The sequence below is a fragment of the Bordetella genomosp. 5 genome, from assembly GCF_002261315.1.
Lineage (GTDB): Bacteria > Pseudomonadota > Gammaproteobacteria > Burkholderiales > Burkholderiaceae_B > Bordetella.
Map to the genome: position 1 here is coordinate 109,947 of NZ_NEVP01000012.1, position 228,228 is coordinate 338,174.

Below are 228,228 nucleotides of genomic sequence, written 5' to 3' on the forward strand. Positions count from 1 at the left end.
AGCCTTCGACCTGGGCCGGCGCGAGCGGCAGGTCTTTGGACGCTTCATAGGTCAGCAAGGCCGCCACTTCCTGCGACAGCTCGCGGAAGCTCTTGGTGCTCAGATCGGCACGACGCATGATGCCGAGCTTGTGGCGGATCAGCGGATGGCGGATTTCATGCACGGGCATGTCCGGTATCTCCAGTAAATAGACTCAGTAATTCTTGCGCGGGCATACCGCGCCTGGCGCTATCGTAATCCGATTGCGGCCGGCGCGCCCCGGCATGGCCGTTTCATTGCTCGGCCAGCCACGCCACCAGCGCATCGTCGAAGGCCCGCACGGCGGCCGCGTTGTCGTGATTGACGATGCTGACCACCACATAGCGCTTGCCGCTCGCGCCCAGCACGTAGCCCGCGATGGCCCGCACATCGCGCAGCGAGCCGGTCTTCAGATGCGCCATGCCGGCCGCGCCGTTGCCCTTGAGGCGGCGGCGCACCGTGCCGTCGACCCCGGCGATCGCCATGGACGCGATGAACTCGGGCATGACCGGCGATTGCCAGGCCAGCGTGAGCATCGAGGCCAGACTGTCGGCCGACACCCGCGCGTCGCGCGACAGGCCGGCGCCGTTATCGATCACCAGCTCGGGCATCACCAGGCCCTGCTCCTGCAGGATCTGCTTGGCGACGGCCTCGCTCGAGGCCACGGTGGCCGGCCGGCGGCCGCGCTCGGCGCCCAGCGTGAGCAGCACCGTGCGCGCCATCACGTTATTGCTGCGCTTGTTGATGACGCGGATCGCCTCGCCCAGCGTGGGCGACTCGTGGCTGGCCAGCGGCATGGCATCCGGCGGCACCATGCCGGTACGAACCGTGCCCTTGAACGTGCCGCCCAGCTCGCGCCAGAGCATGCGCAGCACGGCGTCGGCGTAATCCTGTTGCGACAGCGCCAGTCGGTACAGGCTGAATTCGCCGCAGGAACCCGCCACCTTGCCGGCCAGCCGCAGGCTCATGCCCTGCTGCGTGACCACCGGCTCGGTCGTGACAACCGGCGGTCCGGGGCAACGCACGTCGCTCCATTCCACCTGCCCTTCCAGGCGCAGGCCGGGCACCGGCGGGTCGATCACCGGCAGCCATTTATTGGCCAGCGGGTCCGGCGTGAACAACAGCCGCACGGCGCCGAAGCCCACCATCAGCGCATCGGGGCTGGCGTTGTAGGCGCGGTCCGGGGCACCGTCGAAGGCGCCCGGGTCGATGGCGACCTGACCGAAAATGCTGCGGTCGATCACCAGGTCGTTGATCTGTTTGACGCCGCGCAGGCGCAGCTCGCGCAGCAGGGTCCACATGTCCTGCAACAGGAACTGCGGATCGCCGCTGGCCCGCAGGTACAGGGGGCCCTGCAGCGCGCCGTGGGCATCGGGCCGGTTGCCCGGGCCGGTCAGAAACTCCGTGCGCCAGACGTAGTTGGGTCCGAGTTCGGACAGCGCGGCCCAGGTGGTGACCAGCTTCATCACCGAGGCCGGATTGCGCGGCGTTTTGGCATTGACGGCCAGCAGGCGCGGGCCGTTGATCTCCTGCACCACCACCGACAGGGCGTCATCGGGCAGCTTGGCGTTGCGCCAGGCGGTTGCCAGCTTGGCGGGCATGCCGGCCTGCGGCGTGGGCTGCGCCACCGCGACACCGCAGCAACTCACGATCGCGGCCACGATCCATTGCCCCAGCCGCGTGGCCCGCCGCCGGCCCGCGCCCGCGCGGCTCCGGTGGCTGTCTTGCGCCTGTATCTGCGTGCCTTGCCCTTGTGCCATGCCCCACCCGTTACATCACTTTGCGGTTGAAGCCGAAAGCATACCGAAACGCCACGACCCCGAGTCGGCCGGGCAAGCATTCCGGCCGCACGCTGTTGGCGCCATGGCACGGCCGCGCGCCGGGCTACAATGGCCGGTTGTGTCGGCTCGGCCTGTCCGGGACCGCCCCGGGCCGCCTGGCCGCGGGCCTTCCTCGACCCCGCGCAGCCCGGCCCCGGCGCGCGCATCGCCGTGCCCCTATCGAGTTTTCCGCTGTGTCTCACACCTATACCGTCGCCGATTTCGATTACGACCTGCCCGATGAGCTGATCGCGCAGACCCCCGCCACGCGCCGCGATGGCAGCCGTCTGCTGCACCTGGACGCCGGCAGCCAGTTGCACGACCGCCAGTTTCCCGATCTGGCCGGGCTGCTGCGCCCCCATGATCTGCTGGTGTTCAACGACACGCGCGTCATCAAGGCCCGCCTGACCGGACAGAAAGCGACCGGCGGCAAGATCGAAGTGCTGGTCGAGCGCATCGTCGACACCGATCGCGCGCTGGCGCATGTGCGCGCCAGCAAATCGCCCGGCGCCGGCATGCGCCTCGTGCTGGCCGACGGCGCTTTCGAGGCCGAGGTGCTTGGCCGCCAGGGCGAGCTGTTCGAGCTGCGGTTTCCGGCGCCCGTGCTGGATCTGCTCGACGCCCACGGTGCCACGCCGCTGCCCCCCTACATCACGCACGCCGCCGACCAGGAAGACGACACGCGCTACCAGACCGTGTATGCGCGCGAGCCCGGCGCCGTCGCCGCGCCCACGGCGGGCCTGCATTTCGACCAGCCCATGCTCGAGCGCCTGGCGGCGCAGGGCGTGGCGCGCGCCTTCGTGACGCTGCATGTGGGCGCCGGCACCTTCCAGCCGGTGCGCGTCGACAATCTGTCCGACCACATCATGCACGCCGAGTGGTACACCGTGCCGCCCGAGACCGTGGCCGCCATCGAGCGCGCGCGCCAGGCGGGCGGACGCGTGATCGCGGTGGGCACCACCAGCGTGCGCGCCCTCGAGTCGGCCGCTGCCCAAAGCCAGGCGCAAGGCGCCGCGGGGCCGGCCGGCATCGGCGCCGCCAGCGGCGACACCCGCCTCTTCATCACGCCGGGCTACACCTATCATGTCGTCGACGCCCTGCTCACCAATTTCCACCTGCCGCAGTCGACGCTGCTGATGCTGGTGTCGGCCCTGGCCGGCGTCGAGCCCATCCGCCGCGCCTACGCCCACGCCGTCGCCCAGCGCTATCGCTTCTTCAGCTACGGCGACGCCATGTTCATCGAAACTCCCCAGCCATGACCGGATTGCAATTCGAACTGCTCGCCACCGACGGCGGCGCCCGCCGCGGTCGCATGACCCTGAACCACGGCGTGGTCGAAACGCCCATCTTCATGCCGGTCGGCACGTACGGCAGCGTCAAGGCGATGCTGCCCCACGAGCTCAAGGGAATCGGCTCGCAGATCGTGCTGGGCAACACTTTCCACCTGTGGCTGCGCCCCGGCACCGCCATCATGGAAAAGCACGGCGGCCTGCATGGCTTCATGCAATGGGACAAGCCGATCCTGACCGACTCGGGTGGCTTCCAGGTGTTCAGCCTGCAGGGCATGCGCAAGATCACCGAAGAGGGCGTGAAGTTCGCCTCGCCGATCGACGGCGCGCGGCTGTTCCTCACCCCGGAAGAGTCGATGCGCATCCAACGCTCGCTCAACTCCGACATCGTGATGGTGTTCGACGAGTGCACGCCCTACGAGATCGACGGCCGTCCGGCCACGTCCGAAGAGGCCGCTCGCTCGATGCGCATGTCGCTGCGCTGGGCGCGGCGCTCGCGCGAGGCCTTCGATCAGCTCGAGAATCCCAACGCCCTGTTCGGCATCGTGCAGGGCGGCATGTACGAAAACCTGCGCGACGAGTCGCTCGCGGGCCTGACGGACATCGGCTTTCATGGCTACGCCATCGGCGGCCTGTCGGTGGGCGAGCCCAAAGAAGACATGATGCGCATCCTGGCGCACGTGGCCCCGCGCCTGCCGCAGGACCGCCCGCGCTACCTGATGGGCGTGGGTACGCCCGAGGATCTGGTCGAGGGCGTGGCGCGCGGCGTCGACATGTTCGACTGCGTGATGCCGACCCGCAACGCGCGCAATGGCTGGCTGTTCACCCGCTTCGGCGACGTGAAGATCCGCAACGCCAAATATCGCGACGACACCCGACCGCTCGACCCCAGCTGCGCCTGCCACACGTGCCAGCATTTCTCGCGCGCCTATCTGCATCATCTGCAGCGCGCCAACGAAATCACGGGCGCGCGTCTGAATACGCTGCACAATCTGCACTTCTACCTGACCATCATGGGCGAAATGCGCGAGGCGATCGCGGCGGGCCGCTTCGAGGCCTGGCGCGCGCAGTTCGCGGCCGACCGCGCCCGCGGTGTCGACTAGCCGCCACGCCCGGCGCTAGGCGTAAACCCTGACACCGCACCCGTGCGACGGGCCCCTGCCGGGCGCATACCCCGGGCGGGCCCGCCCGGCCGATCGGCCGGCGGGAGCGGCCCGGGGTGCGCGCCGCACAACCTCGCTACAATAGCCGGCTTGCCCTACCCATGGCTCGCGCGGGGGCTAGGGACAGAACAACATTACGACATACACAACTGAATAACCTAGGAGTCATTCCATGTCTGCTATCGACACCGCCGGCATCGTCCTGGCACAAGCCGCCGAAGGCAATGCGCTGATGGGCATGCTGCCCATCATCCTGATGTTCGTGATCCTCTATTTCCTGATGATCCGTCCGCAGATGAAGCGCCAGAAAGAACACCGCAACATGGTCGCCGCACTGGCCAAGGGCGACGAAGTCGTCACCGCCGGCGGCATCCTGGGCAAGGTCTCCAAGGTCACCGACAGCTACATCACCGTCGAAGTCGCCGACCTGGCCGAAAAGCCCGTCGAAATCACGCTGCAAAAGGCCTCGGTCACGACCGTGCTGCCCAAGGGAACCATCAAGGCCCTGTAATCGTCAGATCAGGCCCCGCCTTCGTGCGGGGCCTTGTTCCGCTCCACCCCTTGATAAGTAGCCGGCAATGAACCGCTATCCCCTCTGGAAGTACATCACGGTCCTGGTTGCGGTCGTCATCGGCCTGCTCTATACCCTGCCCAATTTCTACGGCGAATCCCCTGCCGTACAGATCTCCAGCGCCAAGGCCACCATCAAGGTGGAACCCGCAATGCTGGAACGCGTCGAGCAGATCCTGAACGACGCCAAAATCCCGGCCACGAGCGTCTATTACGAGCTCAACGGCACGCTCGGCACCGTCCGGGCACGCTTTGCCTCCACCGACATCCAGCTTCAGGCGCGTGACCTCCTCGATCGCACCCTGAACACCGTCGCGGGCGACCCCCACTACACCGTGGCCCTGAACCTGCTGCCCGCGTCGCCGCCCTGGATGCGCACGCTGGGCTGGTTCGAGCCCAAGCCCATGTACCTCGGTCTGGACCTGCGCGGCGGCGTGCACTTCCTGCTGCAGGTCGACATGCAGGGCGCCCTGACCGCCCGCTACGACTCGCTCGCCACCGACGTGCGCGCGACCCTGCGCGACCAGAAGGTCGAGGTCGCCAACGTCGAGCGTACCGGCATGGCCGTGCAGGCCACGTTTGCCAATGCCGAGCAGCGCGACCGCGCCCGCGACGCCCTGCGCAACCGCATGGCCGATCTGCAGTTCGTCGAAACCGACAACGGTGGCCGTCCGGCCCTGGTCGGCGAGCTGAGCCCGACCGCCATCACCCGCGTGCAGGACACCGCGCTCAAGCAGAACATCAACACCCTGCACAACCGGATCAACGAACTCGGCGTCGCCGAACCCGTGATCCAGCAACAGGGCAACGACCGCATCATCGTGCAACTGCCCGGCGTGCAGGACGTGGCCAAGGCCAAAGAACTGCTGGGCCGCACCGCCACGCTCGAAATCCGCATGGTCGACGACTCGCCGGGCGCCCAGAGCGCGCTGGCCTCGGGCTCGGTGCCGTTCGGTCTGGAGCGTTACACCGACCGCGACGGTCGTCCGCTGCTGGTGCGCCGTCAGGTCATTCTGACTGGTGAAAACCTCCAGGACGCCCAACCCGGCCGCGACTCCCAGACCCAGCAGGCCGCCGTCCACCTGACGCTCGACACCAAGGGCGCGCGCATCTTCCGCGACGTGACCCGCGACAACATCGGCCGCCGCATGGCGATTCTGTTGTTCGAAAACGGCAAGGGTGAAGTGGTGACGGCGCCGGTGATCCGTTCGGAAATCGCCGGCGGTCAGGTGCAGATCTCGGGCTCCATGAGCCCCGAAGAAGCCGCCGACACCGCGCTGCTGCTGCGCGCTGGCGCGCTGGCTGCCCCGATGTCGATCATCGAAGAGCGCACCATCGGCCCGAGCCTCGGCGCCGACAACATCGCCAAGGGCTTCTACTCGACCCTGTACGGCTTCCTGGCGATCGCGGTCTTCATCATCATCTACTACCACCTGTTCGGCGTGTTCTCCACGATCGGCCTGACCTTCAACGTGTTGCTGCTGCTGGCCCTGCTGTCGATGCTGCAGGCCACGCTGACACTCCCCGGGATCGCGGCTATCGCGCTCACGCTGGGCATGGCCATCGACTCGAACGTGCTGATCAACGAACGGATCCGCGAAGAATTGCGCAACGGGGCCACCCCGCAGCAGGCAATCCATCACGGCTTCGAACGCGCCTGGGGCACCATTCTCGACTCCAACCTGACCACGCTGATCGTGGGCCTGGCACTGCTGGCCTTCGGCTCGGGTCCGATCCGGGGCTTCGCGGTGGTGCACTGCCTGGGTATCGTCACCTCGATGTTCTCGTCGGTGGTGGGCGTGCGCGCCCTGGCCAACCTCTGGTATGGCCGTCAGAAAAAGCTCACGAACATCTCGATCGGCACCGTGTGGAAACCCACCAACAAGGCAAACTGAACCGGCATGGGCGGCTGACAACGCCGCCCTTCCGGGCTACCTGCAAGGCGTAACATGGAATTTTTCCGGATTCATCGCACCATCCCGTTCATGCGCAACGCGCTGGTGCTGAACATCATCAGCCTGCTGACTTTCGTGGCCGCGGTGTTCTTCATCGTCACGCGCGGCTTCCACCTGTCGATCGAATTCACCGGCGGCACGGTCATGGAAGTCAACTACGCGCAGACCGCGCAGCTCGATCAGGTGCGCGGCGCCGTGTCCAAGCTCGGCTACACCGATTTCCAGGTGCAGAACTTCGGCACCTCGCGCGACGTCATGATCCGCCTGCCGCTGGCCGAGGGTCAGACCTCGGCCACGCAGAGCGAGACCGTGATGGCCTCGCTCAAGGCGGCCGACGACTCGGTGCAACTGCGCCGCGTGGAGTTCGTGGGCCCGCAGGTGGGCCAGGAGCTGCTGCACAACGGCATGATGGCGCTGCTCGTCGTGGTGATCGGCATCATGGCCTATCTGGGCATCCGCTTCGAATGGAAGTTCGCCGTCGCCGGCGTGATCGCCAACCTCCACGACGTGGTGATCATCCTGGGCTTCTTCGCGTTCTTCCAGTGGGAGTTCTCGCTCGCCGTGCTGGCCGGCGTGCTCGCGGTGCTGGGCTACTCGGTCAACGAGTCCGTGGTCATCATGGACCGGATTCGCGAAAACTTCCGCAAGTACCGCAAGGCCAGCGTGCACGAAGTGATCGACAGCGCCATCACGCAGACGATCTCGCGCACGATCATCACCCACGGCTCGACCCAGATGATGGTGCTGGCCATGCTGTTCTTCGGCGGCCCCACGCTGCACTACTTCGCCCTGGCCCTCACCATCGGCATCTGGTTCGGCATCTATTCCTCGGTGTTCGTGGCCGCGGCGCTGGCGATGTGGATGGGCGTGAAGCGTGAAGACCTGGTCAAGCCGGTCAAGAAAGACGAAGACGGCGTCGAAGCCGCCTGAGTCCGACGGGGCGCGCCGCCCACGAGGCGGCGCCACCAGAAACGAAAACCCCGGGTACGGCCTCGCCGTCCCGGGGTTTTTCATTGGGCATCGCCCCGCGGGGCGCGCGCCTTCGGCGCGTGCCGCAGACTCAGCCGCGGCGCCAGCGCCACGGCGCCCGCAGGGGCCACTGATAACGCGCCGACAGCACGCGCGGCGCGAGCAAGGCGGCGCAGACGATGGCGATCATTGCGCCACCCACGACATCGCTCAGGTAGTGATCGCGATTGACCACCCGGCTGGCCGCCACCAGGCTGGCCACGGCAAACACCGGCCAGCGCCAGCGCGGCGCCACGATCGCCACGACGGCGGCCACGGCAAAGGCGGCCTGGGTGTGACTGGACGGGAACGAATCGAAGGGCTCGCCGGCGAACAGGTCGCCGCGGCCATAGAACTTGTCGTCCAGCAGCTCTTCGGGACGGGCCCGCGCCACGATGCGCTTGAGCAGCCAGGTCACGATGCCGCCGGTCGCCATGGTGGCCATCAGCAGCACGCACACGCGCGCGATGCGATCGAAGCCGAAGCGCACCGGGCAGTTCCAGCCCCGCTGCTGGCCCATCAGCGACAGCACGTACGCGGCCAGCGCGGCCGCGAGATAAACATCCGGATCGCCCAGCTCGCCGATCCACTCGAAGGTGTCGTTGACGGCGGGGCTCACGTGCGCGTGGATCCAGAGGGTGAAGTCCTGGTCGATCCAGTGTGCGCTGGCGGCCATGGCGGCCAGCACCACGCACACGGTCAGGCCACCGCGCCAGGCGGGCATGCCCGGCGGCTCGGCCAGGGGCGGGGTGGGAAGCGGAGGAATGAGGTTCATGCGAGGCGAAGTCGACCGGCCAGGCCGGCGGGGAAATCGATGCCGGGCGACGGACCCGGCGCAAGCACGGCACCGGCTCCGGTTCCGGCGGGGCCCGCGGGGCGGGCTGTAGGCCGGGACTGGCGCGGCCGGGGCAGTGGCCGCCGGCGGGAACGGTACCGTTCCGGGCGGCTATGGTAACGGCGCAAAGCGGCCGCTCCAAGACAATCCCGGCGAAAAGGCTAAAATTCGGGGTTCTCCCCAAGACTTTCACCATTTTACGCCCCCGGGATCTACACCCGTCACGGCGCACGCCATGCAAGAAACGACCCTGAAACGCGACGGCTCCGCCGCCGCCCCCTCGCCTGCCCCCTCCACCCCGGCCGCTGACCAGGCCACGCCGCTGCATATCCCCGCCGGCGCCCGCAAGCTCTTCATCCGCACCTTCGGCTGCCAGATGAACGAGTACGACTCCGACAAGATGGTCGACGTCCTGCGTGCCGACCAGGGCCTGGAAGTCACCGACAATCCCGAAGAAGCGGATGTGATCCTGTTCAACACCTGTTCGGTGCGCGAAAAGGCGCAGGAAAAGGTGTTTTCTGACCTGGGCCGCGTCCAGCATCTCAAGCGCCTGAATCCCAATCTGGTGATCGGCGTGGGCGGCTGCGTCGCCAGCCAGGAAGGCGAGGCCATCGTCAAGCGTGCCCCCTACGTCGACGTGGTGTTCGGCCCGCAGACGCTGCACCGTTTGCCCGAACTGATCCGGCGCCGCCGCAGCGAAGGCCGCTCGCAGGTCGACATCAGCTTTCCCGAGATCGAAAAGTTCGACGCCATGCCGCCGCCGCGCGTCGAAGGCGCGACCGCGTTCGTCTCGATCATGGAAGGCTGTAGCAAATACTGTAGCTTCTGCGTCGTGCCGTATACCCGGGGCGACGAGGTCTCGCGGCCGTTCGACGACGTGCTGATCGAAGTGGCCGACCTGGCCGACCAGGGCGTGAAGGAAGTGACGCTGCTGGGCCAGAACGTCAACGCCTATCGTGGCCGCATGGGCGACACCGACGAGATCGCCGATTTCGCCATGCTCCTCGAATACGTCCACGAGATCCCCGGCATCGAACGCATCCGCTACACGACCTCGCACCCCAAGGAAATGACCCAACGCATGGTCGACGCCTATGCGCGTCTGCCCAAGCTGGTGTCGTTCCTGCACCTGCCCGTGCAGGCCGGCAGCGACCGCGTGCTGGCCGCCATGAAGCGCGGCTACACGGCGCTCGAGTTCAAATCGGTGGTGCGCAAGCTGCGCGCCGCCCGCCCCAACCTCACCCTGTCGTCCGACTTCATCGTCGGTTTCCCGGGGGAGACCGAAGAAGACTTCGAAAAGACGATGAAGCTGATCGCCGACGTCGGCTTCGACACCTCGTTCTCCTTCGTGTACTCGCGCCGTCCCGGTACGCCGGCGGCCGACCTGACCGACGACACCCCGGCAGACGTCAAGCTCAAGCGCCTGCAACGCCTGCAGGCCCTGATCAACGAACAAGCCGCCGCCATCGCGCAAGCCATGGTCGGCACCACGCAGCGCGTGCTGATCGAAGGCACCTCGCGCCGCGACGTCAATGAGCTGATGGCGCGCACCGAGAACAACCGCATCGTCAACTTCCCCGGCCCGATCTCGCTGATCGGCCGCATGGTCGACGTCGATATCACGCACGCCCATACCAATTCGCTGCGCGGCCGCCTCTCGGCCACGCAACCCCATCTCCAGGGAGCCGCATGAGTCAACCCCGCAGCAAGAGCCGGCGCGGCATGCCGGTCGTCGTCACCCTCGACGGCGACAACATCCATCTGTCCAACCTGTGCGGCCCGCTCGACGAGAATCTGCGTCAGCTCGCCGACGGCATGGGCGTCACGCTCAATCGGCGGGGCGCGCGCGTCACGATCGAAGGCGAACGCGCCGAGCTGGCCGGCCGCGCGCTGCGCCGCTTCTACGAGCAGGCCACGCACCGCGCCCTGAGCGTGGACGACATCCAGCTCGGGCTGGTGGAGATCGGCGTGGGTCGCCAGGAAGAGCCCGCCCCCGAGCAACGCGCGGCCGACCCGCGCGCGCTCGATCCGCTGCCGCCGGTCGACGACGAAAGCAACGGCGTGCTGCTGCGCACCCGCCGCACCGATCTGCGCCCGCGCACCCCGCGCCAGCGCGATTACCTCAACAACATCCTCAAGCACGACATCACGTTCGGCGTCGGCCCGGCCGGCACCGGCAAGACCTGGCTCGCCGTCGCCTGCGCGATCGACGCCATGGAGCGCGACACGGTGCAGCGCCTGGTGCTGACGCGCCCGGCGGTCGAGGCCGGCGAGCGCCTGGGCTTTCTGCCCGGCGACCTGGCACAAAAGGTCGACCCCTATCTGCGCCCGCTCTACGACGCGCTCTACGACCTGATGGGCTTCGAGCGCGTGCAGCGTCTGTTCGAGAAGCAGAGCATCGAGATCGCCCCGCTGGCGTACATGCGCGGCCGCACGCTGAACCACTCCTTCGTCATCCTCGACGAGGCGCAGAACACCACGCCCGAGCAGATGAAGATGTTCCTCACCCGCATCGGCTTCGGCAGCAAGGCGGTGATCACGGGCGACCCCTCGCAGGTCGACCTGCCGCGCGGCCAGCAGAGCGGGCTGGCGCACGCCGTGCAGGTGCTCGACGACGTGCAGGGCATCGCCATGACGCGCTTCACGAGCCGCGACGTGGTGCGCCATCCGCTGGTGGCGCGCATCGTCGACGCCTACGACAAGGCGGAACAGGAAGACGGCCGGCCATGAGCGCGACGCTTTCCCTGTCGGTGCAGTACGCCGTGGCCGAACCCCGTCTGGCGCGCCACCGTGTGCGGCGCTGGGCGGGCTACGCTCTCGAAGGCGCCCAGGCCGATGGCCTGACCGCCTTCGACGCCGCCGAGCTCTCGATCCGCCTGGTCGGCCAGGCCGAGGGCAAGCGTCTGAATCGCGATTTCCGCGGACGTGACTACGCGACCAACGTGCTCACCTTCGAATACGGGGTCGATCCGCTGGGCGTCGCCCGCGGTGACATCGTGATCTGCGTGCCGGTGCTGGCCCGCGAGGCGCGCGAGCAGAAAAAAGCCTTCACCGACCGCGCCGCGCACCTCACCATTCATGGCGTGCTGCACGCGCTGGGCTACGACCACCTCAAGGCCCGCGACGCCCGCCGCATGGAAACGCTCGAGGCGCAGATCCTCGCGCGCATGGGCATCACCGACCCCTACGTCATCGAAGACTAAGGCCGCCCGGCCGGGGACGGACCGGTTCGGCGGATCGCGTCCAGGCACCGCCGGATCGGCGCCGTTGCGGGCATGTTCGGGGGCAGATCGCGTCGTCGTTACAACTATGTCTGCAACTTGGGTTATGCTGATCTTTTAGCAACGAGTCCATCTGGACGATGTCCGACCCTTATCCTGCTGCCGAAGCGCCCCGCGCTCGCTCCTCCAAACCCACCAAATCCCTGCTCGACCGCCTGCTCAGGCTGGTCCGGCGTGAGCCCGAAGACCGCGAAGGCATCAAAGCGGTGCTCGACGCCGCGCACGAGCGCGCTCTCCTGGACGTCGAGTCGTACACCATGCTCAAGGGTGCGCTGGCCGTGTCCGAGCGCACCGTCGCCGACATCATGGTGCCGCGCTCCCGCATGGACCTGCTCGACGTCGGCGTGCCCCTGCCGCAACTGCTGGCCACCGTCGTCGAAACGGCTCACTCACGCTTCCCCGTCTACGAAAACGACCGCGACAACATCCTCGGCATCCTGTTGGCCAAGGATCTGCTGCGCGTGATGCAGGATCCCGAGCTCGAAGTGCGCTCGCTGATCCGCCCCGCCGTGTTCATCCCCGAGGTCAAGCGGCTCAACGTGCTGCTGCATGAGTTCCGCGCGAGCCGCAATCACATCGCCATCGTCATCGACGAGCACGGCGGCATCTCCGGCCTCGTCACCATGGAAGACGTGCTGGAGCAGATCGTCGGCGACATCGAAGACGAGTTCGACGAGGAAGAAGAAGAATCTATCTTCCCCGAGGGCGACAATCAGTGGCGTCTGCTGGCGTCCACCGAGATCAGCCACTTCAACGAAACCTTCGGCACCACCCTGCCCGACGACGAGTACGACAGCGTCGGCGGCTGGCTGGGCGGCAAGCTCGGCCGGATCCCGCGCCGCGGCGACCACGCCGAGTTCGATGGCCTGAAGATCGAGGTCATTCGCGCCGATCCGCGCCGCGCCCTGTGGCTGCGGGTCTACCGCGACAGCGCCACCGATAGCGCGGCATGACGCGCCGCCCCTGGTTGCGCCGGCCCTCGGCCGGCACGCTGCGGGGCGCCGCCCTGCTGGGCGCCGCGGGTGCGCTGCATGCGCTCACCTTCGCGCCCGGGCCGCTGCCGGCCTGGTCGCTGGCACTGATTCAAATCCTGACCCTCGCCGTCGCGGCGCACGCCACGCTGCGCGCGCCCACCTTGCGCGCGGCGTTCGCGCGCGGCTGGTGGTTCTCGTCGTTCAGTTTCAGCCTGGGCCTGTACTGGCTGTTCGTCAGCATGCACCGCTACGGCGGCATGGCCGTCCCGCTCGCCGTGGGCGGCGTGCTGGCGCTTTCGCTGTTTCTGGCCATCTTTCCGGGCATGGCCTGCGCCGCGGCGCGCTGGCTGTGTCCGCCGCGCGTGCTCGACGGCGTCGCGCTGCGCGCCCGTCAGGCCCTGTGGGCGGCCGCCACCTGGGGCGCCTGCTGGGCGTTCTTCGAGTGGGTGCGCGCCACCCTCTGGACCGGCTTTCCGTGGCTCAACATCGGCTATGCCCACGTCGACGGCCCGCTCGCCGGCTGGGCGCCGATCCTGGGCGTGCACGGCATGGCGCTGTTCGCCGCGTTCGCGGCGGCCGCGCTGGCGGGCCTCTGGCGCGCGGAGCATGCCGACGTGGCCGAAGGCTCTGAGGGCGCCGAGCGCTTCGATGCGCGTCACGGGCTGGCGTTCGGCGTGGCAATGGTGTTCGTGCTGGCAGGCTGGCTGCTCGGCCTGATCAACTGGTCGCGCCCCACCGGCGAGCCGGTGTCGGTGCGGCTGGTGCAAGGCAATGTCGAGCAGTCGCAGAAGTTCGAGCCGGCGCTGCTGCAGCAAGGCCTGCTGCGCCATCTCGAACTCGCGGCGCTCCCCGCCGCGGCGGGCGTGCCCGCGCCGCAGCTCATCATCCTGCCCGAGACCGTGCTGCCGGTGTTTCAGGATCAGCTCGATCCCCGCATCTGGGAAGCCTGGCGCGAGGTCGCCGCGCGCCAGCAGGCCACCATCGCGATGGGCGTGCCGCTGCACACGCGGCGCGCCGACGGCAGCCCCAGCTACACCAACAGCGTGCTGGGCTTCGATGCCAACACGCCGGTTGCGCAGTTGGCCACCGGCACCACCGCGATGCGCTACGACAAGCAGCATCTGGTGCCCTGGGGCGAATACGTGCCGCCGGGGTTCCGCTGGTTCGTCGAAATGCTCGACATCCCGCTCGGCGATTTCGACAGCGGTCCGCCGCGCCAGAAGCCCTTTGCCGTGGCTGGCCAGCACATCGCGTTCAACATCTGCTACGAAGATCTGTTCGGTCCCGAGCTCCTGCCCGCGCTTCTGCCGGGCCCGGACGGCCAGCCTGGCGCCACGATTCTCGTCAACGTGAGCAATCTCGGCTGGTTCGGTGACACGTGGGCCTTGCGCCAGCACATGCAGATCGGCCGCCTGCGCACCATCGAGACCGCGCGTCCCATGCTCACGGCCACCAACACCGGCCTGACCGCGGCAATCGACGCGCGCGGGCACGTCGCGGCCCAACTGCCGGCCCATCAACCCGGCGTGCTGCCGGTGTCGGTACAGGGCATGACCGGCCTCACGCCCTATGCGCGCTGGGACGACAAGCTCGCGCTGGCACTGATCGGCCTGGTGCTGATCGCGGCGGCCGGCCGCGGCCGCTACAATCGCCGTCCCTGATCGCCCCTGCCGGCAACGCGCCGGCAGGCTCGCCCCGTGCGCGCAACGCGCGGCGGGGCCGATCAGCCCAGCAGATTTTTAGGCAGCTCGCCGTCTTCCTGGGGCAGCGCGGGGCCCGTGCCCGCGCCGCTCAGCGCGATGGCGTCCGCAATCTCTTCCATATCGTCGCGATCCAGCTCAAGCGTGGCGGCGCCCAGCCAGCCGTCGACCTGGGCCGCGCTGCGCGCGCCGACGATCGCGCCGGTCACGCCGGGCCAGGCCAGCGTCCAGGCCACCGCAACCGCGGCCACGGTCGCGCCATGGCGTTCGGCCACCGGCTTGAGCGCCTCGGCCAGCGCCAGATTGCGGTTCAACTGGGGCGCGGCGAACTCGGCATTGCGCGAGCGCCAATCGTCGGCGCCGAGCTGCGCGGCACGCGCCGCGTCGAAGCGGCCCGACAGCAACCCCGATTGCATGGGGCTGTAAACGATCACGCCGGTGTCGTGCGCTTCGCACCACGGCAGCAGATCGTTTGCCGCGTCGCGCCGGATCGCGGAGAACGGCGGCTGCAAGGTGTCCACGTGGCCGATGGCCTCGGCATCCTGCAGCGCGGCCAAGCCGTGATTGGAAAGGCCGATCGCGCGCACCTTGCCCTCGCGCTTGAAATCCAGCAGCGTCTGCCAGTAGAGCTCCAGCGGCGTGCCGTCGCCCGCGGGCCAGTGCATCTGATAGAGATCGATGCACTCGACACCCAGGCGCCGCAACGACTGCTCGAGCTCGCGCCGCAGACTGTCGGGCGCGCCGGTGCGCCGCGGGTTGGCCATGCGGTCTTTCGCCGACCAGGTCAGCCCGCCTTTGGTGAAGATGTAGGGCCGCTCTTCGCTGCCCAAAGGCGCGAGGGCCTCGCGTACGAGCGCCTCGGAATGCCCGAGGCCGTACACGGCGGCCGTATCGATCCAGTTGATGCCCCGCTCCACCGCGTGGCGTATCGCGCGTATCGACGCCGCGTCGTCCTGCGCGCCCCAGCCCACGGCCCAATCGCCGCCGCCGATCGCCCAGGCGCCAAATCCCACTCGCGTGATGCGCATGTCGGTGCGCCCCAGCGCACGCGTGATAAATCCGGTACTCGCCACCCGACTCTCCTCCTGCCCGCTTCCTTCGGCGCCCTGCCCCGCGCACCGTTGGCGGCGGGGAGCAGATTCCGTCTTTACGTCAATGACTTACGTTGCTGTCTTTGATTGCGCAGCGACTCGCTCGCGGCCCCACGTAAGGCGCGCGCGCAGCCCTCGCAACGGAGCAATAACTGTACCGCGCCACTTTTTTTCAGTTTTTTTTCACCCTGACTTGCACACACCTAAAAACTTGTGCATAATCTCGTTTCTTCGCCAGCGACGCGAAACAAAACGAAGCGAAAGCCGCAGCAACATCGCAGTTTTCACCGAGTTTTACGACGCGCCGGACAGCAAAGTGATGTGAGCAGGTGACACTGCAAACGTCGTTGATGTCGGGAATATGGGGGTATAGCTCAGCTGGGAGAGCGCTTGCATGGCATGCAAGAGGTCAGCGGTTCGATCCCGCTTACCTCCACCACCTAAGCGAAGACGTAGCAATACGAAGCAGTACACTGTTTGGTCCAAGTCCCCTTCGTCTAGAGGCCTAGGACATCACCCTTTCACGGTGAGTACAGGGGTTCGAATCCCCTAGGGGACGCCAGCTCTGTTTTGCAGAGATCTGGCTCGGTTGTAGTAATACACCGCTGCGGAGCGGTAGTTCAGTTGGTTAGAATACCGGCCTGTCACGCCGGGGGTCGCGGGTTCGAGCCCCGTCCGCTCCGCCAAAATCGCTTGAGAAAGCCGCAACTCACGTTGCGGCTTTTTCTTTTTGCGCTTGTGATTGCTTCGAAGTGGCCGCGACCTTGTCGCGGCTTTTTTGTGCCCGCTTCGAATGCGGACGGCGCTCTTGCTGCTGCTTCTGCCGCGTGCTGCTGCCATGTATCTGTCGCGCGCTTCCGCTGCCGTGCTTCTGCAGTTGTGCTTCTGCAGTTGTGCTTCTGCTGTTGTGCTTCTGCTGTTGTGCTTCTGCTGTTGTGCTGCTGTTGTGCTGCTGTTGTGCTGCTGTTGTGCTGCTGTTGTGCTGCTGGAAGTGCCGCTGTTTTGGTGCCGCCCGCGCACGGCATCCGGCGGTTCCGCACAGGCAGGACACCGGCACGACATCTTCACGCCGATGACGCGCACAGAGGCGCGCAGAGCCTCGTAGACGACACAACGACAGGCCGGCCCTCCACCACCCTGCCCCGCCGCCCAGAAGCGCGCTGACAAGCGCTCAGACAGCCCAGGGCGTTCACGGGTGCACCGGCAGTGCGCACATGGCGTCCGAGCATGCTCACGACCCACGCCGCCCGCCAAACATGCGGCGCGCAAATGACTGGCGCGCATGCGCGACGCGTGCGCTCGTACGATCGTGCGGCCGCGCGGTCGTGCGGTCGTGCGCAGGCACGATGTGCGGTGACGCGACGCGCAACACCGCGGCCGCGCGATGACACGGAGCGATCACGACAGACGACAAAAAGCCGCAACACAGGTTGCGGCCACGTCGGAGCACGGATCGGAAGCACAAAAAGAAAAAGCCGCAACCGAAGTTGCGGCTTTCTCGAGCGATGGTGGCGGAGCGGACGGGGCTCGAACCCGCGACCCCCGGCGTGACAGGCCGGTATTCTAACCAACTGAACTACCGCTCCGCAGCGGTGTATTGCTACAACCGAGCCAGATCTCTGCGTATGCAAAGCTGGCGTCCCCTAGGGGATTCGAACCCCTGTACTCACCGTGAAAGGGTGATGTCCTAGGCCTCTAGACGAAGGGGACTTGGACTTGCCGTACTACTTTTTACTGCACTTGCTGCGTTCGTTGAAGTGGTGGAGGTAAGCGGGATCGAACCGCTGACCTCTTGCATGCCATGCAAGCGCTCTCCCAGCTGAGCTATACCCCCACGATCCCGATTTCGTTGCTCTGGCTTGCTGCCGCATCGCAGGGCGTGCCCTGTGTGTTGCTGCTTGCCGTCGCTTCAAATTCGCGTTTCGTCGAACGGGGCCGAATTATGCACCATTTTTTAAAAGCGTGCACGCGACCATCGAATTTTTTTGATTTGCGTATGCGCACTGCGCAGATTTTGCGCAATGGCCGGATACGACGGCGCGGGGTCTGCCGGGCACGCGATGAGTTGCGCGCGCAACCAACTGCACGAGATCGATGTCGCCACGCGCGGCGCCATCCCTTTCAGGATGGCGCGCCGCTGGTGCGATCACCTCAAGACGTTGCGGCCTTGCCGCCGTCGCACTCGACGTACATGGCACCGACGGCCTGGCACAGCCGGGGCGGCTCGTGAAACAGCCGCGAGCTGATCAGGCAGCCCTGCACCGTGGAGAACAGCGCGCGCGCCGTGACCTCGGGCGATCCGGAGAACTTCAGCGTGCCTTGTGCCGCGCCTTCGCGCAGCACCCGCGCCAGCCAGCTCTCGTGCGCGTTGAAGAAGCCTTGCAGGGCCAGGCGGACCTTCTCGGGCAGCGACATCACCTCGGCGGCCAGCATGCCGCCCAGGCAGAGCTCATCGCCGTCGCCACAGGCCTGCGTCTCGAGCAGGTGCAGATAGGCATCGAGCTGCTCTTGCGCGGGCAGCGTGGTGTCGATGGCGCGCAGCGCGGCCAGCGCGCGGGTGCTGTACGACTCGACCGCCTCGTACAGGAGGTCGTCTTTGCACGGGAAGTAGTAGTGGATGCTGGACGTCTTGACGCCCACGTGATCAGCCAGGTCGCGATAGCTGAAACCATTGCAACCACGCGTGCGGATCAGTTTTTGCGCGTGCGACAGCAGTTGGTCGCGCGTGTTGGTCGGGGTTTGCGTATCCATGGCTGAATTTTACCTACACATAGATCGGGATGCATCGAGGGGAAACCAGCCTGTGTCGGGCATCCCTGGACCCGCGCGCAGCCTGCACGGCGTCATCCGACGTCGCGGGGCGCGCGGGTTTCTTGGCGACACATAGGCCGTCCGGCTCAGCCGGCCACGGGCGGGTAGTCGAGCTCCCCGGCCGCGGTCTGACCTGCCTGGCGCGCGGCCAGCAGTGCGGACTGAACCTGATCGCGGCTGACTGCGCTCGCGTCGGCATATGCCGTGATCGGATACTCCTGCTCGCCGGACGCCAGCTGCCCCAAGGCGCGGGCGGCATGCAGCTCGGCCTGGACCTGGGCACGGGTCACCGTGCTGGTGCTGGTATCGGCGGGCGGCCAGTCGAGTTCGCCAGCCTGGGCCGAACCCAGGAACGCGAGCGAGGTGATGAGGCCGGCGGCGAGAACACTGAGGGTTTTCATGGTGGACTCCTGGTTGGAAAAGGGGACGGCTCAGCCGGCCACGGGCGGGTAGTCGAGCTCACCGGACATGCCGAGGCCGGCGGCCTGGGCGGCGGATAGTTCCTGGCGTACCTGGGCGCGCGTCACTTGCGAGTCGGCGTGCTGGGCGACGGGCGGGTAAGCCAGTTCGTTGCTGGTCACGAGGCCTTGAGCGCGGGCGTCCTGCAGATCCGCCACGACTTGGGCGCGGGTCAGGGTGCTGGCGTTGGGCGCGTCGAGGGGCCAATCCAGTTCGCCAGCCTGGGCGGTGCCTGCGAAAGCGGCGGTGACGGCGATGACGGCGGCGAGGGTCTTGATCGTGTTCATGATGGGTTCCTTGAGTCGGGAGGGTTCAGTGCAGTGATCGGGAATGAGGGCTTCGGTGCCGCGCGGCTCAGCCGGCGACGGGCGGGTAATCGAGTTCGCCGGAGGCGTTCAGGCCGGCAGCGTCAGCCGCCGACAGTTGCTGGCGCACTTGTTCACGGGTGAGCTGGGTGGCCGATTGCGCGGCGACGGGCGGATAGGCCAGTTCGCTCGTGGTCACGAGGCCCTGGGCCTTGGCGGCTTGCAGGTCGGCGATCACGTCGGCGCGGGACAGCGTGCTCACGCTGGTGTCGACGGGCGGCCAGTCCAGCTCGCCGGCTTGGGCGGTGCCGACGAAGGCGGCGGAAACGGCGATGGCGGCGGCGAGGGTCTTGAGGGTGTTCATGGTGTGGCTCCGATTAGGGCTATCTATCTATAGATAGGTATTCAGGAAAATAAAAAGAGGGTTGCGTTCTTCGTGTGGAATCAGCCAGCGACGGGCGGGTAGTCCAGTTCACCCGAGGCGTCGATACCGGCGGCTTGCGCGGCGGACAGCTCCTGACGGACCTGGGCGCGGCTCACTTGCGTGGCGGCTTGCTGAGCCACGGGCGGGTAAGCGAGTTCGCTGCTGGTGACCAGGCCATGGGCACGAGCGTCTTGCAGATCGGCCACGACTTGGGCGCGGGTCAGGCTGGTGCCGTTGGGGGCATCGAGGGGCCAGTCCAGTTCACCCGCTTGGGCGGCGCCAGCGAAGGCGGCCGAGACGGCGATGGCGGCGGCGAGGGTCTTGATCGTGTTCATGAGAAAGCTCCAGTTCGTAGATTTGAACTCTGAGTTATCTACTAGTAGATAGATAACCGGGTAAATAAAAAAGGCGGTATGCCTTGAATCTTCTGCTGCCGGTGTTGCTGTGGTTCTCTTTCTGGGGACTGCCGGACTGCTTTGCTTGGCTGCCGCGTTCTGTTTGCTGCAGCGTTGAACGAATATTACCTACTAGTAGATAGATAAGGCAAGCGGTTTAGTTGAAACGAGTTGCAACGCCGCGACGATCACCCTGAAGCCAAGCTACGCATTTACACAAAGAAACAACTTTCCGCCCCCTGCCCTCTGTCCGAAGATGACGGCGGGTTGTCGCAGGGCGCGCCGCAACGTCTCCCTACGTCGCCCAAGTTCGACTAAGCTTGCGCCAAATTCGCGCAATATTGCCCGATTGCGGTTTGCCGCCGGGATTTCTACGATCGGGCCGACGCCGATGCCCACCGCCTTGGCGCCGCCCTTCCCTGTCTCAGGAGTCCCCATGCAGACCGTCACCATTCCCCTGCCAGCGCGGCGCGCCACGCCCGCCGCCTGGACGCCGGCCGCGATCGAGGCTCTGTTCCGCCTGCCCTTTCCCGAGCTGATGCATCGGGCGCAGACCGTGCACCGCGAGCAGTTCGACGCCAGCGAGATTCAGCTGTCCAGCCTGCTCTCGATCAAGACCGGCGGATGCCCCGAGGATTGCGCCTACTGTCCGCAGTCCGCGCACCACGACACCGAGCTCGAGGCCGACAAGCTGATGCCCGTGGCCGACGTGGTGGCGGCGGCGCGCGCCGCGCAGGCCAACGGCGCACAGCGCTTCTGCATGGGCGCGGCCTGGCGCAGCCCCAAACCGCATCACCTCGAGCAGGTGGCCGAGATGATTCGCGCCGTGAAAGACCTGGGCATGGAAACCTGCGTCACGCTGGGCATGCTGGCCGAGGGTCAGGCCGAACAGCTGCGTGACGCCGGGCTCGATTACTACAACCACAATCTCGATACCTCGCCGGAGTTCTACGGCAGGATCATCTCGACCCGCACCTATCAGGATCGCCTGGACACGCTCGAGCGCGTGCGCGATGCCGGCCTCAACGTCTGCTGTGGCGGCATCGTGGGCATGGGCGAGTCGCGGCGCGAGCGGGCCGGCCTGATCGCCCAGCTCGCGAACATGGAGCCCTACCCCGAGTCGGTGCCGATCAACAATCTGGTGCAGGTCGAGGGCACGCCGCTGGCGGGCACCGAGCCGCTGGATCCGTTCGAGTTCATCCGCACCATCGCGGTGGCGCGCATCACCATGCCGCGCGCCCGCGTGCGGCTGTCGGCGGGCCGGGAAACCATGAACGACGCCGAACAGGCCCTGTGCTTTCTGGCCGGCGCCAACTCGATTTTTTACGGCGACGTGCTGTTGACCACGGCCAATCCGCAGGTGGAGGCAGACAAGCGGCTGCTGACGCGCCTGGGCCTGCGGGCCGAGGGCGCCGACGACACTTCCTTTGCAGCACAACCCCAGGCCCAGGAATGCCGCACGCGGCAGCCGGCCTGAATCCGGAGAGCAAGACAAGATGAACGCAGGTCTGGGTTTGCTGGCAGCCAGTGTGCTGTGCAGCGTTACCGTGGCGATATTGCTGAAGCTTGCACGCCGCTACGACATCGATGTGCGCCAAGCCATCGCCACCAACTACGCCATGGCCGCGGTGCTGTGCGTGTCGCTGCTCAAGCCGGATCTGGGGCGCATCAACCTGCAGGGCGGCAATCTGCTGCTGCTCGGCGCGTTGGGCGTGCTGATGCCCAGCGTCTTCGTGGCGATGGCACGCTCGGTGCGGTATGCCGGCATCGTGCGCAGCGACGCGGCGCAGCGCCTCTCGCTTTTCATTGCGCTGCTCGCGGCATTCGTGCTGTTCGGCGAGCCCGTCACGACGACGAAGCTGGCCGGCATCGCACTGGCCTTCGCCGCCCTCTTCTGCGTGCTGCGCCGGCCGGCCGATGCGCCGGCGCACGATGGCCCGCCGCACGCCGCCTGGATGTGGCCGCTGGCCGTGTGGGCCGGCTACGGCACCATCGACGTGCTGTTCAAGATCATGGCGCGCAGCGGCAGCGCGTTCCCCGGCACGCTGCTGATGGTCTTCCTGTTGGCCGGCGTGCTGATGACGCTGTATCTGTTGCTGGCACGCACCCGCTGGCAGGCGCGCAGCCTGGCCGCCGGCCTGCTGCTGGGCCTGATGAACTTCGCCAACATCTACACCTATATCCGTGCGCATCAGACCCTGCCCGACCACCCTGCCCTGGTCTTCGCCTCGATGAACATGGGCGTGATCGCCCTGGGCACGCTCGCGGGCGCGGTGCTGTTCCGCGAGAAGCTGTCGGCGATCAATCTGATCGGACTGGCGCTGGCCATCGGCGCCATCGTGGTGATGATGCCGCGCTGATCCCCGAGCGGATCCCGCATGCGACAAGGGCTGCGCTCCGTGAGGAGGCAGCCCTTGGGCGTTGGACCGGTAGCGGCGATCGGCGGGACGGTGCGTGACGGGCGCCGGCCGTCGCTGCGTCAGCTACCCGTGCGCTGATGCTGGGGCGCGGACAGGTCGTCGTTGGAGGCCGACTCGTCGACGGCGGGCGAATCGCGCACCTCGGCCGCCGAGAACGCCGTGGCGGGCTCGACGTTTTCGAAGGCGGCGATCGGCGCCACGCTCTCTTCGACCGGCCCGGGCGGCTGCACCACGCCAGGCTCCGGCGCCACCATTTCCATGCCGGCGTCGGCCACCGGATCCACGCGAGGATCCAGCGCCACGGACGCGGGCGAGCTCTGCAGCGTGTCCGGCATGGGCACGAACTGCACCGGCGCGTCGTGCGCCTGATGGGCACCGGTGACACGCGCCGGACGCACTTGCCACACCAGAATCAGCGCGCAGGCCGACACGAAGATGTAGTACATGGCGGGACCGCCGTAGGTCATCAGCACGCCCGCCACCATCGGGCCCAGGCAGGCGCCCACGCCATACACCATGAGCAGCACGGCGCTCAGACCGACGCGGCGATCCGACTCCACGTGGTCATTGGCGAATGCCGCGCCCAACGGATAGAGCGTGAACATCAGGACGCCGAAAATGCCCGAGAGCACCAGCAGGAACCAATATGGCAGCGACAGCCAGCCCCACATCAACATCGGCAGCGCCACCAGCAAGGCGGCGTTGAAGCGGATCAGCCCGGCGCGGTTGATGCGGTCGGACAACCAGCCCATGGGCCACTGCGCCACCAGCCCCGCCGTCACGCCGGCGGCGACGAACATGGCCGCCTGCGAGGTGGTGAGGCCCAGCTTGGCCGCGTACACCGGCGCCAGACCATAGAACGCGCCCGACAGATTGCCCGCGACGAACAGCACGGTGAGCGACAGCGGCACGCGCTTGATGAAGAAGCGCAGGTCGAGCGGCGCGGGCAGCGGCGTGGGCGGGTGAGAGCGCGCGGTGACGGCGATGGGCACCAGGCACAGCGTGAGACACATCGCCACCAGAATCAGCGGGCCATCGCCCAGCGAGGTATACGCCGTGAGGACCAGTTGACCCAGCACGGTGCCCAGACCCGAGACCATCATGTAGACGGAGAACACCCGGCCACGCTGCTGGTTTTCGGTCTGCTCGTTGAGCCAGCTCTCGATGACCATGAGCTCGGTCACCATCACGATGCCCGCCACCAGGCGCAGCGCCAGCCACAGCGGCATGGATTCGATCAGGCTCTGGGCCAGGATCATGCAGGTGGCGATGGCGGCACAGGCGGCGAAGGCCCGGATATGACCGACCCGGATGATGAGCTTGTGACCCATGCGGGCGCCGCACACGAGGCCGAGGTAGTAGGCGGCGATCAGGGCGCCGATCCAGACTTCGCTGACGGACTGCCCCGTGAGCCGCAGGCCCATGTAGGTATTGAAGATGCCCGTGCCGATCAACATCAGCAACGTGGCGAAGTACAACGAGGAAAACGCGGAAATCGTGGAAATCATGGACGGGCGACCGCTTTTGGGTTGTCGGGCACACGCGGGTAACGATCCGGTCCGCCGTGCGGCGAACCGGACCGGACAAACCCTTTACAGCTGGCGCAGCAGCGTGTCGGCGTCGCTCACTTCGAACTTGCCGGGACCTTCGATATTGAGTTGCGTCACGACGCCATCCTCGATCAGGGCCGAGTAGCGTTGCGAACGCACGCCCATGCCGCGGGCGATCAGATCGAGCTCGAGGCCGAGCTCACGGGTCCAGGTGGCCGAACCGTCGGCCAGCATGCGGACCTTGGCGCCCGCCTGCTGCTCGCGGCCCCAGGCGCCCATCACGAACGCGTCGTTCACGGACACGCACCAGATTTCGTCCACGCCCTTGGCGCGCAGCGCATCGGCCTGGGCCACATAGCCCGGCAGGTGCTTGGCCGAGCAGGTCGGGGTGAAAGCGCCCGGCACGGCGAACAGCGCGATTTTCTTGCCGCGGACCAGGTCTGCGACCTGGAAAGCGTTGGGGCCCAGTTGGCAGCCCGGCGTTTCGGTTTCGATGAATTCGGTCAGGGTGCCATCGGGCAGCCGATCGCCGACTTTGAGCGTCATGGAGTTCTCCAGCAATTACGGAACGTGCGAGACAAAGTGAATTGTGCTTGTGAGACAGGGCCGCGAAGGCGGCCCTGTCTCCCTCAATCATAGTGCCGAAACCCCAGGCATTGTTCCCGCCCCGAAAGAAACACGAACAGTCTGAAACGACTCCAAACGCAGGGATCCGGCGCGGCCGGGGCATGACTGGCCATAATGCAGTCATTGTTCCGACCCGCCTCGTGCCGGGTCTGTCATGCAGGAGGAATTGTCATGCGTGCATTCATGATCGCCGTGCTCACCGCCGCGAGCGGCTGGCTGGCTGCGCCCGCCCACGCGGCCGGCCCCTCGGATCAGCTGATTTTCGAACAGATCGTCGACACGGCCGGCGCCAGCAACGGCGCGGCCCGGGTCTGCGGCGCCTCGGCCCCCGACCTGACGCAGCAGGAAGCCAACTGGCGCAAGAACCTCGAGCGCTTCGCCAAAGAATATCGTTACGACTTCAAGGTCTTCGACGCCGCCTTCCAGCAGGGCCAGTCGAAGGGCAAGGTCATGATGGAAGACATGCGCAAGGGCGGCGTGGATGGCTGCGCCGGCGTGCTGGGCGGTTTTCAGCGCGAACGCACGATGGGCTATGACAGCATGAAGCAATCGATCGCCGAGGTGACGGACGGCTTGCCCGACAAGAAAGACTGAGCGGTCGCGCGGCAGACCAGGCGATACCGGGCCTGCCGCGCGGGGATCCACGGCTTACTTCAGGCCCTTCTCGGCGAACCAGTCGAGCATGCGGGTCCAGGCCTGCTCGGCCTCGGCCTTGCGGTAGCTCGGCCGGTAGTCGGCGTGGAAGGCATGCGGTGCGTCGGGGTAGATGTCGATGCGCGAGGCCCGGGCGGCGGCAGGCCCCTTGGCGAGCGCCACGCGCATTTTGTCGACGTCTTCGAGCGGAATGCCGGCGTCTTTGCCGCCATATGCGCCCAGCACGGGCGCCTGCAGCTTGTCGACCGACTCGAGCACCGAGCGCGGCTTGAGCTCGGAAGCCGCCCCGCCCAACTGGCCGTACCAGGCCGCGCCCGCCTTCAGACCCGCGCGGTGCGCCGCATAGAGCCACGTGATGCGGCCGCCCCAGCAAAAGCCCAGGATGCCGAGCTTGTCGGCGGCGCCGCCATGGCTGGTGGCCCAGGCCGCCGTGGCATCGAGGTCGGCCATGACCTGCGCATCGGGCGCGCGGTCGACCACCTCGGCGCGCAGCTTGGCGATCTCGGTGTACTTGGACGGATCGCCCTGGCGCGCGAACAGCTCCGGCGCGATGGCCAGATAGCCCGCATGGGCCAGACGGCGGCAGACATCCTGGATGTATTCGTGCACCCCGAAGATCTCCGACACCACCAGCAAGGTGGGGAGGTTCTTCTTGTCGGCCGGCGCCGCGCGGTAGGCCGGGATCTTGCCGTCGGTGGTGGGGATCTCGATCTTGCCGGCCGTCAGGCCTTTGGCGTCGGTCTGGATGGCGGTCTGTGCAACGGCCTGGCCGGCGGCCAGCGAGAAGCCCGCGGCCACCGTGGTGGCGATGAAGCCGCGCCGGTCCAGCTTGAGCGGCGGCAACAGACTATCGAATTCGGAATCAGGGCCGGACATGTAGGGGCACTCCTCGAGGGGGTCACTTCAGCGAGAAATCGACACGCGACGGCGGGCCGTCGTCTTTGATGCCATCGGTGCCGAACGTGGGCTCGACCATGAAGACGCGGTCGGCGGGTCCTGCGGCTTGCAGCTTCTCGTATACCGCCTGCGCCCGCAAGTCCGCAAGCTTTCGCAGCTCGTCCTGGCCGGCCGGCGCCGCCTGCCGCAGCAGCGCCTCCATTTCGGCGGCCGGGATGGACTTGGCCAGGCCGATGAAGTTGCGCGGCTTGTTCTCGAGCTTGGTGTCGTCGTAGGCGGCCTCGAGGTACCTGGCGCGCTCGGCGGCGCTCACGGTCACGCCGTCGGGATCGGGCTTCTTGCCGCGCGGCGCGGTCGCGCGCGCCTTGGCGAGCCGGATCTGCCGGTCGACCCAGGCCTGGCGCAGGCCGGCCTCGTCGGTGACGGGATCGGCGCGGCCCGCGACGTCGAGCTTGAGCTGGGGCCGGTCGTTCAGCGCGGTGGCCAGCGTATCCAGGCGTTCGGCGCCCTCGGGCGTGAGCTCGGCGCTGCCCGGCGCGAACGCCACATAAGACAGCTCTTCGCCGCCGCCGAAGGCCGATGCCAGCAAGGTGAACGGCGAGGTGACCGCCTTGACCACCAGATTGACCAGCACCCGGACGATGATGCCGCCGACCGAGAACTGCGGATCGTCGAGCGAGCCGGAAATAGGCAGGTTGATGTCGATGTTGCCGCGGCTGTCTTTCAGCAGGGCCACGGCCAGCAGCACCGGCGCTTTGATGGCATCCGGGCTGTTGGTCTTGTCGCCGAACGTGAGCTGATTGAGCACGACGCGGTTGCTCGCGGTGAGCGCCCGGTTCTTGATCTCGTAACGCACGTCCATCGAGAGCTTGCCGCGCTTGATCGGATAGCCGACGTACTTGGCCGAATAGGTCGTGAAGCGCGGCAGATCCACGCCCTTCGCACTCGCCTTCAGGTCGAGCGACAGATACTGCGCGAACGGCTGCACCGTGCCGCTGATCGAGAACGGCGCGGTGGTGTAGACCCGCCCGCCCACATTGACGCGGGCCGGCTGCGGCCGGCGCGACGACACGGCCGACACCGTGCCCTCGATGGCCGACAGCTCGGCGGTGTAGTTGGGCTTGATGAAGCGGTCGGTGAAGGTCATGCGGCCACGCTTGAGCGTGACGCTGTTGAGCGAGATGTCGGGCATGGCGCCCGCCGCCGCGCTGGCGTCTGCTCGCGCGCGCGTCTGGGTGTCTTGCGTGATCGAGCCGCCGGCCTCGCCGGGCTCGGCCACGAGGTCCATGACATTGAGCCGCCCCTCGGCGTTGAGCAGGACGCGGCCGTAGAAGTCGTCGAGCAGGATGTCGCCCAGATTGGCCGACAGCGTGCCGCCTTTCATGGCGATCTGCATGCCGGAGAGCCCGAGCCTGGACCACTTGAGGAAGTCGTCGCGGTTGACGCGGTCTTCGAGGTTGAGGTCGGTCACGTCGACCGCGCCGTTCCAGGTGGCGGCGAGCGACGGGCCGCTGCCCGCATAGCTGGCCTCGCCACGCGCCGCGACGATGACCGAGCGCACGGTGGCATTGAGGCGCGAGGCCACATAGGGAGCGAAGGCGGCGAGGTCCAGCCCGGCAAGATCGACCTGCGTCTTGACCGAAACGGGCTGCGTGGTGAACGCGCCCTTGAGCGCCAGCGTGCCCTTGCCCTGGATGTCGCGCGCGTTCAACGTGAAGCTGGCCGGCTGCGGGCCCAGGGAGAGCTGGTTCACGCCGAGGTCGAGCTGACCCAGACGGATGTCGATCGCGGGCTTCATGCTTTCGTCGCGCAGGGCGAGACGCGCCAGCCGCGCCTGCACCGCCGTGGCCGACACCACGTTGACCTGACCCTGCTGCACCAGCCGCAACCGCGCGTTCAGCGCCATCCGTCCGTCCTGCAGCACGATGGGGGCCACGCTGCGCACGGCCGGCGCGAACGGCGCCAGCGCGACGTTGGCCAGCTGCAGGTCCAGGTCGAGCGACAGCGGTTGCAACACCAGCGGCCCCTTCGCACGCAGCCAGCCGCCATCGGTGGCGTTGTCCATGGCCAGCCAGACCAGCATGGGGCGGTCTTTCGGTTGCGGCAGTTCGATGCCTTCGACCGTCGCGCCCAGCCCGGTGATCTGATAGTCCAGCCCGCTGCCGGCGTCGCGCAGCCGCAGCTCGCCATCGTGCAGATTGACCGCGTCGACCACGACATGCCAGGGATCGGGCGGCGGCGCCGTGGCCGCGGGCGGCGCCGTGGCCGCGGGCGGCGCGGTGCCGGTCGCGGGTGCAGGCGCGGCGGCGTCGGGCCGGCTGGCGGGCACCAGCCTGGTGGCCGGCTCGGTGCGCGGATCGCCCAGCTTCTGCAGATCGTTGATGACCTCGAGCCAGTTGATGCGCTGATCGGCGTAGCGGCGCGTCTGCGCCTGCGGCGACCACAGCTCGACCTCGCCCACATAAAGCTTGCGCGCGATCGGCTCGGCGCTGATACGCCGCAGCACCAGCGTGCTCCAGGCCATCAGCGCGTCGCCCGAGGTTTCGCGCAGATCGAACTGGCGCAGGCCGACGTCGCCCACGATCCGCACCACCGGCGCGGCATCCCGGGGCTGCTCGAAGCGCACCTGCAGCGCCGAATCGAGCAGGCCGCGATGCAACTCGACCGGCATGGGCAAGGGCCAGATGTCGGCCCACTTGTCCAGCTCCAGGCCCACGAACGACACGTTCAGCGTGGAGCTCGGGACTTTGTCGAAAGGCCGTGTGACGCCATCCAGATCGAAGGCGCTGCCGTTGATGCGCATGTGCACCCTGGGCTGCACATCGATGTCGGCGGCGTAGCCGAAGGTGGAAACGAACGGCACGCCCAGGCTGATGCGGTCGATCGTGTGCGTGCGCCCGGTAACCTTGTCATCGAGCGTGACCTGCCCGCCCTCGAGGCTCAGGTTGTTGAGCGAAAAGCGCGGCAGGGCGTCGTCGGCGTCGGGTGGCGGGGCCGGCTTGGCGGCGGCCATGGCCTCCAGCTTCTGCTGGATATCGGAAAAATTGAAGTGAGTGACGTCGTCGCGCACCAGCGCGGCATGGGGATCCACCACCCGGATGCGGTCGATCACCGGCGCGAAGAAGATCGCCGAGCGCCAGCCGGCGCTCACATCGATCAGGCCAATCCGCAGCAGCGGCGCGGCGCCCTGCGGCTGGCTCACCGCGAGCTCGTGCGCCCGCAGAGTCAGCGTGAACGGATTGAAGGAGATATCGCCGACGCTCACGTCTCGGCCGAGCATGGCGGCCACGTCGGTGGTGAGCGCCGATCGCACGACCTTGGGCACCTGCCAGGCCGCCAGCCCCGCCAGCACCAGCGCCACTCCCACGACCCACGCCAGGATCTTGACCATCCGGCGCGTCACCCGCGGTACCGGCAAGCGCACTGGCATTTGGCATCTCCCGAGATGAGGTGCGGGGATTATCGCGCCCCGTTTGCGCCTCGTCTATCATAGGGCGAGCGCGTACCCGCCCGGGCCGGTACGCTTGCAATCCTTAACCATTCCGAAGGTCCCGTTCATGTCCGGTTCTTCTTCCGGCGCAGGCGCCGACGCCCTGCCCGCCCTCAGCCACCTCGACGAAGACGGGCAGGTCCGCATGGTCGACGTGGTCGCCAAAACCGACACCGAGCGCGTCGCCATCGCCGCCGCCAGCGTGCGCATGAACGCGCACGCCTATGGGCTGCTCACCGCGCCCGGTCAGGGCAAGGGCGAAGTGCTCAACACCGCGCGCGTGGCCGCCATCCTGGCCGCCAAACGCTGCGCCGAGCTGATCCCGTTGTGCCACAGCCTGCCGCTCGCGTTCGTGGGCGTGGAGTTCTCGCTCGACGACGCCGCGCATCGCATCGATATCCGCGCCACCTGCCGCACCCAATACAAAACCGGTGTCGAGATGGAAGCCATGACCGCGTGCAGCGTGGCCGCGCTCACCATCTACGACATGTGCAAGGCCGCCGACAAGGCGATCGTGATCGAGCAGGTTCGCCTGCAATACAAGGCCGGAGGTAAGAGCGGTGAATGGCGCAACGATTGATCTGCTGTATTTCGCGCGCATCGCCGAGCTGACCGGCAAGCGCAGCGAGGTCTGGCCGCTCGCAGGCCCCACGACGGGCACGCAGTTGCTGGCCGCGCTCACCGAGCGCTACCCTCAGCTCGGCCAGACCCGCCGGCTCAAGCTCGCCATCAACCAGACGCACGCCAAGCCCGACGCCGTGATCGCGCCGGGCGACGAAGTGGCGGTCTTCGAACCCGTGACCGGGGGCTAGCATGATCTACGTGCAGGAAGCCGATTTCGACGAAGCCGAGCTGAAGCAGCGATTGCTCGAGGCGGCCGGCAATGCCGGCGCCGTGGTCACGTTCACGGGCTACGTGCGCGACTTCGCCCCCGGGCAGCCCACCGACGCCCTGTTTCTCGAACACTATCCCGGCATGTGCGAGCGCGAGCTCGAGGACATCGCACGGAGCGCGCGCGAGCGCTGGCCGCTGGCGGCCACGCTGGTCATGCATCGCGTGGGCCGGCTGGAGCTGGGCGCGCGCATCGTGTTCGTGGGCGTGGCAAGCGCCCACCGTGGCGACGCCTTCCGCGGTTGCGAATTCATCATCGACGCCCTGAAGACCCGCGCGCCCTTCTGGAAGCGCGAGGCCCTGGCGTCCGGCGAGACCTTCTGGGTCGAGCAGCGCGCCGCCGACGCCGAACGCACCGAATCCTGGCAAGACGAACCGACGCATCCCAAGGAACGCTGATGGATACCGACAAGAAAGTATCGCTGGCCTGCGCCGTCCTCACCGTGAGCAACTCCCGCAGCGCGGGCGACGACACGTCCGGCAACATCCTGGTCCATGGTCTCGCCCAGGCCGGCCATCAATGCGTGCGCCGCGACATCGTGGGTCACGACCGCTACGCGATCCGCCGCATCCTGAGCGAATGGATCGCCGACCCCGAGGTGCAGGTCATCATGACCAACGGCGGCACGGGTTTCGCCGAACGCGACTGCACGCCGGAAGCGGTGCGGGTGTTGTTCGATCGCGAGATCGATGGCTTCGGCGAGCTGTTCCGCCAGATCTCCTACACCGAAATCGGCAGTTCGGCGCTGCAGTCGCGCGCCATCGCCGGCTATGCCAACAACACCGTGATCTTCTGCATTCCGGGCTCCAACGATGCCTGCCAGACCGCCTGGGACGGCATCATCCGCGAGCAGCTCGACAGCGATCACAAGCCCTGCAATTTCGCGGCGCCCCTGCGCCGCCGCAACACCGAGGAATAAGCATGCTCGAGTTCGAACAGGCCCAGGCGCAATTGCTCGAGGCCGCCGGGCCCGTTGCCGAGACCGAGCTGTTGCCGCTCGCGCGACTGGCCGGCCGCGTGCTGGCCGAATCGGTGTGCGCCACGCTCGACCTGCCGCCGGCCGACAACAGCGAGATGGACGGTTACGCCGTGCGCCACGCCGACCTCGCCGCCGGCAAACCGCTGCCCATCCAGCAACGCGTCTATGCCGGCGACGCGCCGCAGCCCGCGCTGCCCGGCCAGGCGACCCGGCTTTTCACCGGCAGTCTCATTCCGCCCGGCGCCGACACCGTCATCATGCAGGAGAACACCCGCGAGACCGACGGCCAGGTCGAGATCACCGGTGAAGCCAGGCTCGGCCAGCACGTGCGCAAGCGCGCCGAAGACACCCAGGCGGGCCAGATCGTGCTCGAGGCAGGCATCGTGCTGGGCGCGGCTCACATCGCGTTGCTGGCCTCGCAGGGTCTGGCGCAGGCCCGCGTGTTCCGGCGCGTGCGCGTGGGCGTACTCACCACCGGCGACGAGCTCGTCGCCCCCGGCCAGACGCGCACCGAAGCGCAGATCTACAACTCCAATGCCCCAATGCTCGCAAGCCTCGTCGAAGGCATCGGCGCCGATGTCGTGCATGTGCTGCATGCGCGCGACGACGAAGCCGACACGCGCGAAGCCTTGCAGACGCTGCTGCGCGACTGCGATCTGGTCCTGAGCACCGGCGGCGTGTCGGTCGGTGAGCGCGACCTGGTCAAGCCCGCGCTCGAGGCGCTGGGCGGCACGCTCACGCTCTGGAAGGTGCGCATGAAGCCGGGCAAGCCGGTGGCGCTGGCTCACGTGGACGGCAAGCCGGTGGTATCGCTGCCGGGCAATCCGGTGTCGAGCTTTGCGGTATTCATGGTGCTGGTCTCGCCGCTCGTGCGACGCATGCAGGGCCGCGCGGTCACGCTGCCGCAGGTGTCGCGCGCGGTGCTGCGCCTGCCGGCTCCACGCACCGAAAGCCGCGAGGAGTTCGTGCGCGTGCAGCGTCGCGAAACCGATACCGGCGCCGAGCTCGAGCTGTATCGCACGCAGGCATCGAACATCGTCAGCTCGCTGCCCTGGAGCACCGGGCTTGCGCGCCTGCCTGCGGGTCAGACGCTGAACGACGGCGACGTGGTGCGTTACTACGACCTCGCGCACTGGCTGTCGTAATCGCCCGCGGCCGCCGCGATGGCGGGCGCCGGAAACGGCGGCCGGGCGTCCGGCTCAGCCGCCGATGTAGCTCATCTCGATGCGGCCGTCGGCGTCGGCCGGGCCCTGCATCGTGCGGCTTTCGGAGTAGTTGTCGGCGCGCGGGCGCCAGATGCCGGAGATCACGCGCTGAATGCGGGTATCGTCGGCGCCGCCGCGCACCAGATCGCGCAGATCGTAGCCGCCGGTGGAGAACAGGCAAAGGTACAGCTTGCCCTCGGGCGAGAGCCGCGCGCGCGTGCACCCTTCGCAGAAGGCCTCGGTCACGCTGGAGATCACGCCGATCTCACCCGCCCCGTCGGCATAACGCCAGCGCTGTGCCACCCGGCCCATGGCCGGCTCGGTACAGGGCTCGAGCGGATAATGCTCGGCGATCGTGCGGATCACCTCGGCGCTCGGCACCACTTCGGTCAGGTTCCAGCCGTTGGTGCTGCCGACGTCCATGTACTCGATGAAGCGCAGGACATGACCGCTGCCGCGGAAGCGCCGCGCCATGGGCAGGATCTGGTCGTCGTTCAGGCCGCGACGCACCACCATATTGACCTTGACGGGCGTGAGGCCCGCATCGGCCGCGGCATCGATGCCGCGCAGGACATCATCGGGGGTCACGCGGCTGTCGCTCATCGTGGCGAAGCGCGCCGCATCCAGCGCGTCGAGACTGACGGTGACGCGTTTCAGGCCGGCGTCGGCCAGCGCGCGCGCCTTGCGGGCGAGCAGGCTGCCGTTGGTGGTGAGCGTGAGATCGAGCGGCTCGCCCTGCGGCGTGCGCAGGGCCGACAGCATGCCGATCAGGGTCTCGATGTTTTTGCGCAGCAGCGGCTCGCCACCCGTGAGACGGATCTTTTCGGTGCCCAGCTGCACGAACAGACGCGCCAGGCGCTCGATCTCTTCGAACGACAGCAGCGACGAATGCGGCATGAAGGCGTAGTCGCTGTCGAATACCTCGCGCGGCATGCAGTAGGTGCAGCGGAAGTTGCAGCGGTCCGTGACGGAGATGCGCAGATCGCGCAGCGGGCGCCCGCGCGTGTCGCGCACGGGTTTGCCCCCCAGGGGCAGATCGGCCTCGGGCAGGCGCGGCGTGCGCAGATCGGTCAGGTGAATCACGGCATTCATAGGTTTCATCATAGCGCCAGCGGCGGGAGAGCGCGCCGATACCCCTACGCCCCGAAGAAGGCCTCCCGGACGGTCTGGATCTGGCCGGTCTCGCGGGCGTCGTAACCCACCAGCTCGGCCACGCAACGCAGAAAGCCGGCGCTGCGCAGGAAACGCAGAAACTCCTGCATCGCCGGGCTCTCCAGCGCACTCTTGCGGATGGCGAAAAAATAGCGCTCCTGGACCAGCGGAATGAAGTCCAGCCCGAAGCGGCGCGCCGCCGTCTCGACGCCCACGCCCGTATCGGCCATGCCGCTGGCGATGTGCGCCGCGATCGCCATGTGCGTGAACTCATTGGTCTGGAAGCCCTGCACGGCGTCGGCCGCGATCCCGGCCCGCTGCAGCATCAGATGCACCAGAAAACGCGTGCTGGATCCCGGCTGGCGGTTGACGAAGCGGATGTCTGGTCGCGCCAGGTCGGCCACGCCCAGCACCTGCTTGGGATTGCCCGCCACGGCGAACAGCCCCGTGCTGCGCACGGCCAGGTGGATGAGCAGGTGCTCGTCGTCGTGCAGCCATTGCGCGTAATTGGCATAGATGCCGCGCTCGAATTCGCCCAGCGGGATCTGGAAGCCGGCGAGATCGCAATCGCCGCGCTCGAGCGAAGCGAGCGCCTCCACCGCCGTGCGATAACGCAACTCCAACGCGGGCTCACGCTGCCCCCAGTGCTGCATCAGCGCCTCGACGGCGAAACCGTGGCTGGCGTGCAGACGCAGATGCGGTCGCGCCTGGGTCTGCAGGCGCTCCAGCTCTTCCTGGAGCTCGGAGGCGAGGCTGTCGAGCGTGGGCATCAGCCGCGCCGCGATGCGGCGATTGGCCCAGAGCAGGCGCTCGGCAAACGGCGAAAGCTGCGTGCCCTGACGCCGGCGCGTGACGATGAGCGCGGTGCCGAACAGCGCCTCGAAGCGCCGCAGCACGCCCCAGCCGTGCCGGTACGACAGTCCGCACGCCTTGCAGGCGCCCGCGATGTGCCCGGTGGCGTCGATGGCGGCCAGCATCGCCAGCAGCTCCTGTAGCGACAGGCCGTCGCCCGGCGCCTCGCCATCGGCGCCTTCGAGGGTCCAGTGCGGGCGCAGCCCGATGCGAAAGTTATATGTCATTTCATGCATATTGAAGGGCACGACGAACGCGCATAGAGTAGCGCCAAACCCGGGGCGAAATTTGAAAAAACCCTTGTGTGGCTTGATGTTGCGCTGCACACAAGGGCTACACCCGACGAGCCCCGACAAGGAGACGGCCGACAGCCGACGCACTTATATGTTCTGTTTTGCATATAAGGCGCCGGGCGCCGGTATTACGAAGGCCGCCCCCAGCGCGGCCACGAGGAGACAGTCATGGCCCAATCCCCGGCCAAAGCGAATCTCGCCTCCAGCGCCGGCGCGCGTGGCGGCGACCTGGCGCACGACCGTGCCGCCCAGGCCTCGCCCGCCATCGCCGCCGCCGCGCGCATCGCGACGGCGCATCTGCACGAGCCCGGCTGCCTGTTGCCGATCCTGCATGCCGCGCAGGACGAACTGGGCTGTATTCCGCCCGAGACGGTTCAGACCATCGCCGAGATCCTGAATCTGTCGCGGGCCGAAGTGCACGGTGTGATCACGTTTTATCCGCACTTTCGCAGCGAGCCGGCGGCGCGCCACGTGGTGCAGCTCTGTCGCGCGGAGGCCTGTCAGGCCATGGGCGCCGACGCCCTCGCCGGCCATGCCCGCGCCCGTCTCGGCTGCGATTTCCACGAGCACAGCGCCGATGGCGCGGTCACGCTCGAGCCGGTGTACTGCCTGGGCCTGTGCGCCCAGTCGCCCGCCATGCTGATCGACGGCCGGCCCCACGCCCGGGTCACGCCGCAGCGCTTCGACCGTCTGCTGGGCCGCGCGCTCGAGGAGTCCGCATGAACGCCCCCATCGTCACCCCGCGCAACGAGCCGCCGCTGGTGCGGGTGTATGTGCCGCGCGACGCGGCCGCGCTGGCGCTCGACGCCGACGCGATTGCCGACGACATCGCCCGCCGCGCCGACGCGCTCGGACGGCCCATCGATATCGTGCGCAACGGCTCGCGCGGCCTGCTCTGGCTCGAGCCGCTGGTGGAGATCGCCACGCCGGCCGGCCGCGTGGCGTATGGGCCGGTGCAGCTCGAGGATCTGGACAGTCTGTTCGCCTGTGGCTGGCTCGACGGCGCGGCGCACCCGCTGTGCCATGGGCCCACCGAGGCGATCCCCTATCTCGCGCGCCAGGAGCGCTTGACCTTCGAACGCGTGGGCGTGACCGATCCGCTGTCGATCCCGGATTACGCCGCGCATGGCGGCCTGGCGGGCCTGGAGCGGGCACTGACGATGAGCGCCGACGCCATCGTGCAGGAAGTGGTCGACTCCGGCCTGCGCGGGCGCGGCGGCGCCGCCTTCCCGACCGGCATCAAGTGGAAGACCGTGCTCGCCGCGGCCGGCTCGCGCAAATACATCGTGTGCAATGCCGACGAGGGCGACTCCGGCACCTACGCCGACCGCCTGCTGTTGGAGGGCGATCCCTACGCGCTCATCGAGGGCATGACCATCGCCGGCCTGGGCGTGGGCGCGACGCAGGGCTACATCTATGTGCGCTCGGAGTATCCGCAGGCGATCGCCACGCTGCGCGAGGCCATCCGGCGCGCGCGCGAGGTGGGCTGGCTCGGCGTGGACATCCACGGCAGCGGGCGGGCCTTCGACATGGAAGTGCGGGTCGGCGCCGGCGCCTATATCTGCGGCGAAGAGACCTCGTTGCTCGAAAGCCTCGAAGGCAAGCGGGGCGTGGTGCGAGCCAAGCCGCCGCTGCCCGCGGTGCAGGGCCTGTTCGGCAAGCCCACGGTGATCAACAACGTGATATCGCTCGCCACCGTGCCGACGATCCTGGCGCGCGGCGCGACCTACTACCGCGAATTCGGCGTGGGCCGCTCGCACGGCACACTGCCGTTCCAGCTCGCGGGCAACCTGAAGCATGGCGGCCTGGTCGAGAAGGCCTTCGGGCTGACGCTGCGCGAGTTGCTCTACGACTTCGGCGGTGGCTCGGCCAGCGGCCGGCCGCTCAAGGCCGTGCAGGTCGGCGGCCCGCTCGGCGCCTACCTGCCCGAGTCGCAATGGGACGAGCCGCTCGATTACGAAGGTTATGCGCGCATCTCGGCCATGATCGGACACGGCGGCCTGGTGGCTTTCGACGACACCGTCGACATGGCGCACATGGCCCGCTACGCCATGGAATTCTGCGCGATCGAGTCCTGTGGCAAGTGCACGCCCTGTCGCATCGGCTCGACCCGCGGGGTCGAGACGATCGACCGCATCATCGCGGGCGGCGCGGCACGCGAGCAGCAGGTCGTGCTGCTGCGCGACCTGTGCGACACCATGCTGGGCGGCTCGCTCTGCGCCCTCGGCGGCATGGCGCCGTTCCCGGTGCTGTCTGCGCTGGACCACTTCCCCGCCGACTTCGGCCTGACCCGCACGGCCCAGCCCGCCTGATTCTTCGGAGACCGCTCATGTTCGAAACCGTGATCAAGCGCGAACGCGACCTCGGCACGCCGGCCCGCACCGCCACCGACTTCGTGACCCTGACCATCGACGGCCAGGAGATCCAGGTGCCCGAAGGCACCTCGGTCATGCGCGCGGCCGCCGAGGCCGGCATCAACATCCCCAAGCTGTGCGCCACCGACAGCCTCGAGCCGTTCGGCTCGTGCCGGCTCTGCCTGGTGCAGATCGAGGGGCGGCGTGGCTATCCCGCCTCGTGCACCACGCCCGCCGAGAACGGCATGGTGGTGTACACCGAAACGCCCAAGTTGCACGACCTGCGCCGCGGCGTGATGGAGCTCTACATCTCGGATCACCCGCTCGACTGCCTGACCTGCGCGGCGAACGGCGACTGCGAGCTGCAGGACATGGCGGGCGTGGTGGGCCTGCGCAACGTGCGCTACGGCACCGACGGCGCCAACCACATCCACGCCGCGCAGGACGAGTCCAATCCTTACTTCACCTACGACCCGGCCAAGTGCATCGTCTGCAACCGCTGCGTGCGCGCCTGCGAAGAAACCCAGGGCACGTTCGCGCTGACGATCTCGGGCAAAGGCTTCGAATCGCGCGTGTCGCCGGGCCAGGACCAGCCCTTCATGGAAAGCGAGTGCGTGTCGTGCGGCGCCTGCGTGCAGGCCTGTCCGACCGCCACGCTGCAGGAAAAGACCGTCATCATGATGGGCCAGGCCGAGCATTCGGTGATCACCACCTGCGCCTATTGCGGCGTGGGCTGCGGCTTCAAGGCAGAAATGAAGGGGCAGGAACTGGTGCGCATGGTGCCCTGGAAAGACGGCCAGGCCAATCGCGGCCACTCCTGTGTGAAGGGCCGCTTCGCCTGGGGCTACGCGACCCACAAGGAGCGCGTGCTCAAGCCCATGATCCGCAAGCGCATCACCGATCCGTGGCAAGAGGTCCCGTGGGACGAGGCCATCCAGTACGCGGCGAGCGAGTTCCGCCGGATCCAGGGCGAGCATGGCAAGGGCGCGGTGGGCGGCATCACCTCCTCGCGCTGCACCAACGAAGAGACCTGGCTGGTGCAGAAGCTCGTGCGCGCGGCCTTCAACACCAACAACGTCGACACCTGTGCGCGCGTGTGCCATTCGCCTACCGGCTACGGCCTGAAGCAGACGCTGGGCGAGTCCGCAGGCACGCAGACCTTCGACTCCGTGATGCATACCGACGTGGTGATCGTGATGGGCGCGAATCCCAGCAGCGGGCATCCGGTGTTCGCGTCGCGCCTGAAGCGGCGGCTGCGTCAGGGCGCGCGCCTGATCGTGATCGATCCGCGCCGCATCGAACTGGTGAGCTCGCCGCACATCAAGGCCGACTACCATCTGCAGGTGCGGCCCGGCACCAACACCGCGCTGCTGACCTCGCTGGCGCATGTGATCGTGACCGAGGGTCTGGTCGACCAAAGTTTCGTGGCCGAGCGCTGCGAAACCAAGGCATACGAGCAGTGGGCGGCCTTCGCGGCCTTGCCCGAAAACTCGCCCGAAGCCATGCAGGAGATCACCGGCGTGCCCGCCGCCGCGGTGCGCGGCGCGGCCCGGCTTTACGCCGGCGGCGGCAACGGCGCCATCTATTACGGCCTGGGCGTCACGGAACACAGCCAGGGTTCGACCACCGTGATGGCGATCGCGAACCTGGCCATGGCCACCGGCAACATCGGACGCGAGGGCGTGGGCGTGAACCCCCTGCGCGGCCAGAACAACGTGCAAGGCTCGTGCGACATGGGCTCCTTCCCGCACGAGCTGCCGGGCTATCGCCACATTTCCGACGACATCACGCGCCATCAGTTCGAGGCCGACTGGGGCGTCACGCTGCAACCCGAACCGGGGCTGCGCATTCCGAACATGTTCGAGGCGGCGCTGGCGGGATCCTTCAAGGGTCTGTACTGCCAGGGCGAGGACATCGTGCAGTCCGATCCCAACACCCAGCACGTGGCCGCCGCGCTCTCGGCCATGGAATGCATCGTGGTGCAGGACCTGTTCCTCAACGAGACCGCCAAGTACGCGCACGTCTTCCTGCCGGGCTCGTCGTTCCTCGAGAAAGACGGCACCTTCACCAACGCCGAACGCCGCATCTCGCGCGTCCGCAAGGTGATGGAGCCCAAGAACGGCAAAGCCGACTGGGAAGTCACGGCGGCGCTGTCGAACGCGCTCGGCTACCCCATGAACTACACGCACCCGAGCGAGATCATGGACGAGATCGCGCGCCTCACGCCGACCTTCACCGGAGTGAGCTACGCCAAGCTCGACCAGCACGGCAGCCTGCAATGGCCGTGCAACGACGCGGCGCCCGAGGGCACGCCCATCATGCATATCGACGAGTTCGTGCGCGGCAAGGGCCGGTTCATGATCACCCGCTACGTGCCGACCGACGAACGCAGCACGCGGCGCTTCCCGCTGCTGCTCACCACGGGCCGCATCCTGTCGCAGTACAACGTGGGCGCCCAGACCCGCCGCACGCCGAATGTGATGTGGCACGGCGAGGACGTGCTCGAGATCCACCCCCGGGACGCCGAGGACCGCGGCGTGGCCGAAGGCGACTGGGTCGGCATCCAGAGCCGGGCCGGCGAAACGGTGCTGCGCGCCACCCTGACCGACCGGGTGCAGCCGGGCGTGGTATACACCACGTTCCACTTCCCCGAATCGGGCGCGAACGTGGTCACCACCGACAACTCGGACTGGGCGACCAACTGCCCCGAGTACAAGGTGACCGCCGTGCAGGTGACGCGCGTGTCGCAGCCTTCCGAGTGGCAGCGCCGCTGGTCGCGCGATGCCGATCTGCAACAGCAGCTGCTGGCCGGACGCACGCGCGAGAATGCCGACGCCCTGGCGGGGAAATAACCCCTACCGGAAGCCACCGCCATGGATTGCCAAGTCCCCCGCCCCACGCCCGACTGGTCCGTCAGCGCCGACACGCAGGTCGTGCGGATCCGCGCCGGCCAGCTTGCCCCCGCCGCGCAGACGGACCATGTGGCCGAGGAAACGCCGGTCGCGCTCGAGTACAACGGCATCAGCCACGCCACCATGCTGGCCACGCCGTCCGACCTCGAAGACTTCGCGCTCGGCTTCTCGCTGACCGAGGGCATCGTGGGCAGCGCGAGCGACGTGCGCGGCATCGACCTGGACCCGCGGCCCGACGGCATCGTGGTGCAGCTCGAAATCGCCAGCGCGTGCCTGGCGCGCCTGAAAGAGCGCCGCCGCGCCATGTCCGGCCGCACGGGCTGCGGCCTGTGCGGCGTCGAGACCCTGCCCGAAGTGCTGCGGCCGGTGCCGCCCCTGCCCGACGGCGAGCCGTTCGCGGTGCAGCTGCTGCTCGACGCGATGCGCGCCCTGCGCCCGCACCAGCGTCTGCACGATGTCACCGGCGCCACCCACGCGGCCGGCTGGGCCGATGCGCAGGGCCAGATCCAGCTGGTGCGCGAAGACGTGGGCCGCCACAACGCGCTGGACAAGCTCATCGGCGCGCTGGCCCGCGCCGGCCTGCCCGCCGCCACGGGCCTGGCCCTGGTGTCGAGCCGCGCGAGCTTCGAGATGGTGCAGAAGACCGCGTCCGCGCGCATCGGCGTGCTGGCCGCCGTATCGGCGCCCACCGCGCTCGCGATCCGCCTGGCGCAGCAGTCCAACCTGACCCTGGTCGGCTTTGCCCGCAATGCCGACGCCACCCTGTACAGCCACCCGGAGCGCATCCGGGCCTGATCCCGCGCGAGACGTCTCATGGACCCCGTCAACCTGATCCGCATGGCCAACCGCATCGGCGATTTCTTCGATGCGTATCCCGATCGCGCCGAAGGCGTCGAGGGCGTGGCCAACCACATCCAGAAGTTCTGGGAGCCGCGCATGCGCACCGAACTGCTGGACTGGATCGGGCGGCATCCGGACGGACAGGGCGAGGTGCCCCTGCATCCCCTCGTGCTTGCGGCGATCCAGGCCGACCCGGCGCGCTTCGCGCCACGGGTGGCGGCCACGGCCTAGCAGCAACGCCTCACCGATCCGGATCGGACGCTTCTTGCGGCCGGCCACCTGGGTGATCTCGGCGGCGGGCATTTATCTGCACCAGATGTGGATGCTCTGGCTGGGCTCGGGCGTGATCGGCGGTATCGGCCTCGGCCCGGGCTATCCGAAACTGCTACATTGCGAGGCTCTGCCCGGACTTTCTTCGCCATGCCCCGATTCCCTCACGCCTTTGCCGCCCGCCCCTTTTCGAGGAGCGCGCGATGAGCCTCGAGTACGCCACCTGGACCGAAGACGGCGCCGAGCGCCGGGCACGCTGGCAATCGGAGAGCGGGGCGCCCGTGCCGCGCCGCCTCGAATGCGTCGACGACACACTCACCGCCGATCTCGCCTATCGCATGACGAGCGAAGGCATCGGCCTGGTGTGGCGCGGCGACTTCCAGAACGCCCGTCAGCTGTTGCAAGCCATCACGCGCCGCGTCGACAAGCGCCGCGTCAAGCCGGCCGACACCCTGCTCGATGCCTTCAACCAGCATCGCATGCGGCAGGCGCAACGTGCCCGCACGCTCGGCCTGCTGCTGATCGAAGTGCAGCCCGGCGATCACATCCCGCTGCGGCGCGCCCCCGACGTGGCCCAGGCCTGCGCGCAGGCGCACGGCACGGCCGACGAGCCCTATCTGATTTCGTTGCGCGAACTGCAGGGCCTGATCGGCGCCTACGAATGGCGCCGCAACGGCGTGCCCATCGCGGCCCTGGGCGGCGCGACGCTGCATCCGTATTACGGCGTGTTCTCGCCGGTGCGCGGTGAATACATCGATCTGGTCGCGCGCGCGCCCTTGCCGGCCGGCGCCGCCACCGCGCTCGACCTGGGTTCCGGCACGGGCGTGCTGGCGGCGGTGCTGGCGCGGCGCGGTCTGCAGGTGCTGGCGGTCGATCAGGATCCGCGTGCCCTGGCCTGCACGCGCGACAATCTCCAGCGTCTGGGCCTGCAGAACAAGGTCGAGGTGCGCGCGAGCGATCTGTATCCCGATGCCCGCTTCGATCTGGTCGTGTGCAACCCGCCGTGGCTGCCGGCGCGGCCCAGTTCGCCGATCGAAGCCGCCATCTACGACCCCGACAGCCGCATGCTGCGGGGCTTTCTGGCCGGCCTGGGCGCGCACCTGACGCCCGCGGGCGAAGGCTGGCTCGTCATGTCGAACCTCGCCGAACGCATCGGCCTGCGCGCGCCCGAGGCACTCGCGGGCTGGATCGCCGAGGCGGGACTGCGCGTGGTGGCGCGGCACGACACCCGGCCGACGCACAAGCGCGCGCTGGATCCGACCGATCCGCTGCACGCCGCGCGCTCGGGCGAGATCACCACGCTGTGGCGGCTGGCCGCGGCCTGAGCGCCGCGCTGCATCGACGTCACACCAGACCCGCGCGACACCGCCATCCGCGTCCGGTCGCGCGGTGCGCGCTGCCGGGCGGCGCCACCGCGTCGCCCCTGATTGATCCCGCGCAGCGCGGGCTTCCTCCTCATGCTTTAAAGTATTTGTCAGGTTGGTCGCCTGCGGGCGGTCCCGGCCACGCCCCCCACCAGCTGAGGAGAGTCCTATGAAAGACATCGTGATTCCGGTCGATGGTTCGGAGCATGCGCTGCACGCCCTGCGCGTGGTGCTAGACCGCCACCTTTATCCCGCCCAGACCACCGTGCATCTGGTGACCGTGCTGCCCACCCTGGTGCGCCAGGGCCTGCATCTGGGCCTCACGCAGGAAGACATCGACACCTACCAGCGCGAAGAGGCCGAGTTCGCCTTCGAGGACGCGGTGGCCGTGCTGAAGGCCGCCGGCCAACCCTACGACGTGCATCAGGAGATCGGCCCGGTCGCGGAGAGCATCGTGCGCCGCGCCGAAACGCTGGATGCGGGCGAGATCGTAATGGGCACGCGCGGCCTGGGCGGCATTCCCGCCATCATGCTGGGATCGATCGCGACCAAGGTGCTGCATCTGAGCCCGGTGCCCGTCACGCTGGTGAAGTAGCGCGGCGGCGCGGGTCACCGCGTCCGCTGTCGTGCAAGATGCCGGGCGAGCCGTTGCGGGCGCCGCTGCGCGCGCCGACGGGCCAGCCGCTGCGCCCGGCGCCGTGCGCACCGCAGCGCACGGTGCTGCGCCCGCCGCAGCGCGCGCTACTGCGCACGCGTAGAATAGCGCCGCGCCGGCTCGCCGGGCTGGCGCTCCCTCCGCGCCCGCCGTTCCGATGTCCGCCCCTGACCGCCCCGCCTCTCCCGTCGTTCCCGTCCTGCTGCTCCTGATCGCCATGGCCTCGCTGCAAGGCGGCGCATCGCTGGCGAAAAGCCTGTTCCCGGCCGTGGGCGCGCAAGGCACCGCGGCCCTGCGGCTGCTGTTCTCCGCCCTCATTCTGCTGCCCATCCTGCAACCCTGGCGCCTGCGGCTGCCGGCCGAGGGCTGGCGCATCGTAGCGCTCTATGGTCTGACGTTGGGCGGCATGAATCTGATGTTCTACATGTCGATCAGCACGATCCCGCTCGGGATCGCGGTCGCGCTCGAATTCACCGGGCCGCTGGCGGTCGCGGTCTTCACGTCGCGCCGGCTGCTCGACTTCGCCTGGATCGGCCTGGCCGCGATCGGTCTGGTGGTGCTGATCCCGCATGGCGACGACCTGGCCGCGCTCGACCCCGTGGGCGTGGCTTACGCGCTGGGCGCGGGCGTCTGCTGGGCGCTGTATATCGTGTTCGGCCAACGCGCCGGGCTGCGCTACGGACCGCGCACCGTGGCCCTCGCCGCCGCGTTCGCGGCGCTGGCGGTCCTGCCTTTCGGAATCGCCAGCGCCGGCTCGGCGCTCTTCTCGGCGCAGTTGCTGCCGGCCGCCGTGGCGGTGGCGGTGCTCTCGAGCGCCCTGCCCTACGCGCTCGAAGTGGTCGTGCTCACCCGTCTGCCCGCGCGCACCTTCGGCACGCTGCTCAGCCTCGAACCCGTGTTCGGCGCGATTTCGGGCCTGCTGTTCCTGGGCGAGGCGCTCAGCCTGACCCAGTGGGGCGCCGTCGCGGCCATCGTGACGGCGTCGGCCGGTATCACGCTCACCGCAAGCCGCGGCAAACGCTGAGGCGGCCCCACGAGCAAAAGGGGCTTGATTGCGACGCCGCCTGCGGGCTGCTCAAATAGGCGCTCCGGGCGGCCTGCCGCCGCCCTCCGATATCAGGAGTCGCAATGTCTGAAAGCAAAGTCGCCATCATCACGGCGGGTGGCAGCGGCATGGGCGCCGCGGCGGCGCGCAAGCTTGCCGCCGACGGGTTCCAGGTCGCCATTCTGTCGCCCTCGGGCAAGGGCGCGGCGCTGGCCGAATCGCTGGGCGGCCTGGGCGTGACGGGGTCGAGCCTCGAGCCGGCCGACCTGCAAAAGCTGGTCGATACCGTGCTGGATCGCTGGGGCCGCATCGACGCGGTCGTGAACAGCGCCGGGCATGGTCCCAAGGGCAAGCTGCTGGAGATCAGCGACGAAGACTGGGCACGGGGCATGGACTACTACCTGCTCAACGTGGTCCGCCTCACGCGCCTGGTGGCGCCGGTGATGCAGCGCCAGGGCGGTGGCGCCATCGTCAACATCTCGACCTACGCGACCTTCGAGCCCGAAGCCGCGTTCCCGACCTCGGGCGTGTTCCGTGCCGGTCTGGCCGCATTCACCAAGTTGTTTTCCGATGAATATGCGCCGCACAACGTGCGCATGAACAACGTGTTGCCGGGCTTCATCGACAGCCTGCCCGAGAAGGACGATCGCCGCGAGCGCATCCCGATGGGACGCTATGGCCGCGCCGAAGAAGTGGCGGACCTGATCGCGTTCCTCGCGTCCAGCGCGTCCAGCTACATCACCGGCCAGAACATCCGCATCGACGGCGGCATCACCCGTTCGGTATAAGCGTGGCGCCTGCCGCCGGCGCGAGCTGGCGGTAGACCTCCTGGGCCACGCGCAGCAGTTCGTCGCGCGACACCTCGCCCGACAGCGCATAGCCCAGCGAGCCTTCGATCCAGTAGAACACCCGCACGGGGCCGTCCTGCATGAAGCGGAACGCGGTCTGCCCCGTGGTCGCCTCGCGCGTGACGTACAGCGTGAGCCGCTGGTCGGCGCGCGCGCCGCCACCGCCGCCGGTGCCGTACATGAGCTGCGCCACCGCGCCGCTCCCGCCCGGCAAGAGCCGCCCTCCCATCAGCTGATAGCCCGCCGCGGACAGATCCGGCGCATGCACCTGCACGCCCACGCGGCGCGTGAGCCAGGTCACGAGCGCCTGCTCGTGCTCGCCGCCCATCTCCACCGGACGCCGCATATCGGACGCGTAGACCGCATGGGCGACGGCGGCGCGATGCGCGAACATGCCGGGCTCCACCGCGGCCGCGCGCACGCCGCGGGCTTCCATTTCGCCGCGCGCGAACCAGCCGGCCGTGCCGCTCAAGACGGCCAGCGCGAGGCCGGCGGCCAGGGCCCTGCCCCACACCCGCCGGGGCGCGGGCGGCGCGAGCGGCAGGCGCAGCGGCAAGGGTTCGTCGAGCACGTCGGCGAAATGCACCTGCAGCGCGCCGTTCTGCGCGCGCCAACGCGCCACCTGCGCCGCGGCTTCCGGATGTTCGCGCACGAAGGCCTCGACCTCGGCACGCCGGGCCGCGGACAACTGGTCATCGGCCAACGCATGCAGGTCGGCTTCGGTGATCGGCGCGCCCGCGGGCGGCAGAGGAGCAAAATCGTCGTCGTTCATTTCATTTGATACGGTGCAGATGGCGGCCCTGCGCCATGCCGGGCGGATCATCGGAAGCGGTTGCGGGCGCAACCGGCACGCCCTCGTCGCGTTCGGCAAGCAGCGCGGCCAGGCGCTCGCGGGCGCGCGACAGCCGCGACATCACGGTACCCACCGGCACGTCGAGCACCTGCGCGGCCTCGCGATAGCTGAACGCTTCGACCGCCACCAGCAGCAGGACCGCGCGCTGCTCGGGCGCAAGCCGGGCGAGGCAGCGATCGAGATCGCGCAGTTCGAGCGCGTCCGTCTGCGTGGCGCGCACCGGCACGTCCGGCAGCTCGCCGTCCTCCGCCACCACTTCGAGCCCGCGCTGGCGCGCGCGCAAGCCGTCGACGAAATGGTTGTGCATGATGCCGAACATCCAGGCGCGCAGCTCCCCGCGCTGTTGCCAGCGCGAGTAGCGGCTCCAGGCACGCTCGAGCGTGTCCTGCACCAGATCGTCGGCGCGGTCGCGGTCACCCGTCAGCCCGCGCGCATAGCGACGCAGGCTGGGGATGCAGGCCACGATCCGGGCCTCGATGTCACCAGGCATCGGCGCCCGTACGTATCAGGGCTTGACGATGTGCCAGACGTCGCGGAACTTGTCGCCGGTCTTGTCGCCCGGCTTGGCGTCCTTGGCATACAGATACAGCGGCTTGCCCTTGTAGGCCCACTGGCTGGAGCCGTCGTCGCGCTTGATCACGCTCCAGTCGCCCTGCGCCTTGGCGCCGGCATCGGCCATCAGGGGCGGCCAGGCTTTCGCGCACTGGTCGTTGCAGGCGCTCTTGCCGCCGGCGTCCTTGTCGAAGGTGTAGAGCGTCATGCCTTTGCCGTCGACCAGCATGCCGCCTTCGGTCTTGGCGGGCGCCTGGGCGTGAGCGGTGGCCGACAGGGCCAGTACGAGCGTGGAAACGAATGCGAGTTTGCGCGGGGTCATGGTCATCCTCCAGGGAAAGTGGGGTACCGCAACCGTACAGACGACGGCCTCTACCGGTTTATTCCAATCCGGCCGCGATTTCACGCTTTTTGTGTGTCCACCCGAAAAATGTAGTCTGACACCTGGAAAAATGGGCACCGCCCCGGCCGCCCGGCGCGCTACCCGCGCACGCCGTCCCGCGCCCCGGCCGTGCCCCGCGCCTCGTAGAGCCGGTGCAGCGTGATTTTGCGCACCTCGGCCTTGGAGAGCTCGATGTGCGCCCGCAGCATCTGGCGTACGTCCGTGCCCCGGCGCGCCAGGATGGCCCGCAGGATGGCGGCATGCTCGTCGTAGGTGGCATCCACCCGGAATCCCTGGGTGAAGTCCAGCCGCCGGATGATGCGGATCTTTTCGGTCACTTCGCGGTGGATCGCCGCCATCTCGGGGTTGCCCGCGGCGGCGACCAGCGCGCAATGAAACGCTTCGTCGAGCTGCCCGACCAGACGGCCATCGCGGATGCGCTGGTCGTCCGGCACCAGCCACACGTCCTGCAGCGCGCCGAGGATGCCCGACGGATCGAGCGCCTCGCGCGACACCAGGCGGTCCACCGCCGCCAGCTCCAGCACGATGCGGACATCGTAGAGCGCCTCGAAGCGCTCAAAATCGATCGGGTGGACCTGCCAGCCACTGCGCGGCCGCGCGATCAAAAACCCGTCGCGCTGCAGCCGGGCCAGCGCCAGCCGCAGCGGCGTGCGGCTCACGCCGAGGCGTGCCACCAGGTCGGCCTCGGTGAAATGATCGCCGGGCAGCAGACGGAACTCGAACAGGTCTTCCTTGATGCGCTCGTAGACCACATCGGCCAGCGTGGCCGACGCGGTCTGTACCTGGCTGAGCGCCGGCCCGATCTGGACGGCCGCCCGCATCACGGCACCGTGGCCGCCACGGTTTCGGCCAGCACCACGAGCGGGTCGCCGCTGTTGACCTGTCGCCCCGGCGCGCAACGGATCGCGCTCACCACACCGGAGACCGGCGCGGCCACCGCCAGCTCCATTTTCATGGCCTCGACCACGACCAGCGTTTCGCCTGCCTCGACCGTCTGGCCCACCTGCACCGGAATCTTCCAGACGCTGCCGCACATATCGGCGGCAACCAGACGCTCGCCCTCGCCCAGCGGTGCATCCTGCTCATCGGCGGCGAGCGCGGGCGCCATCGGGGTGTCGTCCTCCTTCCAGAGCACGACCTCGGCATCGAACGCGGTCTTCTGGCGGGCCTGGAACGCGGCGATGCTGTCGGCCTCCCGCGCCAGGAAGGCCCGGTGTGCCGCGAAGTCGAACAATTCTTCCTCGATGCGCACCGTGGCGCGGCCCTCGCGGAAGTCCGCGCGCAGCGTGTCGAGCTCGGCCTCGCTGACCGGATAGAAGCGCACCTGATCGAAGAAGCGCAGCAGCCACGGCTTGCCTTCCTGGAACACCGGATTCTTCAGGAACTTGTTCCAGATCGGCAGCGTGCGTCCCACCAGCTGATAGCCGCCCGGCGAATCCATGCCGTAAATGCACATGTAGACGCCGCCGATGCCCACCGTGCCCTCGGCGGTGAAGGTGCGCGCCGGGTTGTACTTCGAGGTGAGCAGCCGGTGCCGCGGATCGATGGGCACCGCGCACGGCGCGCCCAGATAGACGTCGCCCAGGCCCATGATCAGGTAGCTGGCGTCGAACACGATGCGCTCGACGTCCTCGCGCGTCTCCAGACCATTGATGCGCTGGATGAAGTCCACATTGTTGGGCAGCCAGGGCGCCTGGGCGCGCACGGTCTCCTGGTAGCGCTGCACCGCGCCCAGCGTGGCAGAGTCCTCGAACGACATCGGCAGGTAGACCACGCGCGTCGGCACCTTGAGCGTGGCCACATCCGGCAGGCGCGCCTCGATGGCGAGCAAGGCCTCGATCAGGCGGGCCTGCGAGATCTCGCGGCTGTCGTAGCGGATCTGCAGCGAACGCACGCCCGGCGAGAGCTCGCGCACGCCGGCCACGGGCTCTTGCGCCAGCGCCTCCATCAACAGATGAATGCGCATGCGCAGCGCCAGGTCCAGCACGTTGTCGCCATACTCGAGCAGCAGATAGCCGTCGCCCGCCTGCCGATAAGCCACGGCGGGCCGGCTGCCCTCGGCCGGCAAGGCGGCGATGACCGTTTCCGATACCGTGCCTTCGGGCACGCGCTGCACCGCGGGCAAGGCCGGCGCGACGGGCGCGAGCGCGGCGATGCTCCGCTCCTGTGCCGTCTGCAGCGCCACGGCCTGGTCGTAATCGATGCGGACGAAGCGAATCCGGTCGCCCGGCTTGACCTGACCGACCTTCCACAACTCGGCCTGCGCAATCGTGGCGGGGCACACGAAACCGCCCAGGCTCGGACCGTCACGCGTGAGAATCACCGGGCTGTCACCGGTGAAGTTGATGCTGCCGATGGCGTATTCGCAGTCGTGGATATTGGACGGATGCAGCCCCGCCTCGCCGCCGTTCTCGCGTGCCCAGGCGGGCTTGGGGCCGATCAGCCGCACGCCCAGCCGGTTCGAGTTGTAGTGCACCTCGTAGTCGCTCGAGAAGAAGGTCTCGACGGCCTCGGGCAGGAAGAAATCCGGCGCGCCATGGGGGCCGTACAACACGCCGATCTCCCAGCGGGCGCCGTACTCGGGCACCAGCGCCGGATCCGCGGCGGCGGGCGGATCGCAGGCCGGCGCCGTGGTCGACGCCGCCAGCCCGGGCTGGCCCAGCGGCAACATGTCGCCCACCCGCAGCACCCGGCCGGCATGACCGCCGAACTGACCCAGGGCAAACGTGGCGCGGCTGCCCAGGTAGACCGGCACATCGATGCCCTCGCGCACAGCGAGGTAGACGCGGCAGCCCGTCAGCACCTTGCCGATGGCCAGCACCTGCCCCGAGCGCACCGTCACCGGCGCCCACTGCGGCACGGGCGCGCCATCCAGCGTGGCCTGGCACTGCGCGCCGGTCAGCGCGATCACCGCGTCGCCATGAAAGCGCAGCGTGGGTCCGACCAGCGTGGCTTCGAGTCCGGCCGCCTCGGCCGCGTTGCCCACGATGCGATTGGCGATGCGGAACGCGTAGTCGTCCATCGGGCCCGACGGCGGCACGCCGATGTCCCAGTAACCCACCCGGCCTGGGTAGTCCTGCACGCTGGTGTAGGTGCCCGGCTCGAGCACCTCGAGCGCTGCGGGCCGGTAGGCGAACGACTCCAGGAAGCGCGTCGTGATCCTGCCCTCGGCGAAGGCCGCGTCTGCCACGATCTGCCGCAGATAGTCGAGATTGGTCGCGATGCCGTGCAGGCGCGTGTGCGCGAGCGCATCCGACAAGCGGGCAAGCGCCTGCGCCCGGTCGGCCCCGTGCACGATCAGCTTGGCCAGCAGCGGATCGTAGAACGCCGGCACCTCGGTGCCGGTGGCGATCCAGCCATCCACGCGCACATCGGGCGGAAACGCCACTTCGGTCAGCACGCCCGGCGAGGGCTGGAACTGCTTGAGCGGATCTTCGGCATACAGGCGCACCTCGATCGAGGCGCCCTGCGGCGCGCGCCCCATGGCCTCCCAGTCGAGCGCGTCGCCCGCGGCGACCTGCAGCATGCACGCCACGAGGTCCAGGCCGGTCACCATTTCGGTCACCGGATGCTCGACCTGCAGACGGGTGTTGACCTCCAGGAAATAAAACTGATCGCGCGTGGCATCGTAGATGAACTCCACCGTGCCGGCCGAGCGGTAGTGCACCGACTCGCCGAGCCGCACCGCAGCCTCGAGCAGCGCGGCGCGCGTGGCCGCGGGCAGATGCGGCGCGGGCGTTTCCTCGATCACCTTCTGATTGCGGCGCTGCACCGAGCAGTCGCGTTCGCCGAGCGCGACCACCCGGCCGCGCCCATCCCCGAAAATCTGCACCTCGACGTGACGGGCCTGATCGACGTAGCGCTCGATGAACACGCCGCCATCGCGGAAGAAGTGCTCGCCCAGCCGCTGCACGCCTTCGTAGGCCGCCGTGAGCTCGGCCTCGTTCGCGCAGCGCGACAGACCGATGCCGCCACCGCCCGCCGTGCTCTTGAGCATGACCGGATAGCCGATGCGCTCGGCCTCGGTGAGCGCCTGACCCAGGCTGGCCAGCAGGCCCGTGCCGGGCGTCATCGGCACGCCCGCCAGCGCCGCCAGTTCGCGGGCGCGGTGTTTCAGTCCGAACTCATTGATCTGCTGCGGCGTAGGTCCCACGAACGCGATGCCCGCGTCCTCGCAGGCCGCGGCGAACTCGGCGCTCTCCGACAAGAACCCATACCCCGGGAACACCGCCTGCGCGCCGGTCTGCCGCGCGGCCTCCAGCAGCCGGTCGATGCGCAGATAGCTGTCGGCCGCCTTCTCGCCGCCCAGCGCCACCGCCACGTCCGCCTCGCGCACATGCGCGGCGTCGCGATCAGGATCGGCGTACACCGCCACGCTGCGTATGCCCAGACGCTTGAGCGTGCGGATGGCCCGCAGCGCGATTTCGCCCCGATTGGCGATCAGAACCGTATCGAACATGAACCGCTCTCCTGTGCTTAGCGGGTCTGCGCGGCCAGAAAGGCGCGCCAGCCACCGAACGACGTGATGTCCCGCGCGCCTTCCAGCCCGCACGGTTCGCAGATGAATCCCTTCACCGAACGGCCATCGGCCAGTTCGAGCGTGCCGATCCCCAGCGGCGCCGGGATCTCGGCCACGAAGCTGCCGAACAGCGCCGACGGCACGTCCCACAGCTCCACGATGATGGGCGCGCCGCCCTCGGCCACGCGCACGAGACCCGGCTTGGGCGGCGTGGTGTTGGCCAGCGCGTAGAGCCGGTAGCCGGCGGCCGTGTGCGTCTGCTCGATCAGACGCGCGCCACGCGAGCTCAGTTGATGGTTCAGCGGCATGCCGGTGAGGTGGGCCCCGACCACCGCGACACGGATCGTATTGGTTGCGGGCTCAACCGGTTTGACGGCCGCCTCGTACGACGCAGGCAAGGCCCGCCCCGTGGCGCCCAGCGGCAGCCCCGCCTGCGCCTGCCAGCGCGCACCGAAGGCGGCCAGCGCCCGGTCCTGCCAGGCGGCGCCGATCAATGTGATGCCGGCCGGCAGACCGTCGCCCCGCATGCCCGCCGGCAGCGCGAGCGCGGAGAGGTCGGCGAAGTTGGCAAAGTTGGTGTAGGTGCCCAGCCGCGAATTCAACAGCACGGGTTCGTCGCGCAATTGCGCGATGGTGTAGATGGACGGCGAGGTCGGCACCACCAGCGCATCGAAGTCGGCGAGCGTCTGCTGGATCTGCCGCGCCAGCTCGGCACGTCGGTACTCGGCCTGGAAGGTCTGCGTGGCATCGAAGTTGGCGGCCTGCTCCACGATGCCGCGCACGACCGGGTCGAGCGCGTCGGGGGTGTCGCGCCACAGCGACTGCACTGCCGCGAAGCGCTCGGCCACCCACGGGCCCTGATAGAGCAGCGCCGCCAGCTCCGCGAAAGGTGCGTAGTCGATGGTCTCGATCGTCACGCCCTGCTCGCGCAGTGCGGCCAGCGCGGCCTCGAAGCAGGCCTGTGCCTGGGCGTCGCCGAAAAACTCGAGCGTATCGGGCACGGCGAAGCGCGGCGGCGTGTGCCAGGCCGCGCGCGCGGCGGGCGGTTCGGCGCGCGCATACGCGTCGCCCGCGTCGTAGCCGCCGGCGACCTCGGCCACGGCAGCCGCGTCCGCGACGGTCAGCGCAAACACCGACACGCAATCCAGCGTGCGGCAGGCGGGCACGACGCCGCGGTTGCTGAGCCAGCCGCGGGTGGGCTTGAGGCCGACGATGTTGTTGAAACCGGCGGGCACGCGGCCCGAGCCTGCGGTATCGGTGCCGAGCGAGAACGGCACCAGGCCTCGGGCCACGACCACGGCGGAGCCGGAGCTCGAGCCGCCGCTCACATAAGCGGGATCGAAGCTGTTGGGCACGGCGCCGTGCGGCGAGCGCGTGCCGACCAGACCGGTGGCGAACTGATCGAGATTGGTCTTGCCCACCAGCACGGCGCCGGCGGCGCGCAGACGCGCCACGACGGTGGCATCGGCGTCCGGCGAATAAGCGAACGCCGGGCAGGCTGCGGTCGTGGGCCAGCCGCGGGCGTCGATGTTGTCTTTGACGGCGAAGGGCACGCCGTAGAGCGGCAGGCGCGCGAGGTCGCCGCCCGCGGCGGCGAGCAGGGCTTCGAGTTCGCCGAGCTGCCGCGCCAGGCCGGCGTCGTCCAGACGCGCGATCCATGCGTTATCGGCGGGCGTATCCGGTCCGGCCACGTAGGCCGCCAGCAGCTCGGCAGGGCGGGCGCCCTGCTCGCGGTAGGCACGCTGCCAATCGGCGAGCGTCCATCCCAGGACGGAAGAAAGTTGAGGCTGGGCGACGGCGGGCATGCTGGGATCCTCTCTTGTATACAAGTACGGATACCCAAGCAAAGTGCATGCCATCTTTGCGCCGACGAACGCATCGGCATGCGCGCGGCCCTATGAAACAAGGGCTTTGCGCCCTCGCGCGTGCGCTCGCCCGCATGCGCGCGAGGCGGTTCGTGCGCCGACATCGCGCACCAGCATCGCGCCGATCACGCACCGCTTTCGTGCACGCCGCACCAGCGTGCGCCGCGCCCCCGATGCGCCATTCAACGTATTGCCACCCGCCGCTCAATGACGCCATTCGCCCGGCCGGACCTGGCATGGGTATTGCTTGAAGCGTGGTGGAAGGTGTTGGTCTTACGTAGTCCAGAAAAACCCGCCGGCGATCCCGGCTTTCAGCTACAGGAGTCACCATGCAACGCAGATACGTACTCAAGTCTCTCACCGCCGCCAGCCTGCTGGCGCTCTCGGGCTGGATGCCGCCGCTTATGGCCGCCGAAGACACCATCAAGGTCGGCATCCTGCATTCGCTCTCCGGCACGATGGCGATCTCCGAGACCTCGCTCAAGGACGTCGCGCTGATGACGATCGACGAGATCAATGCGGCGGGCGGCGTGATGGGTAAGAAGCTCGAGGCGGTGGTGGTCGACCCCGCATCGAACTGGCCGCTGTTCGCCGAGAAGTCGCGCCAGCTGCTGTCGCAGGACAAGGTCGCGGTGGTGTTCGGCTGCTGGACCTCGGTGTCGCGCAAGTCGGTGCTGCCGGTGTTCAAGGAGCTCAACGGCCTGCTGTTCTACCCCGTGCAGTACGAAGGCGAAGAGCTCGAGAAGAACGTGTTCTACACCGGCGCCGCGCCCAACCAGCAGGCGATTCCCGCGGTCGAATACCTGATGAGCGAAGACGGCGGCGGCGCCAAGCGCTTCGTGCTGCTCGGCACCGACTACGTATACCCGCGCACCACCAACAAGATCCTGCGCGCCTTCCTGCATTCCAAGGGCGTGAAGGACAGCGATATCGAAGAGGTCTACACGCCGTTCGGCCACGCCGACTACCAGACCATCGTCGCCAACATCAAGAAGTTCTCCACGGGCGGCAAGACGGCCGTCATTTCCACCATCAACGGCGACTCCAACGTGCCGTTCTACAAAGAGCTCGGCAACGCCGGACTCAAGGCCACCGACGTGCCGGTGGTCGCCTTCTCGGTGGGCGAAGAAGAGCTCCGCGGCGTGGACACGAAACCGCTGGTGGGCCATCTGGCGGCCTGGAACTACTTCCAGTCGATCAAGAACCCGGCCAACGCCGCCTTCGTCGAAAAATGGAAGGCCTACGCCAAGGCCAAGAACCTGCCCAATGCCGCGACGGCCGTGACCAACGATCCGATGGAAGCCACCTACGTCGGCATCCATATGTGGAAGCAGGCGGTCGAGCAGGCCAAGACCACCGACGTCGACAAGGTGATCGCGGCCATGGGCGGCCAGAAGTTCAACGCGCCCGACGGCTACACGATCGAGATGGACAAGACCAACCATCACCTGCACAAGCCGGTCTACATCGGCGAGATCAAGGCCGATGGCCAGTTCAACGTGGTCTGGAAGAGCAAGGGTCCGATCCGCGCCCAACCCTGGAGCCCGTTCATTCCGGGCAACGAAGGCAAGCAAGGGCTGTAAGGCCCTCCCCACCCGCGCCGATCCGAGGGCAGCAGATGCACAGACCTGGAAGACTCCTTTTGCCGCAGCACTGGCTTCTGGCCTGCCTGCTGGGACTGATGCTGACCCTGGGCGCGAGCGCGGGTGCGGGCCGGGCGCAGGCCGCCGGCCTGGACCCGGCGCTGCTCGCGCCGCTGGCGGGCGACGACAGCGAGGCGCGCCTGAGCGCCATCGCCGCGCTCGGCGCGCTGCCCGAGCCGGGCGCCGCCGCCGTGCTGCAGGCGCTGGGCGACGATCGCCTCTACGCCACGCCGGCCGGGCGCGTGCTGCTCGCCGACGCCGCCACGCCGGCGCAGGCCGAGGATCCCGCCACCGGCGAGCGTCTCGCCATGCCGGCCGACGCACAGAGCATTTCGATCAACAACCGTATCCGCCGCGCCATCCAATCGGCCCTGGCCGGCTCGCAACTGCATGCGGCCGATCCCGCCGAGCGGCTGGCCGCCGCGCGCCGCCTGCAACAGGGCTCGGACGCGAGCCGTCTGCCCTTGATCGCGCAGGCGCTCGATCGCGAACAGCATCCCGAGGTGCGCGCCGCGCTCGAGCTGGCGCAGGCCAAACTCGAGCTCGCCAGCCCCGATGCGGCGGTGCGCCGTCATGCGGTGGAGCTGCTGGGCCGCGCCCGCAACGCCTCGTTCCGGCCGCTGCTCTCCGAGCTTGCCACGGCGCGTCCGGACGGCACCTACGCCGAGCCCGACACGTCCGTGCGCGAGGCGGCCGCCGCCGCCATGCGCGCCATCGACCGCCGCGCCGCGACGGTGGAGTGGGCCGGCAATCTGTTCTACGGACTGAGCCTGGGCAGCGTGCTGCTGCTCGCCGCGATCGGGCTGGCGATCACGTTCGGGCTCATGGGCATCATCAACATGGCGCACGGCGAGCTGCTCATGATCGGCGCCTATGCCACCTACCTGGTGCAGCTCGCGTTCCGCGCCTGGCTGCCGGGCTGGATGGACTGGTATGTGCTGGCCGCCCTGCCCGTCGCGTTCGTGACGGCCGCGCTGGTCGGGATGGCGCTCGAGCGCACCGTGATCCGCTGGCTCTACGGCCGTCCGCTGGAAACCCTGCTGGCGACCTGGGGCATCAGCCTGATCCTGATGCAGACCGTGCGCACGCTGTTCGGCGCGCAGAACGTCGAGGTCAGCAATCCCAGCTGGATGAGTGGCGGCGTGACGGTGCTGGGCAGTCTGGTGCTCACCTACAACCGCATCGTCATCATCGTGTTCGCGCTGCTGGTCGTGTTCCTCGTGTGGCTGCTGCTCAATCACACGCGCCTGGGTCTCTTCGTGCGCGCCATCACGCAGAACCGCCGCATGGCGGACTGCGTGGGCGTGCCCACGGGCCGCATCGACATGCTGGCGTTCGGGCTGGGCTCGGGCATCGCGGGGCTCGCGGGCGTCGCGCTGTCCCAGCTCGGCAACGTCGGGCCCGACCTCGGCCGCGCCTATATCGTCGACTCCTTCATGGTGGTGGTGCTCGGCGGCGTCGGCCAGCTCGCCGGCACCGTGATCGCGGCGCTGGGCCTGGGCGGCGTGAACAAACTGCTGGAACCCCACGCCGGCGCGGTCATGGCCAAGATCACCATCCTGGTCCTGATCGTGTTGTTCGTGCAAAAACGCCCGCAAGGCCTGTTCGCCCCCCGGGGCCGGAGCGCCGAATGACCCCGACGATCCCTTCGCACGCGCCCGGTTCGCACTCCGACCTCGCCGCGCTCTCGCATCACCGACTGTTCTCGCCGCGCGCCTGGCGTGCGCTGCTCGCGATCCTGGTGTTCATGGCGCTGCTGCCCGCGCTTAACCTCTTCTTCGCGCCCGGCCATCCGCTGCACGTATCGGCCTATGCGGTGGCCTTGCTGGGCAAGTTCATGTGCTACGCGCTCGCCGCGCTTGCGCTCGATCTGGTCTGGGGCTACGCCGGCATCCTCTCGCTCGGCCACGGCCTCTTCTTCGCGCTGGGCGGCTACGCCCACGGCATGTACCTCATGCGTTCGATCGGCCGCGATGGCGCCTACCAGAGCGACCTGCCCGACTTCATGGTGTTCCTCAACTGGAAGGAGTATCCGTGGTACTGGTCGTTCACGGAACACTTCTGGTACGCCTGGCTGCTGGTGCTGCTGGTGCCCGGGGTGCTGGCCTTCGTGTTCGGCTACTTCGCGTTCCGCTCGCGCATCAAGGGCGTGTACTTCTCCATCATCACGCAGGCGCTCACCTACGCCGCCATGCTGCTGTTCTTTCGCAATGACACCGGCTTCGGCGGCAACAACGGCTTCACCGACTTCAAGCGCATCCTGGGCTTCGACATCACCGCGCCCGGCACGCGGGCCGCGCTTTACTGGATCACGCTCGCGGCGCTGTTCGGCGCGCTGATCCTGGCGCGCGCGGTCACGCAATCGCGCCTGGGCCGTGTGCTCACGGCGGTACGCGATGCCGAAAGCCGGCTGCGCTTCCTGGGCTACGAGCCTCTCGGCTTCAAGCTGTTCGTCTGGACCTTGTCGGCCGTGCTGTGCGGCATCGCGGGCGCGCTCTACGTGCCGCAGGTCGGCATCATCAACCCCAGCGAAATGTCCACCGAGACCTCGATCGAGATGGTGATCTGGGTGGCCACCGGCGGGCGCGGCACGCTGATCGGGCCGATCGTGGGCGCGGGCGCGATCAACGGCCTGAAGACCTGGTTCACCAGCGTCGTGCCGGAGTTCTGGCTCTATGCGCTCGGCCTGATCTTCGTGCTGGTCACGCTGTTCCTGCCGCAAGGCATCGTCGGACTGGTGCGGCGCCTGATGCAGATGAAGCGCACGCGCGCCGCCACGGCACGCAACACGGTACGGGAGCAACAGGCATGAACACCGCAACCTCTCCCCTGGCCGGCGACAGCCTGCAGGGCGGCCCGGGCGGCGAGGCCAGCTATGGCCGCGTCAGCCCCAAGGGCGTGGATACCAGTCACGGCGCGATCCTGTATCTCGACGACATCACGGTGAGCTTCGACGGTTTCAAGGCGCTCAACGCGCTCACGCTGGATATCGGCGTGGGCGAGCTGCGCTGCATCATCGGCCCCAATGGCGCCGGCAAGACCACCATGATGGACGTCATCACCGGCAAGACGCGCCCGACCAGCGGCACGGCCTTCTTCGGCCAGAACATCGATCTGACCACGCTCTCGGAAGCCGCGATCGCCGACGCCGGGATCGGTCGCAAGTTTCAGCGCCCCACCGTGTTCGAACAGCACAGCGTGTTCGAGAACCTCGAACTGGCCATGAAGACCGACAAGCGCGTGCGCCCGGTGTTGTTCGCCCGGCTGAACAGCGAGCAGACCGACCGCATCGCCGCCACGCTGGACCTGATCCGCCTGCGCGATCAGGCGGCGCGCCCGGCGGGCCTGCTGTCGCACGGCCAGAAGCAATGGCTGGAGATCGGCATGCTGCTGATGCAGGAGCCCAAGCTCCTGTTGCTGGACGAGCCGGTCGCGGGCATGACCGATGCCGAGACCGCGCGCACCGGCGAGCTGCTCAACGAGCTGCGCGGGCGGCATTCACTCATGGTGGTCGAGCACGACATGGACTTCGTGAACCAGATCGCGGGCGACAAGGTCACCGTGCTGCACGAGGGCTCGGTGCTGGCCGAAGGATCGATGCAGGCGGTGCAGAACCACCCGCGCGTGATCGAAGTCTATCTGGGACGCTGACATGCTCGCAGCCGAAAACATCAATCAGTATTACGGCGGCAGCCACACACTGCGCGGCATCTCGCTCGACGTGACGCGGGGCCAGTGCCTGGCGCTGCTGGGCCGCAACGGCGTGGGCAAGACCACGCTGCTCAAATGCCTGATGGGCGTGCTGCCGGTCGCGCGCGGCGCCGTGCGGCTGGATGGCGTGGACATCACCCGGCTCGCGCCACACAAGCGCGCGGCGCTGGGCATGGCCTACGTGCCGCAGGGCCGGGACATCTTCGCGCGCCTGACCGTCGAAGAAAACATTCTGATGGGCATGGCCACCAAGCCGGCCGCGCGGGCGCGGCGCATCCAGGGCGACATCTATGAGCTGTTCCCGGTGCTCAAGAGCATGCTCAAGCGCCGCGGCGGCGACCTCTCGGGCGGCCAGCAGCAACAGCTCGCGATCGCGCGCGCGCTGGTGGCCGAGCCCAGGCTGATCATCTTCGACGAGCCCACCGAAGGCATCCAGCCCTCGATCATCAAGGACATCGCGCGCGTCATTCACCTGCTGCGCCAGCGCGGCGACATGGGCATCGTGCTGTGCGAGCAGTATTTCGACTTCGCGCGCGAGCTCGCCGACACCTTCGTGGTGCTGTCGCGCGGTGAAGTGGTGGCCGCGGGCGATCGCGGCGAGATCGATGGCGACCACGTGCGGCGCCACCTGTCGGTGTAGCGCCGCGCGCGCTCAGCGGAAGACGTCGAACAGCACGTCGGCGATGATGCCGCCCGCGATCGCCACCAGGATCAGGTCGCTGCCGGCGATGCGCCATTCGTAGCCGGGATACTCGGGCAGATGCGCGAGCATGCCGCCGGGCACCATCTTCTTGGCGATCCCCGGCGGCAGCGGTTTGCCGCGGGCGAGGTTTTTCTGGATGCCGGGCGGCAGACCCGCCATGCCGGTGACGCCATATTGCACGGCGTAGTCGCGTGCCACGCCGACCGTGATGCCGGCATGGCGCAGATTGACGCTGACGCCGTCGTCGCGGCCCGATTTCTTGTTGCCCTGGCCGTTGCCGTTGCCGTTGCCGTTGCCCTTGCCATTGCCCGGGCCTTTATCGTTGCCCTGGCCTTTGCCATTGCCCTGGCCTTTGCCATTGCCCTGGCCCTGGTTCTGGTTCTGGCCGGGGCCCTTGCCTTCGGGCGGCGCCGCGTGAACGATCGTGACGGTGGCCGCCAGCAACAGGGCGGCGATGAGGGGTTGGCGAGAAAGTCGCATGATGACTCCCATGAACGTGGACCGGCCCGTCGATTATGCCTCGGCCGCGGGCGACAAGACCTCATCCTTTGTGACGAAGCCCCCTCCCGCTGCAACAACCGATGTCAGGTCTGCTGATACACCGCCACCACGCGGTCGAAGCGGCGCGCGGCGAGGTCGTCGGTGCGGATCACGAAATACACCGTTCCCTCGGTCAGCGGATCCGCATACCAGGCCGACAGGTCGACCTGCAGCAGCAGGCGCCATTGGCCGGCGAGCGCCATGATGCGTTCGCGCTCGCGCTGCCACGCCTCGCGCCCGAGAAATTCCACGCCGTACTCGGTCACCACCACCGCCTGATAGCGCGGGTCGTCCTGCTCGGGCAGGGGGCTGCCCAGCAGTTGATGGCGGCGCCAGCCGGGCGTGGGGTAGTCCTGGTTCAGTTCTTCGCGCATCTCGTCGTAGGCCTCGGCGAACGCCTCGGCCGCTGCGTCGCCGGACTTGCCGTGATAGCGCGCCTGCAGCGCGGGCACGGCCGCCATCTCCAGCGAGGCCGGGTCGGGCACGCCCACGGCGGCTTTCAGCTCGAGGGGCTGCGGCGCGGTGCCGTAATTGGTGCCCACCGGCGTATTGGACGCCGGCTGCTTGAATTGCTTGCGGATGGCCTCGCGTTCGCGGCGCTCCTGCTCGGCGGCTTCGGCCAGGGCGGGCGGCATGGCCAAAGGCACCAGCGCCTGCCGTGGCGAGTTGTCCCAGACCACATGCGCCACGCGCGACCCGGACTCCCAGGGCCCCACGGAGAGATCGTAGAAGAACAGCAGGCGCCCATTCGGCGGCAGGGCCTGCGCCACCGGCCCGAGGCGATGCGCCTCTTCCAGGTCGATCTGACCCATGAACGCGTAGGGCAGGTTGCGGCTCAGGTGGTCGCGCATTTCGGCGCCGGCCGCGCTGTTGCCGCGGCCCGCGATCTCGTCCGCGTTGGCGGGCGCGGGAGGCACCGGCCAGGCAGCGCCCGCGGGCAGATCCGGGACACCGCCGAACCGGCTGGCACCCAGCGTCTCGCCGGCGGCGGTTGCGGGCGCAACCGCTGGCGACACGGGCTGCAGGCCGATGACAGGCACCAGCGCCTGCACCACTTGCGCGGCCTGATGCGGTTCGAAGAAAGCGTCGAACGCCTGCTGAGCGTCCTGGGGAGAATCGAACATGCGAGCCCTCGTCGGTGGGATGCGGAATCGGGCGTGCGGCGCGTCAACGAGTTGCCGCGGAGGCGGCGCCGGGGTCGGGCGGCCCGCAGGCCCGCAGGCCCCAAGCCCCTAGGCGCGGGCAGACGCCCGCCCCGCCCGAGGCAGCGCCGCGCGGACTCAGTCGCGGAAGTTGTCGAACTGCAGCGGCAGCTCGACGTCGGTCTTCTTCAGCAGCGCGATCGCGGTCTGGAGGTCGTCGCGCTTCTTGCCGGTGACGCGCAGCTTCTCGCCGTTGATCTGGGTTTCGACCTTGAGCTTGGCGGCCTTGATGGCGGCGATCAGCTTCTTGGAGACCGCCTGCTCGATCCCCTGCTTGATGGTGATCTTCTGACGGGCGCCGCCGAGATTCTCGAGCGGATCCGCCACGTCCATGCAGCGCACATCGATGCCGCGCGCCGACAGGCGGCCGCGCAGGATTTCGATCATCTGCTTGAGCTGGAAGGCGCTGGGCGCGACCTGCGTGATGACCGAATCATCGAGTTCGAACTTGGCATCGGTGCCCTTGAAATCGAAGCGCGTGGCCAGCTCGCGGTTGGCCTGATCGACCGCATTGCTGAGTTCGTGTTTATCGACTTCGGAAACGACGTCAAAGCTAGGCATCAAAAAACCCCACAGAATAGGAAACACAGGGCCGGACCTGCCAGGGTCCGCCCCGCCGGTACAGCCGGCAGTTTAAGACGAAACGCGCGCGCCGGCATTCGCCACCCGGCTATCATGCCCCTTCCGAGGCCGGGCGCCGCCCCCTCTTCTTCAGGCGAGGTGTTTCATGCTTTATGGCATCGTCAAGGCCCTGCACGTGCTGGCCGTGGTTCTGTGGGTGGGTGGCATGGTGTTCGCGCACTGTTTCCTGCGTCCTGCCCTCGCCGGTCAGGACGCGCCCCAACGCCTCACGCTGATGCGGGACGTGCTGCGCCGCTTTCTGGGTGCCGTGCTGCCGGCCGTGCTGTTCCTGCTGCTGTCGGGCGCCTGGATGCTGTTTTCCACGGCCCGCACCGTCGCGGCCACGGGCGGCGTCATGATCGTACCGGGCTCGTGGCACCTGATGGCCGGCCTGGGGATTGTGATGAGCGTGATCTACGCCTACATCCGCTACGCGCTCTATCCGCGTCTTAACGGCGCCGTACAGGCCCAGGACTGGCCGGCCGCGGCACGCGCGCTCACCGGCATCCGGCATGGCGTCACGACCAACATCGTGCTGGGCGCGATCATCATCGTCGCGGTGTTCGCCTGGCGCGGCTGAGTCTCGCGGGGCCCGTGCGGCCCTGCGCTCAACGCTTGGGCAGCACGCCCGTGGGATTGACGGCCTTGCCGTCGCGCCGCAGCTCAAAATAGAGCGCGGGGCTGGCGCGATCGGTGTCGCCCATCTCGGCGATGGTCTGCCCTTGCTTGACCGTCTGGCCCTGCCGCACGAGCAGCTTGCGGTTGTGGGCGTAGATCGTCAGGAACGACCCATTGCCATGCCGCACGATCACCATGTTGCCGTAGCCGCGCAGGCCGGCGGCCGCATAAGCCACCGTGCCGGCGGCCGCGGCCACGACTGGCGTGCCGGCGCTGTTGCTGATGGTGAGCCCGCTCGAGGCGCCGCCGTAGGTGCCGATCAGCTTGCCCTGCGCGGGCCAGATCAATGCGATGCCGGTCACGGGGCCGCCGGACGGGCGCGGCGTGGGCTTGGGCTTGGGCGTCGAACGGGGCGCGGGCTTGGCGCTACCGGTGCTCTTGCCGCCCTGCGACGCGGCGCCGGTCGGTGACTGCACGCGCAACAACTGGCCGCGCTCGATCCGGTTGGCGTTGGGGAGTTTGTTCCAGCGCACCAGATCGGAGACATTCTGGTCGAAACGGCGCGCGATGCTGTAGAGCGTGTCGCCCGACTGCACCCGATAGTGGCCCGACGGCGTACTGGCGGGCGTGGAGGCGCAAGCCGCGAGCACGAGGCTGAGCGCCAGGCAAGCCGCGAGACGCGACGCGCGCCCCAGCCTCTGGCGGCTCACGCACAGGATGGCGTGCAGGCGACGGCCGGCCTGGGCGCACAGGGTGGCGGGGTGAAACCTGGGTACGGAGCGGCTCGAAACGGACAAAACGACGGCGGTTTGGGTTGGACGACCCCGGAAGGGTACCAAGAAATGCCGCCCTCATTACGACAAGGCACCACACTTTTCGCAGCCTTGTTGCAGCCGATTGCGCTCGGGCAAGGCGATGCGCGGCCCCTGCGCCCGTCGCGCGGCACGCCAGGCGGCCACATCCCGCGTGGCGGGCTCGACGGGAAAAAGACGGCGCGGGCAAGCCGCCCGCGCCGACCGTGCCCCCGCACGGAACAACGGTACGAACCTGCCGCGACGCTAGCGCGCTGCGACGCGGCGCGGCATCTCCAGGACGACGGCCGAGGTTTCCCGCCGCGGCGGCACCACGACCACATCGCTGTGGGTCAGATCGTCGGTCACGTCCGCCAGCGTGGCGGATTGCGCCAGCGAGACCTCCACGACCTCGGCCATGATCTCGGTGACCCGATGCGAGGAGGACACGATCTCCTCCATCGTGCTGCCGGCGGACTGGACCTGGGCCGCGCCGCGCTCGATCTGCGCGACCGACGCCGTGATGAGCGCCTTGATTTCCTTGGCCGCCGCCGCGCTGCTCTGCGCCAGGCTGCGCACCTCGGCCGCCACCACCGCAAAGCCGCGGCCGTGGGCTCCGGCGCGCGCGGCTTCGACCGCCGCGTTCAGCGCCAGAATATTCGTCTGGAAGGCGACGCCGTCCATCACGCCGATGATGTCCGAGATCTTGCGCGAGCTGGCCGTGATGGCCTCCATCGTGCGCACCACGTCCTCGACCGTGCGCCCGCCCTCCTCGGCCACCTGGCAGGCGGCCTGCGCCAGCTCGTTGGCCTGCGCGGCCCGGCCGGCGTTCTCGGTCAGGCCATCGACCGCGGTGCGCAGCGTCTGCGCGGCCGTGAACCGGCGCGTGATGTCGGTCGCGTACTTCACGACCTTGAACGGACGGCCTTCGGGGTCGAGGATCGGGTTGTAGCTCGCCTCGATCCACACGTTGCGGCCACCCTTGCCGATGCGCAGATACTGACCCGTCTCGTGCTGGCCGGCGCCGAGCCGGCGCCAGAATTCGGTATAGGCCGAACTGCGGCGCTCTTCGGGCTGGACGAACATGCTGTGGTGTTGGCCCACGATCTCTTCGCGGCGGTAGCCCATGGCACCCAGGAACAGATCGTTCGCGTCGATGATGGTGCCGTCGAGCTCGAACTCGATCACGGCCTGGACTTTCTCGATGGCCGCCATCTTGCCTTCGAGATCGGCATTGCGCGCCTGTTGCTCGGTGATGTCGGTGGCGTACTTCACCACCTTCCAGGGTTCACCGTGCGAATCGTGAATCGGGTTGTAGCTGGCCTGCAGCCAAACCTCGCGGCCATCTTTGGTATATCGCTTATACCGGCCCGCGTCGAAATTGCCCTGCGAGAGCTTTTTCCAGAATGCCGCGTATTCAGGCGACTCGCGTTCCGCGGGGTCGACGAACATGCCGTGATGCCGGCCCTGCACTTCATCGAGCCGATAACCGAAAAAATCCAGGAAATTCTGGTTTGCCATCAGCACATGACCCTGCAGATCGAACTCGATCACGGCCTGGGCCTTGTGCAATGCGCCGATCTGACCGAGCAGGTCGACGCGTTTATCCCGCCCTAGATGAAACAGACTGCCTAGTGAAAAGTATTGCATCGTGTTCTCCCGTGCCAGGAACTCCGCAATTCGGACTCCGAGGGCGAGGCTGGTTGCGCCGGCGCCTCTCGCCAACAACCACTTTCGCGTGCAACCCTGGGCCCGATGGACGCCTCATGGCGTCTCTTGGTGGGAACTTCCGTGCTGCGATGGGGTCCGGGTCGTTCTTTCCACTGATAACGGCCTGCGGCAACACGCGCGCTCATCAACTGGCATGAACGCGTCGGATGCGGCATCCCTGATTAATACGCGCAATTAACGACGGCCCGCGCCGCATTCTGTATGGGGGTAAACGCCGACAAACAGAATTAATTTGCGCTGCATTGCAGGCGTAAATAATGACATGCACAAATCCGGCTCGCGCGACGCGCCGAAAAGAAATATTCCGCAATAAAACCGTCGAGAAAATTCATTATCTTTGAGACGCCAGTATCATTATTCCCGACGCATAAAAAAAAAGCCGGCGGGCTCTGGCCCACCGGCTTTGCACTGACCCGAGTCCGGGCAATCAGTGCGCGGCTTCCACCGTTTCGCGCATGTCGCCGAAACGACCTTCGTTGAAGTCGCGCATGGCCTCCACGATCTCCTGCTGCGTGTTCATGACGAACGGACCGTGACCGACGATGGGCTCATCGATGGGCTCACCGCTCAGGATCAGCACCAGGGCGTCGTTGTTGGCTTCCAGCTCGATCCCTTCGCCCGCGCCTTCCAGCACGGCCACCTGGGCGTCGCGCAGCACATGCTCGCGATTGAGCAACACCGTGCCCCGCAACACCACGACCGCGGTGTTGTGGCCCGCCGGTACCGGCAGCCGCGCCACGCCGCCGGCGTTCAGCCGCGCATCCCAGACGTTGAGCGGCGTGAAGGTGCGCGCGGCGCCGCGCGTGCCGTCGAGCTCACCCGCGATGAGGCGCAGCGTGCCCGCCCCGTCCGGCAGTGCGACCGACGGAATCTCGTCCGCCGTGATGCTCTGGTAGCCCGGCGCGGCACGCTTGTCACGCGCCGGCAGGTTCACCCACAGCTGCACCATTTCGAGCGGACCGCCGCGCTCGGTGAACGCGGGCGAATGAAACTCCTCGTGCAGGATGCCGCTGGCGGCGGTCATCCATTGCACGTCGCCCGGGCCGATCGTGCCGCCCTCGCCGGTCGAGTCGCGATGCGAGACCTCGCCGTCATACACGATGGTGACGGTCTCGAAGCCGCGATGCGGATGCACGCCCACACCGCGCGGCTGATCCGCGGGCTCGAAACGCGCCGGCCCGGCATAGTCGAGCAGCAGGAACGGGCTCAGTTGACGGCCCAGGGTTTGATACGAAAACAGCGAACGCACGGGGAATCCGTCGCCCACCCAATGCGCGCGGGGCGCGCTGAAGGTACCCAATACTTTCTTCATGATCGTTGCTCCTGACCGTGCGCTGCACGGGTCCAGTGGTTCATGGATCAACGATAAAGCCGGCGCGCTCCGGCCGGTAGCCCCCCAAAAACGGTCGCAGCGTCCCACATATGGAACACTGGCGGCGCAAGGGCCTACTCGGACCGGGCCCGCGCCGGATGCAGGCGGACGACCTGCCGGGTGTCGTCGAGGGCCGTGGGATCATCGACCAGCAGGCACTGCTTGCCGTGCCGCTTGCAGTGATCCTGCACGCGCCAGAAGTCGCCGTGGCTCACGCAGCCGGTCTGGCAGATGACGAGGTCGGCGGCGTCGAGGCAAGCCTCGAGATCGTGTTCCGTAGAAGACGCCCGGGCATCGTCTCGCACTGCGTCGGGTGAGCGGGGCACGCCGGTCGCGCCGGCATGAGGGTCGCGGGGCCGGTCGGCGTGCTCGCGCCCGTCGCCTTCGATCGCCAGGAACCGCGCGCCGCTCAGCTCGGCCAGCACCCGCGCGAGCCGCGTGGTGCCTTCGTCTCCCCCGATGCACAACACGGATTTGCTGACGGGAAGCGATCCGGCGGCCGGCGTACCGGCGGCCGGCGATCCGGCGGCCGGCGTAACGGCGGCACGCAAGCCCGCGGCCGTCCAAGCCGCGCCCGCCGTCCCCCGGCTCACGCGCACCGCGGGCATGGCCAGGGTCGGCACCTGCCGCGCGCGCACCAGCGATTGCACCCGGCCAGCGAGATACTCCACCTGACGCGCCAGCGTGACCCGCCGGGCCAGCCCCGGCACGGCCGCTTCGAGCGCCTGCCGATCGGCGCCGGCCCAGGCGAGCCGGGTGTCGCGCATGATGACCTCGGCGCGCAGCTGCATCGTCTCGGCCTGCAAGGCCTCGATCCGGCGCGCCTGCGCGTTCAGCATCGCCGAGCAGCGGGCCTGAACGCGGCCATAGCTGGCGAGCAGCGCGGCGTGCTCGCGCTTGAGGTGTTCGTAATCGTCGAGGACAGGCATGGCGCAACTCCGGGAAAACAACGCGCGGACCGCCATTATAGATAGGAATGATTTTTATTACCAACCGCAAAACGACACAACGCACGGCCGCCGGGCAAAAAAAAACGGCAACGCTCGCGCGCTGCCGTTTTCCCGTGCATGCAGTCCGATCAGTTGGGCATCGGGTGCAGCATGTTGGCGTTCATGTTGTGCAGAACCCAGACCGAGCCGCCGACGATGATCGCGATGATCATCACGGTGAACAGGAAGGTGCTGAGGTTGTCGCGCTCGCCGCCAGGCTTGGTGCCCATGTGCATGAAGAACACCAGTTGCACGAGCAACTGTGCCACGCACATGACCAGGATGCCGATCAGCGCGACGGCGCGGCTGAAGCCGCCGTCCATCACGAGATAGAACGCACCGAGGGTGAGGATGATCGACAGGATGAAGCCGATGATGTACGACTTCAGGCTGCCGTGGCTGGTGTGGCCGTGATCGGCCGCAACGTCATGACTCGACATTACAGGGCCCCCATCAGGTAGACGAAAGTGAAAACGCAGATCCAGACGATGTCCAGGAAGTGCCAGAACAGGCTCAGGCACGCCAGACGACGCTTGTTGATCGAATCCAGGCCGTAGCGACGGACCATGTCGATCATGACCAGGATCCAGATCAGGCCGGCCGTGACGTGCAGGCCGTGGGTGCCGATCAGCGTGAAGAACGCCGACAGGTAGGCACTGCGGCCCGGACCGGCGTCCAGGTGGATCAGGTGCATGAACTCATAGATTTCCATGGCGATGAAGCCCGCTCCGAACAGGAACGTGATCCACAGCCAGGCGATGACCTTGCCGCGGTTGCCCGCGTAAAGGTTGAGCATCGCCACGCCGAACGTGAAGCTCGACACGAGCAGCAGCATGGTTTCGACCAGCACGAAGGACAGGTCGAAAAGGTCACGGCCGTGCGGGCCACCAGCGGTGGCGTTGGACAGCACGGCGAAGGTAGCGAACAGGACCGAGAAGATCAGCAGGTCGCTCATCAGATAGACCCAGAAACCGAAAACGGTCTTGGATCCATCGTCGTGGTGCTCATGACCGTGGTCGTGGGCACCGTGGGAGTGAGTGGCAACAGCGTTGGTCATGATGGATCAGGCGGCCTTTTGCATGGCGTTGAAATGGGCGTTTTCGATCCGCTCGACTTCGGCGGCGGGGACCCAGTAATCGACATCGCGGTCGTAGGCGCGGCGGATGAACGAGCCGACCATGCCGACCAGACCCACGATGGCGAGCCACCAGATGTGCCAGATCAGCGCGAAGCACATGACCAGGCCGAAGGCGCCCATGAACACGCCAGCACCGGTATTACGCGGCATGTGGATGTCTTCGTACTTGGCCGGGCGCTTGTAGGCGACGCCGTTTTCCTTGTCTTCCCAGTGCTGGTCGAGCGAGTCGACGTGCGGCACGACGGCGAAGTTGTAGAACGGAGCCGGCGAAGCGATCGACCATTCCAGCGTGCGGCCATCCCAGGGATCGCCGGTCACGTCGACGTTCTTCTTGCGGTCGCGGATCGAGACGACGATCTGCATCAGGAAGAACCAGATACCCAGGGCGATCAGAACGGCACCCACCAGGGCGACGATCAGGTAAGGCTGCCATTCCGGATTGTCGTAGCTGTTCAGGCGACGGGTCATGCCCTTGAAGCCCAGCACGTACAGCGGCATGAAGGCCACGTAGAAGCCGACCAGCCAGCACCAGAACGAGTAGCGGCCGAGCTTTTCGTTGAGCGTGAAGCCGAAGGCCTTGGGCCACCAGTACACGATCGCGGCGATACAACCGAACACCACGCCGCCGATGATGACGTTGTGGAAGTGGGCGATCAGGAACAGGCTGTTGTGCAGCACGAAGGACACCGCGGGGATGGCCATCAGCACGCCGGTCATGCCACCGATCACGAAGGTGATGATGAAGCCCAGGGTCCAGAGGATCGGCACCGAGAACAGCACGCGGCCGCGGTACATCGTGAACAGCCAGTTAAAGATCTTCACCCCGGTCGGGACGGAGATGATCATTGTGGCGATACCGAAGAACGCGTTGACGTTGGCGCCCGCACCCATCGTGAAGAAGTGGTGCAGCCAGACCAGGAACGACAGCACGCCAATGGCGGCGGTCGCGTAGACCATCGACTTGTAGCCGAACAGCGTCTTGCGCGAGAAGGTCGCGACGATTTCCGAGTACGCGCCGAAGCACGGCAGGATCAGGATGTACACCTCGGGGTGGCCCCAGATCCAGATCAGGTTCACGAACATCATGGCATTGCCGCCACCGTCATTCGTGAAGAAGTGCGTGCCCAGATAGCGGTCGGCGGTCAGCAGCGCCAGCGTGGCGGCCAGCACCGGGAAGGCGGCGACGATCAGCACGTTGGTCACCAGGGAGGTCCAGGTGAACACGGGCATCTTCATCAGCGACATGCCGGGAGCGCGCATGCGCAGGATCGTGACGACGAAGTTCACACCCGACAGCGTGGTACCGAGCCCTGATATCTGCAGCGCCCAGATGTAGTAATCCACCCCCACGCTTGGACTGTAGTCCAGGCCCGACAGCGGCGGATATGCCAGCCAGCCGGTCGCGGCGAATTCGCCCACGAACAGCGACAGCATGATCAGCACGACGCCGGCGAAGAACAGCCAGAAGCTCAGCGAGTTCAGGAACGGGAACGCAACGTCGCGCGCACCGATCTGCAGCGGCACGACCAGGTTCATCAGGCCCGTGATGAGGGGCATCGCCATGAAGAAAATCATGATGACGCCGTGGGCGGTGAAAATCTGATCGTAGTGATGCGGGGGCAGGAAGCCCGGGGAGTCGGCAGAGGCCACGGCCAGCTGCGTACGCATCATGATGGCGTCGGCGAAGCCGCGCAGCAGCATGACGAGCGCGACCAGGATGTACATCACACCAATACGCTTGTGGTCGACCGTCGTGAGCCATTCGGTCCACAGGTACTTCCACTTGCCCATGAAGGTGATCGCGCCCAGCAGCGCAATACCACCCAGTATTACGGCGGCCAGCGTAACCATGACGATGGGGTCATGGAACGGGATGGCCTCCAAGGAGAGTTTCCCAAACATCAATTACTCCGCAGCGGCGATCAGATTGTTGGACGTAGCCGTGCACGTGGCAGAGTCCACGCCGGCGATCCGGGTCATTTGGTTGTGCACGATGTTGTCGAACATGCCGACGGGCGCGCTCGAAAACAGTTGCACCGGATTCTTCTGGCTGGGCTTGGCCAGCGCTGCGTAGACATCGGGCGTCATGGGCGTGTTGGACGCCTTGGCCTTCTGGATCCACGCTTCGAAATCCTGCGGGGTGGTGGCGTGGGCCGTGAAACGCATGCCCGAGAAGCCGCCGCCGCTGTAGTTACCCGACACGCCGAAGTACGAACCGATCTCGAACGCGTTGAGATGCAGCTTCGTTTCCATGCCGGCCATCGAATAGATCATGCTGCCGAGCTGCGGAATGAAGAACGTGTTCATCACCGAAGCCGAGGTGATGCGGAAGTTCACCGGGGTGTCGACGGGGAACGCGATCTCGTTGACGGTCGCGATGTCGTAGTCCGGGTAGATGAACAGCCACTTCCAGTCCAGCGACACGACTTCGATGTTGATCGGCTTCACGTCGGAGACGAGCGGACGATAGGGGTCGAGTTCGTGCGACGACTTCCAGGTGAAGAACGCCAGGATCGACACGATGATGACCGGCACCGTCCAGACGACGATTTCGATCTTGGTCGAGTGCGACCACTTCGGATCGTAGGTCGCGGACGTGTTCGACGCGCGGTACTTCCACGCGAACACGATCGTCATGATGATGACCGGCACGACGACCAGCAGCATCAGACCAAGCGCGATGAGGATCAGGTTCCGTTCCTGGACGCCGATGTCTCCCTTGGGAGAAAGGACTTCCATCGAACAGCCGCCGAGAAGCAGCAGGACAGCGCCGACGCCCAGGGCGCGCGCAAGATTCGCAAGGTGGGGGTGTTTCACGTACAGCCTTGGATATGGATGGAAAGGAGGGCTCACCGCGGACGCAGCAAACCAGCAAACTTTCGAATGGTATCCAGGGAGATCGCGCGGCAGGTGCGACGGATCGTCGCACTGCATCATGGGATGGGGCACCAAAACGGTGCATTTTGCGGGCCCGCCCCGAGCCGACGGGTCGGTAGGGAGCGTGCGGGGTGCGGCAATATGTCGCACCCTCGCTGGCCGCCGGCACAAACGGTGTTGGCCTGGCGCCGCGATCCGGCAAAGTCAGTCGAGAACGGACTCGCGCTCGGGACCGGGCTTTTTCATCAGCTTGCGCTGCAGCGTGCGCCGGTGCATGCCCAGCAGTCGCGCCGCGGCGGACACGTTGCCGCCGGACTCATGCAGCGCCTGCTGGATGTGCTCCCATTCTAGGCGGTGCAATGGCGTCATGGTCGATTCAATCGTAACGGTTTCTGGCTTCATCAGCCCGAGCGTACGCAGGATCATCGGCGCCGTCGCCGGCTTGGGCAGATAGTCGTCGGCGCCCCGCTTGATCGCCTCGACCGCCGTGGCCACGCTGGCGTAGCCCGTGACCAGCAGGATGCGCATGTCGGGCCGCAGGGCGCGCAACGGGCGGATCAGCGTCAGACCGGAATCTTCGCCGAGCCGCAGATCCACCAGCGCGAAGGCCGGACGGATCTCTTCGGCGACCTTGAGCGCCTCGGCGATGTCGCACGCCACGCGGGTTTCGAGGCCACGGCGCGCCAGGCTGCGTTGCAACGTGCGCACGTACAGCTCGTCGTCGTCGATCAACAGACCGTATTCAGAGGGATCCATCTCGTCTAAGTTCCCGAACCTTCGAGGGGCAGGTAGAAACGGATGCACGCGCCGCCGCCTTCGGCAGCCGTGATCGTCATTTCTCCGCCCAGTTGTTCTACTGTCGCATGGGACAGTGCCAATCCTACCCCGAGGCCATCCGGCTTCCCGCTGTGGAACAGCGTGGTGGCCGGCAGCACGGTGTGGTCGGGGTCGAAGCCCCGGCCATGGTCGCGCACCTCGCCCTTGAGCGCGCCATCGCGGTATTCCAGATGCAGATCGATGCGCGGATCGCCCGCCTGCTCGCCCGCGTCGGCCGCGTTGTTGAGCAGCGCCTGCAGCAGGTGCGCGATCGAGGGCTCGACGCGCAACGTCGGCGGCAGGGTACCGGTGCGACGCAGATCGATGGTCGGACGCACCAGGCGCCACTGCCCCACCACGCGCACCAGATCGACCTCCGTGGGCACGGCCAGATTGCGGATGCGCTCGCGGCACAGCGTGAGCAGCTCGCGCAGGGTTTCGACGTCCGCGCGCACCTCGGGTTCCTCGACCTCGGCGGCGATTTCGTCGGCCAGCAGCGTCATGGTCGCCAGGGGCGTGTTGAGCTCGTGCGCCATGGCCGCCGCGTGGGTGGCGAGCGCGACGATGCCCTCGTTGCGTGTGAAGCGCTCGCGCAGCAGGGCCAGCTCGCGCTCACGCACCCGCAGGTCGCTCGCCAGGCGGGTCGAGAAATACAGCACCACGGCCGCCGAGATCAGGAAGTTGGCGCCCAGACCATAGAGCAGCAGCAAATAGGTATTGGGCGTGCCGGCCAGCGGCTGGCCGAACACCGCCGCCGCCGTGTAGCCGGTCAGGCTCGCCAGCGCCGCCGCGAAGGCCCAGTTGCGCGGCAGCGCGAAGGCGGCCAGCGCGATCAGCACGAGGAACATCGTGCCGAACGGATTGGTCAGCCCGCCGCTCCAGCCCACCATCCAGGCCAGCACCACCATGTCGACCAACAGGTGGGCGAACGCCGTGCCATAAGAGAGGTCGAGCGTGCGGCGCAGGCGCAGGCTGGCGTAGATATTGAAGGTGATCAGCGCGCCAACGCCGAGCCAGAGCGGCTGCAACGGCAACGGCAGGCCCAGCAGGTCGCTCGCCACCAGCACCGTGACGGCCTGCCCGGCAATGGCCAGCCAGCGCAGACTGCACAGGGTACGCAGGAACGAGATCGCAGAACTACCGAGCATAAGACCGGGGTGAAGGCGGGGACACGAGCGCATCCGGCCTGACGGCCCCGCGTGGCGGGACCCGGCGCGATGCGGGCCGATTGCGAAAATGCACGCAACAGCGGGCATCGCGTCGATAACGGTGGCGAGCGCCCATTGTAGGTGAATCCGTCCGACCCAAGTTTTTTGGGGACGCACCTGGCCGCGCGCGCCCGCGCGATGGCTGCACGCGACTGGGGCCACGGCCGGGACGCCGGCCCCGGCTCGGCGGCCGCTCAGGCCCGGGCGGGTTGCCAGTCGCGCAACAGGCCGAACAGATCGTCCATATTAGTGAAGACGTGCGCCACGCCGACGGCGCGCAGCGCGTCCGCGGCGCTGTGACCGAGCGCGTCGGGGCTGTAACCGAACACCGTCGCGCCCGCCGCGACGCCGGCCGTGGCGCCGGTGACCGTGTCCTCGATCACGGCGCAGCGCGCCGGGTCCACGCCGAGAGCGCGGGCGGCTTCGAGATACACGTCGGGGAACGGCTTGCTGCGCGGCATTTCCTGGCCGCTGAAGACCCGGCCGGCAAACGTATCGGCCAGATCCACCTTGGCCAGTTGCAGCTCGACCTTTTTGCGATCGGCGCCGGACGCGACCGCGATGCGGCCGTCCAGTTGCTCGTGCAGACGCTTGGCCGCGGCCGGCGCACCGGGGATCTCGTTCAGTTCGCTATCGAGCGCGGCGTTGCGGCGCGCGCGAAACTCGAGAATCCAGTCGTCGGTCAGGCGCTTGCCGGTGCGTTCCTCGATCAGCGGCAGTTCATCGCGCACCGCCTTGCCCGTGAAGATCCGCATGGTTTCTTCGGGCGTGATGCGCCAGCCCTGCTCGCCCAGCATCTGGGACAGCACGCGGTTGGTGATGGGCTCGGAATCCACGAGCACGCCATCGCAGTCGAACAACACGGCATCGAAAGGAAAATGGGACATGGGCTGAACAGGCAGGAAGTCGAAAACGGAAGGCCAGAGCATACTGCACCGCATCGTGCTGTTCTGTCCGGCGTGGATGGGCCCCGCCTGGATAGGCCCGGCCTGGATGGGCCCGGCCTTCCGTCAGGCCCGCGCGGGCCGCTGCCGGCCCGAGGCGAACAAGGCAATCGACAGCGCCTGCAGCAGCATGGCGCACAGCAACCAGCCCCCCGGGGCGAGCAGCCCGATGCCCAGGCCGAACACGGCGGGCGCGAACGCGTAGGCGCCCTGAGACACCGCCACGATGAGCGGCACCGCTCGCGCCGCGTCGGCCGGCGTGAACTCCGTCTGCGCAATCAGCGGCGGCAGGGAGGTCGCGTTGCCGATGCCCGAACCGAACAGCAGCACCCCCGTCACGAGCCAGGCGGGATGAGCGAGCACGCCCCACGCGCAGGCCACGAGCAGCGCCACGCCGAACGCCTGGACTGCATAGGCGGCGCAGGCCACGTTGCGGCGATCGGCGCCGGGCCCGAGCAGCCGCGCGGCCACCATGCGCCCGGCGATGGCCGCCGCCGTGGCCGCCCCCATCAGCCAGCCGGCGCGATCGTTACCGATGCGCAAGGCCAGCCATCCATAGAGTTGCGCGATCAGGCCGATCTGCGCGAACAGGCCCAGCGCCATGCCGAGCGAGAGCGTGAGGAAGCGTCGCTCGCGCCAGGGCGAGGTCAGCGGCGCACGGCTGGCGGGTGACGTGCGTGCGTCCGGCGGCGCCAGCGCGGCGCCCGGCCGGGGTGGCATGCGTGCGTCCGGCGTCGCTATCGCGCCGCCCGGTCCGCGTGGCATGGCGCCGCCATCGGCCTCCTGGCCCAGGCTGGCCGGCGTGTGGCGGAACACCTGACGGGCCAACAGTGCGATCACGGCGACCATGGTCAGGCCGACCGCCAGGCCGGCGCCGGCCAGACCGAGCTGCGCGATCAGCGCCACCCACAGCGGCGCGAAGATGATGCCGCCGACGCTCGCGCCGTTATAGGCCACGCCCAGCGCCCAGGGGCGGCGCGCGGCGAACCAGGGCGAGATCAGCGCATTCACGGCCGCGGCGCCGAGCGCCACCCAGCCCACGCCGCTGGCGAGCGCGGCCACGGCCAGCGCGGCGGGCGACGCGGCCAGCCCCCAACCCGTCACGCCGACCGCCAGCAACACCGCCCCGGTCAGCGTGACCGTGGGCACGCCGAAGCGGCGATACAGGCGAGGCAGCCGCGCCACGACCAGCGCCCCCGCCAGAAAATGCAGCGTCACCATCGCCGAGACCAGCGTGACGCTCCAGCCGGTGCGCGCCACCACCGACTGCAGATACACGGGCGGGCCGTAAAAGCCGACACCCCAGCCGAACACCGCCAGCACGAAGGTGGCGGTCAGCACCGTGGGGCCGAAAAAGCGGCGCGGCGCGCGCGCGGCGGTGGCGGGAATGGCGCTCGGATCCATGGCCGAAGTCCTTGTGAGAGATGAGATGCGCGCAGTATCCTGCGGCTGTCACATGCACACTTCGACCTGGAGCGAACCATGGATGCACTTCCTGCCGACGAACGTATCGCCCAGGTGGCCGCGGCCATCGCCGACCCCGCGCGGGCACGCATGCTCTGCTGCCTGCTCGATGGTTGCGCCCGCACCGCCACCGAGCTCGCCGTGGTGGCCGGCATCGGCGCGTCCACGGCCAGCAGCCACTTTCAGCGGCTGCGCGACCAGGGGCTCGTCTCGCTCACGGTGCAGGGCAAGCATCGCTATTTCCAGCTGGCCACCCCGGAAGTGGCCAGCGCGCTGGAGGCCTTGCTCGTGGTGGCCGGCGTGCCGCGCACGCCGTTCGTGCCGTCCACGCCGCAACACCTGCTGCATGCGCGCACCTGCTATGACCACATGGCGGGCACGGTGGCCGTGAGCCTGCACGACGCGATGTGGGCGCAGGGCTGGCTTGCCGAAGGCGATGGCAGTTATCTCGTGACCGCGGTCGGCGCGCAGCGGCTGCGCGACCTGGGCCTGGATCTCGACACGATGGCGCGCAAGCGCCGCCGTCAGGCCTGTGCGTGCATGGACTGGAGCGTGCGCCGGCCGCATCTGGGCGGCGCGCTGGGCGCGGGCCTGCTGCAGTTGCTGCTGTCGCGCGGCTGGGTCACGCGCGAACTGGACTCGCGCGCGCTGCGGGTGTCGCGCAACGGCGCGCGTCAGCTCGGCGCGGCATTCGGTGTGTTGATCGAACACGAGCCGGCGCGGGCGGCCACCGGCGCGGCCGCGCGCGCCGCCTAGCGATCACTCGAACCGCGGCTCTTCGTCGAACTCTTCGGCGAGGCGCTTGAGTGCTGCCTTGACGGCCAGCTCTTCGTTCGGAAAGGGTTGATCCAGCACTTCGAGCGGCGGAAAGCCGAGAATGGTTGCGCGTGACATATATCCGTCTTCGTCTTCGCAGGTCTGGACCTCGAAGTTGCGCTCGCCAATCCAACCGCTCTTGTAAACCTTCCATTCCATGACATGACTCCTGGAGCGGCCGCCTGCCGGCCGCCCGGTGAGGGGCGCACCCCGGCGCTGGCATGCGGGCAGGCCGCGCCAGCGCGCGCCGTGCTTCAGGGTTTCTTCATGCCGCCCTGCTGCTGCAGCTGGGCGGCGGCGCGTACCAGGGCCTCGGTCACCATCTCGGAGAGCAACGGCGCCGACAACTGCATCATGTCGGCGCCCACGCTGTTGCCGCGTTCGGCGAACTTGCCGGCATCCGGTGAGTCGGTGCCCTTGGCGGCGATCGACTTGAGCTCGGCGGTACTGAAATGGCGGGTGTAGGCCTGCGCCAGATTGGCGTCCCACGCGGGCTGATATTTGGGCTCGAGCGCGTTGAGCTGCTCGACGACGGCCGCCTGCGCGCGGTCGGGGCCCGCGGCCTTGACCAGATTCGCGTAGGTGTCGGTGCGGGCGGCGGCGGCGAACGCCATGACCTTCATGCCGGCGCCGAGCTTGTGCTTGGCCACGAGGGTCTTGGCCGAGCCCAGATCGCCGGCGGCCTGCGCCCGTGGCGCGATGCCCGCGCCGAGCGCGGCCGCCAGGGCCAGCGCGGCCCAGGCCGATGAGAACGCGGGGAAACGGCGGAATCCTTGCCTTGCTGCTGCACGACCGACCGATACGACCATGTTGCACCTCTTCGACAGGAGTGGCCCGCGGGGCGGGATGACCCACTGTACACCGCGCGCCGGCCCTCGTTAAGCCTGCCGCGGCGACATAGCCTCAAGCCGTCAGCAGGAACGCGATGCCGGGTGTCACCAGCACGTTGGCCAGGCCGGCCAACACCATCACGAGCCCGGCGATCGAGCCTTCATCGGCGGCGAGCTCGCGCGCCTTGGCCACGCCGGCGCCGTGCGCGCCCATGCCGAACAACGCGCCGCGCGCGAGCGATGAGCGCAGCGGCAGCGCGCGCCGCACGATCTGGCCCATGGCCGCGCCGCAGACGCCGGTCAGGATCACGAACACGGCCGTGAGATCGGGGATGCCGCCCAGATTGCCCGACACCGTCATGGCGAACGGCGTGGCGACGGACCGGGGCACGAGGCTCAGGCGCACGTCGTCGGGCAGGTGCAGCCAACTCGCCAGCAGCCAGGCCGAGAAGCCCGCGATGGTGCTGCCGACCACCACGCCCACCAACAGGATGGGCCAGTAGCGGCGGATCAGCGCACGCTCTTGATACAGCGGCAGCGCGAACGACACGATCACCGGACTGAGCATGGCCATCAGCCAGTGGCTGCCGCTCATGTAGTCGCGGTAGCCCGCGTGCAGCCAGACGGCCAGCGCGAGCAGCAGCGCCGGCGCCAGCACCAGCGTCGATGTCCACCAATAGCCCAGCCGCTGGTACACGGTGCGCGCGCAGAGGTAGGCCAGCACCGTCGCGACCGGCCAGAAGAACAGGCTCAGGTCAGGATGCATGGCGGTTCATCCAGCGATAGCAGAGGTCGATCACCAGCGCCGTGCTGCCCATGACCAGCAAGGTGCCCAGCACGATGATCGCGGCGATCTTCAGGCCCAACAGACCGAGCAGCTCGCCGTGGTCGAGCAGGCACATCACGGCCGGCACGAAGAACAGCAGCATTTCGGCCAGCAGCCAGCTGGCGCCACGGCGGATGTGCGTGGGGCGCAACCACCCCGTGCCGAGCAGCACGAGCACGAGCGCCAGACCGATCACACCCCCGGGGATGGGCAGGGCCAGCGCGGTCGCGGCCCACTGGCCCGCCGCGGCGAAGACCGCGATCAGGCCGATCTGCAGCGCACGGCTGCGGCGCCACGCGCTGCGCGCCAGAATCCGATGACGGGACAACTTCACAACAAAAACTCCAGACAATGCGTGCTGGCCGGTTTCTATGCCGGCATGGAAAGCGCCGCAGCCCCTGTTGTACGCCTGTGAACGGCATAGATAAAATGAATTCTCAGAATCCGGGCCATTCAAAATTGGAATAGCCGGGAATCAGCCCCTCACTCAAGGTTTGCCTCATGGATCTGCGCGCCCTCAGAGCCTTTGTCGAAGTGGTCAAGCAAGGCGGTTTCTCGCAGGCCGCCCGCGCGATCCATGCCACGCAGCCCACGGTGAGCAAAGCCGTGCGCCAGCTCGAGGACGAGATCGGCATGCCGCTACTGGACCGTCAGGCCCAGCCGCCCCGCCTCACGCCGGCCGGCGAGATCGTGTACGGCCGCGCACAGACGATGCTGACCGGACGCGACGACCTGATCGCGGAGCTGCAGGAGCTGCGCGGGCTGCGGCGCGGCACCTTGCGTCTGGGCCTGCCCACGCTGGGCAGCAATCTGCTGTTCGCGCCGCTGTTCGCGCGCTTTCGCCGCCGCTATCCGGGCGTGGAGATCCATCTGTCGGAGCACGGCAGCCGCCGTCTCGAAGACATGGTGAGCAGCGGCGACATCGAGCTCGGCGCGACACTCGCGCCCATTCCGCCGCAATTTGCCTTTCAGGCCGTGGCGCGCGAGCCCATGGTGGTGCTGCTGCCGCCCGACCACCCGCTCGCCCGCAGCCGGCGTCTGCGCCTCGCGCAACTGCGCGACACGCCTTTCATCCTGTTCGAGTCGGGCTTCGCGCTCAACCATGTGCTGCTCGCCGCCTGCGAGCGCGCCGGCTTCACGCCCACGGTGGCCGCGCGCAGCGGCCAGACGGACTTCATCAGCGCGCTGGTCGCGTCGGGCATGGGAGTGGGCTTTCTGCCGCAGCTCGTGGCGCGCGAACGGCGCCAGCCCGGCGTGCGGCAGGTGCCGCTCGATCCGCGCGATGCGCTATGGGAGATGATGCTGATCTGGCGCGCGGAAGGCTATCTGTCGCACGCCGCCCAGGCCTGGCTCACGCTCGCGCGCGAGGTGTACGGCGAAGGCAGCGGCGCCGCCGCGTCAGCCTGAGTGTCGATCGGATGTGCCGCTCAGTGCGCGATAAAAGGCTCCAGCTCGCGCCACGGCCCTTGCGCGCGGTGTTCCGCGATAGCGGCGTCGGAGATCGCCATCACAGCACTCCCGCCAGTGCCTCTTCCCACATTGCCACGCGAGGTACGGCCCATTCGCTGCGGACATGCGCATACAGCGATTGCGCCTCTTCGAGGTTGACGCCCGCCTCGTAGCTTGCGCAACCGATGATCTCGGGCTGCAGCTCGACATACATGCTCGCAATCAATTCCTTGCCAAGGGCGCTGATCGCGAGGCCATGCAACGTGCCGGCACGCAGCGCGTCCCGCACGTCCGCCGCCGTCAGAATCGCACCATACGGCGCGTTCAGATGCGTCGCGATCATCTGGAGATAGCCTTGGGGCAAAGGCATGGCAATGGGTCCCGGACTCGATGAGTCATTCTAGCCCTGACGCTGCGCTTATGCGATACGCACATCGCAAAGCGGGGTGCCTGCCCTCGTGCCGGTGACGGGGCGGGCGATGCCATGGCCGCGCTTTCCATGGCCGGACCGACGCGGTAAAAAGAGCTGCCGCGCCACGTTCGGCGCCTCACCCGTCCGTCGCCCTCATCATGTCCCACGTTGCTCTGCACTACGCGCCCGTCTCGCTCGATGACCTCCCCGCGCTGGCGGAGCTGCGCGTGGCGGCGATGCGGGAGAGTCTGGAGGCGCTGGGCCGTTTCGACCCGGAGCGCGCGCGCCGGCGGCTGATCGAGGGCTTCGTGCCCGAGTATGCGCGCCACATCGAAACGCCGGCCGAACGCATCGGCTTTTATGTGCTGCAACCCGAAGACGACGCGCTGCACCTCAAGCACTTCTATCTGTGGCCGCGACACTGCGGCCAGGGGCATGGCCGCAGCGTGATGCAGGCGTTGCAGGCACAGGCGCGGATGGCGGGTTTGCCGCTGCGCCTGAACGCCCTGCGCGGCAGCCGGGCCAATGCCTTTTATCTCGCATGCGGCTTCGTCGAAGAACACGCCGACGCCCTGGACGTGTACTACGGCTGGCACGCCGGCTGAGGCCTCACGCGGTCTGGCAAGGGGCAACGCCGGGCCGCGAGCCCCGGCGCCTCACGCCGCCGCGGCGAGCGCAGCCACCGCATGCCCCGCGCTCAGAAGTCGACCGACGCCGACAGCATGAACGTACGCGGCGCCCCCTGCGAGATCGTGCTGTACGACGCCACGCCGGACCAGTAGCCTCGATTGAACACGTTGGCCACCGTGGCGCGCAGCGTCACGTCGCGATCCTGCACGCGCAGGCGGTAGCGTGCGCCGACGTCGACCGTGGTCCACGACGGCACCGACTGCGTATTCGCCTGGTTCACGTACTCCTGCCCCGTGTACACCAAGTTGCCCAGCAGCGTCAGCCCTTGCACCCAGGGCAGATCCCATTGCGCGCCCAGGCTCGCCATGCGGCGCGGCACGCCGACCGGGCGGTTGCCCTGCGTCAGCGGATTGCTGGTGCGCGTGAGCTCGGCGTCGAGCCAGGTCACGCCGCCCAGCAGGCGCACGCCCGGCGCGACTTCGCCCATCACGTTGAGCTCCAGGCCGCGATTGCGCTGCTCGCTGTCGGCGGCATACACGCCGTTGCTGAGCTGGCCGCTGGGCTTGCTCAGGTTGAACGCCGACAGGCTGACCACGGCGTCGTCGAAGTCGACCTTGATGCCGACCTCGCGTTGACGCGACTTATAAGGCTCGAAGACCTCGCCCGCATTGCTGGCGGTGGCGGGCGCGATATCGCCCTTGCTCAGGCCTTCGATGTAGTTCGCATACAGCGACACATTGCTCCAGGGCTTGAGCACGAGACCCGCCAGCGGCGTCGTCGCGCTCTTCTCGTAATGCACCGTGCGCGCGCCGGTCGCCGCGAAATTGCTCGACTCGATGCGCTGATGACGCAGCCCCAGCGTGAGCTGCACGCGATCGTCGAGCACGCCGAGCGTGTCGGCCAGGGCAATGCCGCCCAGCTGCGACGACGAGACCTTCGGCACTAGCGCAGGAGCCGCGATCGACTGGCGCGGCCGGCTGATCGGCTCGTAGATATTGGAAAAGACCGGCGTGCCCGCGCGGCTGGCCTGTGCCACCTGGTCGTCGTACAGCGAACCCTGCACCGACAGGTTATGGCTCACCGGGCCGGTGTCGAAGCGCGCGCGGGCACCGGCGTTGTAGGTTGCCCGATCCACCTCGAACTTGAAGTAGCTGGGCGTGGCCACGGTATCGCCGCGCGCGTTGAGGATCTGCGGCGTCTGGTCGCTCAGGCGCGCGATATCGATCGTGGAGCCGCCGGCATCGGCGAACACGGTCAACGCGTCGGTCACGTCGTACTCCAGCCGCAACAGCGCCGATTGGCTGTCCGACGTCCACCAGCCCCACGGCTGCGTGACGTTGCGGCGGCCGTCCGGCGCCTCGGGCACCTGCAGGCCGCCCGCCACCAGCATCGGCCGCGTCGGCGCGTCGATCTTTTCGTTCTGCAGGATGACGTCGAGCGTGGCGCGCAGGCGCGCACCACGGTAATCCAGGGCAAGCGCCCCCAGGTCGGTGCGGGAACGCTGATTGTCCAGCGGCGTGGCGCCCTGCCGGTGCATGCCGTTCAGCCGCACGCCCCATTCGCGGTCGTCGCCGAAACGCCGGCTCAGATCGACCCGGCCGCCCCACTGCCCTTGCGACAGGTAGTCGGCGGTCACGCGGCTCAGGTCGTCCGGCAACGAGCGCTTGGGCACCATGTTGACCACACCGCCCACGCCGCTGTTGGGCGACATGCCGTACAGCAGCGCGCCGGGGCCCTTGAGCACGTCGACGCGCTCGATGTAGTCGGTGAAGACGTGATAGTTGGGCGCGATGCCATAGACGCCGTCGAACGCGATCTCGCCGAGATTGCCTTCGCCGATCGGAAAGCCGCGGATATAGAACGAATCGGTGATGCCGCCGATCTGGCCGGTGAAGCGTACCGAGGGGTCGGCGTTGAGCGCCTCGCCCAGCGTGGTGGCCTGCCGATCGGCCAGCATCTGGGCCGTGTAGGTGGTCTGGTTGAACGGCGTGTCCATCACGTCGCGATTGCCCAGCAGGCCCACCCGGCCGCCCCGCGCGGCCTGCGCGCCGGTGAAGAGCTCGGGCAGCGCGCCGGGCGTACTGCCCGCCACGGTCACCGTCGGCAGGACGGCCGCCTCGCCTTCGCGTGGCACGGGCCGCAGCGTGTAGCCCGAACCCGAAGGCGCGAGCACGAAACCGCTGCCTGCCAGCAGCGCGGCAAAGCCGTCCTGCACCCCGTACACGCCGTCCAGCCCGGCGCTGCGCCGCCCCGCGACGACGGCGGGATCGAACGACAGCGGCGTGCCGGTCGCCGCGGCGAACCGCGCCAGGGCCTGGCCCAGCGATCCGGCGGGCACGTGGTAGGCCTGGCGCGCCGCGGACGCGGCCGGCGTCTGGGCCTGAACCCCGGGGGTCAGGGCAGTGGCGATAGCGAGCGCGAGCAGACTCGAACGCAGGGCGTCCAGGGGAAATACAGCGGCAGGGCCTTTCATGGTGCGCGATCCGTCAGCAGAGAATCCGTGGGAAATCGGCGCGCGCGCCAGACGCGCGCAGCCGGTGATTTCCTTGCATACCGGACGAGATCGAAAAAAGGCTCACGCGCCGCGCACGGGTCGCACCGTCACCCAGTAGGGGGTGATGCGCACCACCCGCAGCGGCAGCGTCTGTGCGAGCAGGGCCAGGCTCGCGTCGGTATCGCGCAACGGGAACGCACCGGACACCGGCAGGTCCGCGATCGCCGGATCGCAGCGCAGGACGCCGGGGCGGTAGCGCGCCAGCTCGGCCACCACCTCGCCTAACGGGCGGTCGTGCACCGCCAGCATGCCGCGCGTCCAGGCCGCTGCCGCCTCGTCGGCAGCCGCGACTCGGCCGGCGCCGGTGTCATCCAGATCCAGCGCCTCGCCGGCCTGCAACACATGCGGCGCGCCCTGCGTCGGGCTGACTTCCACAGCCCCGTCGAACACCGCCACCCAGGTCCTGGCGCCATCGCCGCGCACCGTGAACCGGGTGCCCAGCGCCCGCAGCCTGCCCTGCGCGGTGCGCACCACGAAGGGCCGACCGGCGGGGTCCGGCGCGGTCTGGATCATGATTTCGCCGGCACGCAGCCAGAGCAGGCGTTCGTCGGGCCCATAACGCACGTCGAGCGCGGTGGCCGTGCCCAGCACCAGCTCGGTACCGTCGGTGAGCGCCACGCTGCGGATCTCGCCGGTCGCGGTGCGCAGATCGGCGGACCACGCCTGCCACGGCACCTGCCGGCTGCCCGCCCACCCGGCGGGCGCCGCCACGGCGAGCCACGCCAGACCGCGCAGCAGCCGGCGCCGCTCCGAGCGCAGCCGCGCAGCGTCGCGCAGCACCGGTGCGGGCACTTGCTCGAACTGCGCCAGCAGGCCCTGCGCGCGGCTCCAGGCCTGCGCATGCGCGGGGTCGGCGGCGCGCCACGCCTCGAACGCGCGCGCCTGCTCGCCATGCAATTCGCCGCATTGCAGCTGCACCAGCCATTCGGCGGCCTGACGCAGCACCGCCTCCGACACGCCGGCCGCCGCGCTCATGCGACCGCCAGGCAGGCGACGAAGCCCGTCTGCATATGACGTTTGACGGTGGCCAGCGACACCGATAAACGGCTGGCGATGGCTTCGTACTTGAGCCCGTCGAACTGCGCGAGCAGGAAGATCTCGCGCGTGCGCGCCGGCAAGGCTTCGAGCGCGGCGTCGATACGAATCAGGGTTTCGAGAATGAGCGCGCGGCACTCCGGCGACGGCGCCTGCGGCGCCGGAAGGGCCGCCAAGGCATCGAGGTACGCGCGTTCGACGGTCTGACGGCGCCAATGGTCGACCATCAGGCCCTTGGCGATGTGCACCAGCAGCGCGCGCGACCCGCCGGACGCATCGCCGCCCCGCACCTCTTCCTGTGTCGCACGGCGGCGGGCCTGCAGCACCCTGACGAACGTGTCCTGCGCGAGGTCGGCCGCGTCACCGGCGTTGCCCAGCTTGCCGCGCAGCCAGCCGGCCAACCAGCCGTGGTGCTCGCGATAAAGCCGGTCGATCTCATGAGACGGGGAGGAACTGACAGGGGAAGCTGGGCCGTGCATGGAGGTCCCGCAGCAGGCTCGGACGCCCGCAGTCATCAAGAATGGTTCGCATTCTACGTTAAGTCCGACGGGGCGCGACCCGCATCAAACGGGGACGCTGACGAACGCGCCGGCTCAATCCTCGCGCGCGATCCCGAGCCGGCGGGCCAGCTTGTGCAGATTGCTGGGATCCACGCCGAGTTGGCGCGCGGCGCGGCTCCAGTTGCCCTCGTGCGCGGCAAGCGCTTCCCGGACGCACGCGCGCTCGCACGCCTCGACCGCGTCGCGCAGCCGCACGGCAGGCGCGCCCGAAGTCGCTGGCGCCGTGACGCCGTCCGGCACCACGCGGGCGGGCGGCGCGGCCTGCCCCATGCCGTCCAGATCGAACAGCTCCGCCTCGAGCGTGACGATCTCGTTGCGGCCGGTGCCCCGGCTCACGCGCTTGAGCGCGGCGCGGCTGATCTCGTGTTCGAGCTCGCGCACGTTGCCCGGCCACGCGTAGCGGCGCAAGGCCTGCTCGGCATCGTGCGACAGGCGCAGTGCGCGCAGTCCGAGCCGGGCGCGGTTCAGTTCGAGAAAGCGGCCGGCCAGCAGCAGCACGTCGCCCCCGCGCTCGCGCAGCGGCGGAATCGCGATCGGATAGACCGAGAGCCGGTGGTAGAGATCGGCGCGAAACGTGCCATCGCGCACGTGATCGCGCAGATTGCGATTGGTGGCCGCGATCACGCGCACGTCGACCTGACGCGGCACGTCCGATCCCAGCCGCTGGATTTCGCCGTTCTGCAGCGTGCGCAGAAGCTTGGCCTGGATCGCCAGCGGCAGTTCGCCCACCTCATCGAGAAACAGCGTGCCGCCGTGCGCCGCCTCGAAGCGGCCCGGCCGCTCGCTGCTCGCGCCCGAGAACGCGCCCTTAGCATGACCGAACAATTCGCTTTCGGCCAGCGACTCGGGCAGCGCGGCGCAATTGACATGGATGAGCGGCTTGGCGCGCCGGCGCGAGAGGCGATGCAGCCGGTGCGCGAACAGCTCCTTGCCCACGCCCGTCTCGCCCAGCAACAGCACCGGCAGCTCCGAATCCGCGACCACCGCGATCTCGTGCAGCAACGCGGTGATGGCCTCGCTCGCACCGATGATCTCCTCGTCGCCGCGCACGATATGCAGCGCGGGCTCCTTGGCGCGGGCCAGGCGCAGCGCACGGATCTCTTCTTCGAGGCGGCTGACGCGCAGCGCGGCCTCGACAGCGGGCAGCAGCGCTTCGAGCTCCTCGCGCGCGCCGGGCGCGAACGCGCCGGCATCGAGGGCGTCGAGCGTGAGCGCGCCGGCCAGCCGGCCCTCGACGTACAGACTCGCGCCCATGCAATCGTGGACCGAGAGCGGCTCGCCCTCGTGATGCTCGATCAGACCATCGTAGGGATCGGGCAGACCGCTATCGGCCGGAAAGCGCGTCACGCCCTGCTGCGCCAGGATCGCGGAAAGGCGGGGGTGCTGCGCCACGACGAACCGGCGGCCGAGCGCGTCGTCGGCCAGGCCATCGACCGCGAGTGGCTTGAGATGTTCGCCCTCGAGGCGCAGCAGGGCACAGGCCCCGGCGCGAAAGTGCGCCCGCAGGCTCACCACCAGCCGTTGCAGGCGCACGCCCGGCGGCAGGTCGGCCACGAAATCGGCCAGCAGCAGTTCGGTCATCATGGTTGGGTTCACCCGGATCGGCAGGCACCATGCCTCGATCGGGTCAATATAACCCTGCATGGTGAAAAACACCCGAACCAGACTGGGTAAAAAACACCCTGCATCCAGCTAAGCCATTGATTCCATAGCGATCGTGAACTGGCACGGATTTCGCTTTGTTCAAGGTATCCCCTCACCAAGGAGCACACCATGAGCATGCAAGACCGATCGTTGGGCGAACTGGCCCGCCGCATTCCCGGCGCCACCCGCGTGTTTCACGACTACAAGCTCGACTTCTGCTGCGGCGGCAAGCACACGCTGCGCGAAGCCGCCCACACCCTGGGCGTGGATGCCGGCGTCATCGAGGCGCGCCTGCAGGCGCTGGCGGAAACGCCCCCGCCCCAACACGACTGGAGCCGCGCGAGCGCCTCGGAGCTGATCGACTACATCCTGGTGCGCTTTCACGACAAGCATCGCGAGCAGTTGCCCGAGCTGATCCGGCTGGCCCGCCGTGTGGAAGAAGTCCACGGCGACCGGCCCGAATGCCCGGTCGGCCTGGCCGACCTGCTGCGCGACATGCAGCAGGAGCTCGAAAGCCACATGCAGAAAGAGGAACAGGTGCTGTTCCCCATGCTCTCGCGCGGCATGGGCATCATGGCCGGCGCGCCGATCGCCGTGATGCGCATGGAGCACGACGATTGCGGCGAGGACCTGCGCCGCATGGAGGCGCTGACCGACGGCATCACGCTGCCGCGCGCCGCCTGCAACACCTGGCGCGCGCTGTATCTCGGCCTGCGCGCCTTCCGCGAAGACCTGATGGAACACATTCATCTGGAGAACAACGTGCTGTTCGAGAACGCGCTGCAGCCGGCCACGCAGGCCGCGCACTGAGCGAGCCCGTGACCGGCGGGTGCGCGGCGCCGGCAACGGCGGCCGCGCACCGATACCTGCGTGCCGGCACACGCACCGCACGCGACAGATAACCAGGGCGCGCCTGGCGCGCCCGCCCTCGAAGGAACGATCATGCTGTCCCCTCTCCCGTTCGATGACGTCACGCCGCGCTGCCTGCACACGGCGGGCCTGCTTCCCGACCTGCCTTCGACGCAGGATCTGCGCCAGGTCGAAGCGCTGGTGCACGAGCGACGGCGCGTGGAGAAAGGCCAGGCGCTGTATCGCACGGGCGACCCGATGAACGAGGTGTACGTCGTGCGCATCGGCACCTTCAAGACGCACCTTTCCACGTCGGAGGGACACGCCCAGGTCATGGGCTTTCATCTGCCGGGCGAATTGTTGGGGCTGGACGGGCTGGCCGATCTGCATCACACCGCGGATACCACGGCGCTCGAAGACAGCGAGGTGTGCGTGATCCGGCTGGCCGACCTGCAGGCGCTCGCGACGGAGATGCCCGCCCTGCAACTGCGCTTTCTGCGCGCGCTGGGCAAGGAGCTGACGCAGGACCAGACCATGATGGTGCGCCTGGGATCGATGCGCGCGGAGGAGCGGCTGGCCGCCTTTCTGATCGACCTGTCGCAACGCATGGAAGCGCGCGGCTACTCGGCCTCGGAATTCAACATGCGCATGACGCGCGAGGATATCGGCAGCTACCTGGGCCTGACGCTCGAGACGGTGAGCCGCCTGTTCTCGCGCCTGGCGGACGCCGGCCTGCTGGCGATTCGCCAGCGGCACGTGAAGCTGCTGGATCTGGCGGCCATGCGCCGGCTGTATCACGCGGATTGCCACTGAAACCCGCGCAGCCTCGAGCGCACGAGGCGGCCCTGAAGGCACCGCCCTGCGTCATGCGCCCAAACGGGCGGACAGGCGATCCCTCGCCCATCCGCCGACTCCACGAGCCCTCAACGGCCGACCGCGTACGCCTGCATCAGGCGCGGCGTGGCGGCCGCATGGAGCAGGCCGTCGGGATCGCGGCTGGCCGCGGTGAGGCGGCCGACGGTCCATTCGGGCACCTCTTCGATGTGGTGCCCGCGCGCGCGCAGATCCGCGATCACGTCGGCCCCGAACGAGCTCTCCACGGCCAGATGGCCGGGCTTGCGGTCGCGCGGATAGAACGAGGTCGGGAAGTGCATCGTGTGCGACATCGGCAGGTCGATGGCCTCCTGCAGATTCAGGCCGTGGTGGACGTGGCGCAGGAACAGCTGCAACTGCCATTGCTCCTGTTGATCGCCGCCCGGCGTGCCGAACACCATGTAGGGCGCGCCATCGCGCAACGCGAGCGACGGCGTGAGCGTGGTGCGCGGACGCTTGCCCGGCGCCAGCGTGCACGGCAGATCGGGCACCAGCCAGAACATCTGCGCACGCGTGTTCAGACCGAAGCCCAGGCCCGGGATCACCGGCGACGACTGGAACCAGCCCCCCGACGGCGTGGCCGACACCATATTGCCCCAACGGTCGATCACGTCGACGTGCGTCGTGTCGCCGCGCTTGGCGGAGGCGCGCATGTCGGCCATGGTCGGCTCGTTCGAGGCCGCACCGATCTGCGTTACCTTGGACAGCCGCGCCAGGGTATCCATCACGCGCGCCACCTGCGCCTCGAAGCCGGGCACGATGCCGGGCTGCAATGCGTGCGACGCCGTCTCGCCCAGCAGCGCACGCCGCTCGGCGTTGTACGCATCGGAAAGCAGCGCCTCGAGCGGCACGTCGACGAAGGCCGGGTCGCCGTAGTAAGCCTCGCGATCGGCGAACGCCAGCTTCATGGCCTCGGTGACGCGATGCACGAACTCGGCACTGGCCGGGCCCGTCGCGCCGAGATCGGTGCCTTTGAGAAGCGCCAGCGTCTGCAGAAATACCGGCCCCTGGCTCCAGGCGCCGGCCTTGGCGACGGTGTAGCCGTGATAGTCGTACGTGAGCGGCGTTTCGTAGGTGGCGGACCAGCCCGCCATGTCGGCGGCCGTGAGCACACCGCGGTGCGCCCGCCCGCTTTCGTCCATGACCTCGGTGTTGCGCGCGTAGCGATCGATTTCTTCGGCGACAAAGCCGCGGTAGAAGGCATCGCGCGCGGCATCGATCTGGCGCTCGCGGTCGCCTCCCACCGCCTCGGCCTCGCTCAGCACGCGCCGCCAGGTCTGCGCCAGCCGCGGATTGCGGAACAGCTTGCGCGCCTCGGGCACCGCGCCCCCCGGCAGATAGACCTCGGCGGTCGTGGGCCAGTGCGCCTCGAAGAAATCCTTGAGGCTCGCGATCGTGTTGCTGATGCGCGGCATCAGCGCGTGACCGTGTTCCGCGTAATAGATCGCCGGCTCGAGCGCGTCACGCACGCTGAGCGTGCCGTGGTCGCGCAGCATCAGCATCCAGGCATCGAACGCGCCCGGAATCACGGCCGGCAACAGGCCGTTGCCGGGGATCAGGTCCAGCCCGAGCGACTGGTAATGCGCCAACGTGGCGCCCGCCGGCGTGGGACCCTGGCCGCACAGCATCTCGGTGCGGCCCGTGCGGACCGAATGGAACACGATGGGCACTTCACCCGCCGGCCCCACCAGGTGGGGCTCGACGACCTGCAGCACGAAACCGGCCGCCACGGCCGCGTCGAACGCGTTGCCGCCGCGTTCGAGCAGGCTCATGCCGGCCTGGCTCGCGAGCCAGTGCGTGGACGTGACCACGCCGAAGGTGCCCAGGATTTCCGGCCGCGTGGTGAACATGCGATGTCCGGACTGGATCGTCATTTTTTGGCCACCTTCACATCCTTCAGGCGGATCAGGCCGTCGGGATACGCGACGAAGCCCTCGACCTTCTTCTGCACGCCGAACACCCACGGCAGGTAGTAGAGGTAGATCTGCGGACGCTCGACGGTCATCTTCTGGAGCACCTGCGAATACAGCGCGCGGCGCTTGCCTTCGTCGGAGATCGAGCGCGCCTCGTCGAGCAGCTTGTCGATCTCGGGATCGCAGAAGCGGCCGTCGTTCAGGTTGCCCTTGCAGCTGACGTACTGATGGATGTTGCCGCTCGGGTCCACGCGGCCCGACCAGCCGGTCTGGCCCACTTCGAAATCACCGCGCGACAGCGCCGACTGCAGCGCCGCGAATTCGAGCGGACGCAGCGAGATGTCGAAACCGGCCTCGGCCGCCATGGCCTGGATCAGCTCGTACACCTGTTGCATGGTGGTGTTGTTGCCGTAGGTGAGCTCGAACTTCACGCGCTCGAAACCCGCCTCTTTCAGCAGCGCCTGCGCCTTCTTGGGATCGCGGCCGGCATGCTCCACGCTCTTGTCATAGGCAAAGCTGGCCGGCGGGAAGGGCTGGTGCGCGGGCTGGAACATGCCCTCGCCCACCACCTGGTTGATCACATCGCGATCGATGGCCAGCTCCAGCGCCTGGCGCACGCGCTTGTCTTTGGCCAGCGGCGTGCTGGCACGATCGCCGTTGCCGATGTTGACGGCAAACGACTGGAAGCCCAGGCCGGTGACGGCGGCGAGCGTGAGGTTGCGGTCTTCTTTCACCGCCTTGGCATCGCTGGGCGCGATGCGTTCGACGATGTCGAGCCCGCCCGAGCGCAGGTTGTTCAGGCGCACCGTGGCGTCGGGGATCGGGGTGAACACCACGCGATCGAAGTGATAGCTGCCGGCGTCCCAATACTTGGGGAATTTCTCGAGCACGATGCGGTCGTTCTGCACGCGCTCCTTGAACTGGTACGGACCCGAACACACCGGCTTGCTGCCGGGGTCTTTGTCGAACGACGCGGGCGAGATCATCATGCCGGCGCGGTCGGACAGTTGCGAGAGCAACGAAGCATCCGGCGCCTTGAGCGTGAGCACCACGGTCCGCGCATCGGGCGCGGCCACGCTCGCCACGCTGGACAGCTCGCTCTTGCGGTTGCTGTCGGGCAGGCTGATCGCGCGCTCGAGGTTGGCCTTCACGGAGGCGGCATCGACGGGCGTGCCGTCGTGGTAGAGCGCGTTGGCGCGCAGCTTGAACGTGAGCGTCTTGCCGTCGGCGCCGGTTTCCCAGGACTCGGCCAGCTGCGGCACGAACTTCAGGTCGGGCGTGATGTCGACCAGGCGGTCGCAGAGCGACGCGAAGACGATACGGCCCACGAAGGTGCGGGCGCGGGCCGGGTCGAGCACGTCGGGATCGTCCTGCAGGCCGATACGAAGCGTGGATTGGGCCGCGGCGAGGCCGCTGGCCAGCATGCCGGCCGTGGCCAGCGCGATGCAGAGTTTGCGCATGTGGTGGTTCCCCCGAATATTTCAGTTTGGGCGTGCCGCGCATCCAGGCCGCGCGGCCAGGGCCGTAATCTCATCACATTTGCGCCCGACCCGCCAGCGGCGCGCGCAGCGGGCGAGCGGCGGGCGCGGTTTGAGCCCCTGACGCGATGCGGTTACGCTGGACATTCCCCCCGGCTTTGTCCATGCCATGACCGACCACGCCCCCGCCCTTCTGATCGACCGCCTCGGCCTGCAGCCGCACCCCGAGGGTGGCCACTTCCGCGAGACTTACCGCGCCGCCGCCCGGGTGACTCGGACCGATGGCGAAGTGCGCGATGCCTCCACGGCCATTCTGTATCTGCTCAGCGACGGCGCCTGGTCGGCCTGGCACCGCATCCATAGCGACGAAATCTGGCATTTCCATGCGGGGCACGGCCTGCTGGTGCACGTGCTGGGCGCCGACGGCGCGCTGACCACGCATCGTCTGGGCAATCCGCTGGATCGGCCGGACGCCGTGTTCCAGGCCATGGTGCCGGGTGGCTGCTGGTTCGCGGCGGAACTGGCGCCAAACGCGCCGGACGCCTCGGCTGCCTATGCGTTGGCGGGCTGCACGGTCGCCCCGGGGTTCGAGTTCAGCGAGTTCGAGCTCGCCGATCCCGCGGCGCTGGCGCGGGCTCACCCGGAACACGCGGCGCTGATTCACCGGCTGGCGCCGCGCGGCTGAACCGCCTCCCCGGAAGCGGCCACGCCGCCACGCGGCGCCGGAGGATTCAGGCCGGACGCCCGACCTGCAGCAGGCACGCCTTGAGCGCCTCGATGGTGCGCAGATCCTGGTCCGCGCGCCGGCAGACGAGCGCGATCTGCCGATGCGGCGCACGCTTGCCGAGCGAGAGCACCCGCACCGGATGCACGTTCATCAGGTTCGGTCCGATCTCGGGCAGGATGGAAGCGCCCAGGCCCGCCGACACCAGCGCGGTGATGGCCGCCAGCGACTGCAGATCGATGCGGCAGCGGGCGTGCGGCGCATGCTCGGCCACCACGCGCGCGGCCAGCCGCCCGCCGACCGTGCTCTTGTCGAAACGAATCCATTCGTGCCGGGCGAAGAGCTCGTCCAGGCGCGTCTCCCGGGCATCGGGCGGCGCGATGGCGACCAGCGTTTCGCGGTAGAGCGGCGTCCAGGCCAGCCGGCTCGAACCGCCGTGTTCGGGCCGCACCACCACGGCCGCATCCAGCTGTCCCCCGCGCAACTGCTCCGTGAGGTCGGCCACGCGCCCACGGATCGGACGCACGTCCAGCTGCGGGTACTGAGCGCGCACCCGCAGCAGAAGCGCGGGCAGCAGGGTGACTTGCAGCGGCTCGATGATGCCGAGCCGCAGCGCCCCTTCGACGGCGGGCGTGTGGCGCTGCCGCAGCACCGCCAGCCGGCCCAGCGGATCCTTGAACAGCGCGTTCACCTCATGGGCCAGCGCGGTGGGCCGGACCTGCAGCGCCGACCGGTCGAACAAGGCCTGCCCCAGATGCGACTCGAGCTGCTTCATTTGCAGGCTGACGGCACTGGGCGACAGATTCATTGCGCTGGCCGCCGCCGCGAAACTGCCGCCGCGCAGGACGGCGTCGAGCGTATGAAAGCATTCGATCTTCATGAGATTTTTCAACCAATCGATTGAGGAAACATCACTGGCCCTCATGCTAGCCCAGTCATAGCATGGTCCGCACATCACAAGACGACGCGTCGCCGACCGGCGGCGCGAATCGCCACATCGGACGGAGACACGCATGAATCGCCCCCTGCCTCAACGAGGCGCGGCATTGGCCGCGCTCGCCCTCACCGCCTGCGTCGCGCTGGCCGGCCCGACCGCCCACGCCCAGGGCCCGGCGGTTCCGAAGCAGATCACCATGGTCGTGCCGTTCCCGCCCGGCGGCAGCAACGACGTGTTCGCGCGCGTGGTGGCCGAAGGCCTGGGCAGCAAGCTGAACACCACCGTGGTGGTCGAGAATCGCCCCGGCGCGGGCGGCGCGATCGGCTCCGAGTTCGTTGCGCGCGCACCGGCCGACGGCTCGGTGCTCATGCTGTCGTCATCCACGCTCACGACCAACGCCGCGGTGCAGCCGCACCTCAAATATCAGGTGCCGCAGAGCTTCGCGCCGGTGGCGGCCCTGGCCGACAGCCCCATGGCGGTTGTGGTGGCCGCGGACTCGCCGCATCGCAGCCTGAAAGACCTGCTCGACGCCGCGCGCAAAGAGCCCGGCAAACTCAACTATGGCAGCGCGGGACTCGGCTCCGTCAATCAGATGGCGAGCGAGATGCTGGCGGGCGCGGCCGGCGTGCAGTTTACGCACGTGCCCTACAAAGGCATGTCGCCCGCGATGAACGATCTGGCGGGCGGACGGGTGGATTTCGTGATCGCGAGCTTCACCTCGGTGTCGGCCATGCTGCGCGGCCAGCGCATCCGCGTGCTGGCCGTGACCTCGCCCAAGCGTTCGCCGTTTTATCCCGATCTGCCCACCGTGGCCGAGACCGTGCCGGACTACGCCGTGCAGCTGTGGTGGGGCGTGCTCGCGCCGGCGCAGACGCCCCCTGCCCTGCTCGAGGTCTACAACCAGGCCGTGCGCAGCGTCACGTCGGGTCCGAAACTCAAGCAGATGTTCGCCGAAGAAAGCGCCGTGGCGCTCGACTACGACGTCGCACGCTTCACCCAGCTCGTCGCGAGCGATGCGCGCAAGTGGACCGTGCTGGCCCGCGAACGCAACATCACCGCGCAATAAAGGAGCCGCCATGCGCAGCAAGCTGTTCGTGCCGGGCTCCCGCCCGGCTTTATTCGACAAGGCCATGGCCGGCGCGGCCGATGCGCTGTCGTTCGACCTCGAAGACGCCGTGGTGCCCGCCAGCAAAGACATGGCCCGCGCCGCGGTGGCCGAATGGCTTGCGCGGCAGCCGGCGCGGCCGGCCAAGACGCTGATCGTGCGCATCAACGCCATGGACACGCCCTGGTGGCAGGACGATCTCCGGGCCGTGATGCAACCGGCACTCGGCATGGTCAATCTGCCCAAGGCGGAGAGTGTCGAACAGGTGGCCGCGTTCGGGGCCGCCCTCGAAGCGGCGGAACGGGCCGCCGGGATCACGTCGGGTCCCGGCATTCTGCTGAACATCGAGTCGGCGCGCGCGCTGCGCCTGGCCGCGGACCTCGCGCAGGCCCATCCGCGCGTGCGCGGGCTGCAGCTCGGTCTGGGCGATCTGTTCGAACCCCTGGGCATCGCGCGCCGTGAAAGCGCGGCCCTCAGCATCGTGATGCTGCAACTCGCGCTGGCCGCCGGCGAAGCCGGCATCGCGGCCTACGACGGCGCCTTTGCCGACATCGCCGACACCGCGGGCTATACGGAAGAAGCCGCCTTGGCACGCCGGCTGGGCCTGGCCGGAAAGAGCTGTATCCACCCGAGCCAGGTCGAGCTGGCCAATGCCGCGTTTCGCCCGTCGGATGCCGAGATCGCGCATGCCGAGCGCGTGCTCGCGGCGCTGCCCGCCGCCGAGACCGCGGGCGCCGGCGCCTTCGTGGTGGACGGCAAGATGATCGACGCGCCCTTCATCCGGCGTGCCGAGCAGATCATGGCGCTAGCGCGCCGGCTGGGCCTGCGCCCGCAGGAGGCGGCATGAGCGCCACGCCGCGGGCACGCGGCCCGCTCGCCGGCATCCGCGTCCTGGATCTGAGCGCCTACATCGCCGGCCCCTACGGCTGCGCGCTGCTGGCGGACCAGGGCGCCGACGTGATCAAGATCGAGCCGCCCGATGGCGACAATCTGCGCAAGTATCCCTCGACCCTGCCCAGCGAGAGCCGTGCGTTTCTGGGCGTGAACCGGGGCAAGCGTGGCTTGGTGCTCGATCTCAAGCGGGCCGGTGCGCAGGCCGTGCTCGGCATGCTGCTGCGGGACGCCGACGTGTTGGTGCACAACTTCCGGCCGGGCGTACCCGAGCGCCTGGGCATCGGCTACGAACAGCTGCAGCCCGCGCACCCGCATCTCGTGTACTGCGCCGTGACGGGCTATGGCGAGGACGGTCCGCTCAAGGACAAGGCGGGCTACGACCAGGTGCTGCAGACCCTCACCGGCATGGCGACGATGCAGGCGCCCGCCGGCGCGGCGCCTCAGCTGCTGTACGGCTCCGTGGTGGACTACTACGCGTCGGCCCTGGTGGCCGCGGGCGTGGCCAGTGCGCTGGTCGAGCGCGCCACGAGCGGCGCCGGCCAGTATGTGGGCGTCTCGTTGCTGCGCAGTGCGCTGGCGCTGCAGTCGGCGCGGCTGGTCTGGGCCGACGACGAGCCGCGCGAGGTGGGCCGCGACATGCGCTCCGGCGGCATCACCGGCATCCATCCCACGGCGGAGGGCTATCTGTATCTATCGGCCAACACGCCGCACTTCTGGATGGCCCTGTGCGAACGCACCGGCCTGCAGACCCTGGCCCAGGATCCGCGCTACGACAGCGTGCGCAAGCGCGCTCAGCATCAGGACGAGATCGTGCCGCGCCTGCGCGAGGCGCTGGCCCGCAAGACGGCGCGCGAGTGGGAGATCTGTTTCGGCGACGAGGTTCCCTGCGCGGCCGCGCGCACGGTCGAAGACATGTTCGACTTCGAGCAGGTGCAGGCCGAAGGCCTCATCACCGAGTACGAGCATCCGCGCGCGGGCCGCTATCGCGGCTTCCAGCATGCGGTGAAGTTCGGCCGCAGCGGCATGCCCGGGCCCACCGCCGCGCCGCTGCTCGGCGAGCACAGCGACGCGCTGTTGCAGGAGATGGGGCTCGGCGCGGACGACATCGCGTCGTTGCGCGAATCAGGCGCGCTGGGTTGAACGCCGCCCGCCAGGCCTACTTCAGCAGCCGCGCCTGCATGCTGTTGTCGGCCAGGCGTTGCGCCTGTTCCCGGGTCATGCCGGCGTGTTCGTGCAGGGCCAGGAAGTTCTCCGTCACGTAGCCGCCGAAATACGACGGGTCGTCGGAGTTGACCGTCACCATCACACCCTGTTCGAGCAGCTCGAGGATGTTGTGGTCGGACATATGCTCGAAGACCTTGAGCCGCGTGTTCGACAGAGGACAGACGGTGAGCGGCATCTGTGTATCGATCAGATGCTGGATCAGGCGCGGATCCTCTGACGCTCGCACGCCATGGTCGATGCGGCTGACCTTGAGCAGATCGAGCGCTTCCCAGATGTACTCGGGCGGGCCTTCCTCGCCGGCGTGCGCGACGGCCGGAAAGCCCTCGGCGCGCGCCCGCGCGAACACCCGTTCGAACAGGCGCGGCGGGAAGCCCTTCTCGCTGCTGTCCAGGCCCACCGCGATGAAGGCATCGCGATACGGCAGCGCCTGCTCGAAGGTGCGCATGGCGGCCTCTTCGGGCAGGTGGCGCAGAAAACTGAGGATCAGGCCGCTCTGCACGCCCAGCTGCCGGCGGCCATCGGCCAAGGCCTGGCCGATGCCGTTGATCACGACCTCGAACGGCACGCCGCGGTCGGTGTGCGTCTGCGGATCGAAGAACGGCTCGGTGTGCACCACATTCTGTTCGGCGCACTTTTGCAGATACGCCCAGGTCAGGTCATAGAAGTCCTGTTCGGTCTGCAGCACCTGCGCGCCCTGGTAGTACAGATCCAGGAATTCCTGCAGATCGCGGTAATCGTAGGCCGCGCGCAGGCTGTCGATGTCGGGCCAGGGCAGCGTGATGCCGTTGCGCTGGGCCAGCGCGAACAGCAACTCGGGCTCGAGCGAGCCCTCGAGGTGCATGTGCAATTCGGCCTTGGGCAGGCGGTTGAGCCAGTCGTACATGAGAAATTCCGCGAAATCAGGAGATCGCGCCATTTTACGTTGCGCCCCGGGCCGGCCGCGGCAAGGTCGGCGGGGCCTCCGGGAGGCGCCGCAGAGTACTACTCGAGCCAAGCCATTCATTCTCTTATCGAGATGATAACTTTATCTTTGATCTTCATTTGAGATTGAATGGTAAGCTTGGCGTTCCACACCGACCGGGCGACCACGGGCCCCGCACTGCCATGGAACTGGCCGAACTCGATATCTTTCTGACCGTGGCGCGCGAGCAGAGCGTCACGCGTGCCGCCGGCGCGCTCGGCCGCGCGCAATCCAACATCACCACGCGCATCCAGCAGCTCGAAGCCGCGCTCGGCTGCACCCTCTTCACGCGCGACAACCGCCGCATGCGGCTCACGCCCGCGGGCGAACGGCTGCTGCCCTATGCGCAACGCCTGAGCGCGCTCGCCCAGGAAACCCGTCAGGTCATGCGCGACGACACGCCCACCGGGCCGCTGCGCCTGGGCGCCATGGAGGCCGCGGCCGCGAGCCGCCTGCCGGGTCCGCTGGCGCGCTTTCATGCGCAATGGCCCGAGGTGGCCCTGTCGCTGCGCGGCGGCACCACCGGCGCGCTGATCGCGGCGGTGCTCGGGCACGAGCTCGATTGCGCCGTGGTGGCGCATCCCGGCGAAGGCCCGGCCAGCATGCTGTCGCTCGATGCGCTCGCGCAGGGGCTATCGGGTACCTGGCTCTGGACCGAGAAGCTGATGCTGGTGCTGCCGCCCGGCCATGCGCGCGTGCGCGGGCCCGACGACCTGCGCGTGGGCAGCATGGCCGCCTTCCCGCGCGGCTGCACGTATCGCGCCTGCGCCGAGGACTGGCTGGGCGAGGCCGCCACCCACCTGCGCATGGTCGAGCCGGGCTCCTATCACGCCATGCTGGCCTGCGTGCTGGCCGGCCAGGCCCTGAGCATCATGCCGCAGTCGGTCATCGACCTGTTGCCCGAAGCCGCATCGGCCCGCGTGCAACCGCTACGGCCCGTGCACAGCTACCTCGTGCAGCGCCGCGGCTTCGACACCGCGGCCAGCCGCGCGCTCGTGGAGGTGCTCGGCGTCGCTACGCCCGGCGTAGCGACGCCCGGCGCATCGACGCCCGGCACCGCGACGTCCGCCGTCGCGCGACAGGACACCACACCCTCGCGACGGGCGCCCGCGCGTCGCGCGAACGCCATCCCCTCCCAGGAGACACCCAAATGAACCGCTCGCTCGTGCAACGTTTCGGCCTGAGTCTTCCCCTCATTCAGGCGCCCATGGCGGGCGTCGCGCCGCCCGCGCTGGTGGCGGCGGCCTGCAACGCCGGCGCACTGGGCTTTCTGGCCGTGGGCGCGATGGACGCCAGCGGCGCACGCCAGGCCATCGAACAGACGCGCGCGCTCACCGATCGCCCGTTCGGCGTAAACGTGTTCTGCCATGCGCCGGCGCAGGCCGACCCGGCGCGCGATGCACGCTGGCTGCAATACCTGCAGCCCCAGTTCGAGAAGTTCGGCGCCGCGCCCCCCGCCGCGCTGCGCGAGATCTATGGCACGTTCGTTACCGACAGCGCCATGCTCGACGTGCTGGTGCAGGCGCGCCCCGCGGCCGTGGGCTTTCATTTCGGCCTGCCCGGCGCGGATCGCATCGCCGCGCTCAAGGAAGCGGGCATTCTGCTGATGGCGAGCGCGACCTCCACCTCCGAGGCCCTGGCGATCGAGGCCGCCGGCGTGGACGTGATCGTGGCGCAGGGCATCGAGGCGGGCGGCCACCGCGGCGTGTTCGATCCGCGTGCCCCCGATGCGCAACTGGAAACCCTCGCGCTGGTGCGCGAGCTCCGTGAACAGGTGGCGCTGCCGATCGTGGCGGCCGGCGGCATCATGGACGGGCGCGATATCGCGGCCGCGCTGGCCGCGGGTGCCGAGCTCGCGCAGATGGGCACGGCCTTCGTCGGCTGCCCCGAATCGTCGGCGGACGCCGCCTACCGCAGCGCGCTGGCCCGACCCGACGTACGCACCGTGCTGACCAGCGCCATCTCGGGCCGGCCGGCCCGTGGCATCGCCAACGTCCTGACCGCGCTCGGCGAAGCGCCCGATCGTCCGCCCATCCCCGACTACCCCACCGCCTACGACGCGGGCAAGGCGCTGCATGCGGCCGCCAAGGCGGGCGGCAGCGCCGACTACGCGGCCCAATGGGCCGGCCGCAATGCGGCCCGGGCGCGTGCCCTGCCCGCGGCCGAGCTGATCGCCCAGCTCAAGCAGCAGCTGGAAGCGGCCGCCTGAACGCATTACGCGCCGCGCGTCCCAAAGAAGCAGGCTGCCCGAGGGCAGCCTGTTTTCATATCCCGGGGTGGTGCCGCGCCGAGACGCGTGCGGCGGCCCCTGTGCTTTTACTGGCTCGCGTAATGCGGCGACCGGGGGCCGTACAACATGCCGCCGGGGCCGGCGCTCAGCAGGCTGCGATTCGCGATCTCCGCCACGTCATAGCTGCGGTCCTGCAGGTTGTTGGCGACCTGATCGACCACGGCCTGCACCATCATGCCGAGGAGGCTGCCGCCGTTCTGCGACGGCCTCGTGGCGATCTGCTTGCTGCCTTCCCAGAGCCTCGCGCCATTGCGCAGGTCGATCAGGTGCGCATCGATCGCCACCGTGACCGTGCTTTGCACCACCTGATAGCGCGCGCCGTAGTCTTTGACCGTCAGGTACAGCGCGGCGTCGGCACCGAAGATCTCGCGCAGACGTTCGTGTGGGACGGCGTGCGCGTCATCGGCGCTGTCCAGACCGTTCTGCTTGAACGTCTCGTCCATCACGGCAACCGGCACCACGTAGTAGCCCGATTCGGCCAGCGGCCGCGTTGCCAACGACAGCACCGCTGCCGTCGCGGCTGGCTCGACCGAGGCGTTGAGCGGCGGCAGGACGAGGATGGACGCGGGCTTGCTGGCGCGAAAGGCCGTGTAGTCGACATCTTTGTGCTGCGGGCCCACGCAGCCCACGAGCAGGGCCGCGCTCGCCAGCACGATCAGGCGGTAAAAAAGACGCATCATGTCGGGATCCTTATTGGGCGATGGGCGCGGCGGGCGCGGCCTGCGTTTTGGCTGGCGGCATCTCGCGACCAGGCGGCGCGGCGCCCGACGCGGCGGCACCCGATGCAGCTGCGCGCGGCTTCGCATTGCGCATCAGGTACGCCATGAACGGCGCGGCCTCAGGGAAAGCAACCTGCTCGGCTTCGAGCTGCGCCATGCCCTTGTCCGGGTCGCCCGTCTTGAGATAAAGCAGGCCGAGATGCGCGCGAAAGCCGGGAGGCAAGGTCTGGTTCGACGTGCGCGCCGTTTCGATGTTGCGCTCGAAGGCGGCGATCTGCTCGAGGTAGTCGGCGCCGTCATCTTTGAGATAGGCATACACGTTGGGTTGATAGGCCTGCCAGGTGTAGAGCGTCTTGGGCTCTTGAGCGCACGCGGCCAGCAGACCCGTGATGATCAGTACCAGGGCGAGACGCGCGCGCCGGGAAATCGTGGGGGAGGTATGCATGACGGAATCCTCAGCGCGAGACCGGCTGCCAGGCGCCCTGCTCGATGCCGTCGACCAGGCGGTCGACCGCTTCGCGGATCGCCAGATCCAGCACCTTGCCGTTCAGAGTGGAGTCGTAGCCCGCGGTGCCGCCGAAGCCGACGATTTCGCGATTGCTCAGCGCCACTTCGCCTGCCCCGGACGCCGAATACACGACTTCGGATGTCGTCACATCGACCACGTTGACGTCGACCTTGGCGTAGGCGACCTGCTCCTTGCCGCGACCCAGAATGCCGAAGAGCTGCTGATCGCCGGTGACCTTGCGGCCGAATGCCGTGACATCGCCGGTGACGACATAGCGCGCGCCCTGGACCTGCGCGGCCTGCTTGTTGAAGCCGGCTTCCTGGGCGATCTCGGTCAGATTTTCGCGATCCATCACCTGAAAGCGATGGGTGCGTTGCAAATGGCTGATGAGAATCGTCTTGGCCTGACCGCCCAGGCGATCGACACCATCGGAGAACACGCCGCGCAGATAGTTGCTGCGGTTTTCGAACTTGCCTACGGAGATCGCGCTACGGGGGCCTTGGTAGGCCTTGGTGGCCGCGACCGAGGCAGGAACCGCCAGCGCCTGGGTGCGCTCGGTGGCGCAGCCCACCAATACCATTGCCATCAGCGCCAGCGCGCCGGTCTGGATAACGGTCTGCTTCATGTTTGACTGCCGCGCGCGCGAAACGATGCGGCCGCTCCCTCTGTCCAGGTGATTGGAGGGGCGATTCTAGGCAGACGGGCACATCACAAACGATCAGATTTATCCGAAAAACAGCGGCTTCTGCGGGGCTATGCGCCGCAGCGGCCGCGCGCCCTGCGCGGGCGGGCGGCCGAGCGCGGATCGGATCAGGCGTGCGGCAGCGTGGCTTGCATCGACGGCCGGGCATTGAAGCGGTCGAACCAGGCGGCGGTCTTGGGGTACGAGGCGCGCCAGCCGTAATCGGCATAGCGGAAATCCAGATAACCGAGCGCGCAGCCGAACGTGATCGTGCCGATGTCGACGCGATCGCCCAGGCTGTCGGCCTGCTGCTCGATACGCGCGAGACTGCTCGCGAGTTTCTCCATCTGGCCCTTGATCCACCCTTCCCAACGCAGCTCCGCCGGACGCAACGCGGTCTCGTAGCGCGCCAGCAGCGCGGCATCGAGCAGGCCGTCACCCAGCGACTGCTGCGTCAGGGCCTGCCAGCGCGCACTGCCCTCGCGCGGAAACAGCTTGCCGCCCGCCTCGGCATCGAGGTATTCGCAGATCACGCGGCTGTCATACAGCGCCTCGTTGTCGTCGGTCAGGAAGGTCGGCACCTTGCCCAGCGGATTGCTCGCCACCACGGTCTGATCGCGGGTCACCGGATTGGCCGCCGCAGGCAGCTTCTCGATGCGGTCGGCCAGACCGAGCTCGTGCGCCACGACCAGGCATTTGCGCACATAGGGCGAGGCGGGCGAGAAATAGATCTTCATGCAATGCTCCTTCGATGATGGGACAGCGGGATCGCGGGACGCCGGCCGCGCCGGAATGGATGCGTGACGCGCAGTGTCTGCGCGCATCGTAAGCCGCGCGGCAGCGCGGGCCAAGACCCCGATCGATGTTTCGCTCGCCGCGCGCCGCTCGCCGCCTCCCGCCACCATACACGCGACGCGCCACACGCGACACGATGGTGCATCGACGCGCGCCGATGCGCGCGCGGCGCGACGGCCCGAGCGGATTCAGGAGAACGTCAACGAGGGATGGGCGGGCGAGCGATCGGCGCTGCCGCGCGCCTCGCGGCAAGGCCGGGCCCCGATCACGACGCCACGAACCGACGCCGTGCCGGACTGAGCCGGGCCGCGGGCCTCCGAGCATGGCCCGGTTCCGATCACGGCGCCCCGAAGAGACGCCGTGCCGGACTCAGCCGTGCCGCGGCGGGGCCTGGGGGTCGGGTTCGGCCACGGCCACGCCGGGCGGCGGCTGCTGACCGAAATCGGGGTACCAGAGGGCGAAGTCTTCGGCCGGCATCGGGCGCGAATACAGAAAGCCCTGGATCGACGCCACGCCGCGGGCGCGCAGATAGTTGAACTGCGCGACGATCTCCACGCCCTCGGCCACCAGACCCAGATTGAGCCGGTGCGCGAGGCTGATGATGGCGTCGAGCACCGGCGCGTCGTCGTCTTCGCGTTCGATGGCGCGCACGAAACCGATATCGACCTTGAGATAGTCGACCGGGAAGCGCTCGAGATACGTGAGCGAGCAGTAGCCGGTGCCGAAATCGTCGATCGCGACGCGCACGCCTTCGCTGCGCAGCACCTCGATGTGGTGACGCGCGCGGCCGGCGTCGTCGACCAGGCTGCGCTCGGTGATCTCGAGCACGAGCGTGGGCTGCGTGGCGGACACGGACTCGAGAAAGGTGCGCACGTCGTCGAGCAGCACCGGATCGGAGAGATGCGAGGCGTGCAGGTTGACCGCGACCCGGAAGCCCGGCGGGGTGTCCCATTGCTGCAGATCGGCCGCGACCAGCCCGAAGATGTGCTGCGTGAGCGGGATGATCATGCCTTCGGCCTCTGCCATCGGAATGAACACGTCGGGCCGCATGTTCTCGCCGGGGCGCGACCAGCGCACCAGCGCCTCGACGCCTTCGCATTTGCCGCTGGCCAGGCCGTAGATGGGCTGGTAATGCATGTGGAACTCGCCGGCGCGGATCGCGCGGGCGATGCGCACGCGGGCCGGGCTTTCGCTCTGCTGCAGCCGGTAGCACAGCCACACGAGCAGCGCGCCGATGATGCCGCCCACGGGCACGAAACGCCACAGCGCCTCGCGCCAGGTGTCGCGCAGCTTTTTCTCGGGCGTCCAGATGGCGATCGAGGTCTCGGTGTATTTGCCGCGGGCGCGTTCCTGGTAGAGCAGCACGTCGGCCTGGCTGGCCACCGCGGGCCCGCGCGCCGAGCCCGAGAGCGTCATGCCCTCGCCCAGGCGCAGTTCGATGCGGTATTCACCGAGCGGGGCCACCGAACGCAGCAGGTCCAGCAGATACTGACCATCGATGATGGTGACGACGGCGCGGCCGTTGAGCGCCGGCTCGGCGACCAGCAGCGCGGGACGATTGGGCGAGAGCGCGGTGCCGGGCACCAGGGCCATCCATTGGCCCGGCATGCGTTCGATCGGCCAGTCGCTCAAGGGCAGATCGATCATGCCGGCGGAGGCCGAACAGTAGGCTCGGTCGTTCTGCAGCAGCATCAGCGAGCGGAAATACGGCTCGGCGGTGCTCATGCGGCGCAATTCGGGCAGCGCCGCCGGACACGACAGCGCGGTGAGCGGCACCAGCTGGTCGATCATCTGGCGCGCCTTGTCGAGGATGGTGTCGACCTGATTGCGCACCACATTGGCGGCCACCGCGGCATCGGCGTGCTCGTGCCTGCGGGCCTCGACCCAGCTCAACAACACGGCCAGCAGCACCGGTACCAGCGCAGCCAGGATAAGCAACACCAGACTGACGAATGAGCTGCGGTAGCGGATGGGGCTTTCGGGCAAAGGCGGCCTCGGAGGCGGTTATTGGATCGGACACGCATGACACGCATGGCGTCCCGGTAACGCCCGGCCACAAGGCTAGCACGGCCACCGCTCATGCGGTGCGACCGTGGCCGCCCCGCGACAACCACGATCGTGTTAACGTCGCCGGCGTTCGCAATTCTTTCGCTGCGACCATGGCTTTGGTATTGGCACGTTTTCTGTTCGGACTCTCGGTCACCCTGGCGGCGGTGCTGCTGCTGCTGGGTGCGGCCGCGCTGGGCCTGCGCGCCGTGCGCGCCCTCTTCGGCCGCGTCGACGACGAGCGCCATCAGGCGATCGGCAGCGGCGTCCTGATTTTCATTCTCGTAGCCGCCGCGCTCGCGCTGATCTATTTCAGCGGTACGTGGCTGCACGGCGCGCTCGGCGAATGGCTGGCGCCGGGCGACCGCGCCTGGCTGGGCGGCGGCGAACACCTGCCGGCCGGCGCCGTGCTCGGCGCGATCGCCGCCGTGGGATTGCTGGCCTACGCGCCGGCGCTCGCCCGCCTGCGCCACCGTGCCGGCGAGGACGGCGCCAAGCCGGCCCCGGCCCGCAAGACCGCGACGCAAGGGGAACTGGAACTCGAGAAGACCCAGGCCAAAGCCGCCCGCGCGACGCCCAAAAAAACGACCAGAAAAGTGGTGGCGCCGCCGCCCAAGGGCCCGCGCATCGCCGTGCTGGGCCGCAGCGCCGCCTTCGTGCTGGCGCTGGGCGCGTTGCTGCTGACGTTCTCGTATATCGTGGCACCGCAAGGGCTGCCCCTGCCGCCCGACTGGACGGCGCTGCAGACGAGCCCGCTGGCCCAGCGCGCCCGGCCGGTCTATCTCGCCGCCTATCTCTTGCTCGCAGCCGGTACCGCCCTGCTCGGGCTCTGGTTCATCATCCGTCGTCCGGCGCCGCGCTGAGCATCCCGCATAGCGGGAATCCGCCCGCGCGAGGCGGGGTGCCTCGCACAGCCGGCGTCAGCCGATCCGCATCTCAAGCGGCGTGCGCCGCAGAAAGCGCTCCATCGCGGCCAGGAACACGCGCTCCACCGTGGAGAGCTTGCGCTGCTTGTGCCAGGTGAGGAACACGTCGATCTCGGCGACGCTGTGCTCCGGCGGCAGGCGCCGCAGTTCGCCCGCCACCACGTCCTGACGGATCATGTGTTCGGGCAGAAAGCTCAGCCCCACCCCCGCGACCACCATGCGGCGGATCTCTTCGATGTGCGGCGAGGTGCCCACGATACGGCCGCTGAAGCCCTGCTGATCGCGGAAGATCGTGAGCGGCGACAGCGTGTCGCCGAGCTGGTCGCTGGCGAAGCACACGAAATTCTGGTCGAGCAGGTCTTCGATGCGCACGTGCCGGCGCGAGAACAGCGGATGATGGCGGCCGCACACGACCGCATAGCGATGCTGCAGGAACAGCCGCCGTTCGAGATTCTCGATAGCCTTGCGGCACAGGCAGATGCCGAGCGCCGGCACGCGCTTGGCGAGCGAATCCAGAATGGCCGCGCTCTGCATCACGTCGACGTAGAACTCGACCTTGGGGTAGCGCCGGTGGAACTGCGCCAGGAAATCATCGTAGGCCGGGCTCTGGATCTTGCTCATGACCAGCAGGCGCAGCGTGCCGGCCACCTCGCCCTCGTCGTCGGCGGCCGCGCCATCGATGCGCGCCACCATGCCGTACATCTCGCGCGCCAGCGCATAGATCTCTTCGCCCAGGCCCGTGAGGCGGAACTCGCCATTGCGCCGATGCAGCAGCACCCCGCCCACGGCGTCTTCGAGGCGCTTGAGCGCCTGGCTCACGGCGGGCTGGCTCAGGTGCAGCGCCGTGGCCGCGCGGCCGACGCCGCGCTCCTGCACGACGAACATGAAGGTGCGCAGCAGGTTCCAGTCCATGCGCTCGGGCGCGAGCGGCGTATACGGCGTGAGGACAGGTTTGGACGGCAAAGAGGCGGACATGACGGACGAGGACGAAAAAAAAGGCGGCCGAAGCCGCCTTTTCCGGTGCGGTCACGCGAGCGCTCAGGCGCCGGCCAGACCGCCGAAGAAACGCTCGGCGTTGTTCTCCAGACCTTCGATATAGTAGCCGCCCTCTTGCACGATGAGGGTGGGCAGCTTGAAAGCGCCCACGGCACGGCCCAGACGCTCGAAGCCGTCGGAGCTGACCGCCACCATGGCCTGGGGGTCTTTCTCGAACACGTCGAAGCCCAGCGACAGCACCAGCGCATCGGGCTGGAACAACTCGATGGCGCGCTGCGCCTGCGTCATCTTGTCGAAGAACACCGACTCGGGCGAGCCATGCGGCATGGGCAGGTTGATGTTGTAGCCGTGGCCCTCACCCTCGCCGCGCTCGTCTTCGTAGCCCGCCACGACGGGATAGAAGTTCTCGGGATCGCCGTGGATCGACACGTACAGTACGTCGCTGCGCTCGTAGAAGATCTCCTGGATGCCCTGGCCGTGATGCATATCGGTATCGAGGATCGCCACGCGGCCATACTTGGCGCGCAGCATCTGCGCCGCGATGGCGGCGTTGTTCAGATAGCAGAAGCCGCCGGCGGCGTCGCGACGGGCGTGGTGCCCGGGCGGACGGCAGATGGCGTAGGCGTGCGCGTCGCCGTCGAGCAGCGCCTGCGCGCCGGCGATGGCGCTCTGCGCCGACCAGTAGGCCGACTGGAAGGTGTGCGGGCCGACCGGGCAGCTGCCGTCGGCCAGGTAGCGCGCGGCCTGCGCCAGCACGCCGCGCAACGCGTTGCGCTCGCGCACGAACACGTTCGAGACCACTTCATTGCCCCAGTCGTCGGGCAAGGCCTTCCATTGCTCGTGCGCGCTTTGCAGAAAGCGCAGGTAGTCGAGCGAATGCACGGCCGAGATCGCGCCCGCGCCGGCATCGGTGGGCTGGCGCACGTCGAACTTGAGCGCGCGCGCCGCGTCCACCAGCGCATCCAGGCGCGAGGGCACTTCCTGCGGCTTGCGCATCATGCCGCGCGAAAAATAGGTCTGCGGGTGGTGCAGTTTCTGATCGTCGTGAAAAAACGCTTTCATGTGGCTTTTTTCCCCTTGTTTCAGTGGGCCGCGACGCCCGGACGGCGTTGCGACAGGAACATGACCGACAGCATGGACAGCAGCGAGATCGCGCTGAACAGCAGGGCCAGCGGCCACCATTGACCCTTGAATTGCTGGGCCAGAATGGTGCCCACGATCGGCGTGAGACCGCCGAAGATCGCGCCCGAGATCTGATAGGCCATCGAGATGCCGGTGTAGCGGATCCGGGTGGGGAACGTGTCGCTCACGTAGCCCGCGATCACTGCATAGTAGGCGCCCATGAACAACACGGCCACGCCCACGCCGAGCGTGAGGCTCAGCAGCGTGCCCTGGTCGACCAGGTTGAACATCGCGTACGGCGTGAAGATCGACACGAACGAGGTCAGCAGCAGGAAGCGGCGATAGCCGATGCGCGATGCGATGTAGGCCGACAGCGGCGTGATGATGAACTGCATGATCGACACGACCAGCAGGCAATCCAGGATCACCCCGCGGCTCAGGCCGACGTATTGCGTCGTGTAGGCCAGCATGAAGGTGTTGGTGAAATAGAAGCCCGCGATGCCCAGCACGTTGGCGCCCACGGCCAGGGCCAGCAGGCCCGGCGCGCCGCGCAGCACTTCGAGCAGCGGCGCCTTGTCTTCGGCCGGCGCCGAGGCCGCACGCGCTGCCTTGTCCTTGGCCTTGCGCTCTTGCTCGGCCAGGAAGTCGGGCGATTCGTTCACGCCCATGCGGATCGCGAAGCCCACCACCAGCAGCGCGGCGCTGAACAGGAACGGCACGCGCCAGCCCCAGTCCATGAACGCCGCGTCGTCCATCGACGTGACGATCTTGAACATCACCATCGACAGAATCAGGCCGGCCGGGCTGCCCAGCTGGGCAAACGAGGCGAAGAACGTGCGCTTGTTCTCGTCGGGCGAGTGCTCGCCGGCCATCAGCACGGCGCCGCCCCATTCGCCACCGACGGCGATACCCTGGATGAAGCGCAGCACCACCAGCAGCACCGGCGCCCAGAAGCCGATCGACGCGTAGGTCGGCAGCAGGCCGATCAGCACCGTGACCGTGCCCATCATGAGCAGCGTGATCACCAGCGACTTCTTGCGGCCGATACGGTCACCGATGTGGCCGAACACCGCGCCGCCCAGCGGCCGGGCGAAGAAGCCCACGGCGAACGTGCCGAAGGCCGCCAGCGTGCCGTAGAAGCCGTCGGCCGACGGGAAGAACAGCTTGCCGAAGACCAGCGCGGCGGCGGTGGCGTAGATATAAAAGTCGTACCACTCGATCATGGTGCCGACAAAGGCTGCGACGGACGCGCGCACCGGTTGATGCCGCTGCGTGTTCGTTTTGGTATTCCCCTGCATGACTCTCTCGAATTGAGTTCGGACCGGCCGGATGTGCCAGGACGCCGCCTTTATACGTCTGGCGCAAGTCATAAGAAAAATTCTAATTATTTATTTTCTACATTCGCTCAACTTATGGCACACCGCTTGCGCCCTGCCATGGGCAGGCGCAAGCCGCGGCCAAAATCACAGAATTATTTTTTTTATTCAATGGCTTGGCGTAAATTGCCCAGGCGCGGGTCCGAGCGCAGGCGACCCGATACCGGGCCGGCAATAGCCGCCCGCGCCGCCCTTTTGGGGCCGCTATCCTAGGGAAACCACGGGGGTGCCCGGGGCGGTCGGGGACGCAGCAGTGTGGCCGGCTCGCGCGCCGGACGCCGTCCAGGAGCGGGCGACGTCAGCCCGACATCAAGACGCGGAAAGCTTGAGCGCGAACGCGACGAGCACGCCGGAAAAGGTCCAGCGCTGCACCGTCTGGGCTCGCGGATGCCGCCGCAACCAGCCCGACAGCCCGGCCGCGCCGAAGGTGAGCGCGATGTCGAACACCACGCCGACCGCCACCAGCAGCGTGCCCAGCGCCAGCATCTGCGACCACACCGGCCCGCCCAGCGGATCGATGAATTGCGGCAGCAGCACGGAGCAGAACAACAGCGCCTTGGGATTGAGCAGATTGCCCATGAAGCCGCGCAGCATGGCGGCTCGCCATGCGCCCGGCAGCCGCCCGATGGCCGCGGAGGCCGTTTCGAGCCGGAACAGCGGCGCCCGGAAAATCTGCACCGCGATGTAGATCAGATAGAGCGCCCCCACGATGCGCACGGTCTCGTAGAGCCAGGGCGCGCTGCGCAGCAACGCAGCCAGGCCGCAGGCGGACAGCGTGACCTGCACGGCGCGGGCGAGCGCCAGCCCCGCCCCGGTGGCCAGCCCCTGGCGCACCCCGCGCGTCAGGCTGGACTGCAAGACCAGCGCCATGTCGGGCCCCGGCATGGCATAGACGAGGGCCAGGGTGCCGACGAAAACCGTGAGCGTGGAGAGCGTGATCATGAGAACGGTGGGGCCGCGCGGGCCCGGCTGAGACGGGGTTGTACCGGACGACATGATGCGCCAGACCCCCGGCCGATTCACGGCAATTTCGGCTCAGCCTGCGTAGAATATTGGGGGATTCCCCCAACAAACCTCGCTTTACGCATGAATAGCCCCTTGAATACGCTGGACCGCGTCGATCGCGCCATTCTGGCCGCGCTGCAGCGCGACGGACGCCTTCCGATCAGCCGCCTGGCCGAGCAGGTGAACCTGAGCGAAACGCCCTGCGCGCGCCGCCTCAAACGGCTGGAGCAGGAGGGCTACATCGAGGGGTATCGCGCGGTGCTGTCGCGCAAGGCGCTGGATCTGGGCGTGATCGCGTTCGCGCAGATCCGCTTCAATACGCACGACCGGACCGTGTCCGACCGCTTCGAGCGCGAGGTGCTGGCGCTGCCGCAGATCGTGGCCTGCCACAACATCTCGGGCAGCGCGGACTATCTCGTGCAGATCGTGGCGCGCGATCTCGAGACCTACGGCGTGTTCGTGCGCGACGTGCTGCGCGCCCTGCCGGGCGTGACATCGGTGGAATCGATGCTGTCGCTGCAGGAGGTCAAGCGCGACGTGGGCCTGCCGGTGCGTTGACACCGGCCGCCACGAGCCGCGCCCGGCCACTCAGGCCGGGAGCCACGCCCGACGTTGCAGGCCACACGCCGACGCAGCGCCGCGCTCAGATCCCGGTGTCGGGATAGTTGGGGCCGGCGTCGTGGAAGCCGCCGCTGCTATAGGGATTGACCGCGCCCGGATGCGGCGGGCCGCCCTCGCCCATGCCGGCGCAGCCGGAGAGCATCAGCGCGGCGGCCAGCAGGGCCAGCCAGGTGTACGCACGGCCCCGGGCCGGGTGGCCCGGGACAGCTTGAAAACGTGTGGCGAAAGCGGTGGGTGCACGCATGGGAGTCTCCTGATCGGCGCTGCCGGCGGGCGCGCCGCAACACCATTCTGTCTTGCAGCCATTGTGCGCCTGAGCGCCACGCGTGCCAACCGCGTAGGCGCTGCTCAGACGCCCGGCTCCGCCACGGCCGCGCCTTCGATGCCGTGGCGCTGCAACGCCTGCGCCACGAAGCCGGAGGACTTCATCGATTCGACAAACGCGGCCAGGTAAGCGGCGGCGTCCGCGCCGCGCGATTTGGGCACGCCCATCGCCTGGCGGATCAGCATGAAGTGCCCATCGAGCAGACGCAATCCGCCCAGACGCGCGGCGTCGGCCTGCAACTGCTGTTTCACGCCGGCGGCGACCTCGAAGCCCCCGTCGAGGAAGGTCTGCACCACGGCGGGCGAGGTGGGCGCACGCTCGATCGTGGCCTGCTTGAGCTCGCGGCTCAGGTACAGGTCATAGGCGCTGCCCTTGCCGACCGTCACGCGATTTCCCGGGGCGTCGACCTCGTCGCGCGCGCGGATCGGGGAATCGTCGCGCACCAGGTAGGCGCCTTCGATCACGACATAAGCGCCGGTGAAGGCGATGTGCTCGCCGCGCTTGGGATCGATGGCGAAGAAGCCGATATCGGCCTGGCCCTGCTCGACGGCCTGGACCGATTCTCCTGCCGACGCGAACACGACGAGATCCAGCGGCACGCCGAGCCGGCGCGCGAGTTCGCCCGCGAGGTCGACCGACACGCCGCCGGCCTGGCCGCCGGCGGCGTCGCCGTGCGCGAGAATCGGGTTGCCGACATTGATCGAGGCACGCAGGCGCCCGGCCGGCGCGAAGGCCTCGCGCAGCGAAGGAGGCACGGAGGTGGCGTCGGACATGGAATCTCCTTGGATTAAGGTGAAGCGAGCAAGGGCCGGATGCCGGCCAGATTGTCGAGGGTACGGCCCAGGTGGCGCGCGAGCGCCTGCGCGGCCTCGCGCTGATGGCCCGCCTCCAGCAGATCGAGGATCTGCAGATGCTGCCGGCAATGCTCGACGTAGCGCTCGCGGTCCTGCATGGAACGATACGACAACAATCGGCGCACGCGGTTCACGCGGCGGATGGTGTCGATGAAAAAGGGATTGTTGCTGCCTTCGACGAGCGCCTCGTGAAACCGCACGCCCCGTTCGTGCAGCTGATCGGGGCTGTCGGTCTCGATGCCGCCGGCGAGCAGGCGCTCCTCGGCGGCCCGGCACTCGGCCAATACCTCGGGCGCGATGTAATACCCCGGCTCCAGCAATGCCGCCGGTTCGAGCGCCAGCCGCAGGCGATACGACTGCAGCAGGCTGTCGGGGGTCGTCAGCATCTCGGAGAACACCCAGCCGTAGCCGGGCGTGCGCTCGATCCAGCCTTCCTGCGCGATGCGCGTGAGCAGCGCCGTCAGTTGCGCGGGCGTCAGGCCGTAGCGGGCCCGCAACGCGCTTTCGGTACACGTCAGCGGCAGCTCGCCGCGCAGCAGATCCTCGGCCACCTGAAAGTACACCCGCGTGACGTCATCGACCTGCGCCAGCTCCAGGCGGTGGGTCTGGCGCGCGCTCAGCGCGTCCAGCGGCTGAGCCAGAAAATAGCCACGATTGGGCAGATGCCGCAACAGCCCCTGCTCATGCAGTCGGGCAAGCGCCTGGTTCACCGGCGAGCGCGACACGCGCAGGCGGTCGGCCAGTTGCTGGGCGGCGAGGTGCGTGCCGACCGCGATCTGATCTTGACGCAGCAGCTCGACGATACGGTTCAGGACGGCGTTGGGGCCGGACATGATTCGAGGTCTCGATACGAAGAGAACGAAAGGCGAAAGCGGCGCCACACGCGCCGCCACGCCATGCGCCCGCCAGAATACCCGCGATCCTTGGCGCCGTGCAGACAAGCGTTTGATTCAAACAGTGTTGGGTCGAACCCGACGCGTTCAGGCGTCGGGCCGGAGCCCGCCGTCGGACGGCCGGGGCACGGCGTCGCCGACTTCGCCCGCCTGCAGGTCCCACAGCCGCCGGAATGGCCCCTGGACGCGCAACAGATCGTTCAGCGTGCCGTCTTCCACGATACGCCCGGCCTCCATCACCACGACGCGGTCGTAGCGCGTGAGCGTGGACAGCCGATGCGCGACGGCAACCACGGTGCGGTTGCGCATGAGATCCGCCAGCCCCTCTTTGATGAGTAATTCGGAATGGCTGTCGAGCGCCGAGGTCGCCTCGTCCAGCAGCAGAATCGGCGCGTCTTTCAGGAAGGCGCGCGCGATGCCGATGCGCTGGCGCTGGCCGCCCGAGAGCTGCGCGCCCCGTTCGCCCACCATGGTGTCGTACCCCTGCGGCAGGGCCGCGATGAAGGCGTCGCAATGCGCGTGCCGCGCCGCCCGCCGCACCGCTTCGTCGCTGGCCGACGGCTGCCCGTAGCGGATGTTCTCCATGATCGAGCGGCCAAACAGGCTGATGTCCTGCGGCACCACGGCGACAACCTCGCGCAGGCTCTGCGCCGTGACGTCGCGGATATCCTGTCCGTCGATCATGATGCTGCCGGCCGTCGGCCAGTCGCCCCGCTGCAGCAGCCACAGCAGCGTCGACTTGCCCGCGCCCGATTCGCCGACGATGCCGATTTTCTGCCCGGCCGGAATGCGCAGGTCGATGCCGTCGAGCGCGGGCCCCTTGCCGGGATAGCGGTAGCGCAGGCCCTGCAGGGCGATCTCGCCCTGAGCACAATGCAACACGCGTGCGCCGGGCAGGTCCGCCGTTTCGTGCGGCTGCGCAATCACGTCCAGCGTCTCCGCGATCACGCCGACATGCTGAGAAGTGCCGACGAGCGCCAGCGCAAGGTCGCGTGAGCCGTGCAGGATACGAAAGGTCAGCGCGCTCACCAGCACCACATCGCCCGGCGTTGCGGCGCCTGCCTGCCACGCGCGCAGCACCCAGATCAACATGCCACTGGCCATGAACCACAGCAGCAGGTCGTGCAGCACCCGGGCTTTCTCCACGTGCATCCAGCTGCGCCGCTGCGCGCGCGCTTCCAGGCCGAGCTTTTCTTCGAGCCGGGCACGCTCGCGCTGCTGCGCCGCGAACGCCTGCACGGCCCACATGTTCGACAGCGTGTCGACGAGCTCGCCGCCCACGCGCGCGGCCTGTTCACCGTAGAGCCGGTGCAGCGCCCGCCCGCGTACACCGAAGATCAGGATGACCGACGCCGTCAGCGCAACGAAGCCGAGCAGCGCCAGCGCCATGGTCCCGTCGACCAGCGTGAGCACGACCACCGCGCCGATGAAGTCCACGCAGGGCGGCACGATGTTCCAGGTCATCGCGCCATAGATCGCGCCCGCCGACGCCGCCGTCGTGGAGATGCGGTTGCCCAGCGCCCCCGAATGGTGGCGGTGAAAGTAACTCGCCGAATGGTGCGTCAAGTGCGAAAACAGCTCCGCGCGCAGGTCCGCGCACGCCTGCACGATCGCGCGGCACCCGAGCCAGCCGCTGCTGCGCCAGAGCACGGATTCAAGCGCGATCATGCCGAGGAACAGCGCGAGCGCGTGCCACACCGGCACCGCAGGCGTGCTGGCCGACATGGCGTCGACGATGAGCTTCATCGCGTACTGGACCACCACGGCGCAGATGCCGGCGCACACCACCACGGCGGCCAGCACGCCGAACCACACGGGCCGGGCACGCACATAACGCATCAGGAAGGCCGCCGGTCCCGCCGCCGCCGGTCCGTTCAGAAGCGGCTGCATGGCTCAGGCTCGCAGCAGGCCAGCCAGGTCCGGCGCGGCCCTGTTCACATCGCGCCGGCGCAGCAAGCGGAAGCGCTCCGTCTGCCGGCGCAGCTCGAGCGACAAGGCAGGATGCACCTGCCGCTCGCCGCCGCCGTCCGCCAGCCCCAACAGACCGGTCGGGCAGTGGCGATCGTCTTCCCAGCCGGGGTAGTCCGTGACCGGATACAGGCAGATGCCCGCCACCGGCACGCCCGCCCCAAGCGCCGCCACCACTTCGTCGGCCACGTAGGCGAGCCAGGGAGCGCGCGCGTCGCCCTCCGCGCCGGTCTCGGCCAACAGCACCGGCCGATCGTAGCGATCATGCACCTGCTGCAACAACGCACGCAGCGGCCGGTAGCCCGCTTCGCCTGGCCAGACGGTTGGCCCGTTCAGGCGCCACTGGTTGTGCGGATAGAAATTCACGGCGACCACGTCGAGCAGCTTCTCGTGCCCGCCGAGATCCGGGTCCGAGCGGCCCGCCACCATGTCCCAGGCCTCGAATTGCGCCTGGTTGGCCTCGTGCGCCGCCGCGGGGCCGCCCGCCGCGGGGTCGCCCGCCGCGGGATCGCCCGCCGCGGGGCCGCCCGCCGCGGGATCATCTTCGAGGCCCGGATGCACCGCGATCAGGGGTTCCGCCGTGATGAGACGCGCGCCGGGATCCACTTCCTGAATCGCGGCGCTGGCCTGGATCGCGGCACGCGCCAGCTGGCGCTTGAGCTCCCGCCCCCGTCCGTAGGCCATCGGGCCGAAGTGCGCCATGTCGCCCGCCGCCCAGCTCCAGTACGACATCTCGTTGATCGGGCAGTACATCGGCTGCAGCGCGGACTCTTCGCGCAGCAGCCGCGCCGTGGCGCCCGCGAAGCGCGCGAACGCCTCCGGGAACCGCGGCGACCAGATGTCGAGCCAGTGGGGCCAGCCGTAGTGGCACAGATCCCAGATCACCTGCACGCCATTCGCGTTCGCGGCGGCCACCTGCGGCAACAGACTGCGCCAGTCATAGGCGCCGGGCGTCGCTGCGACGCGATGCCAGCGCACCCCGTCACGCACCGTGCGCAGGCCGTGATGCGCCGCGGCGGCGTAGTCCCGCATCGCGTGGAGGTCGTGGTGCGTGGAGGCAATGAGGTCGAGTTGCCGGCCATCCGGGAAGCGATGGCATGAGCATTCGAAGCCCCCCTGCATGAAGCTGAAGAATGGCGTCCGCATGCGGCGTCTCACGCCGCCGCGGGCCGCGACACGTCGCCCGCCTCCACCTCGCCCTCCGCGATGCTCGTGTAGGTACTGAGCGCCTGCGCAACGACCTGGTCCATGTTGTAGTAGCGGTAGGTCGCGAGCCTTCCGACGAAATGCACGCCGGGGGTCGCGTCGGCGAGCGCCTGATAGCGTTTGTAGAGCGCGGCGTTCTCCGGCCGGGGCACGGGATAGTAAGGATCGCCGGTGTCCGACGGGAACTCGTATGTCACCGCCGTCCTGGCATGCTGCTGTCCGGTGAGATGCTTGTACTCGGTGATCCGGGTGTAGGGCACCGCTTCGTCGGGATAATTGACCACCCCGACCGGCTGCAGCCAGGCGCGATCGAGCGTTTCGTGTTCGAAGCGCAGCGAGCGATATGGCAGGCGACCGTACCGGTAGCCGAAGAACTGATCGATCGGCCCGGTGTACACCAGCTCGTCGTAGCGAAAGCGCGCGTTCGCGGTGTCGTAGTCCATGCCCAGCTCGATCTCGATGTTGGGATGATCCAGCATGCGCTCGAACATCCGCGTGTAGCCTTCGGCCGGCATCTGCTGAAAGGTGTCGGTGAAGTAGCGGTCGTCCAGCGACAGGCGCGTCGGTACGCGCGCGGCCACGGACTTGTCGAGCTCCGACGGGTCCAGCCCCCACTGCTTGCGGGTGTAGCCGCGAAAAAACTTCTCGTACAGCGCGCGGCCGATCTGCGAGACGACGATATCTTCGGACGTGGTCACCGATTCGACTGCCTCGGCCTGCTCGCTCAGGAAACGGGCGGCCTCGTCGGGATCGAACGCCCGCCCATACAGCCGCGCCAGCGTCGTGAGATTGATCGGCATCGGCACCAGCATGCCATCCACGCTCGCCAGCACCTTGTGCTCATAAGGCCGCCACGAGGTGAAGCGCGACAGGTAGGCCACGACCTTCTCGGCGTTGGTGTGAAAGATGTGCGGACCGTACTTGTGCACGAGCACACCCGCGTCGTTATGAAAGTCGTAGGCATTGCCGCCGATGTGCGGGCGGCGGTCCACCACCAGCACGCGCTTGCCGCTACCCGCGGCGAGCCGCTCGGCCAGCACGGCGCCCGCGAAGCCGGCGCCCACCACCAGGTAGTCGAAGCCGCGGCCTCGGCCCGCGCCCGCCCGGCGGGTGTCCGGATGGCGGACCCGGCTCGCACGCGCTCGCGCCATCACCTCGGCCATGCCCTGCCAGGTGGACTCCCACGACATGCCATTCAGTGCCCGGTCGGCGCGCTCCTGCACTCGCTCGGGTTGGTCCATCGCCGCGAGGGCCTCGGCGGCCGCGTCGACGAACGCGTCGGCGTCGGCGGCGATATGAACGACGCCCGAGCCCGCATAGCCGCGCACCACATCCACGATGGGCGTGGAGACCACCGGCCGGCCACCGGCGAGATACTCCGGCGTTTTGGTGGGGCTGATGTACCGCGTGGACTCGTTCAACGCGAACGGCATGAGCGCCACCTGCCAGCCCGCCAGGTAGGCCGGCAGATCGGCATAGCTGCGCGCGCCGAGATAATGCAGATTGGGCGCGCTCGGCAACGACGCGGGATCGATCTTCACCACCGGCCCGAGCAGCACGAAGTGCCAGTCGGGGCGGCGGCGCGCCACCTTGCCCATGAGCTCGGCGTCGAAGCGCTCGTCGATCACACCGAAGAAGCCCATCCGCGGTTCGGGGATGCCGGCCTGATCCGCGGGCGCGAGTGCCGTGGTTCGGGCCGACCTGAAATGATCGATGTCCACGCTGCTCGGAAAGGCGTGCACATTCGGGTGCAACTTGCGCTTGGCGAGATAGAGGCTATGCCCGCCGGTGAAGACCACGTCGGCCAGGGCCATCAGCTCCTGCTCTTTGCGCACGAGGTCGGGCGGCGCGCCGCGAAAGGCCGACAGCTCGTCCATGCAGTCGTACACCACCAGGCTCGCGTCGATATCGCGCGCCAGGCCCAGGCTCATCGGCGTGTAGTACCACACCACCGGCTGATGCACGCCTCGCGACTGCAGCAGGGCGTTGATCAGCGTGCGCTGCGTTTCCTCGGCATGCTCCTGCGGCACATGCGGCTTCACGACGAGGACGCCTTCGTTCGACGCCTGCACGTCGAGCCAGGGCTCTCCCGCGGACTCCCAGATCGGCTCTTCGATGAAGAACACGACATGCTCACGCGCCCAGCGCGACATCAGATGCTGCGGCCGCTGGAACACGAACTCCCAGCGCAGGTGCGAGAAGCACACCAGCGCCGGCCTGGATCCGCCCTGACCGGTGGCGCGCTCCTGCCCATCGGCCAGGGACTGCGGCGCGGGGCGCGTCATGCCATCGAGTTGGTTTTTCATTTCACGCTCCGGGCCGTGACGGCCATCGTGGACAGCAAGGGAAACACCGGGATCGGCAGGTCTGCGGCCAGACCGGCGCCGGCGGGCTGGGGATAGCCATCGGGATGCCTGCGCTGCCAGTTCCAGCCGTCTTCGCACATCTGCTCGATCGAACGCTGCGCCTTCCAGCCCAACACGCGCGCGGCCTGTCCGGCATCGGCCCAGATCGAATCGACATCGCCGGCCCGGCGTTCGGCGAACTTCACCGGAATCCGCACGCCCGTCACACGCTCGAAGGTGTGGACGAGCTCCAGCACACTCGCGCCCTGCCCGGTGCCCAGGTTCAACGTCAGCACGCCCGGAGACTGCAGCACATGCTCGAGCGCCATCACATGGCCCTCGGCGAGGTCCATGACGTGCAGGTAGTCCCGCACGCCGGTGCCATCGCGCGTGTCGTAGTTGCTGCCGAAGATGGAGAGATATTCGCGGCGGCCGGCGGCCACCTGCGTGATGTACGGAAAGACGTTGGCGGGCGTGCCTCGCGGCCACTCGCCGATGTCGCCGCTGGGATGCGCGCCGATCGGATTGAAGTACCGCAGCACGGCGACGCCGAAGTCGGGATCGGCGTTGGCCTGATCGACCAGCATCTGCTCGATCATGTGCTTGGTGCGGCCGTAGGGATTGAGCGGCTGCGAAGGATGCGATTCGGTCACCGGCACGTGCGCCGGATTGCCGTACACCGTGGCTGACGAACTGAAGACCAGGCTGCGCACGCCGTGCTGCTGCAGCGCGCGCAGCAGGCGCACGCTCGCGCACACGTTCGCGTCGTAATAACGCAGCGGATGCGCGACGGATTCGCCCACGGCCTTGCGGCCCGCGAGATGGATGGCGCCCATGATCGGATGGCCCGCGTTCTCATACTTGTGCAGCAGCGCGTCGACCGCCCCCTCTTCGGCGATGTCGGCGATCTCGAGCGGAATGGGCCGGCCGGCAAGCGTGGCGGCACGCTCCACCGCCTCGCGGCTGCCGTTGCTGAGGTCGTCGACGGCGATGGCGTCGTAGCCGGCCCGCAGCAGACTCACCAACACATGACTGCCGATGTAACCGGCGCCGCCGGTGACCATAATGGTGTGACGCATGGCACTGCTCCTGGAGCTGCCGGCAGTGCCGGTGGAGCCCACCATCACGCAACGAGCGTTCCCGCTTACGAACGCGGCAGGGGCGTCGGCATGGCGATTGCTGCGCTTGCATGGCTTTCACCACGACCCACAGGAGATGACGATGCCTACCTTTCCCACCGTGGAATCCTCCGCCCCTGACGGCACCGACCAGCTCGACGTGCAGGACAACGACCAGCTCAACGCCTGGCGCGAGCGCCTGGGCGTGACGCAGGACCAGCTCGAACAGGCGATTCACGAAGTCGGCACCGAGTGGGTGGCCGTGCGCGATTACCTGGCCACGCCGGCCAGCGGGCGCACCAGCTGACCCGCGCCGTGCGCCGCGCGGCGCCTCGCCGCTCGGCGCGCGGCACCGCGGCACCGCGGCAATTTGTGCCAGCGGCAGGAAAAAACTGCCGGGGCGCGCTGAATCCCCCGCGGCGTTGCGTGAGCGATGCCGAGCCAGCGGAGAATGTCCTTGAAACTGCATCATCTGAACTGCATTTCGACCTGCCCGGCAGGCGGACGGCTCATGGATGGCCGCTCATCCTGGCTGGCGCCGCGAGGGCGACTCTGCTGCCACTGCGTGCTGGCCGAGCTCGACAACGGCGAACTCGCGCTGGTCGACACCGGATTGGGCCTGTCCGACGTGCGCGCGCCGCGCGAGCGGCTCAGCGCATTCTTCCTGGCCCTGGTCAGCCCCGCGTGGCGCGAGTCCATGACGGCGGCCCGGCAGATCAGCGCACTGGGCTTTGCGCCGTCGGACGTCCGGCACATCGTGCTCACGCACCTGGATTTCGACCATGCGGGCGGGCTCGATGATTTTCCCAACGCCACGGTGCATCTGATGCAGGAAGAGGCCGACGTGGCGACGCGCCAGCGCGGCTGGATGGATCGGCAACGCTTTCGTCCGGCGCAATGGTCGTCGTCGCGGGCGCGCTGGCGCCTGTATGCGCCCGCCGCGGGAGAAAACTGGTATGGCTTCGCCAAGGCAAGGCCGCTGGTCGGCCTGCCCCCCGACATCGCCAAGATCCCGTTGCGCGGCCACACGCTCGGACACGCGGGAGTGGCGTTGAAAGACGGCGAGGGGTGGTATCTGATGGCAGGCGATGCCTATTTCCACGAACGCGAAATGCGCCCGCGCTATGGCTGCCCACCCGGCCTGCGGTTCTATCAATGGATGCTGGAGCACGATCGCGGCGCGCGGCTCGCCAATCAGCGGCGCCTGCGCGAGCTCGCGCAAACGCGTCCCGACACCGTGCGCATCACCTGTGCGCACGACACCGCGGAATTCGAACGCCGCGCGGGGCGGCCCGCGACCATGCCGGCGGGCAGGCTGTCACCCTTACCGGTCTGACGGTCCGGGCCGGTATTCAAGACTGCTCCAAGCAGGCAGGGCCCGGCGCACATCGCGCCAGGCCCTGTGGGGTCCCACGTGCTGCCTGCGTCGTGCGGCCCGCGAGCGCGGACCGCACGGCGTCGGTATTACTTCTTCTCGCCAGCCACCGATTGATGCAGGGCCTTGGCCTTGTCACGGTGCTGCTTCAGAGCCGGCAGGGTGTCGGCCGCGAACTTCTTCACATCGGCGTCCTTGGCTTCCTGCGAGGCCTTTTCGAACAGCTTGATGGCGTCTTCGTGCGCGTCGATGCCCACGCTTTCGAGGTAGGCCTTGTCGAAGCCTTCGTCACGCATGCCCAGCGTCTTGAGCTTGGCCTGCATCATCATCGACGGCTCGGTGGGCGGCTCGTAGCCCTTGCTCTTGGCCAGGGTGTTCAGCTGCTCGCCGACCTTGGTGTGATCGTCGATCATCATCTGCGCGTACGACTTCACTTCCTGATTACGGGCCTTTTCGAGCGCCATCTTGCTGCCGGCGATCTCCATGTGGCCGCTCTGGGCGGCATTTTCCAGAAAATCGCGGTCGGCGCTATCCAGCTTGCTATCGGATTTGGCGGGCGTCACGGACGGCGTGGGTTGCGGACCCGGGGTATTGGTATTGGCGTTGGTGTTGGCATTGGTCTGGGCGTAGGCGCCGAAAGCCACCCCCAAGCTCAGCCCAAGGGCCAGCCCGGCACGTTTCATGATCGTGTTCATGCGCATCTCCTGATCGACTTGGTTGGATACCGCCGACATCTTTCGGCCGGATCGGCATGGGCTTCATCCGCAACTTTCGTGCCGCGCCCCGGCGACGGCGCATTGACGCGCTGCAGCAGTAGCCCCCCGCGAGCCCCCGCCCCCGCGGCGCGAGCACGGGCGGCGGCGACATGCGCCCTTCTCATCTGTTATGGCTGCTTTTCGCCCGTGCTGTCAGTGCCGCGGTGGCGAGCCTGGCGCTAGACTGACTGCGCGCGGATGACCGCGCGCATTCTTTGGCGATCATGATTCAGATACTCGGCAAGGCGTCTTCCATCAACGTGCGCAAGGTGCTGTGGGCCTGCGACGAGCTCGGCCTGCCTTACGAACGAGAAGACTGGGGCGCGGGCTTTCGGCCCACCAGCGAGCCGGAGTTCGTCGCGCTCAATCCGAATGCGCTGGTGCCGGTGCTGCGCGATGGCGACTTCACGCTGTGGGAGTCCAACAGCATCATCCGGTATCTGGCCAACCAGTATGGCGGGTCCACCCCGTCTCTCTACCCCGCCGAGCCCCGCGCCCGTGCCCGCTGCGATCAATGGATCGACTGGCAGGCGAGCGACCTGAACGGCGCGTGGCGCACGGCATTCATGGGACTGGTGCGCCAGCATCCCGACCACCAGCAACCCGATGCGATCGCGCGCTCGATTGCGGACTGGACACGGCTGATGCGGGTGCTGGAGGCGCTATTGGCGGACACCGGCGGCTATGTGGCGGGGCCGGCCTTCACGCTCGCCGACATTCCGGTCGGGTTGTCGGTGAATCGTTGGTTCGGCACCCCGTTCGCGGCGCCAGACCTGCCGGCGGTACGCGCCTACTTCGACCGCCTGCACTCGCGGCCTGGTTTTCAGGCGCACGGCAACAACGGTCTGCCGTGAGACGGCGTGACGGCCGCGATGCCTGCGGGATCGCGCAGGAGACGGCGTGAGTACGCGCCTCGGCGCGCCAGCTCGCTCAGCGGGCGGTGGCGGGCAAGGGTGAGGACACCGTGTCGGAGACGGGCTGGGCGACGGCGGCGGGCTCCGCAGGGGCTGCGGCAGCCGGCGCTGCGGCAGCCGGGGCTGCGGCGGCCGATGGCCCGACGGCCGCAGCCGCAGGCGCAACCGCTCCGGGCGGCGTGCCTTCGACCGGTTTCGCGGGCGGCGTGATTTCCATGATCAGCTCCACGCGACGGTTGGCCGCGCGGGCGGCCGGGGCGTTGCCCTGCTCCAGCGGACGCGTGTCCGCATAGCCCACCGCACGCAGACGACCACCGTCCACGCCATCGCGCACCAGCTCGCGCAAGACACTCGTGGCGCGGCTGCTCGAGAGCTCCCAGTTGGACGGGAACTGGCGCGTCTGGATCGGCACGTTGTCGCTATGCCCTTCGACCGACACGGGGTAAGCCGAACGATTCAGCACCTCGGCCACTTTCTTGATCACATCCAGGCCGCCCGGGCTGAGCGTGGCCTGACCCGACGGGAACAGCAATTCGTTGCTGATGCGGAAGCTGATGGTCTTGTCGTTGACGATCACGTCGATCGACTTGCCCAGGTCGTCCAGGCCCAGCTGGTCCTTGGTCGGCAGCACCAGCGCCGGCTCCGTATGCTCGGGCTCCGCCGCGACAGGCGCAACCGGCGCGGCGGGCGCGTAGGCGTCGAACACCAGGAACGGCTGGTCTTCGGCGATGGCGGGCAGGCCGATCCAGCGCTGTGCCTGGCCCGCGCCCGGCTCGGTGCCGGCCGCCGGCATCGGCGCGCCCAGGGCTGCATCGACCGAGCCGACCAGCGTAATCTCGGTCGGGGTGGGCGTGAGCGGCGAGCCGCTCATGCGCGCCACCGCCAGCAGCACGACGAAGAGCGCCAGCAGCAGCGTGATCAGATCCAGATAGGTGAGCAACCAGCCCTCGGACTCGTGGTCCTGGTCCTCCGGCACGTGCCAGCGCTCGAAACGAGCCGTGCCGGCCGCGCGCGCGATCTTGCCGGCGCGTTCGCGCTCCTGCGCTTCCTGGCGCTTTCTGGCCGCTTCGATGCGATCAGCCAGCGTGGAGGAGATCGCGAGGCTCATTTGCGCGCCGCGGTGGACGGGCTGGCGGCACGCACGCCGCTCAACACGGGCGGCATGCGCAGCGGACCGCGCGCGGGCTTGGCGGACTTCGCCATCTTGGCCGCGGCGGCCTTGGCGACGGCTTCGCTGCCGCCGTCGTAGATTTCGTCATCGACGTGCGCGACGAAGGAGTTGAGGGTTTCGCGCACGACGGCGGGGCCACGGCGTTCGCACATCATCGCCACGCCCTGCAGCACCATGTTCATCAGCTCGACGCGTTGCGCCGTGCGGCGCTCGAGCTTGACGGCGATCGGCTTGAACACCAGGTTCGACAGCAGGATGCCGTAGAAGGTGGTGATGAGACCCACGGCCAATTGCTCGCCGATCTGCTGCATCGTGCCGGTGCCGAGCACCGACATCATGTTGACCAGGCCCACCAGCGTGCCCAGCATGCCGAAGGCCGGCGCGAAACCCGCCATCACGCGGAACATCTGCGCTTCGGCCTGTTCGCGCGCACGCAGGCGGGCAATGCGCCATTGCAGCAGTTCGATGATCTGATCTTCGGGCGTGTTGTCGATGATGAGCTGCACGCCGGTGCGCAGGAACGGATTCGAGACCTTCTTCAGCGCCTCTTCGACCTTGCGCACATCGTTGTTCATCCACAGCTGGGCCAGCGACACGAGTTCGTCGATATCGCGCTGGGTGTCGAGCTTGTCATGACGGAACACGGTGCCCACGAGCCCGAACACCCGCACCACCTCGCGCAGCGGGTAGGCCATGAACACGGCGGCGGCGGTGCCACCCAGCACGATCGCCAGGCCCGGCGCGTTGAAGTAGATGGACGGCGACGTGGCGGACAGCGCCACCACCAGGATCAGCGTGATGACGCCAGCGATGGCGCCGATCAGGGTCGAGGGATTCATTGGGTGCTTGCCCCTACTAAGAATGCGGTACACGAGAGCGCGGCAGGGGCGCGACGGCCCCGGCGCGGCGGGGTGGCGTGCTCGCGCACCCCGGGCAGGATGGGAAGGATTCTAGGCGGCGCCGGCGCGGGCCAAACGGCCGGATAAAGGCAAAAAAAGCGGCCTGGCGCGCGCTTTGTGTTTCAGCTCAATAAAAGGGACGCAATTCGAGCCAGCCGCGCCGCTCGGGCGCGGGGCCGGGCTGCGGTAAAGTTGCGCCTATGAGCAGAAACAAACAGAAGCCCGCCCCCAAGGGCGGCGGCCGCTCGCCCAACTCGTTCTACGACGCGGCGGCGATCGAGCAATTCATGGCCCTGGTCGGGCTGCAGTGGGAGCCCGGCACCGTGCAGCGTGCCGAGGTGCGGGCGAGCTATCGCCTGGGTACGGCGCGTCCGCTCAACATCGAGCACACCGAGGTCGAGTTTCATTGCGACCCGCGCAAGGCCCGCGTCTGGGTGCCGGAATTCCAGCGCACCAGCTTTCACCAGTGGTTCGAGATCAGCTACCAGGAGTTCGAGTACACCCCCGGCGGCTCGATGCTCAAGATCAAGGCCGCCGCGCGCGGCAACGCCCCCGCCTACAGCGTGGGCCTGAAACCGCTGGGCTGAGCCCCGGGCCGGCTCACGCCGGCAATTCTTTGTACATGATGGTGGTCGCGTCGAGACGATCCGCGTCGCTCGCCCGGGCATAACCGGGGATGCGCCCGGCCACCACATAGCCCATTCCCAGATAAAGCGGTTCGGCGTGATCGCCGCTGCGGGTGTCGAGCGTGAGCAACGTGCGGCCCCGTTCGCGCGCGCTCGCCTCGATGGCGACCATCAGTTGCCGCGCGATGCCCGCGCGCCGCGCGCGCGGATGCACCAGCAGCTTGCGCACCTCGGCGCGATGCGGCTGGTTGGCCGGCGTATCGCAATCGAGCTGCACCGTACCCACCACCTCCCCGCCCTGCCGCGCCGCCAGCAGCACGAGGCCACCCTCCTCCAGCGCGGGCGCGATGCGCCTGCGCCACCAGGCCTCGCTGTCGGCCGCCGTAAATGGCGCGACGAAGCCCACGCTGGCGCCCTGCGAGACGCAGGCATGCAGCACCTGAGCAAGCGCGGGGAGCAGATCGCCCAGGGTACGAGGCGTGACGGTTTCGATCGTGACGGTCATGGGGTGGCTCAGACGATGAACAGGAAATAGCGGGCGGCCTGATCGGCCGAGGTCTGGAACGCGCTCGTGCCGTGCAGCTGATATCGCAGGCAGTCGCCCGGGGCGAGCTCGTGCGGCCGGCCTTCGATCTCGACGCGCAACGCGCCTTCGACCAGCAGTAGATGATGTTCCATGCCGGGGCGCGGCGAGGCGGCATACTCGATGCGCTGGCCCGGTCCCAAGACGCAGCCCAGCACCTCGCCCGCCAGCGGTTGCGCCGGCGGCGACACGGAGCGCCGCTCGAAGGCGGTGGCGGCGTCGTGCCAGACGGGTTGCTCGTCGCGCCTGATCAGCGGCGCGAACCCGCTCTCGACCATGCGCAGCAGGCGCGACATGGGCAGACCGAAGGCGGCGCACAGCCGGCCCAGCGCCTGCGCGGTGGGGCTGACTTCGGCGTTTTCGATACGCGACAGCGTGGCCCGGCTCAAGCCGCTCGCCTCGGCCAGCTGGTCGAGCGACCAGCCCTGTTCGGCGCGCAGGCCGCGCAGCCGGGCGGCAAGCGCCGCGCTGATGTCTTCGTTTGCGTTTTCCATAAACGGGATTATTTCCCATATTCGGAAAACCCGCCAGCGAATTCGCTAGCCGCTATCCGCGATACGGCTGGGCGTTGCCGAAGAAGGCGAGCCGCAGGCCGGAAAGCGCGGCGAGCAGTTCCAGGCGATGGCCGGCCGGCGGATCCTGCCGCACGCGCGTGAGCGCGGCATCCAGGCTGCGCAACGCATGCTCGGCGGCCTCGCCCGTCTCGCGGCGCCGGCGCCGGGCCTCGAAGAGGCGTGCCAGCGCACCCAGCAGATCGTCCAGCAGCGCCCTGCCTTCGAGCGGCAGTTGCGCGCGCAGTCGTTGCAGCTCGGCAAGGTTCACGGCAGCACCGAACTCGAAACTGGCGCGCAGGGCCTTGGCGCGAACGGCGGGCGCGGCGGCGCCCGCTCTCGGCGCCATCATCGCGACGCGGTCGTACATGCGCCGCGCGAGCTGATCGCGCGACACCTGGCGGCGGCCACGCGCGATGTCGGCGATCTCGGCCCAGCCGCCCGCCATCAGGCGCCGCACGCTGGTGTCCGGATTCATGGCGCGCACGAAACCGATCACGAGCGTGGGCACCACGAAACCGATCACCGACGCGATGGCGCCGTTCACATATACGTCGAAGGCCTCGTTCTGCACGTTGTGCAGATTGAGCAGCAGGATGCTGTTGGCGATCATGGGCAGCGCGATGCCGAAGTGCGCCATGGACGCCTGCATCATCCCGATCGGGATCAGAAACACGGCCAGCGCCAGCACCAGCATCGGGAAATGCGTGAGCGCGGGCAGGATACCGAAGAGATAGACGGCCACCACGATGGCAGACAGCACCGTGCATTGCAGAAACGCCTTGAGCGCCGGCACGGGGTCGTCCATGAACGAGAGGATGCACGATCCGACGGAGGCCATCTGCACGGCCATCACGCCCGACGGCCAGCCCAGGCCGATCCAGAGCAGCGCGCACACGCCCACCGACAGCGTGGCGGCGGCCCCGCAGCGCAGGGCCACGCCATGGTCGCGCAATTCGCCGGCGGGCCGCGAACGCCGCAAGGGCTGGCGCGGCCGCCGTCCGCGCCGCAGGTGCCGCCACAGGTCGTGTGCGTCGGTTCGCAAGGCGATCAACCGGTCGAGCCTGAGCGCGAGGCTCGCGCGCAAGATCGCCGGCCAGGCGGATGCGGCCGGCAGCGCCGGGCCGCCGTGCGCGCGCAGGGCTTCGATCCGGGCTTGCAGCGCCAGCAGCGCCGCCTCGCCCTCCTCGGCCGAGGCCGGGTGCAACCAGCGCCCGAGCGCCTCCTGCAGGGCGCGCATGTCGGCGGGGTCGCCTTCGAGCCTGCGCAAGGCATTCACGCGGTCGGCGATCGCGCCGATGATCGGCAGCATCAGCGCCATGCGATCGTGCAGCTCGCGCAGCAGGGCCTCGCCGCCGCGCAGTTGCGGCTTTTCGTAAGCCAGATGCACGGCCAGCGTGCGCAGCTCGGCCACGCCCGCGGCCAGACGATGCAGATCCTTGGGCAGGCGCCGCACGCCTTCCGGGCCGCGCAGGCTGTCTTCCAGCAGCGTGGCCGAGTCGCGCAGCCAGGCGTCGATGCGCTGTGAAATCAGGCCGCCCACGTGGCGCGGCAGAATGAGATGGCTCACCAGCGTCGCGCACAGGATGCCGAGCGTGATTTCTTCGCAGCGCGCCAGCGCCGTATCGAACACGGCCAGGGGCTCCGACACGCTCGAAAACCCCACGATGGCCGCCGTGTACCCGGCCAGCATGAAGATATAACTGCGCGGCAGGCGATCCAGCATCGAGATGTACAGGCACAGCCCCACCCAGAGGGCGAGCGTGGCCGACAGCAGCACCGGCGCGTTGACGAGCAGGGGCACGAGCAGCACGGCCACCGCCGCGCCGAACACGGTACCGACCACGCGATAGATGGCCTTGGAGGTGAGCGCGCCCGACAGCGGGTGCGCGATGATGTAGGCCGTGGCCATGGCCCAGCCCGGCCGCTGGAAATCGAGCTGCAGCGACAGGTACAGCGCCAACATGGCGGCGATGAAATTCTTCAGCGAGAAGATCGCATCGGCCACGCTCGGACGGTAGGTGAAAGCCTGGCGGATCACGAGCGGGGCTCCGGCGAGGGCGCCGGCGTGGATTGATTGAGCTGATCCAGGCGTTCGTGCAGGGCACGCAGCACGCGTTCGGCCACCGCCAGATCGGCCTCGGGCAGACCCGCCACCACCTCTTCACGCACGCGATCGACGATGCGCGCGATTTCCTCGGCCTTGCCCGCGCCTGCCGCGCTCAGGCCGACGCAACGCGCGCGCCGGTCGTGCGGGTCGGGCAGGCGTTCGATCAGACCGGCGGCCTCGAGCGCGTCGATCACCCGCACCAGCGAGGCGCCTTCGATGCCGATTTCTTCGGCCAGCACGCCCTGTCGCAGCGGCTCGCCGTGAGTGCGCAATACCAGCAGCGGCCAGGCGGTCGCCTGCGACAGCCCCTGGGCCTGCAGCGCCTGATCGATGCGTTTGCGCCATTGGCGGCCGCCCACCACGAGAAGGCGGCCGATCGAAGCGGGAGGACGAGAGCGGGTCATGGAAACGCCGCCAAACCTCCGCGGCCATTTATTTAGAATGCTAAATATTAGCATGACAGCAATATGCGCCGTGAGACGGAGTTTGGGCGCTGTCACCGTTATTCGCTGGATTGCGACCATCCACTCGTGTATCTTGTTATTACATTTAGTCGTTAGCCATAACATTGCCTGGGCCGGAGTCGCGGTTGTACAAGCGCTTGTTGTCTTTCTTCCGTGCCGCCCCGATGGATCGCTGGGCCGATCCCGGCCCCCTCATGCGCCAGGCCACCCACGCGGTGGCGCTGGGCCTGGTGGTGGTGGCCGCCGCCGAGGCGATGTTCCGCAGTCGCAGCCCGCTGCAAGCCTTCGTGGCGGTGTGCAGCCAGGCCTTCATCGTGCTCGTGGTGCTGATCGCCGCCTTCGCCTGGCAACGTCTGCGCGCGCCGCGCGCGCAATACCGGATCGCGCTGGCGGCCTGTCTGCTCCTGCTGTGCGTCTGCCTGTACGACCTGGTCGCGGGCGTGGACGGACGGCGCCAGCGGGAGATCTACGGCGAAGCGCTCAAGCTGAGTCAGCTGCGCCTGGAAACGGCCGCGCACACGACCGACTGGCAGCAATTGCCCGAGATCGAGACGAAGCCGCAGGCGACCGGCATGTATGGCGAATACGAGCGCCTCGTCAAAACGGTGATCGGCCGCGCGGTCGAGCGGCATCGCGACTATGCCCGCGAGCTCGACGAACTCGATCTGGAAGAGAGCCTGAGCGCGGTGCGCCTGGCCGCGCCGGGTGGGGCCGCGCATGCCAATCGCCAATTGCGCGCCGCGAGCGCGCTCGCCCTGCGGCACCGCGACCGGGGCCTGCGCGAGCTCGAAGACGGCATCGCCATGCCCGAGGCGTTGCGCCTGCCGCGCGCCGAACGCGCCCGGCTGCGCGACACGCTGACGGCCCAGGCGGCCTACCAGCGCGACGCGATCCAGGCCAGCTGGCAGGCCGATGCACGCTACTTCGAGATGGCCCAGGCCGTGGCGGCGCTCGTCGATCGCAGCCAGGATCGCTGGCGCCTCGACGATCGGCAGGCGCTGCGGTTTCAGGATGAATTCGCGCAGACGCTGTATCTCGATTGGCGCGAGCAGCTCGGCAAACTGGGCGAGGCCAGCCAGGCGCAGCGCGCCGCCGCGCTGCAGCGGCTGGCGTCGGCCCAGGCCTGGCCGCAGCCCTGAGCCCTGCCGCGGTGCGCGCGGCCATCGGGCACAATAGGGTCATGACATGGGTGCCCCAACTGCTTCGACGGTCCGCCACACGGCTCACCGCCTCTCTCGCCCTGTGCGTGAGCCTGCTCGCGGGCTGCACCCTGCCTTCCCTGGAGAACCGCAGCGTGTCCCACGCACTCGACATCAACGAGGCCCGCGACACGCCGCTGGGCCGCGTCCTCACGCCGATGGCGCAACAGCATCCCGGGAAATCCGGCATCCATGCCCTGGCCGACGCGCAGGATGCCTTTGCGGCGCGCATGCTGCTGGCGAACGCCGCGCGCCGGACGCTGGATGTGCAGTACTACATCTGGCGCAGCGACATGACGGGCACCATGCTGCTCGAGGCCCTGCACGTGGCCGCCGATCGCGGCGTGCGGGTGCGCCTGCTGCTCGACGACAACGGCACCGCCGGCCTGGACACGGTGCTGGCCGCACTCGACGCCCATCCGAATATCGAGGTGCGGCTGTTCAATCCCTTCGTGCTGCGGCGGCCCAAGTTCATCGGGTTCATCACTGATTTCAAGCGCCTGAACCGGCGCATGCACAACAAGTCGTTCACCGCCGACAATCAGGCCACCATCATCGGCGGGCGCAATATCGGCGATGAATACTTCGGCGCCACCGACGACGTGCTGTTCGCCGATCTCGATGTGCTCGCCGTGGGCCCGGTCGTGCCCGAGGTGTCCAGGGATTTCGACCTCTACTGGAACAGCGACTCCGCTTATCCCGTCGATCGGCTGCTGCGCCCGGCCCCGGCGAACGCGCTCGACCAGCTGGCCAGCCAGGCCGGCGTGATCGAGGCCGACCCGCGCGCCGCGGCCTATGCGCATGCGCTGCGCGATTCCAACTTCATGCGGCAGCTGATGGACAGTCAGCTGTCGCTCGAATGGGCGCCCACGCGCATGGTGAGCGATGACCCGGCCAAGGTGCTCGACCAGGCCCCGCCGGAAGCCGCACTCACGCATCAACTCGAACGCATCGTCGGCACCCCCGACAAGGTGCTGGACCTGGTCTCGCCCTACTTCGTGCCCACCGAGACCGGCACGCGGGCGCTGGTCGAGATGGCGCAACGCGGCGTGGAGGTTCGGGTACTGACCAATGCGCTCGAAGCCACCGACGTGGCCGTCGTGCACTCGGGCTATGCGAAGCGGCGTAAGGATCTGCTGCGCGGTGGCATCGAGCTCTGGGAAATGCGCGCCGCCGCCGACACGCCCGAGCGCAGCAAGGGGTCCGGCGGCTTCAGCGGATCGGGCAGTTCGGGGTCGAGCCTGCATGCCAAGACATTCTCGGTGGACAACGAGCGCGTGTTCGTGGGGTCGTTCAACTTCGATCCGCGCTCGGCCAATCTCAACACCGAGCTCGGCTTCGTGATCGACAGCCCCGTGCTGGCCCGCCGCATCGACGACGTCTTCCTGGACGGGATTCCGCGCACCGCCTACCGCGTCTGCCTGGACGACAGAGACCGTCTTTACTGGCTCGAACAACGCGACGGCCGCACGATCCGGCACGACACCGAGCCGGGCACGCGCTGGTGGCAACGCGTGTCCGTGTGGTTCGTGTCGCTGCTGCCCATCGAACACCTGCTCTGAGATCCGCGCGGCGCCTGCGTGCCGGCGTCCGGCGAACGTCGTGCTAAGGTTGCGGCGCCGCCCCGCCGGACTTCCGGCGCGCGGGCGCGCCCGATTGCCGCCCGAATCAAGACAGGAAAGTCGTTCCCGATGTTCAAGCCCTCCCCCGCGTCTCGCATGGCCCTGACGGCCTGCCTGACACTCGTGTGCAGCCTGCCGGCCGCGCACGCCAGCACCGCCCCCGCCGCCTCTCCCCTCGCGCTCGCCGCGCCCGCCTCCGCCGCGCAGTCGCATGCCGTGACGGCGCCCGCGCTGACCGCGCGCGCCTGGCTGGTGCTCGACGCCACGAGCGGCCAGGTGCTGGGCGGACAGAACGCACGCACGCGCATCGAACCGGCGTCGCTCACCAAGATCATGACGGCGTACGTGGTGTTCCAGGCGCTCGCCGCCAAGGAAATCACGCTGCAGCAACAGGTCACCATCTCGACGCGCGCCTGGAAAGTGGCGCCCGGCAGCTCGCGCATGTTCCTCGAGCCCGGCAATCAGGTGACCGTGGACGCCCTGCTCTACGGGCTGATGGTGCAGTCGGGTAACGACGCCGCGGTGGCGCTGGCCGAGACCGTGAGCGGCTCCGTGGAGGCCTTCGTGGCGCGCATGAACACGCAGGCTCAGGCGCTCGGCCTGGCCGACACGCATTTCAACAGCCCGAGCGGTCTGCCCGACGCGCTCACCTACTCCACCGCCGCCGATCTCGGCACGCTGGCCGCGCGCATGTCGCGCGACTTCGGCCAGACGGCACGGCGCTACGACACCACGCGCGAATTCACGTACAACAAGATCCGCCAGACCAACCGCAATCGGCTGTTGTGGCAGGACCCCAGCGTCGACGGCATGAAGACCGGCCACACCGAGTCGGCCGGCTATTGCCTCATCGGCTCCGCCTCGCGCAACGAGGGCGGGCTGCAGCGGCGCCTGATCGCCGTGGTGATCGGCACGGCCTCAGACAAGGTGCGTACGCAAGAGGCGCGCACGCTGCTCGAATGGGGCTACGGCGCGTTTCGCACCGTGCGGCTTTATCAGGCGGGCGAAAGCGCGGGCGAACAGCAGGTCTGGAAGGGCCAGGCCGAGGCCGTGCCGGTCGGCTACGCGCGCGACGTCTACCTCACGACGCCGGCGGGCGCGCGGGTCGAGCGCGCGGTGCAACCGGCACAGCCCCTGATCGCGCCGATCACGGCGCAACAGCAAGTGGGCGTGGTGCAGATCTCGGTCGACGGCAAGCCCGCGCTGCAGGTGCCGATGGTGGCGCAGCAGCCCGTGCCCGAGGCCGGCTTCGTGGGCCGCGCGTGGGACAGCGTGCGGCTCTGGTGGCGCGACGACGCGAGCTGATCGCCGCGCGCCTCCTGCCCCGTACGCGCTTCGCGGCCGTGCGTGTCGTTCCACCGGACGGCATGCACGGCCGGTTTCATTTGGGCCGCGGTGAGCGGCGGGACGCGGGTGCGGCGGCCGTCGATACGGCGGCCGTAGATACGGCGCTCGCCTGCGCGGCGGCAAGCCGCGCTGCCCGTGCACGCGCCGCCAGCAACGCGGCTTCGCGCGTGTTGCGTGTCAGCGCGGCCGCCTGCAGAAAGGCGGTCTCGGCCTCCGCGTATCGGCCCAGGCGTTCGAGCAGATCGGCGCGCGCGCTCCAGAGCCAGGGATAGCGCGCCAGCGTCGGCTCGGCCTGCAAGGCCTCGACCAGCGGCAGCGCGGCCGCGGGCCCCTGATCCATGCCGAGCGCGACGGCCCGGTTCAACGCCACGACCGGCGTGGGCATCCGCGCGTACAGGGCGTCGTAGAGCGCGACGATCGCGCGCCAATCGGTGTCCTCGGCCCGGGCCGCGCGGGCATGACAGGCCGCCAGCGCGGCTTGCAGTCCGTAGGGTCCGAGCGCGCCGCACGCCTGCGCGCGCACCAGCGCCGCCAGCCCGCGCCGGATCAGCAGGCGGTCCCAGCGGCCGCGGTCCTGCGCCAGCAACAGCACCGGCTGGCCCTGCGCGTCGATCCGCGCGGGCAGGCGCGACGCCTGCAGTTCCAGCAGCGCAGCCAGGCCGTGCGCCTCGCCTTCGTCGGGCATGAGCCCCGCGAGCACGCGGGCAAGCCGCAAGGCTTCCTGGCAGAGATCGGGGCGCGTCCAGTCGTCGCCGGCCGTGGCCGCATGACCCTCGTTGAAGATCAGGTAGATCACCTCCAGCACCGCGTCCAGGCGCTCGGCCCGCTCGCGCGCACGCGGCACCTCGAAGGGCACCCGCGCCTGGCTGAGGCTGCGCTTGGCGCGCACGATGCGCTGCGCCACGGTGCTCTCGGACTGTAGAAAGGCGCGCGCGATCTCCGCCGTCGACAGGCCGCCAAGCAGGCGCAGCGTGAGGGCCACGCGGGCATCGGACGGCAACACCGGATGGCAGGCCGTGAAGATGAGCCGCAGCAGATCGTCGCCGATATCGTCGGCGCGGCGCGCGTCCACGGCGTCCGCCACATCGGGTTCGACATGGGCCTGCATCACTTCGATCTCGCGGGCCAGGGCCTCGCCGCCACGCGCCTGCGTGGCCGCCTGGCGCAGCATGTCGAGCGCACGATGGCGAGCGGCGGTCATGAGCCAGGCTCCGGGGTTGGCCGGCACGCCGCGCGCCGGCCAGTGCTCCAGCGCCGCCACCAGCGCGTCCTGCGCGGCCTCTTCGGCCAGCGCCAGGTCGCGCAGATGGCGGGCGGCATACGCCACCACCTTGGCCGACTCGATGCGCCAGACGGCCTCGATCTCGCGGCGAACGGCATCATGCCCGGCCATCGTTACGCCGCCGGCGCGACCGCGTTGGGGTCCATATGGAAGAACTCCCAGATATGACCGTCGGGATCGTCGAAGCTGTGCGAGTACATGAAGCCGTAATCCTGCGGCTGGCGCGGCGCGGTGCCGCCCGCCGCCAGCGCACGCCGGACGATCTGGTCGACCTCGTCACGGCTCTCGCACGACACCGCAACCATCACTTCGGTGGCCGCGCGGGCGTCGGCCACCGGCCGGCCCGAGAAGCTCTGGAAGTAGTCGGGCACCAGCAACATGGCGTAGAGGTTTTCGCCGATCACGAGGCAGGCGGCCTGCTCGTTGGTGAACTGCGGATTGAACGACAGGCCGAGCGCGGTGAAAAATGCCTGCGAGCGCGGCAGGTCGGCGACCGGAAGATTGACGAAGAGTTGTTTGTGCATGATGACTCCTGAGAGGCCGCGGCGAGCGGCCCGCTGCGTTGCCCGGACGCGCACGCGCCCGGGCGCGGGAAAGATGCGTCAAGCCGGGGCGCGGGCTGCGGCCGCTGTGGCTGTGTCGGCAGTGTCTGCGGTATCCGCTGTATCCGCCGCGTTCGCTGTGTCTGCCGTGTCCGCTGCGGCCACCGTGCCCGGCTCCTGGCCCGCGGGCGGTGGAAAGTCCGTCATCTCGTAGACCTGGCGCACCTCGATCTCGCCCGCGCGGTCCGCGCCAAAGGGCGCGGGATAGCGCCGCGCCCAGGCCAGCGCCTCGTCGCGGTCACGCACCTGGATCAGGGTGAAGCCCGCGATCAACTCCTTGGTTTCGGCAAAGGGACCATCGGTCACGCTGACCTGCCCCGCCTCGTGTCGCACCCGCCAGCCCTTGCTGCTGGGTTGCAGGCCCATGGCGTCGAGCAGCACGCCGGCGCGGGCGAGCTCTTCGTGAAACGCCCCCATCGCCGCCATGAGCTCGGGCTCGGGCATGGCACCGGACTCGCTCAGCGCGTTGGCCCTGATGATGATCATGAAACGCATCGCATCTCTCCTGGGTTCGCCGGTGGCGCATGCGCACCGGCCTGTATCGACACGACGGCACAGCACGCCCCGGATCGACAGGAATTCGCACCAACCAGGGAAAACACCTAGAAAAACGCGCCTGCCCGCACTGCCGACGGCGCCCTTCCTACATGAAGCAGGGACCGAGCTTGCGCACTTCGACCGTGCACCACTGAGCGGCGGGACAGGCCCGGGCGATCTCGAGCGCCTCGGCGTCGGTCTCGCAGTCGATCAGGAAAAAGCCACCCACCATTTCCTTGAGCTCGGCAAACGGGCCGTCGACCAGGCGCGACTGGCCCTCGCGCACCTGCACGCGCACGGCCTGGTCCTGGGCCAGCAGCGACTGCGCTTCGCGCAGAATCCCGCGCTCGCGCAAGCCGGCAGCAAACGCCAGCATGCTGTCGTAGAGGGCCTGCCCCTCGGCAGCGGAGCGCGTGGCACGCTGGCCCACGGGTTCGACGATCAGCAAGGCATACGACATGGCAACTCCTGGCAGCGCGTCCGACACCGGACCACGAATCGGGCCAGTATAGGAGCGAAGTGTGTGAAGTGTGGGGGCACCGCCCGCCGCTGGGCCGCCCCGAGGCGGGCGGCCCCCTCGGGGGGCAGCAAGCGGGCGAAGCACCGCGCAGCGTGGGGGCACCGTATCATCGCGGGACGCCCCTCAAGAGAGATTCGCCTTGGCTCTGCGACAGTCGTCCTTTTTCATCCGTTTCATCACGCTCGGCGTGCTGGCCCATGTTTATGTTGGCCTGCGGCTGATTCCCGACGCGGGCCTGCCGCTGGCGGGCGGCCTGGCGGCAGCGCTGCTGCTCGTGGCGAGCTGCGTGCTCATCCCGCTCGGCATGCTGAGCCGCTCCTCCGGGCGCCAGCCCTGGGGCGACCGCCTGGCATGGGCCGGGCTCACGGCCATGGGATTCTTCTCGTCGCTCTTCGTGCTCACGGTGCTGCGCGACGCGGTGCTGCTGGTGCTCTGGCTCGTCTCGCTGGGGGGCCTCACCCTCCCCTGGGCGCCGCTGCGCGCGGCGAGTGCCATCGCGGTGCCGGCGTTCGCGCTGCTGGCGAGCGCCATCGGCTTCTGGAACGCACGCCGGCGCGCACCGGTCGTGGACGTCGATATTCCGATCGCCGACCTGCCGCCCGCCCTCGAGGGCTACACCATCGTGCAACTGAGCGACATTCATGTCGGGCCCACGATCAAGCGCGGCTACGTCGACGCCATCGTCGAAGCCAGCAATGCGCTCGCGCCCGACCTGATCGCGATCACCGGCGACGTGGTCGATGGCAACGTGGCGCAACTGCGCGAACACACCGCCCCGCTCGGCCGCTTGCGGGCACGTCAGGGCGTGTTCCTGGTGACCGGCAACCACGAATACTATTCGGGCGCCGCGCAGTGGGTGACCGAGTTCCGCCGCATCGGCCTGCACGTGCTGCAGAACGAACACGTGATGCTGCGCACGGGCGAGGCCGGCATCGCGCTGGCAGGCGTTACCGACTACAGCGCGGGCGCCTTCGACCCGCATCAGCGCAGCAACCCGGTGCGGGCCGTCGCGGACGCGCCCGCGGGCAGCCTGCGCATCCTGCTCGCGCACCAGCCACGCAGCGCGGCCGCGGCCGAGCCGGCCGGTTACGACCTGCAACTATCCGGCCATACGCATGGCGGGCAGTTCCTGCCCTGGCGGTTCTTCGTGCGGCTGCAACAGCCGTATGTGGCCGGCCTGCATCGTCATGGGCGCATGTGGCTGTATATCAGCCGCGGCACGGGCTACTGGGGACCGCCCAAGCGCCTGGGCGCGCCGTCCGAGATCACGCGGCTGCGCCTGCGCCGCGCCTGAGCGGCAGGGGCTGCGCCGGCCGAGCTGGCTTGGAGCTGCCGAGCTCGGGCTGCGGACCCCGGACTTCGGGCGCCGAGCTTCAGACCTCGGGCTGCGGGCCGCGGGCTGCGGGCTTCGGGCTGCCGGCCTCGGGCTGCGGGCTGCCGCCGCGCGTAACCGTCCGTGAAGATCAGCCTGGCCGCGGACTGCCGCACTGCCAGCACAAGGTGAACTGCGCCTCGAGGGGCTCGCCGCATTCGGTGCAGTGCCACGGCTGGCTGCCGGGCGGCGCACCGCCCTGGATCAGCGCCTGCGCCTCGGGCAGGTCGCGTTCGCGCTCGATCCACACCTCCGGGCCGCATTGATCGACCGGAATGTCGCCCAGCGCGCCCTGCAGATACTGGTTGTGCAGCTCGCAGGGGATGCGGGCCTGTTCGAGCAGGTTGACCCAATGCTGCGCCAGCAGCAGGCTGGGCGCGCGCGCAAGCTTGATCATGAGGGCTCCTTCCCGGCATCGACACCGCGATGTTGGCCTGCCCGCGCCGCGCTGGCAAGCCCCGGCCGCCGCGACCGCTTCGCCGGCGTGCACGCGGCCCGGCAGGCGCCCGAACCCGCACGGCACGGCCCTGAAACACCCCCCCGATGTTTGCGGGCTGCGGAACACTCAGGTATTAATAGTGGGCCCGCCCCGCCCCGGGCACGTGCACCGGCTGGAGAAACAATGAATAAAAGCAAGTTCCGAATGCAGGTCAACAAACCGGTGTTCTACACCTCCGGCGCCTTCATCGTGGCGCTGGTCATCTTCGCCGCGACCGCTCCCGGCGCGGCCCAGAGCCTGTTCGGCGCCATGCAGGACTGGATTTTCACGAACGCCAGCTGGTTCTACATGCTGGCGGTGGCCATCGTGCTGCTGTGCATGCTGTACGTCACGTTCAGCCGCTTCGGCGACATCAAGCTCGGTCCCGACCACAGCGAGCCCGATTACCGCGACCTCACCTGGTACTCGATGCTGTTCGCGGCCGGCATGGGCATCGGCCTGATGTTCTTCGGCGTGGCCGAGCCGGTCATGCACTTCCTGGATCCGCCCTTCGGCGCGGGCGGCACGCCCGAGGCCGCGCGCGATGCGCTGTCCATCACCTTCTTCCATTGGGGCCTGCATGGCTGGGCGATCTACGCCAGCGTGGCGCTGGTGCTCGCCTACTTCGGTTATCGCCATGGGCTGCCGCTCACGCTGCGCTCGGCCTTTTATCCCTTGCTGGGCGATCGCATCCATGGCCCGATCGGCCATGCTGTCGACATCTTCGCCGTGATCGGCACGGTGCTCGGGGTGGCCACGTCGCTCGGTCTGGGCGTGGCGCAGATGAATGCCGGGCTCAACTATCTGTTCGACGTGCCCAACAGCATCCCGGTGCAGATCGGCCTGATCGTGCTGGCGTGCGGCCTCGCCACCCTGTCGGCCGCGAGCGGTCTCGACAAGGGCATCCGCTATCTGTCGGAAGGCAACATGTTGCTGGCCGTGCTGCTGCTGACCTTCGTGGCGGTGGTGGGCCCCACCATCTTCCTGTTGCAGACCTTCGTCGAGAACATCGGCGTGTACCTGTCGGGTCTGGTGTCGCGCACGTTCAATCTGTATGCCTACAACCCCACCGACTGGATCGGCGGCTGGACGCTGTTCTACTGGGGCTGGTGGATCGCGTGGTCGCCGTTCGTCGGCGTGTTCATCGCGCGCATCTCGCGCGGCCGCACGATTCGCCAGTTCGTGGGCGGCATGCTGCTCATCCCTACCGGCTTCACGCTGCTGTGGATGACGATCTTCGGCGACACGGCCATCTATCACATCCTCTTCAACGGGGCGACGGAGCTGGGCGAGGCCGTGAAGAACGACTCCACGCTCGCGCTCTTCGTGTTCCTCGAGCAGTTCCCGTGGGCGCGCGTGATGTCGGGCTTCGCGGTGCTGATGGTGTTGGTGTTCTTCGTCACCTCGGCCGACACCGGGGCGCTGGTGGTGGACATGCTGGCCTCCGGCGGCGCCGACGACGCACCGGTATGGCAACGGGTGTTCTGGTCGATCCTGATGGGCCTGGTCGCGATCGCGCTGCTGCTGGCCGACGGGCTGAAGGCGCTTCAGACAGCCACCGTCGCGAGCGCGCTGCCATTCTCGGTCGTGATCCTGATATCGCTGTGGGGCTTGTTCCGCGCGCTCAATCATGACACCACCAAGCGCGGCCTGCGCTACCGCACCGTCAGCCGCCCGCCGGCCGGCGCCAGCGCCGAGCCCTGGCAGCGCCGTCTGCGCAACATGATCATGATGCCCAAGCGCGCGCACGTGCAGCGCTACATCAGCGACGTGGTGCGTCCCGCGATGGACGACGTGGCGGCCGCGCTGGCCCGCGAGGGCTATGTGACCGCGCTCGAAGACGGCGCGGAGGGCCAGCTGACCTTCCGCGTGGGCCACGGCGAGCATCTGGACTTCTCCTACACGGTATATCCGATGGCCGAAGTCCGGCCCAGCCTCACGCCGGAAGAAGCGCGCGACGAAGAAGACCGGCGTTACTTCCGCGCCGAGGTGCATCTGGGCGAAGGCGGCCAGGACTACGACATCATGGGCTGGAGCCGCGACGAGGTGATCGGCGACATCCTCGACCAGTATGAGCGTCATCGCCACTATCTGTCGCTCACCTACGGTTCCTCCCGCGCGAGCTCGCCGGGCGGATCCTCCTGATCGGGCGCGCGGGTCGCCGGCCGGTTCGCCGGCCGCGACCCACGCGTCGGCGGCCCCACCTCGGCCGGCCGCACCTGGGCGGCCCCACCTAGCCGGCCGCACCTGGGCGGCCCCACCTAGGCGGCCCCACCTAGCCGGCCGCACCTCGCTACAATTCCCTCTCCGAACCTGCCTTGAAAACGCGCGCCCTCACGGGTGCGCGGCCGTTGCACCATGACCGATACGCCTTTCCATTTCAAGCGCGGCAGCGCGCCGCTGCTCATCTCGATCCCGCATCTGGGCCAGGAGATTCCGGCGGACCTGCGCGCAAGCATGACGCCCATCGCCCACACGGTGGCCGACACCGACTGGCATCTCGACCGTCTGTACGCCTTCGCCGACGCGCTCGGCGCCTCGGTGCTGGGCGCGCGCTACTCGCGTTACGTCATCGACCTCAATCGCCCGCCCGACGACGAGTCGCTCTACCCGGGCCAGACCAAGACGGGCCTGTGCCCGGCGGCCTCGTTTCGCGGCGAACCGCTGTATCTCGACGGCGCCGCGCCGGACGCGGCCGCGCAGGCCGAACGGCTCGCCACCTACTGGCAGCCCTACCACGACCAGCTCACGCGCGAGATCGCCCGCATCAAGGCCGAGCATGGCCGCGTGCTGCTCTGGGAAGCGCACTCCATCGCCAGCGTGCTGCCGCGCCTGTTCGACGGCAAGCTGCCCGACCTGAACATCGGCACGTCCGACGGCAAGACCTGCGCGCTCGCCGCGCAGCAGGCCGTGCAGCGCGAGCTCGAAGCCAACGCCGATTACACCTGGGCGGTCAACGGCCGTTTCAAGGGCGGCTACATCACGCGCCACTACGGCGCGCCCGAACAGGGCGTGCATGCGATCCAGCTCGAGATGTGCCAGTCCACCTACATGGACGAAACGTATCCCTTCGGCTATCGCGAAGACCTGGCAAGCCGCGTGCAGCCCCTGGTGGGCCGCATGGTGAAGGCAGCGCTCGACGCGCTAGGCTGACAGCCGCGCCGAAAATCTCAACATTGCTAACACGCGGTCTGCGCATGCGATCAGGCTCATGGCGGACCTTCGGTGGCGCCTTCGCTAATCGCAGCGTGGGCTTCACCCTCGCCGTTAAATGAGATGACATGGACGAAAACCGGCGCTGAGCTCGACCGGTTTCCCCATTATTTTCGTGATCCCGCGTCGGTGGGATAAAGGTTTGGAAACCAGCGTTCCACCACTTCTGCGGAAAATGCCAACCGCAGTGGCGCACGGTGGCTGACCGCAGACAGCATGCCCCGATCAACCAGCCTCGCAGTGACATTACGCGCACCGCGTTCTTCGTAGCCGGTAAGCGCTGGAATCTTCGAGCGCTCGACCTCGCCACTCATAACGGCTTCGCGCAGCACGGAAAAGCTGCCACGGAGCAGCCGCTTCGCTCGCACCTCTTCCTCCACATGGATTTCCATACGTGCAAGCAACGTCGCCGGTTCGAGCAAACCACTCATGAATCGGATTTGATCAATAGAACGATCAAGAAAGAATTCGCAGAAATCGATCAGTCCGCGCTGAGTCAGGTTGCCCCGCCCATCTAGATCGCCTTGGCGAGGTCGATCCGCCTGAGCAAGCAACGCTTTGTATCGTTCCTCGTCACGCGCCAATCCCCTCGCCACCGACCAGAGACTGGTCCCAACCCCCAGCCGCTTAAACAACGCGTGTGACATCAGCCGCGCGACCCTGCCATTACCGTCAAGGAATGGATGGATCCATAGGAAACGATGATGAACCGCACCGACAGTTTGAACTTGCCGGAACCTGCTTAGCGGCGGCGATGCATAGGCTTTATCAAAGTACGACATGAAACGTGGAATATCCGCGGCAGCAGGAGGAATGTGCCGCCCGACCTGGACGTCTCGCTTGCGCCATTGGCCGGGAACAATCTCGAGACGCGCCCCGGTTCTGTCATCGGCGACGAACAACATCTCCGGCGGTAGCCGCGAGCAAAACTCTTCATGCAACCAAGAAGCATAAGCCGCGGACGCCGGCCACGCGTCGGGATCCTGTCCCGTATCAATCAGCCGTTGAACGTGGATATGCGCGACCGCTTCCTTCTGGAGGTCCCGCTTTTTCGGTTCATTGGAAAAATCGTTGGCGAGGGCCCTGTCGATGTCGCGCGGATGCGTGTCGTGCCCTTCTATCAAGTTAGAGTAATAGCAGTTCATCGAGCGTACGAGATCACCGATCGAGTCTCGTAAGATCGGATGCAGGCGGCTCGCCAGCCGATTAGCCTCTGCCACAAGTAGCAAAGTGTCATCGTCAAGCAGCCGGCATGTCTCATCGGGGACCATCGGCCCCATGGTCGTCGTGTCCATGACTGAAGTCTACCGGAACCTATGCCGGATAGAGAGCTCGACTTTTCTCTTTTAAATCATTAACCTCTTCGAAAAAAACGAAGAAACCGGACCGGATCGCATGCCGGTTGCAAAGCTAGGGAGGGGCGACGCATTTGCCTCGCACGCACAACAGAAGGATCGCCTGTTGGCACACGCCCTCAATGCGCGAACGGTAACGCGGCGCCGATCACGGCGAACAGCACGCCGCACACTTGATTGAAGCGCCGGCCGGAGCGCTCCAGCCAGGGGCGGATGCGATGCGACAGGCTCGCCAGGCCGTATTCCACGGCGCACTCGGCCACGACGAAGGTCAGCGCCATCACGGCGAACTGCAGCCACAGGCTGCGCGCGGGCGAGATGAATTGCGGCAGAAAGGCGCCGTAGAACAGCAGCACCTTGGGATTGGAGACGGCCGCGAACAGGCCCTGGCGGAACAGCAGCGCGCGAGAACTCGGCGCGTTGGCCCTGGCGGCCGGCTGGCCCTCCCGCAAGGCGGCGGGATCGGAAGGTCTTGGCGACGTTGCGTCTGGCGACGTCGCGTCGGGCGCCGATGCGTCGGGCGCCGGTGCGTCAGCCCCCGGCACCGCGGCCCCCAGCGCCAGAGGCGGCGCGCGCCACAGCTGCACGCCCAGCCACACCAGATAGGCGCCGCCCGCGAACTTGAGCGCGGTCAGCGCGCCCGGCGAGGTCTGCAGCAGCGCGCCGATGCCGGCCATGGCCAGCGCGATCAGCCCGGTGAAGCCCACGGCTCCGCCCGCGATGGTCCAGCGGGTCGGGCCGCGCCCGTGCAGCGCGCCGTGCGCGATGACGAGCAGGCTGTTGGGCCCCGGGGTGAGCGACAGCCCGGACACCGCCAGCGCGTAGAGCAGCCAGGTATTCCAATCCATGTGATGCCATCAATGCGGAATCGAGGGATGCCAGTCTAGAACAGGACGCCGCGTGCTGCACGGCGGGGCCAGCGGCACCAGGACGATGCCGCTGCGGGCGATGACGGCCCGGATCGGAGGCGCGGCGCGCGGCTGCGGGACGCGACATGCGCGGCCAGCGCAGACCCTGTCCGCGACAGGGGTTTTTCGCCTATCGCCGCCATTGAGACAAACGAATGGACGGCCCGGGCGCGCCGGGCGGACCATGGACGTTCATTGCCACCGCGCGCCCCGGGCCCGGCGGCTCACGCAATACTGATTCGGGATCCTGCATCCCAAGGAGGAAATCCATGTCCAGCTTCATCGAAGGTCTTGTCCGCGCCGAGTTGTCCCTGCTTGGCGTATCGGCGCCGCCGGCGGATGCCGACGCGTCCCGCGAGGCGGCCGAGCCCGCGCGCGAGGTCCGCTTCGACGCGGCCGACTACCGCAGCGCCGCGGGCTGAGCCCGGGTTAGGCACTGCGCACGGTCATACCGCCGGCAAGACCCCGAGCGTCTCGCGCAGCGCGCAGCAGCCAGACAAAAAGGCCGCACCTCTCGCGAGGCGCGGCCTTTTTGTTGGAGCAGGTGCGGATCAGCTCGTGTGCGAAGCCGGCTGAGGCATCTCGGCGCGCTTGGCGCGTTGACGCATCGCGCTCACCACCAGCAGCGCGATCAGCGCCACGCAGGCCAGGATGAAGCCCAGACTGATCGGCCGCGTCACGAACACCGACATCTCACCACGCGACAGCAGCAGTGCACGACGGAAGTTCTCTTCGACCATGGGGCCGAGCACGAAGCCCAGCAACAGCGGCGCGGGTTCGAACTTCAAACGCATGAGCAGGTAGCCCGCCACGCCGAACAAGGTCACCATGCCCACGTCGAACAGGTTGTTGTTCGTGCTGTAGACGCCGACGCAGACAAAGAACAGCGCGGCCGGGTACAGGACACGGAACGGCACGGTCAGCATGCGCACCCACATACCGATGAGCGGCAGGTTGAGCAGCAGGAGCAGGACGTTGCCGACCCAGAAGCTCGCGATCAAGCCCCAGAACATGTCGGCGTGCTCGAGCATCATCTGCGGACCGGGCTGAATGCCGTGAATGATCAGCGCGCCCAGCATCAGGGCCATCACGGGGTCCCCCGGGATACCCAGGCTCATCGTGGGGATGAAGCTCGTCTGCGTCGAGGCGCTCGTGGCGGCCTCGGGGCCGGCGATGCCTTCGATGGCGCCACGGCCGAAGCGACGCGGCTCTTTAGCGACCTTCTTTTCGACGGCGTAGGAGATGAACGACGCGATCGTCGGACCCGTGCCCGGCAGGATGCCGAACGCCGCGCCGATACCCGTGCCGCGCACCAGCGCGCCACGCGATTGCTTGATGTCGCCAGCCTCGGGCCGCATCGACTTCATGCTGATCTTGGTGCCGGTCACGCGGCTGTCGCCACCCACCTTGTTGATGTTGCGCAGGAAGTCGGCCACACCGAACAGACCCATCGCCAGCGCCACGATCTGCAGGCCGTCGGAGAGCTCGAGGATGCCGAAGTGAAAGCGCATCGTGCCGGTGTTGACGTCGGTACCGACCACGCCCAGCAGCAGACCCACCACCACCATGGCCACGCCCTTGACGGCGGAACCCTTGGCCAGCGTGGCACCGGCCAGCAGGCCCAGCACCATCATCGAGAAATACTCGGCCGGGCCGAAGCGGAAGGCGACCTCCACCAGCATGGGCGAGAACAGGATCATGGCCAGGATGCCGACCGACGCGCCGCAGAACGACGAGAACATCAGCATGAACAGGGCCGAGCCCGCCTTGCCATTGCGTGCCAGCGGATTGCCGTCCAGACACGCCACGGCGTGCGAGGCGGTGCCCGGCAGGTTCAGCATGATCGAGGTGATGCCGCCGCCATACTGCGAGCCGTAGTAGATGCCCGAGAGCATCACCAGCGCGGCGGTGGGGGTCATCGTGTAGGTGAGGGGCAGCAGGATCGAGATCGCGGCCAGCACGCCCATGCCGGGCAGCACGCCGATCAGGTTGCCCATGAACACGCCGAAGGCGGCCCACATCAGGTTCTCGAGCGCGAACGCGACCGAGAAACCATGCATCAGGTTATTGAGGATTTCCATGCTTCAACCCCAACGGAACAGCGGGAATTGCAGCTGCAAGCCCCAAGAGAACACGACCACGCCGATCAGGGTGACGGCGACCGACAGAATCGCAGCGCCTTTGAGCGTCTGCTGACGATCGCCCAGGGCGGACACGAATACCAGGACAAGCGTCGCGGGCACGAGGCCACCGTACTTGCCCACCAGGATGAAGGCGAGCAGGCCGCCCACGATGCAACCCCAGCCACGCCAGTCGGGCGCCGACTCGGGCTCGTGATCGTCATCGGCGTTCAACGGCGACGTCGCCAGCTTGGCGATCAGCGCGCCCAGCAGGATCAGCACCACGCCGAGGATGGCGGGGAACAGCCCCGGTCCCATGCGCGCCAGCGAACCCAGTTCGTAGGTCATTGCCTGGGCCAGCGCGGCCACTCCCAGCACGACCATGGCCCCTCCGGCCCACCACTCGCGTCTTACGACGTCCTTTTCCGGCTGCATACCCCGAATCTCCTTGTTTTGGCGATGCTTCTATCTGACGCAGGTCTTAAGCGAAGCTGACTTTCGACTGAAGCGGCAGTCTAAGAACTCAAACTTGCGATCGCCTTTCACTGATGCAGAAAAACGGCGTACAGAAACAAAAAAGGCCGAAAAATGGGGAAATCCCTGAGTCCTCACGCGCACCGAAATACAAAGCTTTCAATTTGGTTGCATGCACAACCATTGGTAGAGCGCACAGGCGTGCGTGCAGGCGCGCGCGATCGCGGGTGCGACTGCGCGTGCGGACACGCGCACGACGGCGTGCGCGCGTAGCACACTTTCTGAGAGGCTCTTTTTACGCGCCGCGCGCCGTGCGCCGCGCATGCTGATCGGCGCGTTCAGCCGCTGCGGGGGTCGCCCGCCGCGGCGGCGATGCAGTCGTCGAAAATCTCGAGAAAGCGCGCTTCGGCGGGCTCCGGCACGAGCGCCGGATGCGTGATGAGATAGAGGTCGGCGCCCAGCGCCAGTTCCGCCGGCGAGAAGCGCCACAGGCGCCCGGCCTGCTCGTCGGCCGCGGCGGCCGCGCACGGCAGCACGCCGATGCCGACGCCGGCCACGATCATGCGCAGCACCGCACCGATGTCGGTGCTGCTGCCGGTGATGCGGCGCGCCAGGCCCGCGCCGTCGCCCAGGGCGAGCAGCGGCTCCATGACGCCGCCCTTCTTGCTCGCGGAGAATGCGACCAGCGGCTCCTGGCGCAGCTGTTCCAGGGTGATGTCGTCGCGGCCGAACCACGGATGGGTCGGACCGCAATAGATGCCGAATTCCTCGCGCATGAGGAAGCGGCAGCGCAGCCCCGCGATCGGTTGCGCCAGCAGGCAGAGCGCCAGCGGCGCGATGCGCTGCGACACGGCGCGGATCGCCTGCGGACTGCTGACGATCTCGATCTCGATGTTGACCGACGGGTGGCGCTGACGAAAGCGGGCGAGCGCCTGGTCCAGCGGCTCGTACTGAACCGCCGTGATGAACATCAGCTTCAAGAGGCCGGTGATGTCGCCCTGCGCGCCGGCGAGCTTCTCGCCGATGCGCGCCGCGCTGCGCATCATGACCTCGCACTCGCGATAGAGAATTTCGCCGTGGCGCGTGAGCTCGAAGCGCCGGCTGCCGCGCACGATGAGCGTGCAGCCCAGGCTCTCTTCGAGCCGCTTGAGTGCCTGCGTGACCGAGGGCTGCCGGATGCCCAGCTCGTGCGCGGCCTGCGTGAGGCTGCGCGCCTCCACGATCACGAAGAACGTGCGCAGCAGGTTCCAGTCGAGTGAATTGAGCGTGGGATCCATGGTGGCGGGCAAAGAAGCGGCGCCGCCAGATTGGCCGCGCCTGCCCGCCATTAGACCACCGCGCGTGACGCTCAAGCCCGGTCCGCGCGCTCGACCACGGCGTGCAGCAGCACGTTCAGACCCGGTTCGATGTCCTCGGCCGTCGCCAGCTCGTTGTTGTTGTGCGTGATGCCATCGCGGCAGGGCGTGAAGATCATGGCGGTGGGGAATTTCTGCGCCATGAAATACGCGTCGTGGCCGGCCTGGCTGGGCAGATCCGCGGTGCTGTAACCCAGCGCCTGCACCTTGTCGCGCACGATGCCCACCATGGCGTCGTCGAAGATGTAGCCGCCCCACTGCCACTGGTCGAGGATGCGATAGTCGCAACCCGTCTTGGCGGCCGCCTGCGCCACGCCGCGCAACATCTTGTCGCGCATCGCCTCGGCCGCCTCGGGGCTTTCGTGGCGCACGTCGCCGATGGCCTCCGCCCAGTCGGACAGAATGCCCGCCTTGTTGGGCCAGGCGACGAGACGCGAGGCCGTGGCCTTGCCGCCCGTACCGACGAACTCCCAGCCGATGTCGTCCACCTCGGTCAGCATGCGCGCGGCGGCCACCAGGGCGTTGCGGCGCTTGGCCATCGGCCAGGGGCCGGCATGCGCGGTCTCGCCGCGAAACTCGACCAGCACGCCGTGCGAGCTGTAGCCGTGCGTGACCACGCCGACCTGCTTGTTGGCCTTGTCCAGCAGATCGCCCTGCTCGATGTGCAGTTCGAAATAGGCGTCGACGTCGCACTGACCGACCGGGGTGTCGCCCTTATAGCCGATGCGCTCGAGCTCTTCGCCGAAGGTCGGGCCATCGTCGGAGCGGCGCGCGTAGGCCCAGTCGAGCTCGTAGGCGCCCACGAAGCAGCCCGAGGCCATCATCGGCGGCGAGAAACGGCTGCCCTCTTCGTTGGTCCAGTCGACGATCTCGATCGGGCGGCGCGTGGTGATGCCCAGATCGTTGAGCGTGCGCACCACTTCGAGCGCGCCCAGCACGCCCACGATGCCGTCGAAGCGTCCGCCGTTGGCCTGGGTGTCGAGGTGGCTGCCGATCATCACGGGCGGCAGGTCCTCGCGGCCTTCGCGGCGGCCAAAGATGTTGCCCACGGCGTCCACCCGCACGGTCAGGCCGGCATCGCGGCACCATTGCACGAACTGATCGCGCATGTCGCGGTCGGCGTCGGTGAGGGCCAGGCGGGCCAGGCCGTTTTCGCGCCCCACGCCGATGCCCGACGAGGTGTCGAGCGTTTCGAGATAGCGCGGCATGTTGATGCGCGTGGTGGCGGACAGCGTCATGGCAAAACCCCTTGTATTCCTGGTTGTCGTGCCGGGACAGATGCCCGGCCTGTGCAGGGCATTCTAGGGGTGGGACGTGCCATTCACCAATAGGCCATGCCTATATTTCACATAGGCCATACCAGCAGCACATGCGCGCCTCAGGCGTCGCGCAGCAGATCGTGTTCGTTGAGCAGTTCGTAGACGATTTCGGGGCGCGCATCGAGGCAGCGGCGGATCGCCGCCGGGATGGTCTGGCGGGTCTTGCGGCACAGGCCCGGACAGGCCTCGACGTCGATCACGATGCCGCGCACCGTGCGCACCTCGTTGGGCCCGGGCGCGAAGCGCACCACCAGGCCGAGCAGCGCTTCCATCTTGCCGCCCAGACGGCGCAGCTCGCTGAGCGAATCGGCGGCCTCGATGCGCTGGATCAGCCGCTTTTCTTCGTCGCGCGTGAGCCGCAGGATGCGCAGGTCGGCGCCGGGCTCGGCCAGCAGCCGCTCGCGCTCGCAATCACAGGCGCCGGGCGGACACTCCTGGCGTATCGGAAACGGCAGATCCATGGTCGGCATGCAAAGAAGGCGAGGACGGACGCGCCGTCCAAAACACAAAGTGTAGGGGTGGGCCCACATTTATCCAAGCCGCCTCCGTAGCGCTACGGAGGCGTCCGGCGGAACGGGCCTGCGATAATGGCCCCATCGTGACCCTCCCCTCTATCCGCTGGCGCACGGCCGGTGCGTGGGCGCTGCTCTGCCTGGCCGGCATCCTGTGGCTGGCGCGCCAGGACTACGTGGCGCAGCGCGACCGCTTCGCCCAGGGTGCCAGCATCGCCCATCGCCTGCTCAGCCAGAAAGCCGTGCAGCACGAGGCCGTGCTCGCGACCCTCGCGGCGCTCTCGCATCCGCCCGCGCCCGACCGCCTCCTGCCGAGCCTGCAACCCGCGCTCGCCGAGCTGCTGGCGCTGGGCTGGCTCTCGCCGCAAGGCTGGCAGGGCAGCGAGCCCGAGCCCGAGGGGCTGAGGCAGGCCCTGGCGCAAGCCCGCACCCGCGGCCATGCCGTGACCTTGCCGATCGACGCGGCGCAGTATTGGCTGGTGGCCCCGTCGTCCTGGAGCATGCGGATCGACGCCCGCCGGCTGTTGCCCACGGCCGACGTCGCGCCCGCCCTGGGCCGCCTCACGCTCGACGTGCACGAACCGGATCTGGTGCTGTACACCGCTCCCGGCGCGCCCTCCTCGATCGGACCGCTGCTGCAGGTGAGCAAGCCGCTGGGCTCGGCCAGTCAGCCCTTCCTGATGCAGGCGCAGCGGCGCCTCGCGCCCGCCGACTGGCCGTGGTTCGAATGGGCGGTCTGGCTCGGCGCCAGCGGGCTCATCGTGGCGGCCGCGCGCTACTGGCAGCACAGCCGGCGCCAGGCGCGGCGCCAGGCCGAACAGGCCCGCATGGCCGCGCTGGCCCGGCTGAACACGCTGGGCGAAATGGCGGCCGGCATCGCGCACGAGCTGAACCAGCCGCTCACGGCCATCCTGGCGCAGAACCGCGCCGCCGAGCGCCTGCTCGACGATCCCGACGAACTGCCCGCCGTGCGTCAGGCGCTGCGGGCGAGCGCGCAGCAGGCCCGGCGCGCGGCCGACATCATCGAGCGCCTGCGCGCGATGGTGGGCCCGGGCAACGCCGCCACGCGGGTGCCGCTGGCGCCCGACGCGCTCGTGGCCAGCCTGTGCTTTCTGAGCGAACCCGAGCTGGCGCGGCACGAAGTCGCCCTGAACTGGACCAACGACAGCCCGGCCGCGCGGCCGCTCGGCGATCCGGTGGCGGTCGAGCAGATCCTGCACAACCTGGTCAACAACGCCCTGACCGCGCTCGCCGCCGTGCCGGGTCCGCGCCGGATCCGCGTCCGAGGTCACAGCGAAAACGGCTACTACCACTTCAGCGTGAGCGACAACGGTCCGGGCATCGCGCCGGAGCATCTGCCGCACCTGTTCGAACCCTTCTACACCACGCGCGACAGCGGCATGGGCCTCGGGCTGACCCTGTGCGACACGCTCGCGGGCTCGATGGACGGCCGCATGCAGGCCCGCAACCTGCCCGAAGGCGGCGCCTGCTTCACACTCAGCCTGCCCCTGGAGCGCGCCGCTTGATTCCCGATACCAGCCCTCCCCTCGCCCCGGTCGTGTATCTGGTGGACGACGATGACGCGGTACGCGACGCGCTCGCGCTGCTGCTGCGCAGCGTCGGGCTGCGCAGCAGCAGCCACGCGGATCCGCTGGCGTTCCTGGCCCAGCCGCTGACACAGGCGATCGGCTGCGTCGTGCTCGATATCCGCATGCCGGGCATCAGCGGCCTCGATGTGCTGGCACGGCTGGCCGAGCACTGCGATCTGCCCGTGGTGATGCTCACCGGCCATGCCAACGTCGATCTCTGCCGCCGGGCGTTCAAGGGCGGCGCGATCGAGTTCCTGCAGAAGCCGGTTGACGACGACGTCTTTCTGGATGCGGTGCAGGCCGCCGTGCGCGGCCACGTCGCCAGCCGCGAGCGCGCCGCCGTGACACAGGCCGCGCGCGCACGGCTCGAGCGCCTCTCGTCCCGCGAGCACGAGGTGGCGCGGCATGTCGTGCAGGGCTGGGCCAACAAGGAAATCGCGCGCGCCCTCGCGCTCTCGCCGCGCACGGTCGAGACCTATCGCGCCAATGTGTTCGGCAAGCTCGAGGTGAGCACGCTGGCGCATCTGATCCGGCAATATGCGCTCTTGCTGGACGACGGCGCCGCGCCGCCTCCGTAGCGCTACGGAGGCCCATCCGTAGCCGGGCGAATACCGGCCTCGAGGCCGCTTGCCTAAGCTGGAATCTCTTTCTTCAAGGACGAATTCCATGCTCAAACGCTCTCTGTTGCTCGCCGCCCTGGCGCTCTCCGGCACCGCTCACGCCGCCGTACTCACCGAGAAAAACATCTCGCTCGAAGACGCCCGCCACATTGCCGACGCCGCCGTCGCTGCCTGCCAGGCCAAGGGCTACAACGTCAGCGCCGCGGTGGTGGACCGCGCCGGCGTGCTGAAGGCGCTGTCGCGCGCAGACAACGCGGGCTCGCACACCGTGGAAGCCAGCCGCGCCAAGGCGTTCACCTCGGCCTCGGCCAAGGCGCCCACGCTCGCCATGATGGAGAACGCGCAGAAGAACCCCGGCGCGGCCAACCTCACCGATATTCCCGGCTTCCTGTTGCTGGGCGGCGGCGTGCCGGTCAAGGCGGGCGACGCGGTGATCGGCGCGATCGGCGTGGCCGGCGCCCCGGGCGGACATTTCGACGCGCAATGCGCCGATACCGCGCTGCAGGACAACGCCGCGCGCTTCAAGTAATCGGGCGGCCCGCCCCGCGGGGCGATGGCATGCGGCATGCTGAAGGGGCACACTCGTATCGTGCGCCCCGCCCCGCCTGCCGCAGGCGGCGCGCGCGGACCCTTCCGGAGACGCCATGACGACCGCCACGCATCGCCTCGCCGTGGGCACCTATACCCAGCACCTCGCCCACGTGGCGGGACACGGGCTCGGCATTCATCTGATCGCCATCGACAGTGACGGCGTGCCCCACGCGCTCGGCCACGAGGGCAGCCTCGCCAACCCGTCCTATCTCTGCGCCGACCCCACCGGCACGCGGCTCTATGCCGTGAGCGAACGCGCCCGCGACGCCGAACTCGGCGTCTACGCGCTCGACGCCGGCGCAGCGACGCCCCGTCTGCTGCAACGCTTGCCGCTGGCGGGCGCCGATCCCTGCCATGTCTCGCTGCATGCCCCCGCGCGGCGGCTATGCATTTCGCATTACGGCTCGGGCGAGCTGCTGTGCCTGCGGCTCGACGCTGACGGCATGCTGGCCGGCCCCGCCTGGCAGTATCAGGCGCTGGGCAGCGGCCCCGAACGCAGCCGCCAGGAGGCGGCGCATCTGCATTGCGCGATCCCGGCGGGCGATGGCATCGTGGCCTGCGATCTGGGCGCGGATCGCGTCACGCATCACGCGCTCGACGGCGATGGCGCACCGCGCCGTGCGTATGCGGTGACGCCCGGCGCCGGGCCGCGGCATGCGGTCGTGAACGGGACCCGGCTGTACGTGATCAACGAGCTGGACAATACCCTGGCGGTGCACGACCTCGCCGGCGAGAGCGCACAGGCGCTGGCCTCGGTGCCGGCCTTGCCGGGCACGAATGACAGGAAGAACGGCGCCGCACCAGCGCAGGGATCGGCGCTGGCGGCCGCGCTGCGTCTGCACCCCGGCGGCCGCTGGCTCTACGCCAGCGTGCGGGGCGCCGACACGATCGTGTGCTGGCCTCTGGACAAGGACGGCCTGCCGGGTGCGCCGCGCTGGTACGACGCCGGTGGCCGCACGCCCCGCGATATCGCCCTCACGCCAGATGGCCGGTTTCTGCTGGCGGGCTTGCAGGACGACGATCGCATCGTCGTCCATGCGGTGGGGGCCGAGGGCGAGCTGCGCGCGGGCGCAAGCCTCGACCTGGCCTCGCCCGCCTGCCTCTGCCCCTTGCCCGCCTCGCGCTGAGCGCCCGAGCCTAAGCGTCGAGCGCGTCGGCGAACGTCCTGGCCGGCGGGCTCGAGCGCCGCGCCGCCGCGAGCGCGGTGGATTCGCGCGGCACCAGCGCGTAGTCGAGCCGGGCCGCCGGCACCGGCGCGCCCCGCGCGACGAGCTGCTCCACGGCCGCGCGCGCCATCTCGCGCGCCGGCAGCCGCACGCTCGAGAGCGCGGGCCAGGTCTGGCGCGATATCGGCGTGTCGTCGCAACCCGCCACGGACAGCGCCGCGGGCACGTCGATGCCCAGCGCGTGCGCGGCGTACAGCACGCCCGCCGCCATCTCGTCGTTGCTCGCGAAAATGGCGCTGGGCCGTGCCGCCCGGGCCAGCAGCCGGCGGCCGGCCTGCACCCCGGACTCGAAGGTGTTCGACCCCGCCTCGATCAGGGACTCGTCCGCCGCCACGCCCGCGTCGTCCAACGCATCGCGATAGCCATGAAGCCTTTCGTGCATGACGCCATGGTCGGCGTGGCCCCGCACGAAGCCGATGCGCCGGTGGCCCAGCCCGAGCAGATGCGCGGTCATGGCCTGCGCGGCGAGGCGGTCCGGCGCACGCACGGCGTGGCCACGGGCGCTCGGCGTAAAGGGTGCGAGCCGCGCGAACGGCACATCGCTCGCGTCGAGCGCGCGCACCAGTGCCGGCACGTCGCATACGGGCGCCGTCAGCACGAGGCCGGCGCAGGCACGCTGGCGCACCAGCTGCAGCACATCGTCGGCCAGGGTCGGCGAGCGATAATCGACGGGATGCAGCAACAGGCTGTGGAAGCTGCGGCGGCACGCATCGAGCGCGCCGTGCTGCAGTTGCACCAGATGGCTGTCGTTGGGATCGTCGTAGAGCAGCACGATGAGGTCCGAGCGCTTGCTCGCCAGGCGTCGTGCCGAAGGGTTGGGGTGATACTTGAGCTCGGCCATCGAGGCCTGCACCCGTTCGCGCGTCCTGGCGCTGATGTTGGCTTCGTTGTTGAGTACGCGCGATACCGTCTTGATCGACACGCCCGCATGCGCGGCCACGTGGTCGACCGTCACGGAGCCACTACCTCTGCTGTTTTTCATCTCGTGCAAAAGGAAGCGGGCGCCGCTGCGGACGCCCCGATGGGGCCGCAGTCTAACAGTTGCGCGCGCAATCGACTACAGCGCGGACCGTGCAAATGGCCACGGTGCGGCCGCGCGGCGCACCGTCCGCGTGTCGCGCGGATCGGGTCGGCCGCGCGCGGCCTGCCGCGGCCCGGCGACGCTCGTCGCCGCAGCCGCCGCCGCGCGCCCGATCAGACGGGATCCGACGCCGGGGCCACCGGCAGCGCGCGCTTGTGCGCCGTGTTCGCGTAGACCTGAACCAGCCGTTCGGCCACGTCCTGCTCGACCGCGTTGCCTTCGAGGAAGTCGTCGATCTGGGCATAGGTGATGCCGAACGCGTCTTCGTCGGGGCGGCCCGGGGAGAGGGTTTCGAGGTCGGCGGTCGGGACCTTCATGACAAGGTCCTGGGGCGCGCCGAGCGCCGCGCCCACCGCGCGCACGCGCCGCTTGGTGAGTCCCGAGAGCGGCACGACGTCGGCCGCGCCGTCGCCGAACTTGGTGAAGAAGCCCATCAGCGCCTCGGCCGCGTGGTCGGTGCCGATCACGATGCCGCCCCGCGCGCCGGCGATCGCGTACTGCACGATCATGCGCTGGCGCGCCTTGACGTTGCCGATCACGAAGTCTTCCTGGGCCTCGTCGCGGTATTGCAGGCCGGCGGCCCGCAATGCCTCGCGCTGCGCGTCCACCGGACCCGCGATGTCCACGCGCAGCGACTCGTCGGGCACGATGAATTCGAGCGCGCGCGCGGCCTCGGCCTCGTCACGCTGATTGCCATAGGGCAGACGCACCGCGATGAAGGTCGCGTCGTGGCCGCGTTCGCGCACCCGCTGCACGGCGAGCTGCGCCAGCCGGCCGGCCACCAGCGAATCCACGCCGCCGCTGATGCCGAGCACGTAGGCGTGCAGGCCGGTGTTGACGAGATAGTCCGCCAGGAAGGCCACGCGCCGCTCGATCTCGGTGGCCGGGTCGAAGTGCGCGGCGACGCCGAGCTCGGCGCCGATCTGATGTTGTTGCGCTTGCAATGTCATGCCTTGCTCCGGAAAACGCGATGGCGCGGCCTGCGCCACGCCATCGTCGGTCAGTGCGGCGGCGCCGCGTCTCAGGTTTCGATTTCGGCCGGATCGAGCCGCATCTTCTTGTTGCGGTGGGCCAGCCAGGTGACACCCCAAAGTACCACGCCCAACAGCAGCAGCCAGCCCGCCACCTGATACTGGATCACGTCGCGGCCAGTGACCGGGAGCACCAGGAACAGGCAGAACGCGGCGCCCGCGATGGGCACGGCACGGTTGATACGGAAATGCTCGTGCTTGACGGTCTGGCGGCGCAGCACCAGCACCGCCACGTTCACGAAGGCGAACACGCCGAGCAGCAGCAGCGCCGTCGTGCCACCCAGCGCGCGGATGGCTTCGGAGTCGCTCAGCGACACCAGGATGATGAGCGCGAAGGCCATCGCGGTGGTGAACAGGATGGCGGTCCAGGGCGTCTGGTTGCGCTTGTGCACGTGCGCGAGGAACGACGGCAGCACGCCCTGACGCGACATGCCGTAGAGCAGACGGCTCGCCATCATCATGTTGATGAGCGCGGAGTTGGCCACGGCGAACATCGAGATCACCGGCATGATGTACTCGGTGGGCAGGCCCGGCGCGGCGGTCTTGACCACCAGCACCAGCGGGGTCGAGGTCTTGGCCAGCTCGCCCACCGGCACCAGCGCCACGGCGCAGATCGACACCAGCACATAGATCACGGCGGTGATGCCCAGACCCGTCAGCATCACTTTGGGGAAGATGCGGTTGGGTTCGTGCGTCTCTTCCGCCATGTTGACCGAGTCTTCGAACCCGACCATGGCGAAGAAGGCCAGCGCGGTGGCCGAGGTCACGGCCAGGAACACGCTCTTGTCCTCGGGCGTCTCGAAGGCCACGACGCGCGAGAAATCGGCCTGGCCGTTCGACATGGCGTAGAAGCCCAGCACGATCACCATGAGCAGACCGGTGAGCTCGATGACCGTGAGCACCACGTTGGCCTTCACGCTCTCGGAAGCGCCGCGGAAGTTGATCAGCATCACCAGCGTCATGAAGCCGAGCGCGCCCAAGGTGATCCACCACTTCTCGGCTTCCATGCCGAAGGCGGCAAAGAGATTGGCCGCGAACGCCTGCGACGCCGTGGCCGCGGAGGTCAGGCCCGAACACATGACGGTGAAACACACGATGAACGTGAGGAAGTGCACGCCGAACGCCTTGTGCACGTAGAGCGCGGCGCCGGCGGCCTTGGGATACTTCGTGACCAGCTCGAGGTACGACAGCGCCGTCAGCAGCGCCACGCCGAAGGCCACCAGAAACGGCAGCCAGGCCGCGCCACCGACCTCGGCGGCCACCTGGCCCGTGAGCGCATACACGCCGGTACCGAGAATGTCGCCCACGATGAACAGCAACAGCAGTTTGGGTCCCATCACGCGCTTGAGCGGCGCGTCGCCGCTGGCAGGGGCGGCGGTCTGTATTGAGTTGTTATGTGCCATTTCGCTTCTCCACTGAAACCTGGTATCGACCGCTTGGATGCGGTCTGTGGGAAAAGTCTATGGGGTAAGCGTTGCTGAGTTACAAATGCGAATGCAACAGTCTGTCTAAGTTGTTGGCCGGGCATTGGAAGTGCTACCGCTTGTGGCGGCAGCCCGGGCAGCGCTTGCGCCAACGCGCAAAAAGGCGTTGGCGCGTGGTCGCAAACCTGCGAGCACCCGGCCATTCTTCCTGCGCCAACTGCCTGTTCACCATACGCCGCGTGCGCGCCGGGATCAACCCGGACGCGGATGCTCAGAAGCGCAGCGTGGCACTGACCATATACGTGCGCGGATCGCCCGCCTTCACGTAGTTGGCCGATTGATAAAGCCAGTACTTTTTGTCGAACAGGTTGTTGATGCCGGCGCGCCAGGTGGTGTCGTAGCCGGCGATCCGCGTGTCGTAGATCGCGCCGATGTTCACCAGCGTGTAGTTGTCCACCTCGACGTCGTTGCCGGCGTCGAGCATGGTGGCGCCGGTGTACTTCACGTCGGCGCGCAGCTTGAGACCCTGCACCTGGGGCACGCTGTAGGCCACCTGGGCCGCGGCGATGAACTTCGGCGCGCCCGCCACCCGATTGCCCACGTTGGCCGCCGCGCGCTTGTACTCCGAGTCCAGCAGCATCAGGCTGCCGCCCAGATTCCAGTTCGTGCCCAGCCGCGTGGAGGCGCCGAGTTCCAGGCCCTGGTAAATCGATTTGCCGTCCTGGACGAGCGTGGGCAGCGCCGCCCCCGTCTCCTGATCGATCTCCGCCTTCTTCTCGATGCGGAACAGCGCCGCGGTGGCGGCCCAGCCATCCTGATCGGTCTTGATCCCGAGCTCGTACTGACGGCTCTTGAGCGGCTTGGTCACCTCGCCCTGGTTGGCGTAGAAATTGCCGACCACCGTACCGGGCTCGAGCGACTCGATATAGCTGCCGTAGACCATGGTGCGCGGCGTGACCTTGTACATCAGCGCCAGGGTCGGCGTGACCACGCCGTTCTTCTCGTAATCCTGCGTGGTCGCGCCATCGACGCCGAAGCCGCGCTGCGTGTAGTTCGTCAGCCGCGCCCCGCCCAGGAACGACCAGCCGTGCGTGAGGTCGATGGTGTCGCTGGCGAACACCGACTTCTGGGTGATCTCGGCGGCGCGATACAGATGCATATCGTCGACGCCGTAGTAGTCGTAGGGATTCTGGCGATGCAGGTTGCCGCTGCCGACCAGGCCGTAGAAGCCGTTCGACGAGTAATCGTTCTTCTGTTTCTGCCAGCTGGCGCCGAGCACGACATCGTGCGTGAGCGCGCCGGTCGCGAACTTGCCCTGGACCATGCCGGTCCAGTTGTTGAACGCGTAGGCTTCGCCGTAGTCGGAGCGATCGTTCTCGTAATTGCCGGCCTGATCCAGCAGACGCAGCACCGACTCGTTGCGGCGCGTCTCCGAGGTGCTGTAGCTGTACACCGCGCGGGCCGACCAGTCGTCGTTGAACTGGTACTTCAGCCCGGTGGCGTAGTAGCGGAAATCGTTGTCGGCAACGCTGCCGCCGCCCACGAGCTTGCTGTCGTCGTTGCGCACCGGCGACGGCAGGCCGCCGCTCGCCAGGCTCCGCGTCGTGATGGCGGGCTCGATGCCCGTCGCCTTGCGATCCTGGTAGATCGACTGGAAGTCCCAGGTCAGCTTGTCGGTCAGCCGCGCGTCCAGCGCCACGGACACCGAGGTGCGATAGATCGAGCCGTTGTTGTAGGTATTGCCCTCTTCGTGCGTGGCGTTCAGGCGATACCCGAACGCGCCGCTGTCACCCAGCCGGCCGCCGATGTCGGCATGCTCGCGCAGGATGCCCTTGCTGGTGTAGCCCAGGTCGATGCTGCGCACCGGCGTATCGGTGGGCTTCTTGGTCACGTAATTGATCAGGCCGCCCGGCGAACCGAAGCCGTACATGAAGCCGGAGGCGCCCTTGCGCAGCTCGATCTGGTCGAACTGCTCGTACGGCAGCGTCGTGACGTAACTGAGGAAGGGATTGCCGTCGATGCGATACGAGTTCTGCCAATCGAGCGGCAGGCCGCGCACCGTCAGATAGCTGGCGAAGGCGCCGTAGCTGGCGCTGTTGTCGGAGACAGAGGCGTCGTTGAAGAACACGTCGCCGAGCTTGGCCGGGTTCGCGTCTTCGAGCTGCACATTGCTCACCACCGTGCTGGAGAACGGCGTCTCGAGCTGCGTGCGGCTGCCCAGCGCGCCGCTGTTGACCGGCGTATTGAGCTTGACGAGCGTGTCCTCGGCCTGCGGCGTCGCGGTCACCGTCACCGAGGGTAGCTGGCGCACGTCATTCTGCGCGGCCGCCTGCCCCGCGAACCCCGCGGCGAGGGCCAGGGTCAGCGCCGTACGCGCCGGCAGGGAACGATGCACACCGCACGGCGAACCGGCGGACGGTTGGAAGGACAGACGAAAAGAGGCCACGCGCGCTCCGGATCAATCGAATGGAATCGGCGCGATCGTATTCTTACTACAAATCATTCGCAATTAGATTAGCAAACGGAAACACCGCGCGTCGCGTACATGCAACGGTGGCCAGCCGCGGGCGCCCCGCGCGTGCAGCGTGGGGGCAGCCGCCCGCCGCCGGGCCGCCCCAAGGCGGGCGAGCCCCCTCGGGGGGGCAGCAAGCGCGCGAAGCGCGTGCAGCGTGGCGGCAGCCGCCCGCCGCCGGGCCGCCCCAAGGCGGGCGAGCCCCCTCGGGGGGCAGCAAGCGCGCGAAGCGCGTGCAGCGTGGGGGCCAACATCACGCGCGTGCAGCGTGGGGGCCAACATCATTTTTCCAGCGGGTCCCGCAACGCCTCCGACGCCCCCTCGCGCATGATCTCGATGAAACGGCGCAGCCGCGCCGGATAGAAGCGCGCGGGCGGATAGACGAGATGCACCGCCAGCGGCGCGGCGCGCCATTCGGGCGCCAGCTGTACGAGCCGGCCTTCGGCCAGCTCGTCGGCGACCGCCCAGGCCGACACGATGCCCGCGCCCACGCCCAGCAGAGCGGCGGTGCGCGCCGCGTAGAGGCCGTCGGTGGAGAGGCGAGGCGCGATCGGGAAGGTCACGGTGTCGCCGGACGCCACATGCGTGAGCGTCACCTCGTCGCGGTAGAACATGCGCAGCGCCACCCACGGCAAACCGCCCATCTCATGCGGCTGGCAAGGCACGGGCCGCCCGGCCAGCAGTTCGGGCGCCGCCACCACGATGCGGGGCACCTCGCCCAGCCGCAGCGCGACCACGTCGGGATCGGGCGGCAGCCCGACCTGAATCGCACAATCGATGCCGTCGGCGATGAAATCGGGCGACCGGTCATGCAGCGACCAATCGACGCTCATGCGGGGATAGCGTTTCAGATACTCGGCGAGCGGCTTGATGAACTGACGCTGGCCGAAAGCATGCGGCGCGACCACGCGCAGCGTGCCCACGGGCTCGTCGTTGGCGCCGCGCACCGTGCTCTCGAACGACTGCCAGCTGGCGATCAGATCCTTGGCGCGGTCATAGCATCGCACACCGTCTTCGGTGAGGTTCATGCCGTGCGTGGAGCGCTGCAGCAGCCGCACGCCCAGCGAGCGCTCGAGCGACTGCAGCCGCCTGCTGATCGTGGGTTGCGTACTGCCCAGCTGCTGCGCGGCGGCCGACAGGCTGCCGGCCTCGACGATGCGCACGAAGGTCTCGATCAGCATCATGCGATCGGCGCCGCCCGGGGCGTCGAGCGCGGTATCGGAACGGGTCTTGGGAGGTGTTGCCATACTCCAAACGTATAACCCATGTACCCCAATAGCGTCTACACAACGCCATTGGTGCGGCGCAAAATCCGGTTCGTCACTCTTGCACACCGGGGTATCCCATCATGTCCACCATTCAACAAACGCATACGACGGCCGCGCCACTGCCGGCCGGCGAGAGCCGGCCCATGCCGGCCACCCTGCTCCTGCTGCTGGCCATCGGCGCCGGCCTGGCCGTCGCCTCGATCTATTACAGCCAGCCGATGCTCGGCATCCTGGGCAGCGACATTCAGGCCAGCGCCGGCGCGCTCGGCTGGATGCCCACGCTGACCCAGCTCGGCTACGCCGCCGGCATCCTGCTGCTCGCACCGCTGGGCGACCGTTACGACCGCAAGCGCATCATCCTGATCAAGAGCGGCCTGCTGGTCGCCGCCCTGCTGGCCAGCGGCGCAGCGCCCGGCATCGGCATGCTGCTGGCGGCGAGCTTCGTGGTCGGGCTGTCGGCCACGCTGGCCCAGGACATCGTGCCGGCGGCCGCCACGCTGGCGCCCGAAGCGGTACGCGGCAAGACCGTGGGCGTGGTCATGACCGGCCTGCTGCTGGGCATCCTGCTCTCGCGCGTGGTGAGCGGCTTCGTGGCGGAGCATTTCGGCTGGCGCAGCATGTTCTTCGCCGCCGCGCTGAGCGTGGCGCTGCTGGGCGTGGCGCTGTGGCGCGGCCTGCCGAGCTTCGCCCCCACCTCGAAACTGCCCTACGGCGCGCTGCTGCGTTCGCTCGCCTCGCTGTGGCGCATGTACCCGCGGCTGCGCCGCGCGGCCCTCGCGCAAGGCATGCTGTCGATCGGCTTCAGCGCCTTCTGGTCGACGCTGGCCGTGATGCTGCACGATGCGCCGTTCCATCTGGGCGCCGGCGCGGCGGGCGCGTTCGGGCTCGCCGGCGCCGCCGGCGCCCTGGCCGCGCCGCTGGCCGGCCGTCTGGCCGACCGTCGCGGCCCGGTGCTGGTCACGCGGATCGGCGCGGCCCTGACCGCCGTGTCCTTCGCCACCATGTTCGCGCTGCCCGCGCTGTCGCCCAGCGCCGGCCTGGTGCTGCTGGCCGTGGCCGCACTCGGTTTCGACCTGGGCGTCCAGGTGACCCTGATCGCGCATCAGAGCATCGTGTATGGCCTGGATCCGGCTGCCCGCAGCCGCCTCAACGCGGTGCTGATGGTCAGCATGTTCATCGGCATGGCGGTGGGCGCGGCGCTGGGCAGCCTGGCGCTGACCCACGCGGGCTGGACCGGCGTGACCGGGCTGGCCATGCTGGCCGCGCTCGGCGCCCTGGCGCTGCGCTTCGTGCCGCAACGGGCATCCTGAATCCGCCTGATGGCGGAGCCTGAGACCTGCGGTGTATAAGGGAATAGAATCAGCTACCCCGTCACCGCAGGCCCCCAGCACCTCATGCCGCATTCCGCAGATATTGCGCGCACGCCTTCCGGAACGTCGAATCCGGGAGACGCTTCGCGGGGACAGCCCGCCCTGACGCCGCGCATGCGGGATCACGATTGGGCCGCCACGCCGCTGGGCCCGATCGACAACTGGCCGAATTCGCTGCGCATCGCGGCCCAGATGGTGTCCGCCTCGGCCTTCCCCTGCTGCCTCACATGGGGCTCCCAGCTCATCACGATCTACAACGAGGCGTTTCGCCCCATCCTCGGGCAAAAGCCCGAAGCCATGGGCCGCCCGTTCAGCGAGGTCTGGCAGGAGGCCTGGCACATCATCGGTCCGATCGCGGACCGCGCCCTGGCCGGTGAGCCGACCTTCATCGAAGACTTTCCGCTGCGCATCGAACGCAATGGCATGGAGGAGGACGCGGCGTTCACCTTCTGCTACAGCCCGGTGCGCGACGAGCACGGTCGGGTCGTGGGCATGCTGGACACCGTGATCGAGACCACCAAGCGCGTCGCCGCCGAACGCGAACAGGCGCGCAGCCTGCGCGAGGCCGAAGACATCCTGCTGCAGAGTCAAAAGATGGACGCGGTCGGCCAGCTTGCCGGCGGCCTGGCGCACGATTTCAACAACCTGCTGTCCAGCGTGGCGGGCAGCCTCGATCTGATCGGGATGCGCCTCGCGCGCGACAACACCGCCAACGTCGAGCGCTACATCGAGATCGCGCAGAGCGGCATCAAGCGGGCATCGACCCTCACGCACCGGCTGCTGGCCTTTTCGCGGCCACAGACCCTGGCGCCGCGCCCGACCGATCCGAACCATCTGATCGCGGGCATGGCCGAGCTCATCACACGCAGCATCGGCCCCTCGATCGCGCTGCAACTGCAACTCGCCCCGGCGCCCTGGACCACCCTGGTGGATCCGCACCAACTCGAAAACGCGCTGCTCAATCTCTGCCTCAATTCGCGTGATGCCATGCCCGACGGCGGCGATCTGCGCGTGCGCACGCGCAACGTGCATCTGGACGGCACGCCGGCCGCCGTGATCGGTGCGCTCCCGGGCGACTATCTCGAATTCGGCGTGACCGACTCCGGCTGCGGCATGGCGCCCGAGACGGTGGCGCGCATTTTCGAACCGTTTTTCACGACCAAGGCCCCGGGCCGCGGCACCGGGCTCGGCATGTCGATCCTCCATCGCTTCATGCGGGAGTCGCTGGGCTACATCCGGGTGCATTCGCAGCCGGGCGCGGGCACGGAGGTCGTGCTGTACCTACCCCGCTTCGTGCTTCCCGACGAGATCGCGTCACCCGCGCCGGTCGAAGCGCGGCTCGGGCCTGTCGCGGGGCACGGCGAGACGATTCTGCTGGTGGACGGCGAGGCCGCCGTGCGCTCGCTGGTCGCCGAAGTGTTGCGCGACCTGGGCCTGCGCGTCATCGAAGCCGTCGACGGCCCCGATGCCCTCGTGCAGCTCAGCAGCACCACACCCATCGAGCTTCTGGTCACCGACCTGGGCCTGCCGGGCCGGATGAGCGGGCGCGACGTGGCCGCGGCGGCCAGCCGTCTGCGACCGGGTCTGCCCGTGCTGTATATCAGCGGTTATGGCGAGGAAGCCCTCAGCGATATCGAACGTGAGCAGGGCGTGGAACTGGTCAGCAAACCCTTCGACTTCGACGACCTGGTCGCACGTATCTGCCGCCTGGCCTGCGGGCTGCCCGGGTGACGGTAGAGTGATGCTCTGGCGCTCACGTATACTGCGCAGCGCCGCGTAGCGCGTCACACGATGTTTCTACGCCAGCGAATGCCTCTCAAAACCGTAACAAAGCGGCCGCCCCGACACATCGCGTGACCGTCCCCCGTTGAATGCTCGTGCAATACTAGGCGTTCACAATCAGGAAAATGCCCATGGTGTCGCCCCGTCCCGCTTCGTCTTCGCACGCACCCGGCCTCGACCTGTCGGCTTGCGAGAACGAGCCGATCCGGGTCCCGGGCAGCATTCAGCCGCACGGCCTGCTCCTGGCCTTCGACGCGCATTCCTTCATCGTCACGCACCTCAGTCAGAACGCCGGCGCGGCGCTCGGGCAGGAGAATGCCGGCATCCTGGGTCAGGACATCCGCAAGGTGCTCGGCCCGACCGCCGGGGCCCTGCTGTCGACCCAGCGCAACACCGACTCCGCGGTGTATCTCGGCCCCTTCGAGTGCGCCGGGACGTCGTTCCACGCGATGTTGTTCAACGCCTCACCGGGCACCCTGGTGCTGGAGCTCGAATTCCAGGCCGGCGCGCCGTCGGGCTCGCTCGACACGCTTTATCCGCATATTCGCGACTATATGGAGCGGGTGCCCGCCACCGAGTCGTTCGAAGAGCTGCACGAATACACGGCCGCCGAAGTGCGCCGCATCACCGGCTTCGACCGGGTGATGATCTACAGCTTCGATGAGCAGGGCCACAGCACGGTGGTGGGCGAGTCGCGCAACGACAATCTGCCGGCCTACCTCGGCCTGCGCTTTCCGGCCAGCGACATTCCCGCCCAGGCTCGCGAGCTGTATCGATTGAACCGGGTCCGCCTGATTCCCGATGCCACCTACACGCCGGTGCCGATCGAGCCCACGCTGGATCCCGCCACCGGCGAGCCGCTGGACCTGACCTATTCCACGCTGCGCAGCGTCTCGCCCGTCCATGTGCGATATATGCGCAACATGGGCACTCCCTCGTCGATGTCCTTCTCCATCATGGAAGACGGCCGTCTGTGGGGGCTGATGTCTTGCCATCACGCCGAGGCGCGCCGCGCGCCGCTGCACATCCGCACCGCCTGCGACCTGATCGCCCAGGTGCTGGGCATGCAGCTCTCGCGCCGGTCGCGCGCCGCCGATGCGGTCGAGCGTGTCTCCCTGCAAGGTATCCAGGCCGGTCTGCTGGCCGACATGGCGGCCGAGAAACACTTCGTCGATGGCCTGGTGGCGCATCCCGACGAGCTGCTGGCCCTGGCACGCGCCAAGGGCGCCGCCGTGCTGTTCGCCGGCGAGGTGCGCACCGTCGGCAAGACACCACAAGAGGCGCAGATCCGCTTGATCGCCGACTGGCTGGCGCGCGAGCATCCCACCGCGGAGCGCTACTACACCCAGACCCTGAAAGACGACCTGCCTCAGGCTGCCGAGTGGTCGGACTGCGCCAGCGGCCTGCTGGCGATCCCGATTTCGCAGATGCACAACAGCTATGTGCTGTGGTTCCGCCCCGAACAGGTCCAGACCGTCAGTTGGGGCGGCGATCCGCGCAAGCCGGCGCCCGCCGAGCCGGGCGGCAAGCTGCATCCGCGCAACTCGTTCGAAACCTGGAAAGAAATCCTGCGCGACCAGGCCCAGCCCTGGAGCCAGCCCGAGATCGACACGGCCACCTCGCTGCGCACGGCCATCCTGAGCATCGTGATGCGCAAGGCCGAAGAGCTGGCGGCCCTGACCGACGAGCTGCGACGCAGCAATCGCGAACTCGAGGCGTTCTCGTATTCGGTGTCGCACGATCTGCGGGCGCCGTTCCGCCATATCGTGGGCTTTGCCGAGCTGCTCAAGGACACCGACGCCGTGCGCGCCGATACCCGGGCCGCGCGCTACATCGATACCATCATCGAATCGGCATTCACGGCTGGCCAGCTGGTGGACGATCTGCTGGGCTTCTCGCAGGTCGGACGTTCCACGCTCGCGCCCGTGATGGTCGACATGAACCGCCTGGTGCGCGACACCCGCGAGATGCTGTCGCCCAGCGCCGCCGGCCGCAACATCGAATGGCAGGTCGAAGACCTCCCGCCCGCCATGGCCGATGGCGGCATGATGCGCCAGGTGATGCAAAATCTGCTCGCGAACGCGATCAAATACACGCGTCCGCGCGATCCCGCCATCATCCGCGTGTACAGTGAGCGCCGCGACGGCGAACTCATATATTGCGTGCAGGATAATGGCGTCGGTTTCGACATGGAATACGTCGGCAAACTGTTCGGCGTGTTCCAGCGTCTGCATCGCATGGAAGAATTCGAAGGAACCGGCATTGGCCTCGCGAACGTACGACGTATCGCAGAGCGCCACGCTGGTCGTGCCTGGGCCGAAGGCGAGGTCGGCAAGGGCGCGACGTTTTATTTCTCATTACCAGACAAGCAGGAAATACGCTTATGAGCGCATTGAAGAAGATTTTGCTGGTCGAGGACAATCCGAAGGACCTCGAGCTCACCCTGGTGGCGCTGGAGCGCAGTCTCCTTGCCAACGAGGTGGTCACGGCGCGCGACGGCGTCGAAGCCCTTGATTGGCTGATGGCCGAGGGTGCGCACAAGGGCCGCAACGACGGCGACCCTGCCGTGGTGTTGCTCGACCTGAAATTGCCCAAGATCGATGGACTCGAGGTGCTCGAGCGCATCAAGCAGAATCCCGACACGCGTCACATCCCGGTGGTGATGCTCACGGCTTCGCGCGAGGAATCCGACCTCGTCAAAAGCTACGACCTGGGCGTGAACGCCTTCGTGGTCAAACCGGTGGATTTTCAGGATTTCTTTCGCGCGATCCGCGAACTCGGCATGTTCTGGGCGGTGCTCAACGAGCCCCATCCCGGTCGTGCCCCCCATCCCCAGCAACCCATGAAGGTTACGCCTGCCTGAACGCATGAGAGCGCCGACGCCCCTATCCATCCTGTTGCTCGAAGACAGCGACCTCGACGCCGAACTGGTCCAGGAATACCTGCGCCGTGGCGGCCTGGACGCCGCGGTGGATCGCGTCTGGACCCGTGCCGAGTTCACGCGTTTGCTGGAAGAACGCGACTACGATCTGATCCTGGCCGACTACGTGCTGCCGGCCTTCGATGGCCTGAGCGCGCTCGACATGGCGCACGCGATCGCGCCGAATGTGCCATTCATCTTCGTGTCGGGGACGCTCGGCGAAGAAGTGGCGATCGAATCGCTCAAGCGCGGCGCCACCGACTACGTCGTGAAGCAGCGCCTGACGCGGCTGCCCGCCGCCGTGGAGCGCGCCCTGGCCGAAGCGCGCGAGCGCCAGGCGCGCCGCGCGGCCGAGGCGAGTCTGCAGGCCATCAATGCCACGCTCGAGGCCACCGTGCAGGCGCGCACGCGCGAACGCGACGTGGTCTGGCGCCTGAGCCAGGATCTGTTCCTGATCTGCGACCCCTCGGGCGTCATTGCCAGCGCCAACCCGGCCAGCCAGCACACGCTGGCCATTCCCGACCTGCGCGGCCACGTGCTGCTCGATCTGATCGGCGACGCCGATCGCAGCGCGGCGCGCGAAGCCATGACCCGCTGCGCGCGCGGCGAGGTCGTGCGCGATGTCGATCTGCGCCTGACCATCGACGGCCGTCCGCGCTGGTATGCCTGGACCTTCGTCCCGACCGAAGACGGCAATTTCTATGCGGCCGGCCGCGACATGGACGACCGCCGCGAACTCGAGTCGCGGCTGCGGCAGGTGCAAAAGATGGAATCGCTGGGGCAGCTCACCGGCGGAGTCGCCCACGACTTCAACAATCTGCTGACCATCATCCTCGGCAACCTCGAACGCGTGCAGCGTTCGCAGGTGCCGTTGGCGCAGGCCCAGATCGATGCGCTGGCCAACGCCGCGCGCGGCGCACGCCGTGCCGCCGAGCTCACCGGCAGCCTGCTCGCCTTCTCGCGACGCCAGCCGCTCGCGCCGCGGCGCCTCGATCTCAACGCGCTGGCGCGCGGTCTGTCGGATCTGCTGGCGCGTACGCTGGGCGAGCACGTCTCGCTCGATTTCTCGCTGGCCGACGACGCCTGGCCGGTGGAGGCCGATCCCAATCAGCTCGAAAACGCGATCATCAATCTGGCGGTGAATGCGCGCGACGCGATGCCCAACGGCGGCACGCTGCGCCTGCGCACCGTCAATACCTCGCTCGACGCCGAATACTGCGCGCGCCAGGAAGGCGTGACGCCGGGCGAATACCTGCTGCTGCGCGTGTCCGACACGGGCGTGGGCATGGATGAGGCCACGATGGCCAAGGTGTTCGAGCCCTTCTTCACGACCAAGGCGGCCGGCCATGGCACGGGCCTGGGTCTGAGCCAGGTGTATGGCTTCGTGGCGCAGTCCGGCGGCCACGTCCGCATCGACTCGACCCCGCAGCAGGGCACGGCCATCGATATCTTCCTGCCGCGTGCCTCCGCCGCCCTGCCCGCCCAGACGACGCCGGGCTGCCAGGACGAGGCGCCGCTGCCGCGTGCACGCGAAGGCGAGACGGTGCTGGTGGTCGAAGACAACGACGGCGTACGCGAGCATGCGCTGCATGTGCTGCGCGAGCTGGGCTATCACACGCTGGCCGCCGCGCACGCCGACGCCGCGCTGGCCCTGATCGACACACCGGTGCGCATCGACCTGCTGTTCACCGACGTGGGACTGCCCGGCATGAACGGGCGCCAGCTGGCCGAAGCCACCCGCACCCGCCGCCCGTGGCTGCCGGTGCTCTACACCTCGGCCTACGCCGCCGAGTCGCTGCTGCGCCAGGGCCGCCTCGCGCCCGACGTATCGCTGCTGGCCAAGCCCTACGCCCTGCCGGATCTCGCGCGCCAGGTGCGCGCCCGGCTCGACGAGGCGCCGGGCGAGGCGCCCGCGCGTGGGCTCAACGACACCGACGATGAACGCCATGCCGCGCCCACGGCGCCCGACGGCGCCACGGCCGGCTCGGACCGACCGCGCGTGCTGGTGGTCGAAGACGACGAACTGCTGCGCGAGCTCACCGCCGAGATGCTGGACGGCGAAGGCTACGACGCCACGCTGGCGGCGAGCGGGGGTGAAGCCCTGCGCGTCATGACCGACGGCGCGGCGCTCGGCTTCAGCGCCGCGCTCATCGATCTGGGCCTGCCCGACATGAGCGGCGCCGATCTCGCCTGCGAACTGCGCGACCGTCACCCGGCCCTGCCGCTGCTGATGGTGAGCGGCGCGCCGCTGCCCTCGCTGCAGCAGCGCTTCGACGGCGACCGCCGCTTCGATTACCTGCCCAAGCCCTATCGCAGCGAACAGCTGTTCGAGGCGCTGAGCCGCCTGCGCGCACTGGCCTGAGGCCGCCCGGTCTCTCGCCGCAAAACCTCGTCACGGTTCAGACAAGTTTGGTCACGCCTGCGCGTCGCCGACGCGCGCTGAATCGGTACACTTCCCGCGCACGTCATTGCCCGTCCTGCGGCCGCCGGCCACGCTGATGCGTGTCGTGCCCCGCATCGGCGAGCGTCCGTCATGCGTGTGCGCCCGTCCAGCGCGCGCCGCGCACAATCAAATGTTGGAGGCCGGACGCACCAGCGTCCGGGGGGACTGCATGAGAACGGCAGAACGAACGCATCGGCGCACCCGCCGGATTTCCGCTGGCGCGCCGGCCTATCCGCTCGCCTGGGCCACGCTCGTGGTGGCGAGCGCCTTCTGGCAGGCCGCCGCCGCACAGCCGAGCCCGCCCGCCGCCGACCCGCCGGGCCCGCCGGTTGCCGTGGATGCCAGCCCCGAGGCCGACGCGGCCCGGTCCGCGAACGCCGAAGAAGAACCGCGCACCTGGACCTGGGCCGATGGCTGCGTGGCCGGGCATCAGGGCAGTGAATGCGCGCGCGATTTCCAGGAAGGCCTGGCCGCGATCCAGCTCGAGAGCATCGACGCCGAGCGCGGGCGCTGGGGCTTCGTGAATGCCTCGGGCCAGATTGTGATCGCGCCGCGCTATGACGATGTCGAACCCTTCCAGAACGGGCTCGCGCCCGCAGCGCTCGAGGGCGTGTGGGGCTACATCGATCGCCAGGGCGCCTGGGCCGTCGAGCCCCGATTCACTTATGCGACCGGCTTCAATGCCGAAGGCACCGCCCTCGCGGTGCAGGACGAACACGACGTCCTGATCGACCGTCAGGGCAAAGTGCTCAAGACCTTCCCGCTGGGCACGCGCACGCGCGGATTCCAGCCCGGCCAGCGTCTGGCCGAGATGGAGGGCCCCGACACCGCCCTGCTGCTCGACATGCGCACGGGCCGCTCGCGCCCGCTGCCCGAGGGCATCATGACCCTGGGCGAACCGCAGGACGGACAAATACCCGCACAACGGCGCGACTCGCGCTACGGCGGCAATTGGGGCATGCTCGACGCACAGGGCAAGTGGGCCGTCGCACCGGAGGTGCTGCGTGCGCAGGACGCGCCGGTGCGTATCGGGCGCGCGTACGCCGTGTTGCGCGATCAGACGTGGCAGCTCGTGGACGCGGCCGGTAAAGAGATCGAGGCGACGCGCTTCGAGGGCGTGCGCGCCGCCGGTCCCGGCCTGTGGCTTTTCACCCTGCCCGGCCGCCGCGGCTTCGAAGTGCGCGATGCCTCCCTCGAGGTGGTGCTGCGCGACCCGGGCCGCTATCCCGAATCGTCGCGCCCGACCGATGGCTGGCACCTGATTCGCGGCGAGGCCCGCGCCCTGCTGATTCCGCCTCGGGGCGCGCCCATCGAGCTCGATGCGCCGGGGCTGAGCGTGGAATACCGCCGCGGCATGGCCTGGGTGCATCACGATCCCGCACGCGCGGCCAGAGATGCCGACGTCGCGCCGCCGATGGTGCCGCCGCCGCCGATGGTGCCTGCACCGCCGATGGTGCCCGCGCCGCCGTCGGTGCCGGCGCCGCCGGCGCCCGATACGAATGCCGATGCCGCGCCCGAGGAAGCCGACGCCGCCGACGTGGCCCTCGAGGCCGGCGGCGTCGCGGAAGATCCGACCGCGACGCTGGATTTCGGCGACGAACCGAGCCTGCGCCAGATCTACACCGCGCGCGGCGAAGCCCTGCTGGGCCCCGAGGTGGTGCAGGCGCTCGCGGGCTATCGCGTGTGGGCCTATGGCAGCCCCGGCGACCCGGAAGGCGACAACCACGGCCAGCGCCTGCCACTGGCGCATCTGAGCGGACGCGATAGCGACGCCGCGCCCGCCCTGCTTACGCTGAGCGGCAAAATCGTGTCGCGGCCCGAATGGCAGGACATCCAGGGCAACGAAGACCAGGCGCCCGCGCGCGTGCTCGATCGCGAAGGCAGGATCGGCACGGTGGACGCCGAAGGCGAATGGCTGGTGCCGCCGCGCTACGCGCGGCTGGAAGCCTACGCGGGGCCGTACACCTGGGCCTGGTCGCAACGCTACGAGGGCGAGCCGGAACTGATCGACCTGCACGGCAAGCCCGTGCCCCTGCCGGCAGCGGTCGCGCCCCAGGGCAACCGGATGCGCGGCACGGTGCTGCGCTATCGGCTCGAGGAGCGTCACAACGGTCCGTGGGGCCTGTGGAACATCGCCCGCAACGCCCCGGTCAACAACGAGCGCTACCAGGAGATCCAGGAGTTCTCCGACGACTGGGCCATCGCACGGCAAGGCGATCGATGGGGCGTGATCGACCTGCAAGGCAAATGGGTGATCCCCGCCACGCAGGAAAACGCCTACGCCTTCAACTACGAGAAGGACGGCGTCATGCGGGTGCGAGGGGAGGATGACCGCTATCGGCTGGTCGATCTGCGCACCGGTCGCGGCACCGACAGCTTCGAGCGGGAGCCGCGCAAGCTCGGCCCGGGCCGCTACCTGGGCCGGCGCGACGACGCCAGCGCGGTCCTGATCGCCCCGATCGGCACCAGCATCACGATCGCGCGCAGCGACCCCACCCACCAGGACGTGCTCGGCGATTGGCTGCACCTGCGCTTCGACGGCGGCACCGGCGTGCTGGATGCGCGCGGCAACTGGCGCGTCCCGCCGGAGCTCGGCGATTTCAATCCCTTCTTCGTGCAGCCCGAGGGCCTGGCACGCGTGTATCACGCGGGCCGGTACTCGGTCATGGACCAACAGGGGCGCAAGGTGCTGGCGCAGCTGGGCGACGGCACGCCGCTCGCCTCGATGCAGCGGATCTCGTTCCGCGACGAGCAGCGGGGCGAGACGCGCATCACGGACCTGCAGGGCCGAGAGATTACGCGCGTGCGCGGCACGTATACGCTGCACGAGAGTTCGGCGAGCGAGGGCGTGGTGCCGTACCGCGGGGATAACGGCAACTGGGGTCTCATCGATGCGTCGGGCCGACGCGTGGTGGGTCCGCATTTCAGTCTGATCGGCCCCATGAAGCAGGGCCGCGCCGTCGCGACCCGCGAAGCGCGCACCGGCGCCTGGATCGGCTACATCGCGCCGGACGGTCACTTTGCGATCCCGCCGCGCTACCTCGAGGCGCATGCCTTCAGCGAGGGCCGCGCACGCGTGCGCCTCGCGGGTGCGATCCAGTACATCGACACCGCGGGCAAACCGCAGTTCCAATTGCGCGCCCTGTGCGGCGCGCCGGTCCTGCAGGACGCCGATGGCCGCATCACCTGGCCGGCCACCCCGCTCACCTGCAAGGACGCCGAGGGGCTGGCGCGTGCCGAGCCCGTTTCCTCCAACGCCGCGAAGAATCCGTGATGCTCAACACGCTCCCTGTTTCCCTGCGCCCCACCCTGTTCGCCCTGGCGTTGCTGGGCCTGGCCGCGCCCGCGCACGCCCAGTATCCCGAGCATGTGTCATGCGCCGCCGAAGCCGAGTTCGACATCGACAGCAAGATGCCGCACGGCAAGGTCAACGGCTGCATGCGCGCGCTCTCCGAACAACGTGCCGCCATCCTGCTCCCCTCGGCCCATGCCGAGATCGAGCGCGTGCCGGCCGATCACAGTCTGCGCCGCCACGCCTGGGGCTTCGTCGACCAGAACGGCCAGCTCGCGGTGACACCGCGCTTCGACGAGGTGCGCGACTTCCACAATGGCCGCGCCGCCGTCAAGCAACGCGGCAAATGGGGCTTCATCGACGCGCGGGGCCGCGTGGTCGTGCCGGCCCGCTACGATGCGGTCGAAGACTACGTCTCCATCGGTCTTGCGCTCGTCACCTCGGGCAATGACCGGCACCTCGTCGATCGCCAGGGCAAGCCCGTGGGCGAGCCGTTCGGCGCCGACATCAAGGAGCTGAAGATCGGCGAGGGCACGCCCGCGCTGGCATGGATGATTTTTCACGAAACCCTGCATCGGGACGACGGCATGAGCCGCCATGCTGACGCGAGCCTGCAGCTGCACAAGGCCCTGTCCGACGATCGATATATCGGCAGCAACGAACTGGGCCTTTACGGCCTGCTCGACACCGACCTGAACTGGGTCCTCGAGCCCGCCTACCACGACATCTCGCTCATCCAGGGCTCGAAGGTGGCGCTCGGCGTGGGCGACGAAGAGGTCGTGCTGATCGACCCGGCCGGCAAGGTCCACGGCGAAGGCCGCGGCTACGAGCGGATCGACCGGCTGGGAGACGAATTCTGGCTGGCCAAGGTGGCGCGCAAGGGCTATGTAGTGCTCGACGACACCGGCGCCGAGCGGCTGACGCTCGATTCCCGCCAGGCCGGCGACGCCCGGATGCATGGCCGCGCGCTGTTCTACCTGCAGGACCGGACCCTGACGGCATTCGTGCCGGGCCAGCCGCAGCCGCTCGCGCTCGGCTCGGCCGACACGCTGCAGCCCAGCGACGAAACCGACGGCTATGTGCTGGTGCACGACACGGCGCAGGACCGCTATGGCGTGCTCACACCGAACGGCGCCTGGGTCTTTGGTGACGACGCCCCCGCGGCGCTCACCCAGCTGCGCGAGATCCGGGTGCATCAGGGCCGCCTCTGGCTGCTGGGCGACAACGGCCGCCTGCTCGACATCCTGGATGCCGCCGGCAAGTCGCGCTTCACCGACGAACAGCGCACGGCGCTCGAGAGCATCCCGATCCGTCGTCTGGGTTGGAACGATGCCAATGCCCCCATGGGCATCAGCCGCGACACGCACTGCCAATGCGGCGACCCGCCGACGCTGCTGCTCGCCGACGGCACGCTGATCGGCAAGGACACCTGGACCGATCTGATCGCGCTCGATCCCGGCGATGACGAACGTCCCGAGAGCGAGCCGCCCGTCGCCGCCGAGTCGCTGCGCTTTGCCGCCCAGACGGCCGACGGCATGGTGCTGCTGGACGCCCGCGGCGAGCCGCTCGGGCTGCCACCGCAGAAACACATCAGCGCGTTCCAGTACGGCTATGCCTTCGTCTATCAGGACGACAAGGTGCAACTGATCGACCGCGCCGGCAAGCCGCGCGCCCTGCCGGCGCACTTCACGTTCGAGCCCATCGGCAACGGCCTTGCACGCTACGTGCTCGGCGCGGCCGAAGGCGAGCCCTGGGGTCTTTACGACATCGAACGCGGCACCGTGGTGCTGCCGCCGCAGTTCACGGCGATCGAGCCGTTCGAGAACGGTCTGGCCGTCGCCACGCTGGGCGCCGGACGCAGCGGCGTGATCGACCCCCAAGGCCGCTGGCGCATCGCGCCCGAGCATGGTGAGGTGCGCCGCCTGACCGCTGCCGTGTGGCGGGTGCAACAGGCCGTGGATACGCTCGCGGGGTCCGACGATGCGCCCTCGCCCGACCGCAGGCTCGTCAATGCGGACGGCAAGGTGCTCATCGATTGGCAGCCCGGGCTGGACGTCTATGGCCCGGACGAGGACGGCCTGACCGCGGTGGCGGGCGACAAGCGCTGGCGGGTGGCCATGGACGGCAGCGAAGCCGCGCCGATGGACAATGCCTACCACCTGAAGGTGGGCCGCTGGACGCAGATCAGCCGCGAGCCGCTGTCCGGCTATATCGATGCCCAGGGCCAATGGCAGATCCGCACGCACGGCATGGCGGGCACGCCCTTCCGCGGCCAACCCGCGCGCGCCGTCATGCCCGCCGCCTACTCGAACGACCCGGTGTTGATTGACGCGAGCGGCAAGACCGTCACCGCGCTTCCCGAAGGCGACTGGAGCCTCTCGCCCGACGGCCGATGGCTTGTGTCGCAGGCCATCGAAGACACGACGGTCACGCGCTATGCCGATCTGAAAGGCAACATCCTGCACACGGTTCCAGGTTATGGCGACGCGCCCTCCGAAGGCGTGGCGGTGGTGCAGGGCGATCAGGGCAAGGCCCGCGTCGTGCCGCTCACGGCCGGCACGCCGGTGCCACCGGCCGCCTACCGCTATCTGGGCGCGCGTCACGACGGGCTGGCGCTCGCCAACGCGGGCGACCGGCTGGGCTATCTCGACGCGCGTGGGGCGTTCGCCATCGCGCCGGCCTATCTCGCGGCCTCGCCGTTCGTGGGCCAGCGCGCCGTGGTCTCGACCGATTCGGACTCGATGCTGATCGACACGCAGGGCAAGGTGCTCGCGCGCGTGGGCATGGAGTGCGGCATGCGCGTGCTGTACGGCGAAACCGGCGCGCGCCTGTGGCCCAAGACCTTGCCCGACTACTGCGAGCCCTGAGCGCGGGCTCATGACGGCGGCACGCGCTTGCCGCCGTCATCCCTCACGGGCTAGGATGACAGGCGCGCGCGCCATCCCGGGCGTGCTCTGATTCGAGGCTGAACCGTGGACCCGATCCTGTCGAAGCTCGCCACCGCATTGCCGGCGGCCAAATCCATCGAAGAACTCACGCGCCCCTTGCTCGAGATGCTGAGCGCCGTGACAGGAATGGAATCCACCTACCTCACCTCGATCGATCTCGAGCGCAACGAGCAGCTCGTGCGTTTCGCGCGCAACACCGGCGAAATGGTCATTCCCGAGGGGCTCACGGTCACCTGGTCGGACACGCTCTGCAAGCGCGCGCTCGACGAAGACCGCCTCTACACCGACGACGTCGCCAACTGCTGGGGCGATTCGGCGGCGGCGCGCGCGCTCGGCATCAAGACCTACGTCAGCACGCCCATTCGCACCGACGACGGCGTGCTGCTCGGCACGCTGTGCGCGGCGAGCGCCGACAAGCTCAAGCTCGCGCCCGACGCCAACGCGCTGCTCAAGCTGTTCTCCAATCTGGTGGCGAGCTTCATCGAACGTGAGCAGCTGATGAACAGCCTGCAAGAGGCCAATGCCCGCCTCACGTCGTACGCCATGACCGACATGCTCACCGGGCTGCCCAATCGGCGCGCCGTGTACGAAGAGCTCGAGCGTCTGCTCGACCGCGCCGCGCGCAGCGGGGGTTCGGTGCTGGTGGGCGTGATCGATCTCGACGGCTTCAAGATGATCAACGACACCTACGGCCACCAGGCCGGCGATGAGTTTCTGCAGGCCGTGGGCCGCCGCCTCACCGAAAGCCTGCGTGCCTCGGACGTGGTGGGCCGCGTGGGCGGCGATGAGTTTCTGCTGGTGGGCCCCGGCCCGCAGCACGACCCGACCCTGGCCGAGGCGGCCGCCGGCGATCCGCTGCAGGCCGCGCTCACGCTGCAATTGCGCACGGCCGCGGCCACGGCCGGCACCTACCGCCTGGGCGAGCAGGTGATCGAGTATCCGGGCGCCAGCGTGGGCATGGTGTCGGTCGAGCCGCTCAACATGGATGCCGAGACCGCCGTGCGCATGGCCGACACGCGTATGTACGAGATCAAGCGCACGCGCAAGCATCTGAACGGCTGATCGGCGCGGCGCCGTATAACCCGCGTCCCTGCGGCCTGCGCCTAACGTACGCGCATGGGCGCGGCAGCGAAGCGCCGCGTCCTTTTACATCTTGCACCAACCGAATCGAAAGGCTCGCGCTATCTTCGATATCGCATGCATCCGAAGCCCAGCCGGATCCGTATAACCCGGCATGCCCCTGCGCGGTCACGCGCCGAATGACGCATGCGCCACGAGGGGAGACCTTAGCCCGGCCGGCCACGCGCGCCCGCCGTCTCATCTGCTTCGCCTCGGAGTGACCGCATCATGTCCGATCCGCGTTCCTGCACGGCCCTGCGCAACGGGCCACGCTGGCTGGCCTCCCTGTTCGCCCTCGCCTGCGCGGCGCTCGCCACGCAGCCCTCGCACGCCACCCGCGCGCCGGGCGGCCCGCCCGTCTCCGAACATTTCGTGGGCGCGGCCTACGATCAGGAAGACGGCCGGCTGCTGTATCGCGAAGAACACTGGGTGGTGGTCGAGGCGGCGCGCATGACGCGGCTGGTGCTGTATCAATGCCCCAATGGCGCGCCGTTCGCGCGCAAATGGGTGCGTGGCGCGATCGATGATCCCGCGCCCGACTTCGAGCTCGAGGACCGGCGCAACGGCATGCGCCAGGGGGTGCGCACGCAGGGCGCCACGCGCGAGATGTACAGCCAGCGCAATACCGCCGAGCCCTTGCGCACGGCGGCGCTCTCGCCCCGGCCCAACCAGATCATCGACGCGGGTTTCGATGCCTATGTACGCGAGCACTGGAGCCAGCTCACCGCGAGCGAGGATCCCGTGATCGCGTTCCTGGTGCCGTCACGCCTGCGCGACTACGAACTCGAGGTGGACACCGGCCAACGCCAGTACGAAGGCAGCCGCATGTTGCGGCTGCGTCTGAAGCTCGATGCCTGGTATGGCTTCGCGGCCCCGTCGATCCAGCTGCTCTACGATCTGGAGCAGCGCCGGTTGCGTCTGTACGAGGGCCTGAGCGATCTGCGCGACGCCTCGGGTCGCAGCATGCGCGTGCGGATCGAGTTCGCCGCCCACGATCACAAGGACGGCGCAACGGCGGCCGATCAGTCCCGCGCCGCCGCGCAGCCGCTCGTGAGCCGCTGCGACGGCTGACGGGCGGGTTTACAGGTCGCGCAGACGCGCCACCGAGGCCGCCAGATTGGCGTATTTGCGTTCGCGGATGGCTTCGACCTGATCGCGCGGGTTCAGGCCGGCGCCGCGCTCCTCGGTGGTGGCCTCGCGCACCAGACGGCTGAGGTCTTCGGTGCGCGTGCTGCCGGTGGGCAGCGTGGATTCGGCCACCAGCTCGCCCATCACATACTTCTGCATGTGCGTGGACTGGGTGCGGCTGGCCGTCAGGCGCGCCAGCGTCAGCTGGCCCTGCTGGTACCCCAGCTCGGTACGGCTGCTGCTCTTGTCTTCGATCTGGTAGTAGTAATAGTTCTGCGACTCGCGATCGTCGGAGAGCGCCAGCGTCAGCTCGGGCGACAGCGGCTTGTGATAGCTGGCCGAGAGACGGCTGTCGAGCTGCTGCACGATGCCGCGGTTGAGCGCGTCCGTGCCGGAGACCGAGGTGCGTTGCGAAACCGTGTAGATGAAGCTCTCGATCTCTTCCTTGCGGCGCGGGTTGAGCGTGAGCGTGTTCTGCCGCACCGAGGCGTTGAAGTCGGCCAGGCCGCTCAGCACGCTGCGATCCGCCTGATTCAGCGCATTCGCGCCGACCACGCCGGTGCGCGCGCGGGCCGCGTCGCCGTAGTCCGCGTGCAGCGACGCGAACGCGTCCTTGAAGAGCGACATGGTCTGCGCATCGCCCTGGCCGCGCGTCTGCGCCGCATCGAACTGGCGCAGATAGGCTTCGACCGCGGCGCCCCGCTGGGCCGCGGTGCCGAACGTCGACGGCTGGCTCAGGTCCACGTCGACGCTGACCGTGCCGGCGGGGCCGGTGGAGGTGATGCTGCGCGCGGTCGCATCGGCCTTGAACGACACGGTCTGGCTGTGCTGATTGCCCAGGCTGACCGTCGCCTGCAGGTCGACGTTGCGCAACAGGCTGGTATCGAAGCTGCCCAGCTTGCCGAGATTGAGACGGGGCGGTTCCGAGGCCAGACCGTCGAGCGCCTCCTGGAAGGCGCCCGCCAGATTCGCGATCGCGGCGCGCTCCTCGTCGGACACCTCGCCCTCGCTCACGCTGATGGACACCGCCAGGCCGTTGGCATCGCTGCCGATCGACACCTCGACGCGGGCGCCGCCCGCCGTCGTGATGGCCAGCCTGGCCTGATTGTCGGCGTCCGTGTGCTGGCGCGCATGCAGCGACGCGCCGCCGACGTTGCCGGGACGGGACTGCAGGATGGACTGCGAGAAGTTGGAACCGTCCTCGCGGAAGCGTTCGAGCACCGTGGCGCCGAGGTCCTTGAAGCGGCCCGCCAGCGTGGGCGACACGAAGTTGCCCGCCATCTGGGTGGAAATCGTATCGCCGCCGTTCTGCTCCCACACCGCCGATTGCATCGAGGGTAAAGCGCTCGGGGCGCGATAGAGCCCGGAATCGGTGCCGCCCAGGCCCACGCTGACGGCCGTGCCGCTGACCGCCTGCGCCGTCTGGACGGGCGCGGCCGCGGCAGGGGCGGCCGACACGGCGGGCGCGGGCTGGACAGCCGTGGCCGTGGGCCAGGCTGGCGTCGAAACGGAAGTCGCTGAGATCTGGGTCATGGGCGCGCCGGTAATCGGTAAAGGAGCGAAGCGGGGCCGCGGCAAAGCAGCGTCCCACTTCCTGATGACCGGTTAACGGCAGGATTTCCTGTTACTTAACCCTGTCCCCCTGAGGCGCATTTTGCCCGCCAGATGGGTCGATTTACCTGCAAAAAGGGTCTTTATTACGGTAAATGTCGTTTGATTTCCATTTAGGGACATACCCCGAAATAAGTGAAACAGACACTAAATCCCAGCATATAGGACGCCGTTGTTACCTATGAAATCGTTCCCAACCCGAGCATCACGCGCATGAACCAGTTTCTGAAAGACATCACCGTACGACGCATGATTCTGTGGACGCTGCTCCTGATCTGCGGTCTCGTTTCCCTCCTCTCCTACATCAGCGTTTCCGGTCTGAACAGCTCGGGCCAGGCACTCGCCGCGAAAGACAAGTTGCTCCAGGAAGTCTCCCTCATGGCACGCGTGAACGATCAGGTCATGCGCGCCCGGCTGCGGCTGAACCGCCAGCTGGAATACGCGGCCGAGGGCAATGCCCGCCAGGCCGCGGACGAAGGCCAGGGCGTGGACAGCGCGCTCGCCGAAGCCCGCAAGCACTTCGATCGCTTTTTCGAGATCGACGCGGGCGAGACCCCGACCGCGATCACGGGGCCGTTGCGCACCGACTTCGATACGCTGGTGAATCAGGGCCTGGCCACGCAGCGCCAGCTGCTCGCCACGCAGGGTGTGGCCGCCGCGCGCGCACACGCCGCAGGCCCGGTGGTGCAGGCCAGCCGCGCGTTCGGCAAGCACATGCAGGACTACGAAAACTACGCCGAGCAACGGGCGCGGGATCTGTCCAGCAATGCCGCCGTGCAGCGTGAGCGCGCCTACCTGAGCACGGCCATCGTGCTGGGCATCAGCCTGCTGCTGATCTTCCTGGGCGATCGCTACGTGGTGATGTACGTGAAGCGTCCGCTCGAAGACGTGCGCGCGCACTTTCGCCGCATCGCTTCGGGCGACCTGACGACGCAATGCGCCGACTTCGGCAAGAACTGTGTCGGCCAGATCATTCCGTATCTGCAGGAGATGCAGAGTTCGCTGGTGCGCACCGTTCAGTCCGTGCGCGACGGCGTGGTGCAGATCCATGCCGGCTCGAGCGAGATCGCGGCCGGGAATCTGGACCTGTCCAGCCGCACGGAAGAACAGGCGGCCTCGCTGGAAGAGACCGCCGCCAGCATGGAGGAACTGCTGTCCACCGTGACCAACAATGCCGAGAACGCCCGCCAGGCGCAGGCAAGCGCGGCCCAGGCCTCGCAGGTGGCGCGGGCCGGCGGCGAGGCCGTGGACCAGGCCGTGGTGACCATGCGCGAGATCGCCACCGACGCCAGCCGCATCGGCGACATCGTGGGCGTGATCGAGGGCATCGCGTTCCAGACCAACATCCTCGCGCTGAACGCGGCGGTCGAGGCCGCACGCGCCGGTGAAGAGGGCAAGGGCTTCGCCGTGGTGGCGGGCGAGGTGCGCTCGCTGGCACAGCGCAGCGCCGCGGCCGCGAAGGAGATCAAGCAGCTGATCGCCGCCTCCGGCGATACGGTGCAGGCCGGCTCGGCCCAGGTGGAAGCCGCGGGCCGCACCATGGCCGACATCCTGCGCACCATCGATAACCTCGCCACGCTGGTGAGCGAAATCTCGTCCGCCTCGGGCGAGCAGGTGAGCGGGATCGACCAGGTCAATACCGCCGTCACGCAGATCGATCAGGTCACGCAGCAGAACGCCGCGCTGGTCGAGCAATCCGCCGCCGCGGCCGCTTCGCTCGAAACGCAGGCCGACCGTCTGCGCACCTCGGTCAGCCTGTTCCGTCTGCCGGGTCAGCCGGGCCAGGTCGTGGAGGAATCGCACGCGCGTGGCAGGCCGTCGGGCGTGCCACTGGCGCTCCCCGCCTAATAAAAATGCCGCTTCCCCGGAAGCGGCATTTTTCTTTTGGGCCTGCCTGGGCAAGGCTCAATCCATCGAGATCCCGGCGCGCTCGCCGATCGCGCGGAACTCGGCCACCTCGGTCTCGATCTGCGTGCGGAACTTCTCGCCCGGCAGGTAGACCGGCTCGAGCGCCAGATCGCCCACGGACTTGCGCACCTCGGGATCGGCCATCACCTCTTCGACCGCGGCGCTCAGACGCTGGACGATATCCGCGGGGGTGCCCGCCGGCGCGACCATGCCGTACCAGCCCACGAACGACACGTTGGGCAGGCCCGCTTCGGTGAAGGTCGGCACGTCGGGCAGTTGCGGCATGCGCTGCGTGCCGGTCACGGCCAGCGCGCGCACCTTGCCGGCACGCGCCTGCGCGGCCGCCGACGAAACGGTGTCCACGCCCAGATCGACCTCGCCGCCGATCATGGCGGTGACCAGTTGCGCGCTGCCCTTGTACGGCACGGGGGTCATGCGGGCGTCCGCCGCCATCGCGACCATCTCGCCGGTGAGGTGCGGCGCCGAGCCCGGACCGAAGGTGCCGTACATGAGGCCGCCCTTGCCGCTGCGCTCGCGCGCCAGCTTGGCGGCCTCGCCCGCGGTCTTTACGGGCAGATCGTTTTTGGCCAGCAGCACCACCGGCGCGATCGCCACGATGGCCACGTGCGCATAGGACTTGACCGGATCGTAGGGCAGCGCGGACTTCAGCGCCGGCAACACAGAATACGTGGTGCTGCCCGAAATCATCAGCGTGTAGCCGTTGGGCTGGGCCCGGGCCACCGCATCGGCGCCGATCACGGTCGACGCGCCGGGGCGGTTTTCCACGATGACGGGCTGGCCGAGCTTGGGACCGAGCTTGCTCGCCATCAGGCGCGCGACCGCGTCCGTGGCGCCGCCCGGCGTGAACGGCACGACCAGGCGCAAGGGCTGTTCGGGCCAGGCGGCGTGGGCCGCGGTGCCGATCAGGCTGCAGGACAGGGCCAGCGCCGCGGCGGCGACACGGCGAACGGGGGTGAAACCGGAAGGACAGCGTTTCATGAAAGAACCCGGAAAGAGGTCAGATGGCGGAAACGGGTTCCGCGTCGCGTTGACCGGCGCACAGCGCGGGCCCCTGCTCGGCCAGATCCCAGAGCAGCCCGGCCATGATCGCCAAGCCTTCGCGAGCGACCGAACCGAGCAGGTGTTCGTTGGGGGCATGCTGCGCGCACGCCGGGTAAGAATGCGGCACCCAGATCGTGGGCAGCCCCAGCAGATCGGCGAAGATGTCGTTCGGCAGCGAGCCGCCGAGATTGGGCAACAGCGCGGGCGCCTTGCCGGTGGTCGCCTCGACCGAGTCGGCCGCCCAGCGCACCCAGGGATTGTCGGGCGAGAGCCGGGTGGCGCCGGCCTGCGCGCCCAGCGTCACCTCGATGCCGCCGAAGCCGGCGTGCTCGAGATGCGCGCGCACCGTGTCTTCGAGGCTGCGCCAGTCGGTGCCGACCACGAAGCGCAACTGGCACCAGGCCACCGCCTGCGGCGGGATGGCATTGACCGGCTTGGCGGGATCGCCCGCGCCGAAGGTCAGGACGTCCAGGCTGTTCCAGCCGAACACTTGTTCGCTGGGCGACAGGCCCGGCTCGCCCCAATAGGGATCGATCTCGGGATCATCGACGTCGCCGCCGACCTGCAGGTCGGCCAGCGCGGCGCGGACCGCCTCGGGAATCTCGGGCGGACGCAGGCCCGGCACCAGGATACGCCCGCGCGCATCGACCATGCTGGCGATCGCGTGCGACAGCACGATGGCCGGGTTGGACAGCAGACCACCCCAGTTGCCCGAGTGATAGCCGCGCTCGCGCAGCGCCAGCCGCAATTCGAAGTTGACGGCGCCGCGCGAGCCCATGAACAGCGTGGGACGGGCGGCCGCGAGCCGCGGGCCGTCGCTGGCGAGGAACAGATCGGCGCGCAGCAGCTCGCGCTGTGCATCGCAGAACGCGGCCAGGCCCGGCGAGCCGGCCTCTTCGCCGGTCTCGATCAGCCAGGTCACGTTCAGGCCCAGCCGGCCGCCGCGGGCCGCCAGTACCTGTTCGAGCGCACAGAGATTGATGGAGTGCTGGCCCTTGTTGTCGGCGGTGCCGCGGCCATACCAGCGGTCACCTTCGACGCGCAGCCGCCAGGGGTCGCGTCCTTCGCTCCAGCGGGCGGCGTTGCCTCGCACCACGTCGCCGTGGCCGTACATCAGCACGGTCGGCAAGGCCGGATCCTCGATGCGGCGCGCCACCAGAATCGGCAGGTCGGCGCCGGCGGGATTAGGGAAAACACGGGTCTCGAAACCGAGGCGCGTGAGCAACGGCACCATCTCCTGGTCGAGATAGGCGTGTTGCGCGGGTGCCTGAGAGGGCTCTTCGCTTTCGGTGGCATGGGCCACGCGCCGCGCCAGCACGGCCTGAAACGCGCCGCTGTCGAACTGTTCCAGGGTGTGCGCAATGGCGAGGGCTCGGGTCACGACGAAGGCCTTATTAGGGAAAGGCACAACATTATTACGGCGTCAGGCATGCCACAATCAGATAAATTGCAGGCTTGCGTTGCCTTTTTCGCAATAGCAGCGCATCGGCTTCCGGCTCCCGTCCCCTCGTTCCGACCCGCTCCACCGACACCCCATGATTTCGCTGTCATTGCGTTACTTCCTCGAGGTGGCGCGCCGTGGCTCGGTCGCCGCGGCCGCCCAGACCCAGCACGTGGCGGCCTCCGCGATCAGCCGCCAGATCAGCAAGCTCGAAGACCAGCTCGGCGTCACGCTGTTCGAGCGCCAGGCGCGCGGCATGACGCTGAGCGAGGCCGGCCGGCAGCTGGCCGCCTACGCCAACGCCGCCACGCTCGAGGCCGAGCGCGTGGCCGACGAGCTGCGCGAGCGCAGCACCCTGGGCGACGTGACACTGCGGATCGCCTGTACCGAGGGCTTCGCGCACCGCTTCATTCCGCAGAGCATGGCCGACTTCAAGCAGCTGCACCCGCAGACACGCTTTCATCTGCACGTGGACCGTCCCGAGGCCGTGAATCAGCGCGTGCTCGATGGGCACTCGCAGATGGCCCTGCGCTACACGCTGGCCACCGATGAGCGGCTGCGCACCGAGCTCGTGAGCCGCGCCCCGGTCTATGCGGTCATGTGCCGCCGCCACGCGCTGGCCAGCCGCCGCAGCGTGAGCGTGCGCGATCTGCGCAAACTGCCCCTCGCGCTGGGCGATCGCGACACGACCGTGCGCCAGCTTTTCGACGTCGCCTGCGCCAACGCCGGTCTGCACCTCGAGCCCTCCTACGTCTCCAACTACTCGGCCGCGTTCCTGCCCCTGCTGCCCGACAGCCCGATCGTGGCCCTGTCCGGCTACCTGACCCTGGCCGACAAGCTCGAGCACGCCGGTCTCGTCGCCCTGCCGTTCAGCAATGGCGAGATGCAGCAGCGCAGCGTGCAGGTGCTCACGCTGGCCGGCAGCACCCTGCCCGCCCTGGCGCGCGTGTTCCTTCAATTCCTCGAGCAACGCCTGCGCCAGGCGCCTCCCGACCTGGCGCGCCGGCCACGGGAACGGTAGTTGCTGCAGGAGGCGCTCCCCGCGCCAGCCGACCGCAGGCCGGGTTCCGCCAACTGTCTGCCATGCGAGGAGGCCGCCATGAGCCGTCGTGCACCCGATGCCCAGCAAACCAAGGAATTGCTGTATCAAGCCCTGGAAACCGAGATCGGTGGGCTGCAGGTCTACGAGACCGCCGTGAGCTGTGCGCTGAACGAAGACCTGAAGAAGGAATGGAAGGAATACCTGGAAGAGACGCGCACGCACCGCCGTGTGTTGCTGACCGTCTTCGAGCAGCTGGGCCTGGACCCCGAGCTCGAGACCGACGGCCGCAAGGTCGTGCGGCATCTGGGTGAGTCGCTCGTGCGCGCGATGCGCATGGCACAGGCCGCCGGCAACCCCCAGGCGGCCGAACTGGTCGCCACCGAATGCGTGGTGCTGGCCGAGACCAAGGATCACAGCAACTGGGCCCTGATCGGGCTGCTCGCCGAGAAAGGCAGCGGCAAGCAGGCCGATGTGCTCAAGCAGGCGTACGACGCCGTGGCCACCGACGAGGACCATCACCTCTATCACACCATGGGCTGGTCCCGCGAGCTGTGGATCGAGTCGCTGGGCCTGCCGGCCGTGCTGCCCCCGCCCGAAGAAGTGAAGAAAGTCGAAACCGCCATTGGCGCATCCCGCGCCGAACAGGCCCGCGACAGCATGTTGCGCCGCCACTGATCCGCACGGAGATATCGATGCCCGGCAAGAAAACCACGACGTCCACCGCCAAGCCGGCGGCCAAGAGCCCCGCCAAGACGGCCACCAAGAGCGCGGCCAAACCCGCCGCCAAGCGTGCAAAGGCGGGCGGCGCCGACGGCCAGAGCCAGCTCGCGCTGGACACGGCCTTCCTCAACACCGACAGCGGCCCCGCCACGGGCCCCGCGCCGGATGCCGCGCACCCGGCGCTGCAGCGCGCCTCGGCCACCCAGGCCACGGTCGCCGGCCGCCCGCACAACGACGACAAGGCGGCCGAGTACGGCGAAGCCGCGCGCTGCCCGTACACCGGCGCGCAGGTGCCGCCGGCCGACGACAGCGTGGGCGCGAGCTCGCTGTCGGAACACGTGCAGTCGCCCAAGACCAATGGCGCCGCCGAACCCGGCGTGAATGCCGCCGATGGCCGACTGGCACGCGTGCGCGCCGACAGCACCGGCCAGCGCCTCACGACCAATCAGGGCGTGCCGGTCGCGGACAACCAGAATTCGTTGAAGGCCGGGCTGCGTGGCCCCGCGCTGCTCAAGGACTTCATCCTGCGCGAGAAGATCACGCACTTCGATCACGAGCGCATTCCCGAGCGCATCGTGCATGCGCGCGGCTCGGCCGCGCACGGCTACTTCGAGTGCTATGAGCCCCTCACCGACATCACGGCCGCGTCGCTGTTCGCCGAGGCCGGCAAGCGCACGCCGGTGTTCGTGCGCTTCTCGACGGTGGCCGGCGAGCGCGGTTCGAAGGACACCGCGCGCGACGTGCGCGGCTTCGCGGTCAAGTTCTACACCGACGAAGGCAACTGGGATCTGGTGGGCAACAACATGCCCGTCTTCTTCATCCAGGATGCGATGAAGTTCCCCGACCTCGTGCACGCCGTCAAGCCCGAGCCGCACCACGGCATGCCGCAGGCCGCCTCGGCGCACGATACGTTCTGGGACTTCATTTCGCTGAGCCCCGAGTCCACGCACATGATGATGTGGGCCATGTCGGACCGCGCGATCCCGCGCAGCTACCGCATGATGCAGGGCTTCGGCGTGCATACCTTCCGCTTCGTGAACGCGCAGGGCGTGTCGCATCTGGTGAAGTTCCATTGGACGCCGGTGCTCGGCACGCACTCGCAAGTGTGGGACGAGGCCGTGAAGGTGTCCGGCGCCGATCCCGACTTCCATCGCCGCGATCTGTGGGAAGCGATCGACTCCGGCAATCCGCCCGAGTGGGAACTCGGCGTGCAGATCTTCACCGACGAGCAGGCCGACGAGTTCAGCTTCGACGTGCTGGATCCGACCAAGATCGTGCCTGAGGAACTCGTGCCGATCCGCCCGATCGGCCGCATGGTGCTGGACCGCAACCCGGACAACTTCTTCGCCGAGACCGAGCAGGCCGCGTTCTGCGCGGCGCACATCGTGCCGGGTCTGGATTTCACGAACGATCCCCTGCTCGCGGGCCGCATCCACTCCTACGTGGACACGCAGATCTCGCGCCTGGGCGGACCGAACTTCCACGAAATCCCGATCAACGCCCCGCTCGCGCCCGTGCACAACAACCAGCGCGACGGCATGCACCGGCAGACCATCAATCGCGGCAAGGTGGCCTACGAGCCCAACTCGCTGGCGGGCGGCTGTCCGTTCCAGGCCGGATCGGCCGGGTTCGTGTCGTTCCCCGAGCCGGTGCAGAGCGATGAGCTGCGCGGCAAGCCCGAGAAGTTCGCCGAGCACTACGCACAGGCCACGCTGTTCTTCGAGAGCCAGACCGAGTGGGAGCAGCAGCACATCATCTCGGCCTTCGCGTTCGAACTGAGCAAGGTGACCGTGCCCGCGATCCGCGAGCGCATGGTGGCGTCGCTGCGCAACGTGTCCGACACGCTGGCGCAGGCGGTCGCCGATGGCCTGGGCATGGACCTGCCCGAGCCGCTGCCGCGCGCGATGCCCAACCCGCCCGAGCCGGAGGTCACGCAATCCCCGGCGCTGTCGCTGACCTTCCGCCCGGGTGACGCCGGCATCGCCACCCGCAAGGTGGCGCTGCTTGCCGCGCCCGGCGTGGACGGCGCCGCGACGCGCGCGCTGGCCCAGACCCTGATCGACGCCGGCGCCGTCGTGCGCCTGATCGGCCCGCGCATCGGCACCCTCGCCGACCGCGAAGGCAATATGCTGGACGCCGACGGCTCGCTCGAGAATCAGCCCAGCGTGGTGTTCGACGCGGTGGCGGTTCCCGGTGGCGACGAGGCGGTGGCGGCACTGCAACGCGACGGCCGCGCACTCGAGTACGTGCGCGATGCCTTCCGTCATGGCAAGACGCTGCTGGCCATCGGCAGCGGCGCCGCGCTGTTCGAGGCCGCGGGCCTGCCCATCGAGCAGGCCGACAAGGGCCTGATCGTGGCCGGTGGCTGGGACGAGTCGGCCGCGCAGGCCTTCATCGAGGCGATCGCCGCGCACCGCCATCCGGAGCGCGAGACCGATCCTCCGGCGGTGTAAAACCCCGTCGCGCAGGCAGTGGGGCGGTCTACGGACCGCCCCATTTTTTTTGCGTGAGCGTGCGCGATGGCGTGCCTTGCCGGCTGCCGGCGCAGTGCGCTGCACGCCGCCCTCTACTCACCAGCGCTGCGGGACCTTGCGCAGCTCGGCCGTGTCGTAGCCCATGCCGCGCACGCGTTCCACCAGCTCGGCGTACACGTCGTCGGGTAGCGTGGGCGTGCGTGCCATGATCCAGACATAGTCGCGCTTGCTGCGGCCGACGATCGTGCGCTGGTAGTCCGCGTCGAGCCAGGCGATCACATATTCCGCCTTGATCGGCCAGATGAACTGCATGCCCCACACCGCGTTGCCGGTATCGGGGCGCACCGTCCCGACCGGATGCATGGTGTCGACCGGCGCCTCGAAGCTGCCGTCCCGGTACTCGAAGTCGGTCTGGACCTTGCCATCGGGGCGCAGGGTATAACGCTCCAGCGCGTTGTAGGCGTTGCGCTCGGGCCAGCTCGGGATGTGCGCGATCACATACCAATCGCCCATGAAGCGCGGCAGATCCACCTGCGGCACCGGGGGTAAGGGCGGCGGCGACGAGCACGCCGCCAGCAGGGACAGCGGGAGGAAGGTCAGCCAGCGATGCCAGCGTTGCTTGCGCATACGAATTCTCCTTCAGTCGGGCCGCACGAAGCGGTAATGGGCCACCAGCCACTCGCGACCCTGGCGGTAGCCGAAGAGTTCGGCGCACGCCATCCAGAACATGCGCCAGCGCTGGAACCACAGCGGCGCGAGGTCGGGGCCATAGGCCTCGCTCAGCACGCGCATCACCTCGGCCTTGTTCGCATCCTGATTGGCGAGCCAGTGATTGGCCGTGCGCTCATAGTGGGTGCCGTCCACCAGCCAGCGCGATTCGAGCCGCAGGTCGCGCTGGAACCAAAGCAGGGTGTCGGCCGCCGGCATGATGCCGCCCGTGAAGAAGTGACGGCCCAGCCAGTTGTCGGCGCCTTCGGTCTCGAACGGGTACATCAGCGTGCGGTGCGCAAAGATATGTACGAACAGTTTTCCGCCCGGCCGCAGCCAGCCGGCGATCGAGCCGAGCAGGGTCTGGTAGTTGCGCATGTGCTCGAACATCTCGACCGACACGCAGCGGTCGTAGGCGGCCTGGGGCAGTTGCAGCGTGTTCACGTCGCAGGTGATCACGCGCACGTTGTCCAGCCCGCGCTCGCGGCATTGCGCTTCGATATGCTGGCGCTGCGACGCGGAGTTGGACACCGCGGTGATGCGCGAGGCCGGGTAGTGCTCGGCCATCCACAGCGTGAGCGAGCCCCAGCCGCAGCCCAGCTCGAGCACGTCCTGCCCGTTGGCCAGACCGGCGCGCACGCCATAGAGCTTCAGCATGGCCTCCTCCGCCGTATCGAGCGACTCCACTCCCTCCGGATACAGGCAGCCGGAATACTTGAGGCGTGCGCCGAGGCACAGACGAAAGAACGCCGCCGGCAGCTCGTAATGCTGCGCGTTGGCGGTATCGGTGTGGATGGCGAGCGGCGCACGGCGCAACGCTTCGGTGAGCGACTGCTGCCGTTCCGCCTGATGGCGCGGATCGTCCGCCATTTCGTCGTCCAACCGTTGCGCGCACAAGCGGCGAATGCCCGCGCGCACCACCGCGTCCGGCAACCAGCCACGTTCGGCCAGGCCCAGGACGCCGGGCGCCGGCCGGTCGAGGGCGAGTTCGATATCCTGCATCAAGCGCGTATTCATGAGCGATCCTGCCTGTGGGTCGAATGAGACTTGGGAAACCAGGGAAAGAACATGGCGGTATCGCGCTGATACGCGCGATAGTCGTCGCCACGCGTGCGCAGGGCCTGCTTCTCGGTGAACGGAATGCCGCTCACCCAGCGCAGGAACACGTACATGATCACCGGCCCGCCCAGGCTCAGCCAGAACAGCGGCGAGCCCCAGGCGAGCACCACGTAGGCGAACCAGTGACACCATTCGAAGAAATAGTTGGGATGCCGCGAATAGCGCCACAGCCCGGCGCGGCAGGTCTTGCCCCGGTTCGCGGGGTTCGCGCGCCACGCGGCCAGTTGCCGGTCGGCCAGGGTCTCGCCCGCCACCGCGGCCAGCCACACAACGAGCGCCAACACGGCGCGCGCGGGCGAGAGCGGGGCCGTGTTTGCGGCCACCGCCACGAACGGCAGGGCAAACAGCACGACCAGACCCGCCTGGAACAGGAAGAAGCCGTAGAACTTGCCCTGGTGGCCGTTCCAGTGCGCGCGCAGGGCGCGGTAGCGTCCGTCTTCTTCTTCGGCGCGCACGCGGCGCCAGATGTGCCAGGCCAGCCGTGCCGACCAGATGCCGGCCAGCAGCGCGAGCAGCACGCGGGTGCCGGCGGTGCCCACGCCCGTGAGCGCGGCCAGCAGCGCCCCGCCGCCGACGCCGGCGGCCCAGACGGCATCGACGATGCCCGCGTTGCGATGGCGCCGCTGCCAGGCCCAGGCCACCGACATCGCGCCGGCCATCAGCACGGCAAGCACCAGGAGTTGTTCGAACCAGGTCATGCGGTTGCCTCCCGTTGCTCGTCGCTCATGTGCCGCGCCACCGTGGTCAACAGCACGAGGGCAATGCTCCAGCCGGCGCTCAGCCAGGCGACGGTGTAGATCACCGGCGTCTCGAAAATCACGGCGCGCCAACCACGCGCGGCGCCCCAGTACGCCAGCGGGCCGCCGACCGCGCCCGCCAGCCAGGCCAGCACCGGGCGTCGGCGCAACCAGCCCATCGAATGGTTCAGCGTCAAGGCAAAGGCGACCCACACCGCCAGGATCCAGACCGGCGCGCCGCCAGGAGGCAACGCCGGCGAGGACGCGGTATGACGCAGCAAACCGCTGGCCGTCAGCGCCCCGTCGAGCAGCAGGCCGCACACCAGTGCGGCGAGGACCAGCCACAGGTCGGCTCGCCACTGCCGGGACCAGGCCAGTTGCAAGGCCACGAACACGCCCGCCGCGATCACGGCCGGCCAGGTCAACCCCTGTCCCGCGCCCATGACGGCCGCGAACCACACGGCCTGGTAGCCGATCAGGTTGAGCCACAACGCCATCACACCGCTCCCTCGCACGCCGTCCAGCGTGCCTGGCTCGGCCGCGCACCGGGCCGCGTCAGCAGCAGGTGCGACACGCCGATGGCGCGTTCCGCAAAGCCACCTTCGCAATAGGCCAGATAGAACTCCCACAGCCGGATGAAGCGCGCGTCGAAGCCCTGCGCCTGCACCTCGGCCACGTTCACCAGAAAGCGCGCGCGCCAGGCGGCCAGCGTCCGAGCATACGACAGGCCGAAGTCTTCGAGGTGCACCAGCGCCAACTCGGTGGCGCGCGTCTTGGCCGCGAGCATGCCCTGCACGGAAGGAATGAAGCTGCCCGGAAAAATATGGCGCTTGATGAAGTCGACCGAGCGCACGGCCTGCGCATAGCGGTGGTCTTCGATCGTGATGGCCTGGATCAGCGCGCTGCCGCGCGGCTTGAGCAGCGACTCGATCTTGGCGAAATAGGTTTCCTGGTAGTCGGCGCCGATGGCTTCGATCATCTCGATCGATACGAGCTTGTCGTACTGGCCCTGCAGATCGCGGTAGTCGCACAGCTGCACATCGACGCGATCGCCCAGGCCCGCCTCGGCCACGCGTTCGCGTGCCAGCGTGTACTGCTCGCGCGAGATGGTCGCGGTGGTGACCTTGCAGCCGTACTCGCGCGCGGCGTGCAGCGCGAAGCCGCCCCACCCCGTGCCGATTTCCACGACGTGCTCGCCCGGCTTCAGATCGAGCTTGCGGCAGATGGTGTCGAGCTTGCGCCGCGACGCCGCCTCCAGCGTGTCCTGCGGACCGTCCCACAGCGCCGACGAATACATTAGATCGGACGAGAGAAACAAGGCGAAGAACGGATTGCCCAGATCGTAGTGCGCGGCAATGTTGCGGCGGCTGCCCTGCTTGGTGTTGGCGCGGCGTGCGTGCCAGGCCTTGAGCAGGAGCCCGGCCACGCGGGCCATGCCGGTCTCCATGCCGTCGAGCAGCGCGCGATTGCGCACCAGCAACCGCACCAGGCCGACCAGATCATCGGTCTGCCACAGGCCGTCGCCGTAGGCCTCGCCCGCCCCCACGCTGCCCTGCATGGCCAGCACGCGGTAGAACGCCAGATCGTGCACACGCAACCAGACGGGCGCCTGCCCCACGACGGCCTCGCCCAGCAGCACGCGGTCGACCGGGTCGTCGATCACGAGCGCGCCGCCGCGCAGGGCCGAGAGGGTTTCGATGACGCGCTTGCGCAGCATGCGATCGAGCGCGCCCCCGGTGCCGACCTGGCGCGCCGCCGCATCGAGTGCACGGTGTTCGGGGCGTGAGGTGGGTTTCATGACAGCTCCTTGCCCCCGCCACTATGGCGAGGATGATCGTGAACAGGGGTGTGTTTGAGCCACAGGCGCAGCGCCTGCCAGTGAATGGCGCCCATGACCTGCAGCGTCATGAGCGGATAGCGCCACAGCACGCGGGCCAGCGCGGCGCCGTCGAGCGCATGCCGCTGCAATGCCAGGTCCGCGTCGAACTCGGCGCGCGCGCCGCGCAGCACTTTCATGTGCACGCGCAGGTCGTCGCCCGGCTCGGTGAAACGCCAGTCATAGCCACGCTCCATGCCCATGAACGGCGACACATGGAAGCGCTTGTCGAAGCGCCACGACCACACCCGGCCGTGCCGCTCGGCGTCGTCGCGCGGCAGCACGTAGGCATGGCGTTCGCGCCACGGCGTATTGGTCACTTCGGCCACGATGCAGTCGAGCTCGTGGCCGTCCGGGCCGAAGCAGTAATAGAAGCTGACGGGGTTGAACACATGGCCGCCATAGCGCAGGTGCGCCAGCATGCGGATCGGGCCGGACGGCGCGACGCCACGCACGGCACGGATGCGCTCGCGCACGGCATCGGCCAGCGGCTGCGCGGGGTCTCCGAGATAATCCGCGCGGCGCCATTGCGCCAGGTTGGAACGATTCACCGACCACAGCCAGCGGCGATCGAACACCCGGTCGATCTCGTCCAGGTCGAGGTAGAGCTGGGCCATGCGGTAGCCGAAGGCGTGCGGAACCGGCAGATGCCGGGTATGCGTCACGCGCCCTTCGTACACGGCGCTGTGCAGCGGGGCGTTCATGCGGCGGCCTCGTCGGGTTGCATGAAGGCCGAGCGCAGGCGCGCGCCGGGCGTCCAGACGGGCTCCGCGCCCAGCGCACGCGCCACGTCCACGGCGCTGCGCACCCCGTCCTCATGAAAGCCCCAGCCCCAATACGCGCCGGCGAACCAGGTGTGGCGCCGGCCCGATATCTCGTGCCGGCGGGCCTGCGCGGCGACCGACTCCAGCGTGTACACGGGATGGTGGTAACGCATGCGCCGCAGCACCCGGCCCGGATCGATCGCATCGCTGCGGTTCAGCGTCACGATGAAGGGCTCGGGCGCGTCCAGCCCCTGCAGCAGATTCATGCAATAGCTCACCGTGCAGGGCTGGTCGCGGTCGGCGGGCACGTAGGCGTTCCAGGCCGCCCAGGCCTTGCGGCGCGACGGCAGCAGCGAGGCATCGGTGTGCAGGACCACGTCGTTGGGCTGATACGTGATCGCGCCCAGGATCTCGCGTTCGGCGGCCGACGCGTCGCCCAGCAGCGCGAGGGCCTGATCGCTGTGGCAGCCGAACACAACGTGATCGTAGACCTCGGAGCTATGCTCGGCCTGCACCAGCACGCCATCGGGCAGGCGCAGCACCTGCTGCACCGGGCAGCCGATCCGCTCGGTCACGTTCCAGCGCCGCCGCATCGCGCGGATGTAGGTCGACGAGCCGCCCTGCACCACGCGCCACTCGGGCCGCCCCGAGGCCTGCAGCATCTGGTGGTTGGCCATGAACTGCACGAGATAGCGCGCCGGAAAGGCCAGGATGCCCGCGGGCGGCGCCGACCACAGCGCCGACGCCATCGGCACCAGATGGTCGTCGCGAAAGGCCGCGCCATAGCCGTGCTCGTCGAGATACTCGCCCAGGGTCGGGCCCGGGCCGGTGTCGTGCAGCAGCGCGGGCGCCTCGCGGTAGAAGCGCAGCAGGTCGCGCACCATGCCCGCGAAGCGCAGCGACAACAGGTTGCGGCGCTGGCAGAACAGACCATCGAGATTGGTCGCGTTGTATTCGAGCCCCGAGGCGGCGTTCTGCACCGAAAAGCTCATCGTCGTCGGCTGCGAGGCCACGCCGAGCTCGTCGAGCAGCCGCGTGAAGAGCGGATAGTGCGCCGGGTTGTGCACGATGAAGCCCGTGTCGACCGCGTAATAATGCGCGCCGCGCTCGATCTGATGCGTGTGCGTGTGCCCGCCCAGATAGTCGTTGGCCTCGAACAGCGTCACCTCGTGGCGGCGCGACAGCAGATACGCACTGGTGAGCCCGGCGATCCCGGCTCCGATGACGGCGATGCGCATGCTCACTCCTTGGCGCGGGCCAGCACCCACGCAGGTACGGATTTGAGGTCCCAGATCAGGCCGCAGGCCGCCAACAGGCGCAGGCCGTACCAGGTGATGTCGATCTCGCGCGCACGGAAGCCCTGGCGCGCCGAGCCGGGATAGAAATGATGGTTGTTGTGCCAGCCCTCGCCGAACGTGAGCAACGCCAGCCAGACGTTGTTGCGGCTGTCGTCGTTGGTCTCGTAGCGGCGCCGGCCATAACGATGGGCGAGCGAGTTGATCGTGACGGTGGCGTGAAACAGCACCACGGTCGAGATGAAGAATCCCCACACCAGCATCTGCGCGCCGCTGGTGCCCCATTGCGGCGCCACGCTTTCGAGCAGCGCGCCCAGGCCGTAGAGCAGCGCGCCGAGCGCGGCCGGCACGGCCACGTCGTAGCGGTCGAGCCAGCGCAGTTCCGGGTAGTCGCGCAGATCCGGCACCCGCGCGAGATCGGTGGCGAAGGCGCGATGCGTGAGGAACCAGCCCATGTGACTGTGCAGAAAGCCGACCTGCGACGGCGCATGCAGGTCCTGCCCGGTATCGGCATGACGATGGTGATGGCGGTGGTGCGCGGCCCACCAGAGCGGCCCGCGCTGCGCGCACGAGGCCCCCAACACGGCGAACACGAACTGCATGGGCCGCGAGGTGCGGAAGGTGCGATGCGAGAAATAGCGGTGATAGAAACCAGTGAGCGCGAACATGCGGACCGCGTACAGCAGCAGCGCCACGCCCGCCGCGACCGGCGAGACGCCGGTCCAGAACACGCCGAGGCAGCCCAGGTGCAGCAGCACGAACGGCACCGCGCGGGTCCAATCGATCTGGCGGCCGGCGCTGCGCCGGTCGTCGCGGGTCGAACCGACCGCTTCCGTGTCCGACGGCTGCGTGTCGACCCAGCGCACGATCGCGGTCCAGGCGCGTCGGCGACCGGGCGGCGGCGTCTGGGAAATCGAGGAGGTGTGACGCGAAGACATGGTGATGTTCCTGATGCGTGGCTCTCTGTCTTCATCTACGTGGCAGCGCGCCATCTGGATTCACTGGGGTAAACCCGTAGCCGCGCAGGATCCCGAGGCCGGGGCGGTCCGCGACGCCGGCGTCGCGGCCACGAACCGCGCGAGATCCTCCAGCACCGGCGCGCGCCAGCGCAGGCCGGGCGCCAGGGCCCCCACCAGCAGCCCGTGCCCGAGGCGTTCATAGCCGGTCGTCTGCACCTCGGCGCCCGCCTCGCGCAGGGCACGCGCCAGGCCGTCGGTGTTGCGCACGGGATCCACGGTGGTGTCGGCGCGCCCCGCCAGCAGCAGCGCGGGCGGCGCGCTCGCGCTCACATGCCGGATCGGCTGCGTATCGGCCGGCGTATCGGGGTACGGAAACACCGCCTGGAGCGAGCGCGAGGTGAGCGGCAGGAAGTCGTACGGACCGGCCATGCCGATCCAGCCGGCCAGCGCGGCGGGCGTGACGTCGCAGGCGCCCAGCCAGCGCGGGTCCAGCGCGACCATCGCCGCGTTGTAGGCCCCGGCGCTGTGGCCGGCCACGAACACCCGGCGGGCGTCGCCGCCATAACGGGCGGCATGCGCGAGCGTCCAGGCCACGGCGCGGGCGCTGTCCTGCAGAAAGGCGGGGTAGACGACCTGCGGATAGCGGCGGTAATCGGCCACCATCGTGACGATGCCGCGCGCGGCCAGCGCCGCGCCCACGAAGGCATAGTCGGCACGGCTGCCGCTGCGCCAGCTGCCGCCGTAGAAGAACACCACGACCGGCGCCCCGCCGGTGGAAGATGCGGATGGCGATCCGGGGGCCGGCCATCCGGCGGCCGGCGTCCCGGGGGCCGGCCATCCGGCGGCCGGCGCTCCGGCGGCCGCCCCCGGTCCATACACATCCAGCAGCTGCCCCGGCTCCGGGCCGTACGGCACGCCTTCGGCGCGCAGCCGGCCGCCATCGCCGGTGGCGTTGAGCACGGTGAAGGGAGAACATGCCGCCAGTAGCGGCGGCAATACCGCGGCGCACAGCGCCGCCATCAGGGTCTCACGCATGCGAGACCCCGCCGATCGTCCATCCGGGCGCCATGGCGCATCCTCGTTCAGGGCACATACCCTGATCTACGGACCACGCCCCGCAATGGATGCAGCGGGCGCGCGTGCGTCACCCGGCGCCCCCGCGTGGACTCAGATCTCCAGCACGTCCCCGCTCATGATGACCGGGCCGGTCGGCGAACCCGTGGGCGAGCCGCCGGGCGGCTCCAGACTGACGGCCAGCTGGCCCACGCCCGCCAGACCGCGCGGCCGCGAGAAGGCCGTCAGGCCTTGCGGCTGCACCAGGCCCAGCGACACCGGCGCCTGGCCCGGCGAGATCACCCACAGCTCGAGCGCCTTGCCATCGCTATAGGGCAACAGGTTCTGCAGCGTGTGCACATGCACCGCGCCCGTTCCGTCGGCGCGCACCACCAGCATGGCTTCGGACTTGGGCGTCTGCAGCACCGCCATCATCTGCTCCTGGGCGGCACGATCCACCTGCCCCGGGAAGATGACCACGCCGGCGATCAGCAACGCCGCCAGCCCGCCGCTCAGCAGCCGCCAGAAATACAGGCCGCTCCAGCCCCAGCGCGAAGGCGCGGCGATGCGCAGCCGCGCCTGAATGGCGCGCCAGACGCGCTGCGGCGGTGTGCTTGGCGGCAGCGACCAGACCAGCGGATAGATGTCGCCTTCCCAATCGCGCACCTGACGGCGCAGATTGGCGTCGGCGGCCATCAGCCCTTCGAAGCGGCGCCGCGCGCCACCGCGCATCGCGCCCGAGACGTACTCGGCCGCCAGGCGCTCGCGTAATTGAGGATTTCCGTAATTCATGACAAACACCTCTTGAGGCGCTCCATGCCGCGGCGCACCCAGCTCTTGATCGTGCCGAGCGGGGTTTCCAGCCGGCGCGCGATATCGCCATGACTGAGGTCATCGAAGAACGACAGCGCGATCGCCATGCGCTGCTGCGACTCCAGTTGCTTCATGCAGTCCGCCAGCCTGCGGCCATCCTCGCCCGTCTGCAGGCGTTCGAAGGGGCCGGGCGCATCATCGGCCCACGCCGCTTCGACCGCCCCGTCGGGGTCCGGCCGCTCGATATCCGGGCGGCGCAGCAGGTCGATGCAACGGTTGCGCACGATACGCGTCATCCAGGTCATGGGCTGGCTTTGCTGGGCGGAATACTGCCCCGCGTTGCGCCAGACACTGACGAAGCTTTCCTGGAGCACCTCCTCTGCCCAGTCGCTACGTCTCAACATACGAGTGGCGAGGGCAAACAGATGCGGGGCGCAGGTGCGATACAGCTCGGCGAGCGCGGCCTCCTGGCCGCGCGCGCAGTCCTGGAGCAGAGATTCCAGGTGTTTGGGATCAGGCATGGATGGCTTCCGTAAGGGCAGCTGACGCATCATGCGGGGTCTGGCCCCTCATACTAGCCCAGCCCGCGCCGCGCCAGAAGCACGGCGCGCCCCCTACATCACCCGAACCGCGCGGCCGATGAACTGAATCGGGCCCGTGGGACGCCCGGTGGGCGAGCCCGTGGGCGGTTCGAGCGTGAGCTCGAAGAGCTGGTTGGGCACCAGCGGCGGCAGGTCGGCCAGCGGCACGCGCACCGTCTCGCCCGGCTTGACCAGCCCGAGCGACACCGGACCCGACCAATCGTCGGCCTTGGTCCAGAACTGCAGCGCGCGGTCGGCCGGCACCTGCATCGCGGCCAGCGGCACCAGATGCACCGCGTCGCTGGCGCTTGCCTGCACCACCCAGCCCGGCGCCTGCGATTGCGGCCCGACCAGCACCACCACGTATTGCGGCGCGCCGGCGGGCGGTCGCGTCACGAGCACGCCGGCCAGAATCATCGCGGCCGACAGGCCCGCCGCGGTCAGGCCGCGCCAGAAGGCGAGGCTGTGCCACCAGCCGCTGCCGGCGCTGGCGCGTCCGGATCGTGCCGCCGGACGCGTAGCGCCGTCGAGGGTGGCGCTGATGCGCCGCCACAGGGAAGGCGGCGGCGTCTCGGGCGCGATCAGCGCGGTCAGGGGCGCGAGGCGCGCGTCCCAGTAGGCCACGGCGGCGCGCAAGGCCGCGTCGTGAGGCAGGCGCTCTTCGACGTAGCGTCGCTCGGGCGCGTCGAGCGTGCCCAGCACGTACTCGCCCGCCAGGGTATAGAGATGATCGTCGTCGGTGTCGGAGGGCATCATGACAGGCACTCCCGCAGCGCTTTCAGGCTGCGCGTGATCCAGGCCTTGACCGTGCCGAGCGGCGCACCGACACGGCGCGCGATCTCGGGATGCGACAGGCCCTCGACATAAGCATGCACCACGCAGCGGCGGCGTTCGGCAGGCAGCGCTTCCAGACAGGGGCCGATGCGGCCCGCCTCGTCACGCCAGCCGCCGTCGACCCGCTGCGACTGCCAATCGGCCAAGGCCTGCTCGGCATCGAAGCGCGCGGCGCCCGCCTCGTCGAGCACGGCCTCGCGCCCGTGGGCACGCACCAGGTCGAGCGCGAGATGGCGGGTCACGCTGTAGATCCAGCCCCGCGCAGAACCGCGCGCGGGATCGAAACTCGCCGCGCCCTGCCAGATGCGCACAAAGGCATCGTGCACGACATCTTCGGCGCGCGCGCCATCGCCCACGATGCGGCGGGCGACGCCATACAGGCGCGCCCCCTCCTGTTCGTAGAGCGCCGCAAGCGCGTCGCGGCGCTGCTGGGCACACGCCTGCAGGGTAGCTTCGTAGTCGAACTCGGCGATGGACGTCGGCATGGGGCGAGCGGGATCGGGGCAAAATTGCCCGACGCCCTGGTGCCCGGCGCCGGAGGATTCCCGGGATATTACCGAGGATCCGCCGGTCTCGCAGCCTTCGTCCGTTCGCCGGCTCAGTTGGCCTTCCAGAAAATGTAGTCGGCCTGGTACGGCACGGTCATGCGCTGCCCCGTCGATTGGGCCGTGCACGGCGCGGTAGGCGCAACGCCACCCTTGAGCGCGACGCGCTGGATGTAGGTCACGCCGTTCAGCGCGCCCGCGCCCATCGCGGGATTGGCCTTGACCAGCTGATACGGCAGATTGCCGGCGCCGGAAGGCGCCACGGCGAGCTGCGTGGCGGTCAGGCGCGAGCCGTCGTTCGCTTCCCAGGTCGCGGGCGGGCCGTAGTACTTGCCCACGGTCTTGCCGCTGCGATCCTTCAGCACCGCATCGGGGCCCGCGAAGGTCCATTCGACCTGGCCCGGCATGTTGGCCTTGGGCTTGCATTCATACGTGATCTTGCCCGTGCCCACGGTTTCCCAGGCCACGCGATTGCCGGCCGGAACCTGAATCTCGGCGGGCAGGTTGGACTGCGAGTACTTCGACGAGCTGTGCGACATCGCGCCGCAACCGGCGAGAACGGTGACGGCGCAAAGGCTGCCGAGGAGGGATGCGTGGCGGATCATGCGGTTCTTCATGGCAGGTCTCCTGCTGAGAGTCGGATGGATGACGGCCGCGCAACGCGCCGTCATCAGGTACTACTCACCGGCCAGGAGAATGGATGCAGTCCGCCGCAAATATTTTTTTCCGCCTTCGCGCGCTCTACGCGGCTTGCGGCGGCGCGGCCAGTTCCTGTGCCAGCGCGTCCGCGCGGGCGAGCGCCTCTTCTGCGCGGCCCGTGTCCGATTCCATCAGCAGCGCGGTACGGGCGTTCTTCGCGCCGCAGTAATCGAAGATGCCGTGCGCGAGCTGCGTCTGTATCGCGGTGTCGTAGCCGTGGCGCTCCAGCAGGCCGGTGTCGGCCCCGCCCAGCGCCACCAGCTGCACCCGCAGACGGCCCAGCTTCTTGATCAGCTTGCCGTCCTTGTCCTCGAAGGCCCAGCCCTGGCTGAACACACGATCGATCCAGCCCTTCAACAGCGCCGGCATGGACCACCAATAGATCGGGAACACCAGCACCAGCTGATCCGCGCGGTCGACCCGTGCCTGCTCGGCCAGCACGTCCGGCGGAGGCGCCACCTGGCGCCGATGCACCGCCAGGTCGGCGGGGCCGAAGCGCGGGTCGAAACCCTCGGCGGCCAGATCGGCGAACTCGGTTTCCACGCCTTCGCCGCGCAGGCGCTCGCCGATCGCGCGGGCGACGGCGTGCGTGAGAGAGTCGGGGTCGGCATGGGCAATCACAATCAAGGTACGCATGGGGTCACTCCAAAAGGGGGCTAGGGGGTGGGCAGCGGCGCCCGCGAGCGCTACACTGACCATACCTACTTTTCGTATATACAAAACGTAGCCTACTTTTAGTACATAACGATGTCAAGCGCCCCGATGCCCACGCCTGCCCCCTCCCCCCGCCGCCGTCTGAGCCGCGAACAACGCCGCGCGCAATTGATCGAAACGGCGTGGCGCCTGGTGCGCGAAGAAGGCACCGACGCGTTGTCGCTCGGCCGGCTGGCCGAGGCCGCGGAAGTCGCCAAGCCGGTGGTCTACGACCACTTCAAGACCCGGCCGGGCCTGCTGGCCGCGCTCTACCAGGAATACGACGCGCGCCAGACCGCGCAGATGGACCAGGCCCTCGCCGGCAGCCCGGCCACGCTGGCCGCGCGCGCCGACGTGATCGCGAGCGCCTATGTCGGCTGCGTCATGCAACAGGGCAAGGAGATTCCCGGCGTCGCCGCCGCGCTGGCCGGCTCGCCCGAACTCGAGGCGCTCAAGTGCACCTATGTGGAAGGCTTTCTGGAGAAGTGCCGAGTCGCGCTCGAGCCCTTCGCGCCGGCGCAGACGCTCGACGCCGCGGGCCTGTGGGTGATCTACGGCGCGGCCGAATCGCTCTCCGAAGCCGCCGCCAGCGGCCAGCTCACCCCCGCCCACGCCCGCGCCGCCCTCGCCACCACCGTCACGATGGTGGTGGAACGCGGCAGCGCTTTCGCGGCGGGGTGACGGGCGCATGCCCGACTCGGCCCGTGCCCATGCAGCGTGTACTACGTCCCAGCGCCGGGTACTTAACGCGCCGTGAGCGCGCGCACACTCGCCGTGGGCAGAAACAACCGCAGTGGCTCCTGATCGTGCAGAGCTAAAAAGCCGTACTTCTGGTAGAACCGCACAACGCGGATATCTTTCGCTTCCACCAGAACGAGCCAAGCGGCTAGATCCGATCTCACCACGCGCTCGAGCGCGTCGACGAGCATGACTTCGCCCAATCCGAGGCCTTGAAAGGCACTATCGAGTGCAAATCGGCCGATGATCGCCGCGGGAATCGAACGATACTTCGGCACCCTTCTGAGCCAAGCCACAGGAAGATCCTGCAGCATTACGCTGGCCGCCGCCAACGTGTAGAAGCCTGCGATTCGCTCGCCGGTATCGATGAGCAGGAAGCCATGAGCGATATGCCGGGCGGCGTCTTGTCCTAGCCCGGATCGGAGGTACTGATCGAGCGCGTCGACGCCACAACGGAAGCCGTCGCGCCGAAAACGGCGATCGAAAGACACCACCTGGAATGACATGAAAGCCTGTGTCGCATCGCCGCCCTCAGTCGCCCGACGCTCGCCGGATGAGCTTGCGGTGGCGGGCGTGCGCTCGCTTGAGCGCGGCATTGGGCGGCGGGGGTGAGCCGAGTGCTGCCAACAGAACGTCGGTATCGCGCGCCGACAGGCGCACCAAGGCGGCGTTCTGGATGCTGATCAAGGCTGACTGATACGCCGCATGTACGACGTAGTCAGACAAAGATCGGCCCTCGAGATCGGCCGCCAATTTCAGCGTCTGCCTCTGCTGCTCCGTGAGACGGGCTTCCAGGCGAGCGGATCGAGCAGCCGATGCCGCCTCTCGGCCTTGAGCGATCAAGCTGGAGACGACATCGGCGATCAACGCGGATGCGGCTGGCCTGCGCCGCGGTGGGGCTTGCGGACTCGGCGTACGCACTCCCGGCCCTTCCAGATACCGCGGCTTGCGCAGTGTGGCCTGAAGGCGCCGGCGTCGTACGCGCATGTGCTCGATATCGGCACTTCGGTTTACCGAGGGGCTGGAGTCGGTGGCCGGCGCGAGCGTGGATCGCGTGGAAGACTTAAGCATAAGGGGGCTCCGGGGCCCGCGAGGGCGCGAAAGCCCAATGTACGGCGATACGCCGTACACCACAAGCCAGCGCCGTCTTATTCCGCCCGCGCCCGCAGATCCGGCAGGCGCATGTCCTTGAGCCGGACGAAGCGCGAGCCGCGGGTGAGGCGGTAGCCGGCCCAGATCAGCAGGAAGAGCGGGATGCCGATGTAGGTGGCGACCACGCCGCCCCAATCGATGCGATCGTGCAGGAAGGCCTCGTAGTTCTGTCCCAGCGTGATCACGAGACACAGGACAAACGCGAAGATCGGGCCGAACGGGAAGAACGGCGACACATACGGCAGGTCCGCCAGATTGCCGCCCCGGGCGAGATAGCCACGGCGGAAGCGGTAATGGCTGATCGCGATGCCCAGCCAGGCGATGAACCCGGTCATGCCCGAGGTATTGAGCAGCCAGATGTACACCGCGTTGGGGCTGAAAACGAACGTGAAGAAGCACAGCGCCGCCACGGCGGTGGTGGCCAGCAGCGCCCACAGCGGCACGCCCGCGCGCGAGACCCGGCCGAACACGGCCGGCGCCTTGCCGTCGCGCGCCAGCGCATAGAGCATGCGGGTGGCGGCATACATGCCGGAGTTGCCCGCCGACAGCACGGAGGTCAGCACCACGGCGTTCATGATGGAGGCGGCCGCCAACAGGCCGGCGCGCTCGAAGATCAGCGCGAACGGGCTCACGCTGATGTCGGTCACGTCGTTGCGCAGCAGTTGCGGATCGGTATAAGGAATCAGCAGGCCGATCACCAGGATGGCGAACACGTAGAACAGCAGAATGCGCCAGAACACCTGGCGCACGGCGCGCGGCAGGTTGCGCGCCGGATCCTTGGACTCGCCGGCGGCGATGCCGATCAGCTCCGTGCCCTGAAACGAAAAGCCCACCACCATCGCCACGCCGATCAGCGCGGCAAAGCCGCCCGCGAAAGGCGCGTCGCCGATGGTCCAGTTGTGCAACCCGCCCGTCTCGCCGCCCCGGATGATGCCCAGCAGCATCAGCACGCCCATGGCGATGAAGGCCAGCACGGCGACCACTTTGATCAGCGCGAACCAGAACTCGGCCTCGCCGAAGCCGCGCGCCGACAGCGCGTTCAGGCCGAAGGTGAGCGCCAGGAACAACGCGCTCCAGTACACGCCCGGCACGTCGGGAAACCAATACGCCATCACGAGCTGCGCGGCCACGAGGTCCACCGCGACCGTCACCGCCCAGTTGTACCAATAGTTCCAGCCCAGCGCGAAGCCGAAGCCCTCTTCCACATAGCGTGCGCCGTAGGTCGAGAACGAGCCCGAGACCGGCATGGCCGCGGCGAGCTCGCCCATGCTCGTCATCAGGAAATACACCATCAGGCCGATCAGGCCGTAGGCCAGGAGCGCGCCCCCGGGGCCGGCCTGGGCGATCGTGGCGCCGGACGCCACGAACAGACCGGTGCCGATCGAGCCGCCCACGGCGATCATGGACAGATGGCGGGCGGACAGCGTGCGGCGCAGGCCATTCGGCGTGGACACCGTCTGCGCGGGGGGCGTGGCGGCGCGGGGCGCGTCGCGGGAGGGGGTCTCCAAGATCTGGATCCTTGTTTCAGTGGACCGGCGGGCGGATGGCCCGGGGCCCGGAATGCGATGAGGCGCGAGCATAACGCAGGAGCCCCCGACAACGCAGTCGCCCGCGCCGCCGCCTCGGACGGCCGCCTGAAGGATAAGCCCCTGATTTTCCGAAATTTTTCGATCGATACGCCGGATTGATCAGTTTTTGCGCAAATCGAGGGGTGCCGGCGCCCGCGCCCCCGGGGCCGCCCCGCTCCCCGCGTGTAAACTGCTGCCTTTTTGATCCTGCAGGCATGGAGCAACCGACCCGGCGCGCCGGTATCAGCGGCCCGACGCTCGTTCGTCTGCTGGCCCGTCTGAGCAGCGCCGACATACCCGCTTCGCGGCTGCCGCTGTCCGACCGCCTGAGCCAATGGCTGGGCTGGACCGACGCGATCGCACTGGCCGCGGCCCTGGATGGCAACGCCCCGGTGGTGCCGGCCCACACACGCACCTTCGACGACGAACAGTCGCGCGAATGCGCACGCGTGCGCGCCGCGCTGCAGGACGCCATCGTGCGCGACAGCGCGGTCCCCTCGGCCACCCCGCTGCGCCATGCGCGCAACAAGACGCCGGCCGAGCCGACCGAGCCGGAGTTCGGCACGTACCGGCAACGCTACATCTCGCTGCAGCACACGATGGAAACCAACATCGGCAATCTGCGCAGCCGGCTGCGCGGTCTGCTGGCCGGCAAGACGCCGGAAGGCACCGGCCTCGCGGTGCTCGATGCCATCATGGACCGCGCGCTGATCACGCGGGAACGCAGTCTGATGGGCACGGTGCCCTTTCTGCTGCAAGGACATTTCGAACGCCTGCGCAACGCGGCGCGCGCCGAGCGCGCCGAGGCCGAGGCGGCGCAGGCGCCCGTGCCGGCCATCGACGCGTGGCTGCCCGTCTTCCTGGCCGACATGCGCAGCGTGCTGCTGGCCGAGCTCGACGTGCGCCTGCAGCCGGTCGAAGGACTGATCGCCACCCTGCGCGCAAGCGCGGGCGAGCAAACACTGAACAAGAAAACATGATTCGATCTCTCATCAGCGTGGTGGTTTTTCTGGCGGGCCTCGCGGCCGTGGTCTGGATCGGGGCGGGCTATGTCGCCACCAATCCGCTCGCGCTCGTCATCACCCTCGTGATCGGCGCGTTCTATATCGCGGGCGCCGCCGAACTGCTGCGCTACCACCAGGGCACGAGGCACCTGAATCGCGCCGTCGACGGCCTGGAGCAAGCGCCCGCCGACCTGCCCGCCTGGATCGAAAGCCTGCCCGCCGCACTGCGCGTGGCCGTGCGCCAGCGCATCGAGGGCGAGCGCGTCGCGCTGCCCGCGCCGTCGCTCACGCCCTACATCGTGGGCCTGCTGGTGCTGCTGGGCATGCTGGGCACCTTCCTCGGCATGGTCGCGACGCTGCGCGGCACCGGCATCGCGCTCGAGAGCGCCACCGACCTGCAGGCGATCCGCGCCTCGCTGGCCGCCCCGGTCAAGGGCCTGGGCTTCGCCTTCGGCACCTCGATCGCCGGCGTGGCCACCTCTGCCATGCTGGGCCTGCTGGGCGCGCTGTGCCGCCGCGAGCGCATCGCCGCGTCGCAGCGCCTCGATGCACGCATCATCACCACGCTGCGCCCGTACTCGGCGGCACACCAGCGCGACAACACGCAGCAGCTCATGCAGCGCCAGGCCGAAGTGCTGCCTGCCCTGGTCGATCGCCTGCAGTCCATGATGGACACGCTCGAACGCCATCAACAAACGCTGGGCCAGCAACTGCTCGCCAGCCAGAGCGCCTTCCACGAAAAGGCCGAGAGCGTCTACACGCGCCTGGCTTCGCACGTCGACCAGACCATGAAGGACAGCGCGCGCGAGAGCGCCGCCGCCAGCGCCCGCGCGGCCGGCGAAGCGATCCGTCCGGCGATGGAATCCACGCTGGCGAGCCTGTCGCGCGACACGACCGCCTGGCATGACACCGTCACGCAGGCCACGCAGGCCCATCTCGATGGCATGACCGCGCGCTTCGACCGCAGCGCCACCGACATGGCCGATGTCTGGAAGCAGGCCCTGGAGGCGCAGCAACGCGCCAACCAGGTGCTCAACGACGATCTGCGCGCCGCCCTCGAAGGCTATGCGCAGACCTTCGACACGCGCGCGGCCACGCTGCTCGACGGCGTGTCCACGCGCCTCGAGGTCACCACGCAGGGCGTCACCGACACGCTGCAGCAGGCCACCGAGTCCGTCGCGCGCACCTGGACCGAAGCGCTCGAGCGCCAGGAGCGCGTCGGCGCGCAACTGGCCGGCGACAACCAGCAGGCGCTCGCACGCGCCGCCGCCACGTTCCAGGAACACGCCGGCGCCCTGCTGGGCGCGGTCAACCAGTCCAACGCCGAGCTGCAGAACACGCTGGCCTCGCGCGACGAAGAGCGCCTGTCCGCCTGGGCCGAGTCGCTGCACGCGATGTCGGGCGCGCTGCGTCAGCAGTGGCAGGAGACCGGCGCCCAGACCGCCACGCAGCAGGCCGAGATCTGCGACACGCTGGTGCAGACCGCCAGCGCCGCGGCGGCCCGCATGCAGGAGCACGCCAACACCACGCTGGCCGAGGTCACCAGCCTGGCCGAGCGCCTGGCCGCGACCACCACGGCCTTCGAGCAGCACGCGGGCTCGCTCATCGCCAGCGTCAACGCCTCGCATACCGAACTGCAGACGCGTCTGAGCGCCGGCGACGAGCAGCGCCTGCAATCCTGGACCGGCACGCTGCAAGGCCTGGCCGACGCGCTGCGTCAGCAATGGCAGGAAACCGGCGAATCCACCGCGAGCCGCCAGCAAGCCATCTGCGACGCGCTTGCGCGCACCGCCGAGCAGCTCGGCGTCCAGGCCCGCGAACAGGCGAGCCAGACGCACGAAGAACTCGCCCGCATCTCGCATCACCTGGCTACCGCGGCCGCCACCTTCGAAAGCCATTCCGACACGCTGCTGTCCACGCTGGGCGAATCGCATACCTCGCTGCAGGACACGCTCGCCGCGCGCGACGAGGCGCGTCTGGCGGCCTGGGCCGCCTCGATGCAGGGCCTGGCCGACACGCTGCGCCAGGAGTGGCAACAGGCCGGCGAGCAACAGGCCAGCCGTCAGGACGAGATCGTGAGCTCGCTGTCGCGCGCCGCCGACGAGATCGGCACGCAGGCCCGTGTCCATGCCAGCCAGGCGCACGAAGAACTGGCCCGCATCTCGACCAGCCTGGCCGCCGCGGCCAGCACCTTCGAAAACCATTCCGACGCCCTGCTCTCGACGCTCGGCGAGTCGCACGTGTCGCTGCAGACCGCGCTGGCCGAACGCGACGAAGCGCGTCTGACTGCCTGGGCCGATTCGATGCAGACGATGGCCGACACGCTGCGCCAGCAATGGCAGGAAGCCGCCGAGCAGCAGGCCAGCCGCCAGGGCGAGATCGTGACCACGCTGTCCCGCACCGCCGAAGACATCACCGCGCAGGCCGAAGCCCACGCCAGCGCCACCATCGCCGAGATCGGCCAGCTGGTGCAGGTGGCGGCGCAGGCGCCGCAAGCGGCCGCCGAGGTGGTCGCCGAGCTGCGCCAGAAGCTGTCCGACAGCATGGTGCGCGACAACGAGATGCTCGAAGAGCGCGCCCGTCTGCTCGAGACCCTGGGCACGCTGCTCGAGGCCGTGAACCACGCCTCCGCCGAACAGCGCGTGGCGGTGGATGCCCTGATTTCCAGCTCGGCCGAACTCTTCGACCGCGTGGGCAGCCGCTTCACCGAACAGGTCGAAGGCGAAACCGGCAAACTCACGGGCGTGGCCGCGCAGATCACGTCCAGCTCGGTCGAAGTGGCCAGCCTGGGCGAAGCCCTGGGCTCGGCCGTGCAGTCGTACGGCGAGGCCAACGAAACCCTCATCGCGCACCTGCAGCGCATCGAAGGCGCGCTCGACAAGTCGCTCGCCCGCAGCGACGAGCAACTCGCCTACTACGTGGCGCAGGCACGCGAAGTGGTCGACCTCAGCATGCTGTCGCAGAAGCAGATTCTCGAAGAGCTGCAGCACCTGAATGATCGCCGCGAAAACGAACGGCGCGAGATCGCCGCCACTGAAGCGGAAGCGGCGGCCGAATGAGAGACGACCTCGACGCCGGCGTCGAGCCGACCGCGCCGGTCTGGACCGTTTTCGGCGATCTGATGTCGGTGCTGCTCGGCGCCTTCGTTCTGATCCTCGTGGGCGTGATCGGCATGCAGCTCGAACTCTCGGCCAAGCTCGAAGACGAAGTGAAGCAGCGCGAAGAGGCCGTGCAGCAGCGCCAGACGCTGGAGCAGGCGCTCGCCGTGCCGCTGGCCGCCGGCCGCGTCACGCTCATCGACGGGCGCATCGGCATCAGCGGCAGCGTGCTGTTCGCGCTCAACTCGGATCAGCTCCAGCCCGAGGGCCGCGAGATCCTCAAGAGCCTGGCCCAGCCGCTGGCCGACTACCTCGGCCAGCGCGAAGAGGCGCTGATGGTGAGCGGCTTCACGGACGACCAGCAGGTGCGCGAGAACAACCGCCGCTTTGCCGACAACTGGGATCTCTCGGCGCAACGCGCGCTCACGGTCACGCGCGCGCTGATCGAAGAAGGCATCCCGGCCGCATCCATCTTCGCCGCCGCGTTCGGCGCCGAACAGCCCGTGGCGTCGAACGCCGACGAGGCCGGCCGCGCACAGAACCGCCGCGTGGAAATCGCGCCGGTGCCGCGCCGCGGCGCCAAACCCGCGGACGCCGGCAACGGCGCATCCGGCCGGTCCCGTGACTGACGCGCACGACACCTCGAGCGACGCGACGCCTCACACGGTGCAGACGCCGCAGCAGGCCGCCGACGGCACCAAGGCCGAGGACGCGGTGCCCGAAGGCACGATGCCCGAAGGCGCGATGGCCGACGGTACGCCGCCCGATGGTGCGGTGTCCGAAGGCGCGCCGCCCGAAGGCACGATGCCCGAAGGCACGCCGCCCGACGCCGCCCCGCCGGCGCCGCGCCGCCCGCTGGGCCCGGCCCTGCGGCGGCAGCTCGCGGAGACGCTCGAACGGCGCGCGCAAGCCCTCGAGGGCAAGGCCCGCGCGCAGCTCGAGGCCCGGGCGGCCGAACTGCGGGCCGGTGCCACTCAGGCGCCCGCGATGCCCTCGAACGATCCGCAGCCCGTGGACGGCGAGACCGCGCAGGACGACGACGCGGCTGCCGACGGCACGGCACCCGCGGCGAACGTGCAGACGAGCGCCGCCATGGCGTCCGCCGTAGCGGCAAACTCCACACCGCCGGCCCCTGCCCCACCGCCCCCCTCCGCGCCCGACCCCGGCCCGCTGGCGCAACTGCTCGCCGCCTTCGCCGCGGCGGACGGCGCCCGGCCCGCCGCGCACGCCGACCATCCGGGCCATCGCTATCCCGAGCTGCCGCTGCTGGATCAGCTGCGCGATCTCTGGTCGCATCTCAGCGCCGATCAGCAGGTGCGCCACTCCGAGGCGCTGGTGCCGGACAACGCCGGGCCGCTCAACTCCAGCCATCTGGTGCACCGCTCGCTCGCGCTCATGCGCGAACTCTCCCCCGAGTATCTGCGCCGCTTCCTACTGTACGCCGACGCGCTTTCCTGGATGGAGCAGCTCGACAGCGCGCTGACCGCGGCGCGTGAACCGGCGGCCAGGAAGGGCGCGGCGCGCGCCACGGCGCGGGGCGGGCGCAAGCCGCGCGCCGGCTGAGGCACACCATGGAGCTGCTGCACCACTACCTCGTTGCGTATGGCGCGGTCGCGCTGTTCGTGTGTGTGTATCTCGAGTCGTTCGGCGTGCCGGTACCGGGCGAGTCCGCCGTCATCGCGGCGTCGGTGCTGGCCTCGCAGGGCCAGCTTCCCATCGAAGGCGTGCTGGCGGCCGTGTTCGTGGGCGCGGTGCTGGGCGACTGCACGGGCTATGCCATCGGCCGCTGCGGCGGCCGGCAGCTGCTGCAGCGCCACGGTCATCGCGTACGGCTCACGCCCGAACGTCTCGCCTCATGGGAAACGCGTTTTCGCACGCACGGCGTGCCCATCGTGATCGGGGCGCGTTTCGTGGTGCTGCTGCGTCAGCTCAACGGCCTGCTGGCGGGCTCGGTGGCCATGCCCTTTCACCGCTTTCTGTGCGCCAACATCGTGGGCGCGCTGGCCTGGACGCTGGTGTGGGGCGCCGGCCCCATGCTTGCCGCGCATTGGTACCGGCCCCTCTGGGAACATCTGCGGGCGCTGTGGTAGCCCCCGGGCGGTAGCCCCCGGCCGGGGACGCCGCGCCCCCCGCACGGGCGCGCGGCGTCCCGCTCAACTCCGCTTCAGGCGGCGCTCAGACGCGGCGCCTGCGCCCAGCCCACGACGGGCTCGGCCTGCACCGTCTGCGCGTCGCCACGCAGCTTGAACAGCGCCACCGTGCGTGCCAGCGTCGCCGCCTGCTCGTTCAGCATGGCCGCGGCGGCGGCCGATTGCTCCACCAGTGCCGCGTTCTGCTGGGTCGCCTGGTCCATGTCGGACACGCTGTGATCGATCTGGCCGATGCCCGCGCTCTGCTCGGTCATGGCGCCGTGGATCTCGCTCACCAGACGCTGCACGCGCGTGATGCTGTCCACGATCTCGTGCATGGTGGCGCCGGCCGCCTGCACCCGCTGCGTGCCGCTGCGCACGTTATCCACCGAGGCCTGGATCAGCGTGCGGATCTCCTGCGCGGAGGCCGCGCTGCGCTGCGCCAGCGTGCGCACTTCGCCCGCCACCACGGCGAAGCCGCGGCCCTGCTCGCCCGCGCGCGCCGCTTCCACGGCGGCGTTGAGCGCCAGAATGTTGGTCTGGAACGCGATGCCGTCGATCACGCTGATGATCTCGGTGATGCGCTCGGACGACTGGGCGATGGTGTCCATGGTGGTGACCGCATCGGTCACGACCTGACCGCCGCGCTCGGCCGCCACGCTCGCCTCGGTGGCGAGCTGGGTGGCATGCTGCGCCGTTTCTTCGGTCTGGCGCACGCTCGAGGTCATCTGCGTCAGTGCCGACGAGGTTTCTTCCAGCGAGGCCGCCGAGGTCTCGGTGCGGCGCGACAGGTCACGGTTGCCCATCTCGATCTCGTGCGTGGCCGTGGCCATCGATTGCACGCCGGTGCGCACGTCCAGCATCACGCCGCTGATCTTCTCGACGAAGGCGTTGAACGACGCGGAGATCTGCGCGACCTCGTCGCGGCCGACCACGGCCAGACGATGCGTCATGTCACCGTCGCCCGAACCGATCGTGTCCATCGCGTCGCGCACGGCCGACAGACGCTTGAAGGCCTGAGCCGTGAAGAGCGCGGCCACCAGCAGCGCCAGCACGGTCAGCACCACCATCGAGATCACCATGGCGTTGAAGACCTGGCCCAGCGCGACCGTGGCTTCGGCCTTGTCGAGCGCCACCACCAGATACCAGTCGGTGCCGGCGATGCGCTCGGACTTCAGCAGCTTGGGTGCGCCCGACAGCACGAATTCGGCCGGCTCCGCTTCATCCTGCGCGAGCGGCGCGAGGCTGTTGGCGGTGAGGCCGGGTGCCAGATCGGTCGAGGGCTTGAGCGCGAAGGCGTCGTTGGGATGCGAGATCACCTGGCCGTCGAGCGCGACGACGAACGCGAGACTGGACGGCGTGGGACGGATCGACTGGATCACGGACTTCACCCCGTCCAGCGCCACGGCACCGCTCACGGCGCCGACCGCCTGGCCGTTGCGCAGGATGGGCGTGGTGAATGCCACGTAGGGCTTGCCGCTGGACGAGTCGCCATACGGCTTGGTGATGCTGAGCTTGCCGGCCGCGACGGCCGCCTTGTACCAGGGGCGCGCGGTGGGATCGTAATCGGGCGGCGTCGGCGCCGTGGAGAAGAAGGTCTTGTCCGACCAGCCCACGCTCGTAATCGGGAAGTCGTTGGTGGCGCCCATCAATTTGACGAGCCCCGTCGGGTCGCCCTTCTCGACGGCCTGCGCCGTGGCGACCACGGCCGTGGCCTTGTCGCCCGACCACTGCGCAATCGCGCGCGCGTTGCCGTTGGCCACCGCGTCCAGCGTATTGGTGATGCTGGCCATCATGTTGTCACGCACGATCTGATAGGTCACCACGCCGGAGAGCAGCAGCGCTCCCACGACGGTAAGACCACTGATCAAGAGAATCCGGTTACGCAGCGAAGTTTTTTTCATGCTCTGTCCAGCTTGGTTGGCGTTCGTACGGAACGCACGCAAGGCCGTGAAACTGCACCCGCGCACCCGGCTTACGACAGCGCCGCGAACCAACTTAAGCAGCCGGCAAACGATATTTATCGCAATGAATTGCCGAACAATTCCTGCGCTGAAAGCGCGCTGAATCGGCGCCGCCTCACAACTGGTGCGTCGTTACGCCCACCCGGTGGTGCTGTGCCCGAATTGCAACGTCCCCGATTAAATCCGGTCCAATTGAACGCTTATGAGAATCGTTGTCATTACAATTTCGGACGAAATTACTTAGGGAGAGGAATTCCATGTCCGACGGCAAGACCGGTCGCGTTGCACACGCCGCCCCGCACCCCACCCTGCGCAAATTGAGCAGTCTCGTGTTGATGGCCCTGGCGGCCGGCGCGGCCCAGGCTCAGCAGAACAACGCCGTGCCGACGCTGTCGTCGGTCGAGGTGAAGAGCGATCTGCTGCCCGCCTCCACCACCGAGGGCACGGGCAGCTACACGCCGCGCGCCACCTCTGCCGGCACCGGCCTGTCGTTGTCGTTGCGTGAGAATCCGCAATCGGTGACCGTGGTGACGCGCCAGCGCATCGAAGACGAGAACATGCTGTCGCTGGTCGACGTGATGAGCAGCACGCCCGGCATCTCGGTGCAGAACTTCGACGCCGAACGCTATTCGTTCAACGCACGCGGCTTTCCGATCACCAACTATCAGTACGACGGCATCCCCACCGGCTTCGACATCGGTTATGCCGGCGGCGAATCCGCCGTCGATCCCATCATCTACGACCGCGTCGAGGTCGTGCGTGGCGCCACGGGCCTGCTCACCGGCGCCGGCGATCCGTCCGCCTCGATCAATCTGGTGCGCAAGCATGCCGACGCGCGCGAGTTCAAGGCCGACCTGAGCGTGGGCGCGGGCACCCAGGACACCTACCGCGCCACCGCCGATCTGCAGACCCCCTTGAACCAGAGCGGCACGGTGCGCGGCCGCATCGTCTCGGCCTATCAGAAGAACCACTCCTACCTCGACCACTACGAGAACGAGAAGACGGTGTTCTACGGCGTGGTCGACGCCGACGTGACGGACAGCACCACCGTGAGCGTGGGCTTCAACTATCAGAAGAACGATCCCAAAGGCAGCAGCTGGGGCGGCTTCCCGCTCTGGTATGCCGACGGCACCCGCACCGACTGGCGCCGCTCGCTCAACACCGGCGCCGACTGGACCTCGTGGGGCAGCACGACGCAGGGCGCCTTCCTGCAACTGGAGCAGCGCTTCGACAACGACTGGCGCATCAAGGCCGTGGCCAGCCACAGCAAGAACGAGATGGACGGCAAGCTGCTCTACCTGACCGGGTGGCCCGATCGCGTCACCGGCGAAGGCATGGGTTCCTCGCCCGCCTGGTATCTGGGCGACCGCAAGCAGAACAGCTTCGATGTGAAGGCCTCCGGCCCGTTCAACCTGTTCGGCCGCCGCCACGAGGTGGTGATCGGCGGCAGCGCCAGCCGCCAATACGCCAACTTCGACTACCGCGCGCCGCTGGGCACGAGCCCGGTGGGCAACTTCTTCGACTGGAACGGCTCCTACCCCGAGCCCGATTGGAGCGACGAACGCGTGACCGGCTCGCGCTACACGACCAAGCAGGCCGGCATCTACGGGGCCTTGCGCCTGAGCATCGCCGATCCGCTGACGCTGATCGTGGGCGGACGCTACAGCACCTGGAAAACGGATTCGGTGGGCTGGGGCGGCGGCAATAAGTACGCGTTCGACAAGAACGAATTCACGCCCTACGCCGGCCTCCTGTACGACTTCGCGCGGAACTACACGGCGTATGTCAGCTACACCGGGATCTTCAATCCGCAGTCCTATCAGGACCGCAACGGCAGCTGGCTCGACCCGCTCGAAGGCAAGTCATACGAGGCCGGCATCAAGGGCGAATGGCTGGACGGCAAGCTCAACGCCAGCGCCGCCGTGTTCCAGGTGGAGCAGGACAACGTGGCGCAGGTGGATACCGGCTTCTTCGTGCCGGGCACGCCCAACGAGGCCTACCGGGCCGCGCAGGGCACGCGCACGCGCGGCTTCGACCTCGAAGTGTCGGGCGAAGTGACGCCGGGCTGGAACGTCGCCGCGGGCTGGTCGCACTGGACCGGCCGCGACGGCGAAGGCAACGCCATCCAGACCAACCAGCCGCGCAGCCTGGTGCGCCTGTTCACCAGCTATCGCCTGCCCGGCGAGCTCAACCGCCTGACCGTGGGCGGCGGCGTCAACTGGCAGAGCCACGTCTACACCGATGCCTTCGGCCCCAACGGCGAAGAGCGCGTCAGCCAGGGCAGCTATGCCATCACCAACCTGATGGCCCGCTACACCTTCAACCGCAACCTCTCGGCGCAGCTCAACGTCAACAACGTGTTCGACCGCAAGTTCTACAGCCAGATCGGCTTCTACAACCAGGGCGCCTGGGGCGCCGGCCGCAGCGCCATGCTCACCATGCGGTATCAGTACTGAGGCAGCAAGCCGAAGGCGCAGCGTGGGGGGCCCGCCCGCCGCCGAGCCGCCTCAAGGCGGGCGCGCCCCCTCGGGGGGCAGCAAGCCGGAGGCGCGGCGTGGGGGGGCCCGCCCGCCGCCGAGCCGCCTCAAGGCGGGCGCGCCCCCCCGGGGGGCAGCAAGCCGAAGGCGCGGCGTGGGGGCCGTCAACTCCCTCGCAGCGTGATCTGCGTGATCTCGGAGGGCACGCCTAAGCGGATCGGAAACCCCGGCCACAGCCCCGCGCCGTTGCTCACATAGAGCGTCATGCCGTCCACGTGGTAGCGCCCCGACACGAAGCCCTGGTTGGCGCGCGCCACGATCAGGTTGAGCCCCAGCGCGTGGCCGCCGTGCGTGTGGCCCGACAGTTGAATGTCGGCGCCCGCGGCGCGGTTGGCCCGTGCATTGCCCGGGCGGTGATCCATCAACAGCACCGGCGCGTCGGCCGGCCGTCCGGCCAGCGCCTGCACGATGTCCGGGCCGATCTCGCCACGCGTCGGGCCTACCTGATCCGCCACGCCGGCCAGCACCAGCGCCGCATCGCCCTGCCGGATCAGCACATGCTCGTTGACCAGCATGCGGATACCCAGATCGCGGAAGACCTGCATCCACTCGCCGTAGGCCGCGTAGTACTCGTGATTGCCCGGCACGCCGTACACGCCGTCGCGGGCCCGCAGCCCGGCCAGCGGCGGATAGTCGTTGGCGCGCGCCTGCGGCGTGCCATCGACCAGATCGCCCGAGATCACGACCAGCGCCGGGTCGAGCGCGTTGGCCCGCTCGACCACCGCGCGCATCCAGGGCCCCTGCAGCAGACGGCTCGTGTGCAGGTCGGTGAGATGCACGATGCGGTATCCCTCGAACGCCGCGGGCAGGCCTCGCACCGTGATCTCGAGCGTGCGCACCTCGGGCACCCGCACGGCCTGCCATACCCCGACCGCGCCGAGCACGGCGGCCAGGCCCGCCAGACCATGCGCCACGCGCGTCTGGCCCAGCACCTTGCGGCCGAGCGGCCGCGACACGCACCACGCGATCACGCCCGCGACGTCGCGCAGCAACAGCATGCAGGCGAACAGAATCAGCGCGCCGAACACGGCGCCCAGCACCATGATGAGCGCGCCCGGGATCTCGGGCGAGGCCATGGTGCCGAAATGCCGGCTCACCAGCCAGTGATGCTCGATGAACGCCAGCAACAGCAGCGACAGCACCACGCGGGCCGCCACGCTCAACTTCAACCGGAACACATAACGCCAGATCAAATACAGGCCGACCAGGCCAGAGACGACATGAAACACGCTTACCGACTTCCTTGATGATGACTCGGGAGGCGCCGCCCATGACGGCGCCGATACGACGAAACGGACGGCGGGGCGGGCCCCTCCGTCCGTTTCAGGGTAAGTGACGCGCCGCGGAGTCGACGCGGATCGGGCGGCCGCGCACCCCGCGCGCAGCCGCCTGCAAGCTTATTTTGCCCGCGTGGCGCGCCAGTTGCCGCCGCCTTCGATGGTGCCGCTCATTGCGTCGCCATCGACCGTGCCGGTGTAGCGCGCGTCGGCCACCGTGAACTCGATCTTGGGGCCGTTCAGGCGGGCATTGCTGATCGGCATGGCGTTGCCGTCCCGGGTCAGCGTGCCTTCGAGGAACTGGAAGTTCTGCGACAGCGCGAGCGTCTTGCCGTCGACCGACCACTTGCCCTCGACCTGCGCCGGCACGATCCACTTGTACGCGCTGCAATAGGCCTTGCAGCCCTGGTCGGACGCATTGACCGTCTCGTCGGGTTTCCAGTTTTCCATGGTGAACGAGTTCGACACGACGCGGGTGCCCGGCTTCATCTGCAGCAGCGTCGGCCGCAGGCGCAGGTTCAGGTCGGGCAACAGGAACAGCGTCACGACCGTCGCCTTGGAAAAGTCGGTCTTGAAGATATCGCCCTGCTCGAACGTCGCGGTCTTGGACACGCCGGCGGCCTGGGCGGCGTTCTTCGAGAGCGTGACCATCTCGGGGTTGAACTCCACCCCGTGCGCACGCGTGCCGCGCTGCGCGGCGGTGATCACGGTACGGCCGTCACCGGAGCCCAGGTCGACCAGATAATCCTCCGGCGTGATCTGCGCCATATGCAGCATGCGGTCCACGAGCTCCTGCGGCGTGGGCACCCACACGACGTCCTTGCCGGACTGGCCGACCGTGGGTTGATACGCGGGGGTCTGCGCCTGCGCGGCGCCGCCCAGCATCAGCAGGCAGGCGGCAAAAGCGAAGGAATGTCGGATCTTCATCGGTGGACTCCAGTTGGGAAACGAGCTTGCGGATTCAGTCGCCGGCCGGGTCGGGCAAGGGCTGGGGTTCTTTTTCCTTGAACAGCAGCATGGGCGTGCCGGCGGCCAGCACCGCCAGGCCGATCAGCCCCGCGACGCCGGTGTACATCACGCTCGACCAGAGCATGTAGCCGCAGGTGGCGCAAAAGATGATCGGCGTGACCGGATACAGCGGCACCTTGTACGGCAGCGTGCGCTCGGGATGGCGCCAGCGCAGCACGAACACCGCGAAGCCCACCATCAGCAGGAAGAACCAGAACACGGGCGCGGTGTAGTCGACCATGGCCTTGAAGCCGTCGCGCGTGATCGTGCCGAGCGCGATCAGGGCCAGGGCGATGGCGCCCTGGGCCAGTTGGCCGTTGGCCGGCGTGCGGCCGCGGCCATCCCACACCCCGACCCAGCGCATGATGCGTACGTCGCGCGCCATGGCGTAGAACACGCGGCCGCCCGTGAAGATCGTGGCATTGAGCGTGGACAGCGCGGCCACCACGATGGCCAGCGTCACGATGAGGCTGCCGGAGGGGCCCGCCACCACGCGCATCATCTCGGTCGCGACGGCGTCGGTGCCGCGCAGGCCTTCGAGGCCGAGGATGGACAGCAGCGCCACGTTGACCAGCACATACAGCGTGACCAGGATCGCGGTGCCGATGGTGAGCACCTTGGCGATGTTGCGCGGCGCGTCTTCGAGCTCGCCGGTGAGGTAGGCCGCCTCGTTCCAGCCGCCGTAGGTGAGCAGCACGAAGATCATGGCGGTGCCGAGCGCGGCGGTCTCGGGGGCAATGGGCGTGACGGCGGCGGTCTCGCCCGAGCTGCCGAACAGGCCGAACAGAATGATGGCGACCACCGCGCCCACTTCGATGAACGTGATGGTGATCTGCAGCGTCTTGCTCTGCGCGGTACCGATCACGTTCACGCCGGTGAACACGATCACCGATAACGCGGCATAGAGCGCCGGCCCGTAAGGCCCGAGCGGCACGAGCTGAGCCAGGTAGTCGCCCAGCATGAAGGCCACCGCTGCGATCGCGCCGGTCTGGATCACGGTGCAGCGCGCCCAGCCGAACATCATCGCCACCGAACGGCCATAGGCCCGCGACAGGAAGTGATACTCGCCGCCCGCGTTCGGGTGCGCGGCCGACAACTCGGCATAGCAGAGCGCGCCCACCAGGGTCACCAGCCCGCCGACCACCCAGACCAAGATGAACATCCATTCGGATCCGACGTTCGCCGCGACGATGGACGGCGTGCGGAAAATGCCGACACCCACGACCAGCCCGACCGTGATCACGATCGCGTCGAACACCGACAGTTGAGCCTGGGGTTGCGCTTGTACGCTCATAGCTGCCTTTCGTTTGTTGGAACTACCGGAAGGAGCGGACCGGCCCGGCGGGCCAGACACGCCTGTCAGACTGCGCGCGGCACGGCGCTGCCGCGGGCCCGCGAGGGAGCCGGCGTGAGGCCGTGCCGGGAAGACAAGTGCACTGCGAAGAGGATGACCGCGACTTCGCTCAGACCCCCTCCCCGCCGCTGCGCGAGGAGCTCCGAGCATAATTCATGAACTTGTCAGGTTCATGGCCGACAGCTTGCCACAATTGGCTCGTGGCGGCACCTCCACCGAATGGACGGGATGGTGACCGCCTGTGACGGCCTGCGCGCCGGCTCGAAAGGCCGGTCCGGGCGGCACCGTCTGTCCGGCTGCAGCGCCAGTCCGGGCCACATCGTCAGGCCGGCTGCAGCGCCGGTCACACCGTCAAGTCCGGCTGCAGCGCCAGTCCAGGCGACATCACCCTTCCTGGCCGCACCGCCCCGGCCGCACCGAGACGGTGCCGGCGCGGGGCGCCGCGGCCCTCCCCGCCGGGGCTCAGCTCAGCAGATGTCCCATCGCGCTCAGATCGCCCGACGGCACGGGCCGCGCACGCTTGCGCGCCAGCCCGGCGCCGCGGCGCGTGCGCGGCGCCTTGGACGGAACCTCGGCCGCTTTCTGCTCGGCGGCATCATCGGGCTGGCCTGCCGGTTGCACCGAGGGCACGTGCGCTGCACGCGGGGCGGGCCGGCGGGACGGAAGTACTCCGAAGAAGTCGTACATGGCGGATCCTTGCGTTGGAACGGACCGGAACGGCGATGCCGTGAAAAAGGTGTTGCGGGCCCTGCCGAGCAAGCCGGTCGACATGACGGGGGCATGTAGGTCAGACGCCGCCGACGTCCGTGCGTTCATCCCATTGACTGCACACAATCGATCACGGACGGAGCGACGCGTGCCAGCCGATGCAGCGCACAGGCTGCGCATGCTTGCTGCGCACGCTTGCTGCCCACGCTTGCTGCGCATGCTTGCTGCCCATGCTTGCTGCGCACGCTCGCTGCGCACGCTCGCTGCGCATGCATCCCATCACACGCGCAACGCGGCGGGCGCGGTGGAAGGACGCGCGCCGCTCAGCGACCGCGCGCCAGCGTGAATCCGAAGGTATTGATGCCATCCGGCGCGCTCTGCACGAATACCGCGCCGCCATGCATGGATGCGATCGCACGCACGATGGACAGCCCGAGGCCGTGATGCACGCCGCTGCGCGTGCGCGCCGCGTCACCGCGATAGAAGCGCTCGAACAGGCGCGCCTGCTGCTGCACCGGAATGGGCTCGCCTTCGTTGGAGACCGACACGCGCGCATAGGCGCCTTCGTCGGCGATGCGCACCACCACTTCCGAACCTTCGCGCGCATACCGCGCGCTATTGGACAGCAGATTGGCCAGCGCCCGATGAAACAGGCGCCGATCGGCGTGCACCTGCGCGTCACCGGTCACGGTGAGCAGCACGGCGCGCTGCGCGAACGACGCCTCGAGATACTCGGCCGTTTTCTGCGCCTCGACATGCACCGAAAAATCGCTGAGCTCGGCCGCGCGATTGCCGTTTTCGGCGCTCGACAAAAACAGCATGTCGTTGACGATGCTGCTCATGCGCTCGAGTTCCTCGAGGTTGGACTCGAGCAGATCCTGCAGTTCGTCGACCCGGCGCGGATGCGCCAGCGACACCTGGGTCTGGCCGATCAGATTGGTGAGCGGCGTACGCAATTCATGCGCGACATCGGCGTTGAAGCCTTCGAGCTGGAGCCAGGCCGCCTCGCGCCGCGCCAGCGAATTGTTGAACGACACCGCCAGCTCCTTGATCTCGGGCGGCAGGTTCTCCACGCCGAGACGCTCGCGCGGGGCATTGGACGGCAGCGCGTTGGCCTGGCGGCTCAGCCGGCGCACCGGCAGCAAGCCGAGCTTGGCGATCCAGTAGCCGAACAGCGCCACCAGCAGAATGCCCAGGCCCGAAGCCACGCTCATGATGTGCGTGAAATTCTCTTTGGCGTACAGGTAGGAGCTTGCATCGAGCGCCACCACGAAATCCACTTCGGGCCGCTCGCCCGAGGCCGGAATCGTGCGCGACAGCACGCTCCAGATCTTTTGCGGATCGCGGTCTTTGACGAAGGTCACCACCCCCGGCTGGACCTCGCGGCCGTCCTTCGTCAGCATGGCGCGGCCGTAGGCGGTCCGCGGGTCGTCGGACTTGACCCAGTAGCGCACGCGCCCGCCGGCCGGCGTCATGGCGTCGAGCTTGCGATGCGCGACTTCCCAATCGGCCTCGCTCTGGCGGCTCTCGATCATGGGATCGAGCAGCGAATGATGGAAGTTGAGCTCGGAACGGATCTGGCTGTGCACCGAATCGGCGAGCACGCAATACAGGAAGACCGCCACGCCCGAGAACACGACGGCCGCGGTGATGGCGAACATGACGGCGAGCCGCCATGCGATGGGCATGCGGGCAATCATGCGGCGCCGTCGCCCGGCGTGCCGTTGGCGCGGCGCGCCTCCAGCACATAGCCCATGCCGCGCACCGTGTGCAGCAGCTTGTGTTCGTAGGGCGCGTCGACCTTGGCGCGCAATCGCTTGACCGCGACCTCGACCACGTTCACATCGCTGTCGAAGTTCATGTCCCAGACCTGCTCGGCGATCATCAGCTTGGACAGCACCTCGCCCTGATGCCGCACCAGCAGCGACAGCAGCGCGAATTCCTTGGCGGTGAGCTCCAGGCGCTGGCCGGCGCGCACGGCCTTGCGCGCGAGCAGATCGATGGCGAGGTCATCCACTTGCAGCGTGGTGGCCTCCATCGCATCGCTGCGGCGGCGCGTCTGGGCCTGCAGGCGGGCGACGAGCTCGGTGAAGGAGAACGGCTTGGCCAGGTAGTCGTCGGCCCCTTTGCGCAGGCCGGTGACGCGATCGTCCACGGCGCCGCGCGCCGACAGCATGATCACCGGGGTGGCCTTGGTGCGCCGCAATTGCTCGAGCACCGCATAGCCGTCCATGCCGGGCAGCATCAGGTCGAGCACGATCGCGTCGAAATCGAATTCGAGCGCCAGGTGCAGGCCGTCCGTGCCGGTGTGGGCGACGTCGACGGTGTAGCCCAGCTCGGTGAGCCCACGAAGGATGTAGGAAGACGTCTTTTCTTCGTCTTCGATGACGAGTACGCGCACGCTGCTCTTCTGCGGAATGGGCGCGCGGCGCGCACCCGAAAAAAGGGGAGCTCACTGTATCGCCGGCCGCATGTCGAGGCGCTGACCGCTCGCTGACATTCATGTCAGGCGCATCGGGCGATCGGCGTTTCATGACAAATGCGTCAGCCGGCTGACCGGAAGCCGTCAGGGATGCGTCACTGGTCTGACAGCGGGCCGGGCCTACAGTGACCCCACTGATGAAGCGGATCGAGAGGCCTCTCGTGACGTGCATTGCCCCGCTGCCGGCCCGTGGCCGTCAGCTTCGACCGCGGCCCCACCGATGGCCGTGCCGCAGCGACATAAACCTCGAGATTGTAAAACAATGGCCCACTCCGACTCCGCCTTCAATCTGAACGACATCGCCATCTTCGTAGAGGTGGCCAAGCGGCTGAACATCTCTCGCACCGCCGAGCTGATCGGCGTGCCGGCCACCACGCTGTCGCGCCGCCTGCGCGTCCTGGAGGCGCGGCTCGGTGTGGAACTGCTCTCGCGCAGCACCCGCAACATCGCGCTCACCGAAGCCGGCAAACTGTATTACGACCGCTGCCGCATGCTGGTCGAGCAGGCGATCGATGCGCAGGATGTGCTCCTCGACGAGGGCATCCGGCCGCGCGGCACGCTCAAGGTCCTGTTGCCCGATCCGCTCGAGGCGCTCGACCTCGTCGGCATGGCGAGCGCCTTCGCCCGCGCCTGGCCCGAACTGCGGCTGCGCTGCGACTACGCGTACGAACGCGGCTGGGAGGGCGCCCGCGAATTCGACGTGGCGCTGCGCTGGGGCACGCAGGCCGATTCGGATCTGGTCGCACGCCGGGTCGGCGACTTTCCGTTCCGGCTCTACGCCTCGGCCTCGTATCTGGCCCGCGCCGGCCGCCCCGCCCGCCCCGAAGAGCTCGCGACGCACGAATGCCTGATCGCCACCCAATGCCGCGAACTGTCGGCCTGGGTGCTGGAGCGCGACGGCCGCCGCATGACCGTGGAACCCGAGGGCCGCGTTCACGCCAACGATATCGAGATGACGCGCCGCTTCGCCAGCGAGGGCATGGGCATCGTGGCGCTGCCCGCCCATGATCCGCGCAACCGCGAGCTCGTGCAGGTGCTCGACGACTGGGCGCTCGCGCCGATCGCGCTATATGCCATGTATGGCAGCCGCACCCCGCCGGCGCGCGCCCGCGCCTTCGTCGACGCCCTGATCGACCACGTCACGCCGAAATCGCGCGACGCCGCGCCGCGGCGCGCCACCCAGACACCGGTGCCCGCGCATACGCCCGTGCTGGCGCCTCCCGCGGCCCGGGCGCGCGTGACGGACGCGCGTGTATCCGCCTGGACGGCCTGAGGCGGCCCGCTGCCCTCATTGGAGACACAGTCATGAGATTTTTCTCTGCCCGACGCCTCGCGGCTGCCGCCGCGTGTGCGACCGGTCTCGGTCTGGCCGCCCACGCTTACGCCGGCGCGCAGCCCTGCCCGAGCCTGGAAGCCGCGCTGCAGGACGTCCAGCTCGCGTCCTTCACCGATGCCCGCGTCATGAGCCTGGCATTGGCGCCCATCACGGGGGCCACCGCCCCTGCCGCCCCCTCGGTCCGTGCCGACACCTACCTGGGCATGTATGAGCATTACCTGCAACTGACAGGGCGTTCGCTGCTGGCGGGCGGCGTATCGCCGCACTGACGCCCCGGGCACGCGACTTGCCACGGGATCGGACTTGCGCCGCCGGCCACCGGCCGCTGCCCAGACGCGTCGCGCGCCAGAAAGGATGCCCATGATCCGGCCCCGTCTCTGGCGGCTGGCCCGCTCGCTATCCCGTCCCGAGGAAGCCCCATGGAACTGCCCTACGACATCAAGATTTCCCGCCGCGCATTGCTCAAGCTGAGCGCGGCGTCCGCCGGCGCGATGGCCGTGCCGCTGGCTCAGGCGCAAACGCCTGCCAGCGGCGGCCAGGCCGCGCTTGCCACCACCCTGTCTCTCAAGGTCAACGGCGAGACCCGGCAGCTCGAAGCCGATCTGCGTACCACCTTGCTCGACGTGCTGCGCGAACATCTCCATCTGACCGGCACCAAGAAAGGCTGTGACCACGGCCAATGTGGCGCCTGTACGATCTTGCTCGATGGCCGGCGGGTCAACGCCTGTCTCACACTCGCCGTGATGCACCAGGGCGCCGAGATCACCACCATCGAAGGCCTCGGCAGCCCGGAACGCATGCACCCCCTGCAGGAAGCCTTCGTGCGGCACGACGGCTATCAGTGCGGCTACTGTACGCCGGGCCAGATCTGCTCGGCGGTCGGCATGCTCGACGAGGTGCGCCAGGGCATTCCGAGCCATGTGAGCCCCGATCTGCAAACCCGCCCGCTGCTGTCGGTGGACGAGATCCGCGAACGCATGAGTGGCAACATCTGCCGCTGCGGCGCGTATTCCAACATCGTCGAAGCGATCACCGAACAGGCGGGAGGTCAGGCATGAGGTCCTTCACCTACGAACGCGCCCGCACGCCGGCCGAAGCCGCCGCGGCCGCGCAACGCATCCAGGGCGCCCGGTTCATCGCGGGCGGTACCAATCTGATCGACCTGATGAAGCTGGAGGTCGAAACGCCCGCGCATCTGGTCGATGTGAACGGCCTCGATCTCGACCGCATCGAAGCCACCGAGGCGGGCGGGCTGCGCATCGGCGCGCTGGTGCGCAACACCGACCTCGCGGCCGACGAGCGCGTGCGCCGCGATTACGCCGTGCTGGCGCGCGCCCTGCTGGCCGGCGCCTCTGGCCAGATCCGCAATCAGGCCACCACCGCGGGCAACTTGCTGCAACGCACGCGCTGCCCCTACTTCTACGATCCGAACCAGCCGTGCAACAAGCGGGTACCGGGCAGCGGCTGCTCCGCGCTCGAAGGCGTGAGCCGGCAGCTGGCCGTGGTCGGCGCGTCCGAACACTGCATTGCCACGCATCCGAGCGACATGGCTGTGGCCATGCGCGTGCTCGACGCCGAGGTCGGCACCGTCAATCCACAAGGCACGCGCCGCGTGATCCCGATCGCGTCACTCTATCGCGCCCCCGGCGACACGCCGCACCTGGATCACCAGCTTCAGCCCGGCGAACTGATCACCGACGTCACGCTGCCGGCGCCGACCGGCGGTCGACACTTCTATCGCAAGGTACGCGACCGCGCCTCCTACGCCTTCGCACTGGTATCGGTGGCGGCGGTGGTGCAGCCCGACGGCACCGGCCGGGTGGCGGTGGGCGGTGTGGCGCCGCAGCCCTGGCGGCTGCCGGCCGCGGACGCCGCGCTGCCGCAAGGCGCCACCGCGACCGCCCGCGCGCTGTTCGACGGCGCGCGTCCCACGCATGACAACGCATTCAAGCTGACGCTGGCCGAGCGCACGCTCGCCGGCGTGCTCGCCGAAGCAAGGAGCTGAGCATGAAATTCGATACGCCCGCCACGACCAACCCCATCGACCGGCTGCGCGTCGTGGGTCATCCGGTGGACCGCGTCGACGGCCCCCTGAAGACCACCGGCCGCGCGCCCTACGCCTACGAGCAGCAGTTGCCGGACCGTCCGCCCGCGTATGGCGCGGTGCTCGGCGCCGCGATCGCCAAGGGCCGCATCGTCTCGATGGATACCACGGCGGCACGCCAGGCGCCCGGCGTGCTGGCCGTGGTCACCGCCGAAAACGCCGGCAAGCTCACCCTGGGCAAGATGAATACCGCCCGCTTGCTCGGCGGACCCGAGATCCAGCATTACCACCAGGCCGTTGCGGTGGTCGTGGCCGAGACCTTCGAGCAGGCACGCGCGGCGACTCGCCTCATCCGCGTGCGCTACGAGCGCGAGCGCGGCGCCTTCGATCTGGAGGCCGCGCGGCCCCAGGCCAAGGTGCCCGAGAAGGAGAACGGCGGGGAGCCGGTCGGCGACTTCGACGGCGCCTACGCCAGCGCCCCCGTGCAGCTCGACGCCACCTACAAGACGCCCGATCAGTCCCACGCCATGATGGAGCCGCACGCGTCGCTCGCGGCCTGGGACGGCGACGCGCTCACGATCTGGACCTCGAATCAGATGATCGCGTGGGGCCGCGCCGACGTCGCACGCACCCTCGGTCTGGACGAAGAGAAAGTGCGGCTGATCTCGCCCTACATCGGCGGCGGTTTCGGCGGCAAGCTGTTCGTGCGCGCCGACGCGCTGCTGGCCGCGCTGGGCGCGCGCGCCGCCGGCCGCCCCGTGAAGGTGGCGCTCGCGCGGCCGCTCATCATCAACAACACCACGCACCGGCCGGCCACGATCCAGCGCATCCGCATCGGCGCCGGCACCGATGGCCGCATCACGGCCATCGGCCACGAAAGCTGGTCGGGCGACCTGCCCGGCGGCCAGCCCGAAACCGCCGTGCAGCAGACCCGTCTGCTCTACGCGGGCGCGAACCGCAAGACCACGCTCTACCTGGCCGAGCTCGACCTGCCCGAAGGCAATGCGATGCGCGCGCCGGGCGAAGCGCCCGGCCTCATGGCGCTCGAGATCGCGATGGACGAGCTGGCCGAAAAGCTGAAGATGGATCCGATCGCGCTGCGCGCGCTGAACGACACCCAGGTGGATCCGGCCGATCCGAAGCGGCCGTTCTCGAGCCGCCGCTTCATCGAATGCCTGCGCACCGGTGCGGAGCGATTCGGCTGGGACCAGCGCGCGGCGCAGCCCGGCGCCCGGCGCGAAGGCCGGTGGCTGATCGGCCTGGGCGTGGCCGCGGCGTTCCGCAACAACCTCGTCACGAAGTCGGCCGCCCGCGTGCGGCTGGATCGCGAGGGCCGCCTGACCGTCGACACCGACATGACCGATATCGGCACGGGCAGCTACACCATCATCGCGCAGACCGCGGCCGAAATGCTGGGCCTGCCGATCGACAGGGTGACCGTGCGCCTGGGCGACTCGTCGTTTCCCGTGTCGGCCGGCTCCGGCGGCCAGTGGGGCGGCAATAGCGCCACCGCCGGCGTCTACGCCGCGTGCATGAAGCTGCGCGAGGCCGTGGCCGCGCGCCTGGGCTTGGACGCCGCGCAGGCCGAGTTCGACGAAGGCCAGGTGCGCCAGGGCGGACGCAGCGTGCCCTTGGCCGACGCGCTGACGCAGGGCGAGCTGAGCGCCGAAGACGCCATCGAGTTCGGCGACCTGGACAAGCGCTTTCAGCAATCGACCTTCGGCGCGCACTTCGTCGAGGTGGCGGTCGACGCCTACACCGGCGAGACGCGCGTGCGCCGCATGCTGGCAGTCTGCGCCGCGGGCCGCATCCTGAACCCCAAGACCGCGCGCAGTCAGGTGATCGGCGCGATGACGATGGGGGTAGGCGCGGCGTTGATGGAGGAGCTGGCGGTGGATAAACGTGCCGGCTTTTTCGTCAACCACGATCTGGCGGGTTACGAGGTGCCGGTACACGCCGACATCCCGCACCAGGAGGTGATCTTCCTGGAAGAGACCGATCCCGTGTCCTCGCCCATGAAAGCCAAGGGCGTGGGCGAACTCGGCATCTGCGGGGTCAGCGCGGCCGTGGCCAATGCGATCTACAACGCCACCGGCGTGCGCGTGCGCGACTACCCGGTCACGCTCGATAAGTTGCTCGCGCAACTACCGGCGCCCGAACGGGCGGCCTGATCGCCGGCGGAGCCGGGCCAGCTCGGGGCCGGCTCCATCGGCGCCAGCACGGCCGGGGTGAGGCCGGCCAGCTCGGTCACGCCCAGCAGGGCCATGTCGCGGCTGACCTCATCGGTGATGAGGCGCAGCGCGTGCGCGACGCCGGCCTCGCCGCCCACCGCGCCCGCGTAATTGATGGGCCGGCCGACGAACACGGCACGCGCGCCCAGGGCCAGCGCCTTGAGCACGTCGGTGCCACGGCGGATGCCGCTGTCCAGCATCACGTCCATCGCCCCGCCCGCGGCCTCGGCAATGCGCGGTAACGCGTCGAGCGGCGCACGCGCGCCGTCGAGCTGGCGGCCGCCGTGGTTCGACACGATGATGCCGTCGACCCCCGCCGCCCGCGCACGACGCGCATCCTGTTCGTGCAGAATGCCCTTGATCACGAGCGCCCCGCGCCATTGGCGGCGGATCTCGGCCACATGCGTCCAGCCCAGATGGCCGCGGTCGGAGAAGTCGCGCAGCACATTGGCCGACAGAATCGGCGCACCGCGCGTCGCGTAGTTGTTCTCGAAGTGCGGCATGCCATGCCGGAGCAGCGTGCGCAGAAAGGTACCGAACAACCACGCGGGGTGACTCAGCCCCTGCCACGCCAGCTTCGCGCTCGGCCGCAGCGGCGTCGAAAAACCGGCGCGCACGTTGTTCTCGCGGTTCGCGGCCACCGGCGTATCCACCGTGATCACCAGCGTCCGGACCCCGGCCGCCGCCACCCGATCGATCAGCGCGCGGATCTGGGTGGGGTCGCCCGGCAGATACGCCTGAAACCACGTCTCGGGCGCCGCTTCCATCACCGACTCCAGGCGGATCAGCGAGGAGCCGCTCATGATGCAGGGCAGACCCGCAGCCGCGGCGGCGCGCGCCTGCACGATGTCGCCGCGGTACGCCGTGAGCGCCGAGAGCCCCATGGGCGCGATCCCCACCGGCGCGCGATACTCCCGACCCAGCAGACGCACCTTCGTGTCGCGCTGCGACACGTCGACCAGCACCCGCGGCGTGAAGGCCCAGCGCGCGAACGCACGCCGGTTGGCCTGCGCCGACACGCCCTCCTCCACCGCGCCCGAGACATAGGCATAGATGGGCGCGGGCAGCTTGCGCCGGGCATGGCGCTCGAAATCATCGAGACTGAGAATGCGGCTCAACAGGCGGGACATCACGGTCTCCTCGTGGCAACGGCGGCGCCTCGCACGGGCACCGTCCAGCGGGGGACTATAT

203 protein-coding genes, 6 tRNA genes and 2 pseudogenes (1 of these 211 cut by a window edge) are annotated in these 228,228 nt (G+C 68.5%); 89 read left to right on the forward strand and 122 right to left on the reverse strand.

All coding sequences use genetic code 11. The features are described from left to right. Together upp and dacB are read right to left on the reverse strand one after the other, a co-directional pair. Positions 1-169, reverse strand: the start of a protein-coding gene (upp, locus tag CAL25_RS20610; RefSeq protein WP_094803491.1) for a uracil phosphoribosyltransferase. It extends 470 nt beyond the left edge of the window; only the first 169 of its 639 coding nucleotides appear in the window; its start codon is at positions 167-169; its stop codon lies beyond the left edge, outside the window. A 103-nt stretch (positions 170-272) separates the two neighbouring features. Further along, positions 273-1,778, reverse strand: a complete 1,506-nt coding sequence (dacB, locus tag CAL25_RS20615) for a D-alanyl-D-alanine carboxypeptidase/D-alanyl-D-alanine endopeptidase (RefSeq protein WP_094803493.1) — start codon at positions 1,776-1,778, stop codon at positions 273-275. A gap of 254 nt (positions 1,779-2,032) precedes the next feature. Here dacB and queA point away from each other — a divergent pair, with 254 nt between their 5' ends. The 5 genes from queA (at position 2,033) to secF (ending at position 7,745) form a co-directional block, all read left to right on the forward strand. Beyond that, positions 2,033-3,097: a tRNA preQ1(34) S-adenosylmethionine ribosyltransferase-isomerase QueA gene (queA, locus tag CAL25_RS20620; RefSeq protein WP_094803495.1), complete on the forward strand. Its 1,065-nt coding sequence runs from the start codon at positions 2,033-2,035 to the stop codon at positions 3,095-3,097. Beyond that, the gene (tgt, locus tag CAL25_RS20625) at positions 3,094-4,230 is read left to right on the forward strand and encodes a tRNA guanosine(34) transglycosylase Tgt (RefSeq protein ID WP_094803497.1); all 1,137 of its coding nucleotides are present in this window, start codon (positions 3,094-3,096) and stop codon (positions 4,228-4,230) included. The genes queA and tgt overlap by 4 nt, the downstream gene beginning before the upstream one ends. 232 nt (positions 4,231-4,462) lie before the next feature. Further along, positions 4,463-4,801 (forward strand): preprotein translocase subunit YajC, encoded by a 339-nt coding sequence (gene yajC / locus CAL25_RS20630; RefSeq protein WP_094803499.1) that lies wholly within the window; start codon positions 4,463-4,465, stop codon positions 4,799-4,801. A gap of 67 nt (positions 4,802-4,868) precedes the next feature. Continuing rightward, positions 4,869-6,755, forward strand: a complete 1,887-nt coding sequence (gene secD, locus CAL25_RS20635) for a protein translocase subunit SecD (RefSeq protein WP_094803501.1) — start codon at positions 4,869-4,871, stop codon at positions 6,753-6,755. A 54-nt stretch (positions 6,756-6,809) separates the two neighbouring features. After that, complete coding sequence (gene secF / locus CAL25_RS20640; RefSeq protein ID WP_094803503.1) at positions 6,810-7,745, forward strand: protein translocase subunit SecF; 936 nt, start codon at positions 6,810-6,812, stop codon at positions 7,743-7,745. Between the two features lie 130 nt (positions 7,746-7,875). Here secF and CAL25_RS20645 read toward each other — a convergent pair whose 3' ends face one another. Further along, positions 7,876-8,598, reverse strand: a complete 723-nt coding sequence (locus CAL25_RS20645; RefSeq protein ID WP_094803505.1) for a phosphatase PAP2 family protein — start codon at positions 8,596-8,598, stop codon at positions 7,876-7,878. A gap of 295 nt (positions 8,599-8,893) precedes the next feature. Between CAL25_RS20645 and miaB the strand changes: the two genes are divergently transcribed. The 5 genes from miaB to lnt all read left to right on the forward strand — a co-directional run bounded on the left by miaB (position 8,894) and on the right by lnt (position 14,574). Further along, a complete protein-coding gene (gene miaB, locus CAL25_RS20650; RefSeq protein ID WP_094803507.1) occupies positions 8,894-10,351 on the forward strand; it encodes a tRNA (N6-isopentenyl adenosine(37)-C2)-methylthiotransferase MiaB in 1,458 nt (485 codons plus the stop codon). After that, positions 10,348-11,388, forward strand: a complete 1,041-nt coding sequence (locus CAL25_RS20655; RefSeq protein WP_094803509.1) for a PhoH family protein — start codon at positions 10,348-10,350, stop codon at positions 11,386-11,388. Before miaB ends, CAL25_RS20655 begins: the two co-directional genes overlap by 4 nt. After that, complete coding sequence (gene ybeY, locus CAL25_RS20660) at positions 11,385-11,861, forward strand: rRNA maturation RNase YbeY (RefSeq protein WP_094803510.1); 477 nt, start codon at positions 11,385-11,387, stop codon at positions 11,859-11,861. The genes CAL25_RS20655 and ybeY overlap by 4 nt, the downstream gene beginning before the upstream one ends. Before the next feature lie 158 nt (positions 11,862-12,019). Then, on the forward strand, positions 12,020-12,892 hold the full coding sequence (locus CAL25_RS20665) for an HlyC/CorC family transporter (RefSeq protein WP_094803512.1): 873 nt from the start codon (positions 12,020-12,022) through the stop codon (positions 12,890-12,892). Next, the gene (gene lnt / locus CAL25_RS20670) at positions 12,889-14,574 is read left to right on the forward strand and encodes an apolipoprotein N-acyltransferase (protein ID WP_094803514.1); all 1,686 of its coding nucleotides are present in this window, start codon (positions 12,889-12,891) and stop codon (positions 14,572-14,574) included. Before CAL25_RS20665 ends, lnt begins: the two co-directional genes overlap by 4 nt. A gap of 62 nt (positions 14,575-14,636) precedes the next feature. Here lnt and CAL25_RS20675 read toward each other — a convergent pair whose 3' ends face one another. Beyond that, positions 14,637-15,641, reverse strand: a complete 1,005-nt coding sequence (locus CAL25_RS20675; protein WP_094803913.1) for an aldo/keto reductase — start codon at positions 15,639-15,641, stop codon at positions 14,637-14,639. Between the two features lie 426 nt (positions 15,642-16,067). Here CAL25_RS20675 and CAL25_RS20680 point away from each other — a divergent pair. From CAL25_RS20680 to CAL25_RS20690, 3 genes are all read left to right on the forward strand, one after another. Continuing rightward, a tRNA-Ala gene (locus CAL25_RS20680) sits at positions 16,068-16,143 on the forward strand. A 47-nt stretch (positions 16,144-16,190) separates the two neighbouring features. Next, positions 16,191-16,266: transfer RNA gene (locus CAL25_RS20685), tRNA-Glu, on the forward strand. A 47-nt stretch (positions 16,267-16,313) separates the two neighbouring features. Then, positions 16,314-16,390: transfer RNA gene (locus CAL25_RS20690), tRNA-Asp, on the forward strand. 23 nt (positions 16,391-16,413) lie between these two features. Here CAL25_RS20690 and CAL25_RS24125 read toward each other — a convergent pair. The 9 genes from CAL25_RS24125 to CAL25_RS20730 all read right to left on the reverse strand — a co-directional run bounded on the left by CAL25_RS24125 (position 16,414) and on the right by CAL25_RS20730 (position 20,038). After that, on the reverse strand, positions 16,414-16,761 hold the full coding sequence (locus CAL25_RS24125; protein WP_141217965.1) for a hypothetical protein: 348 nt from the start codon (positions 16,759-16,761) through the stop codon (positions 16,414-16,416). A gap of 452 nt (positions 16,762-17,213) precedes the next feature. Beyond that, a tRNA-Asp gene (locus tag CAL25_RS20695) sits at positions 17,214-17,290 on the reverse strand. 48 nt (positions 17,291-17,338) lie between these two features. After that, positions 17,339-17,414: transfer RNA gene (locus CAL25_RS20700), tRNA-Glu, on the reverse strand. A 48-nt stretch (positions 17,415-17,462) separates the two neighbouring features. Then, positions 17,463-17,538: transfer RNA gene (locus tag CAL25_RS20705), tRNA-Ala, on the reverse strand. 317 nt (positions 17,539-17,855) lie between these two features. Next, on the reverse strand, positions 17,856-18,455 hold the full coding sequence (locus CAL25_RS20710) for a TetR/AcrR family transcriptional regulator (RefSeq protein ID WP_094803516.1): 600 nt from the start codon (positions 18,453-18,455) through the stop codon (positions 17,856-17,858). Between the two features lie 146 nt (positions 18,456-18,601). Further along, positions 18,602-18,916: a DUF4148 domain-containing protein gene (locus tag CAL25_RS20715; protein ID WP_094803518.1), complete on the reverse strand. Its 315-nt coding sequence runs from the start codon at positions 18,914-18,916 to the stop codon at positions 18,602-18,604. 30 nt (positions 18,917-18,946) lie between these two features. Further along, positions 18,947-19,261, reverse strand: a complete 315-nt coding sequence (locus CAL25_RS20720; RefSeq protein WP_432759255.1) for a DUF4148 domain-containing protein — start codon at positions 19,259-19,261, stop codon at positions 18,947-18,949. 67 nt (positions 19,262-19,328) lie between these two features. Continuing rightward, a complete protein-coding gene (locus tag CAL25_RS20725) occupies positions 19,329-19,643 on the reverse strand; it encodes a DUF4148 domain-containing protein (protein WP_094803520.1) in 315 nt (104 codons plus the stop codon). Between the two features lie 80 nt (positions 19,644-19,723). After that, entirely contained in the window at positions 19,724-20,038 is a 315-nt protein-coding gene (locus tag CAL25_RS20730) for a DUF4148 domain-containing protein (RefSeq protein WP_432759256.1), read from the reverse strand. A gap of 496 nt (positions 20,039-20,534) precedes the next feature. Here CAL25_RS20730 and bioB point away from each other — a divergent pair, with 496 nt between their 5' ends. Further along, on the forward strand, positions 20,535-21,575 hold the full coding sequence (gene bioB / locus CAL25_RS20735; RefSeq protein ID WP_094803522.1) for a biotin synthase BioB: 1,041 nt from the start codon (positions 20,535-20,537) through the stop codon (positions 21,573-21,575). Positions 21,576-21,594: 19 nt separating this feature from the next. Further along, a complete protein-coding gene (locus CAL25_RS20740) occupies positions 21,595-22,458 on the forward strand; it encodes a DMT family transporter (protein WP_094803524.1) in 864 nt (287 codons plus the stop codon). A 119-nt stretch (positions 22,459-22,577) separates the two neighbouring features. Here the strand turns inward: CAL25_RS20740 and CAL25_RS20745 are convergent, their stop codons facing one another. Both CAL25_RS20745 and CAL25_RS20750 read right to left on the reverse strand, forming a co-directional pair. After that, a complete protein-coding gene (locus CAL25_RS20745; RefSeq protein ID WP_094803526.1) occupies positions 22,578-24,026 on the reverse strand; it encodes an MFS transporter in 1,449 nt (482 codons plus the stop codon). Between the two features lie 84 nt (positions 24,027-24,110). After that, the gene (locus tag CAL25_RS20750) at positions 24,111-24,614 is read right to left on the reverse strand and encodes a peroxiredoxin (protein WP_094803527.1); all 504 of its coding nucleotides are present in this window, start codon (positions 24,612-24,614) and stop codon (positions 24,111-24,113) included. A 252-nt stretch (positions 24,615-24,866) separates the two neighbouring features. On the opposite strand from CAL25_RS20750, the gene CAL25_RS20755 reads away from it, so the two are divergent. Then, positions 24,867-25,289 (forward strand): hypothetical protein, encoded by a 423-nt coding sequence (locus tag CAL25_RS20755; RefSeq protein ID WP_249279188.1) that lies wholly within the window; start codon positions 24,867-24,869, stop codon positions 25,287-25,289. Positions 25,290-25,343: 54 nt separating this feature from the next. Here CAL25_RS20755 and CAL25_RS20760 read toward each other — a convergent pair whose 3' ends face one another. Continuing rightward, complete coding sequence (locus CAL25_RS20760; protein ID WP_094803529.1) at positions 25,344-26,225, reverse strand: dienelactone hydrolase family protein; 882 nt, start codon at positions 26,223-26,225, stop codon at positions 25,344-25,346. A gap of 22 nt (positions 26,226-26,247) precedes the next feature. Beyond that, positions 26,248-29,676, reverse strand: coding sequence for a DUF748 domain-containing protein (locus CAL25_RS20765; protein WP_094803531.1), 3,429 nt, complete (start codon positions 29,674-29,676; stop codon positions 26,248-26,250). A gap of 127 nt (positions 29,677-29,803) precedes the next feature. Here CAL25_RS20765 and moaC point away from each other — a divergent pair, with 127 nt between their 5' ends. The 5 genes from moaC to CAL25_RS20790 are packed head-to-tail and all read left to right on the forward strand — an operon-like array spanning position 29,804 to position 32,752. Further along, positions 29,804-30,316, forward strand: coding sequence for a cyclic pyranopterin monophosphate synthase MoaC (moaC, locus tag CAL25_RS20770; protein WP_094803534.1), 513 nt, complete (start codon positions 29,804-29,806; stop codon positions 30,314-30,316). Next, complete coding sequence (locus CAL25_RS20775) at positions 30,297-30,548, forward strand: MoaD/ThiS family protein (protein WP_094803536.1); 252 nt, start codon at positions 30,297-30,299, stop codon at positions 30,546-30,548. The genes moaC and CAL25_RS20775 overlap by 20 nt, the downstream gene beginning before the upstream one ends. A gap of 1 nt (position 30,549) precedes the next feature. Continuing rightward, on the forward strand, positions 30,550-31,026 hold the full coding sequence (locus tag CAL25_RS20780; protein ID WP_094803538.1) for a molybdenum cofactor biosynthesis protein MoaE: 477 nt from the start codon (positions 30,550-30,552) through the stop codon (positions 31,024-31,026). Further along, entirely contained in the window at positions 31,026-31,547 is a 522-nt protein-coding gene (moaB, locus tag CAL25_RS20785) for a molybdenum cofactor biosynthesis protein B (protein ID WP_094803540.1), read from the forward strand. The genes CAL25_RS20780 and moaB overlap by 1 nt, the downstream gene beginning before the upstream one ends. 2 nt (positions 31,548-31,549) lie before the next feature. After that, entirely contained in the window at positions 31,550-32,752 is a 1,203-nt protein-coding gene (locus tag CAL25_RS20790) for a molybdopterin molybdotransferase MoeA (protein WP_094803542.1), read from the forward strand. Positions 32,753-32,806: 54 nt separating this feature from the next. Here CAL25_RS20790 and moaA read toward each other — a convergent pair whose 3' ends face one another. Both moaA and CAL25_RS20800 read right to left on the reverse strand, forming a co-directional pair. Then, positions 32,807-33,904: a GTP 3',8-cyclase MoaA gene (gene moaA, locus CAL25_RS20795; RefSeq protein WP_094803544.1), complete on the reverse strand. Its 1,098-nt coding sequence runs from the start codon at positions 33,902-33,904 to the stop codon at positions 32,807-32,809. A 44-nt stretch (positions 33,905-33,948) separates the two neighbouring features. Then, positions 33,949-35,043: a substrate-binding domain-containing protein gene (locus tag CAL25_RS20800; protein WP_094803921.1), complete on the reverse strand. Its 1,095-nt coding sequence runs from the start codon at positions 35,041-35,043 to the stop codon at positions 33,949-33,951. A 234-nt stretch (positions 35,044-35,277) separates the two neighbouring features. Here CAL25_RS20800 and CAL25_RS20805 point away from each other — a divergent pair, with 234 nt between their 5' ends. From CAL25_RS20805 to CAL25_RS20845, 9 genes are all read left to right on the forward strand, one after another. Next, positions 35,278-35,832 carry a formate dehydrogenase subunit gamma gene (locus CAL25_RS20805; protein WP_094803546.1) on the forward strand — a complete coding sequence of 185 codons (555 nt, stop codon included), beginning with the start codon at positions 35,278-35,280 and terminating at the stop codon, positions 35,830-35,832. Further along, positions 35,829-37,421 (forward strand): NADH-ubiquinone oxidoreductase-F iron-sulfur binding region domain-containing protein, encoded by a 1,593-nt coding sequence (locus CAL25_RS20810; protein ID WP_094803548.1) that lies wholly within the window; start codon positions 35,829-35,831, stop codon positions 37,419-37,421. The genes CAL25_RS20805 and CAL25_RS20810 overlap by 4 nt, the downstream gene beginning before the upstream one ends. A 17-nt stretch (positions 37,422-37,438) precedes the next feature. After that, positions 37,439-40,315 (forward strand): formate dehydrogenase subunit alpha, encoded by a 2,877-nt coding sequence (fdhF, locus tag CAL25_RS20815; protein WP_094803550.1) that lies wholly within the window; start codon positions 37,439-37,441, stop codon positions 40,313-40,315. A gap of 21 nt (positions 40,316-40,336) precedes the next feature. Further along, positions 40,337-41,170 (forward strand): formate dehydrogenase accessory sulfurtransferase FdhD, encoded by an 834-nt coding sequence (fdhD, locus tag CAL25_RS20820; protein ID WP_094803552.1) that lies wholly within the window; start codon positions 40,337-40,339, stop codon positions 41,168-41,170. An 18-nt stretch (positions 41,171-41,188) separates the two neighbouring features. Beyond that, positions 41,189-41,446 (forward strand): formate dehydrogenase subunit delta, encoded by a 258-nt coding sequence (locus CAL25_RS20825; RefSeq protein WP_094803554.1) that lies wholly within the window; start codon positions 41,189-41,191, stop codon positions 41,444-41,446. A 242-nt stretch (positions 41,447-41,688) separates the two neighbouring features. Next, the gene (locus CAL25_RS20830; protein ID WP_094803556.1) at positions 41,689-42,810 is read left to right on the forward strand and encodes a methyltransferase; all 1,122 of its coding nucleotides are present in this window, start codon (positions 41,689-41,691) and stop codon (positions 42,808-42,810) included. 208 nt (positions 42,811-43,018) lie between these two features. Next, entirely contained in the window at positions 43,019-43,444 is a 426-nt protein-coding gene (locus CAL25_RS20835; protein ID WP_094803558.1) for a universal stress protein, read from the forward strand. 217 nt (positions 43,445-43,661) lie between these two features. Continuing rightward, positions 43,662-44,528: a threonine/homoserine exporter RhtA gene (gene rhtA, locus CAL25_RS20840; protein WP_094803560.1), complete on the forward strand. Its 867-nt coding sequence runs from the start codon at positions 43,662-43,664 to the stop codon at positions 44,526-44,528. Positions 44,529-44,632: 104 nt separating this feature from the next. Further along, a complete protein-coding gene (locus tag CAL25_RS20845) occupies positions 44,633-45,337 on the forward strand; it encodes an SDR family oxidoreductase (RefSeq protein WP_094803562.1) in 705 nt (234 codons plus the stop codon). Here CAL25_RS20845 and CAL25_RS20850 read toward each other — a convergent pair. From CAL25_RS20850 to atzF, 6 genes are all read right to left on the reverse strand, one after another. Then, positions 45,321-46,169, reverse strand: a complete 849-nt coding sequence (locus CAL25_RS20850; RefSeq protein ID WP_094803564.1) for an anti-sigma factor family protein — start codon at positions 46,167-46,169, stop codon at positions 45,321-45,323. The two genes, CAL25_RS20845 and CAL25_RS20850, sit on opposite strands and share 17 nt — an antisense overlap. A gap of 1 nt (position 46,170) precedes the next feature. After that, positions 46,171-46,740: an RNA polymerase sigma factor gene (locus CAL25_RS20855; protein WP_094803566.1), complete on the reverse strand. Its 570-nt coding sequence runs from the start codon at positions 46,738-46,740 to the stop codon at positions 46,171-46,173. Positions 46,741-46,755: 15 nt separating this feature from the next. After that, entirely contained in the window at positions 46,756-47,124 is a 369-nt protein-coding gene (locus CAL25_RS20860; protein WP_094803568.1) for a COG4315 family predicted lipoprotein, read from the reverse strand. A gap of 158 nt (positions 47,125-47,282) precedes the next feature. Then, complete coding sequence (locus CAL25_RS20865) at positions 47,283-48,026, reverse strand: GntR family transcriptional regulator (protein ID WP_094803570.1); 744 nt, start codon at positions 48,024-48,026, stop codon at positions 47,283-47,285. Further along, positions 48,026-51,664, reverse strand: coding sequence for an urea carboxylase (uca, locus tag CAL25_RS20870; protein WP_094803572.1), 3,639 nt, complete (start codon positions 51,662-51,664; stop codon positions 48,026-48,028). Before uca ends, CAL25_RS20865 begins: the two co-directional genes overlap by 1 nt. A 17-nt stretch (positions 51,665-51,681) precedes the next feature. Continuing rightward, on the reverse strand, positions 51,682-53,529 hold the full coding sequence (atzF, locus tag CAL25_RS20875; RefSeq protein ID WP_094803573.1) for an allophanate hydrolase: 1,848 nt from the start codon (positions 53,527-53,529) through the stop codon (positions 51,682-51,684). A gap of 389 nt (positions 53,530-53,918) precedes the next feature. On the opposite strand from atzF, the gene urtA reads away from it, so the two are divergent. From urtA to urtE, 5 genes are all read left to right on the forward strand, one after another. Further along, the gene (gene urtA / locus CAL25_RS20880) at positions 53,919-55,172 is read left to right on the forward strand and encodes an urea ABC transporter substrate-binding protein (RefSeq protein WP_094803575.1); all 1,254 of its coding nucleotides are present in this window, start codon (positions 53,919-53,921) and stop codon (positions 55,170-55,172) included. 98 nt (positions 55,173-55,270) lie between these two features. Then, positions 55,271-56,866: an urea ABC transporter permease subunit UrtB gene (urtB, locus tag CAL25_RS20885; RefSeq protein ID WP_094803923.1), complete on the forward strand. Its 1,596-nt coding sequence runs from the start codon at positions 55,271-55,273 to the stop codon at positions 56,864-56,866. Between the two features lie 113 nt (positions 56,867-56,979). Then, positions 56,980-58,044 carry an urea ABC transporter permease subunit UrtC gene (gene urtC, locus CAL25_RS20890; protein ID WP_432759260.1) on the forward strand — a complete coding sequence of 355 codons (1,065 nt, stop codon included), beginning with the start codon at positions 56,980-56,982 and terminating at the stop codon, positions 58,042-58,044. Beyond that, positions 58,041-58,883: an urea ABC transporter ATP-binding protein UrtD gene (gene urtD, locus CAL25_RS20895; protein ID WP_094803579.1), complete on the forward strand. Its 843-nt coding sequence runs from the start codon at positions 58,041-58,043 to the stop codon at positions 58,881-58,883. The genes urtC and urtD overlap by 4 nt, the downstream gene beginning before the upstream one ends. Before the next feature lies 1 nt (position 58,884). Then, positions 58,885-59,583: an urea ABC transporter ATP-binding subunit UrtE gene (gene urtE, locus CAL25_RS20900; RefSeq protein ID WP_094803581.1), complete on the forward strand. Its 699-nt coding sequence runs from the start codon at positions 58,885-58,887 to the stop codon at positions 59,581-59,583. A 12-nt stretch (positions 59,584-59,595) separates the two neighbouring features. Here the strand turns inward: urtE and CAL25_RS20905 are convergent, their stop codons facing one another. The 3 genes from CAL25_RS20905 to CAL25_RS20915 all read right to left on the reverse strand — a co-directional run bounded on the left by CAL25_RS20905 (position 59,596) and on the right by CAL25_RS20915 (position 61,949). Beyond that, positions 59,596-60,126 (reverse strand): anti-virulence regulator CigR family protein, encoded by a 531-nt coding sequence (locus tag CAL25_RS20905; RefSeq protein WP_249279189.1) that lies wholly within the window; start codon positions 60,124-60,126, stop codon positions 59,596-59,598. Between the two features lie 104 nt (positions 60,127-60,230). Continuing rightward, entirely contained in the window at positions 60,231-61,310 is a 1,080-nt protein-coding gene (locus tag CAL25_RS20910; RefSeq protein WP_094803585.1) for a DUF1963 domain-containing protein, read from the reverse strand. A 156-nt stretch (positions 61,311-61,466) separates the two neighbouring features. Further along, positions 61,467-61,949 carry a YajQ family cyclic di-GMP-binding protein gene (locus CAL25_RS20915; protein ID WP_094803587.1) on the reverse strand — a complete coding sequence of 161 codons (483 nt, stop codon included), beginning with the start codon at positions 61,947-61,949 and terminating at the stop codon, positions 61,467-61,469. Between the two features lie 166 nt (positions 61,950-62,115). Between CAL25_RS20915 and CAL25_RS20920 the strand changes: the two genes are divergently transcribed. Beyond that, positions 62,116-62,589, forward strand: coding sequence for a CopD family protein (locus CAL25_RS20920; protein WP_094803589.1), 474 nt, complete (start codon positions 62,116-62,118; stop codon positions 62,587-62,589). 28 nt (positions 62,590-62,617) lie between these two features. Here the strand turns inward: CAL25_RS20920 and CAL25_RS20925 are convergent, their stop codons facing one another. The 12 genes from CAL25_RS20925 to CAL25_RS20980 all read right to left on the reverse strand — a co-directional run bounded on the left by CAL25_RS20925 (position 62,618) and on the right by CAL25_RS20980 (position 75,897). Further along, complete coding sequence (locus CAL25_RS20925; protein ID WP_094803591.1) at positions 62,618-63,337, reverse strand: M23 family metallopeptidase; 720 nt, start codon at positions 63,335-63,337, stop codon at positions 62,618-62,620. Positions 63,338-63,685: 348 nt separating this feature from the next. Next, entirely contained in the window at positions 63,686-65,068 is a 1,383-nt protein-coding gene (locus CAL25_RS20930) for a methyl-accepting chemotaxis protein (RefSeq protein WP_094803593.1), read from the reverse strand. A gap of 508 nt (positions 65,069-65,576) precedes the next feature. Continuing rightward, a complete protein-coding gene (locus CAL25_RS20935) occupies positions 65,577-66,461 on the reverse strand; it encodes a pirin family protein (protein ID WP_094803595.1) in 885 nt (294 codons plus the stop codon). 134 nt (positions 66,462-66,595) lie between these two features. Next, positions 66,596-67,450, reverse strand: a complete 855-nt coding sequence (locus CAL25_RS20940) for a DUF2325 domain-containing protein (RefSeq protein WP_141217966.1) — start codon at positions 67,448-67,450, stop codon at positions 66,596-66,598. Between the two features lie 149 nt (positions 67,451-67,599). Further along, positions 67,600-67,950 carry a cytochrome o ubiquinol oxidase subunit IV gene (gene cyoD / locus CAL25_RS20945; RefSeq protein WP_094803597.1) on the reverse strand — a complete coding sequence of 117 codons (351 nt, stop codon included), beginning with the start codon at positions 67,948-67,950 and terminating at the stop codon, positions 67,600-67,602. Beyond that, positions 67,950-68,567 (reverse strand): cytochrome o ubiquinol oxidase subunit III, encoded by a 618-nt coding sequence (cyoC, locus tag CAL25_RS20950; RefSeq protein ID WP_094803599.1) that lies wholly within the window; start codon positions 68,565-68,567, stop codon positions 67,950-67,952. The genes cyoD and cyoC overlap by 1 nt, the downstream gene beginning before the upstream one ends. Positions 68,568-68,573: 6 nt before the next feature. Then, positions 68,574-70,550, reverse strand: coding sequence for a cytochrome o ubiquinol oxidase subunit I (gene cyoB / locus CAL25_RS20955; protein ID WP_094803601.1), 1,977 nt, complete (start codon positions 70,548-70,550; stop codon positions 68,574-68,576). A 3-nt stretch (positions 70,551-70,553) separates the two neighbouring features. After that, positions 70,554-71,465: a ubiquinol oxidase subunit II gene (gene cyoA / locus CAL25_RS20960; RefSeq protein ID WP_094803603.1), complete on the reverse strand. Its 912-nt coding sequence runs from the start codon at positions 71,463-71,465 to the stop codon at positions 70,554-70,556. Positions 71,466-71,729: 264 nt separating this feature from the next. After that, positions 71,730-72,281: a response regulator transcription factor gene (locus tag CAL25_RS20965; RefSeq protein WP_094803605.1), complete on the reverse strand. Its 552-nt coding sequence runs from the start codon at positions 72,279-72,281 to the stop codon at positions 71,730-71,732. A 5-nt stretch (positions 72,282-72,286) separates the two neighbouring features. Then, on the reverse strand, positions 72,287-73,489 hold the full coding sequence (locus CAL25_RS20970) for an ATP-binding protein (protein WP_094803607.1): 1,203 nt from the start codon (positions 73,487-73,489) through the stop codon (positions 72,287-72,289). Between the two features lie 254 nt (positions 73,490-73,743). Beyond that, a complete protein-coding gene (locus tag CAL25_RS20975) occupies positions 73,744-74,436 on the reverse strand; it encodes an HAD family hydrolase (protein WP_094803927.1) in 693 nt (230 codons plus the stop codon). A 123-nt stretch (positions 74,437-74,559) separates the two neighbouring features. Beyond that, positions 74,560-75,897, reverse strand: a complete 1,338-nt coding sequence (locus CAL25_RS20980) for an MFS transporter (RefSeq protein WP_094803608.1) — start codon at positions 75,895-75,897, stop codon at positions 74,560-74,562. 78 nt (positions 75,898-75,975) lie between these two features. Between CAL25_RS20980 and CAL25_RS20985 the strand changes: the two genes are divergently transcribed. After that, positions 75,976-76,713 (forward strand): ArsR/SmtB family transcription factor, encoded by a 738-nt coding sequence (locus CAL25_RS20985; RefSeq protein WP_094803610.1) that lies wholly within the window; start codon positions 75,976-75,978, stop codon positions 76,711-76,713. Between the two features lie 3 nt (positions 76,714-76,716). Here the strand turns inward: CAL25_RS20985 and CAL25_RS20990 are convergent, their stop codons facing one another. The 4 genes from CAL25_RS20990 to CAL25_RS21005 form a co-directional block, all read right to left on the reverse strand. Beyond that, a complete protein-coding gene (locus CAL25_RS20990) occupies positions 76,717-76,932 on the reverse strand; it encodes a hypothetical protein (protein WP_094803612.1) in 216 nt (71 codons plus the stop codon). Positions 76,933-77,027: 95 nt separating this feature from the next. Then, on the reverse strand, positions 77,028-77,582 hold the full coding sequence (locus tag CAL25_RS20995; protein ID WP_094803614.1) for a hypothetical protein: 555 nt from the start codon (positions 77,580-77,582) through the stop codon (positions 77,028-77,030). 94 nt (positions 77,583-77,676) lie between these two features. After that, positions 77,677-78,369, reverse strand: coding sequence for an LrgB family protein (locus tag CAL25_RS21000; protein ID WP_094803616.1), 693 nt, complete (start codon positions 78,367-78,369; stop codon positions 77,677-77,679). Continuing rightward, positions 78,359-78,763, reverse strand: coding sequence for a CidA/LrgA family protein (locus CAL25_RS21005; RefSeq protein WP_094803618.1), 405 nt, complete (start codon positions 78,761-78,763; stop codon positions 78,359-78,361). Before CAL25_RS21005 ends, CAL25_RS21000 begins: the two co-directional genes overlap by 11 nt. A 167-nt stretch (positions 78,764-78,930) precedes the next feature. Here CAL25_RS21005 and CAL25_RS21010 point away from each other — a divergent pair, with 167 nt between their 5' ends. Beyond that, positions 78,931-79,836: a LysR family transcriptional regulator gene (locus CAL25_RS21010; protein ID WP_094803620.1), complete on the forward strand. Its 906-nt coding sequence runs from the start codon at positions 78,931-78,933 to the stop codon at positions 79,834-79,836. Positions 79,837-79,936: 100 nt separating this feature from the next. On the opposite strand, the gene CAL25_RS21015 is transcribed toward CAL25_RS21010, so the two are convergent. After that, positions 79,937-80,248, reverse strand: coding sequence for a hypothetical protein (locus tag CAL25_RS21015; protein WP_094803622.1), 312 nt, complete (start codon positions 80,246-80,248; stop codon positions 79,937-79,939). Between the two features lie 200 nt (positions 80,249-80,448). Between CAL25_RS21015 and CAL25_RS21020 the strand changes: the two genes are divergently transcribed. Next, positions 80,449-80,895, forward strand: coding sequence for a GNAT family N-acetyltransferase (locus CAL25_RS21020; protein ID WP_094803624.1), 447 nt, complete (start codon positions 80,449-80,451; stop codon positions 80,893-80,895). Positions 80,896-80,987: 92 nt separating this feature from the next. Here the strand turns inward: CAL25_RS21020 and CAL25_RS21025 are convergent, their stop codons facing one another. From CAL25_RS21025 to norR, 4 genes are all read right to left on the reverse strand, one after another. Further along, positions 80,988-83,393 (reverse strand): TonB-dependent receptor, encoded by a 2,406-nt coding sequence (locus CAL25_RS21025; protein ID WP_094803626.1) that lies wholly within the window; start codon positions 83,391-83,393, stop codon positions 80,988-80,990. A gap of 102 nt (positions 83,394-83,495) precedes the next feature. After that, positions 83,496-84,449, reverse strand: a complete 954-nt coding sequence (locus CAL25_RS21030) for a FecR domain-containing protein (protein WP_094803628.1) — start codon at positions 84,447-84,449, stop codon at positions 83,496-83,498. After that, positions 84,446-84,988, reverse strand: coding sequence for a sigma-70 family RNA polymerase sigma factor (locus tag CAL25_RS21035; protein WP_094803630.1), 543 nt, complete (start codon positions 84,986-84,988; stop codon positions 84,446-84,448). Before CAL25_RS21035 ends, CAL25_RS21030 begins: the two co-directional genes overlap by 4 nt. Positions 84,989-85,102: 114 nt before the next feature. Further along, positions 85,103-86,653: a nitric oxide reductase transcriptional regulator NorR gene (gene norR, locus CAL25_RS21040; RefSeq protein WP_094803632.1), complete on the reverse strand. Its 1,551-nt coding sequence runs from the start codon at positions 86,651-86,653 to the stop codon at positions 85,103-85,105. Between the two features lie 189 nt (positions 86,654-86,842). Between norR and ytfE the strand changes: the two genes are divergently transcribed. Further along, entirely contained in the window at positions 86,843-87,523 is a 681-nt protein-coding gene (gene ytfE / locus CAL25_RS21045; protein WP_094803634.1) for an iron-sulfur cluster repair protein YtfE, read from the forward strand. A gap of 132 nt (positions 87,524-87,655) precedes the next feature. Then, positions 87,656-88,375, forward strand: coding sequence for a helix-turn-helix domain-containing protein (locus tag CAL25_RS21050; RefSeq protein WP_094803636.1), 720 nt, complete (start codon positions 87,656-87,658; stop codon positions 88,373-88,375). 110 nt (positions 88,376-88,485) lie between these two features. Here CAL25_RS21050 and CAL25_RS21055 read toward each other — a convergent pair whose 3' ends face one another. After that, a complete protein-coding gene (locus CAL25_RS21055; protein ID WP_094803929.1) occupies positions 88,486-90,285 on the reverse strand; it encodes a gamma-glutamyltransferase family protein in 1,800 nt (599 codons plus the stop codon). A gap of 20 nt (positions 90,286-90,305) precedes the next feature. Next, positions 90,306-91,808 (reverse strand): ABC transporter substrate-binding protein, encoded by a 1,503-nt coding sequence (locus CAL25_RS21060; protein ID WP_094803638.1) that lies wholly within the window; start codon positions 91,806-91,808, stop codon positions 90,306-90,308. Between the two features lie 187 nt (positions 91,809-91,995). On the opposite strand from CAL25_RS21060, the gene CAL25_RS21065 reads away from it, so the two are divergent. Then, entirely contained in the window at positions 91,996-92,511 is a 516-nt protein-coding gene (locus CAL25_RS21065) for a cupin domain-containing protein (protein WP_094803640.1), read from the forward strand. Positions 92,512-92,557: 46 nt separating this feature from the next. On the opposite strand, the gene CAL25_RS21070 is transcribed toward CAL25_RS21065, so the two are convergent. Beyond that, complete coding sequence (locus tag CAL25_RS21070; RefSeq protein WP_094803642.1) at positions 92,558-93,430, reverse strand: LysR family transcriptional regulator; 873 nt, start codon at positions 93,428-93,430, stop codon at positions 92,558-92,560. 133 nt (positions 93,431-93,563) lie between these two features. On the opposite strand from CAL25_RS21070, the gene CAL25_RS21075 reads away from it, so the two are divergent. Genes CAL25_RS21075 through CAL25_RS21085 form a run of 3 tightly spaced genes read left to right on the forward strand, consistent with a single transcriptional unit; the run spans position 93,564 to position 96,626 of the window. Next, a complete protein-coding gene (locus CAL25_RS21075) occupies positions 93,564-94,553 on the forward strand; it encodes a tripartite tricarboxylate transporter substrate binding protein (protein ID WP_094803644.1) in 990 nt (329 codons plus the stop codon). A gap of 10 nt (positions 94,554-94,563) precedes the next feature. Further along, a complete protein-coding gene (locus CAL25_RS21080; RefSeq protein WP_094803646.1) occupies positions 94,564-95,439 on the forward strand; it encodes an HpcH/HpaI aldolase/citrate lyase family protein in 876 nt (291 codons plus the stop codon). Next, positions 95,436-96,626: a CaiB/BaiF CoA transferase family protein gene (locus CAL25_RS21085; protein ID WP_094803648.1), complete on the forward strand. Its 1,191-nt coding sequence runs from the start codon at positions 95,436-95,438 to the stop codon at positions 96,624-96,626. Before CAL25_RS21080 ends, CAL25_RS21085 begins: the two co-directional genes overlap by 4 nt. A gap of 16 nt (positions 96,627-96,642) precedes the next feature. On the opposite strand, the gene CAL25_RS21090 is transcribed toward CAL25_RS21085, so the two are convergent. Next, the gene (locus tag CAL25_RS21090) at positions 96,643-97,593 is read right to left on the reverse strand and encodes an adenosine deaminase (protein ID WP_094803650.1); all 951 of its coding nucleotides are present in this window, start codon (positions 97,591-97,593) and stop codon (positions 96,643-96,645) included. A gap of 221 nt (positions 97,594-97,814) precedes the next feature. Here CAL25_RS21090 and CAL25_RS21095 point away from each other — a divergent pair, with 221 nt between their 5' ends. Beyond that, positions 97,815-98,825, forward strand: coding sequence for a LysR family transcriptional regulator (locus CAL25_RS21095; RefSeq protein ID WP_094803652.1), 1,011 nt, complete (start codon positions 97,815-97,817; stop codon positions 98,823-98,825). Next, positions 98,822-99,880 carry an NAD(P)H-dependent flavin oxidoreductase gene (locus tag CAL25_RS21100; protein WP_094803654.1) on the forward strand — a complete coding sequence of 353 codons (1,059 nt, stop codon included), beginning with the start codon at positions 98,822-98,824 and terminating at the stop codon, positions 99,878-99,880. Before CAL25_RS21095 ends, CAL25_RS21100 begins: the two co-directional genes overlap by 4 nt. A gap of 107 nt (positions 99,881-99,987) precedes the next feature. On the opposite strand, the gene CAL25_RS21105 is transcribed toward CAL25_RS21100, so the two are convergent. The 5 genes from CAL25_RS21105 to CAL25_RS21125 form a co-directional block, all read right to left on the reverse strand. Continuing rightward, complete coding sequence (locus CAL25_RS21105; RefSeq protein ID WP_094803656.1) at positions 99,988-100,641, reverse strand: DUF799 domain-containing protein; 654 nt, start codon at positions 100,639-100,641, stop codon at positions 99,988-99,990. Between the two features lie 10 nt (positions 100,642-100,651). Next, positions 100,652-101,125, reverse strand: coding sequence for a DUF4810 domain-containing protein (locus tag CAL25_RS21110; protein WP_094803658.1), 474 nt, complete (start codon positions 101,123-101,125; stop codon positions 100,652-100,654). Between the two features lie 10 nt (positions 101,126-101,135). Beyond that, positions 101,136-101,813, reverse strand: a complete 678-nt coding sequence (locus CAL25_RS21115) for a CsgG/HfaB family protein (protein WP_094803660.1) — start codon at positions 101,811-101,813, stop codon at positions 101,136-101,138. A gap of 185 nt (positions 101,814-101,998) precedes the next feature. Then, on the reverse strand, positions 101,999-102,607 hold the full coding sequence (locus tag CAL25_RS21120) for a glutathione S-transferase (RefSeq protein WP_094803662.1): 609 nt from the start codon (positions 102,605-102,607) through the stop codon (positions 101,999-102,001). A gap of 427 nt (positions 102,608-103,034) precedes the next feature. Beyond that, positions 103,035-104,651, reverse strand: a complete 1,617-nt coding sequence (locus CAL25_RS21125) for an EAL domain-containing protein (RefSeq protein ID WP_094803664.1) — start codon at positions 104,649-104,651, stop codon at positions 103,035-103,037. Between the two features lie 173 nt (positions 104,652-104,824). Between CAL25_RS21125 and CAL25_RS21130 the strand changes: the two genes are divergently transcribed. Continuing rightward, positions 104,825-105,574: a hypothetical protein gene (locus CAL25_RS21130; RefSeq protein ID WP_141217967.1), complete on the forward strand. Its 750-nt coding sequence runs from the start codon at positions 104,825-104,827 to the stop codon at positions 105,572-105,574. Positions 105,575-105,631: 57 nt separating this feature from the next. Here CAL25_RS21130 and CAL25_RS21135 read toward each other — a convergent pair whose 3' ends face one another. The 4 genes from CAL25_RS21135 to CAL25_RS21150 form a co-directional block, all read right to left on the reverse strand. Then, complete coding sequence (locus CAL25_RS21135) at positions 105,632-106,549, reverse strand: LysR family transcriptional regulator (protein WP_170948569.1); 918 nt, start codon at positions 106,547-106,549, stop codon at positions 105,632-105,634. A gap of 126 nt (positions 106,550-106,675) precedes the next feature. After that, positions 106,676-107,695: a histone deacetylase family protein gene (locus tag CAL25_RS21140; RefSeq protein ID WP_094803670.1), complete on the reverse strand. Its 1,020-nt coding sequence runs from the start codon at positions 107,693-107,695 to the stop codon at positions 106,676-106,678. A 20-nt stretch (positions 107,696-107,715) separates the two neighbouring features. Next, the gene (locus CAL25_RS21145) at positions 107,716-109,053 is read right to left on the reverse strand and encodes an MFS transporter (protein WP_170948561.1); all 1,338 of its coding nucleotides are present in this window, start codon (positions 109,051-109,053) and stop codon (positions 107,716-107,718) included. A gap of 387 nt (positions 109,054-109,440) precedes the next feature. Then, entirely contained in the window at positions 109,441-110,073 is a 633-nt protein-coding gene (locus CAL25_RS21150; RefSeq protein WP_094803674.1) for a LysE family translocator, read from the reverse strand. Between the two features lie 144 nt (positions 110,074-110,217). On the opposite strand from CAL25_RS21150, the gene CAL25_RS21155 reads away from it, so the two are divergent. Then, positions 110,218-110,694, forward strand: a complete 477-nt coding sequence (locus CAL25_RS21155) for an Lrp/AsnC family transcriptional regulator (protein WP_432759257.1) — start codon at positions 110,218-110,220, stop codon at positions 110,692-110,694. 85 nt (positions 110,695-110,779) lie between these two features. Here CAL25_RS21155 and CAL25_RS24275 read toward each other — a convergent pair whose 3' ends face one another. The 7 genes from CAL25_RS24275 to galE form a co-directional block, all read right to left on the reverse strand. Continuing rightward, positions 110,780-111,001, reverse strand: a complete 222-nt coding sequence (locus CAL25_RS24275; protein ID WP_170948554.1) for a hypothetical protein — start codon at positions 110,999-111,001, stop codon at positions 110,780-110,782. 104 nt (positions 111,002-111,105) lie between these two features. Then, positions 111,106-111,855 carry a transporter substrate-binding domain-containing protein gene (locus tag CAL25_RS21165; protein ID WP_094803678.1) on the reverse strand — a complete coding sequence of 250 codons (750 nt, stop codon included), beginning with the start codon at positions 111,853-111,855 and terminating at the stop codon, positions 111,106-111,108. 14 nt (positions 111,856-111,869) lie between these two features. Continuing rightward, positions 111,870-112,769, reverse strand: a complete 900-nt coding sequence (locus CAL25_RS21170) for a GntR family transcriptional regulator (protein WP_094803680.1) — start codon at positions 112,767-112,769, stop codon at positions 111,870-111,872. Between the two features lie 147 nt (positions 112,770-112,916). Next, a complete protein-coding gene (locus tag CAL25_RS21175; RefSeq protein WP_094803682.1) occupies positions 112,917-114,719 on the reverse strand; it encodes an ABC transporter ATP-binding protein in 1,803 nt (600 codons plus the stop codon). Between the two features lie 3 nt (positions 114,720-114,722). Further along, complete coding sequence (locus CAL25_RS21180) at positions 114,723-115,943, reverse strand: beta-glucosidase (protein WP_141217968.1); 1,221 nt, start codon at positions 115,941-115,943, stop codon at positions 114,723-114,725. 8 nt (positions 115,944-115,951) lie between these two features. After that, complete coding sequence (gene glf, locus CAL25_RS24560) at positions 115,952-118,309, reverse strand: UDP-galactopyranose mutase (protein ID WP_212590924.1); 2,358 nt, start codon at positions 118,307-118,309, stop codon at positions 115,952-115,954. After that, positions 118,306-119,427 (reverse strand): UDP-glucose 4-epimerase GalE, encoded by a 1,122-nt coding sequence (gene galE, locus CAL25_RS21190; RefSeq protein WP_094803684.1) that lies wholly within the window; start codon positions 119,425-119,427, stop codon positions 118,306-118,308. The genes glf and galE overlap by 4 nt, the downstream gene beginning before the upstream one ends. A gap of 142 nt (positions 119,428-119,569) precedes the next feature. On the opposite strand from galE, the gene CAL25_RS24280 reads away from it, so the two are divergent. Together CAL25_RS24280 and CAL25_RS21200 are read left to right on the forward strand one after the other, a co-directional pair. Beyond that, complete coding sequence (locus CAL25_RS24280; RefSeq protein WP_170948562.1) at positions 119,570-119,773, forward strand: DUF3606 domain-containing protein; 204 nt, start codon at positions 119,570-119,572, stop codon at positions 119,771-119,773. A gap of 150 nt (positions 119,774-119,923) precedes the next feature. After that, positions 119,924-120,802, forward strand: a complete 879-nt coding sequence (locus CAL25_RS21200; protein WP_094803688.1) for an MBL fold metallo-hydrolase — start codon at positions 119,924-119,926, stop codon at positions 120,800-120,802. A 128-nt stretch (positions 120,803-120,930) separates the two neighbouring features. Here the strand turns inward: CAL25_RS21200 and CAL25_RS21205 are convergent, their stop codons facing one another. After that, entirely contained in the window at positions 120,931-121,536 is a 606-nt protein-coding gene (locus CAL25_RS21205) for a DUF4142 domain-containing protein (RefSeq protein ID WP_249279190.1), read from the reverse strand. 284 nt (positions 121,537-121,820) lie between these two features. Between CAL25_RS21205 and CAL25_RS21210 the strand changes: the two genes are divergently transcribed. After that, positions 121,821-122,450: a glutathione S-transferase family protein gene (locus CAL25_RS21210; protein ID WP_094803690.1), complete on the forward strand. Its 630-nt coding sequence runs from the start codon at positions 121,821-121,823 to the stop codon at positions 122,448-122,450. Between the two features lie 76 nt (positions 122,451-122,526). Here the strand turns inward: CAL25_RS21210 and CAL25_RS21215 are convergent, their stop codons facing one another. Both CAL25_RS21215 and CAL25_RS21220 read right to left on the reverse strand, forming a co-directional pair. Then, positions 122,527-123,618, reverse strand: a complete 1,092-nt coding sequence (locus CAL25_RS21215; protein WP_094803692.1) for an OmpA family protein — start codon at positions 123,616-123,618, stop codon at positions 122,527-122,529. Then, positions 123,615-124,520, reverse strand: coding sequence for a motility protein A (locus tag CAL25_RS21220; RefSeq protein ID WP_094803694.1), 906 nt, complete (start codon positions 124,518-124,520; stop codon positions 123,615-123,617). The genes CAL25_RS21215 and CAL25_RS21220 overlap by 4 nt, the downstream gene beginning before the upstream one ends. A gap of 260 nt (positions 124,521-124,780) precedes the next feature. Between CAL25_RS21220 and CAL25_RS21225 the strand changes: the two genes are divergently transcribed. Continuing rightward, positions 124,781-125,167 carry a hypothetical protein gene (locus CAL25_RS21225; protein ID WP_249279191.1) on the forward strand — a complete coding sequence of 129 codons (387 nt, stop codon included), beginning with the start codon at positions 124,781-124,783 and terminating at the stop codon, positions 125,165-125,167. 13 nt (positions 125,168-125,180) lie between these two features. On the opposite strand, the gene CAL25_RS21230 is transcribed toward CAL25_RS21225, so the two are convergent. The 4 genes from CAL25_RS21230 to CAL25_RS21245 are packed head-to-tail and all read right to left on the reverse strand — an operon-like array spanning position 125,181 to position 128,854. Beyond that, positions 125,181-125,711 carry a GNAT family N-acetyltransferase gene (locus CAL25_RS21230; RefSeq protein WP_094803696.1) on the reverse strand — a complete coding sequence of 177 codons (531 nt, stop codon included), beginning with the start codon at positions 125,709-125,711 and terminating at the stop codon, positions 125,181-125,183. Positions 125,712-125,719: 8 nt separating this feature from the next. Next, the gene (locus CAL25_RS21235) at positions 125,720-126,283 is read right to left on the reverse strand and encodes a helix-turn-helix domain-containing protein (RefSeq protein WP_094803698.1); all 564 of its coding nucleotides are present in this window, start codon (positions 126,281-126,283) and stop codon (positions 125,720-125,722) included. Positions 126,284-126,335: 52 nt separating this feature from the next. Continuing rightward, positions 126,336-128,381 (reverse strand): FUSC family protein, encoded by a 2,046-nt coding sequence (locus tag CAL25_RS21240; protein ID WP_094803700.1) that lies wholly within the window; start codon positions 128,379-128,381, stop codon positions 126,336-126,338. Then, positions 128,378-128,854, reverse strand: coding sequence for a MarR family winged helix-turn-helix transcriptional regulator (locus CAL25_RS21245; RefSeq protein WP_094803702.1), 477 nt, complete (start codon positions 128,852-128,854; stop codon positions 128,378-128,380). The genes CAL25_RS21240 and CAL25_RS21245 overlap by 4 nt, the downstream gene beginning before the upstream one ends. Before the next feature lie 185 nt (positions 128,855-129,039). On the opposite strand from CAL25_RS21245, the gene CAL25_RS21250 reads away from it, so the two are divergent. From CAL25_RS21250 to CAL25_RS21260, 3 genes are all read left to right on the forward strand, one after another. Next, positions 129,040-130,053, forward strand: coding sequence for a hypothetical protein (locus CAL25_RS21250; protein WP_094803704.1), 1,014 nt, complete (start codon positions 129,040-129,042; stop codon positions 130,051-130,053). Positions 130,054-130,094: 41 nt separating this feature from the next. Next, positions 130,095-131,675, forward strand: coding sequence for a phospholipase D family protein (locus CAL25_RS21255; protein ID WP_094803706.1), 1,581 nt, complete (start codon positions 130,095-130,097; stop codon positions 131,673-131,675). A 129-nt stretch (positions 131,676-131,804) separates the two neighbouring features. Beyond that, positions 131,805-133,040 (forward strand): D-alanyl-D-alanine carboxypeptidase family protein, encoded by a 1,236-nt coding sequence (locus tag CAL25_RS21260; protein WP_094803708.1) that lies wholly within the window; start codon positions 131,805-131,807, stop codon positions 133,038-133,040. A 178-nt stretch (positions 133,041-133,218) separates the two neighbouring features. Here the strand turns inward: CAL25_RS21260 and CAL25_RS21265 are convergent. From CAL25_RS21265 to CAL25_RS21280, 4 genes and pseudogenes are all read right to left on the reverse strand, one after another. Beyond that, positions 133,219-134,475, reverse strand: a pseudogene (locus CAL25_RS21265) (RNA polymerase sigma factor); the annotation flags it as partial. Between the two features lie 2 nt (positions 134,476-134,477). Beyond that, a complete protein-coding gene (locus CAL25_RS21270; protein ID WP_094803712.1) occupies positions 134,478-134,888 on the reverse strand; it encodes a VOC family protein in 411 nt (136 codons plus the stop codon). 213 nt (positions 134,889-135,101) lie between these two features. Further along, a pseudogene (locus CAL25_RS21275) lies at positions 135,102-135,461 on the reverse strand (YciI family protein); the annotation flags it as partial. Between the two features lie 148 nt (positions 135,462-135,609). Beyond that, positions 135,610-135,963 carry a YciI family protein gene (locus tag CAL25_RS21280; RefSeq protein WP_094803716.1) on the reverse strand — a complete coding sequence of 118 codons (354 nt, stop codon included), beginning with the start codon at positions 135,961-135,963 and terminating at the stop codon, positions 135,610-135,612. 199 nt (positions 135,964-136,162) lie between these two features. On the opposite strand from CAL25_RS21280, the gene CAL25_RS21285 reads away from it, so the two are divergent. Further along, complete coding sequence (locus CAL25_RS21285; RefSeq protein ID WP_094803718.1) at positions 136,163-137,317, forward strand: metallophosphoesterase; 1,155 nt, start codon at positions 136,163-136,165, stop codon at positions 137,315-137,317. Positions 137,318-137,486: 169 nt separating this feature from the next. On the opposite strand, the gene CAL25_RS21290 is transcribed toward CAL25_RS21285, so the two are convergent. Next, positions 137,487-137,792 carry a DUF2007 domain-containing protein gene (locus tag CAL25_RS21290; protein ID WP_094803720.1) on the reverse strand — a complete coding sequence of 102 codons (306 nt, stop codon included), beginning with the start codon at positions 137,790-137,792 and terminating at the stop codon, positions 137,487-137,489. A 225-nt stretch (positions 137,793-138,017) separates the two neighbouring features. On the opposite strand from CAL25_RS21290, the gene CAL25_RS21295 reads away from it, so the two are divergent. Then, a complete protein-coding gene (locus CAL25_RS21295; RefSeq protein ID WP_094803722.1) occupies positions 138,018-140,018 on the forward strand; it encodes a BCCT family transporter in 2,001 nt (666 codons plus the stop codon). Between the two features lie 213 nt (positions 140,019-140,231). Continuing rightward, positions 140,232-141,026 carry an N-formylglutamate deformylase gene (hutG, locus tag CAL25_RS21300; RefSeq protein WP_094803724.1) on the forward strand — a complete coding sequence of 265 codons (795 nt, stop codon included), beginning with the start codon at positions 140,232-140,234 and terminating at the stop codon, positions 141,024-141,026. Positions 141,027-141,193: 167 nt separating this feature from the next. Here hutG and CAL25_RS21305 read toward each other — a convergent pair whose 3' ends face one another. Beyond that, on the reverse strand, positions 141,194-142,381 hold the full coding sequence (locus CAL25_RS21305; RefSeq protein ID WP_249279192.1) for a Fic family protein: 1,188 nt from the start codon (positions 142,379-142,381) through the stop codon (positions 141,194-141,196). A gap of 179 nt (positions 142,382-142,560) precedes the next feature. After that, positions 142,561-143,289, reverse strand: coding sequence for a LysE family translocator (locus CAL25_RS21310; protein WP_094803726.1), 729 nt, complete (start codon positions 143,287-143,289; stop codon positions 142,561-142,563). A 329-nt stretch (positions 143,290-143,618) separates the two neighbouring features. Here CAL25_RS21310 and CAL25_RS24285 point away from each other — a divergent pair, with 329 nt between their 5' ends. After that, positions 143,619-143,771, forward strand: coding sequence for a hypothetical protein (locus tag CAL25_RS24285; RefSeq protein WP_170948563.1), 153 nt, complete (start codon positions 143,619-143,621; stop codon positions 143,769-143,771). Between the two features lie 129 nt (positions 143,772-143,900). On the opposite strand, the gene CAL25_RS21315 is transcribed toward CAL25_RS24285, so the two are convergent. The 5 genes from CAL25_RS21315 to CAL25_RS21335 all read right to left on the reverse strand — a co-directional run bounded on the left by CAL25_RS21315 (position 143,901) and on the right by CAL25_RS21335 (position 149,078). Next, complete coding sequence (locus CAL25_RS21315) at positions 143,901-145,430, reverse strand: tripartite tricarboxylate transporter permease (RefSeq protein WP_094803728.1); 1,530 nt, start codon at positions 145,428-145,430, stop codon at positions 143,901-143,903. A 3-nt stretch (positions 145,431-145,433) separates the two neighbouring features. Further along, positions 145,434-145,904, reverse strand: a complete 471-nt coding sequence (locus CAL25_RS21320; RefSeq protein WP_094803730.1) for a tripartite tricarboxylate transporter TctB family protein — start codon at positions 145,902-145,904, stop codon at positions 145,434-145,436. A 377-nt stretch (positions 145,905-146,281) separates the two neighbouring features. Further along, positions 146,282-147,232, reverse strand: a complete 951-nt coding sequence (locus tag CAL25_RS21325) for a LysR family transcriptional regulator (RefSeq protein ID WP_212590925.1) — start codon at positions 147,230-147,232, stop codon at positions 146,282-146,284. Positions 147,233-147,291: 59 nt separating this feature from the next. Further along, the gene (locus CAL25_RS21330; protein WP_094803734.1) at positions 147,292-148,536 is read right to left on the reverse strand and encodes a Zn-dependent hydrolase; all 1,245 of its coding nucleotides are present in this window, start codon (positions 148,534-148,536) and stop codon (positions 147,292-147,294) included. Between the two features lie 140 nt (positions 148,537-148,676). Next, on the reverse strand, positions 148,677-149,078 hold the full coding sequence (locus tag CAL25_RS21335; protein ID WP_094803736.1) for a hypothetical protein: 402 nt from the start codon (positions 149,076-149,078) through the stop codon (positions 148,677-148,679). A gap of 137 nt (positions 149,079-149,215) precedes the next feature. On the opposite strand from CAL25_RS21335, the gene CAL25_RS21340 reads away from it, so the two are divergent. The 4 genes from CAL25_RS21340 (at position 149,216) to CAL25_RS21355 (ending at position 153,056) form a co-directional block, all read left to right on the forward strand. Continuing rightward, a complete protein-coding gene (locus CAL25_RS21340; protein ID WP_249279193.1) occupies positions 149,216-150,655 on the forward strand; it encodes a sensor histidine kinase in 1,440 nt (479 codons plus the stop codon). Beyond that, a complete protein-coding gene (locus tag CAL25_RS21345) occupies positions 150,652-151,296 on the forward strand; it encodes a response regulator transcription factor (protein ID WP_432759258.1) in 645 nt (214 codons plus the stop codon). The genes CAL25_RS21340 and CAL25_RS21345 overlap by 4 nt, the downstream gene beginning before the upstream one ends. 88 nt (positions 151,297-151,384) lie before the next feature. Next, positions 151,385-151,867 (forward strand): GlcG/HbpS family heme-binding protein, encoded by a 483-nt coding sequence (locus CAL25_RS21350; RefSeq protein ID WP_094803740.1) that lies wholly within the window; start codon positions 151,385-151,387, stop codon positions 151,865-151,867. Between the two features lie 115 nt (positions 151,868-151,982). Continuing rightward, the gene (locus CAL25_RS21355) at positions 151,983-153,056 is read left to right on the forward strand and encodes a lactonase family protein (protein ID WP_094803742.1); all 1,074 of its coding nucleotides are present in this window, start codon (positions 151,983-151,985) and stop codon (positions 153,054-153,056) included. A gap of 10 nt (positions 153,057-153,066) precedes the next feature. On the opposite strand, the gene CAL25_RS21360 is transcribed toward CAL25_RS21355, so the two are convergent. The 5 genes from CAL25_RS21360 to CAL25_RS21380 form a co-directional block, all read right to left on the reverse strand. After that, complete coding sequence (locus tag CAL25_RS21360; RefSeq protein ID WP_094803744.1) at positions 153,067-154,137, reverse strand: LacI family DNA-binding transcriptional regulator; 1,071 nt, start codon at positions 154,135-154,137, stop codon at positions 153,067-153,069. A gap of 212 nt (positions 154,138-154,349) precedes the next feature. Beyond that, the gene (gene nadE / locus CAL25_RS21365; protein WP_094803746.1) at positions 154,350-155,186 is read right to left on the reverse strand and encodes an ammonia-dependent NAD(+) synthetase; all 837 of its coding nucleotides are present in this window, start codon (positions 155,184-155,186) and stop codon (positions 154,350-154,352) included. A 71-nt stretch (positions 155,187-155,257) separates the two neighbouring features. Beyond that, entirely contained in the window at positions 155,258-156,670 is a 1,413-nt protein-coding gene (locus CAL25_RS21370) for an APC family permease (RefSeq protein ID WP_094803748.1), read from the reverse strand. 292 nt (positions 156,671-156,962) lie between these two features. After that, on the reverse strand, positions 156,963-159,074 hold the full coding sequence (locus tag CAL25_RS21375; protein ID WP_094803941.1) for a TonB-dependent siderophore receptor: 2,112 nt from the start codon (positions 159,072-159,074) through the stop codon (positions 156,963-156,965). A 410-nt stretch (positions 159,075-159,484) separates the two neighbouring features. After that, positions 159,485-160,450 (reverse strand): LysR family transcriptional regulator, encoded by a 966-nt coding sequence (locus tag CAL25_RS21380; protein ID WP_094803750.1) that lies wholly within the window; start codon positions 160,448-160,450, stop codon positions 159,485-159,487. A gap of 101 nt (positions 160,451-160,551) precedes the next feature. On the opposite strand from CAL25_RS21380, the gene CAL25_RS21385 reads away from it, so the two are divergent. From CAL25_RS21385 to CAL25_RS21425, 9 genes are all read left to right on the forward strand, one after another. Continuing rightward, a complete protein-coding gene (locus CAL25_RS21385) occupies positions 160,552-161,781 on the forward strand; it encodes an MFS transporter (RefSeq protein ID WP_094803752.1) in 1,230 nt (409 codons plus the stop codon). Positions 161,782-161,955: 174 nt separating this feature from the next. Continuing rightward, positions 161,956-163,572 (forward strand): ATP-binding protein, encoded by a 1,617-nt coding sequence (locus CAL25_RS21390; protein WP_094803754.1) that lies wholly within the window; start codon positions 161,956-161,958, stop codon positions 163,570-163,572. A gap of 182 nt (positions 163,573-163,754) precedes the next feature. Beyond that, positions 163,755-166,010, forward strand: a complete 2,256-nt coding sequence (locus CAL25_RS21395) for an ATP-binding protein (protein ID WP_094803756.1) — start codon at positions 163,755-163,757, stop codon at positions 166,008-166,010. Beyond that, the gene (locus CAL25_RS21400) at positions 166,007-166,486 is read left to right on the forward strand and encodes a response regulator (protein ID WP_094803759.1); all 480 of its coding nucleotides are present in this window, start codon (positions 166,007-166,009) and stop codon (positions 166,484-166,486) included. Before CAL25_RS21395 ends, CAL25_RS21400 begins: the two co-directional genes overlap by 4 nt. Positions 166,487-166,490: 4 nt before the next feature. Beyond that, positions 166,491-168,905: a response regulator gene (locus tag CAL25_RS21405; protein WP_094803761.1), complete on the forward strand. Its 2,415-nt coding sequence runs from the start codon at positions 166,491-166,493 to the stop codon at positions 168,903-168,905. Positions 168,906-169,155: 250 nt separating this feature from the next. Then, the gene (locus CAL25_RS21410) at positions 169,156-172,260 is read left to right on the forward strand and encodes a WG repeat-containing protein (RefSeq protein WP_170948564.1); all 3,105 of its coding nucleotides are present in this window, start codon (positions 169,156-169,158) and stop codon (positions 172,258-172,260) included. Then, complete coding sequence (locus CAL25_RS21415; RefSeq protein WP_094803765.1) at positions 172,260-175,145, forward strand: WG repeat-containing protein; 2,886 nt, start codon at positions 172,260-172,262, stop codon at positions 175,143-175,145. The genes CAL25_RS21410 and CAL25_RS21415 overlap by 1 nt, the downstream gene beginning before the upstream one ends. Positions 175,146-175,250: 105 nt before the next feature. Next, positions 175,251-176,288 (forward strand): sensor domain-containing diguanylate cyclase, encoded by a 1,038-nt coding sequence (locus CAL25_RS21420; RefSeq protein ID WP_094803767.1) that lies wholly within the window; start codon positions 175,251-175,253, stop codon positions 176,286-176,288. A gap of 285 nt (positions 176,289-176,573) precedes the next feature. Beyond that, a complete protein-coding gene (locus tag CAL25_RS21425; protein WP_094803769.1) occupies positions 176,574-177,416 on the forward strand; it encodes a hypothetical protein in 843 nt (280 codons plus the stop codon). 9 nt (positions 177,417-177,425) lie between these two features. On the opposite strand, the gene CAL25_RS21430 is transcribed toward CAL25_RS21425, so the two are convergent. Continuing rightward, positions 177,426-179,006, reverse strand: a complete 1,581-nt coding sequence (locus CAL25_RS21430; RefSeq protein WP_141217972.1) for a hypothetical protein — start codon at positions 179,004-179,006, stop codon at positions 177,426-177,428. 291 nt (positions 179,007-179,297) lie between these two features. Here CAL25_RS21430 and CAL25_RS21440 point away from each other — a divergent pair, with 291 nt between their 5' ends. After that, positions 179,298-180,932: a methyl-accepting chemotaxis protein gene (locus CAL25_RS21440; RefSeq protein WP_094803775.1), complete on the forward strand. Its 1,635-nt coding sequence runs from the start codon at positions 179,298-179,300 to the stop codon at positions 180,930-180,932. Positions 180,933-180,989: 57 nt separating this feature from the next. Here CAL25_RS21440 and CAL25_RS21445 read toward each other — a convergent pair whose 3' ends face one another. Then, positions 180,990-181,991, reverse strand: a complete 1,002-nt coding sequence (locus tag CAL25_RS21445; RefSeq protein WP_094803777.1) for a Bug family tripartite tricarboxylate transporter substrate binding protein — start codon at positions 181,989-181,991, stop codon at positions 180,990-180,992. A 19-nt stretch (positions 181,992-182,010) separates the two neighbouring features. Beyond that, on the reverse strand, positions 182,011-183,435 hold the full coding sequence (locus tag CAL25_RS21450) for a M20 family metallopeptidase (protein WP_094803942.1): 1,425 nt from the start codon (positions 183,433-183,435) through the stop codon (positions 182,011-182,013). A 154-nt stretch (positions 183,436-183,589) separates the two neighbouring features. Here CAL25_RS21450 and CAL25_RS21455 point away from each other — a divergent pair, with 154 nt between their 5' ends. The 3 genes from CAL25_RS21455 to CAL25_RS21465 all read left to right on the forward strand — a co-directional run bounded on the left by CAL25_RS21455 (position 183,590) and on the right by CAL25_RS21465 (position 187,710). Further along, complete coding sequence (locus tag CAL25_RS21455; RefSeq protein WP_094803779.1) at positions 183,590-184,516, forward strand: LysR family transcriptional regulator; 927 nt, start codon at positions 183,590-183,592, stop codon at positions 184,514-184,516. A 78-nt stretch (positions 184,517-184,594) separates the two neighbouring features. Next, positions 184,595-185,212, forward strand: a complete 618-nt coding sequence (locus CAL25_RS21460; RefSeq protein ID WP_094803781.1) for a hypothetical protein — start codon at positions 184,595-184,597, stop codon at positions 185,210-185,212. A 17-nt stretch (positions 185,213-185,229) separates the two neighbouring features. Next, positions 185,230-187,710 carry a catalase gene (locus tag CAL25_RS21465; RefSeq protein ID WP_094803783.1) on the forward strand — a complete coding sequence of 827 codons (2,481 nt, stop codon included), beginning with the start codon at positions 185,230-185,232 and terminating at the stop codon, positions 187,708-187,710. Between the two features lie 117 nt (positions 187,711-187,827). Here CAL25_RS21465 and CAL25_RS21470 read toward each other — a convergent pair whose 3' ends face one another. From CAL25_RS21470 to CAL25_RS21540, 15 genes are all read right to left on the reverse strand, one after another. After that, positions 187,828-188,358, reverse strand: coding sequence for a lipocalin family protein (locus tag CAL25_RS21470; protein WP_094803785.1), 531 nt, complete (start codon positions 188,356-188,358; stop codon positions 187,828-187,830). A gap of 12 nt (positions 188,359-188,370) precedes the next feature. Next, the gene (locus CAL25_RS21475; RefSeq protein ID WP_094803787.1) at positions 188,371-189,456 is read right to left on the reverse strand and encodes an SAM-dependent methyltransferase; all 1,086 of its coding nucleotides are present in this window, start codon (positions 189,454-189,456) and stop codon (positions 188,371-188,373) included. Next, a complete protein-coding gene (locus CAL25_RS21480; protein WP_094803789.1) occupies positions 189,453-190,256 on the reverse strand; it encodes a DUF1295 domain-containing protein in 804 nt (267 codons plus the stop codon). The genes CAL25_RS21475 and CAL25_RS21480 overlap by 4 nt, the downstream gene beginning before the upstream one ends. Then, on the reverse strand, positions 190,253-190,792 hold the full coding sequence (locus tag CAL25_RS21485) for a DUF2878 domain-containing protein (protein WP_094803791.1): 540 nt from the start codon (positions 190,790-190,792) through the stop codon (positions 190,253-190,255). The genes CAL25_RS21480 and CAL25_RS21485 overlap by 4 nt, the downstream gene beginning before the upstream one ends. Beyond that, positions 190,792-192,093, reverse strand: a complete 1,302-nt coding sequence (locus CAL25_RS21490) for an SAM-dependent methyltransferase (RefSeq protein WP_094803793.1) — start codon at positions 192,091-192,093, stop codon at positions 190,792-190,794. Before CAL25_RS21490 ends, CAL25_RS21485 begins: the two co-directional genes overlap by 1 nt. Further along, positions 192,090-192,875 (reverse strand): DUF1365 domain-containing protein, encoded by a 786-nt coding sequence (locus CAL25_RS21495; RefSeq protein ID WP_094803795.1) that lies wholly within the window; start codon positions 192,873-192,875, stop codon positions 192,090-192,092. Before CAL25_RS21495 ends, CAL25_RS21490 begins: the two co-directional genes overlap by 4 nt. After that, positions 192,872-194,173, reverse strand: coding sequence for an NAD(P)/FAD-dependent oxidoreductase (locus CAL25_RS21500; protein ID WP_094803797.1), 1,302 nt, complete (start codon positions 194,171-194,173; stop codon positions 192,872-192,874). Before CAL25_RS21500 ends, CAL25_RS21495 begins: the two co-directional genes overlap by 4 nt. 2 nt (positions 194,174-194,175) lie before the next feature. Then, positions 194,176-195,168 (reverse strand): acyl-CoA desaturase, encoded by a 993-nt coding sequence (locus CAL25_RS21505; protein WP_094803799.1) that lies wholly within the window; start codon positions 195,166-195,168, stop codon positions 194,176-194,178. 60 nt (positions 195,169-195,228) lie between these two features. Beyond that, the gene (locus CAL25_RS21510) at positions 195,229-196,224 is read right to left on the reverse strand and encodes an alpha/beta hydrolase (RefSeq protein WP_094803801.1); all 996 of its coding nucleotides are present in this window, start codon (positions 196,222-196,224) and stop codon (positions 195,229-195,231) included. Positions 196,225-196,356: 132 nt separating this feature from the next. Further along, entirely contained in the window at positions 196,357-197,034 is a 678-nt protein-coding gene (locus tag CAL25_RS21515) for an anti-sigma factor (protein ID WP_094803803.1), read from the reverse strand. Then, positions 197,031-197,576 (reverse strand): RNA polymerase sigma factor, encoded by a 546-nt coding sequence (locus CAL25_RS21520; protein ID WP_094803805.1) that lies wholly within the window; start codon positions 197,574-197,576, stop codon positions 197,031-197,033. Before CAL25_RS21520 ends, CAL25_RS21515 begins: the two co-directional genes overlap by 4 nt. A 93-nt stretch (positions 197,577-197,669) precedes the next feature. Beyond that, complete coding sequence (locus CAL25_RS21525) at positions 197,670-198,392, reverse strand: anti-sigma factor (RefSeq protein WP_094803807.1); 723 nt, start codon at positions 198,390-198,392, stop codon at positions 197,670-197,672. After that, entirely contained in the window at positions 198,389-198,955 is a 567-nt protein-coding gene (locus CAL25_RS21530; RefSeq protein WP_094803809.1) for a sigma-70 family RNA polymerase sigma factor, read from the reverse strand. Before CAL25_RS21530 ends, CAL25_RS21525 begins: the two co-directional genes overlap by 4 nt. A gap of 113 nt (positions 198,956-199,068) precedes the next feature. Then, entirely contained in the window at positions 199,069-199,632 is a 564-nt protein-coding gene (locus tag CAL25_RS21535; protein ID WP_094803811.1) for a DUF3455 domain-containing protein, read from the reverse strand. Between the two features lie 124 nt (positions 199,633-199,756). Then, the gene (locus CAL25_RS21540) at positions 199,757-200,350 is read right to left on the reverse strand and encodes an NAD(P)H-dependent oxidoreductase (RefSeq protein WP_094803813.1); all 594 of its coding nucleotides are present in this window, start codon (positions 200,348-200,350) and stop codon (positions 199,757-199,759) included. A 126-nt stretch (positions 200,351-200,476) separates the two neighbouring features. Here CAL25_RS21540 and CAL25_RS21545 point away from each other — a divergent pair, with 126 nt between their 5' ends. Continuing rightward, on the forward strand, positions 200,477-201,088 hold the full coding sequence (locus CAL25_RS21545) for a TetR/AcrR family transcriptional regulator (RefSeq protein ID WP_212590926.1): 612 nt from the start codon (positions 200,477-200,479) through the stop codon (positions 201,086-201,088). Between the two features lie 62 nt (positions 201,089-201,150). On the opposite strand, the gene CAL25_RS21550 is transcribed toward CAL25_RS21545, so the two are convergent. From CAL25_RS21550 to CAL25_RS21560, 3 genes are all read right to left on the reverse strand, one after another. Further along, entirely contained in the window at positions 201,151-201,651 is a 501-nt protein-coding gene (locus tag CAL25_RS21550; RefSeq protein WP_170948565.1) for a GNAT family N-acetyltransferase, read from the reverse strand. A 25-nt stretch (positions 201,652-201,676) separates the two neighbouring features. After that, positions 201,677-202,216, reverse strand: coding sequence for a DUF1778 domain-containing protein (locus tag CAL25_RS21555; protein ID WP_249279194.1), 540 nt, complete (start codon positions 202,214-202,216; stop codon positions 201,677-201,679). A gap of 77 nt (positions 202,217-202,293) precedes the next feature. Next, complete coding sequence (locus CAL25_RS21560; protein WP_141217978.1) at positions 202,294-203,751, reverse strand: amino acid permease; 1,458 nt, start codon at positions 203,749-203,751, stop codon at positions 202,294-202,296. A gap of 329 nt (positions 203,752-204,080) precedes the next feature. Between CAL25_RS21560 and CAL25_RS21565 the strand changes: the two genes are divergently transcribed. Genes CAL25_RS21565 through CAL25_RS21585 form a run of 5 tightly spaced genes read left to right on the forward strand, consistent with a single transcriptional unit; the run spans position 204,081 to position 210,057 of the window. Next, entirely contained in the window at positions 204,081-204,845 is a 765-nt protein-coding gene (locus CAL25_RS21565) for a DUF3348 domain-containing protein (RefSeq protein WP_094803821.1), read from the forward strand. Then, a complete protein-coding gene (locus tag CAL25_RS21570; protein ID WP_094803823.1) occupies positions 204,842-207,928 on the forward strand; it encodes a DUF802 domain-containing protein in 3,087 nt (1,028 codons plus the stop codon). Before CAL25_RS21565 ends, CAL25_RS21570 begins: the two co-directional genes overlap by 4 nt. Next, entirely contained in the window at positions 207,925-208,596 is a 672-nt protein-coding gene (locus tag CAL25_RS21575) for an OmpA family protein (protein ID WP_094803825.1), read from the forward strand. Before CAL25_RS21570 ends, CAL25_RS21575 begins: the two co-directional genes overlap by 4 nt. After that, complete coding sequence (locus CAL25_RS21580) at positions 208,589-209,530, forward strand: DUF2894 domain-containing protein (protein ID WP_249279195.1); 942 nt, start codon at positions 208,589-208,591, stop codon at positions 209,528-209,530. Before CAL25_RS21575 ends, CAL25_RS21580 begins: the two co-directional genes overlap by 8 nt. Before the next feature lie 8 nt (positions 209,531-209,538). Next, positions 209,539-210,057: a DedA family protein gene (locus CAL25_RS21585; RefSeq protein WP_094803827.1), complete on the forward strand. Its 519-nt coding sequence runs from the start codon at positions 209,539-209,541 to the stop codon at positions 210,055-210,057. 74 nt (positions 210,058-210,131) lie between these two features. Here the strand turns inward: CAL25_RS21585 and CAL25_RS21590 are convergent, their stop codons facing one another. Further along, entirely contained in the window at positions 210,132-212,000 is a 1,869-nt protein-coding gene (locus tag CAL25_RS21590) for a methyl-accepting chemotaxis protein (RefSeq protein ID WP_094803829.1), read from the reverse strand. Between the two features lie 317 nt (positions 212,001-212,317). Between CAL25_RS21590 and fhuE the strand changes: the two genes are divergently transcribed. Then, complete coding sequence (gene fhuE, locus CAL25_RS21595; protein ID WP_094803830.1) at positions 212,318-214,516, forward strand: ferric-rhodotorulic acid/ferric-coprogen receptor FhuE; 2,199 nt, start codon at positions 212,318-212,320, stop codon at positions 214,514-214,516. Between the two features lie 185 nt (positions 214,517-214,701). On the opposite strand, the gene CAL25_RS21600 is transcribed toward fhuE, so the two are convergent. From CAL25_RS21600 to CAL25_RS21625, 6 genes are all read right to left on the reverse strand, one after another. Then, positions 214,702-215,826 carry a metallophosphoesterase gene (locus CAL25_RS21600; protein ID WP_094803832.1) on the reverse strand — a complete coding sequence of 375 codons (1,125 nt, stop codon included), beginning with the start codon at positions 215,824-215,826 and terminating at the stop codon, positions 214,702-214,704. 168 nt (positions 215,827-215,994) lie between these two features. Beyond that, a complete protein-coding gene (locus tag CAL25_RS21605; protein ID WP_094803834.1) occupies positions 215,995-216,801 on the reverse strand; it encodes a class I SAM-dependent methyltransferase in 807 nt (268 codons plus the stop codon). 34 nt (positions 216,802-216,835) lie between these two features. Next, entirely contained in the window at positions 216,836-218,176 is a 1,341-nt protein-coding gene (locus CAL25_RS21610; RefSeq protein ID WP_094803836.1) for an APC family permease, read from the reverse strand. A 522-nt stretch (positions 218,177-218,698) separates the two neighbouring features. Beyond that, complete coding sequence (locus CAL25_RS21615; RefSeq protein WP_094803838.1) at positions 218,699-218,923, reverse strand: hypothetical protein; 225 nt, start codon at positions 218,921-218,923, stop codon at positions 218,699-218,701. A 344-nt stretch (positions 218,924-219,267) separates the two neighbouring features. After that, positions 219,268-220,632 (reverse strand): heavy metal sensor histidine kinase, encoded by a 1,365-nt coding sequence (locus tag CAL25_RS21620; protein WP_094803840.1) that lies wholly within the window; start codon positions 220,630-220,632, stop codon positions 219,268-219,270. 8 nt (positions 220,633-220,640) lie between these two features. Further along, on the reverse strand, positions 220,641-221,345 hold the full coding sequence (locus CAL25_RS21625) for a heavy metal response regulator transcription factor (protein ID WP_094803842.1): 705 nt from the start codon (positions 221,343-221,345) through the stop codon (positions 220,641-220,643). 343 nt (positions 221,346-221,688) lie between these two features. Between CAL25_RS21625 and CAL25_RS21630 the strand changes: the two genes are divergently transcribed. The 5 genes from CAL25_RS21630 (at position 221,689) to paoC (ending at position 226,977) form a co-directional block, all read left to right on the forward strand. Further along, positions 221,689-222,699, forward strand: a complete 1,011-nt coding sequence (locus CAL25_RS21630; RefSeq protein WP_170948567.1) for a LysR family transcriptional regulator — start codon at positions 221,689-221,691, stop codon at positions 222,697-222,699. A gap of 32 nt (positions 222,700-222,731) precedes the next feature. Continuing rightward, entirely contained in the window at positions 222,732-223,031 is a 300-nt protein-coding gene (locus CAL25_RS21635; RefSeq protein ID WP_094803846.1) for a hypothetical protein, read from the forward strand. Positions 223,032-223,181: 150 nt separating this feature from the next. Next, positions 223,182-223,820 carry an aldehyde dehydrogenase iron-sulfur subunit PaoA gene (gene paoA, locus CAL25_RS21640; protein WP_094803848.1) on the forward strand — a complete coding sequence of 213 codons (639 nt, stop codon included), beginning with the start codon at positions 223,182-223,184 and terminating at the stop codon, positions 223,818-223,820. Beyond that, positions 223,817-224,767: an FAD binding domain-containing protein gene (locus CAL25_RS21645; RefSeq protein WP_094803850.1), complete on the forward strand. Its 951-nt coding sequence runs from the start codon at positions 223,817-223,819 to the stop codon at positions 224,765-224,767. The genes paoA and CAL25_RS21645 overlap by 4 nt, the downstream gene beginning before the upstream one ends. Before the next feature lie 2 nt (positions 224,768-224,769). Continuing rightward, positions 224,770-226,977: an aldehyde oxidoreductase molybdenum-binding subunit PaoC gene (paoC, locus tag CAL25_RS21650; RefSeq protein ID WP_094803852.1), complete on the forward strand. Its 2,208-nt coding sequence runs from the start codon at positions 224,770-224,772 to the stop codon at positions 226,975-226,977. Here the strand turns inward: paoC and CAL25_RS21655 are convergent. Further along, a complete protein-coding gene (locus CAL25_RS21655) occupies positions 226,917-228,167 on the reverse strand; it encodes an alpha-hydroxy acid oxidase (RefSeq protein WP_094803854.1) in 1,251 nt (416 codons plus the stop codon). The genes paoC and CAL25_RS21655 overlap by 61 nt on opposite strands. Between the last annotated feature and the right edge of the window lie 61 nt (positions 228,168-228,228).

Coding starts and splice junctions, on each gene's coding strand:
- CAL25_RS21320 (WP_094803730.1), bottom strand. CDS start 145,904: ATGCAGCCGGAAAAGGACGTCGTAAGACGCGAGTGGTGGGCCGGAGGG.
- CAL25_RS21215 (WP_094803692.1), bottom strand. CDS start 123,618: ATGAGCCTCGCGATCTCCTCCACGCTGGCTGATCGCATCGAAGCGGCC.
- CAL25_RS21100 (WP_094803654.1), top strand. CDS start 98,822: ATGAACCGCTCGCTCGTGCAACGTTTCGGCCTGAGTCTTCCCCTCATT.
- CAL25_RS20930 (WP_094803593.1), bottom strand. CDS start 65,068: ATGCAATACTTTTCACTAGGCAGTCTGTTTCATCTAGGGCGGGATAAA.
- CAL25_RS21180 (WP_141217968.1), bottom strand. CDS start 115,943: ATGCGGACGCCATTCTTCAGCTTCATGCAGGGGGGCTTCGAATGCTCA.
- cyoC (WP_094803599.1), bottom strand. CDS start 68,567: ATGACCAACGCTGTTGCCACTCACTCCCACGGTGCCCACGACCACGGT.
- CAL25_RS21410 (WP_170948564.1), top strand. CDS start 169,156: ATGAGAACGGCAGAACGAACGCATCGGCGCACCCGCCGGATTTCCGCT.
- CAL25_RS20850 (WP_094803564.1), bottom strand. CDS start 46,169: ATGAACGACGACGATTTTGCTCCTCTGCCGCCCGCGGGCGCGCCGATC.
- CAL25_RS20720 (WP_432759255.1), bottom strand. CDS start 19,261: ATGAACACGATCAAGACCCTCGCCGCCGTCATCGCCGTCACCGCCGCT.
- CAL25_RS21545 (WP_212590926.1), top strand. CDS start 200,477: ATGCCCACGCCTGCCCCCTCCCCCCGCCGCCGTCTGAGCCGCGAACAA.
- tgt (WP_094803497.1), top strand. CDS start 3,094: ATGACCGGATTGCAATTCGAACTGCTCGCCACCGACGGCGGCGCCCGC.
- CAL25_RS21150 (WP_094803674.1), bottom strand. CDS start 110,073: ATGATCACGCTCTCCACGCTCACGGTTTTCGTCGGCACCCTGGCCCTC.
- secF (WP_094803503.1), top strand. CDS start 6,810: ATGGAATTTTTCCGGATTCATCGCACCATCCCGTTCATGCGCAACGCG.
- CAL25_RS21295 (WP_094803722.1), top strand. CDS start 138,018: ATGAATAAAAGCAAGTTCCGAATGCAGGTCAACAAACCGGTGTTCTAC.
- CAL25_RS21485 (WP_094803791.1), bottom strand. CDS start 190,792: ATGGCGTTGTGGCTCAACCTGATCGGCTACCAGGCCGTGTGGTTCGCG.
- CAL25_RS21025 (WP_094803626.1), bottom strand. CDS start 83,393: ATGAAAGGCCCTGCCGCTGTATTTCCCCTGGACGCCCTGCGTTCGAGT.
- urtE (WP_094803581.1), top strand. CDS start 58,885: ATGCTCGCAGCCGAAAACATCAATCAGTATTACGGCGGCAGCCACACA.
- CAL25_RS21145 (WP_170948561.1), bottom strand. CDS start 109,053: ATGCAGGGGAATACCAAAACGAACACGCAGCGGCATCAACCGGTGCGC.
- CAL25_RS21400 (WP_094803759.1), top strand. CDS start 166,007: ATGAGCGCATTGAAGAAGATTTTGCTGGTCGAGGACAATCCGAAGGAC.
- ytfE (WP_094803634.1), top strand. CDS start 86,843: ATGAGCATGCAAGACCGATCGTTGGGCGAACTGGCCCGCCGCATTCCC.
- CAL25_RS21525 (WP_094803807.1), bottom strand. CDS start 198,392: ATGATGCCCTCCGACACCGACGACGATCATCTCTATACCCTGGCGGGC.
- CAL25_RS21205 (WP_249279190.1), bottom strand. CDS start 121,536: ATGAACACGATCATGAAACGTGCCGGGCTGGCCCTTGGGCTGAGCTTG.
- CAL25_RS20805 (WP_094803546.1), top strand. CDS start 35,278: ATGGCCCAATCCCCGGCCAAAGCGAATCTCGCCTCCAGCGCCGGCGCG.
- CAL25_RS20905 (WP_249279189.1), bottom strand. CDS start 60,126: ATGCGACTTTCTCGCCAACCCCTCATCGCCGCCCTGTTGCTGGCGGCC.
- CAL25_RS21585 (WP_094803827.1), top strand. CDS start 209,539: ATGGAGCTGCTGCACCACTACCTCGTTGCGTATGGCGCGGTCGCGCTG.
- CAL25_RS20990 (WP_094803612.1), bottom strand. CDS start 76,932: ATGGAATGGAAGGTTTACAAGAGCGGTTGGATTGGCGAGCGCAACTTC.
- CAL25_RS21260 (WP_094803708.1), top strand. CDS start 131,805: ATGTTCAAGCCCTCCCCCGCGTCTCGCATGGCCCTGACGGCCTGCCTG.
- CAL25_RS21570 (WP_094803823.1), top strand. CDS start 204,842: ATGATTCGATCTCTCATCAGCGTGGTGGTTTTTCTGGCGGGCCTCGCG.
- CAL25_RS21440 (WP_094803775.1), top strand. CDS start 179,298: ATGAACCAGTTTCTGAAAGACATCACCGTACGACGCATGATTCTGTGG.
- CAL25_RS21115 (WP_094803660.1), bottom strand. CDS start 101,813: ATGAAGCAGACCGTTATCCAGACCGGCGCGCTGGCGCTGATGGCAATG.
- yajC (WP_094803499.1), top strand. CDS start 4,463: ATGTCTGCTATCGACACCGCCGGCATCGTCCTGGCACAAGCCGCCGAA.
- CAL25_RS20765 (WP_094803531.1), bottom strand. CDS start 29,676: ATGCCAGTGCGCTTGCCGGTACCGCGGGTGACGCGCCGGATGGTCAAG.
- CAL25_RS20915 (WP_094803587.1), bottom strand. CDS start 61,949: ATGCCTAGCTTTGACGTCGTTTCCGAAGTCGATAAACACGAACTCAGC.
- urtB (WP_094803923.1), top strand. CDS start 55,271: ATGCTGACCCTGGGCGCGAGCGCGGGTGCGGGCCGGGCGCAGGCCGCC.
- CAL25_RS21105 (WP_094803656.1), bottom strand. CDS start 100,641: ATGATGCGTCTTTTTTACCGCCTGATCGTGCTGGCGAGCGCGGCCCTG.
- CAL25_RS20855 (WP_094803566.1), bottom strand. CDS start 46,740: ATGCCTGGTGACATCGAGGCCCGGATCGTGGCCTGCATCCCCAGCCTG.
- CAL25_RS21535 (WP_094803811.1), bottom strand. CDS start 199,632: ATGAAGAACCGCATGATCCGCCACGCATCCCTCCTCGGCAGCCTTTGC.
- CAL25_RS20745 (WP_094803526.1), bottom strand. CDS start 24,026: ATGATTTCCACGATTTCCGCGTTTTCCTCGTTGTACTTCGCCACGTTG.
- CAL25_RS21245 (WP_094803702.1), bottom strand. CDS start 128,854: ATGACCCGCTCTCGTCCTCCCGCTTCGATCGGCCGCCTTCTCGTGGTG.
- CAL25_RS21335 (WP_094803736.1), bottom strand. CDS start 149,078: ATGGATCTGCCGTTTCCGATACGCCAGGAGTGTCCGCCCGGCGCCTGT.
- CAL25_RS21555 (WP_249279194.1), bottom strand. CDS start 202,216: ATGCTTAAGTCTTCCACGCGATCCACGCTCGCGCCGGCCACCGACTCC.
- CAL25_RS21050 (WP_094803636.1), top strand. CDS start 87,656: ATGCTGTCCCCTCTCCCGTTCGATGACGTCACGCCGCGCTGCCTGCAC.
- uca (WP_094803572.1), bottom strand. CDS start 51,664: ATGTTCGATACGGTTCTGATCGCCAATCGGGGCGAAATCGCGCTGCGG.
- CAL25_RS21360 (WP_094803744.1), bottom strand. CDS start 154,137: ATGAAAAACAGCAGAGGTAGTGGCTCCGTGACGGTCGACCACGTGGCC.
- CAL25_RS20970 (WP_094803607.1), bottom strand. CDS start 73,489: ATGCTCGGTAGTTCTGCGATCTCGTTCCTGCGTACCCTGTGCAGTCTG.
- urtA (WP_094803575.1), top strand. CDS start 53,919: ATGCAACGCAGATACGTACTCAAGTCTCTCACCGCCGCCAGCCTGCTG.
- CAL25_RS21035 (WP_094803630.1), bottom strand. CDS start 84,988: ATGCACGGCCCAGCTTCCCCTGTCAGTTCCTCCCCGTCTCATGAGATC.
- miaB (WP_094803507.1), top strand. CDS start 8,894: ATGCAAGAAACGACCCTGAAACGCGACGGCTCCGCCGCCGCCCCCTCG.
- urtC (WP_432759260.1), top strand. CDS start 56,980: ATGGCGCTGCTGCCCGCGCTTAACCTCTTCTTCGCGCCCGGCCATCCG.
- CAL25_RS20725 (WP_094803520.1), bottom strand. CDS start 19,643: ATGAACACCCTCAAGACCCTCGCCGCCGCCATCGCCGTTTCCGCCGCC.
- CAL25_RS20980 (WP_094803608.1), bottom strand. CDS start 75,897: ATGGATCCGAGCGCCATTCCCGCCACCGCCGCGCGCGCGCCGCGCCGC.
- CAL25_RS21310 (WP_094803726.1), bottom strand. CDS start 143,289: ATGGATTGGAATACCTGGCTGCTCTACGCGCTGGCGGTGTCCGGGCTG.
- CAL25_RS21520 (WP_094803805.1), bottom strand. CDS start 197,576: ATGCCTGATCCCAAACACCTGGAATCTCTGCTCCAGGACTGCGCGCGC.
- CAL25_RS21255 (WP_094803706.1), top strand. CDS start 130,095: ATGACATGGGTGCCCCAACTGCTTCGACGGTCCGCCACACGGCTCACC.
- CAL25_RS20655 (WP_094803509.1), top strand. CDS start 10,348: ATGAGTCAACCCCGCAGCAAGAGCCGGCGCGGCATGCCGGTCGTCGTC.
- moaC (WP_094803534.1), top strand. CDS start 29,804: ATGTCCGGTTCTTCTTCCGGCGCAGGCGCCGACGCCCTGCCCGCCCTC.
- CAL25_RS20740 (WP_094803524.1), top strand. CDS start 21,595: ATGAACGCAGGTCTGGGTTTGCTGGCAGCCAGTGTGCTGTGCAGCGTT.
- CAL25_RS20750 (WP_094803527.1), bottom strand. CDS start 24,614: ATGACGCTCAAAGTCGGCGATCGGCTGCCCGATGGCACCCTGACCGAA.
- bioB (WP_094803522.1), top strand. CDS start 20,535: ATGCAGACCGTCACCATTCCCCTGCCAGCGCGGCGCGCCACGCCCGCC.
- CAL25_RS21575 (WP_094803825.1), top strand. CDS start 207,925: ATGAGAGACGACCTCGACGCCGGCGTCGAGCCGACCGCGCCGGTCTGG.
- moaB (WP_094803540.1), top strand. CDS start 31,026: ATGGATACCGACAAGAAAGTATCGCTGGCCTGCGCCGTCCTCACCGTG.
- CAL25_RS21230 (WP_094803696.1), bottom strand. CDS start 125,711: ATGACCGTCACGATCGAAACCGTCACGCCTCGTACCCTGGGCGATCTG.
- CAL25_RS21445 (WP_094803777.1), bottom strand. CDS start 181,991: ATGAAACGCTGTCCTTCCGGTTTCACCCCCGTTCGCCGTGTCGCCGCC.
- CAL25_RS21480 (WP_094803789.1), bottom strand. CDS start 190,256: ATGACCTGGTTCGAACAACTCCTGGTGCTTGCCGTGCTGATGGCCGGC.
- CAL25_RS21090 (WP_094803650.1), bottom strand. CDS start 97,593: ATGTACGACTGGCTCAACCGCCTGCCCAAGGCCGAATTGCACATGCAC.
- CAL25_RS21330 (WP_094803734.1), bottom strand. CDS start 148,536: ATGACGCTGTCCGCCACCACGCGCATCAACATGCCGCGCTATCTCGAA.
- CAL25_RS21500 (WP_094803797.1), bottom strand. CDS start 194,173: ATGCGCATCGCCGTCATCGGAGCCGGGATCGCCGGGCTCACCAGTGCG.
- lnt (WP_094803514.1), top strand. CDS start 12,889: ATGACGCGCCGCCCCTGGTTGCGCCGGCCCTCGGCCGGCACGCTGCGG.
- CAL25_RS21430 (WP_141217972.1), bottom strand. CDS start 179,006: ATGACCCAGATCTCAGCGACTTCCGTTTCGACGCCAGCCTGGCCCACG.
- CAL25_RS21170 (WP_094803680.1), bottom strand. CDS start 112,769: ATGTCCGGCCCCAACGCCGTCCTGAACCGTATCGTCGAGCTGCTGCGT.
- CAL25_RS21155 (WP_432759257.1), top strand. CDS start 110,218: ATGAATAGCCCCTTGAATACGCTGGACCGCGTCGATCGCGCCATTCTG.
- CAL25_RS21075 (WP_094803644.1), top strand. CDS start 93,564: ATGAATCGCCCCCTGCCTCAACGAGGCGCGGCATTGGCCGCGCTCGCC.
- CAL25_RS21140 (WP_094803670.1), bottom strand. CDS start 107,695: ATGAAAGCGTTTTTTCACGACGATCAGAAACTGCACCACCCGCAGACC.
- CAL25_RS21130 (WP_141217967.1), top strand. CDS start 104,825: ATGGCTTTGGTATTGGCACGTTTTCTGTTCGGACTCTCGGTCACCCTG.
- CAL25_RS21655 (WP_094803854.1), bottom strand. CDS start 228,167: ATGTCCCGCCTGTTGAGCCGCATTCTCAGTCTCGATGATTTCGAGCGC.
- CAL25_RS20730 (WP_432759256.1), bottom strand. CDS start 20,038: ATGAACACGATCAAGACCCTCGCCGCCGCCATCGCCGTCTCGGCCGCC.
- CAL25_RS21290 (WP_094803720.1), bottom strand. CDS start 137,792: ATGATCAAGCTTGCGCGCGCGCCCAGCCTGCTGCTGGCGCAGCATTGG.
- CAL25_RS21210 (WP_094803690.1), top strand. CDS start 121,821: ATGATTCAGATACTCGGCAAGGCGTCTTCCATCAACGTGCGCAAGGTG.
- CAL25_RS21460 (WP_094803781.1), top strand. CDS start 184,595: ATGAGCCGTCGTGCACCCGATGCCCAGCAAACCAAGGAATTGCTGTAT.
- CAL25_RS21095 (WP_094803652.1), top strand. CDS start 97,815: ATGGAACTGGCCGAACTCGATATCTTTCTGACCGTGGCGCGCGAGCAG.
- fdhF (WP_094803550.1), top strand. CDS start 37,439: ATGTTCGAAACCGTGATCAAGCGCGAACGCGACCTCGGCACGCCGGCC.
- glf (WP_212590924.1), bottom strand. CDS start 118,309: ATGAAAAACCAACTCGATGGCATGACGCGCCCCGCGCCGCAGTCCCTG.
- hutG (WP_094803724.1), top strand. CDS start 140,232: ATGACCGATACGCCTTTCCATTTCAAGCGCGGCAGCGCGCCGCTGCTC.
- CAL25_RS24280 (WP_170948562.1), top strand. CDS start 119,570: ATGCCTACCTTTCCCACCGTGGAATCCTCCGCCCCTGACGGCACCGAC.
- CAL25_RS20825 (WP_094803554.1), top strand. CDS start 41,189: ATGGACCCCGTCAACCTGATCCGCATGGCCAACCGCATCGGCGATTTC.
- CAL25_RS20800 (WP_094803921.1), bottom strand. CDS start 35,043: ATGACATATAACTTTCGCATCGGGCTGCGCCCGCACTGGACCCTCGAA.
- CAL25_RS21470 (WP_094803785.1), bottom strand. CDS start 188,358: ATGCGCAAGCAACGCTGGCATCGCTGGCTGACCTTCCTCCCGCTGTCC.
- CAL25_RS21315 (WP_094803728.1), bottom strand. CDS start 145,430: ATGGAAATCCTCAATAACCTGATGCATGGTTTCTCGGTCGCGTTCGCG.
- CAL25_RS21385 (WP_094803752.1), top strand. CDS start 160,552: ATGTCCACCATTCAACAAACGCATACGACGGCCGCGCCACTGCCGGCC.
- CAL25_RS21415 (WP_094803765.1), top strand. CDS start 172,260: ATGCTCAACACGCTCCCTGTTTCCCTGCGCCCCACCCTGTTCGCCCTG.
- CAL25_RS20810 (WP_094803548.1), top strand. CDS start 35,829: ATGAACGCCCCCATCGTCACCCCGCGCAACGAGCCGCCGCTGGTGCGG.
- CAL25_RS21135 (WP_170948569.1), bottom strand. CDS start 106,549: ATGGACTGGAACCTGCTGCGCACCTTCATGTTCGTCGTGCAGGAGCGC.
- CAL25_RS21080 (WP_094803646.1), top strand. CDS start 94,564: ATGCGCAGCAAGCTGTTCGTGCCGGGCTCCCGCCCGGCTTTATTCGAC.
- CAL25_RS20860 (WP_094803568.1), bottom strand. CDS start 47,124: ATGACCCCGCGCAAACTCGCATTCGTTTCCACGCTCGTACTGGCCCTG.
- CAL25_RS21540 (WP_094803813.1), bottom strand. CDS start 200,350: ATGCGTACCTTGATTGTGATTGCCCATGCCGACCCCGACTCTCTCACG.
- CAL25_RS20645 (WP_094803505.1), bottom strand. CDS start 8,598: ATGAACCTCATTCCTCCGCTTCCCACCCCGCCCCTGGCCGAGCCGCCG.
- CAL25_RS20965 (WP_094803605.1), bottom strand. CDS start 72,281: ATGGATCCCTCTGAATACGGTCTGTTGATCGACGACGACGAGCTGTAC.
- CAL25_RS20975 (WP_094803927.1), bottom strand. CDS start 74,436: ATGTCCCATTTTCCTTTCGATGCCGTGTTGTTCGACTGCGATGGCGTG.
- CAL25_RS21390 (WP_094803754.1), top strand. CDS start 161,956: ATGCGGGATCACGATTGGGCCGCCACGCCGCTGGGCCCGATCGACAAC.
- fhuE (WP_094803830.1), top strand. CDS start 212,318: ATGTCCGACGGCAAGACCGGTCGCGTTGCACACGCCGCCCCGCACCCC.
- CAL25_RS21505 (WP_094803799.1), bottom strand. CDS start 195,168: ATGTCTTCGCGTCACACCTCCTCGATTTCCCAGACGCCGCCGCCCGGT.
- galE (WP_094803684.1), bottom strand. CDS start 119,427: ATGCGTCACACCATTATGGTCACCGGCGGCGCCGGTTACATCGGCAGT.
- CAL25_RS21280 (WP_094803716.1), bottom strand. CDS start 135,963: ATGTCGTATGCCTTGCTGATCGTCGAACCCGTGGGCCAGCGTGCCACG.
- cyoB (WP_094803601.1), bottom strand. CDS start 70,550: ATGTTTGGGAAACTCTCCTTGGAGGCCATCCCGTTCCATGACCCCATC.
- CAL25_RS20985 (WP_094803610.1), top strand. CDS start 75,976: ATGGATGCACTTCCTGCCGACGAACGTATCGCCCAGGTGGCCGCGGCC.
- paoC (WP_094803852.1), top strand. CDS start 224,770: ATGAAATTCGATACGCCCGCCACGACCAACCCCATCGACCGGCTGCGC.
- CAL25_RS21235 (WP_094803698.1), bottom strand. CDS start 126,283: ATGGAAAACGCAAACGAAGACATCAGCGCGGCGCTTGCCGCCCGGCTG.
- CAL25_RS21565 (WP_094803821.1), top strand. CDS start 204,081: ATGGAGCAACCGACCCGGCGCGCCGGTATCAGCGGCCCGACGCTCGTT.
- CAL25_RS21020 (WP_094803624.1), top strand. CDS start 80,449: ATGTCCCACGTTGCTCTGCACTACGCGCCCGTCTCGCTCGATGACCTC.
- CAL25_RS24285 (WP_170948563.1), top strand. CDS start 143,619: ATGTCCAGCTTCATCGAAGGTCTTGTCCGCGCCGAGTTGTCCCTGCTT.
- CAL25_RS20865 (WP_094803570.1), bottom strand. CDS start 48,026: ATGCGGGCGGCCGTCCAGATCGGGCCGGCGCTCAGCCAGGTACAGACC.
- CAL25_RS20830 (WP_094803556.1), top strand. CDS start 41,689: ATGAGCCTCGAGTACGCCACCTGGACCGAAGACGGCGCCGAGCGCCGG.
- CAL25_RS20995 (WP_094803614.1), bottom strand. CDS start 77,582: ATGGTCGTATCGGTCGGTCGTGCAGCAGCAAGGCAAGGATTCCGCCGT.
- CAL25_RS21630 (WP_170948567.1), top strand. CDS start 221,689: ATGGCCCACTCCGACTCCGCCTTCAATCTGAACGACATCGCCATCTTC.
- CAL25_RS20715 (WP_094803518.1), bottom strand. CDS start 18,916: ATGAAAACCCTCAGTGTTCTCGCCGCCGGCCTCATCACCTCGCTCGCG.
- CAL25_RS21085 (WP_094803648.1), top strand. CDS start 95,436: ATGAGCGCCACGCCGCGGGCACGCGGCCCGCTCGCCGGCATCCGCGTC.
- CAL25_RS21490 (WP_094803793.1), bottom strand. CDS start 192,093: ATGAAACCCACCTCACGCCCCGAACACCGTGCACTCGATGCGGCGGCG.
- CAL25_RS20755 (WP_249279188.1), top strand. CDS start 24,867: ATGCGTGCATTCATGATCGCCGTGCTCACCGCCGCGAGCGGCTGGCTG.
- CAL25_RS24275 (WP_170948554.1), bottom strand. CDS start 111,001: ATGCGTGCACCCACCGCTTTCGCCACACGTTTTCAAGCTGTCCCGGGC.
- CAL25_RS21605 (WP_094803834.1), bottom strand. CDS start 216,801: ATGAAGATCCGACATTCCTTCGCTTTTGCCGCCTGCCTGCTGATGCTG.
- CAL25_RS21030 (WP_094803628.1), bottom strand. CDS start 84,449: ATGAGCGCGGCGGCCGGCGTGTCGGAGGCGGTGCTGCGTCAGGCCGCC.
- CAL25_RS21635 (WP_094803846.1), top strand. CDS start 222,732: ATGAGATTTTTCTCTGCCCGACGCCTCGCGGCTGCCGCCGCGTGTGCG.
- CAL25_RS21620 (WP_094803840.1), bottom strand. CDS start 220,632: ATGCCCATCGCATGGCGGCTCGCCGTCATGTTCGCCATCACCGCGGCC.
- CAL25_RS21270 (WP_094803712.1), bottom strand. CDS start 134,888: ATGCACAAACAACTCTTCGTCAATCTTCCGGTCGCCGACCTGCCGCGC.
- CAL25_RS21225 (WP_249279191.1), top strand. CDS start 124,781: ATGAGCAGAAACAAACAGAAGCCCGCCCCCAAGGGCGGCGGCCGCTCG.
- CAL25_RS20790 (WP_094803542.1), top strand. CDS start 31,550: ATGCTCGAGTTCGAACAGGCCCAGGCGCAATTGCTCGAGGCCGCCGGG.
- CAL25_RS21000 (WP_094803616.1), bottom strand. CDS start 78,369: ATGCATCCTGACCTGAGCCTGTTCTTCTGGCCGGTCGCGACGGTGCTG.
- CAL25_RS20920 (WP_094803589.1), top strand. CDS start 62,116: ATGCTTTATGGCATCGTCAAGGCCCTGCACGTGCTGGCCGTGGTTCTG.
- CAL25_RS20845 (WP_094803562.1), top strand. CDS start 44,633: ATGTCTGAAAGCAAAGTCGCCATCATCACGGCGGGTGGCAGCGGCATG.
- CAL25_RS21165 (WP_094803678.1), bottom strand. CDS start 111,855: ATGTCCGACGCCACCTCCGTGCCTCCTTCGCTGCGCGAGGCCTTCGCG.
- CAL25_RS20910 (WP_094803585.1), bottom strand. CDS start 61,310: ATGTTCGATTCTCCCCAGGACGCTCAGCAGGCGTTCGACGCTTTCTTC.
- CAL25_RS21175 (WP_094803682.1), bottom strand. CDS start 114,719: ATGCAGCCGCTTCTGAACGGACCGGCGGCGGCGGGACCGGCGGCCTTC.
- CAL25_RS21010 (WP_094803620.1), top strand. CDS start 78,931: ATGGATCTGCGCGCCCTCAGAGCCTTTGTCGAAGTGGTCAAGCAAGGC.
- CAL25_RS21615 (WP_094803838.1), bottom strand. CDS start 218,923: ATGTACGACTTCTTCGGAGTACTTCCGTCCCGCCGGCCCGCCCCGCGT.
- moaA (WP_094803544.1), bottom strand. CDS start 33,904: ATGAATGCCGTGATTCACCTGACCGATCTGCGCACGCCGCGCCTGCCC.
- CAL25_RS20710 (WP_094803516.1), bottom strand. CDS start 18,455: ATGGATACGCAAACCCCGACCAACACGCGCGACCAACTGCTGTCGCAC.
- CAL25_RS21495 (WP_094803795.1), bottom strand. CDS start 192,875: ATGAACGCCCCGCTGCACAGCGCCGTGTACGAAGGGCGCGTGACGCAT.
- CAL25_RS21110 (WP_094803658.1), bottom strand. CDS start 101,125: ATGCATACCTCCCCCACGATTTCCCGGCGCGCGCGTCTCGCCCTGGTA.
- CAL25_RS21305 (WP_249279192.1), bottom strand. CDS start 142,381: ATGGACACGACGACCATGGGGCCGATGGTCCCCGATGAGACATGCCGG.
- CAL25_RS20675 (WP_094803913.1), bottom strand. CDS start 15,641: ATGCGCATCACGCGAGTGGGATTTGGCGCCTGGGCGATCGGCGGCGGC.
- secD (WP_094803501.1), top strand. CDS start 4,869: ATGAACCGCTATCCCCTCTGGAAGTACATCACGGTCCTGGTTGCGGTC.
- CAL25_RS21530 (WP_094803809.1), bottom strand. CDS start 198,955: ATGCCGACGTCCATCGCCGAGTTCGACTACGAAGCTACCCTGCAGGCG.
- fdhD (WP_094803552.1), top strand. CDS start 40,337: ATGGATTGCCAAGTCCCCCGCCCCACGCCCGACTGGTCCGTCAGCGCC.
- CAL25_RS21015 (WP_094803622.1), bottom strand. CDS start 80,248: ATGCCTTTGCCCCAAGGCTATCTCCAGATGATCGCGACGCATCTGAAC.
- CAL25_RS21590 (WP_094803829.1), bottom strand. CDS start 212,000: ATGAAAAAAACTTCGCTGCGTAACCGGATTCTCTTGATCAGTGGTCTT.
- CAL25_RS21475 (WP_094803787.1), bottom strand. CDS start 189,456: ATGAATACGCGCTTGATGCAGGATATCGAACTCGCCCTCGACCGGCCG.
- CAL25_RS21355 (WP_094803742.1), top strand. CDS start 151,983: ATGACGACCGCCACGCATCGCCTCGCCGTGGGCACCTATACCCAGCAC.
- CAL25_RS21510 (WP_094803801.1), bottom strand. CDS start 196,224: ATGCGTGAGACCCTGATGGCGGCGCTGTGCGCCGCGGTATTGCCGCCG.
- urtD (WP_094803579.1), top strand. CDS start 58,041: ATGAACACCGCAACCTCTCCCCTGGCCGGCGACAGCCTGCAGGGCGGC.
- paoA (WP_094803848.1), top strand. CDS start 223,182: ATGGAACTGCCCTACGACATCAAGATTTCCCGCCGCGCATTGCTCAAG.
- CAL25_RS20665 (WP_094803512.1), top strand. CDS start 12,020: ATGTCCGACCCTTATCCTGCTGCCGAAGCGCCCCGCGCTCGCTCCTCC.
- CAL25_RS21380 (WP_094803750.1), bottom strand. CDS start 160,450: ATGGCAACACCTCCCAAGACCCGTTCCGATACCGCGCTCGACGCCCCG.
- CAL25_RS21070 (WP_094803642.1), bottom strand. CDS start 93,430: ATGAAGATCGAATGCTTTCATACGCTCGACGCCGTCCTGCGCGGCGGC.
- CAL25_RS21220 (WP_094803694.1), bottom strand. CDS start 124,520: ATGAATCCCTCGACCCTGATCGGCGCCATCGCTGGCGTCATCACGCTG.
- CAL25_RS21515 (WP_094803803.1), bottom strand. CDS start 197,034: ATGAATTACGGAAATCCTCAATTACGCGAGCGCCTGGCGGCCGAGTAC.
- CAL25_RS21065 (WP_094803640.1), top strand. CDS start 91,996: ATGACCGACCACGCCCCCGCCCTTCTGATCGACCGCCTCGGCCTGCAG.
- norR (WP_094803632.1), bottom strand. CDS start 86,653: ATGATGACCGAACTGCTGCTGGCCGATTTCGTGGCCGACCTGCCGCCG.
- CAL25_RS21370 (WP_094803748.1), bottom strand. CDS start 156,670: ATGGCACATAACAACTCAATACAGACCGCCGCCCCTGCCAGCGGCGAC.
- CAL25_RS21350 (WP_094803740.1), top strand. CDS start 151,385: ATGCTCAAACGCTCTCTGTTGCTCGCCGCCCTGGCGCTCTCCGGCACC.
- CAL25_RS20835 (WP_094803558.1), top strand. CDS start 43,019: ATGAAAGACATCGTGATTCCGGTCGATGGTTCGGAGCATGCGCTGCAC.
- CAL25_RS20935 (WP_094803595.1), bottom strand. CDS start 66,461: ATGAAGAAAGTATTGGGTACCTTCAGCGCGCCCCGCGCGCATTGGGTG.
- CAL25_RS21395 (WP_094803756.1), top strand. CDS start 163,755: ATGGTGTCGCCCCGTCCCGCTTCGTCTTCGCACGCACCCGGCCTCGAC.
- CAL25_RS20780 (WP_094803538.1), top strand. CDS start 30,550: ATGATCTACGTGCAGGAAGCCGATTTCGACGAAGCCGAGCTGAAGCAG.
- dacB (WP_094803493.1), bottom strand. CDS start 1,778: ATGGCACAAGGGCAAGGCACGCAGATACAGGCGCAAGACAGCCACCGG.
- CAL25_RS20760 (WP_094803529.1), bottom strand. CDS start 26,225: ATGTCCGGCCCTGATTCCGAATTCGATAGTCTGTTGCCGCCGCTCAAG.
- CAL25_RS21060 (WP_094803638.1), bottom strand. CDS start 91,808: ATGCGCAAACTCTGCATCGCGCTGGCCACGGCCGGCATGCTGGCCAGC.
- CAL25_RS21455 (WP_094803779.1), top strand. CDS start 183,590: ATGATTTCGCTGTCATTGCGTTACTTCCTCGAGGTGGCGCGCCGTGGC.
- CAL25_RS21550 (WP_170948565.1), bottom strand. CDS start 201,651: ATGTCATTCCAGGTGGTGTCTTTCGATCGCCGTTTTCGGCGCGACGGC.
- CAL25_RS21055 (WP_094803929.1), bottom strand. CDS start 90,285: ATGTTCACCACGCGGCCGGAAATCCTGGGCACCTTCGGCGTGGTCACG.
- ybeY (WP_094803510.1), top strand. CDS start 11,385: ATGAGCGCGACGCTTTCCCTGTCGGTGCAGTACGCCGTGGCCGAACCC.
- cyoD (WP_094803597.1), bottom strand. CDS start 67,950: ATGTCGAGTCATGACGTTGCGGCCGATCACGGCCACACCAGCCACGGC.
- CAL25_RS21120 (WP_094803662.1), bottom strand. CDS start 102,607: ATGAAGATCTATTTCTCGCCCGCCTCGCCCTATGTGCGCAAATGCCTG.
- CAL25_RS21465 (WP_094803783.1), top strand. CDS start 185,230: ATGCCCGGCAAGAAAACCACGACGTCCACCGCCAAGCCGGCGGCCAAG.
- atzF (WP_094803573.1), bottom strand. CDS start 53,529: ATGCCCGCCGTCGCCCAGCCTCAACTTTCTTCCGTCCTGGGATGGACG.
- CAL25_RS21610 (WP_094803836.1), bottom strand. CDS start 218,176: ATGAGCGTACAAGCGCAACCCCAGGCTCAACTGTCGGTGTTCGACGCG.
- CAL25_RS21425 (WP_094803769.1), top strand. CDS start 176,574: ATGTCCGATCCGCGTTCCTGCACGGCCCTGCGCAACGGGCCACGCTGG.
- rhtA (WP_094803560.1), top strand. CDS start 43,662: ATGTCCGCCCCTGACCGCCCCGCCTCTCCCGTCGTTCCCGTCCTGCTG.
- CAL25_RS20940 (WP_141217966.1), bottom strand. CDS start 67,450: ATGCCTGTCCTCGACGATTACGAACACCTCAAGCGCGAGCACGCCGCG.
- CAL25_RS21405 (WP_094803761.1), top strand. CDS start 166,491: ATGAGAGCGCCGACGCCCCTATCCATCCTGTTGCTCGAAGACAGCGAC.
- nadE (WP_094803746.1), bottom strand. CDS start 155,186: ATGACATTGCAAGCGCAACAACATCAGATCGGCGCCGAGCTCGGCGTC.
- CAL25_RS21645 (WP_094803850.1), top strand. CDS start 223,817: ATGAGGTCCTTCACCTACGAACGCGCCCGCACGCCGGCCGAAGCCGCC.